Below are 226437 nucleotides of genomic sequence, written 5' to 3'. Positions count from 1 at the left end.
CGAGAGCGCCGAGCGGCTCGGGCTGCTCGCGTCGCTCGTGGGCGGCACCCGCTCGGGGGCGTGAGGACTCTTCGCTTCCGCGGTAGCGTTGTCGTCGGCGTGCACCGGTCGTTCTGTCCACGCCCAGCACCAGGGACCACGGGGGAACGAAGACGATGACGATGCCGACACCCGTGCCGGGACGCGGGACGGACCGCCGCACCGCGATCCTCGACGCGGCGGCCGTCGAGTTCGACCGGCAGGGGTTCGGAGCAGCGAGCATCGCCGGGATCGCCAAGGCGGCCGGGGTCAGCCAGGGCGCGATCCACTTCCACTTCCGCACGAAGCAGGCGATCGCGCTCGGGGTGATCGACGAGCAGAACGCCCGGACCTTCGCCGCCGTCACGTTCGCCGACCCGTCGCCGCTCGGTGGACTGGTCGTCGCGTCGCGGACGATCGCCGGGCTCCTGCTCGAGGACCCCGTCGTGCGCGCGGGCATCCGCCTCTCCCTCGAGAACCGCGTCTTCTCCGGGGCGACCTCGGCCTTCTACGACCAGTGGATCGCGAGCGTGGTGGACGTCTTCCGGCTCGCCGTGGCCGCGGGCGAGGTCGACTCGACCGTCAGCGCGGAAGCGCTCGGAGCCACCGTCGTGCCGTGGTTCACCGGCGTGCAGCTCGTCTCGGACGTGCGTGCCGCTCGGGCGGACCTGCTCCCGGCGGTCGGGACGATGTGGCGCGTGCTCACGCACGCCTGCGTGGCCCCGGCACACCGCGTCCGGCTGCTGGCCGTCGTCGACCGCGCGTTCGCCTGCCCGCCCGCCTGACGCACTCGGCGCGGTCACGCCGCCGGCCGGAACCACGGGAGGCCCGGACCGGCCCCGGTGGGCTGGTCCGGGCCTCCTGTCCGGGTCCGGTGGCGGCGTCAGCCGGCCTTGGCGGCCTTGGCGGCCTGCTTCGCGCGGGCCTTCTCGGCCTTCTCGCGGCGCTCGGCGCGCGCCTTCTGTGCCTTCTCGCGCCGCTTGGCGCGCTTGTTCGCACGCTCGTGGTCCTCGACGTCCTCGGAGCGCTTCTGGCGCCACGGCTCGGCGGCCAGGTCCGGGCCGTCCCAGACTTTCACAGCGCCCCAGGCTGCGGCCAGGAGCGGCACCGAGATGATCGCGCCGGTGATGCCGGCGAGGACGGTGCCGGCGGTCAGGCCGATCAGGATGACCAGGCCGTGCAGGCGGAGCGTCTTGCCCATGAGCACCGGCTGGAGGAAGTTGCCCTCGAGCTGGTTGACGACCACGACGATGCCGACCACGAACAGCGCCTGGACCGGGCCGAGCGCGACGAGTGCGACCAGTGCGGCCAGGATGCCCGCCGCGGTGGCGCCGACGATCGGGATGAAGGCCGTGATGAAGACGATGACCGCGAGCGGGAGGGCGAGGGGGACGCCGACGATGGCGATGCCGACGCCGATGCCGATCGCGTCCACCGCGGCGACGGTGGCGGTGCCGCGGACGTAGCCGCCCAGGGTCGACACGACGCGGTCACCGACGCGGCGGGCGCGGGTGTAGGAGGCGCCGGTGAAGGGACGGAGCAGGAACTCCCAGATGCGGGGGCCGTCCTTGAGGAAGAAGAACAGCACCACGATCATCAGCACCAGGCCGGTGAGGAAGTTCGCGGTGGCCGAGGCACCGGCGAGGGCGCCCGAGCCGAACTGCGCGCTCGTGACGAAGTCGGTGGCCGTCTGCACCGCGTCGTCGACCTGGCTGTCGGAGACGGCGAACGGCAGCGTCGTGCTGAAGTCCTGCAGCTGCTGGAACCCCTGCACGGCGGACTTCTGCAGGCTCGACCACTGGTTCTCGACGGCGACGACGATCAGGTACCCGAGGAGCCCGAGGACGACGAGCACCCCGAGGAGCACCGTCAGCGTCGCGAAGACCGACGGGAAACCGTGTCGGCGGAGCCAGGACACCACCGGGTGCATGGCCGAGGCGATGATGAGCGCCAGGAGCACAGGGATCGTGACGACGCTGAGGACCTGGCTGGCGTAGACGATGCCCGCGACGATGACCAGGATGATGATGACCTGCAGGCACCGGGTCGCGAGTCTGCCGAACGAGTCGGACCACACGGCCCGCACGCCGGGCGACGGCTCCGTCGGCGGAGTCGCGGGCGGGGCTGGAGTGGAGCGGAAGAACGGCATGTCGCCGACCGTACAGACAGATCGGTGAGCGCGCCGCGGTGGAGTGCGCTGCGGTGGACGACGCGGCGACCGGGCCGGCCCGTGGCGGACACCCCGACGGGGCAGTCGTTCAGTCCTCGACGAGGTCCCGGTCGCGGAACCACTTCAGCAGCCACGCGGCGCTCGTCCGGTCGAAGGACGGGGCGAACTCGAGCGTGCCGGACAGGAACGGACTGAAGCCCTCCTCCGCCGCGATGTCGGCGTCGTCCAGGCCCCGGTACGCCATCGACCAGCCGTCGAACCGGCGGTGCTCGATGTCCTCTCGGATGAGCGAGCGGATGCTGTGGTGCCGCGGATCCCGCTCGATCGCGGCGAACCGGTCGTCGACGCTCCAGGCCGGGCCCTCGAGCAACTGCATGAACCGGCCGCCCTTGACGACGAGCAGTCCCGAGACGCCGAGCGCCTCGTTGCGCAGCCGAGCGGCGGCGAGCATCTCGGTGAGCTCGTCATCACCGAACTCGTGCGTCGCGACGCTCATGTAGACGATGGAGACCAGCACGGATCGATTCTCGCTGGTCCGCAGGCGGCGTGCACGGAACGTGTCCGCTGTTCGCACCGACGCCCGCGCCTAGGATCGTCGGCATGGCGACCGTCCTCCTCGTCCGGCACGGGCGCACCACCGCGAACGCGACCGGACTCCTCGCGGGTCGGACGGCCGGCGTGGCCCTCGACTCCGTCGGCAAGCGACAGGCTGCCGCCACGGCGGAGCGGATCGCCGCGGTGCCCCTCGCCGCCGTCGTGTCCAGCCCGTTGGAACGGTGCCGGCAGACCGCCCGCGCGATCACGGCGTTCCAGCCGGGCGAACCGCAGCAGCTCGTCGAGCGGGGGATCATCGAGGCCGACTACGGCCAGTGGCAGAACCGGAAGATCAGCGACCTCGCGACGGAGCCGCTCTGGCGTGTGGTGCAGGCGAACCCGAGCGCCGTGGTGTTCCCCGGCGGCGAGTCCATGCAGACCATGCAGTCCCGGGCGGTGGCCGCGGTCCGGCGCCTCGACGCGCAGATCGAGGCCGAGCACGGTGCCGACGCGGTGTGGGTCGCGGTGAGCCACGGCGACATCATCAAGTCCGTCCTCGCGGACGCGCTCGGCATGCACCTGGACCTGTTCCAGCGGATCGCCGTCGGTCCGGCCTCGGTGTCGATCGTCCGCTACGGCGAGCACCGGCCGGAGGTCGTCGCGACGAACACCGAGTCCGGCGACCTGTCCTGGTTGGCGCGGGCAGCGGCCCCGACGGGCGACGCGACCGTCGGCGGCGGTGCCGGTCACGACGCCCCCGACGAGCCGACCCGGCCGGGGGCCGCCTCTCCCTGAACGGACGGAGGCGGTCGCTCCTACAATGCGGGTATGCCCCCCATCGTCCACGGCTTCGACTGGCCGGACAGACTCGTCGTCGGCACGATCGGACGCCCGGGCGAGCGGTCGTTCTACATCCAGGCCCGTGACGGCCGCCGCGTGGTCAGCGTCGCGATCGAGAAGGAACAGTCGGCCGTCCTCGCCGACAAGATCGACGAACTCCTCGACGAGGTCGCCACGGTGGAGGACAACCGGTTCAGCGTCCCCGACGCCGCGCCGTCCGAACTGCGCGACGGTGACCCGCTCGACCAGCCGGTCGAGCCCGAGTTCCGTGCCGGCGCCCTGAGCCTCGGCTTCGACCCGGCCACCGCGCAGGTGGTCATCGAGGCGTACCCGATCGACGAGGACGTCGAGGTCTTCGCCGAGTCGACGGGCGACGGCGACGAGGTCGAAGCGGTCGTGGAACTGCCCGAGCCCAGCGAACTGCTGCAGGTCAAGATCCCGGTCGGGACCGCACGGGCCTTCGTCGAGCGGACGCGGGAGATCGTCGCCGCGGGCCGACCGAACCCGCCCGAACTCGGATGACCGTCCAGCGCGACAGCGGCGAGGGCGACGGTTTCACCGGACTCGACGCCGCCAGCGCCTCGGTGCCGAGCGCGCCGGGCGAGCTCCGCATCACCGGACGCATCCGCGAGGCCTCGAACGCCACCTTCGTCGCCCGCCTCGACGGTGAGAACGTGGTCTACAAGCCGATCGAGGGTGAGAAGCCGCTGTGGGACTTCCCGGACGGCACACTCGCTGGCCGTGAGGTCGCCGCCTACCTCGTCTCCGAGACGCTCGGCTGGGACGTCGTGCCGCAGACCTGGCTCGGTGACGGCCCGTTCGGCCCCGGCATGATCCAGCGCTGGCAGGACATCGACCGCGCCCAGGACGCCGTCGACCTGCTCCCGAGCGAGGAGGCCGCAGCGGCCGTCGCGGCGGGGACCGTGCGCGAGGTGCTCGACGCCGTGGACGAGAACGACCAGGCGGTCACCCTGGTGCACGAGGACTCCGCCGCGCTCCGTCGGATGGCGGTCTTCGACGTCGTCACGAACAACGCGGACCGGAAGGGCGGTCACGTGCTGGCGATGCCCGACGGGCACCGGTTCGGCGTGGACCACGGCCTGACCTTCCACGTCGAGCACAAGCTGCGCACCGTGCTGTGGGGCTGGATCGGCGAGCGCCTCACCGACGACGAGGTCGACGGGCTGCAGCGTCTGTCCGAGGCACTCCGCGGTCCGCTCGGCGCGTCGCTCCGCGAGCACCTCAGCGACGACGAGCTGTCGGCCCTCCGCGGGCGCTGCGCCGCGCTCGCCGCGGTCCGGTCGTTCCCGCCGCCGGACGGCCACGGCCCCGCCGTGCCCTGGCCCGTCTTCTGAGGCCGCCCGTCTGCTGACCCCGCCCGTCTGCTGACGCCGACGTCGTGACCGACGGGAGGCGCGGGCCGAGCCCGCCCCGCGCCTCCCGTCCGGTCCGGGCTCAGTCGAAGCGGCCGAAGGCGCTGCCCCACGGGCCGTCGTCGCCGAAGGCCGACCCCGACCCGCGTCGGGCGCCGAGGTACGACCCGACCACCGCGACGCCGAGGTCCTCGTTCTCCGGTGCGGTGACCGTCCCCTCGACCCGCCGGGCCATGCCGGCCACGAAGCGCGCGAGCCCCGGGTCGTCGCCCAGTCGGAAGAACGTCGTCTTCGCGCCGAGCCGGTGGGCGTTCTCGAGCTCCCGCACGCTCAGCGCGATCGTGACGGGGTCGGGCGGGTAGCTGAAGAACACCTGCCCGTCGGGTTCGAGGTGCGACGTCGGCTCGCCGTCGGTGACGATGAGCAGCACCGGCTGTGCGTTCGGGTGCTTGCGGAAGTGCCGGTTCGCCAGCAGCAGGGCGTGGTGCAGGTTCGTGCCCTTGTCCCACATGGCGTCCAGGCCGACGAGCTGCTCGACGTCCATCACCTCGGCCTCACGACCGAACGCGATCAGCTGCAGGTCGTCGCCGCGGAACCTCGTGGAGATGAGCGTGTGCAGGGCCAGGGCGGTCCGCTTCATCGGGACCCACCGGTCCTCCATCGCCATCGAGAACGAGGTGTCGACGAGCAATGCGACCGCGGCCTGGGTCCGGGCCTCGGTCTCCTGCACCTCGACGTCCTCGATCTGCAGGCGGACAGCGGCACCGGTCCGCGTGGCGTCGCCCGCCGTCCTCGTGAGCGCGTTCGTGATCGAGCGGGTGACGTCCCACGGCTCGGTGTCGCCGAACTCCCACGGACGGGTCGAGCCCGAGCGGTCGCCCGCGGCACCGGCACGGCGGAGGTCACGCGCACCCTGCCGACCGGACATCCGCTCGGCGACGTCCTTGAGCAGGCTCTTGCCGAGCTGCCGCATCGCCTTCGGGGTCAGCCGGAGCTGCCCGTCGGTGCCGCGCTGCATCGCGCCCGAGTTCCGCAGCGCCTTCTCGAGCTGCTGCAGGGTCCGGGCGTCGACGGCGGCCTGGTCACCGAGCTGCTGCGCCAGGGCATCGAGGTCCAGGTCGTCGAGCTCGGAGCCGGGGCCGACCTGGGCGAGCTGGTCGGCCAGGGCGTCAAGGTCGGCGATGTCCTGGAAGACCCCGGTGCCGTCGCCGAGGCCGAGCCCCTGCTCGCCGTCCATGCCCTCGGAGCCGCCCCAGTCCTGGCCGGGGCGGAGCGCGCGGAGGGCCTCGTCCAGCTGGGACAGCGCGCCCATCAGCGCGGGGGAGCCGAACGCCTGCTCGGCCAGGGCGTCGAGTTCGTCGCGCTGGTCCTGCGTCATCGAGTTCCGCATCCGCTGGGCCGCGGCGGCCCGGGCGGCGAGGTCGTCGAGGAGCTCGTCGACGTTCTGCGGGTTGCTCGGGAACTGGTCACCGTGCTGCCGCATGAACTCGTCGAACTGCTCCTGTGTGTCCTCGCCCCGGCGGTGGGCGTCGAGGAGCTCGTTGAGGTCCTGCATCATCTGCGCGACCGCGGCCCGGTCCTCGTCGGTTGCGTTCTCGAGCGCCTGCTTCATGCCCGCGAAGCGCTGGTCGAGCATCTCGCGGCCGAGCAGGTCCTTGATCTGCTCGTACTTCTGGCGGGCCGTCGGACTCGTCCAGTCGTAGCCGTTCAGCTCGCTGACCGCGGCGGCGGGCGATGCGGGCAGGCTGTCGAGCTGCAGTTCGGCCAGTGCCCGGTCGCCGTCGTCCATCGCCGTGTCGCGCGCGAGCTGCCCGCGTTCGGCCAGCACGGCCTCGTCGAGGAGCTGCTTGATCTCCTGCAGGGTGCCGTCGAGGTTGTTCCTGCTCGTCAGCTCGCGGCGCTTCTCGGCGACGAGCCGGGCGAGGTCGTCGAGTCCGCGCTGCGAGCGCCCGCCGCGGCGGAGGAACTCCCGCATGGCCCGCTCGGGCGAGGTGCCGGCCATCACGTCCTGGCCGATGGCGTCGAGCGCCTCGGCCAGGTCGACGGGCGGGGCGAGCGGGTCCGGGCCGCCCTCGTACCTGCCGTACCGGCTGTCGCGGCTCAGCCGCCGGTTCGGCCGACTAGCCACGGGTCACCCCGCGGGCATCGGCGTCGGTGCGGACCGCGTCACATCCCATACGCTGCTTCGCCCCCGCCGGACTCCTTGCTGATGCGTCGGGCGAGGAACAGGCCCTCGAGCGCGAGCTCGATCGCGCCGGCCCGTTCGCCGTCGCTCGTCGCTCCCACGCGCGCACACACCTGGTCGTAGAGGTCGGACTCGCCGAGCGACGGCAGGCCGGCCAGGAAGTCCCGCGCACTGACCTGCTCGCCCGTGGTCACCATGGTGCCCGCCTCGAGCGCGTCGACGAGGACGCCGAAGTCGAGCCCGCGGAAGCGTGAGCGGACGGTCTCGGCGGTCGCGGTCCGGAGGAGGTGCTCGAGCACCTCGTCGGCGCGGTCCTCTTCCCCCGACTCGAACTCGATCTTGCCGCCGAGGACGTCGACCGCGGTCTCGAGGTCGATCGGGCGGGCGACGGCCTCGGGTTCACCCTGCCGGGCCGCGCGGTGGACGGCGGCCGCCGAGACGGTCTCGGCGCCGGCGATCGAGAAGCGAGCGCTCACACCGCTTCGCTGGTCGACCGCCGCGGACTCGCGCAGGGCCCGGGTGAAGCGGGCGAGGATCTCGACGAGCGGGTCCGGCACCTCGGCGGTCAACTGCGCCTCTTGTCGGATGACCGCGATCTCGTCCGCCAGCTCGATCGGGTAGTGGGTCCGGATCTCGGCGCCGAAGCGGTCCTTCAGCGGCGTGATGATCCGTCCACGGTTCGTGTAGTCCTCGGGGTTCGCGCTCGCCACGATGAGCACGTCGAGCGGTAGGCGCAGCACGTAGCCGCGGATCTGCACGTCGCGCTCCTCCATCACGTTGAGCATCGCGACCTGGATGCGTTCGGCCAGGTCGGGCAGCTCGTTGATCGCGACGATGCCGCGGTGACCACGGGGGATGAGTCCGAAGTGGATGGTCTCCGGGTCGCCGAGGCTGCGACCCTCGGCCACCTTCATCGGGTCGACGTCGCCGATCAGGTCCGCGACGGAGGTGTCCGGCGTCGCGAGCTTCTCGACGTACCGCTCGTCGCGGTGCACCCACGAGATCGGGAGCGCGTCGCCGAGGTCCTCGGCACGGCGGATGCTCGCCGTGGTGATCGGCTCGTACGGGTGCTCGCCGAGCTCCGAGCCGGTGATGACCGGCGTCCACTCGTCCATCAGCCCGTTCAGGGTGCGGAGCAGTCGGGTCTTGCCCTGCCCGCGCTCGCCGAGCAGGACGACGTCGTGTCCGGCGATGAGCGCTCGTTCGAGCTGCGGGATGACGGTGGTCTCGAACCCGTGCAGGCCGGGCCAGGGGTCGCGGCCCTCGCGGAGGGCGGCGAGCAGGTTGTCGCGGATCTCGGCGCGGACCGACTTCTGGACGTGCCCAGCAGCGCGGAGCTCGCCGACCGTGGTGATGTCAGGTCGGTTCACGGGCGCCACGGTACGCCTGCCCGCCGACGCTGGCGACCCCGTGCCGGGCGTCCCGCGCGGACGGCCGACGTCAGCCGAACAGGCGGCGGGAGGCGATCTCCGCGCCCTCGGTCAGCGCGCGGAGCTTCGCCCACGCCACGTCGGAGGCGACGAACTCGTAGCTCGCGAAGGTCGCCAGGCCGCAGTCCGTGCCGGCGACGATGCGGGTCGGGTCGCCGACGGCCTCGGCTGCCTCGACGATGCGGTTCGCGACGAGCTGCGGGTGCTCGAGGTAGTTGGTCGTCACGTCGATGACCCCTGGCACGAGCACGGCGTCCTCGGGCAGCGGCAGGTCGCGGAACGCCGGGAACTCGTGCGCGTGCCGCGGGTTGCCGAACGGGATGCTGAACGAGCCGACCTCGGCGCGGTAGAGGTGGGGGAGCAGCACGTCGACGGGCACGTCGTCCTGGTGCGGGCCCTGCCAGTTGCCGTAGCAGACGTGCAGCCGGGTCTGCTCCTTCGGGATGTTCCGCAGGGCGTGGTTGAGGGCGTCGACGTGCAGGTCGACCGCGGCGAGGAACTCGTCGAGGGAGGCGTTGCCGAAGTGGATCACACGTTCCATCGCCAGGTCCGGTGCGTCGAGCTGCAGGACGTGTCCGCGGGCGACGATCTCCTCGTACTCGACGCGGAGCTGCTCGGCGAGGGCGAAGACGTACTCGCGGTGGTCGGCGTAGTGCGGGTTGGCGTCGTCGAGCAGCAGGGTCGTCGCCACGATGCCAGGCGTCGCCGCGGAGATGAAGGTCCCCTCAGGAACACGACCGGCCGCGGCGTTCCGCGCCAGTTCGCGGTCGAAGCCGTCCAGGTCCTCGCGGATCCCGGCGCGTTCCTCGTCGTACTGCAGCAGCCCCTGGGCGACCGGGGTGTCCCAGACGCGGGCGAACTCGGCACCCTCGTCGATCTGTCGCGCCTGGAACGCGGCGTACTCGGGGAACTTCACCGAGTCGAGCGTCGGCTTGCGGTGCCCGGACCCGCCGAAGCCGGACAGTCGCTCCCGGATGTAGGTGGAGAAGCCGACGCGGGGCACCTCGCCGTCGTTGACGACGTCGAGTCCGGCGTCGAGCTGCGCGTCCACGGTGGCGGCCAGCACCGCCGCCGTCTCCTCGCGGAGCGCCTGCTCGTCGAAGGGTTTCCCCTGGTCACGGGCGACCAGGAGTGCGGTCAGCTCCGGCGTCCGGGGGAGCGACCCGGTGTGGGTCGTGAGGATGCGGTCGGTCGAGTTCTGCAGCGGCACGCGCCCACGGTACCGGCCGGGAGGCCCGTGGCGGGCTGCTGTCGGGCCTCCCGTCCGGTACGCGGCGGAGTCACACATGTTGTGAGGATCCCTAGCATCCGAGAGGATGAGTGCAGAGCGGCGGAGCCGGATCGACATAGGGGGATCCGGCTCCGGCCCGCTCGTGCTCCGGTTCCGGCGTCCGCCCCGTGGCCCTTCCGACCGAGAACGGGACCGGTGGGCCGGGCGTACGTTCCTCCCTTGCGGCTGGCGGAGGGCGCTCGCCGCGGGAGGAGCACGCGCATGACGAGCGCCAGCGGAACGAGGGGCGGCTCGGTCACGAGCCTCGTCCCGGCGAGGATGGACCGGCTGCCGTGGACGAGGTTCCACTGGAGCGTGGTGGTGGGACTCGGGGTGTCCTGGATCCTGGACGGACTCGAGATCCAGATCGTCTCGAACGCCGGGTTCAAGGCGGACCTCGGGCTGTCGAACCAGGACGTGGCGTCGCTCGGCAGCATCTACCTGGTGGGGCAGGTCGTCGGCGCACTGGTCTTCGGCCGGATGTCCGACCGGCTCGGACGACGCAAGCTCTTCATCCTGACGCTGGCGATCTACCTCATCGGGTCGGGCGTCGCGGGCCTCGCGCAGGACTTCTGGTTCCTCGCGGTGTTCCGGTTCGTCGCGGGACTCGGCATCGGTGGCGAGTACGCCGCGATCAACTCCGCGATCGACGAACTCATCCCGTCGAAGTACCGCGGGCACGTCGACATCGCCATCAACGGCACCTACTGGGGCGGCGCGGCACTCGGCGCGGCCGCGAACATCTACCTGCTCGACACCGCGCACTTCGCCGAGGACGTCGGCTGGCGGATCGGGTTCTTCCTCGGCCCGGTGCTCGGCATCGCGATCATCTTCCTGCGGCGGCACATCCCCGAGAGTCCTCGCTGGCTGATGACGCACGGCAAGGAGCAGGAGGCGGACGAGACCGTCACGCGCATCGAGGCCGAGGTCGAGCGGGAGTCGGGCCGGACGCTCGAACCGGTGCCGCAGTCGAAGGCGATGACGGTCACTCCGATGGACCGCGTCGGGTTCCTCACCATCGCCCGGGTGCTGCTCAAGCAGTACCCGACCCGCACCCTCGTCGGCGCGACGATGATGATCACCCAGGCGTTCCTCTACAACGCGATCTTCTTCACGTACGCACTGGTGTTGACGAACTTCTTCGAGATGGAGACCGCGCAGACCAGCCTGTACTTCTTCCCGTTCGCCATCGGCAACCTGCTCGGGCCGCTGATCCTCGGCCGGTTCTTCGACACGTGGGGCCGCCGGCAGATGATCTTCCTGACGTATCTGGTGTCCGGTCTCGTGCTCGCGACCTCGGCGTTCCTGTTCCGCGCCGACGCCATCAGCGCCACCGTGCAGGTCGCGTTCTGGTGCGTGTCGTTCTTCTTCGCGTCGGCGGGCGCCTCGAGCGCCTACCTGACGGTCAGCGAGATCTTCCCACTCGAACTCCGGTCGCAGGCGATCTCGTACTTCTTCGCCCTCGCACAGGTCTTCGGCGCGATCGCACCAGTGGTCTACGGCGCGTTCATCGGGGACGGGTCGTCGCGGGAGCCGCTCTTCTGGGGCTACCTGCTCGGGTCGACGGTGATGATCATCGGCGGGGTGGTCGCGCTCGTCTTCGGCGTGGACGCGGCACGGAAGGGGCTCGAGGACATCACGCAGCCGCTCTCCGTGCTGACCGCGAAGGACGGGGCCGGATCGGGGCCGGGCTCCGGGGCTGCGTCCTCGCGAAACTCCTGATGCAACATGTTTAGCGGTCGACGCCACGTCCTGTGACCCTCGTGACCACGGCCCGTCCGACAGGGCCGTGGTCACGGAGGGTCCGATGCGGAACACCAGAACGACGAGTGGGCAGGAGTCTGTCCTCCACAACCGACGGCGTGGCGGAGTTGCCCACCGTGCCGTCGGGGACGCGCTCCATCGGAGCCGCCGTGGATGACGGTGACGTGATGACCGGCCTGCTCCGCCCCGAACGAGACGTCGCCCATCCCGGTGGCCCGATCGCCGTGCCGCGCAACCTGCTCCGCGACGCCGTCTTCGCCCGGATGCTCCGGAGCATCCTGCGTGGGGACTACCGGCGCGGCCAACGGCTCCGACTGGACGCGCTCGCGGACGACATGCAGGTGTCGCGGACCCCCGTGCGCGAAGCCCTCGTCCCGCTCGAGGCCATGCGGCTGGTGGTCGTGCAGCGGTACGTCGGCGTCGTCATCGCCCCGTGGACGGTCGGCCAGATGGTCGAACGCACCCGGATCGCCAGGGCCATGCTCATCGACCCGCCGTCCAGCTGCGCCCCGACCGACGAGCCCTTCGACGCGGTCACCCTCCGCGACTGCCTGTCCGAGGCGGGCGCGTTCGTCGAGCTCGCCGTGTGGGTGTTGCGCCGCTCCGGGGCGCCGGTGAGCGCGGACTGGCTGCGGTCGCAGCAGCCCGTGCTCGACGTGTTCCACACCGATGACATCGCCCGGGCGAACGGCATCGACGTGGCCGCGGACTGGACCAGCCGGATGCACCTGGTCAAGGCGGCCCGTGCAGCCGCACTCGCCGACGACGTGCCACGCTGCGCGGCCCGCCTGGCCGCGCTCGCCGAGCTGCTCATCGCCCTGCCGGAGCGGTTCCGGAGCGCGGAGACCGCCTAGTCCCGCTGCGCGCCGGGCGGAACGAAGTCGCTCCCCGTGCGGGCTCCGGGCGATCGGGGACGCCGGGCCCAGGCCACGGGGAGCGACGTCTGGGTGCTGTGTCGCAGCGACAGGGCACGGATGCCCCGGAATGTGATCGCCACGTCCCGACGAGACTATGCACCGGGGTACACATCGGCAAGCCCCGATCGTCCCCACTTCGGGGGACCGGTGCCGGCGGTCCCGGTGAGCCGCACGTGGCAGCTCCGTTTCGTGCGGGCGCTGGTCCTCCTGTATGGTGATCGGAGTGCCGTCAGGCACCTGGAGACGTCGCATAGTCAGGCCGAGTGCACCACCCTGCTAAGGTGGAGTCCCCTCTCGGGGACCGAGGGTTCAAATCCCTCCGTCTCCGCACTTGGTCCCTGGTCAGAGCAGCACAAGATGCTCGCTCTGACCAGGGATTATTTTGTTGTAGTCGCTGAGCGGGTTCGCCTAGACGGCCTCGGGCAGGCCGGAACCCCACATATTCCCCACAACCGAGGATCGAGCCGCCGCGTCGATGTTGTCTGCCAGCACTTCGAGGTCGTCAGCGAAGAGATCGGCGTAGACGTCCAGCGTCATGGCTGCGGAGGCGTGCCCGAGCATGCGCTGCACTGCCTTGACATTGCCATGAGCGCTGACGGCGAGACTTGCCGCCGTGTGTCGCAGGTCGTGGAGCGTCATCGGTGGCAAGCCGCTCTCGGCGAGGGCTGTCTTGAACCAGGAGCGACTTCCTTCCGACACGCGAGTACGGCGGAGGTGTCGGCCCTCGTCGTCGCTGAAGATGAGCGCGTCACGGGACTTCGCGCCGCAGGCTGCGGCGAGTGCGTCGAGCAGGAAATCCGCAAGGACGATCGTGCGGGATTTGTGCGACTTGGGCGTACCGACGTGAATTTCCCCTCCGACCTCGACGGCGTTGACCTGGACCTTCAACCTGCGGCTGGAGTGGTCGAAGTCTCCGACGCGGAGGCCGATGGCTTCCCATCGGAGCCCGGTGTACGCGAGGAGGAGGACGAGGGTTCGGCGCTCGCCGGAGTTCGCCGCGAGCCGGTGGACCTGCTGATGGGTGAGGTATACGTGGGCCTTCGTGGTCTTCCGAGGAAGGTTCACGCCCCTCGCAGCGTTGATTGAGATCCGTCGGTCCTTCACCGCCACGTCCAGGATCGAGGCCAGGATGCCGTAGGCCCGAAGCACGACGCTAGCGCTGCGGTGCGCCGCCAGGTCCGTCACCCATCGCTGGACGTCGCTGTGCCGCACCTGAGCGACTCGTACATCTCCCCAGGATGGCGCAACGTGGACGCGCCACGCTGTCTCGATCGGACGCCGGGAAGATGGCTTGAGGTGTGTCTGTGTTGCGAGCCAGTCAGTAGCGAGGTCTCCAATCTTCATCCGCGAAGACTGAGCGTCGATGTACTCGCCCCGAAGCATGGAGACCTCGACGGTCGCGGCGAAGTCCTTCGCTGCTCGAAGTGTCTTGAAGCTGCCCTTCTCCCGCGAACGGTTCTGCGGGTCTCGGTAGCGGACGCGCCAGCGGATGCCAGCGGCGATCTCGTACTTCTCGAAGCTCGCCATGGCTACTTCTCAGTGGACGGGGAAGTCGACGACGGGGCTTCGTTGGTCCGCTCAAACCCGAACGCCTGGAGCGCTCGGTGAGTGTCAGGATCTGCCATGAGATGTCGCCAAGCGCGGAGGTACTCGGGAAGCGCTTCGAAGCGGGCGAACTGCATGAACGCGTTGATGATCGGCTTCTCGTCAGGGCTGAGGCCGCCAGCGTCGAAGGCGTAATCGGGCGTCTCCGGGAGGTACTCCCGAAGGGCCGTCGTGAACGTCTCCTGCGCGCGGAAGGCCTTGACGACCTGGCCCTCGACGATTGCGAGCTGCTCGACGAAATCTGCTCCTGCGCGCCGCACCAGAGCTCCAGGGCTCGGGGGAGCGCTCGAGATCGCAAGGGCATCGACGGGTACGCCCAGAGTGTCGGCAAGATCGACCGCCTCGCCGATGCTCACCTTCCTGCGACTGTTCTCCAGCTTCCAGACGGTCTGCTGGTGAAAGTCATGGCCGCGCCTGACCATCTCCCGGGCAACCTCGTCCTGCGTCATCCCCGTTCGCTCTCGCTCGGCCCTGAACTGGCGAGCGAACACCTTGTCCGGTGTGGTGTCGTCCTCGATCGTCATGCGAGGACCGTACACCCGTCTGGTGTTTGCGCGCAAACCGAAATGACTCCACACTTCTGGTGTACACCTCACACCAGAACGGAGACCCCGTGTCCTACCTCACCAACGCGACGGACCGCCAGTCCGAGCTCGGACCTGACGCCGCCGATCGCTACCTCTCTCCTGCGGACGTCTGCTTCCTGATTCCCGGGATGACGGAGGGCCGCCTCAAGATGGCCCGGTTCAACGGGACGGGGCCCGAGTACCTCAGGCCTACGCCTCGCACGATCGTCTACTCGGAGCGACGGGTGCGTGCTTGGCTGGAAGCTTCCGCACGTCAGAGCACGGCGGAAGCGGCGTGATCGATCTTCAGGCTGCGGCGAGCGCCGGAGATGAGGGAGGCTAGATGGGAGCCCGCCTCGTAGGAGAGGCCTACGCGTTCGCTAATCTCCGGCACGTGAGCGACACGGCCTTCCGCTTGCTCGTCTACATGTGTCTTCGGTCGCTCGACGAGACCTCAGCCAAGGGCCAGGCGGGCCGCCACTCATTCATGCGCCGCGCGGAACTCGCCAAGGGGCTCGGTAGGGACATGCCAGAGTCCAAGCCGGGTCCTGGCGCGGCGCTTGAGGATATCCGGCTTTGGAAGAAGCACGACCAGGCCGTCACACGAGCGTTGAAGGAGTTGGTGGAGCTGGGGGCCGTGCATCGGGTCGCTTCCGGCCGCAAGGGGTGGACCGCCACCTACTTGATCTGCGTCAACCCGTGGTGCCCGCACGTGCAGACCGGCGAGGCGCAAGCAGCCTGACCGGGTCGCACGATGGTCGGCATGCCTCGCCCACGTCACGCGTGGGCCTCGCTCCTAGTCATCGCGTAGGCACTGACCTACGTCGCACGTCGCCATGGGCCTACGCGGCACGTAGCCCCAAGGACCCACACATGAATAACAAAGAACTGAGGGGAGGAAATGGGCCAGCTCAGGAGAACTCACGCGAGTTTGCGAGGGGCTGCGATTGTCCAATGAAGGGCCTGACGGAGTTCTTCGATAGGTGGATTGCTGCCTGTCGCTGAGCGGGTAGGAGAGGGGAGGGGAGGGGAGGGGCACTCCCCCCCCTCCCCGTCAAGCGACGATCGGTACGTGCTGCAGATCGCGGTGCGCGCGAGTCTGGGGGACTGCGAGATGTCTGTCGCTCCATGGGAGCTACGATCCAGAGGAGGTTCCGAAGGAGTGCCCGATGCTGGATGTCCCACCGCCCCGCCCGACGAGGACGACGCCCCTCGAAGCAGCGGTCGTGAGAGCGGTTCGGAGGGTTCTGCGCTTCGTGAACGAGGAAGGCACTCGCCCGGCTTACATCTCGCGCACGGGCGCAGTTGCTGCGACTGTCAACGAGGCGGGCTGGCCTTCGACGGTGCGTGCTTCGTTCCTTCTGTCGAACGACGGGCCAATCAACTGGGCACGCGTCCTCGACACCGTCAAGACTCCGCTGCTCAACATCACTCCAGACGACGTCCCCGAGCTGCGAGAGGTCATCACCCTCGTTGCGGCAGGTACACCCCTGGGTGAGCGTCTGAGCGGTGTCGTAGCCGACATCCCCGACGAGAACCGCCGCGAGAACCGCTTCGCTCAGGAATGCCTCCATCTCCTAGCTTCGGTCCTCACACAGGTGAACGACAGTAACGCAGCCAACGACGAGCAGATCCTCGACGCATGGCGGTTGGTCGAGAACGCGGAGGTCGCCGCCTCTTTGCGGTATGACCTGTTGATCCCGCTACCCCTGCTGTCGTTCCCTGACGATTTCTCTCTGGACCTCGAAGATCAGGTAAAGATCCGTCCGATGACTGAGGACGAGCAAGTGGCTAGGGCGCCAGGGACCTCGGGCATCGCCGAGGTGAATCCTTATCTCGTGGCCGCCGCTACGCACTGCCTGATCCTTGAGGGTCGCTCGGTCGACAACTCCCCAGGGGCATTCGTGCGTTCTGTTCGGATGTCCGTGGACACCGCTGACATCGAGATCATCGAACGAGTCTGCCAGGCGCTGCACATTTCCCTCTCCAGGGGGGTCGGCTACGCACAGGTCTGCTTGCTCCCTCGCGGCTGGGTTGATCGATGGAGTCCGTCCCCCAGCTTGTCGAATATCAAGACATATCGTCGATACCCACCAGCGTTTGAGCGTGCGGCGTGGAATCGACAGAAAGCTGTCCTGGAGGACGAGGACCTTGCTCTCATCGGGCGGATATACAACGGGCTATCGAAAGGCAGTCGGCAAGCGCGCCTAGCTGCACAACGGCTCTTCCTGGCATCGCTTCGCGCTGATAGGGATGACTCTCTTCTCGACTCTTGCATCGGGATTGAGGCACTGCTTGGGGAGGGGAAAGATGAACTCGTTCATCGAATGTCTCTCCGGGCTGCCACTGCCCTGGCTGCTTCCTCTAGATACCACTCGCCGCAGGTCTCTTATAGGTTGATGAAAGAAGTTTACAAACTTCGGTCACAGCTCGTCCACGGCGTGAACATCAAAGACAGAATGATTCAGATCAATTCCAAGTCGATCTCCGCGACTGAAGCGGCGCGTTATCTGCTTCGTTGGCTTTTGCGGGCGCTGTTCGAGTCAGAGCCAGCGTGGGACCCAATTGCGCTCGACCGCAGACTCCTCGCCGCGCTCGAAACGTTGCGGGCGGACGGCGACGGGTGATCCTCGACGTAGGCGTCTGTTGCTGCGGCGACTGTGATGGGGCGGACGGCCTTCCGTAGGGCTTCGCTGACCTACACCGCGATGCCACCACGGACTGTCTGATGAGGCAGTGAAGCAAGGTCCTTTGATCAGGGGTACCGCACGATTGATGGTGCCTGCCCCGTGCAACTACGCCGGTTCCGCCTCCGGCGAAACTCCGCTGTCGGCCGGTAGACTGAGGTGGGAGAGGGGACAACGTGCCTGGTGCAACTGCCGCATCGTCACTGTCAAACAGGGCGATCGCCGAGTACGCGGAGCGGGTTGGCGTTCATCACAACGTCTACTCCGCGTTGGGGCGAGCTGACCTGGATGGGCTGGTCTCCGTGCTGGGCGGCCGTGTCGAGGAGTCCAACGCCCTGGTGGCCCCGGAGGCGCTGACCGTCTATGCGCCGGGGCATTTCACCGTGCACCTGCCCCTCGTGACCTCGGATCGTCGTGACCGCTTCACCATTGCTCACGAGCTTGGGCATTACTTCCTGCACTATCTATACCCGAAGCACGAGAATGCTCAGGTGTTCGGGCGCGGGGAACGCAATCGTGCAGAGACCGAAGCGAATGTCTTTGCGTCGTCGCTGCTCATGCCAGAGAAGAAGTTCCGCGAGGCTGTTCAAACTTTCGGCACCGATTGGTGGAAGGTCGGAGATGTCTTTGGAGTGTCTCCGAGCGCCGCTTCTGTTCGTGCCCAGGTATTGGGGATCGACTAAAACTTGTCTGCCGCTCCTCGATCGAGCCTCTTCGTCTCGTGCGATCTTGTTGGATCAACCCAGTTCAAGCAGAAGAACGAAGGCTGGCAAAAGGTCTTCCTTAGCTTTTATCGCGAATTCCCGCAGTTCGTAGCTAATGCGAGCAGGGCTCGCAGTGACGATGGTGAACCCACTAGGTTCCAGCTATGGAAGGCCGTGGGCGACGAGCTCATATTTGAGGTCGACGTTAGCTCTGAGAAGGAGATTGGGCTAGCTGTCCGAGTGTGGCTGGACGCTATGACCGAGTACGAGGAGCAAGTGCTCAGCGCCTCCGGCCTCGCGCTGAAGGGCGGCGCATTCATTGCCACGTTCCCGGGGCCGGACAGCGAGTCCACGATACCGCGGACTCCAGATGTCGAGACTTCGGACAATCCGGTCGCAGTTCTGAACCAAAAGGCGTTGAGCGGGACAAGGGCCCATAAGAAGTATCTGTACGACTACTTCGGGCCCAGCATCGACACCGGTTTCCGGGTCTTCGGTCTTGCGTCCCAGCGGTTCTTCACCTTGTCGGTCGAGGTTGCCTGGGCTGTCGCCGCTGCCGCGTACGATGCTTCTGGTGTGATGGCGGGTAATGAGACGCATCACGTGAACGACATCGTTCTGCACGGACGTCCTGTCTTGAAAGGGGTTTGGGCGGGCCGCGAGTACCCGGTGTTCGCTGTAGACCGCGATCAGGCGGACGCAGTGAATGTGGCTCTCGCCAAGCTCACCGGAGCCGGGCTTGACGCCAAGCAGATCATCGATGTGTGTCACGCGTGTCACGAGTCTGACACCTGGCCATCGAAGCTCTACCTGCCCGAATCGACCAACTCTGCGTTCAAGGTCGAGCCAGAGGACGCCATGCAGCCCCTATTTGAGAGTGAATCCTCACGAGTGGGCTCGGAAGAGGTCGACGAAGGATCGCAGACAGATGAAGTGGATGCTCTCGCGCCTGGGGTCCCGCTCGGCTGACCTGATCCGTTGGCTTGTCTGAGCTAGTCTGTCGTCACCGAGGTTGAGGGGAATCAGTGGCAAAGAAGGATGTTGTAGTCGCGGGTGCGAAGAAGGGCGATCTAGCCGCTTCGATCACCGGGCTTGAGGGTGCGCTTCTTCGCCGCGCGGAGGACATGGGGCTGCCGAGCGATGGAGTCCTCATTGGTGTTCGCGAGCGCGTCATGGTGTTGGACAACCTGGAAGGCGCACTTTCGGGTCTTGCTCGCGACCGACGTTCCAACTCGGTCTACCTCTCCAAGTTCATGATGGCAGTCAGCGCGGGGTTGTTTGACGCTGCGTTGAACTACTTGTGGGACGAGACGATTGGTGAGCTTCGGAAGCGCATTGTCGACTATGATCTGACGTATTTCTTCGATTTGGCTGTGCCCGCGCCGGAGAAGAGGAAGGATCTTCGTGGTGAGGCAGACCTTCTGAAGATCACCGACGAGGAGTTGGTGCGTTCTGCGGCGACGATCGGCTTCATCTCACCGATCGGGCAACAGCAACTAGATCTAGTTCGCTTCATGCGGAATCACGCTAGCGCTGCTCATCCGAACCAACACGAACTCTCGCCCTATTCGCTGCTCGGCTACCTCGAGACGTGCATCAAGGAAGTGATCACGCTCCCGCCGACGACGGCTATGGTCACGACCAGCAGGCTGTTGGCGAATATCAAGCAAGAAACCGTTTCAGACGAGGATGCTTCCAGCTTTGCGACGTTCTTCCTTCAGCTCAGAGAGGCTCAGGTTGACGCTCTGCTCGACGGTTTGTTCGGCATCTACGTAGCCGACGCGACTCCCGAGCTCGCTCGTGACAACGTGCGGAAGCTGGTGCCGCATCTGTGGCCACGGGTGCCGGAGGACAAGCGATTCTCTCTCGGCGTCCGCCATTCGCGCTTCCGTGGGAACCTCGACACTGCCCAAGCGGATAGAGCGCGTGAGTTCCTCCAGGTTGTCGATGGCATGGGCTACCTCGCGGAAGATGTACGCGGCGGCGAGATTGACGTTCTTCTCGACCGCCTCATCGCCGTTCACAACGCGATGGACAATTTCTACAACGAGCCTCCCATTGCCCGGCAACTCAAGGAGTTTGTGGGCTCGCAACCTGTTCCGCAGGGCATCCGGCGAAAGTACGTGCGGACGCTCGTTGAGCTCTTCCTCGGTCGTGCATCCGGCATCTCGTTCCAAGCCGATGGAGTGTACGCCGCGCTGCTTCAGCAGCTGACTCCCGATGAGGGGGCCGTGGCGTTGGTCTTCCTCACCGAAGCTGACCTCGCCGGGCTCCTGAGCTACAGGAAGCCTAAGCAACAGTTGGCGCGTCTGCTGGATGTGCTCAGTACCAAGCTTTCGACCCCGCTCGCGAAGGATCTAGCGCTGTTGCTGGGTGCGTTCACCGGCCCTCGAGAGTCAATGCACCTCGACACCAGGATCTCGAAGGCCGGTGACAAGCTTCGCAAGTCCATCGAGAAGAAGTAGGTGTCCGTCGTGCGGCCCGCACGCTCTCCTCTCCTCACGGATGCCCCACAACCGAGGAGTCGGCGAGGTGTGCCAAGCGGCGGGAAGTCACTGCTGGAGCCCGTAAGTACGGGAGTCGAGTAGGCGCGCCCTTGAACTCAGCCTGAGGCGGGAGAGTTCAAATCCCTCCGTCTCCGCACTCCACGAAGCCCCGGTCCCGCAGCAGCGGACCGGGGCTTCGTCGTTCCGCCGTGCGCGTCGTCCTGCGCCTCCACGCAGTGCCGACAGTTAGTACCCGGTACGAAACGCAGTCCTCATCAGGGCTTTCTCGCGGTGCTGGGAGCCCGCCGACCGGCGCGTACCCCGGGGGACAATTCCTGCCCCCCGATCCGGGGACTGGTGCATCTGAAATTCCCCAGAATCCGCTAGGAATCCCCTGTTGTTCATTTCCGGGTCGCGAATCGGTTGATCTCGGGAGGGCTCTGGTTCGCCGTCCGACTGCCACTGTGATGCCGCCGAGCCGGAGAGCAGCGCTCCGACGGTCCGCCCGAGTCGCTGCCCTGGAAATCCCGAAGGATCACGTTGTCCAGAGATTCGCCCCGCCTCCTCACGGTCGTGCGGGACCCGTCGGACGTCAGGTTCCGGATCGTCGCCCGCGCGGGCGGTGTCGCGGTCCTCACGATCATGTCGTTGGTCGGCCTGTTCCTGGCGTTCCGCGCCTCCGAAGCCCTCCGCGTCGCCGGCTTCAGCTTCCTGACCACCCAGGCCTGGGACCCGGACGCGCACCGGTTCGGCATCGCGGCCGTCCTCGTCGGCACGATCCTCATTGCCTGCGTCGCGATCGCGCTCGCCGTCCCGCTGTCGCTCGGTACCGCGCTCTACATCACGGAGTACGCGCCGGTCCGGGTGCGGAAGTTCGCGATCGGACTGGTCGACCTGATGGCGGCGATCCCGAGCGTCGTCTACGGCCTGTGGGGCTTCTTCTTCCTGCAGGGCCAGATCACGCCCGTGTCGCGCTGGATCTCGCAGTGGTTCGGGTGGATCCCGCTCTTCCGGGTCGACGGCATCGACCTGGACGACCCGCTGGCGACCTCGACCGTCTACACCTCGTCGACGTTCATCGCGGGGATCGTCGTCGGACTGATGATCACCCCGATCGTCACCTCGATCATGCGCGAGGTCTTCTCGCAGGCGCCGCTCGGCGAGCGGGAGGGCGCCCTCGCGCTCGGCTCCACCAAGTGGGGCATGATCCGGTCGGTCGTCCTGCCGTTCGGCCGCGGCGGCATCATCGGCGGCACGATGCTCGGCCTCGGCCGCGCGCTGGGGGAGACCATCGCGGTCTACATGATCATCTCGCCGGTGTTCGTCATCCAGCCGCACATCCTGCAGGCCGGCGCGAGTTCGGTGTCCTCGCTCATCGCCCTGCGGTATGGCGACGCCACCCCGTTCGGCATGTCCGCCCTGATGGCCGCCGGCCTGACCCTGTTCCTCATGACGCTGTGCATCAACTTCGCGGCGTCCGCGGTCGTCGCCCGCTCACGGTCCGGAGCGAGCAGCTAGTCATGACCGAGATCATCCAGGCGCCGTCGGGCGCCACGACGCCCCTGCCCACCGTCACCCGTCGGACGGCCGTGCCGACCAGCCCGCCGACCGTCTCCGGCCCGGCTGGCTCCGGAGCCGGCACCGTCCTGCCGCTGGCCGACCGGGCCTCCGGGCCGGACCGCGGACCCGAGGAGCGTCGCGTCAACGGCATGCGCATCAGCGACCTGCTCTGCCACGTCGGCGCGGCTCTCGCGTCGCTCGCCGTCACGGTCGTCGTGTTCACCGAACTGGCACCCGTGTCCGGCCCGATCGCGTTCGCGGCCGTCGCGTACGTGCTCTTCCTCGTGTTCTACGCGCTCCTGGTGGCGACGACCGAGAACGCCGCGGTCGTCCGTGACCGCGTGGTGTCGGCGGCGATCCACACGCTGGCGTTCGTCGTCGTCGCGACGCTCGTCTTCGTCGTCGGGTTCAGCGTCGTCCGGGCCACGAAGGCACTGCCACACGCGAACTTCATCACGCAGGACATGGCGCTCACCGGACCGCTCGACCCGATGACCTCGGGCGGGGTGTTGCACGCCATCGCCGGGTCCCTCATCCAGATCTCGATCGCACTCCTCATCACGGTCCCGCTCGGCATCACCACCGCGCTCTTCCTGACCGAGGTACCGGGACCGTTCGCCCGGTTCGTCCGCACGATCGTCGAGGCCATGACAGCGCTCCCGTCGATCGTCGCCGGGCTGTTCGTCTACGCCAGCGTCATCGTCGGCCTGGGCGTGGACAAGTCCGGCTTCGCGGCGTCGCTCGCGATCAGCGTGATGATGCTGCCGATCATGATCCGGTCCGCCGACGTCGTGCTCCGCCTGGTGCCCGCGACGCTCAAGGAGGCCTCGATCGGCCTCGGCGCAGGGCAGTGGCAGACCGTCTGGCGCGTCGTGCTCCCGACGTCACGGTCCGGTCTCGTCACCGCGATCATCCTGGCGACCGCCCGTGGCATCGGCGAGACCAGCCCCGTGCTGCTCACCGCCGGGTACGCACCCGACCTCAACATCGACCCGACGAACGGCCCGATGATCTCGCTGCCCCTGGCGATCTTCGAGTTCGTCAAGTCCCCGGAACCGAACATGATCGCCCGCGGCTTCGGTGCCGCAGCGGTCCTGATGACGCTCGTGCTCGTGCTGTTCGTCATCGCCCGGGTGATCGGTGCGCAGACCGTGGCGACGCGCGAACGCCGCAACGAGCGCTTCCGCGCCGCCGGCCGACTGCTCCGCCGCGGGGTCGAGGCCGCCGTGCCCGCCGCACGGTCGGCCCGTCGCTTCGTCGACCACCACGTCGACCGTCTCAACTCCCGCCTGACCGACTCCTCCCCGAAGGACCCCTCGTGATCACCCGCAGAAGACGCACGATCGGTGCGCTCCTGGCCGCCGCCGTGCTGGCCCTCACGACGCTGCCCGCCACCACCGCGACCGCGGCGGAGAACTACGTGCCCATCTCGGGCGCCGGCTCGTCGTGGAGCTCCGTCGCCATCCAGCAGTGGGCGGTGAACGTCCAGCAGTACGGCATGAAGGTCCGGTACGCCAGCACCGGGTCGTCGGACGGCCGCAACCAGTTCAAGGCCGGCACGGTCGACTTCGCGGTGTCGGAGATCCCCTACGGCATCAAGGACGGCGGGGTCACGGACGACCCGCCCACGGTCGGGTACGCCTACATGCCCGTCGTCGCCGGCGGCACCTCGTTCATGTACAACCTCAGCTCCGGCGGCAAGCAGATCACCAACCTCCGGCTGTCGGGCCCGGTGCTCGCGGGCGTGTTCACCGGGAAGATCACGAGCTGGGACGACCCGGCGATCAAGGCGGACAACCCCGGTCTCGAGCTCCCGAAGCGACCGGTCGTCCCCGTCGTGCGGTCGGACGGGTCCGGTTCCACCGCGCAGTTCACCACCTGGCTGAGCAAGAAGTACCCGTCCGAGTGGAACGCGTACTGCAAGCAGGCGGGGCGGCCGCTGCCCTGCGGTGTCACCTCGAACTACCCGACGGTCCCGGGCAAGGGGTTCATCGCCCAGCCGAACTCGCAGGGCGTGTCGGGCTACGTCGCGCAGAAGGCGAACGTCGGCACCATCACGTACGTCGAGTACTCCTACGCGTTGAAGACCGGGTACCCGGTCGCGAAGGTGCTCAACAAGGCGGGCTACTACGTCGAGCCCACCGCGTCGAACGTCGCCGTCGGGCTCCTCGGCGCGAAGATCAACCAGGACAAGCGGTCGTCGTCGTACCTCACCCAGGTGCTCGACGGCGTGTACGACAACGCCGACGCCCGCACCTACCCGCTGTCGTCGTACTCGTACATGGTCATCCCGACGACCACCGACGCGAGCCTCACGCCGGCGAAGGGCAAGACCCTCGCCGCGTTCGACTACTACTTCCTCTGCGAAGGACAGCAGCAGGCCGAGGTCCTCGGGTACTCGCCGCTGCCGATCAACCTCGTGCAGGCCGGTCTCGACCAGGTCCGCCGGATCCCGGGCGCGGTCGCGAAGAACATCGACATCCGCAAGTGCAACAACCCGACGTTCTCGGCGGACGGCACGAACACACTGGCGGCGAAGGCCCCGCAGCCGCCCGCCTGCGACAAGCTCGGCGCCGCCCAGTGCACCGTCGGGACCGGTGGCGCGAAGGCCACCGAGACGCCGACGCAGACGCGACCCGGCTCGTCCGAGGACGGAGGAGCGGCCGCCGCGTCCGGTTCCGCCGACTCCGGCAAGGGGACGACGGCGACGTCCGGCGGCTCGTCCGCCGACCAGGGCGCGTCGGGCCCCGGCGGCGAGGCGCTGTCGGGTGCCGGTGGCTCCGGAGGGTCCGGTGTGGCCGCGAACACGGTCGGCAACGGTTCCCCCGTGCAGTGCGACGCCGACAGCGGGGTCTGCCAGAACGTGGCGGCGCTGCCGGTCTCGGTCGATCCCCTGAACGGGTGGAGCCCGCGCCAGACGCTCATGCTCGTCGCCGTCGCGGCCCTGCTCGCCCTCGTGCTGCTGCCGCCGTTCATCGGCGTGCTCGTCTCCCGTCGGAGGGTCCGCAAGTGAAGAACCAGCACCTCGTCCGCCTCGGCTCCGCCGCACTGGCCTTCGGGATCGTCACGACGACCGTCGCCGGGTCCCTGCTCATGGTGACCGCACCGGCCTCGGCGACGGCACCGACCGACAGCTCCGCGATGACCCTGACGTGGAAGGACGCCCAGGCGGCGCTCGGGGGCGGCCAGGGCCCCGACGCCGGTACCCCGGACCCGGACGCCTCGCCGGACCCGGACGCCGACGCGTTCTCGGAGATGACCTTCACGGTGAGCCAGACGAAGGACCTCACCGACCAGGGGATCACCGTCAGCTGGACCGGTGCGGAGGCGACCTCGCCGAGCGAGTACGCGACGGACTACGTGCAGATCATGCAGTGCTGGGGTGACGACCCGGCCGGCCCGTCCCCGCAGCAGTGCGTGTGGGGTGCGCCGTCGGCCGCCGTCAGCGCCCGGACAGGGGTCGGTGCCGCCAAGCGCGACCTCGTCCGTGGCGACGACCCCGTGCAGGACACGACCCTCGTCGGTGAGCGTGCGGACGCGGACCTCATGCTGGAGCCGCCCGTCGAGAACCCGTTCCTCAAGGCGTACCGGATGCCGTTCCGGGCGGTCGACGGCACTCTCGCCAAGACGTCCACCGAGCTGTCCAAGCAGTTCGACGCGAACACCTCGAACGAGGTCACCGCGGGCCGCACGGCGAGTGACGGCACCGGCCAGGTCACCTTCGAGACCCAGTCCGCGCTCGAGGCACCCCAGCTCGGCTGCGGCCAGGAGGTCGTCGTCGCCGGGACGTCCACACCCCGGTCCTGCTGGCTCGTGGTGGTGCCGCGCGGCTCGCACAACCTCGACGGCAGTGCGGCCGACTCGACCGCCGCCGGCCGCGTCACCGGTTCCCCGCTGTCGGCGTCGGCCTGGCGCAACCGCGTGGTGTTCCCGCTCGGGTTCCAGTCCGTCGCGCAGTCCTGCCCGATCGGCAACGCCGAGGAACGACTCGTCGGGTCGGAGACCGCCACCGAGGCCGTCACCGCCTGGCAGCCGGCGCTGTGCGGCCTCGGCACGACGTACGGCTTCTCGCAGATCGGCGACGGCGAGGCCGCGAACCAGATCGTCTCCGACGTCGCCGGGTCCTCCCGCCTCGCCCTGGTGACCAGCCCGCTCGCCGAGACGGCCGCGGCCGGCAAGACCATCCGGTACGCGCCGGTCGCGCAGTCGGCCGTCGTCATCGCGTTCACGATCGACTACCGCCTGTACCCGGACGCACCCGCGAAGGTGCGCGACGGCCTCCAGGCCCTCGACCTGACCCTCGACGCCCGCCTCGTCGCCAAGCTGCTGACGCAGTCGTACCAGGCCGACGTGCCCGGGCGCGGCAGCGGGAACACGGTCCTGCAGGCCAACGCCGCGAGCCTCGTCACCGACCCGGAGTTCCTCGCCCTCAACCCGACGTTCGTCGGCTCGAAGAGCGACACCGCGCCGGCCGGCCTCATGGTGGCGCTCGGCAACGCCGACGCGAACGCCCGCGTCTGGTCCTGGCTGCGGTCCGACCCGGTGGCGGCCGCCTTCCTCGACGGCCGCCCCGACGAGTGGGGGATGCGGATCAACCCGGCGTACCGGTCCCTGGCGCTCGCCACCGACCCGAGCGTGGACAGCTTCCCGAAGGCCGACCTGACCATCGCGAAGGGCGGTGACCCGGACGAGACCGGGTACGGCACGCTCGACATGCGCCCGTACATGAACGACATGCACGAGGGGGCGTACCGCGCGCTCAAGGCCGACCCGAACGAGAAGGACTCCTGGAACCCGTTCGGCCAGCCGAAGGGCTACACCTCGCTCGGAGCCCAGGTGCCCGGCAGCCGGTTCGTCCTGACGATCACGGACGCGGCGTCGGCGGCCCGCTACGGCCTGCCCACCGCCAAGCTCGTCAACGGCGCCGGTGAAGCGGTCGCGCCGACGGCGGAGACGGTCGCGGCGGGCGTCGGGACGATGCGTGCGTCGACCGTCCCCGGGGTCGTGGTCGCGGACCCGGCCGACCGGACCCCCGGCGCCTACCCGCTGTCGATGCTCAGCTACGCCGCGGTGAACGTCTGTGCCGCGACGCCCGAGGAGCGCCGGGCCTACTCGGGCTTCATCGCCTACGCGGCCGGCAAGGGGCAGGTCCAGGGCGAGCGCCAGGGCGAGCTGCCCGCCGGGTACGTCCCGCTGCCCGCCGCCATGACGACCCAGTCGAAGACGGTCGCGGCCGACCTCCTCGACGCCCGGGCCGTCGCCGCCGCCTGCCCGGCGGCCTCCGCGCCGGAGCCGACCGCGCCCGAGACGGACGTCCCCACGGCCTCCGCCCCGGACGACCAGCCGGCACCGCTCGACCCGGTCGGCACCGGCACGACGTCGACCGACACGGTGGCCACCCCGGAGGTGCCCGCCGTCCAGGAGCCGTCGTCCAACGACGTCGACCAGGCCGCCGCCGACGGACCCGACCACCGCACCACGGACCAGCCCCTGGCCGCGACCCGCATGGGCCTCGCCGCCGCACTCGGGGCCGGCGTGCCGGCCCTCGGCATCGGTCCGTTCCTGATCCGCCGTGGCCGGAGGCTGGCGATGCTGGCCGCCGCCCACGTGTGACCGAGTTCCACCCCCATCGACTGCTGCCACCTGGGCGGCGTCGGAACCCACGAAAGGAACCACCAGCCATGAAGGCGAACACCTTCTGCAAGATCGGCGTCACGTTCGGGGCGACCGCCCTGATCGTCGGTGCCCTCGCCGTGCCGGCCGCCCAGGCGGACCCGGTCGGCAACTCGTTCGGCACCCTCGTCGGACTCGGTTCGGACACCACGCAGGACGTCATGAACGGCGTCGCGACGGCCGTCGGTGGCGGGCAGCTCGCGTCGTACGACGCGGCCAACGCCGGTCCGTCGGTGGTCACCCGTCCCGGGGGCAAGGCGATCCCGCGCGTGTCCGGCTCCGGTGCCGGTCGCGACGCGCTCCTCGTCGCGATCGGTGCGATCGCCAGCAAGTCCGGCGTCGCGCTCGCCGACGGCACGAGCACGACGGTCGACTCCTCGGTCGTCGGCCAGCTCGACTTCGCCCGTTCCTCGAGCGGCCCGTCCAGCACAGCGTCCGACGGCGTCGTCGCCTACGTCCCGTTCGCTCGCGACGCCGTCGACGTGGCCTACGCCCCGGGCAGCCAGCTCGCGAAGGTCCCCTTCTTCGTCGGCGACGGCACCCAGGCCAAGACCGCCCCGACGCTGTGGAACGTGTACCGCGGCGACGTCACCCACGCGTACTTCAACGCCGACGGGTCGTACAACTCGGTCGGCTCGGCCGCGACCGGCCCCGACGGCACCACGGCCGCGAAGATCAAGCCGCTCCTGCCGAAGTTCGGCTCGGGCACCCGCAGCTACTTCCTCGGCAAGCTCGGCCTCACCGACGCCTCCGGCTTCACCTCGACGAGCCCGTTCGTGTCCGACACGGTCGACGGCCAGCCGATCGAGGAGCACAACGGCCAGGCGATCCTCGACAGCACCTCCGGCTCGACGCTCGCGGTCGCGCCGTTCTCGGTCAGCCAGTGGGTCGCGCAGGCGAACGGCGTCGGCACCGTGAAGGACCGTCGCCACGGCGTGGTGCTCGCGCCGCTGAGCGTCGTCGACGGCAAGCAGGCCCCGGCCACCACGGGCAGCGGCACGTCCTACGCGACCAACCCCGCGTACGCCGGCTTCGTCCGCGACGTCTACAACATCGTGCCCTCGCGCCTGGCGGACGACCCGACGAGCGCCATCGCGAAGACCTTCGTCGGCAAGGACTCGCTCGTCTGCAAGCAGACCGCGACCATCGCGGCCTACGGCTTCCTGCCCGAGCCCGCCACCACGCCGGCGACCACGTGCGGCTACGACCAGCTGCGCTCGATCACCGCGTCGCCGAGCACCACGAAGCTCTCCGTCCCGGCGACGGCGACGGCGGGCAAGGCCGTCACCGCATCGGTCTCGGTCGACTCGTTCGGCGCGGGCGGCGGCACGGTCAAGGTCTTCAAGGGGAACGCGGTCGTCGGCACGGGCACGATCGCGCGCGGCGCCACCAGCGGCACCGCGCCGGTCACCCTGCCCGTCGGCTCGGCGTCGCTCACCGCGCAGTTCGTCCCGTCGCTCGCCGGTGTCGCCTCCAGCACCTCGGCCCCGGCGACCGTGGCGGTCGCCCCCGCCACCGCCGTGTCCCTCTCGGTGCCGAAGCTGACCGTCGGCAAGACCGCCAAGGTCACGGTCAAGGTCACCGGTGCCGGCCCGTCCGGTGGCACCGTCACCCTCAAGAACGGCAAGGAGACCCTCGGCACCGCCAAGGTCCCCGCTGCCGGCACCGCGACGATCTCGTTCGTGCCGAAGGCCGTCTCCTACAAGTTCACCACGACCTACACGGCGAGCGGGTCCGGCGCGGTCGCGACGAACACCACCGGCACCGTGAAGGCCGCCAAGGGTGCGCCCACCGTCACGGTGAGCGCGATCAAGTCGGTCAAGGCGTCGGCCAAGGCGAAGGTCGCCGTCCGGGTCACCGGCACCGGCTCGGTCCCGACCGGCACGGTCACCGTCAAGGAGGGCAGCAAGAAGCTCGCCTCCGGCACCGTCTCGAGCAAGGACGGCCGCGTGACGGTCACCCTGCCCAAGCTCAAGGCAGGCACCCACAAGCTGACCGTCTCCTACAGCGGCAGCACCACCTGGAACGGCGCGGACAAGGCCGCGACGCTCAAGGTCACCAAGTAACACCCCCTGCCCGGCCGGCCGCACGACGGCCGGCCGGGCCCCTCCCACCACCTGCGATGGACGACACGATGACCAGCACCCCCTCCCGGCAGGACCGGCCGGACCGACGACGGCCCGTCCTGCGCCGACTGACGTCCCGACGCTCCACGGTGCGCCGCCCGGTGGTCCGCCGCCCGACCAGCGGCTGGTCGCACGAGCCCGTCGGGCCTGCGGCACGCGCCCTCCCGGTGCTCGGTCAGCCCGAGCGGTGGCGCTTCGGCGGCTCCGCCGTGGTCGTGGTCGGCCTGCTCCTGGTGGGGTTCGCGCTCCAGTTCATCGCGGTCTCGCAGGTCTCGTACGTGCGTGACCAGCAGCTCGCGCTCGATGCGTACCGGTTCCAGCTCGCCAACGCGACCGCACCCGTGGGACAGACCGGACCGGACGGCCGCCTCGTCGCCGACGGCACCCCGGTCGCGATCCTCCGCGTGCCCGCGATCGGCCTGCGGTCCGTGGTCCTGCAGGGCACCACGTCGGACGTCACCCGCTCCGGACCCGGTCACCGACGGGACACCCCGCTCCCCGGGCAGGCCGGGGCGAGCGTGGTGTACGGACGACAGACGGCCTACGGCGGCCCCTTCGGGAAGATCGCCGAGCTCCGCCGGGGCGACACCCTCACCGCCACCACCGGCCAGGGCACCGCACGGTACCGCGTGACCGACGTCCGACGGACCGGTGACCCGGTACCCGCACCGATGGCGGTCGGCGACGGCCGGCTCACCCTCGTCTCCGGTGCAAGCCTGCCGTTCCTGCCGGACACCGTGGTCCGTGTCGACGCGGAACTGGTCTCCGACCCGGTGCCGACGCCCACCCCGGCCTTCGGCTACTCCAGCCTCGAGCCGCGCGAGCTCACGATGGCCGGCGACGGGACGGTCTGGCCGTTCGTGGTGCTCGGGCTCGTCGTGCTGGCCGCGATGGTCGCGCTCTTCACCGTCGGCATGCGTCTGTGGGGCCGCCGGCAGACGGTCGTCGTGGCCGTCCCGGTGGTGCTCGCGGTCGGGTTGTTCGCGGCGTCCCAGCTCACGCTCCTGCTCCCCAACCTGATGTGACCGGCCGACCTCCCGCGACCGCACGCCCACCGATGACCGGAAAGGCCCCCATGACCGACACCGCCACCATGGTCGACGAGTTCGACAGCTGGTTCACACCCGACGCCGCAGCCGCCCCCACCGAGCTGATCCCGACCGCCACCCCGGCGACCCTCGACGCCCGGGAGGTGTCCGCCTGGTTCGGTGACCACAAGGTGCTCGACCGCGTCTCGCTGACGATGCCCGCCGGCCAGGTCACCGCGCTCATCGGCCCCTCGGGCTGCGGTAAGAGCACCTTCCTCCGCACCCTGAACCGGATGCACGAACTCGTCCCGAGCGCGTCGCTGGCCGGCGAGGTCCTGCTCGACGACGTCGACATCTACGACGCCTCGCGTCGGATCACCGAGGCCCGCCGCCAGATCGGCATGGTGTTCCAGAAGCCGAACCCCTTCCCCGCCATGAGCATCGCGGACAACGTCCTCGCCGGCCTCGCGCTCACGGGGGTCAAGCTCGACAAGAGCGGGAAGGCCGACCTGGTCGAGGAGACCCTCACGAAGGCCGGGCTCTGGAACGAGGTCAAGGACCGCCTCCGACAGGCCGGTGGCGGGCTCTCCGGCGGCCAGCAGCAGCGCCTCTGCATCGCCCGGTCGCTGGCGGTCCGGCCGCGCGTGCTCCTCATGGACGAGCCGTGCTCCGCGCTCGACCCCACGTCGACGCGTCGCATCGAGCAGACCATCACCGAGCTCGCACAGGACGTCACCGTCGTGATCGTCACCCACAACATGCAGCAGGCACAGCGCGTCTCCGACCGGTGCGCCTTCTTCCTGGCCGAGGCCGGCACCCCCGGCGCGATCGTGGAGCACGGCCCGACCGAGGCGATGTTCGGCACCCCGCGCGACCCGCGGACCGCCGACTACGTCAACGGCCGCTTCGGGTAGTCGAGCGGCACCGCCACGGCGACGTCGGTCGACGGACGGCGACGACCGGGAGGCCCGTCCTGCCCGACCGGTCCGTTACGGTGAGCGGGTGATGCGGCGGGTGACGACGGCAGCGACGACCGTGGCGGTCGCCGCCCTCCTGCTGTCCGGCTGCAGCGCCGGCGGCCCTGCGGACCGCAGCGCCGTCGGCGGTGGGGACGGCAGCGCCGTCGAGGGGTACGTCGAGCCCGGTCGCGGAGCGGCCGAGCGGGTGCGGACCGCCGTCGACCGCGGCGCCACGGTGATCGGCGTCGACGGCGCGGCGCTGTCGGACGACGGGACGCACCTGCTCGAGACGCCCGACGGACTCGGCGACCTCGTGGGCGTCGCTGCGGACGCCGGGGCCACGACCGAGGTGCTCTTCAGCAACTACTCGTCGGCGGTCGGGGACTTCTCGCCCGAGGGGGCCACGGCACTGCTGTCGTCGGTGGCGAACCGCGAGCGCGTCGTCGGGCAGCTCGTCGACCTCGCCGCGGAACTCGGGACGGACGGCGTGCAGATCGACCTCGAGTCGATGCGCGACCAGGACCGCGACGGCCTCGTCGCCTTCGCGCGGGAACTGCGCGCGGCCGTGCACGACCGGCTCGGCGACCGCGCCGAGGTGTCGATCGCGATGATGTCGTCGACGGACCCGGCGGAGTACCGGGACCGGGGCTACGACCTCGACCGGCTCGCCGAGCACCTCGACCGCGTCGTGCTCATGACCTACGACCAGCACGGGCCGTGGGGAGGCCCCGGCACGATCGGCGCGCTGTCCTGGGCGCAGGAAGCGGTGCGGACCGCGGTCGACGGCGGGGTCCCGGCCGAGCGGATCGACGTCGGCGTCGCGGGGTACGGGTACGCATGGGGTGCCGGTTCGGACGCCGCACCGATCCCCGCGGCGGCGGCTGCACGTCTGGCCGGTGACGGCGCGGAGTGGTCGGACCGGACGGGGGAGTGGTCGGCGACGCTCGACGACGGCCGCGCACTGCACTGGTCCGACGCCCGCTCCTACGAGGTCCGGCGGGACCTCGCACGGGAACTCGGCGTGCACGGCGTCGCCCTCTGGTCGCTCAACCTGTCGCCCCTGCCCGCTGACTGACGCCGGCCGCGGAGCGTGGATGCGCACCGGTACCGCGTCGCCCGACCGATCGGGTCTCCCGTCCGCACCGCGCGTTCGGTGACGCATCCTCCGGTCGCTGTCACCGCGTCGATGTAGCATCGCCGCACATCGACCCAGCGGCGAGGAGACCTGCGTGCCGGAGCTGACCCACCAGACCGTCCCGATCGACCGGATCCAGGACGCCGGGGCGGCCATCGTCTCGTCGGTCGCGACCGTGGTGGACGGCAAGCCCGAGGCGATCCGCACGGCGCTGACCGTCATGCTCGCCGAGGGCCACCTGCTCGTCGAGGACGTCCCCGGCGTCGGCAAGACGGTCCTCGCGAAGGCGCTCGGCGCCTCGGTCGGGGGCTCGGTGAACCGCATCCAGTTCACCTCCGACATGCTCCCGTCGGACGTGACCGGGGTGAACATCTACGACCAGTCGTCCGGCACCTTCCGGTTCTCACCCGGTCCGGTCTTCGCGAACGTCGTGATCGGCGACGAGATCAACCGCACCAGCCCGAAGACCCAGTCGGCGCTCCTCGAGGCGATGGCCGAGTCGCAGGTCACCGTCGACGGCGTCACCCGACCGCTCGAGTCCCCGTTCATGATCGTCGCGACGCAGAACCCGGTGGACATGGAGGGCACGTACCCGCTGCCGGAGGCCCAGCGCGACCGGTTCATGGCGCGCATCGCGATGGGCTACCCGAGCCCCGAGGCGGAACGGCGGATGCTGTCCGCCCGCGGTCGACACGACCCGCTGAGCGACCTCCGCCCGGTCGTCGACGTGGACACCCTGCGCTCGATGATCGCCGCCGTCCGCACGGTGCACATCGCAGCCGACGTCGAGGCGTACATCGTCGAGATCGTCCGCGTCACCCGGACGCACCCCGACCTGCTCCTCGGCGCCAGCCCCCGTGCCACCCTGCACCTGGCGCAGGCCGCACGCGCGTACGCGGCCCTCGCCGGTCGCCCGTTCGTCACGCCCGACGACGTCGCCGCCCTCGCGCCGATCGTCCTCGCGCACCGGCTCGTCCCGGTCGCCCGCGGCCTCGGCGGCTCGGCGGAGGACACCGCCCGTGAGATCGTGGTCCGGATCGTCGCCGACACCGCGGTGCCCTTCACCGCCACGCCCGTCCGGTCCTGATGGCGGACCAGCGGCCCGACGCCGGGCGGCTCGCGCGACGCACCGGCGCCGCACGGTCCGCGGTGTCCCGCTACGGCCGGCGGGGTCTCGGGATGCTGCGACGGACGCCCTTCCCACGCCCGACGCCCCGCGGCTGGACGGTCCTCGTGGCCGGGATCGGCCTCGTCGCTGCCGGCCTCGTCACGTCGATGAGCGTCGCCGTGACCGCCGGTCTGCTGCTCGTCGTCCTCGTCGTGCTCGGCGTCGTCACCGCACTGGCCGTGGCGGCGCCGCTCCGGGCCTCCCGGTCCGCGCCGCGCGCCGTCGTGCAGGTCGGCGAGGTCTACCGCGAACGGGTGACCCTGCGCGGCTCCGCCATGCGGTTCGCGCCGCGGTCGACGCTGCTCGTCCGGGAGCAGCTCGACGACCTGTTCGTCAGCACCGCCGAGCCGACGTCGCTGCTGGCGGTCGGACCGGCGTCGCCGCCGGCCGTGCTCGACGTCGAGGCGCTCGCGATCTCCCGCGGGCGCGGCCTCGTCGGCCCGGTGACGGTCCGGGTCGAGGACCCGTTCGGGCTGCTCCGCATCGACCGGCCGGTCGTGTCCGCCGAGGAGGTCGTCGTCGTCCCCGGGTCCGTCCCGCTCGCCGCGCTCGACACCGGTGCGCTCGCCGGGGCCGTCTCCGCCGACGAGGGCCGGGTCGGGCAGGGCGGCTCCGCCGACGACAGCGAACTGCGTCCGTACCGACCCGGCGACCCGATCCGCCGCGTGCACTGGGGGCAGAGCGCGAAGCGTGGCGGTCTGCACGTCCGCCAGACCACCCAGGCGCAGCCGCCGGAGGCCGTCGTCGCGCTCGACGTCCGGCGCGAGGCGTACCAGCAGCTCGGCCGCGACGACCTGGCGGAGCTGTCCGACCTCGGCGGCGACCAGGCCTTCGAGCACGCCGTCGTGGTGGCCGCCAGCGTCGCCAGGGCGCTGTCCGCGCGGACCTCACGTGTCGCCCTGGTGACGGACGAGCCGGGCGGCGACGTGCGTCACAGCGGCGACGCCGGCGGCCTGTCCGAGGTCCTCGTCGGGCTCGCGGACGTGCACGTGCGCAGCGGAGCCCGCGACGTGACCGACGTGCTGCACGGCGTGCGCGGGCGGGACGTGCACGGCATGACGGCCGTCGTCACCGGTCGCTGCACCCCCGAGCAGGCCGCGGAACTCGTCTCCGCCACGAACGGGTCCAGCCGGGGCGTGCTCGTCACGGTCGTCCCGCCGGACCCGGCCGTGCGCGGCGTCCTCGACCGAGCCGGGTGGCGCGTCCTCGTCGTCCCCGTGCCGGGCAGCTCGACGGTGGGGCACGCCCGGTGACCGCCGTCACGACCGCGGACGGACGCCGCCGATGACCGCCACCACCCCGAGTCGACCACGACCGCGGGTCGACGTCCGACAGGTCCTCGACCGGGACGACCGCCGGCACGACGGCCCGGACGCCCGGGTCGTCGCCCTGGCCCCCGTGCCCGTGCTCATCGCGGCCCTCGCGATGCGCCCACTGCTGCAGGGCATCTCGTGGTGGGTGTCCGGCGGCGTCGTCGTGGCTGTGCTCGTCGCCGTCGTGCTGGCCGTCCGCTCCCGCCCCCGCGGTGTCCGGTTCGCCGCCCTCGTCGGCGCGCTCGTCCTCGGCTCGTGCGCGGTCGCGCTCCTCAACGACTCGGCACCGCTCGGGTGGCTCGACCGGGACGGTGCGCTCGGGCAGACGCTGGCGGCGATCCGGCTCAACCCCGCGCCGTTGCCGCAGACCGACGCGATCCGCCTGGTCGTGACCGTGGCGATCGCCTGGGTCGCGGGGGCGTCGCTGTTCCTCGCTGCGATCGCCCCGACGGCGGCGCTCGCGGCCGTGCCCGCGCTCGTGATCCTGCTCGTGCCGGGCATCATCACCGGTGAGGCGCCGGCGGCGTGGCTCGTGGTCCTCACCGCGGTGGCCTTCCTCGCGCTGCTCTGGACCTCGGTCCGCCCGGTGCAGCGGGTGCTGCCTGCCGCCGTGGTGGGCGTGATGGGACTCGTCGTCGCGGTCGGGTTGCCGGCACTCGTCCCCCTCGACTCCGGGTGGCTCTCCGGCGTCACGGGGTCGGTGCGGTCCCCGATCCAGCCGGGCCGTCCGGGCACGCTGCTCGAACTCGGGCAGGACCTCCGCCGGCCGAGCGAGCTCGAGGTGTTCCGGTACCGCTCGGCCGACGGGCGGCCGCAGTACCTCAAGCTCGCGGACCTGGACGAGTTCGGCTCGGGGGACTGGGTCCCGACGGTGACCGACGCGAGCACCGCCGACACGGCCGACCAGTCGCGGTGGGCGGTCGGCGTGAACCCGCGCCTGGCGGGTCGCGCCGACGTGACGGTGCAGATCACCGGTCTGTCGAGCAACTACCTGCCGCTGCCGGCCGGCGCGATGTCGATCGAGTCGAAGTCGACGAACCTCGACCTCGGGCAGTGGCGCTGGTCCGGGGACACGAACACCGTGCGGTCCACGGGCCCGGCGACCGCTCGGGGTGCGACGTACGAGGCGTACGGCGCCTCGGTCTCGGCGAACGCCTACCTCGATGCGGTGGCCGCCTCCGGCCGGCTCGCCCAGGCGGACGGGCGCGGTTTCCGGACCCCGTCGGCGGAGCAGCTCCGGATCGACACCGCGTTGCCGGACGACCTGCCCGCCGTCATCGGCGACACCGCCGCCCGCGTCGAGGGCGGCACGGCGTCCGACTACGAGCGGGCGCGCGCCCTCGAGTCCTGGTTCCGCAGCGGCCTGTTCACCTACTCCGAGACGGCACCCGTCGAGCGGGGCTACGACGGTGACAGCATGGACGTCGTCGCGACCTTCCTGCGCGAGCGCTCGGGCTACTGCGTGCACTTCGCCTCCGCCATGGCCGTGATGGCCCGTACCCTCGGCATCCCGTCCCGCGTCGCCGTGGGCTACCGCGCCGGTGCGGCACGGGAGGACGGCCAGTACACGGTGTCGAACCGGCAGCTGCACTCGTGGCCGGAGCTGTACATCCGCGGCGCGGGTTGGGTGTCGTTCGAGCCGACACCGGAGTCCGACGGCGCAGCACAGGCGGACTCGACCCCGACCTCGACCCCCTCGGCGGTGCCCTCCGAGACGCCCCTGCCCGCTCCGGGTGAGACGACCGCTCCCACGGCGTCGCCGAGCGCCGAGCCGAGCGCGTCCGCGGGTGCGGACGCGGCCGGCGGGACGGGCGGTGGGGGCGCCTCCACGGCCTGGGGCGGGCTCGTCGGGGTGCTCCTCGCGCTGGTGCTCCTCGTCACCCCCGGCGTGCTGCGGGCGTTCCGTCGGCACCGACGCACCGCCGCGGTGGCGGCCGGTCGCGACCCGGCGGTGACGGCCTGGCGGGAACTCCTCGACGACCTCGCCGACCACGGGTTCCCCCCGGCCGCGGCACCACCCGGTGACGCCGCGGCCGCCGCCCGGACGGCGCGCGCGGTGCTCGGACGGCTCCGCACGACGGTGCCGCCGTCCGTGCTGCCGCACCTGCAGACCGTCGTCGACGCGGTCGACCGCGAGCGCTACGCGGCGGGCGGCGCAGTCGACCCGCAAACGCTCCTGACGGCGCTCCGGGAGGCCCGTTCCGCGTCCGACGCGTCGGTCTCCCGCCGGCGGCTGGTGCGTGCACGACTGCTCCCGCCGAGCCTGCTGCCGTCGTCGGCGTGGTCACACGGACGGCCGGTCACCTCGGCCGGATGACCGCCTCGACCATGGCGGCGACGGCGTCGCCCGGGTCCACGCCGTCGAGCGCGGGCGCGTCGAAGACGATCCCGGAGTTCGCCGCGACGAGCAGCGCCGCGAAGGTGTCGAGCGGCATGCCGGGCTCGACGTCCGGGTGCGCGGCGAACCACCGATGCACGAGTTCGCGGACGCCGTCGTGCAGGTGCCGGCGCTGCCGGACGAACTCGGGCATGAACTCGGGGTGCCGGATCGCGTAGCCCCGCAGCTCGGACAGCAGGGCGAACTGGGCGCTCTGGTCGTGCCGACCGAACGCCGCACGGACGGCGTCGCCGACGTCCACGGCCTCGATGTCGACCCGGACGAGTTCCTGCAGCGACCGGAGCACGAGGTTCGTGGCCCGCTGCATGACGTGGGCGACGAGGTCCTCCTTCGACGAGAAGTTGGAGTAGACGGCGCCCTTGCTGAAGCCGGCGGCGGCGGCGACGTCGTCGAGCCGGGCCTCGTGCACGCCCTGCTCGGCGAACACGCGGGCGCCGGCGGTGAGCAGGCGCTCGCGGACCTCGGAGCGGGGTGTGCGCGGGACCGAGGTCGCTCGGTCGGAGCGTGGTCCGGGTGTTCCCGGAGCGGTTGCGTCGGCCATCGGATCCTGTTCCGGGACTCTGCTGGTGCGGGGCGGTCGGCGCTGCCGGTGGTGGTGGCGGTGCGCCTGCGGGCCGGGGAGCCGCGCCGTGCGCCTGACCTCGCGCGGTGCGGTGGCCCCTCGTGCCCGCACGTCACGGGCGAGACCGCCGTCTTCGGGTCACGTCGGTCCGACGTCCGTGAGGGTGCGGCCGGGTCGATACCCGGCGGTCTCGAGTGTACGACGGGTCGGTCGCCGATCCCAGCGGCGGTGTCAGCCCTGGTCGGGGTCCGCGGGATGTGGCGTCTCCGGGTCGGTGTGCACGCTGCCCGCTCCGGCACGGCGACCCGGGCGGCGGAGCAGCCGGACGGCCTCGGGGCGGACGAGTCTGCGGCCCCGACCGCGCCCGCGGCGCAGCAGGGACGCGAGCTGTGACTGCGGCTGCCAGTTGCGGCCGTTCGGCAGACCCCAGCCGCGTCGGACCGCCCCCCAGCGCAGCACGAGCGAGAGCAGGATCGCGACGAGGATCCCGATCGAGGGCGAGCCGAGGTACGACGCGATCACCATCACGGCCGAGGCGGCGACCGCGACGGTGGCGTAGAGCGCGTTCCCGCCGAACACGGCCGGCACCCGGCGGAGCAGCATGTCGCGCATGGCCCCGCCGCCGACCGCGGTCACGGTGCCCATGATGATCGCGGCGGGCCACTCGAGCCCGGCGTCGAAGGTGCGCTGCACGCCGACGACCGCCCAGAACCCGATGACGGCGGCGTCGAGCACGGTGAACAGGCGGTCCCAGGTGCGTTCGGAGAACGACACGAAGAACGCCACGAGCGCGCCGGCGACGGCGACCGGCAGGTACAGCGGGTCGGTCAGGGCGACGGGCGGTCCGTTCTGCAGCAGCACGTCGCGGAGCAGACCGCCCCCGAGTCCCGACACGAACCCGACGACGAGGAACCCGAACAGGTCGAAGTCCATGGTCCGCGCGATCGACCCGCCGAGCAGGGCGGACGCGAAGACCCCGGCGAGGTCGAGCACGTTCGTCACGGCCGCCAGCCCGTCGACGGTCAGCAGGTTCATGGAGACCATCCAACCGCACCTCGAGGGCACCGGATGTGGGAGGGGGTGTCCTCCGCCGTTTCCCTGGAGGCGGAGGACACCCGCACCGCGGGGTCTCGACGGGCGGAACCACCGTCCGGTGACCCGGCGCGATGCATCGCGAGTCGCGACGGGAGCAGCGTACCGCGGCGCGCTGCGGAAACCGACCCCGGTCGACCCGTCCGGTCCGGGGACGGCCGTGGGGCGCGCCTCCCGGCCGCGGACACGGGACGGGCCCTCCCACCGGTGCGGTGGGAGGGCCCGTTCCGTGTCGAGCGGCGTGGCCGGGAGGCCCGTCAGCCGTCCGCGCGGACCGTCGCCTCGCGCGCGGCCCGCTTCCGGCGGACCAGCACCAGCGCGGTGACCCCTGCGAGGAGCAGGAGGGCCGCGGCGAGGGCCGGTCCGGCGATCTCGGCACCCGTGTAGGCCAGGGGCCCACCATCGACGTCGTCGAAGCCGCCACCGGCGATCGGGACCGCGACGAGCCCGCCGTCCGGGTCGGTCGCACCGGGCACGGTCGGGTCCGTCGGATCGGCCGGGTCGGCCGGGTCCGTCGGGTCGGTGCCCGGAGCCGGCACCGGCTCCTCGCCGGGCGCCGGCGCGACGAGCACCGGGACGGTGACGGCGAGCGTGATCTGCTGCCCGTTCGGCAACTCGACCACGAGCGGCTCGTCCGAGGTCTCGACCGCGGCGGCCGCCAGGCGGGCATCCGCGGCCCGCTCGGCGGGCTCACCCGGGGTCGCCGCGCCGGGCTCCGGGACGGTGAAGGTGAGCGAGGCGCGGCCCTGCTCGTCGGTCTTGTCGACCACCGTGGTGTCGATCGGGGCGGACGCGAGCTCCGTCCCGCCGGCCGACACGGACACCGTGCCGCTCTGGTCACCGGCGTTGCTGAAGACCAGCGACGACAGGTCGACGGTCACCTCGTCGCCGGGCTGGAAGCCGCCCTCGGGCTCCGGCGTCGTGGTGACACCGACCGCACGCTGGTCCATCGGCGGCTCGACGGCGTCGTGCGCCGCGAAGTAGTCCGCCTGGGCCTGCAGGTCGACCTGGCCGGAGTCGGCCTTGTCCGTGCCGGCTGCGAAGGCCGCGAAGTTGTCGCCGCCCGTCGACAGGAACGAGTTGACCGTGACCTTGAGGGTGTCGTCGAGGGCGATCGGCTCGCCGTCGAGGGTCATGCCGGTGATGCGCTCCCCGCGGCCCTTCGCGGGGTCGTACGTGTAGGCGAAGCCCGCCGAGACACCGAGCTTGAGGAACGGACGCTCGAGACCGTCCGGTTGCCACTGCTGTTCGAGCGCGTCCTTGATCTGCTGCCCGGTCATGTCCTCGGTGACGAGGGTGTTCGCGAACGGCTGCACGAGGGCGGCCTCCTTGTAGGAGACGCTGCCGTCGGGGTCCCCGGCACCGCTCGACGCGTACACGAGGTCCGTGCGGAGGCCGCCCGGGTTCATGAACGCGACCTGGGAGCCCTGGCGCTCGGTCGCCCAGCGCTGGACCTCTGCGATGTTGTTGCCGAGCGTGGACTCGCCGCCGCGGTTCTCGGTCTTGCCGTCGGACTGCAGCGCGCGCCGCAGGTCACCGGTGATGGTGCCGAGCTGCTCCTTGCCCTTGACGTCGGCGATCGCCTTGGCGTCCGCGACGGTCTTCGCGACCGCGGTGACCGAGGTCGTGTCCGCCGGCGCGGCCGGGTCGGTGTTGACCGGCTTGACCGAGGAGGTGATGCCGGTGAGGGTGCCGTCGGCGGCGACCGTCATGCGGAGGTGGCCGTAGGAGACGCCGTAGGAGCCGGCCTGGATCACCGGACGAGGGGTGCCGTCGGGGCCCGGGATCGAGTGGTTGTACGTCGCGTGGGTGTGTGCGGAGACGATCGCGGAGACCTTCGAGGACACTCCACCGGTGATCTGCCCGAACGCACCGCTGCCGGTCGCGTCGGTGAGGGCTCCGGTCGTGGCGCCCTCGTGCACGAGCAGGACGAGGACGTCGGCCTCGCCGTTCGCCTCGTCGCCGTCGGTGAGTGCGTCGGCGTACCGGTTGACCGAGCTGACGATCGGTGCCATCGCGAGGCCCTCGACACCGCCAGGGCTGACGAGGCCGGGGATGAGCGCCTCGGTGGTCGCGCCGATGAAGCCGACCTTGACACCGCCCTTCTCGACGATGGACCACGGGGTGAAGGCCGGGTCGGTGGTGCCCTGCTTGACGATGTTGGCCGAGATGTACGGCCAGTCCGCCCGGTCCTCGATGCGTCCGGTCAGGTCGTCCTGGCCCTTGTCGAGCTCGTGGTTCCCGATCGCGCTGACGTCGAGACGCATCTGGTCGAGCACGTCGATGGTCGGGTCGTCCTGCTGCACGAAGGAGGTGAACGTCGAGGCGCCGACGTTGTCGCCGACGCTCGCGAAGATCGTGTTCGGGTTGGCTTCGCGCTGCGCCTGCACGACCGCGGCGAGCTTCGCGGCGCCGGCGGCCTTGTCGGCCGTCGTGCCCTCCGACTCGATGCGGCCGTGGAAGTCGTTGACGTCGAGGATGTCGATCGTCGTGTCGCCGACGGCAGTGCCGGTGACGGGCGCTTCGGCCGCGGTGGCCGGGGCGCCGAGCGCGACGAGGACGCCGGCTGTGGCGAGGGCGGTGCCGGCGACGATGCCGTGCCTCCGCCTGGTGGTGGGCGCGGGGGTGTGGGACGGGCTCATCGGTGTGAGGACTCCTGGTGTGGTGGTTCTGCCCCCGGGTGGGGGACACGACCTCCAGAACCTACGAGCACGCACAGGCGACACGCCAGACCCGGGGCGAGCGCGTCACACGGTGTTCAACTCCGTGAAACACCCGCCCCCGTGGCGAGCCGTCAGTCCCGTCCGAGCGCGCCCTTCGCCCGCTCGACGACCTCGGCGGCCATCGCCTTCGCGGAGTCCTTGACGACGTCGAGCTCGACCGGGTCGCCCTTGAGCAGGCTCTTCGCCGTGTTCATGGCGTACTCGGCCGTGATGTGCGGCGGCAGCGGTGGCACACTCCGGCTGACGTAGGCGTCGATGAGGGTCACGCCCTGGTGCGCGAAGGCCCGCTCGACGGCCGCGTCGACCTCGTCGTCGCTGTGCACGGCGATCCCCTGGAAGCCCAGGAGCTCGGCGTACCCGGCGTAGTCCATCGTCTCGACGTCCTGCGAGCCGCGCCACATCGGGTTGCCGTCCTCGGTCCGCATCTCCCACGAGACCTGCCCGAGGTCGTCGTTGTGCATGACCACGATGACCAGCTGCTTGTCCTGCCAGCGGTCCAGGTACTTCTTCACGGTGATGAGCTCGTTCATGCCGAGCATCTGGAACGCGCCGTCGCCGATCGTGCACACCGCGGGGCGGTCCGGAAACGCGAACTTCGCCGCGACGGCGTAGGGCATGGCGGCGAGCATCGTGGCGAGGCGTCCGGACATGTCCCCGCGCATCCCGCGCCGCAGACGGATGTGGTGGCCGTACCAGTCGGCGGTGGTGCCCGCGTCGCAGGTCACCGTGACGCCCTCGGGCAACCGCTCGTTCACCGCGTGGATGACCCGGCGCGGGTTGACCCCGTCGCTGTACGACACCTCGGCCTGGCGGCCCATCTCAGCTTCCCACTCGCGCATCTCGCCGGCGAGCTGCTCCTGCCAGCCCAGGTCCGTCTTCTGCTCGAGCAGCGGGAGCACGGCGTCGAGCGTGGCCCCGACGTCACCCCACATGTTGAGTTCGTTCGGGTAGCGCAGGCCGAGCTGCTCCGGCTTGATGTCGACCTGGATGCCGCGCGCCTGCCCGACCTCCGGCAGGTACTCGCCGTAGGGGTAGTTCGTGCCGAGGAGCACGATCGTGTCGCACTCCTTGATCTGGGTCAGGCTCGGACGGGAGCCGAGCAGCCCGACCTGCTGCGTGTGGAACGGCACGTCGGAGGGGACGACGTCCTTGCCGCGCAGCGCCGTGATGATGCCGGCTCCCGCCTTCTCGGCGGCGGCGAGCACCTGGTCGGCCGCACCCCGGGCTCCCGCGCCGACCAGGAAGGTCACCTTCTTCCCGGCGTTGATGATCTCCGCCATCTTCCGGACGTCCTCGGCCGGCGGGGTGATGCGGGTCGACGCGGGGACGTCGCTCGACCGGGAGACCCAGTGCTCGGCGCCGGGTTCCGACCACTTCATCGCCTGCACGTCGTGCGGGAGCACGATGACGGCGGGCTGCTTCCGGAGCAACGCGGTGCGGAAGGCGGTGTCCACGATGACGCCCGCCGAGTCCGGGGTGGCGATGGTCTCCACGTAGCAGGCGACGTCCGCGAACACCCGCTCGAGGTTCGACTCCTGCTGGGTGAAGGTGCCGACCGCGGCGAGGCCCTGCTGCCCGACGATCGCGACGACCGGCTGGTTGTCCATCTGGGCGTCGTACAGCCCGTTGAGCATGTGGAACGCCCCGGGGCTCGAGGTCGCGATGCAGACGCCGACCTCGCCGGTGAACTTGGCGTGCGCGGTCGCCATGAGCGCGGCGATCTCCTCGTGCGTGGGGCGGATGTACTCGACGCCCTCGCCCTTGCCGTCGGCCTTGCCGAGTGCGCCGTCGAACTCGCCGATGCCGTCCCCGGGGTACCCGTACACACGTGTGACGCCCCACGCCTGGATGCGGTCGAGGACGAATTCGCTGACGTTCTGGCTCATGCCACCAGGGTGCTCGCGGCGGGTCCACGCGTTCTCAGCACCGGGCCTCGCGACCGGTGGCGTCGGCCGCTACTCGGCGGCGATGAGCGGCCGGAGTGCCCGGTGGGCGATCCGGAGGCCTTCGAGGACCTTGACGTCCGTGCCACCCCACAGCGGGTCCTCGTGCTCGACGGACAGCGTGCCCGTGAAGCCGGCCTCGTACAGCCGGTCGACCACGTGCGGCCAGTCGACGACCCCGCGGCCGGGTACCCGGAAGCGCCACCAGCCCATCTCCCACGGGTCCTCGCCCTTGTCGACCTTGCCGAAGAAGCCGTACCGGTTGCGCTGCTCGGGGAAGAGCTCGACGTCCTTCGCCTGCGCGTGCACGATGTGCTCGGCGAACGGCAGGATCGTCTCGACCGGGTCGATGCCGATCCAGGTCAGGTGCGAGGGGTCCCAGTTCAGCCCGAAGCCGAGTCCGGTGACCCAGTCCCAGAGCTCGGGGGAGTACGCGATGTTGCCGGGGTAGCCGTCCGGGTGCCAGCCCTCCATCACGCAGTTCTCGATGATGAGCCGGACGCCGCGTTCGCCGGCGTAGTCGACCAGTTCCGGCAGCACCTGGTCACCGAGGCGCATGTTCTCGCGCACCGACTTCGTCGTGTCGCGGCCGATGAAGGTGCCGACGTACGGCACGCCGAGCAGCTGGGCGGCGTCGACCGCATGGAACAGGTGTTCCCTGACGGCGGCACGGCGGTCCTGGTCCTGGTGCAGGTTGTTCTCGTAGTAGGCCAGGGCGCTGATCTCGAGGCCGGTGCGGTCGAGCAGCTCCCGGGTGGCCGCGGCGTCGTCGTCCGTGAAGGTCGCGACGGGCAGGTGCGCGGCCTCGAAGTCGCGGCCGCCGGTGCCGGGCCAGACGGCGACCTCGAGCCGCTCGTAGCCCTCCGCGCTCGCGAACTCTGCGATCCGGCCGAGGTCCCACCCCGGCAGGCAGGCCGTCAGCATCCCCAGCTTCATCGGATCTCCCTCCAGGCGTGGTCGCCGGCGCTGGCGACCACGGTGTCGATGATGCGCGCCGACCGGGCGCCGTCCGCGAAGGTCGGCAGACCCTCCGGAGCGGTCCCCGAAGTGACGGCGGTGTACGTGTCCGCGACGAACGCGGCGAAGGCGTCGACGTAGCCCTGCGGGTGTCCGGACGGCACGACCGCCAGGCGGCGCTGGTCGGGGGACCCCTGCGACGGGTCGCGGACGACGATCTGCGCCCCGGTCTCGTTGCCGAACCAGGCGGATTCGGGCTGCTCCTGGTCGAACGCGGCCGACCCGAGGGTGCCGTCCACCTCGAACCACAGCCGGTTCTTCCGGCCGGCCGAGACCTGTGAGATGACGACGTTGCCGATGCGTCCGCTACCGGTCCGGAAGGTCGCGACCGCGGTGTCCTCGGTCGTGACCTCGGCGCGTTCGCCGGCGTCGGCGATCGGGTCGGGGTCCGGCGTGCCCGAGAACGACGGACCGGAGGCTGCGGGCCGCGTCGGGTAGACGATGTCCGTCACCGCGCTGACCGAGGCGAACGGCTCACCCGTCACGAACTCGACCAGGTCGCACCAGTGCGACCCGATGTCCGCGAAGGCACGCGAGGAACCGCCCGCGCCGGAGTCGACCCGCCACGAGGAAGCGTCCGAGTCGAGCATCCAGTCCTGCAGGTAGTGCCCGTGCACGGCGAGGACCCGGCCCAGGGCGCCGTCGGCGATGCGCGAGCGGATCTCGCGGACGATCGGGTGGTAGCGGTAGACGAACGGCACGGTCGCGACGACCCCGGCCTCGATCGCCGCACGCTCGAGCTCGTCGGCCTGCTCGGCGGAGACCGCGAGTGGCTTCTCGCACACGACGTTGATCCCGGCGCGGATGACGGCGAGGGCCTGGGGGTGGTGCTGGTCGTTCGGCGTGCAGACGTGCACGACGTCCGGCCGGTCGGCGATCACGGCGTCGAGGTCCTCGTACCCGCGTTCGACCCCGAGCTGCTCGGCGACCTGGACCGACCGGCGGTGTGTGCGGCCGAGCACTCCTACGACGTCGGCACCGGCCGCCCGCGCCGCCCGCACGTGCACGGCGGCGATCATCCCGGTCCCGATCACGGCGACCCGCAGTCGTCCGCTCCGCGGCTCGACCCGCGGTGGACCGGCGAACTGCTGGTCCGTCCCGGGTGCGTGGACGTTGCCCTCTGTCGACATGGTGCTCCCTCGCGCCGTCCCGACGCTCCCGCGCGTCGGCACCGTCACCACCGTACCGGCGGGACCCGGCCGTGCTCGGGAACCGGTGAGTACGGTCTGGGGCATGGCGAGCCTCCAGACCACACTGCTCATCCTCGGAGCCAGCGGCGACCTGTCCAAGCGCCTGCTGCTGCCCGGCCTCGCGACCCTCCTCGAGGTGAAGGAGGACTGGGAGATCCAGCTCGTCGGCGCCGGGGTCGAGGACCTGTCCGACGCGGACTGGAAGCACCTCGTGCACGAGGCCTTCGAGGACGCGCAGGCGTCGAAGAACGAGGAGGACGAGGGCGCGACCGGTGAGAGCAGGCTGTCCCCGCGCCTCCAGGCCGTCGTCGACGCGTCGTCCTACCGCAAGGCCGACGTGACGGACGCCGACGACCTGCGGACGCTGCTCGGCGACTGCCGGCACGACCCCGCGATCTACTTCGCGCTGCCGCCCGCCGTCACCGAGAAGAGCTGCGAGCAGCTGGCGCACCTCGAGCTGCCGGCGCACACCCGTCTCGCCCTCGAGAAGCCGTTCGGCACCGACGCCGAGAGCGCCGAGCACCTCAACGACCTGCTGCACTCGTTCCTGCCGGAGTCACGGATCCACCGGGTCGACCACTTCCTCGGCCGGTCCACGGTGCTCAACCTGCTCGGCCTGCGGTTCGCCAACCGGATCATCGAGCCGCTGCTGTCGTCCCAGCACGTCGCGCGCGTCGACATCGTCTACGACGAGACCCTCGGACTGGAGGGTCGTGCCCGCTACTACGACAAGGCCGGCGCCCTGGTCGACATGATCCAGAGCCACCTGCTCCAGGTGATGGCGGTCGTCGCGATGGAGGCCCCCGCGTCGATCGACGCCGAGGACCTGCGCACGCAGAAGGAACTCGTGCTCCGCGCCGTCCGTCCGTGGGGCGGTGACCCGCGCACCGCGGGCAGGCGGGCGCGCTACACGGCCGGGGCGGTGGGGGACCGGTCGATGCCGTCCTACGCCGACGAGGAGGGCGTGGACCCGTCGCTCGGCACCGAGACCCTGGCGCAGCTGACGCTCGAGATCGCGAACTGGCGCTGGGCCGGGGTGCCGTTCACCCTGCGGTCGGGGAAGGCGCTCGGCAAACAGCGCCGCGAGATCCTCATCACGTTCAAGGACTCGCCGCACGTGCCGAACGGGCTGACCGGAGCGGTGCTGCCGGATCGGCTCTGCATCTGGATCGCTCCCGACGAGATGCAGCTCGAGCTCAACGTGAACGGCCCGGGCGACCCGTACACGGTGGACCACACCGCGCTGACGACGACGTTCAACCCCGGCCGCCTCAGTGCCTACGGCGAGGTGCTCGCCGGTGTCCTGGAAGGGGACGCGACGCTGTCGGTCCGCGGGGACAGCGCCGTGCAGGGGTGGAAGGTCGTGGAGCCGTTCCTCGCTGCCTGGCGGGCCGGGGACGTGCCGCTCGACGAGTACGCCGCGGGCTCGGGCGGACCGGACGACTGGGACAACGTCGACAGCTGAGGTCCGGTGCCGGGCTCGGCGTACGGTCGGGAGACGTGACCACCATCGATGACGTCCTCTCCACCGTCCCCGAACCCGCCGGCGCGGACATCCGCGTCGAGCGCGTCGACTACGTCCACGAGGACGCGCCCCTGCAGGGTGTGCTCGCGAAGGACGCCGCCGTCGCCGGACCGCGCCCCGCCGTGCTCGTCGTGCACGACTGGCACGGGGTGAACGAACACGTCGAGGCGCGGGTGACGATGCTCGCCCGGCTCGGCTACGTCGCCTTCGGCGCGGACGTCTACGGCGCCGGCGTCCGCCCCGCCGACGACACCGCGGCCGAGGTGGCCGGCCGGTTCTACGGCGACAACGCGCTCTTCCGTGCGCGCCTGCTCGCGGGCCTGGACCGACTGCTCGAAGACCCCGACGTCGACGCCTCGCGGGTCGTCGTGATGGGCTACTGCTTCGGCGGCACCGGCGCCCTGGAACTCGCCCGCACCGGTGCCGCGCTGGCCGGGGCGGTGTCGTTCCACGGCGGGCTCATCACGCACGACCCCTCGGACGCGCACGAGGTCCGCGCGAAGCTCCTCGTGCTCACCGGCGGGTCCGACCCCGTCGTTCCGGACGAGGCCGTGCACGCCTGGCAGGACGAGATGCGCGGTGCGCCCGAGGTCGACTGGCAGGTCGTCACCTACGCCGACGCGATGCACGCCTTCGCGGTGCCCGGCACCGATGCCCCCGACCACGGCGCGCAGTACCAGGAGCGTGCGGACCGCCGGTCGTGGCGGGCGCTGCAGGTGTTCCTGGCCGAGGTGTTCGACGAGGAACCGACGCTCGCCTGACCGCTGGCGACACGCCGACTGCGCGGGCGGACAGTGCTCGATTGGCGCTGCGACCGGAGCTGTTGTAGAGTCTTCCACGGCTCGCAAGGGCCACGCGCTCGTAGCTCAATGGATAGAGCATCTGACTACGGATCAGAAGGTTGGGGGTTCGAGTCCCTTCGAGCGCACAGTACCGCACCACCACGAAGGCCCCGGAGATCATCTCCGGGGCCTTCGTCGTCCTCCCCGAGTGACACTGGATCGACCCCCACGGCGACCGGGCTAGACGGGGAGCATGCCCGAAGACCTCGACCACACCGTCGCCCCGATCCTCGACGCCCTGCGGGACCACCACGCGGTGAACCGGTACAGCTTCTCGCCGCCCGGGCACCGCCAGGGTCGTGGCGTGGACACCGAGACCCTGTCGGTGCTCGGCACGGACCCGTTCCGCAACGACGTGCTCGCGAGCGGCGGCCTCGACGACCGGACGTCGTCGAACGGGTACCTCGCGCGCGCCGAGGCCCTGATGGCCGACGCCGTGGGAGCGGATCGCGTCTTCTTCTCGACGTGCGGGAGCTCCCTGTCCGTGAAGGCGGCGATGCTCTCGGTCGCGGGCATCGAGGGGGGCATCCTGATGGGTCGCGACGCCCACAAGTCGGTCACGGCGGGACTGGTGTTCTCCGGGCTCCAGCCGTACTGGGTGGAACCGCGGGTCGACGCCGACCAGGGCATCTCGCACCCGCCGTCGGCCGAGGACTACGCCGCGGTGTGGGACGCCCACCCCGACGCGGCTGCCGCGGTCGTCGTCAGCCCGACGCCGTACGGGACGTGCGCCGACATCGAGGGCATCGCCGCGGTCTGCCACGAGCGCGGCAAGCCCCTCATCGTCGACGAGGCGTGGGGTGCGCACCTGCCGTTCTCCGACCAGCTGCCCACCTGGGCGATGAGCGCGGGCGCGGACGTCTGCGTCACGAGTGTGCACAAGATGGGGCTCGGGTTCGAGCAGGGCTCGGTGTTGCACGTGCGTGGTGACCTGGTCGACCACGACCACCTGTGGGCCTGCGCGGACATGCTCATGACGACCAGCCCGAACGTGCTCGTCTACGCCGCGATGGACGGCTGGCGGCGACACATGGTGCAGGACGGTGCCGAGCGGATCGCGCGTGCGATCGAACTCGCGGACCGCACCCGGGAGCGCATCGACGGCATCGACGGGATCAGCGTGCTGCACGACGAGCTGCTGCACGCCGAGGCGTCACACGAGCTCGACCCGATGCGCATGCTGCTCGACATCCAGCCGCTCGGGATCACCGGGTACCACGCCCTCGACTGGATCCGGCAGCACCACCAGATCGATCTGGGGCTGTCCGACCACCGGCACCTCGGGATCGACATCTCGGTCGCCGACGACGACTTCACCACCGACCGGCTCGTCGACGCGCTCGAGGCCCTCGCCGCCGCTGCACCCGGACTCGACCAGGACCCTCCGGTACGGTTGCCGGACCGCTCGGGCATCCTGCTCGAGTCGGTGGTCACGCCGCGCGAGGCGTTCTTCGCCCCCGCCGAGCCCGTCCCGGCAGCGGAGGCGGTGGGACGCATCGCGGCGGAACAGGCGACGCCCTACCCGCCCGGCATCCCCGCGTACGTGCCGGGGGAGCGGCTGACCGCCGAGGTGGTCGACTACCTGCGGAGCGGGCTCGAGGCCGGCATGGTCCTGCCGGACCCGACCGACGGCAGCCTCGGCACGATCCGCGTGATGCGTGACGTCCGGTAGTGGCTGGGAGGCCCGGGGGATCCCCCGGCACCGCACCCGGCCTGGTCTTCACCCCGGCCACGCCTCGAGCCGCCACGACCCGTCCGACCGCCGCTCGTAGGCGAGGCGGTTGCTCGGCCCGTCCGTCGCGCCCCGCCAGAACAGCATCCGCCGCGGGGTCACCGCGTACCCGCCCCACGTCGTCGGCGGCTCGAGCGGGCGCTCGCCGCGCTCGGCGTCGAACGCCGCCCATCGCTGCCGGCGAGCCGCGGCGGTCTCGGCCGCGAGGTCGGTGTCGTTCACCCAGGCGAGCACCTGCAGATACCGGGTGCGTGCGGAGTAGGCGAGCCGGGCCTCCCGGTCGGTGACCGGCGCGACGTCGCCGGTGACGACGAGCTGGCGCGCCGCCTCCGGCCAGACGATCGTCACGCAGGCCCGAGGAGCGGCCGCCAGTTCGGCCGCCTTCCGGCTCCGGGTGTCGGTGTGGAAGTGCAGGCGCTGTCCGTCGAACCGGGACAGCAGGACGGTGCGGGCGGACGGGTAGCCGTCCAGCCCGATCGTCGACAGGGTCATCGTCGGCCCCGGTGCCGATCCGTCGGCCGGCAGCCAGGCCGCGGCGAGCTCGAGCGGGTCCGCGGGCGACGGTCCGTCGACGGCTGCCGTGGCCTGGCCCGGCAGCGTGGTCACCGCGGACCGGCGGGGTCGAAGCGGGCGATCTCGTGCAGCGAGGCCACCGCCTCGGCGAGGGAGTGCTCCCACAGTGCGGCGCCGTAGGACCGGGAGGCGCGGGTCGCGTCCCCGACGACCCCGGCCGGCCCGAAGTCGTCCGACAACCAGCCGAACGACACCGGGCCGCCGTTGAACGCGATCTTCTCGAAGTCCGCCAGGTGGTCCGGCACCCACCGGTCGGCGAGCGTCATGTCGACGAGGTCCGGGCGCAGGTGCAGGATCATCGACGTCTCGGCCGCTCCGCCGTGGATGCCGAGGCCGCGTTCGTCGGCGTCCTCGCCGTCCGGCCCCGGCACGCGGGCCAGGGTCGGCATGAGGAACGTCTTCAACCCGGAGCGCTTCCGGATCTCGCGGAGGGCGACCTGCAGCAGGGCCGCGTTCCCGCCGTGCCCGTTCGCGAACACCAGCGTGCCGGCGCCGGTCAGCGCGACGGCCCGCCCGATCTGCACGACGGTGTCGAACATCGTGTCGGCGTCGAGCCAGACGGTGCCGGGCGCCCAGCTGTGCTCGTCCGACTTCGTGAACGCGAGCGTCGGGAGCTGCCAGACGTCGAGTCCCTCCGCTGCCGCTCGTTCGACCGCGGCACCGCCGATGTGGTCGGCGAGCAGGAAGTCGGTGAGCAGCGGCAGGTGTGGGCCGTGGTGCTCGACGGCCCCGGTCGGCTGGACGACGATCGTGTCGGCCGTGAAACCGGCGGCGACGGCCGGTCCGGAGAGTTCGGCGAGCTTGCGGGTGCCGGTGGACGTGCCGACCGCGCCGCTCACTTGCCGAACCCGGGGACGGCGGGCTGCGCGGACGCCGTCGACCCACCGGAGTGCACGAGCGACGGGTCGATGACGTGCCCGGGGTTGAGCAGCCCGTCCGGGTCGGTGCGCTGCTTGAGGGCGAGCAGCTCCTCCACCCCGTGGTCGACGTAGTACTGGTGCGGGCTGTGCACGCGGACGCCGAGGTCGCGGAGCAGCGGGTACCCGGCGTAGACGTCCTCGGCGCCGGTGTAGGGCGCGGTGAGCATGCCGATCGGACCGAGGTGCGCCGCCTCGATGTGCAGCATGCCGCCGGGGTACACGGCTTCGACCTCCGCGATCCGGTCGATGAGCGCCTCGCCGCCGACCTCGACGTGGAAGTACTCGGTGTCGGGCGTGTTCCGCTTCAGCCACCAGATCGGGTGGTTGTAGGACAGCATCGACACCTTCGTGGTCTGCTGCAGTCCCTCGCGGACGTCCTCGACCGTGCCGCCGGCCAGGCCGATCAGGTCGCGCGCCTCGTCGAGCGTGACCGCGTCGATGATGCCGCGGAGGCTGGCACGGCCGGCGACGATGGCGGCGTCGGTCGGCAGGGTGGCGGCGACCTCGGTGCGGTCGGCGCTGACGAGACGCGGCACCGGGGTCAGTCCGCGGAGGGTGCGCACGGCTGCGAGCGCCTGCTCGAACGTCGGGAACGACGCGTACAGGGCCCGCCAGTCCTGCAGCGGTTCGAGTCGGACGGTCGCGCGGGCGATGACCCCGGCCGTGCCGTACGTGTGCACGAACGGCTGCGCCTCCTCGCCCTCGACGTGGCGCAGGCCGGGCTCACCGGGCAGCGCGATGTCGAGCGCCGTGACGAAGCCCTGCCAGTTCGATCCGTGCGCGATCGACCCGGTGCCCCCGGAACCGCCCGACAGGAACCCGCCGATGGTCGACTGCGCGGTGGACGGGTACATCCAGAGCTGCTGCCCGGCGGCCGCGGCGGCCTGTTCGAGGGCGACCATCGACGTGCCGGCCTCGGCCGTGATCCAGCCGTCGCCGACCTCGACGACGGCACGGGCGCGGGAGGTGTCGAGCACCAGGCCGCCGTGCAGCGGGATCCCTTGACCGTAGTTGCCGGTGCCCTTGCCCCGGGTGGTCACGGGGACGCCGTGTCGGACGGCGGCCTGCAGGGTGGCGGCGATCTCGTCGGCGCTCGCGGGGGAAGCGACGAGGTCCGCGAGCCCGAGCGGCAGCTGCTCGCTGAGGATCGGGCTCATTGTCGCCTCGTCGACGGAGGCGCGTGTGCGCGTCCGTTCGTCGGCGCTGACCCCGCGCTCGCCGAGGAGGTCGACCAGTTCGGTGCGGAGTGCCTCGAGTGCGGCGGGCGGGACGGGGTCGGTGGGCACGGCGGTGGGGGTGACGGTGGTCATGCTGGCTCCTGGTGCGCTGCTGCTGACGGACGGTGTGGCGGACGGGAGGCGGCGGGCGGTCGTGCGCCGCGCCTCCCGTCCGGTGGGTGGCCGGCTAGAAGCCGAGCGAGATCGAGTCGTCCAGGAACTCGTTCGTGTACAGGTCGGAGGGGGCGAGGTCCTTCTTCATGCTCCCGCCGGAGCCGGAGAAGACGGGCGTGGCCTTCTCGATGAAGTCGGCCATGCGCTGCTCGTCCATGTCGCCGACGTAGCCGTTGTCACCGTCGGTGGCGATGCCGCGCTTCTGCATCTGCTCCGCGGCGAAGGCGCCGACCTTCGAGTCGTAGGTCCAGCCGTTGTTGTACTGCTGGACGAGCTGCGTGATGAGGTCGTTCGTCGCGGCGGGCGACTCCAGGTAGTCCACGTCGGCCTGCTGCATGACCGGGACGAGCTCCTCGAGGCACGGCTCCAGCTCGGACATCTGGTCGGAGCGGACCGACATCGTCTCGGGGTAGGGGTTCCAGCCGGTGCTCGAGATGAGGGCCGACTCGACCTTCTTGCCCCAGGCGGCGACCTGGTTCTTGTACACGTACGGCTCGGCGGTGGCGAAGCCCTGCTGGGCGTCCTTGCCGCCGGCCGAGACGAACTTCGACGGGGTGCCGTCGTAGCTGCCGTCGAGGACGCTCTTCGGCAGGATGCCGGACTGCTCGAGGTACGACATGTAGGCGGCGTCGTTGAAGTAGCGGACCACGCCGTCGTTCTCCTCGAGCGCCTTGCCGAGGCTCTCGATGCTGTCGACGTCCGGGTACGTCGCCGGGTCCCACATGATCGCCATCGGGGACTGGTCGTTCTCGGCGAAGACCGCCGTCGTGGGCAGCTCGCCGGAGAACATGACCGCTTCGTCGGTGGAGACGTAGCCGAGGGTGATCGACTCGTCCTGGTACATCTGCGAGCTGACCTTCGAGTAGCCGATGGCCGGGCCGCCGGCACGGATCTCGAGCTGCACCCCGGTCGGCTTGCCGTTCGCGACCAGGTCGCCCGTGACGGTCTTGCCGGAGGCGTCGATCGCCGGGTTCGCGCCGAGCATCTGGTACAGGTGGCCGTGCTCGCCCTCCGGGTTCCAGTCGGTCTGGACGACCACGGTCGCGGGGCAGACGTCGGAGAGGTCGACGGCCGGGCCGGTGGCCGCGCTCGTCGCGGCGGTGGTGGTGGCGCTCGTCGCCGAACCGCTCGCACAGCCGGTCAGGGCGATCGCGGAGACGGTGAGGGCGGCGGTGACAGCGCCGAGTCGGGTGGTGGTGCGCATGGAGGCTCCGTTCGTGGTGCGGGTCTCGTGGTGCTGGGGCGGGTGCTGTGGGAGGGAGGGGAGGTGGAGCGGGTCGGGGTCGGCGTCGGATGCCCGCCGTCGGGTTCAGCCGAAGTCGTGCCAGCGGCCGACGACCAGCCGGCCGAGCAGGCCGAAGACGAGGAAGACGGCGACGCCGTAGAGCGAGGCGATGATGATGGTCGCGTAGAGCTCCGGCCCCATCAGCCGCGATGCCGTCACCTGGATGAGGACGCCGAGCCCGGGGTTGCCGCGCTGGAAGAACTGGTCGCCGACGATCGCGCCGATGACCGACAGGCCGGCCGAGGTCCGGAGCCCGACGAAGATCGACGGCAGCGCGGCGGGCACCTGCAGCTTCACCAGGCGGGCGAGCCGGCTGGCGCGCTGCAGGCGGAAGAGCTCGTGCTGCGCACGGTCCGCCGACTGCAGCCCGAAGAGCGTGTTCGACACCATCGGGAAGAGCGCGATCATGACCGTGACGATGACCCGACTGGTGAACTCGTAGCCGAACAGGGCGCCGATCAGCGGCACGAGCGCCAGGATCGGCACGCACTGCAGCACGACTGCGTACGGGTAGAGCGAGTTCTCGAGCCACTTCGCCTGCGCCATCGCCATCGCCCAGAGGACGCCGATGACGATCGCGAACGCGAGCCCGGTGAGCGAGACGACTGTGGTGCGGCCGAGGGCGAGCCAGAGGTCGCTGCCGAACGTCGAGGGTGCGCCGTTCATCCCGGTCGGGGCGACGATCGCCGTGAGCACGAGGTGTGGGTACGGCACGAGGAACGCCAGGCCCCGCACGTGGTCGTAGTAGGCGGCCGCGGCGTACCAGAGGCCGATGAGCACCGCGAGCACGACGACGGGCTGCCACCAGGTGACCGACCGGCGGGAGCGCGGCGTGGAGCGGCGGGCGGTGGCGCGTGCGGTGCGGGCGTCCGCGACCTCCTGCAGCGTGACCATCAGCGGTGTCCTTCCCGGAGTGCGTGCGAGACCTCGCCGACCAGTTCGGCGAACTCGGGGGTGAAGCGGATGTCGGGGTCGCGCGGCATCGGGAACGGCACGTCGAACCGGCCGACGATGCTGCCCGGTCGGCCGGACATCACGATGACCTCGGTGGACAGGTAGACCGCCTCGGACACGGAGTGCGTGATGAACAGCCCGGCGAACTGCTGCTCGACGAACAGGCGGAGGAGCTCGTCGTTGAGGCGCTCGCGGGTGATCTCGTCGAGGGCGCCGAACGGCTCGTCGAACAGGAACAGCTCCGGGTCGAGCGTCAGCGACCGGGCGAGCGAGACGCGCATCCGCATGCCGCCGGAGAGCTGCTTCGGCAGGTTCGACTCGAAGCCGTTCAGCCCGACCAGGTCGATCGCGTGCGCCGCCTTCGCCGCCCGCTCGGCCTTCGGCACGTCCCCGAGCTCGGCGAGGAGCTCGACGTTCCCCTGCACGCTCCGCCACGGCAGCAGCGTGGCGTCCTGGAAGACGTACCCGATCCGGTCGGCGGTGACCCCGGCGGTGCCGTCGGAGGCCGTCTCGAGTCCGGACGCGATGCGGAGGAGCGTCGACTTGCCGCAGCCGGAGGGGCCGACGACGGAGACGAACTGGCCGCGGTCGACGGTCAGGTCGACGCCCTGCAGGGCGATCGTGCCGTTCGGGAACGTCATCTCGACGTTCCGGAAGTCGAGCAGCGTGTCCGTCGCGGTGACGGGGGCTGGGGCGGTGGTGGTCACGGCTACCTCGTGTTCTCGTGCATGGTCGTGCGCGGTCAGGGAACGGGGACGGGTGCGGGCGTGGGCACCGGAGACGCCGCGGTCCGGGCGGGAGCGGCGACGGTGCGGTGCACCTCGGTGCGGGCGACGAGTCGACCGCGGGACAGGACGATCCGGTCGGCGGGGGCGTTCGCGACGGCGTCGGTGACGCTCGTCGCGGCGACGGCGAGCAGGTCGGCGCGTGCCCCGACGACGGGACCGGCGGCCGGGAGGCCCAACACGCTCCGGGCGGCGACGCTCACCATCGCGTACGCCTCGTCCGGCGTCAGGTGCCCGGCCGTGACGAGGAGGGACGCGGTCTCGAGGGCGTCGCTGCGGCCGACCGGGTTGAACGGGTCGCGGACGTTGTCGGCGCCGGCGGCCACCCGGACCCCGGCGTCGAGGAGCGCCCGGATCGCGGTCAGGCCCCGCGGCGTCGACACCGGGTGCTGCCACCCCTGCAGGTAGAGGTTCGTGATCGGCAGCGTGATGACCCCGACGTCGGCGGCGGCCACGTCGGCGACGACCTCGGCGAGGCGCTCGGGGTGGAGGGTGCCGAGCCGGACGCAGTGCCCGGCGGAGTACTGCCGGTCCCGCGGCCAGTCGCGGACCACCCGGGCGTAGTGGTCGAGGGTGACCGGTCCGTCCAGGCTCTCGTCAGCGTGCAGGTCGACCCCGAGGCCACGACGGTGCGCGATGGCGAGGAGTCGGTCGACGTCGGCCAGGGGGTCCTCGGCGAGGTGCGGGGCGCCACCGACCAGGTCCACGCCGAGGTCGAGCACTGCCTCGACATGCTCGTCGGGCGCGAGCGGTCCGGCCAGGGCGACGAGTTCGATGTCCATGAGGTCGGCGAGCTCGTCGCGGACCTGCACGAGTGCCTGTGCGCCTCGGAGACTGTCGGCGACGCTCGCGGCACCGCCGTCGCTCAGGACGTCGACGTGGGTCCGGACGGCCGTCGTGCCGGCGGCGAGCATCGCGAGTGCCTGGGTGCGCGCCCGCTCGGCGATCTCGTCGACGGTCATCGTCGTGGCGTGTGCGGCCCAGGCCGCGATGGCGGAACCGAGGTCCCCGAGCGGCGGTCGGATCCGGTCCGCACTGAGGGCCTTGTCCAGGTGCGCGTGTGGTTCGGCGGGAGCGGGGAGGAGCAGGCGTCCATCGAGGTCGAGCGTGTCCGCGTCGTCGGCCGTGAGCGTGCCCGCCGGGGCCACGTCGCTGACGGTGTCGCCGTCGATCGCGACGTCCACGAGGCTCCCGTCCGGCAGCAGCGCGGACCGGAGGAGGGCGACCCGGCGCGGCAGTGACGACTCCATGGGACCCTCTCGATCGTGTGTGACAATGTTGATCGCATCAACATCTCCGATGCTAGGACGGCCGTGTTTCCCTCCGGTTTCGCGCTGGTTGCCGCCTGTGACGAGATGACGTGCACGGAACGCCAGCCCCTCCCGTCCCCGATCGGAGCGCGATGCCCACCGAACTCACCGACGCCGACCCGGCCACCGCCGCTCCGCTCGAGCCCGCCGATCCCGGCGCCGACCGCGTCGTCGACGAGCAGGCCCGTCGGGTCGGCGCGCACGTCCGGACGCTCCGCCGGGCAGCACGGATGACGCTCGTGCAGCTGGCCGAGCGCACCGGGCTGTCACACCCCTTCCTGAGCCAGGTCGAGCGTGGACACTCCCGCGCGAGCATGGTGTCGCTCGAGAAGATCGCCGGCGCGCTCGACACCACGCAGGTCGCCCTCCTCGCCGCCGGGGCGCCGTCCCGTCAGGAGCCCGACGACCGACGCCCCGAGGTGCTGCGCTCCGGCGAGGGTGCCCGCGGGCCGTTCTCCAGTGGCGAGGCCCGGCTGCTCGTGCACGCCGGGCCGCACGCCTTCGAACCGCTCGAGTGGAAGGGCGACAACACCGAACCCGGCGAGTACTTCGAGCACCACGAGGACGAGTTCGTCACCGTGCTCGCCGGCGACGTCCTGCTCGACCTCCGTGGCCAGGACGTGCTCCGGCTCGGCCCCGGCGACTCGGCGTACTACCGCGGCGGGACCGGGCACCGATGGTGCAGTGCCGACGGCAGCGCGTTCCACATGATCGTCGTCAAGGAGACGCCGCGGTCCGGAGCCGGCGCATGAGCGCGGGCATCAGCAACGGTGCGTTCGGCTCCGCCGTGGCACCGGCGGAGGCCCGACACCGGATGCGCATCGCGGCGCGGCAGCAGGTGGCCGCTGCCGTCGTGACGCTCGACCTCGCCCCGCTCGACGCGGCGCCACTGCCCGCCTGGGAGCCGGGAGCCCACATCGACCTGCAGGTCGCGCCCGGCACGGAACGGCAGTACTCGCTCGTCACCACGACGGCCGACGGGCACTGGCGTGTGGCGGTCCTCCGTGAGTCGGCCGGTCGTGGCGGATCGGTGGCCGTGCACGACGTGCTCCGCGTCGGCGACGCGGTCATCGTCGGCGGCCCGCGGAACCACTTCGGCTTCGACCCGGGGCGTCCCGCGGTGTTCGTCGCCGGCGGGATCGGGATCACCCCGATCAGCGCGATGATCACCGCAGCCGAGCGGGCCGGCACCCCCTGGGAGCTGCACTACGCCGGGCGGGCCCGCGACCGGATGGCATTCGCCGACGACCTCGTCGCGGCGCACCCGGACCGCGTCACGCTCGCCGTCGCGGACGAGGGTCGCCGTCTCGACGTCACCGCGCTGCTCGCCGGACGGAGGGACGCCGTCGTCTACTGCTGCGGCCCCCGCGGTCTCATGGACGCGGTCGAGGCCGCCGCCGCGCACTGGCCGGTCGGCAGCGTGCGGGTCGAACGGTTCGAGCCCGCCGCGGACCTCGACGCCCCGGGTGAGGCGTTCGAGGTCGAGCTCACCCTCACGGGCACGACCGTCACCGTCCCCGCCGACCGGACCCTGCTCGAGGTCGCGGAGGACGCCGGAGCGTTCGTGCTGTCGTCCTGCCGGGAGGGCACCTGCGGCACGTGCGAGACGCCCGTCCTCGAGGGGTCGGTCGACCACCGGGACACCGTGCTCAGTCCCGCGGAGCAGGCCGACGACCGCACGATGATGGTCTGCGTCAGCCGCGCGGCGGCGGGGTGCCCGCGCCTGGTGCTGGAGCTCTGACCGCCGGACGGGAGGCCCGGATCCGGACGTGATCCGGGCCTCCCGTCCGGTGCACGGTCGCTTTGTCAGGGGCGCTCGGTGTGGTCGAGCGGGGCGCCGGTGAGCGCCGACAGGCGCTCCAGGCCGGCCTGCTCGACGAGCTGGCGGGCCAACGGACGGGCGCGCGCCACCGCCTCCCGGACGTCGACGCGGGTGACCTCGAAGTCGGCCAGGCTCAGCTCGCCGTCGACCCAGACGTCCTTCACCTCACGGCTGCCCGCGACGAACACGACCGCCTGGAACGGGTCGTGCACGTTCGCGAGGGTCGGGCTCTCGCCGTCGAACACGACGAGGTCGGCACGCTTGCCGGGCTCGAGCGAACCGATCTCGTCGTCCATCCGCAGGGCCCGGGCACCGCCGATGGTGCCCATCTCGAACGCCTCGCGCGCGCTCATCGCGGTTGCCTGCAGGTCGCGGATCCGGGCGAGCAGTGCCGCGGTCTTCATCGCCTGCAGGAAGTCCTGCGAGTCGTTCGACGCCGGACCGTCGACACCGATCCCGACCGGGATGCCGAGGGCGCGCAGCTCGGCGACCGGGGCGATGCCGCTCGCCAGGATGCCGTTCGCGACCGGGTTGTGCGCGACGCCGACGCCGTTCGCCGCGTACGTCTCACGGTCCTCCCGGTCCATCCAGACGCTGTGCGCAGCGATGACCGGGACGCGGAACATGCCCGTCGCCTCGGCGTGCCCGACGACCGTCTTGCCGGTGCGCTGACGGGCGGCGGTGACCTCCTCCCGGACCTCGTGCACGTGCACGTGGATGCCGTGGCCGCCGTCGACCGCGTAGTCGATGTGCTCCTGCCAGGCCCCGTCCGAGTACCGGCCGATCGACGACATCCCCACCCGGAAGGTGCTGTACCGGCTGGCGTCGGCGGCCTCCCGCAGGGCGTCGAACTCCTCGAGGATCGGTGCCGGACCGAAGCCCCGGTCGACGTCCCCGCTGCCGAACGACACGACCCCGCGCAGTCCCAGCTCCTCGAGCGCCTGCACGACCCCGGGTGTCGCCGGCTCGCCGGGGATCGGGTCCGAGCAGAACATGTCGTTCGCTGTCGTGACCCCGCTCCGGAGCATCTGGATGCCCTGCAGCATGGTGCCCGCGTACGCCTTGTCCCGCGTCATCACCGGGTTCACGTGCGAGATGAGCGCGTTCAGCCACTCCCACAGCGTGTACTGCGAGCCGATGCCCGTGATGAGTCCCTCGCTGAAGTGCCCGTGCGTGTTCACGAAGCCGGGCGTGACGATGTCGTTCGCCCCGCCGCGGACGGCCGTTTCCGGGTGCGCGGCCGACAGTTCGGCGTAGGTGCCGACCGCGGCGACCCGGTCCCCGTCGAGGAGCACCGCGCCGTCCCGGATCGCGGACGGGGTCTCGGAGGTCTCGGGGGCGGCGGTCAGCACCCACCCGCCACGGATCAGGGTCTGGGTCATGGGGAGAACCTAGGCACTCGGTGTTTCGCGGGTGTTCCCGCCGGGTTTCCCACCGGTGTTCGCGTGCACCGTCGGAACCCGGCTCGAGGTCGCTCTCGCCGCAGCGCATGCCACCGTCACGAGCCGGAAACACCGCCCTGCTACAAACGCTGCATGCTCACCGTCACCGGCGCACACCGTGTCCTCGTCGACCCGCGTACCGAGCGTGACGGCGACGTCGTGGTCGACGACGGCAGTGCGGTCGCGACGACCCTCGACGCCTCGGGATGTGTCGTCACCGCCGGCCTCGTCAACGCGCACCACCACCTGCTGCAGACCGCGTTCCGGACCCTCCCCGGGACCCGTGGTGTGCCGATGGCGGACTGGCTGCCCACGATGGCCGGTGCGTACGGCCGGGTGGGCCACGACCCGGAGCTCTACGGACTGGCCGCGGCCGTCGGGGCCGCGGAGGGCCTCCTGTCCGGGGTCACCACCGTCGCCGACCACCACCTGAACTGGCCGACGGACGCGACGGCGGCGGACACGGTCGCGCTCGCCGTGGCCACGGTGGACGCCGTCCGCGGGCTCGGCGGGCGGCTGGTGTTCGTCCGGGGGAGCGCCCGGGACGACCCCGACCGTGCGGCCGCGTCGGCGGACGCGATCGTCACCGGACTGCTCCACGAGGACGCGGTCGGTGGCGTGGACCCCGACGGACGACTGCAGATCGCGGTCGGTCCGGCGGGCGTGCACTCCGACGGCGAGGCGACGTTCCGTGCGCTCGGCGAGGTCGCTGCTCAGCACGGTCTCCGTCGTCGCACCCAGGCCAACGAGCAGGTCGACACCGTCATCGCCCTCGAGCGGTACGGGCGACGACCGCTCGACCTGCTCGAGGCGTGGGGCTGGCTCGCGCCCGACGTGACGATCGCCCACCTGTGCGACGTCACCGACGACGAGACCGCCCGCCTCGCGGCCGCCGGGGTCACGGCCACACACGCGCCGGGATGCGACGTGCCGATGGGGTGGGGGATCGCGCCGGTCGCTCGGCTCCTCGCCGCGGGCGTCCCGGTCGGCCTGGGCACCAGCGGTGGCGGCAGCAACGACGCCGGGCACCTGCTCGCGGACGCCCGCCTGGCGATGCAGGTCTCCGCGCTCGTCGGTCCGCAGCTGCCCGCGCGTCAGGTGCTCGGCATGGTGACCGAGGGCTCGGCCGTCGGTCTCGGACGGCCGGAGCTCGGGCACCTCGGCGCCGGATCGGCCGGGGACCTCTGCGTCTGGGACGTCTCCGGGGTCGCGGACGCCGGGGTCGCCGACCCGGTCGCGGGCCTCCTCTGGGCGTCCCCGGGGCGACGGCCCCGGCACGTCGTGGTCGGTGGCCGCGTGGTGGTCCGGGACGGGAGGCTCGTCTCGGCGGACGAGGGCGAGCTGGCGGCCCGCCTCCGGGAGCGCTTGGCGCGGACACCCGCCTGAGGCGCGGAGTCGGCCTCGTTCAGTGCGGCACGGCGACCGACGACTGGATCGCCCGGATGGTGACGGCGAGGGTGCCGGTCGCCAGGAGCCCCGAGCCGAGTGGGCCGGACGTGTCGGTGCCGAGCAGGGGGAGCCGTCGGAGGGCGTCGCGGGCCGGCGGCTCCAGGTGCGCGAGCTGCCACGCGACCTCGTCGTCGTCCGCTCCCGGGCGGCTGTGGCCGGCGGCGCGGACGGCGTACGCCGCTGCCCCCAGCGCATGCGCTCCCATGTGCGCGACGCCGGACGCCTGTCCCGCGGCGAAGGCTGCCGCCCTCGCTGCCGGATCCCGGACGGGCGCAGCCGCGCGGCCCGTCTCGAACCGGCGGCGGATCATGTCGGCCGCGTCGACCTCCCCGCGACTGAACGCCCGCGTCCGCGCGATCCCGTCTCGTGGGCGGGTGTCCTCCGGCGCCACGGCTCCGAACAGGGGGAGCACCCGCTCGGCGCAGTCCGCCGCCCAGGCGGCGAGGAGTCGACGGTCGCCGAGGTCGAGCGTCTGCGCTGAGGCCATGAGGGCACCCTGGCACAGGTCGCGTCCGGTCGGTCCTCCCGTGGTTCCACAATTCGCGCATCTCGGTGGGTGAGGTGCGCGGATTCGGGAACCGGGAGGGGCGGTGGCGGTGTGTCGTGGAACCGGGGCGTGCTCGGGTGGGGACGCGAGGACGCCGCCCCGCGGGTGCGGGGCGGCGTCCTGGTGGTGGTGCTGCGCGTCTGGTGGACGCGGGGTGTTACTTGATCTGGGCGGTGATGGTGGCGGTGCCGACCAGGAGGCCGCCGGTGACGGCGTCGGTCTTGAAGGTGTCGTTGAGCAGCTTCGCGGCGTCGTCGGAGATGTGGACGGTGGTGCCGGTCAGGATCGCGTTGTCACCCTCGAGCTGGAGGGGCTTGAGGGAGCCGCCGTGCAGCTCGAACAGGAACGCGTTCGGCGCGGCGACCTCACCGTTGACGAGGACGTCACCGTAGAGCTTCGACGAGCCCGGGTTCACGACGAAGTTCTCGAGCGTGACGGTGGTGTCGCCGGCCTTCAGGGTCAGGCCGGAGTCGTCGTGGTTGAGCAGACCCTGGACGTAGGGACGGTAGTCGCCGTCCGGGCTCCAGTAGGTGACCGAGCCGGAGGTGATCGGGAACGACACGGCGCCGTCCTCGAGGGTCGCATCTCCCGAGACACCCGGGGTGAGCTTGAGGGAGGTCAGGGCGTCGGTGAAGCCCTTGTCGAGGGCGACGGAGGTGTCGCCGCCGAGGACCTCGGGGACCGACGCGACCGGGGCGGGGATCTTCGACTCGGAGCTGGAGACGGTGTGCACGACCGGGGTGGACGCGTTCGCGGCGGTCACGCCGAACGCTGCGCCACCGAGGACGAGGGCACCGGTCGTGGCGAGGGTGATCGAGGTCTTGAGGGACTTGCGCATGTCTTCGTTCCTTTGCTTGTCGCGCTCGGCGCGGATCAGGGATGGATGCGAGCCGAACACACCCCGCGAAAGGGGTGGAGAACCAGCGATGTGCGGCTGGTGAGCGCTTGCGGGCCGTTCCCGGCTTGTGACAGTGATTCGGCACCGGTGCCGACACGGTTTGGGTGGGTTTGCCGTCGTTACCGTCCTGTTACATCCGGCCGCCCCACCGGGTCGTCCGCTCCTGCTAGGACGGTGCACCCAACGGGCGGATTCGGGCTGACGAATCCTCCTGACCAGGCCTTTCCGGTCCCGGAGGCTGCGATCGACGTGGCAGGATCGTCGGGTTCCGAGACGACGGTGTCTCCTCCGTCCGTCTCGAGAGGCACCACCCCATGTCGTTCTGGGCCCTGCTCCTGATCGCGATCGGCGTCTCCGCCGACGCCTTCGCCGTCGCGCTCGGCAAGGGCCTGCACATGAAGCGGTTCTCCGCGCGCCAGGCCGTCGTCATCGCACTCGTGTTCGGTGCCTTCCAAGCGCTCATGCCGTTGCTCGGGTGGCTGCTCGGCACCACCTTCGCCAGCGCCATCGCGGACGTCGATCACTGGGTCGCCTTCGGTCTGCTCGCGCTCGTCGGCGGGAAGATGCTGTGGGAGGCGTTCCACGGTCATGAGGACACCGACGAGGACACGGACCGGCTGCGCGTCCGGGAGCTGCTCGTCCTCGCGGTCGCCACGAGCATCGACGCGTTGGCGGTCGGCATCACGCTGGCGTTCCTGCCGGTGTCGATCGGCTGGGCGGTGCTGCTCATCGGCGTGACGACCGCCGTGCTGAGCTACATCGGGGTGGTGGTCGGCCGCCGGGTCGGGGCGCGCTTCGGCAAGCCGGCCGAGATCGCCGGCGGTGTGGTGCTCATCCTCATCGGCGTGCAGATCGTGCTCGAGCACACGGGCGTCCTGGGCTGATCGGCCGGTGCGGCTCGCGTCCGCATGGTCGATACGCTCGTCGTCATGCACGACGAGCGAGCAACAGTCGTCTCCTCGACGCCGGACGCGCCATGGCTGCCGATCGGGAGCACTGCTGAGACCCTGCTCGGCGGTTCGGTCCCGCGGCCGATGGGTCTCGTGCGACTCCTCGTTCAAGTGGACGGCCGGCTGTTCTGCACACGCCGGGACGGCTCGGGCAAACTCGACCTGCCGACGGCGTACGTCGGGACCGACGATCCCGACGGCTCAGTAGCCATCGCAGCGCTGATGCGGCGGGTCACCGGCGGAGGCCAGGTGCCCCGGTACCTCGGGGCGGTTCGCAACACCGTTCCGCGGCCGTCACCGGGCTACGACTGGCCTACACCGGTCGCGTACTTCGGCGTCTGGACGACTGACGCCGATCCGGTCGTGCCCGGCGAGTGGCTGCACAGTGGTCCTCCGTCCGTCCTCGCCGAGCGCCACTGGTTCCCTCTCCTGTCGATGGGCGACCAGTAGCAGCCGGAGGGGCACGTTCAACGCGTCCTCAGAGGTCGCCGGTGCACCGGCCCAGTCGCATCGACGAGCGGACCGCCCGGCGCACCCCGGCGCACCGCCACGACCTCGGCCATGATCGCGAGCGCCATCTCAGCTGGCGTCTCCGCCCCGATGTCGAGCCCGATCGGCGAACGCAGCCGCCCGGTGTCCGGAGTCCTGAGCTCGCGCAGCACCGCCAGCCGCCGCTCGTGCGTCGCCCGGGACCCCATCGCCCCGACGTACCCGGCACCGCGGCGGAGCGCGAGGTCGAGCACCGCGGCGTCGAACCGGTCGTCGTGGGACAGCAGCACCACGACGGTGTCCGGTCCGATCGCGGTGTGGGCGAGCACCCGCGGCGGCCACCCGACGATTCGCTCCTGCGCCGCCGGGAACCGTCGGTCGGTGAGGAACACCGGACGCGGGTCGACGACGGTGACCGCGTACCCGAGCATCGCCGCGGTGTTCGTCACCGCGACGGCGAACTCGACGGCGCCGACGACGATGCAGCGGGCACGGCCGCCGGCGTACTCGGTGAAGGCTCGGGTCCGGCACCTGTCCGACGGGGGCACGACCTCGCCGAGCGACGCGGGCTCGAGGGACACCGTGAGCGACGTCGGCGTCCCGACAGCGGCGGCTCGGAGCGCGTCGAGCACGACGGCGTCGGTCGGCTGGACACGGTGGACGAGGACCTCGACCCGACCCCCGCACCGCAGCCCTGGCGCCCAGTCGGCCGCCGGGTCGGACAGGTCCTCGAACCCGAAGCGCTCGAGTACGGGGACGCCGGTCGTCAGGACCTCCTCGGCGGTCAGGTAGAGCGACCCCTCGACGCATCCGCCGGAGATGGTCCCGACGACCTCGCCGCCGGGCAGCACCGCCATCGAGGTGCCGGTCCCGCTCGGCGAGCTGCCCTGCACGTCGACGGCGGTCGCGACGACGACCGGGTCGCCGGCGTCGAGGGCGGCCAGGAGGCGCGGTGCCAGTTCGAACATCACGCACCTCCGGCGTCGGTCGCATCCGCCAGCAGCGCCCACACCCGGTCGCGGGTCATCGGCAGGCGGTACGGCCGGACCCGGATCGCGTCACGCAGGGCGTTCGCGATCGCCGGGGCGACCGGGTTGTACGGTGCCTCGCTCATGGACTTCGCCCCGAGGGGGCCGAGCGGGTCGTGCGTGTCGGCGAACAGCACCTGCGTCCGGGGCACGTCGGAGATCTTCGGCACCCGGTAGGACCGGAAGGCGTCGGTGATGACCCGGCCGGTGTCGTCGAGCACGACCTCCTCGTAGAGGGTCGAACCGATCGCCTGTGCAGCACCGCCCTCGACCTGGCCCCGGAGCTGCTCCGGGTTGAGGACGGTGCCGGCCTCGACGGCCTGCACGCTCTGCAGGACGCGGACCTCGCCGGTCGGCCGGTGCACGGCGACCCGGGCCCCGTGCACGGTGAAGGCGAGCGAGCGCGGGGTGCCGTCGTGGCTGGCGTGGGCGATGAGCGGACCCTCGGCAAGGAGCTCGACATGTCCGACGAGTTCGTCGCCGACGCGGACCCCCTCGGGTCCCACGGCGACCGCCGGACCGAGCACGCCCGAGGCAGTGCGCGGGGTGCGGGCCGCGACCAGCGCGAGGGCCCGCGCGGTCAGGTCGTCCCGGAGCGCCTGTGCGGCGGCGTACAGGGCTCGGCCGGCGACCACGACCCCGGCCGACCCGAAAGCCCCGGTGTCGTGCTGAGCGGCATCGGTGTCGGACTGGTGCACGTCGACGCGGTCCGGGGTGGTGCCGAGCGCGGTGGCGACGAGCTGTGTGTGCACGGTCGTCGTTCCGTTGCCGAACTCGGCCGTGCCGACGCCGATCCGGTAGCGGCCGCCGGGCAGCAGTTCGACCGACGTGTGGGCGTGGTGCCCTCGCGGCGGCATGGTCGCGATGGCGGCGAGGGCCATGCCGGTGCCGTACGCCCAGTCCGGGGAACGGTCGAGCACCGGGCCGTCCATCCGCGGGACGTCGGGCAGCGGACCGGCGAGGGCCTGCTCCACGAGGTCGAGACACTGGTCGAGTCCGTAGCTGCCCTCCCACCGCAGGTCGCTCTGCTCGTGCGGGTCCGTGACGACGAGCGGGTCGCCGGGCACGACGACGTTCCGCCGGCGGAGCTCGAACGGGCCGATGCCGAGCTCCCGCGCCAACTCGTCCATCGCGGACTCGATCGCGAACACCACCTGCCCGAGCCCGTAGCCGCGGAACGCCCCCGACGGCAGGTTGTTCGTGTACACCGACTCCGCGTCGACCCGCTTGGCCGGGCACCGGTACACCGCGACGGACTCGCTGACCGAGTGGAACATGACGCCGATGCCGTGGTTGCCGTACGCCCCGGTGTCCATCGTCTGGTCGACGTGCATCGCCGTGAGCGTGCCGTCCGCTGCGGCACCGAGTCGGACCCGGACACGCATCGGGTGCCGCGTCGGCGCGATCGTGAACTCGTCACGTCGGCTGAACTCGTACTGCACGGTGCGGCCCGTCCGGAGCACCGCGAGCGTGACGAGGTCCTCGGTGAGCAGCTCCTGCTTGCCGCCGAACCCGCCGCCGACCCGCTTCGCGACCACGCGCACCCGGGCCGGGTCGAGTGTGAAGACGCGGGCGATCTCGTCCCGGACCAGGAACGGGACCTGCGTGGCGGTCCGGAGCACGAGCCTCCCGTCCGGGTCGACCCACCCGCGGGTGGCGTGCGTCTCGAGCGCCGCGTGGGACACCCGGCCGGTGTGCCAGGTGCCGTCGACGGTCGCGGCGGCGGCCGCGAGGGCCGCTTCGACGTCAGCTGTCTCGCCGTGGAGGCTCGCCACGACGTTCCGTGCGGGCTCGGCGATCCGGTGGTCGGCCGTCGTCTTGTCGCCGTGCAGGAGCGGTGCGCCCGGGCGTCGTGCCGCGTCCGGGTCGTGCACACTGGCGAGGACCTCGTAGTCGACGCGGACCAGGGCGCACGCCTGTTCGGCGATCCGCACGCTGTCGGCGACCACCGCGGCCACGCGTTGACCGCGGAACCGCAGCACGCGGTCGAGCACGCGGGTGTCGTCCGGGTCGTCGAGTCGGGACTCGTGCCGGCCGGTGGAGAACAGCACGCCGGGGTCGTCCCGGTACGTCAGCACGGCGTGCACGCCGGGGAGCGCCTCGGCCGCGGTTGTGTCGATCGCCGTGACGCGGGCGTGCGGGTGGGGACTGCCGAGGACGGCGAGGTGCAGCAGGGCCTCGGTGGCCCGGACCGCGGGGAGGCCGGGGACGTCGAGCGTGTACTCCTCCTGCCCGGTGACGATGCGCATCGCGGCCGGAGCGGCGACGGACGTGCCGACCGCTGCGCCGGCGGTCGCGCACGCGGTGTTCACGACACCGTCCAGCGCGTCCTCGATCGCCCGGTACCCGGTGCAGCGGCAGAGGTTGCCCTTGAGCTTCCGGTGCCGGTCCGCGTGGTCGTCGTCGGTGAGCGTGGACGCGGTGACGACGAACCCCGCGGTGCAGAACCCGCACTGGAACCCCGGCGCCTCGGCGAACGCGCGCTGCACCGGGTGCGGGTGCTCCGGAGTGCCGAGGCCCGCGGCGGTGGTGACCGTGCGCCCGTCCATCCGGTGCGCGGGCGTGATGCAGGAGTGCACGGGCACCCCGTCGACGAGCACCGAGCAGGCACCGCAGTCGCCGGCGTCGCACCCCTTCTTCACCGACGTCACGCCGTGCTGCCGGAGGAGCGTCCGGAGGACCTGGCCGGGCTGCGGATCGACCTCGAGCGCGGTGCCGTCGACCTCGAGCCTCATCGGGTCCCTCCCGCTGCGGCTTCGTCGCGGAGCTCGTGCGCGGAGCGGGTGCTGACGGCCCGGCGCCAGGCGGGGGACCCGTGCGGGTCGTCGTACCAGTCGCCGTCGGACCCGAGCGTGGCCGTGAGCGCGGCGTCGAGTTCGTCGGCCGTCGGGACCCCGGCGAACCGGAACACGACCGGGCGCGGGGTGGCGGCGGTGACGACGAGCACGAAGCCCTGCGCGGACCACCGCGCGGTGACGAGCGACCCCGACCGGCCGTGCGGGCTGAGCGACACGCGCCGGTACCCGGTCGTCGTTCGGAGTACCGCCTCCGGGACCTCGAAGGACCGGATGACCTCGTCGTGTCGCAGGTCGAGCGTGCGCACACCGAGGACGAGCTGCTCGACGGGCACCCGCCGCTCCCCACCCTCCGGCGTCCACACGACCGCGGTGGCGTCGAGCGTGACGAGCAGCGCGGTCATCGCACCCGCGGGCAGTCCGACGGCCACGTTCCCGCCGACGGTCGCGGCGTTCCAGACCTTGAACGACGCGAGCAGGGCGTTCGCGCACTGCTCGACGAGCGGCCAGGCGCGCCACGAGTCGTCGGGCCGGACGCCCAGCAGCGACGCGATCGTGCAGGTCGCGGCGACGGTCAGGATGCCGGATGCCCGCTCGACGTCGGGCCAGCCGAGCGACGTCAGGTCGACGAGCCCGGTCAGCCCGGGCTGCTCCTCGGAGAACAACCAGGTGCCACCGCCGAGCGGACGGTCACCGAGGGAGAGCGTGAGGTCGTCGCGGCGCGACGGTGTCCGCACGGTGCGGACGGAGACGAGGTCCATGGACAGGTCCGATCAGGGCAGGGCGACGGGGGACGATCAGCACACCGACCCGTCGGCCGTGCGCGATCATGCCCCTGTTCCATGCCATGTCGGCAACGGTAGGGAACCGGTGTTTCAGCGTCGTTTCGGGGAAGGAACAGCCGCTGTCGGGCGCCGCGCGGAGCCGTGACCTGCTCGACCCCTGCCCGAAACACAGGGGTGCCATCCTCCGGGACATGACCGTTCTGCCGTCCACCACCGTCGGGGTCGACGCCTTCGACCGATTCGACGTCGACGATGCCCGTGCACTCGTGACGTCCTGGGCCGCCGTACCCCGGTGGGTCGACGCCGTGCTCGCCGGTCGCCCCTTCGGCACCGTCGGCGCCCTCACCGCCGCGGCGGACCGGCTCGCCCGCACCTGGACCGACGCCGAGGTCGAGGCCGCGCTCGCCGAGCACCCGCGGATCGGCGAGCGGCCCGTGGGCGACGGTGCCGCGGCAGCAGCCTCACGACTCGAGCAGGCCGCGTCGGCCGACACCGACGGGGTCACCGCCGCGGCGCTCCGGCAGGGGAACGCGGACTACGAAGCGCGGTTCGACCGGGTGTTCCTGGTCCGAGCCGCCGGTCGGACCGCGGACCAGGTCCTCGCCGAGCTCCGCCGACGGCTCGGCAACGACGACGCCACCGAGCGCACCGAGGTCGCCGACCAGCTGCGGGAGATCGCCCTCCTCCGACTCGCCAGGAGCGTCGCATGAGCCACCTGACCACCCACGTGCTCGACACCACGCACGGTCGGCCGGCCGCGGGCATCGACATCACGCTCGTCGACGCCGAGGGGACGCTCGTCGCCTCGGGCACCACCGACCCGGACGGACGCGTCGGCGCGCTCGGCCCGGACCGCCTGGCACCGGGGGAGTGGACGCTGACGTTCGCCACCGGCGCGTACTGGGCCGGGCTCGGCCTGCCGGCGTTCCACCCCCGGGTGGTCGTCGTGCTCACGGTGCCGGACGACCCCGGGCACCTGCACGTCCCCCTGCTCCTCAGTCCGTTCGCACACTCCACCTACCGAGGGAGCTGACCCCGACCATGACCGACACCACCACGACCGGCGCCGACACCAGCACGTCCGTCCCCACGACCGTGCACCTCGGCGCGAACCAGTACGGCAAGGCCGAGGTCCGCCTGGTCCGGGTCACCCGCGACACCGACCGGCACGAGATCGAGGACCTCACCGTCACGACCCAGCTGCGGGGGACGGCGCTCGCCGACTCGTACACGGTCGGCGACAACGCGAAGGTCGTCGCCACCGACACGCAGAAGAACACCGTGTACGCCTTCGCGCGGGAACACGGGGTGCACAGTCCGGAGGAGTTCCTGCTCCGCCTCGGCCGGCACTTCACCACCGCGTTCGACTGGTACGACGGGGCGACGCTCTCCGCCGAGCAGCACACGTGGGAGCGCATCACGGTCGACGGCCGGGAGCACGACCACGCCTTCGTCCGTGCGGGCGCCGGCACCCGGACCGCGGTGGTCCAGATCGACGGCGACGACGTGCACGTGATCGCGGGCGTCACTGACCTGACGGTGCTCAAGTCGACCGGCAGCGAGTTCCACGGCTTCCCGCGCGACGGCTACACGACGCTCGCCGAGACCGACGACCGCATCCTCGCGACCGCGGTGACGGCGCGCTGGCGGTACCTGCCCGACGCGGTCGAGGCGGGCATCGACCACGACGCCGTCTACGCGGGGGTGCTCGACCGGATGCTCGCGACCTTCGCGGACCTCCACTCGTTGGCGCTGCAGCAGACGCTGTTCGCGATGGGCCGGGCGGCGATCGAGGCCTTCCCGGAGATCGCCGAGGTGCGCTTCTCGATGCCGAACAAGCACCACTTCCTCGTCGACCTCGAGCCGTTCGGGCTCGACAACCCCGGCGAGGTCTTCCACGCCGCCGACCGTCCGTACGGCCTCATCTCCGGCTCGGTGGTCCGGGACGGGGTCGCCGAGGCGCCCGCCGCGTGGCTCGCGGTGCCCGGGTTCGTCTGACCGCCGGGCATGACCGCCGACGCGGGGCCCGGCCGGGTGGTCGGTGTCGTCCTGGCGGCCGGCGGGGGCACCCGCATGGGGCGTCCGAAGGCGCTGGTGCGTCGCGTGGACGGGCGACCCTGGGTCGACCTGGCGGTCACCGCGCTGCTCGACGGCGGCTGCGACGCGGTCGTCGTCGTCCTCGGTGCCTCCGGTCGGGAGGCCCGTGCCCTCGTCCCGGACCGGCCGGCGGTCCGCGCTGTGGTCGCCGACGAGTGGGAGCGCGGCCCGTCCGCCTCGCTGCTGACGGGCCTGGCGGTCGCGTCGGACGACGCGCACGCGACAGCGGTCCTCGTGACCCTCGTCGACCTGCCCGGGCTGCCGGCGGTGGCGGTCCGGCGGATGCTCGGATCCGGCACCGGGACCACGGCGCTCCGGCGGGCCGTGCACGCCGGTCGACCCGGGCATCCCGTGCTCATCGGCCGCGGTCACTGGGCGGCACTCGGGGCGGCGCTGGCCGCGGCGCGGGGGAACGACCGTGGCGCGGGACCCTGGCTGCGAGCGGCCCGGGCGCAGCCGGTGGAGTGCGGCGACCTCTGGGACGGGAACGACCAGGACCGGCCGTTGCCTCGTTCCTCGTCCTGAGGACGCGACGTCTCAGGAGGGCGGACGGAGGCCCAGCAGCTCCCGGCCGTTCTGCTCCGTGATCCGTTCGACGTCAGCAGCGGACAACACCTGCCCCAGCCTCGGCATGAACCGTGTCGGCAGGTAGTCCAGCCCGGGCAGGCCGCCGTAGGCGCGGTACCGACTCGACCGTGCGACGTCTCCACCGACCACCAGACGCTCCGAGCCGACTGCGTCGACGACCGTGGCGAGGCACTCGAGGATCGCCGAGTCGGGAGCCTCGCGGTGTCGTGCCATCCCGTCGTACCCGAGGTACGCCCCGCGTTCGACGAGCGACGCGTGCAGACCGGGGTCGAGGTTCCGGTCGACGTGGGCCAGCACCACGCGGTCCGGTCGGACGCCCTGCCCGTCCAGCAGGTCGAGGACCTCGTGGGTGGCGGAACCGTGGTCGAGATGCACCATGAGCGCGCAACCCGTCGCCACGGCGGTCGCTGCAGCCGCGTCCAGGACACGGCGTTCGAAGGTCCCGATCGACCAGTAGCGGATGCCGGCCTTGACGAGTCCCGCCCGCACGGGGGCTCCCTCGGGATCGGTGACCGGTGCCCCGTCGGGCCGACGGAAACCCGAGACGACGTCCTCGACGAAGCGCGAAGTGAGCTCCGTCGTGCTGCGTCTGGTCAGGGGGTGACCCGGTGCGTAGTGCCCGCCGTGGTGGGCGCCGGTGGTGTGGACGACGACCAACCCGGTGCGCGCGCTGATCCGCGCGACGGCGCCGGGGTCGGCGCCCAGCCCGGTGGGCGTCGCCTCGACCATCCAACCGATGCCTGCGGTGTGGAGCGACGCTGCTTCCCGTCCGGACAGGTCCTCGTCGGCGAGTTCGTCCCCGGCCAGGAGAGGCGTGGTCTGGAACAGGTGTTCGTGGTAGTCGAACGCGCCGAGGGACTCCCCGGGTCGATCACCGGTCACCGTGCGGATGGTCCTGTTCTCGCTCATGTTCGTCAAACTACACAACGAGGGCTGCCGTCTCGCCATCTGACGATGAAGCTCGCTCGACAGGGCGGAAGCCTGTAGTTTGACTACATCAGTCGAGGAGGAGCGCATGACGCGTGGAGAACAGGACGTCGACCAGCCGACCGTGTTGACGATCAGCTCTGATGGAGGGCTCGACGGTGCGACGCGCCGGTACGAGAAGACCATCGGCGACATGGCGGGGGTGTACCGCGACGAGGACGCGTGGCGAGCGGAGGTCGAACGGCTGGGCGCCGACACGGTCGTCTACTCGGTGAACGAACAGAAGTACCAGGACGGACCAGGAGCGCTGATCGTCGGGACGAGCACGGTGCTCCCCGGACTGGTCGGCGACGAGTTCGCCCTCACCCGAGGGCACCTGCACGCGCAGGCGGACCGTGCCGAGCTCTACCACTGCGTGGCGGGGACCGGCGTGATGCTGTTGGAGACCGTGGATGGTCGTTCCGAGACCATCGAGCTCACTCCCGGCCGTGCCGTGAACGTCCCCGGGCACTGGGCTCATCGGAGCGTGAACGTCGGTGACGTGCCCTTCGTGACCGTGTTCTGCTACGCAGCAGACGCCGGGCAGGACTACGGCATCATCCAGGAAGCCGGCGGCATGAAGTCCCTCGTCGTCGCCGGGCCGGACCGGGGTTGGATCGCCCGACCGAACCCGGACCACGTCGGCTACCGCGAGCGGGTGCTCGGATGAGCGCCGCCCGCGATCAGACGTTCACCGCTGCCGACCTCAGCCCGGCGACGGTCCCCACGTTCTACTTCATCGGGGTCACCACCGGTGGCTCGTCGATCCGGCGGGTGTTCCCGCTCTGGGCCGCCGAACTCGGTCTCGGAGACGTCGTCCTGACGGGCATCGACCTACCGGTGCACGCTCCAGCGGCGGACTACCGACGCGTCGTGGAGTTCGTCAAGCAGGACCCGCTCAGCCTCGGTGCGCTCGTGACCACACACAAACTCGACCTCTTCCGAGCCGCCGCCGACGTCTTCGACGAGGTCGACCCCCTCGCCGAGCTCATGCACGAGGTGAGCTCGATCTCGAAGCGGGACGGGCGTCTCGTCGCCCACGCGAAGGACCCGATCTCCTCCGGGCTGGCACTCGACGCGTTCGTACCGCCCGGGCACTTCGCGACCACCGGCGCCGAACTCGTCGTCTTCGGCGCAGGCGGGTCCGCCATCGCCATCGACTGGTACCTGACACGCACCGGTCGTGGTGCCGACGTCCCGAGCCGCGTCGTCGTGACCAACCGCGACGACCAACGCCTCGAGGCGCTCCGCGCAGTGCACGACGCGTCCGGAGCGCAGGTCGTGCTCCACACCGAGCGCGCCGACGACCTGTCGGTCAACGACGCGGTGCTCGCCGCTGCTCCGGCAGGCAGTGTCGTCATCAACGCGACCGGGCTGGGCAAGGACGCTCCGGGGTCCCCGCTCAGTGCCGACGCGTCGTTCCCCGAGGGGGCGCTGGTGTGGGACCTCAACTACCGAGGCGACCTGGTCTTCCTCGACCAGGCGCGAGCGCAGGCGGTGGCGCGTGGGCTGCACGTGGAGGACGGTTGGACGTACTTCGTACACGGCTGGACGCAGGTCATCGCCGAGGTCTTCGACGTCACCATCCCGACCAGCGGCCCGGGGTTCGACCGACTGTCCGACCTGGCCGCCTCGACGAGGAGCTGACGTGCGCATCCTGGTGACCCCACGGTCGATGACACGGACGCCGCCGCAGGAACTCCCCGAGCTGCGGCCGATGGTCGAGCGCGGCTGGGAGATCGTGTCGGGTCCGGCGGGGCAGCTCCCGGACGAGGACCAGCTGTGCCGGCTGGTCCGCGGCGTGGACGGCTGGATCGCGGGCGTCGAACACATCGGAGCCCGCGTGTTCGAGCACGCCGACGCACTCCGGGCGATCAGCCGCAACGGTGTGGGCGCCGACGGCGTCGATGCCGCCGCGGCCGAGCGACACGGGGTCCAGGTCCTCCTGGCCCGCGGCGCGAACTCGCGGGGGGTCGCGGAACTCGCCGTCGCGCACGTCCTCAACGCACTCCGCGGCCTGTCCACGGCGGACGCGGCGATGCACGACGGGCGCTGGGAACGGAGGCTCGGGCGGGAGGTCCCGGACCTCCGGATCGGCGTGCTCGGCTTCGGAGCCATCGGCAGGATCGTGGCGCAGACCTTCGCGGCGATGGGAGCCGACGTCGTCGCGCACGACCCGTTCGCGACGGTCGAGGGGGTCCGGTCCGTCTCCGCCGCCGAGGTGTTCGCCGACGCGGACGTCGTGAGCCTGCACGCGCCTCCGTCGTCGGACGGGAGCCCGGTGGTGGGCGCCGACCAGCTCAGGGTGATGCGACCCGGTGCTGTGCTCGTCAACACGGCGCGGGCGGCCCTGGTCGACCAGGAGGCCGTGCTCGCGGCGTTGGAGAGCGGTGCGCTGGACACGTACGCGGTGGACGCGTTCGACGAGGAACCGCCGTTGCTCACCCCCCTGCTCCGCCACGCCCGTACAGTGATGTCGCCCCACCTCGGCGGGTACACCGAGGCGAGCACCCGACGGGCGTCCGCTCTCGCCGTGTCGAACCTCGTCGCTAGCCTGGAGCACTGACCTCGGGACGAACGAAGAGGAGCGGTCATGGTGGTCGAACACAACCCCACGCTGTTGGAGCGCCTGACCGATGCCAGGGGGAGTCTCCGGGCTTCCGAGCGCAAGGTCGCTGAACTCGTCGCCGAGAACCCCACGTTCGTGGTGGACGCGACGATGGCAGCAGTCGCCGAGGCGGCCGGTGTCAGCGAACCGACCGTGATGCGGTTCTGCACGGGGCTCGGGTACAGCGGGTTCCAACAGTTCAAGATCGTGCTGGCGCAGAGCCTGGCGCTCGGGATCCCGGCGACGCTGTCCGGGATCGGCCGCGATGACACCGTGCCGGACATCGCGACGAAGGTGTTCGACCACACCATCAGTTCGCTCGACCGCGCGCGACGCCTGCTCGACCCGGACCGGGTCGAGCAGGCGGTCGAAGCGATCCTCGGCGCGTCCTCGATGAACCTGGTCGGTCTCGGGGCATCGGCGTTGATCGCCCTGGACGCGGAGCAGAAAGCGCCCTTGTTCGGCATCCCGTGCTCCGCGCAGCCCGACCCGCATCAGCAGTACATGGCCGCGATGATGGCGCGTCCCGGAACGATCACGCTCGTCATCTCGAACATCGGGCACACGCAGTCGGTGATCGAGGTGGCACGGACAGCACGGGCGAACGGTTCGACCGTGATCGCGGTGTCCGGGGACGAGACCCCGGTCCTCGCCCACGCCGACATCCCGCTCGTGGTCAAGACGATCGAGGACACCGACACCTTCACGCCGACGGCCAGCCGGATCGCAGGACTCGTCCTCATCGACCTCCTGGCGACTGCGGTCGCCCTGCGGCGGGGTGAGCAACACCTCGAGCAGCTGTCGCTGATGAAGGAGGGGCTGGCCCGATTCCGCCGAACAGGCGAGTAGCGAGACTACGAAAAGGGCCCCTTCGGGGCTGGTCCTTACCTCATGTCTCCGCCGGCACGCCTAGTTGTGTAGTCTGACTACACAACCTGGAGGTGCTGCAGTGAGGCAGGAGCAAGAACCGACGTCGGCGCTCGACCGCGCGGTGGAGGCGGGGATCGTCCCGGTGGTGGTGATCGACGGTGTCGCAGACGCCGAGCGGCTCGGCCGTGCACTGCTCGACGGGGGACTCCCGGTCGCCGAGGTGACACTCCGGACCCCCGGGGCGCTGGCCGCGGTCCGGCGCCTCGCCGAGGAGCCGCGACTCGTGGTGGGTGCCGGTACCGTGCTCGACGAGGCGCAGTTCGATGCTGCGGCCGAAGCCGGAGCGACCTACGTCGTCTCGCCGGGCCACGCGCCCGGACTCTTCCGCGCCGCCGCTCGGACCGGGATCCCGCTGCTGCCCGGAGCGGTCACGGCCACCGAGGTGATGCGCGTCCGCGACGAGGGCTACCGCGTCGTGAAGTTCTTCCCAGCCGAGGCCAGCGGCGGCGCCGCGGCCGTGGCAGCCTTCGCGGGGCCGTTCCCGGACGTGCGGTTCGTGCCCACCGGAGGCGTCGGGCTCGCGAACCTGCGCGACTACCTCCGGCTCGCGAACGTCGCTGCCGTCGGCGGGAGCTGGATGGTGCCGGCTGCGCTCCTCCGGGACCCCGACGGGAGTGCTGCGCTCACGACGATCATCGCCGAAGCCGTGGCGGCGGCGGCTGGTGCGCGCCAGGGGCGCCGCTCGGTGTAGCAAAGCTACGCAAATCTCCGTATCCGAGTCGCAGAACTTGCCTGTGGCGCGTTGTGACCGTACTGTTCGGTAGTATCACTACACACCTCGGAGCGCCGAGGTCCTGGGCGAGAGCCCGATCGTGTCGAAGGAGCCACAGACCATGAGCCGTGTCATCGCACAGCCCTTCCGGGTGGAGCAGACCCGTGGGTGACGATCGGCGCGTCGCCTTCCATGTCGACGGTGTCTCGAAGACCTACCCCGGTGTCCGCGCTCTCCAGGGCGTGACACTCGAGGGGTACGCGGGGGAAGTCCTCGCCATCTGCGGTGCGAACGGCGCGGGGAAGTCCACGCTCTCGAAGATCCTCGCCGGGCAGGAACCGCCGACGCAGGGCGAAGTGCGCATCGCCGGGTTCGATCGTCCGCTCCGGAGTCCGGCCGACGCCGAAGAGGCCGGTGTCCTGCTCATGCACCAGGAACCCATGATCATCGACGACTTCACCGTCGGCGAGAACGTCTGGCTCCGCGACCTCAGCGCCGCGAACGGCACCAAGCCGTGGGGCATCGTCCCGCGCTCCCGCCGGGCTGCGACCGAGACGGCACTGCACGCCGTCGGACTCCACGGGATCCGGGCCGACCGACCTGCCGGAGACCTCGGCCCGGGGCTGCGGCAGATGCTGGCGCTCAGCCGTACCCAGGTGACGGACCACAGCGTGCTCCTGCTCGACGAGACCACGGCCTCCACGACCGAAGACCACTTCCAGGACGTCCTCGAACTCGTCCAACGCGAACGGGCAGCTGGGGTGGCGGTCATCTTCGTGTCGCACCGCATGGACGAGGTCTTCGCGATGTCCGACCGGATCGCCGTCCTGCGCAACGGGACGCTCATTGACGTCGTCCGGACGGCGGACTCGACGCCCGACGAGGTCATGACCCTGATGATCGGGAAGGCAGTACGGGCGCTCGAGCCCCCGGCACCACTGACTGCCGACCGCGTCCCGCTCCTCGAGGTCCGAGGGCTCGCATCCGGCTCTGCGCGCGACATCGACCTCGATGTCCACCGCGGGGAGATCGTCGGGCTCTACGGTCTCGTCGGGAGCGGTCGCAGTTCGATCGGTCGTGCCGTCTCCGGCAACCAGTCGCGGGACGCGGGCGCCGTCGTCCTCGACGGCGTGCCCGTGACCGCGGCGTCGCCGCGCGACGGCATCCGGGCCGGTGTCGCCTACCTGACCGAGGACCGTCGTCGAGAGGGCTTCGTCGGCGACTTCACGAACGGCGAGAACATGACGCTCGCGGCCCAGGGCAAGTACGCCCGAGCGGGTGTGCTGCGGCGGGACGCCGAACGGAAGCGCGTCGCTGAACTGATCGACCGGTTCCAGGTCAAGGGCGGGCCCGACACCCACACGCGGACGCTCTCCGGCGGGAACCAGCAGAAGGTCATCATCGCCAAGTGGCTCGAGACCGCGCCGGAACTCGTCATCCTCGACGAACCGACGAAGGGCATCGACGTCGGCGCCCGCCTGAACATCTACGAGATCGTCCGCGAGCTGGCCACCCAGGGCAAGGGTGTGCTGGTGATCACCAGCGAGGCCGAGGAAGCACTCACCCTGTGCAACCGGGTCCTCGCACTCAAGGAGGGCCGCATCGTCGGTGAGTTCACCTCCGCGGACGCGTCGACCGACGACCTGATCCGCGCATCCCTCGGAGGAGCAGCAGCATGAGCCAGCAGACCGCGAACGTCCCGACGGTGAGCACCCCGGTCACGGACCGATCGGACAACCGTGCACTCACGTGGGCCAGACAGCAGTACCCGCTGTACATCCTCGTGGTGTTGCTCATCGTTGCGGCCTTCTCCACCGATGCGTTCTTCACGACCCGGAACCTGACGAACCTCGTCCTGCAGGTGTCGGTCATCGGGATCGTCACGTTGGCCGAGTTCCTCATCGTCCTCACCGGCGGCATCGACATCAGCGTCGGCTCGGCGGTCGGTCTCGCGGGGGTGCTCTCGGCGGGACTGTTCGGCGGGGGGAACGTCGTCGTGTCGATCCTCGTCGCGATCGCGGTCGGGGCGCTCATCGGTCTCGTCAACGGGTACCTCGTCGCCTTCCGCGGACTCGAGGCGTTCATCGTCACACTGGGCATGCTGTCCCTGGCACGTGGAGTCGTCTACGCCTACACCGAGGGTGTGCCCGTCCAGCCGGGTGCCGACGACTTCCGTGGGATCGCCACGGCGACCGTCGCCGGCGTCCCCGTCATCGGCATCATCTGGATCGCGATCGCCGTCGGCATGTGGTTCCTGGTCAAGCGCACGGTGTTCGGCCGACGTGTCTACGCGGTCGGCAGCAACAAGGACGCGGCACGCGCGTCGGGCGTCCCCGTGCGAGCGACCCTGCTCGCCGTCTACGTGCTCGCAGGTGTGCTGGTGGGCTTCGCCGGGTTCCTCCTGGCCTCACGCGTCGGGGTCGGCACCCCGACGGCCGGCAACCTCTACGAACTCAACGCGATCGCTGGTGTCGTCATCGGCGGGACCAGCCTCCGAGGCGGTCGCGGACGGGTCTTCGGGGCGGTCGTCGGGACGCTCATCTTCGGCGTGATCTCGAACCTCCTGGTGCTGCTCAACGTGTCGACGTACCTGCAGGACGCCTTCAGCGGAGCCCTCGTCCTCGTCGCGATCACCCTCACCACCGTCCAGCTGCGGAAGCGCCGCTCCGCGTCCCTCCGCTGAACCGACATCCCTGCCCCTCGAACACCAAGGAACGAGTCAATGAAGACGATCCACAAACGCGCCGCGGGTCTCCTCGCCGCAGCAGCCACCGTCGCCCTCCTCGCGGGGTGCGGCTCGACGACCACGACCTCGGGCGCTGCCGAGTCCGAGGGGAAGCCGGTCGGCGACCTCACGATCGGGTTCCTCCAGCGCCAGCTGGACGCCCCGTACTACACGGCGATGCAGGAGGAGGCGAAGGCCGTCGCGAAGGAGCAGGGCTTCAAGCTCCTGGTCCAGAACGCCGGTGGCGACCCGGTCACCCAGCTCAACCAGGCGCAGACCATGCTCTCGCAGGGCGCGGACGTCATCGTCGCGAACGTCCTCTCGCCGAGCACCGAGAAGGAACAGTTCCAGCAGATCGCCGACCAGGTGCCGGTGGTGTTCCTGGACACAGGCATCCCGGGCGTCGGTGTGACCTCCGTGACGTCGGACAACGTCAAGAGCGGTGAGCTGTCGGGGGAGATCGCCGCGGGACGGCTCGAGGAGGGCAGCACCGTGAAGGTCGGTGTCCTGAACGGCGGGCCGAACGACGAGGTCGTCGGGCCGGCGCGCCAGAAGGGCTTCCTGCAGGGGCTGGAGACCGCCGGCATCGACTACGACGTGGTCGCCTCGACGAGTGCGGTGTACGCCCAGGACAAGGCGGTCCCCGCGACCGAGTCGATGCTCGCAGCGCACCCTGACATCGATCTCGTGCTCGGCTTGAACGACTCGATGGCGCTCGGCGCCCTCACCGTGCTCAAGGACCAGGGCAACACCACCGCGCTGGTCGCTGCTGCGTCCGACGGCCAGAAGGAGGCCCTCCAGGCCATCCAGGAGGGCTGCGACTCGCAGTACGTGTCCACCGGGCTGAACTCGCCGAACCTCGCCGCAGAGCGTGCCTTCGAGATCGCGGTGTCCATCGGGACCGGCGAGAGCAAGGCCTCGTCGTACGACGACAACGAGTACACCAAGGCAGCCGGCATCGGTTGCGAGAACGTCGACGAGTACTACGACCCGAAGAGCACCTTCTGACCCGGACGGGCCGGGAACCACGGAGGTCTCCCGGCCCGTCGTCGCACCACACGAGAGGAACCACACCGTGTCACGTCTCCGAGACAGACGAGTCGCCGTGACCGGCGCTGCCGGTGGCATCGGCGCCGCGATCGTCACCCGACTCATCGCAGAGGGTGCCGACGTCATCGCCCTCGACCGCCGGGAGCCTGGATCGCTCCCCGAGGGCGCGACGGGCGTCGAACTCGACCTCACGGACCCGGTCGCCGTGGCGTCGGTGGTACGCGAGCTGTACGCGGCGGACGACCGCCCGGTGCACCTGGTCAACAGTGCCGGGATCGTCGAGGACGATGTCCCCGCCGTCGAGATGTCCATCGACCAGTGGGACGCGGTCCTCGGAGTGAACCTCCGGGGCACGTTCATCACCTGCCAGGCGTTCGGACGCGAGCTCCTCGCCAGAGGCGGTGGCGCGATCGTGAACATCGCGTCGATGTCGGGCAACGCCGTCGTCAATGCCCCACAGCGGCAGGCGGCGTACAACACGTCCAAGGCGGGCGTCTCCGCGCTCACACGGTCGCTCGCGGTCGAGTGGGCTCCCGAGGGTGTCCGGGTCAACGCGCTCTCGCCGGGTTACGTCGGGACGCCGCTCAACGCGCTCAAGGAACACATGCACGAGACGTGGAAGGAAGGGGTCGTCACCCGCCGTTTCGCGACTCCTGAGGAGGTGGCCGCCTCGGTCGTGTTCCTGCTCAGCGACGAGGCCGACTACTACGTCGGTGCCGAGCTCCTCATGGACGGCGGGTACTCGCTCCGCTGAGCAGTGCCGTCCCGACCCCTGTCCGACCCAGTACGACGGAGTACCCGTGATCCTCTCCCACGACCTCGGCACCACCGGGGACAAAGCCACCCTGGTCGACCGGAACGGAGCCGTCGTCGCCGCGGTGACGGTCGGCTACCCGGTCGTGTTCGGCGCAGGCGGCCTCGCCGAGCAGGACCCCAACGACTGGTGGACAGCGGTGTCCGAGGCCACCGTCCGGTTGCTCGCGGGGAGCGCTGTCGTCCCCGGTGACGTGGACGTGGTGTCGTTCTCGGGTCAGATGATGGGCGTCGTGCCGGTCGACGGTGCCGGTGAGCCCGTGCGACCGGCGATCATCTGGGCGGACACCCGGTCCGGGCCCCAGTGCAGAGCCATCGCACGCTCGGTCTCGATGGAAGAGTGCTACGCGATCACCGGTCATCGTCTGAACCCGACGTACTCGCTCTCGAAGACCGCCTGGTTGCGGGAGAACGAACCCGGTGCGTTCGCGCGGACCCGGCGGGTCCTGCAGGCGAAGGACTGGGTGGCGTTCCGACTCACAGGGGTGATGGTCACCGATCCCTCGGATGCATCGGGCACGAACGCCTACGACCAGCGGACCGGTACCTGGTCGGATGAGTTGCTCGGGGCGGCGGGCCTCGACCCGAGCCTGTTCCCGGAGATCGTGCCGTCGACCACGGTGATCGGGACGGTCACGACCGCTGCTGCGCTCGAGACCGGACTGCTCGCCGGGACACCGGTGGTGATCGGCGGTGGCGACGGCCCGACCGCGGCACTCGGTGCCGGCATCGTCTCGGCGGAGGACGGCGCCTACGCCTACCTCGGGTCGTCCTCCTGGGTCTCGGTGAGCGCCGATCGTCCGCTCCTCGACCCGGCCATGCGCTCGATGACCTTCAACCACGTGGTGCCCGGCGCCTACGTGCCGACCGCCACCATGCAGGCGGGCGGAGCCTCGCTGCAGTGGGTCACGAACGTGCTGGCGCCGGGGAGGGAAGACCGGTACCGGACGCTCCTCGCCGCTGCGGCGGGTGCTCGGGCCGCGGACGACGGTCTGTTCTTCCTGCCGTACCTGTTGGGGGAGCGATCGCCCTACTGGAACCCGGCAGCACGCGCGGCCTTCGTCGGTCTGCACATCGACCACGGGCCGGCGAACATGACCCGGGCCGTCCTCGAGGGGGTCGCGTTCAACCTGAACACCGGGCTGCGCGCCTTCACGGAGAACGGCGTCGCGGTGGAGTCGGTCGCCGCGATCGGGGGAGCAGCCGCCTCCGATCTGCTGCTGGACGTCTTCGCGGACGTCTGGGACGTCCCGGTCGTCGCCCGGACCCTCGTGGACGAGGCGAACTCCTTGGGCGCCGCGGTCGTCGGCGGCGTCGGCGTCGGGGTGTTCGACGACTTCGGGGTCGCTCGGACGCTGTCCGCGGAGCGTGGTCGGCACGAGCCCGACGCGGCGCGTCATCACGCCCTCGAGCGGGCGTACGAGAGCTTCCTCGACGTCTACGACCGCCTCGAGCCGGTGTTCGACCGGACCGCCGCCGACCTCGCTGCTCGATCGGCCCGATGACGCACGTCGGAGCTACCTCCGCCGGTTGACCGACCACGGTGTGGCCGGGGCCGGGGCCGGGGCTGCCGGACCCGGACAGGACCGGAAGGCCGGTGCCAGCTGGCACCCTGCCGTGCAGGACCGGCCGGTGCGCCCCGCGCAACGCATCGCGTCGTCGCTGAGCGGGGCGCGCCCGTCGCAGGGAGCGGACTACACGACCGACGTGCGCACCTCGGCGAGGGTCGGGTAGTCGGTGTAGCCCTCGGCGCCCTGGCCGTAGAAGAGCTGGGGCCGCGGCTGGTTGAGCTCCGCGTCCTGCTCCCAGCGCTCGGCGAGGTCCGGGTTCGCGATCGCGGGACGGCCGACGGCGATGGCGTCGGCGATGTCCTCGTCGACGACCATGATCGCCTCGTCGCGGGTGGTCATCGCGCTGAAGCCGGAGTTGACGACGAACGGTGCGCCGGCCGTCCGGCGGATGTGCTGCACCAAATCACCGGCTGGTTCGGCGTGCAGGAGGTCGATGAACGCGAGGCCGAGCGGCGCCAGGCCCTCGGCGACCGCGGAGTAGACGGCGCGGACGTCGGCGGCGTCGTCCTCGATGACGCCCTGGATGCCGTGCTCGGGCGACAGGCGGATGCCGGTGCGGTCCGCGCCGACGGCCTCGGCGACGGCCGTGGTGACCTCGATCGCGAAGCGCGCGCGGTTCTCCGGCGAGCCGCCGTACCGGTCGGTGCGGGTGTTCGAGTGGGACGACATGAACTCGTGCACGAGGTACCCGTTCGCGCCGTGCACCTCGACGCCGTCGATGCCGGCCGCGATCGCGTTGCGGGCGGCCTGCACGAAGCCCTGGACGGCCTCGGCGACCTCGTCGGTGGTGAGCTCGTGGGGGACCGGCATGTCGGCCTTCGAGCCGTCGGCCAGGTGCGTCTGACCGGGGGCGGCGACCGCGCTCGGGCCGACGATGCGGGGGGTCTGCGAGATCGAGGGGTGCGACACGCGGCCTCCGTGCATGAGCTGCATGACGATGGTGCCGCCGCGCTCGTGCACGGCGTCGGCGACGCGACGCCAGCCGGCGATCTGCTCCTCGGTCTCGATGCCGGGCTGCCCCGGGTACGAGCGTCCCTCCTGCACGGGCCACGTGCCCTCGGTGATGATCATGCCGAGGCCGGCGCGCTGCGCGTAGTGCTCGACGAGCAGGTCGTTCGGGACACCGTGCTCACCGGCACGCGTGCGCGTGAGCGGGGCCATGACGATGCGGTTGCTGAGTCGGAGGGCGCCGAGGTCGGCGGGTTCGAAGAGCTTCACACCGAGCGGGAACGTGTGGCGGATGTTGCCCATTCCGACTTCGGTCGCGCTGGAGAGGTGGTCGGTCTGGCTGGGATCAGCGGCGCGGGCACACCAGGGTGGAGGACCGGACCTGTCCCTCGGGGCGGATCACGGTGTGCAGGGACAGCGGCTGGTGGCAGATCGGGCACTCGCGGTCGACCGTGCGGTCGTCGATGCCCTCGGGGTGGCCGGCGCCGATCTGGGACGGGCCCATCTTGTCGATGAGCGTCGTGTTCCATCGTTCGTACCACTGCGCGAAGCGTCCCATGGCTGCCTTCCGTTCGTGCCCTGATGGTTAGTGTACTCGTGGTTTCTCGTCCGCGTGGTCGACAACCTCGAGGAGCGCGGTCAACTCGTTCTTCAGCGCCTCGAGACGGGCGACCGGCCACCCCAGTCGGGCGGCGACGGCGACGGGCACCGCCTCGGCCCGGTCGCGGAGCACCCGGCCTGCCGTGGTCAGCGACACCGCGAGCTGGCGTTCATCCTCGGTGCTGCGGCCCCGCCGGACGTAGCCCGACGCCTCGAGCCGCTTCAGCAGGGGGCTCAGCGTCGCGGATTCGAGCCGGAGTTCGGCGGCGATCTCCCGCACGGACCGCGGGTCCCGCTCCCAGAGGGCGAGCATCACGAGGTACTGCGGATGCGTCAGCCCCATCGGTTCGAGCATCTCGCGGTAGAGACCGACGATGCTGCGGCTCGTCGCCGCGAGGGCGAAGCAGAGCTGCCGGTCGAGGGACAGCGGATCGGTCTCGGTGTCGAGCATGATCACACCGTACCCTTCGTGCTCGAAGGACTGTGTGCAGGGCATCGCGCGCGGGGCCTGGCGAGCTGGCAGGACGGGACGGAGGACGGGAGGCCCGGTGCCGGTCACGTGGACCGGCACCGGGCCTCCCGTCGGCGGCGCCGTCGGCCTACGCGCGGTGGGCCGGCGGGTGACCGGAACCGTGCGTCGGCGCGTCCGGGTCGGCCTGGGCCGCGTGCGACCCGTGGTGGGCGTCGCCGTCCCGGTCACCGGACCCGGCGGGCGACCCGTGCGCCGTCGCCGGCTGCATGCGCTCGAGCTTCGCGCCCTCGACGTCGACGTCCGGCAGGATCCGGTCGAGCCACTTCGGGATCCACCAGGCGCTCTTGCCGAGCAGGTGCATCACGGCGGGGATGAGCAGCATGCGGACGACGAACGCGTCGAGGAGGACACCGAACGCCAGGCCGAAGCCGATCGGCTTGATGGTCGACGACTCCGAGAAGATGAAGCCCGCGAACACCGAGATCATGATGATCGCGGCCGCAGTGACCACCGCGCGACCGGCGTGCAGACCGCGCTGCACCGCGACCTTGGCGCTGGCTCCGTGGGCGTACGCCTCCCGCATGCCGGACACCAGGAAGAGCTGGTAGTCCATCGCGAGGCCGAACAGGATGCCGATCTCGATGATGGGCAGGAAGCTCAGGATCGGCGCGGGGTCGTGCACCCCGAACACGCTGCCGAGCCAACCGAACTGGTAGATCGCGGTCAGACCACCGAACGAGGCGAGCACCGACAGGATGAAGCCCGCCGTCGCCGTGATCGGCACGAGGAACGACCGGAACACGATGATGAGGATGACGAGCGACAGCCCGACGACGACCGCGAGGTAGAGCGGCAGCACGTTCGCCAGCTTCTCGGACACGTCGATGTTGGCGCTGGCGTTGCCGGCGACGCCGAGCTCCACCTCACCGTCGTCGGTCGAGACGCTCTGGGCGCGGAGGTCCTTGACGAGTTCCTCGGTCGAGACGCTGTCCGGGCCGCCGTCCGGCTTCACCTGGAAGGCGATGATCGTGCGGTCCTTCGACGCACCGATCGGCAGGACCGCGTCGACGTCGCCGTTCTCCGCGAGCGCCTGGCCGATCGTGACCTCGGTCGCGGTGACGTCGTCCTCGTCGACCGCCTGGGGCAGCGTCGCGACGACCAGCAGCGGGCCGTTCTGACCGGCGCCGAACTCCTGCTCGAGCGTCTTGTACGCCTTGTACTGGCTGGACTCCACGGCCTCCGACGAACCGGACGGCAGGCCGAGGCGCATCTGGGTGGCGGGGAGGGCGATCGTGCCGAGGACGGCGACGCCCGCGACGAGGGTGATCACGGCACGCCAGGTCGACATCGGCTTGTTCGGGACCTGCACCGAGCCGGTGTGCCCGATCTGCTGACGCTCCTTCTTGCGGAGGATCCGGAAGCCGAGCAGCGAGAGCAGCGCCGGCGTGAACGAGGTCGCGATGAGGATGGCGAACAGGACCGCCACCGCCCCGACCGTGCCCATCAGGCCGAGGAAGGGGATGCCGGTGATGTTCAGTGCGAGCAGCGCGACGATGACCGTCGTGCCGGCGAAGACCACGGCGTTGCCGGAGGTGCCGTTCGCCAGGCCGATCGACTCGTGCACGCCCATGCCCTGCTTGAGCTGCCCTCGGTGCCGGTTGAGGATGAACAGTGAGTAGTCGATGCCGACCGCCAGGCCGAGCATCACCCCCAGCACGGGCGTGACCGAGATGAACTCGACGAGGTCCGAGAAGGACAGCGACGCGAGCGTCGCCACCCCGACGCCGAGCACGGCGCTGAGCAGCGGGATCGCGGCGCCGATGATCGTGCGGAGCATGAGGAAGAGCACGAGGGCGGCGATGACGACGCCGATGATCTCGCCCGGTCCGAGGATCGAGGGCACGCCCTGGGCGATGTCGTTCGACACGAAGACGTCGACGCCGCTGATCTCCGCAGCGTCCGCACGGTCCGCGATCTCCTGCTTCGTGGTCTGCGGGACCTCGAAGGTCGACTTCGTGAACTGCACCGTGCCGATGGCGGCGGAGTCGTTCGACGAGACGAAGCGGATGTCCTTCGACAGGTCGAGCAGATCGGAGCCCTGTTCGAGCTCGCGCTCGCTGTCCTCGAGCTTCTGCGTGTTCTCGTCGATGGTCTTCTGCGCATCGGCGATCTGCTGCTCGCCCGCCGTGATCTGCTGCTGCTGAGCGTCGATCTGGGCCTGCGCCTGCTCGAGCTGCTGCTGGCCGGCCTGTGCCTGGGCCTGCGCGGCGGGGCTGGCGGCGGCCGCTGCACCCGCGGCCTGGGCCTGCGCCTGGGCCTGCGCCTTCTGGGCGTCGAGCTGGGCCTGGGCGTCGGCGATCTGCTGCTTGCCGGACTCCAGCTGCTCCTTCCGGGCGTCGAGTTGGGCCTGGCCGTCCTCGATCTGGTCGCGCCCCTCGGCGATCTCCTCACGGCCGTCGACGATCTTCTGCCGCTGGTCGTCGAGCTGCTGCTGCGTCTCGAAGCCGTCGGTGGTGCCCTTGACGCCCGGCAGGTCCTCGAGGTCCGTCAGGAACGACTTCACGTCGTCCTTCTGGGCGTCCGTGAAGGCCTCGCCGTCCTTCGTCTGGAAGACGAGGGTGCCGTTGCCGCCGTTCGCGCTCGGGAACTTGTCGGCCAGTTCGTCCTGCACCTGGCTGGTCTTCGTGCCGGGGATGGTGATGGAGGAGGAGATGGTGCCCGAGAACAGGCTGAAGGTGACACCGGCGATCGCCATGAGGACGATCCAGGCGATGATCACCGTCCAGTGTCGGCGGGCCGCGAAGCGACCGAGGCGGTAGAGGAGACCGGCCATGCTGGGCCCCGTTCCTTTCGTCGTGGGTGGTGCTGTCGAGCGGGGTGCGCCGGTGGACCCCGGGGGAGACGTCGGTGGTGTGGTCAGTGTTCGGGCAGGTACCCGCTGCGGACGCTGTGCACGAGTCGTCCGAGCAGGGCGTCCCAGTCGTCCCGCGCCTGTTCGTCCAGGCGGGGGCCGGTGGTGGTGAGCCAGTGGTCGGCGATGACGACGATGCCGCTCATCAACGAGTCCACCAGCAGGGCGGTGTCCAGGGCATCAGCTGCGGGATGGCGGCGGGCGACCTCGCTGCGGAGGCGCCCCGTGACCCGCGCGAACGCCGTCTGCGTCAGCGCGGTCGCCTTCGGGTCGTCGCCCTCCGGCTCGCCGAGGATCCGGTGCAGCCGGACGATGGCGCTGGGCAGGTCGGTGCCACGGGCGGCGGACTCGAGTTCGTCGAACATCGCCGACCGCGAACCGTCCCCGACCGGCGTGCTGGCGATCTCGGCCAGGAAACGGTCGATGATGACCGACAGTGCCTCTTCGCACACGGCGAGACGCACCTCGTCGAGCGAGGCGAAGTGGTTGAAGACGGTCCGCCGTGCGACATCGGCGCGTGCTGCGAGCTCGTCGACGCTGAACTCGCCCCCGCGGTCCTCGATGAGGTCTCGTGCGGCGCCGAGGATCGCCTCGCGGTGCCGCGCCTTGAGGGCAGCGCGGCGGTCGGGCGAGAGGGTCACGACGACGACACTAGGTGCATCGATGCACTCGGTGCATCTTCACCGGGCTGATGCTCAGGAACGTCCCCCGGTACCCCACGCATCCGAGGCGGACGGGAGGCCCGGATCGCCCAGGCGGGCGGCGACCGTTCCGTCGTCGGCTCAGCGCGGTGCCCGCCGGTACCGACCGTGGCGCTGGAGCAGTGCCATCCAGCGGGGGAGTCGGCGGTCGCCGGCGACGACCGCCTCTGCCGAGGGGGACGGAGCGAAGGCGAACCACGGGCACCCGGGGCAGACGTGCAACCACTCGTGGACGGCGAGCCCGACGCCGTAGTACTGGTTCCGGGCGACACGGAGCGGGCGAGAACACCGGGGGCAGGGCAGCTGGCCGCCGTCCCGCTCGATCGCGGGGGTGATGTCTGCAGTGGTGCGTGCATCGTCGACAGCAGTCATGGCCCGAACCTCTCCGGTGTCCGTCACGCTCCGTTGCGTGGCTGTGCGGAGAGGATACGACCGGACCGGCAGAGGGGCCCGCCCGATCGTCGTCGTGTCCACTGAGCGCAAGAGCAGCGCGGAGGGCGTGACCGCCGCGGGGTCGTCCGTGGTCGTCTCTCCGTTCGGGGAACAGCTGCTCCCCGTTCAAGATGATCTTTGCGTCAGATGATCTTCGCCGTGTAAGGTCCGCCGTGTGGACGATCGATTGACGGCGGATCCAGCGGGTGACCTCCCCGAGATCGACTGGGAGGCCCAGGGCATCGAGACCGAGTTCGGCTGGGCCGTCCCCCTCGTCCTCCAGGAGTACATCCGCCTCGGCAGCGTGGCGGTCGCGGACGTGCCCGGCGGACCCCGCGGCTACCAGGTGCTCGTGGCGACCACGACCGAGGAGCCCTCTTCGCAACTCCTGCTCGCGAACCGTCTGGGGATCGACAAGACCCAGATGACCTACGTCATCGACGCACTCGAGGCCGGCGGCTTCGTCGAACGACGCGCGGACCCGACGGACCGCCGCGTCCGCCAGGTGCACCCGACCGACGCCGGCCACGCCCTGCTCGCCCGGACGCGGCTGGCCCTGCGGACTGCCGAGGGTGTGCTGATGCGACACCTCGGCGCGGACGAGCAGACGTCGATGCGTCGGCTCCTCGCGCGCGTCGCGCTGGGCGCCGGGGCCGCCAGAGCCGGGGCGGCGGACGTCGACCCGGCGTTCGAACACCCGCTCGCCGTCCCGGAGCGCTCCCGACGGCGCGCTCCGTCCACATCCCGATCGACCCCGTCGACCACCCCACAGTGAGGCCTCTCCCATGACCAGTACCGTCCTCGTCGCCGGCGCCACCGGTGACCTCGGCCAGCGCATCGTCCGTGAACTCGCGGAGCGCGACGTCCGCGTCCGGGCCCTCACCCGTCCCGGGAGCGGGACCGCCACCGACCTCTTCGGCGCCGACCCGCGCGTCGACGTGGTCGCCGCGGCGTACACGGACCACGCGGCCCTCACCGAGGCCGTCACAGGGGTCGACGTCGTCGTCTCGGCCGTCAGCGGGACCCGTCCCGTGATCGTGGACGCGCAGCGCGCCCTCCTCGCGGCGACCGTCGCGGCCGGCGTGCCGCGCTTCATCCCGTCGGACTACTCGGCCGACTACCGACGCATCACGCCCGGCACGAACCGCAACTTCGAACTCCGACGCGAGTTCGCCGCCGAGGTCGATGCTGCGCCCGTCCGCGCGACGTCGATCCTCACCGGCATGTTCACGGACCTGCTCACCGGCCAGGCGCCGATGATCCTGTTCGGTCGTCGCCGGGTCCTGTTCTGGTCCTCCGCCGACCAGGTCCTCGACTTCACCACGAAGGACGACGTCGCCCGGGTGGTGGCCCTCACCGCGCTGGACGAGGATGCTCCGCGCGTCGTCGAGACGGCGGGCGACCACATCTCGGCACGGGACGTCGCGGACATCATGAGCGAGTTGACCGGGACGGCCTTCCGGCTGCAGTGGGCCGGCACGACCGGGACCCTCTCGGCGATGAGCGCGGTCGGCAGGCGCATGTCGAAGGACCCGGACGAGACGTTCCCGGCCTGGCAGGGGATGCAGTACTTCGTGAGCATGTTCAGCGGGCAGGCGCAGCTGCGGCACGTCGACGACGACCGTTACGGTCCGCACACCTGGACGACCGTGCGCGACGTCCTCCGGGTCCACCTCGAGGCGACCGGCGTCCGGTGACCCACGAGCCGTGACGCCCCGGACGGACGAGCGTTAGCGTGGCGACCATGACGCAGATCGACCTGACCGACCGGACCGCCCTCGTCACGGGCTCGACGCAGGGCATCGGACTGGCGATCGCCGTGGACCTGGCGCGGGCGGGGGCCTCGGCGATCGTGAACGGGCGCGGTGCCGACGGCGTGCAGCGGGCGATCGACGCCGTGCGCGAGGCCGTCCCCGGTGCGCAGGTGGACGGGGTGGCCGCGGACCTCTCGACGGCGGAGGGAGCGGCGGCGGTGCTCGATGCGCACCCGCACGTCGACGTCCTCGTCAACAACCTCGGGATCTTCGGCAGCCGTGACCCCTTCGAGATCACCGACGACGAGTGGCGCCACTACTTCGAGGTGAACGTCCTTTCCGCCGTCCGCTTGATCCGCTCGTACCTCCCGGCGATGACGGAGCACGGGTACGGACGCGTGGTGTCCATCGCGAGCGACTCCGCCGTCGTCACCCCGGCCGAGATGATCCACTACGGCATGACGAAGACGGCGCTCCTGGCCGTGACGCGGGGGTTCGCCAAGGCGGTCAAGGGCACGGGCGTCACCGTCAACACCGTGATCGCCGGCCCGACCCACACCGCCGGCGTCGAGGACTTCGTCGCCGAGATGGTCGGCACCGACCTGCCCTGGGACGAGGCGCAGCGCACGTTCATGCGGGAGCACCGGCCGCAGTCGCTCGTCGAGCGCCTGCTCGAACCGGAGGAGGTCGCACACATGGTGACCTACCTCGCGTCACCGCTGGCGTCCGCCACCACGGGCGGGGCGCTCCGGGCGGACGGCGGGTACGTCGACGCCATCCTGCCGTGACCGACCGGCGGGACCGGCGCATCCGGGGGGCAGCGCTCGCCGTCCTGGCGGCCCTGTCGCTCGGCCTCGCCGGGTGTCGGACCGGCCCCACGACCGACGTGACGACCAGCCCGTCCACGACGGCCGCCGCGGCCTCCGGACAGCCGATGCCGGACCCCGGCACCGAGCGGACCTTCGCAGCGCTCGAGGCCGAGCACGACGCCCGACTCGGCGTCGTCGCGGTCGACACCGGCAGCGGGGCCAGCGTCGCGCACCGGGCCGGGGAGCGGTTCGCGTTCGCCTCCACGGCGAAGGTGTTCATCGCAGCGACCGTGCTCGACGACGCCACACCCGGCGACCTCGACGCCGTCGTGCCGATCGGTCAGGGCGACGTGCTGTCGTACGCCCCGGTCACCTCGCAGCGCGTCGGCGTCGGCATGACGGTGCGCGACCTGCTGACGGCGATGGTGCGGTCGAGTGACAACACGGCGGCGAACCTCCTCGTGGCCCGGGTCGGCGGTCCGGCCGCCGTGCAGAGCTGGCTCTGCGGCATCGGGGACGGCGTCACACGGGTCGACCGCGTCGAACCCGACCTGAACGCGGCCGTCCCCGGCGACGAGCGGGACACGACCACCCCCGCACAGTTCGCCGCCGACCTGCGGACGGTCCTGCTGGGCAGCGCCCTCGACCCCGACGACCGTACGCTGCTCGTCGACCTGATGCTCGGGACGACGACGGGTGCCGGGACGATCCGCGCGGGGGTCCCGGCGGGATGGGCGGTCGCGGACAAGACCGGCACGGGGTCGTACGGCGTCCGGAACGACGTCGGGATCGTCACGCCGCCCGGGCGGGACCCGGTCGTGCTCGTCGTCCTGACCAGCCACGACACCGCTGACGCCGAGCCGGACGACGCGCTCGTTGCTGCGGCCACCCGCACCGTCATCGCCGCGCTGGACGGTTGAGTTCCCGGTCCCGTCGCCGTCGCGCCGACCGACGGGGCGGCCGTGTCACCATCGAGAGCCACGGTCGACCGGCCGGGTCGCGTCATGGCGAGGGATCACCCTCGCCGGTCCTCCCGGGCAGGGCCTCGACGATGCGGTCGCCCGTCGCCGGGTCCCAGCCGACCGTCCTCGTTCCGCCAGGACGCGGGCGGTGCTCGGCCCTCGGGAAGAACACGCCGGCACCAGGGAGGTAGCTCAGGACCGTCGCGGCGACGAGCGCTGCCGGTTCGGTGAGAGCCCAGAGCGGAGCGCCGGTGACGACCTGGACGGAGGAGCTGCACGTGGTCAGCCCGGCGACGACCGCGAGCCAGAGTCGCGCGTTGCCGGACCCGCGGGCCATCCGTGACGCGAGCCGGACGAGCAGGGCCGACCACCCGAGCACGAGGACGAGGGCCACAGACGCGGCGACGACGGTGCCGGTGCTGGCGCTGAGTGCCGCGACGATGCGGGGGACGCTGAGGACGAGGCGGAGAGCGACGACGACCCACCAGATGACGACCGCCACCGTCACGACCGTCGGTCGGTGGCTGCGGGTGGCGCGGTGCTGCAACGGCGGTTCTGTGAGCAGCCTCGGTCTGTGTCGTCGTTTTCGCTGCGATCGGTGTCGGGTCAGGTGGTGCCGATGACGAGGGTGCTGCGGGCGGCTTCGACGACGTCGTTGGTGATGACGTCGAGCTCGTTGATCTTCAGGACGCGTTGGATCTGTGGGAGCAGGCGTTCGAGGAGCCGGAAGTTGCCGCGGGTGATGCGCTCGACGGCGGCGATGGCTTGCGCGTCGGTGAAGTCGTCGGGGTCGAGCGTCTTGCCGAGCTTCCGCCATTGGCGTTCGAGGACGAACAGCAGCTCGTCGTGGCCGAGCGGACGGTACTGGTGGGCGAACCCGAGTCGGCTGTAGAGCTGGGGGTAGTGGGTGAACTGCTTCTCGATGCCGGGCATGCCGATGAGGATCATCGCGACGCCGGTTCGGTCGTACTGGTCGCGGAGCCACTCGATGGCGTTCCCGGTGAGGCGTTCGGACTCGTCGATGATGATCAGCTCGAGCAGGGACGGGTTGGGGCCGTGTGCGTGATCGAAGTGGCGGCCGTGGAGGAGGAGGTGTTCCTCGATGCAGCGTTCGGTGCGGAGCATGTCGTGCCGGAGGTCGTCCTGCAGGGCCCGCATTGTGGCGGAGACTTCGGGCGTGTAGAAGACAGTCCGGGCGCGGTGGGCGGCGGCGTAGATCTTGGTGTCGTCTTCACTGCGTGCCGCCCATCTGGCGATGAACGGGCCGATGCTGTCCCAGTGCGCGTAGCGGCGGGCTGAGAGGGTCTTGCCGACGCCGGCAGGGCCGAAACAGACGCCGATGGTGTTCTGCTTCCGGACGGCGTCAGCGAACTCCGCGAACCGGCGGTGTTCCCTCGTGATGATGAACTGGCTCGTCATGACCGGTCCTCCTCGTAGGTCTTCAGTCGCGGCTGATCCGTCTCGGCGGCTGGTGGGGTGGTGTCGTCGGGTGTGGGGCTGGCGATCGCGATGCGTTCGCGGATCTGCCCGCGCAGGGCTCTGCGTTGTGCGATTCGGGCGGCTTGGATCTGCTTGAGGCTGATGGTTTCGGTCTGGTGCTCGGTGCTGATGGCTGTGCAGAGGAACGCATCGCGGTGGAAGACGCGGATCTCAGTGACATCGCGGGGGTCGTACCGGACGCTGACGGTGCTGCCGACGAACGGCGCGAGGGTGGCCGCGGTGTAGCGGAGGCCCTCGAAGTGGATGCCGTCGCGCTGCACGACCCGCGTGGCTGGGACGGTGAGCAGGAATCCGTCGAGCTGTTCGAGGGAATCAGGGAGTCGTGGCAGCCATCCGTCTGCGATCCACGCTTGCAGTGGAGTCGTCCGGAGCTCGCGGTGGGTTCGAGCGTTGTAGTGGCGGATGAAGTTGTTGATGGCGCTGTCGATGCCGGCGAGATCGAGGCTAGGTGCCGGTGCTGCGGTTCCGGGTGTGAGGTGGCCGGGGAGCGTTGGAAGCAGCTCGGTGTTGATCGTGCCGAAGAACCGCTCGATCTTCCCTCGTCCCTGTGGGCGGGCGACCTGGGAGTGGATGATCCGGAGGTGCAGCACGGCGGCGGTGTTGCCGAGGCGGTGGCTGGTGAAGTCGGAGCCGTGGTCCGTGTAGAGCACGTCCGGGATCCCGCAGACAGGCCAGTCCGGCTCAGGCTTGTGCCAGATCGCTTGCCGCAGCGCGAGCGCAGTGTTTGCCGCTGACGGGGCGCCGAGGAACACCATGTACCCGCACACCGCCCGGGAGTAATCGTCGAGGACCACCGTCAACCATGGCCGTGCAGGCTTGCCGTCTGGGCCGACTATGAGCAGGTCGAGCATCGTGTGGTCCGCCTGCCAGATCGCGTTAGGGCGGTCGGCGCGACGTCGGAGCAGCAGCTCGTGCTTGTCCCGGTACGACGCTGGCCCCTCGAGCGCGAGCGTCACCATCCCGGGGTCGAGCGCGCTCACGATCGACCGCACGATGGAGTACGACGGCGCCGGCAGTCCCCGTTCAGCGCAGTGGACGCTGACCTGACGGTGAATAGTGGCGATCGACGGTCGTGGCCTGGTGAGTGCAAGCCCTTCGACCAGGCGGACGAGCTCCGGTGTCGTCCGTCGGACGCCGTGATCGGTCCGGGTGCCGTCAGCCAGGGCGGCGTACCCGCCGGTCCGGTAGCGGGCGAGCCAGCGTTGCAGGGTGCGTTCAGTGATACCCGTACTGCGGGCGAGGGCGGCGAGCGGGATGGCGTCGTCGACGTGCAGTCGAAGGATCCGCCACCGCTCGCTCGCGTCCATGACTGGCTACATCGTCGGTGAGGGCTTCGGCCGCCTGGCAGCGACCGGTTCAGCGTGGCGGGCGATGGCCCGGTAGATGGTGGTACGGCTGACGCCGAGGACGTCGCCGATCTGCGCGACGGTCATGTCCTGCTGCTCGTAGAGCCGGCGTGCGGTGCGCACCTGGTCCGCCGAGAGGCGGGACGGTCGGCCTCCGGTCCGGCCGCGCGCTCGGGCGGCGGCAAGGCCGGCGTTGGTGCGTTCCTTGATGAGGTCCCGTTCGAACTCCGCCAGCGCGGCGAAGACGTGGAACACGAGCCGGCCGCCGGGCGAGGTGGTGTCGATGGTCTCCTGCAGCGACCGGAACCCGATCCCGCGCTCGGCGAGAGCGTGCAGCTGGTCGATGAGGTGCCGGATGGATCGACCGAGCCGGTCGAGCCGCCAGACGACGAGGGTGTCTCCAGGGCGGAGCTGGTCGAGGAGCTTGTCGAGCTCGGGCCGATGTTGAAGCGACCCGGACATGGTCTCGACGAACACGCGATAACAGCCGGCAGCGTTGAGCGCGTCGATTTGCAGCGACGCGTCCTGGTCGGTGGTGGACACGCGCGCGTACCCGAGGAGGTGACCCATGAGGAGAACGTAGCGAAACTCGACCAGCAGAGGTAGTAGCGGGGCATAGATTCCGGGACTGAGTTTCGCTACAAGACACGCCGCTGTCACGGCTGCCACACGGCGACCTCGATCCGTTGTAGCGGAATCGGAGGTTTTTGATACGACATGAAGACAGAGCTCTCCCTACCGATGGAGGGGGCGAGTTTTTTGAGTCCGGCTACTTCTTGCGAAGAGCCTTCGCCCGCTGCACCCGAGCGATCCGGCGGGAAGCCTTGTCGCTCAGAACCGGCCAGGCGTGGCGGATCGCGATCGCGATGAAGAGCACCGCGAGAGCGAAGCCGACCGCGTAGGCAGCGGGGGCAGGGATCTCAATCGACAGCTGGAGCATGGAACCTCCACCGTTCGATCTGTCAGCCGACCGGCTGACTCTCGGGGTCGTGCACCGTGCACGTCCGAGGACTGGGGCCTCCGCGAGGAGGGCGTGAACCGGAACCGCCGGTTGCACTGAAAGGCGCCAGACGTGCGCGAGGACGCTGCATGACATCTGGGCACAAAAAAACCGGCCCGAAGGCCGGTTGTGGGCGCGCACTATGAACGCAGGACGATTCTGACATCAGGGACGGACATTCCGCAAGTGGAAGTTGGGGCGGGATCGAGGAGCAGGAACACCCTCGATCCCGCTCCAGGGCTAGAGCGTCGCGAGGAGGGCGTCACATGCCTCTTCGCAGCGGCGGCATGCGTCGGCGCAGGTCTTGCAGTGCTCGTGCATGTCGGCGTGCTGGGTGCATTCGTCGCCGCAGGTCTTGCATGCTGCGCGGCAGGCTTCGAGGACTGCGCGGGTGAGGTTGGCGTCGTAGCCGGTGTGGCGGGAGAGGACGTTGCCGGTGGTGGCGCAGACGTCGGCGCAGTCGAGGTTGGTGCGGATGCACTTGGTGAGGTCCGCGACCATGTCTTCCGACAGGCACGCGTCGGCGCAGGCAGTGCAGGTTTGGGCGCATTCGAAACACGCGTCGATGCAGGCGGTGAGGGCTGCCTGATCGATGCCGCCGAGGTCCTTCGGGTAGGTGCGGAGCATGTCCGTGGTGGTGCTCATGATCGGTTCCTTTCCGTTGGTGGTGCCTTTTTCTGGTTCGCCAGTCGCCAGATGGGGACTGAACGGGGTGTCGGCCATCGTGCCCGGGGTGGTCAGAGAGTGCGTCCGGCGTTCGTAGTGAGCCAGGCGATGGGACGTCGAGCGGAACTCGAACCGGGAAAGAGGGGGAACCGGTCGTGGGCCGCGGCAGGAAGGGGGGAGCCCGCCGCGACCCACGCCGGGGTCACATGGAAGCGAGCATGTCCTTCATCTGGGTGATCTGCTCGGTCTGGCTCGACACGATCGACTTCGCCATCGCGATCGCGTCGGTGCTCTTGCCCTTGTCGATTTCGGTCTTGACCATGTCAACGGCGCTGGTGTGGTGCTCGACCATCTGCTCGAGGTAGAGCTTCCCGGCGTCCGCCGCGGACGCCTGCTCGAGCGCGTCCATGTCGGAGTCGGACATCATCCCGCCGGACATGGAGGAGTGATCCATCCCGGCCATGCTCGACATCTCCGTGGGCTCGCCCCAGGCCTTCAGCCAGCCGGTCATCGTCTTGATCTCCGGCACCTGCTCGGCCTTGATCTGCTTGGCGAGGGTGGCCACGTCGGGATCGACGTCGGAGCCCTTGTCGAGGAGCATGTCGCTCATCTCGATCGCCTGCTGGTGGTGAGCACGCATCTCCTGCGTGAACGAGACGTCCTGGTCGTTGTGCTTCGACGCCGCCGACGACGAGGCTGACGTGCTGTCGGTGGAGCTGCCGGTGTTGCTCGTGGAGCAGCCGGCAAGGGTGAGGCCAACCGTGAGGGCGGCGGCGGCCGCGAGGGCGCCCGTGGTGGTGGTGTGCATTGATCCGTTCCCGTGAATGCGTCAGTGGTGCCGGGCAGGCATCACGCCCGCCCTGGTCTCCGGGCATGCAGGAGGACCCCCGGTGGGGATGCCCCCGCGGGTATGAATCAGATACGGATGATCTGCAACGCGGATAGCGACGGCGGTCTCGGCACGGCGACGCGTCGAGCGACGGGATCAGCCAAGGCAAGCAGCCGGGCGAGGACGTAGAGAATCCCGCCCGACCGAGCCCGCAGCAGCACCCACGCGAACAGGGCGATCGTCAACGCGCACGCCATCCCCATCAGGGAGCACATCAGCGCGCACAGACCACCGTCGCAGCCGGCATCGCTGAGCACCGTCATCATCGGGCCTGCCGGTGCTACCGCGTGTTCTGCGTCACTGGCGGCCCCGTGGTGCTGCTCAGCCGCAGCGGTGACCGGCGCGGTCATCGCGTGGTCGTGGCTTGATGCGTGGCCGAGCATGCTGTGCATCAGGACCGTGATCCCGACCAGTAGCAGCAACGCCAGTACCGCCGTGGCCTGCAGGAGCAGGCGACGACGCGGCGTCGAAGCGGTGGTGAGCATGCGGTCCCGTACTAGTCAGGGGCGTGGTGCGGCTTCCATGGTGCAGGAGCGGCCCTGAGAGTACAACCGCCCCCCGAGTCGCGCGGGGTGGGTCTGGGAACATCCCGCAGCATTCGGCGTTACAGGGCTACGGTACCCCCTGGGGGTATCGGGCCGAGACGCGGACGAAGATCTGAGGAGTCACATGGACGCCCACGAACACCACACCATGACCGAGCACGGCGGCAACGGCCACGGGGCGACGACGTGGTCAATGGCTGCGCAAGCGACGCTGCACTGCCTCACCGGCTGCGCCATCGGTGAAGTCCTCGGCATGGTCATCGGCACCGCCACCGGCCTCCACAACACGGGCACGATCATCCTGTCGATCGTGCTGGCGTTCATCTTCGGCTACGCCCTCACCATGCGCGGTGTTATCCGTTCCGGGCTGAACTTCTCGGCCGCGTTCAAGGTCGCCCTCGCCGCGGACACCGTCTCGATCGCAGTGATGGAGATCATCGACAACACCGTCATCGTCGCGGTCCCCGGCGCCATGGACGCCCAGCTGAACGACTGGCTGTTCTGGGGATCGCTGGCTTTCTCGCTCGTCGTCGCGTTCATCGTCACCACCCCCGTCAACCGGTGGATGATCAGCCGCGGTCTCGGCCACGCCGTCGTCCACGGACACCATTGAGACTGAAAGTCAGAGAGCGCAGCAAGAACGACGACACAAAGCGAAGCTGCTCACAAGGAGGGCGCGAGTGGAACCCGCTCGGGTGGCGTGTCCCTGCCGCGCGGAACACGGCGGGACATCTGGGCACAAAAAACCGACCCGAGGGCCGGTTGGTTGCGCGCACTATGAACGCAGGGCGATTCTGGCACAGCTTGCGGACATCGAGCAAGCACCGAAATGGGGCTACTCGGACGTCTCGACGTCAGCGCTGGCTGTCGAGCCCGCGGTGATGCGGCGACGTCGACCAAGTGCAGCAGCGTGATCGTCGCGTTGGTACTGCAACGCGCGAATTGCCGCCTCGACCTGGTTCCGTGTGGTTGGGCGCACCCGCTCGGACCCGTTCAGCACGCGTGACACGGTCTGGTGGGGCACGTGTGCTGCTGCGGCGACGTCATAGATGGTCGGCTTGCCGGTCATGATCCTCCGATGACGGTCGAGGTGCGGGTGTCGTCAGGACGACTGACGGCACCCGCCGCGGGCCAGCGGAAAGGGGCAACGCCAGCCCGTTGCTCCGCCCGTTCACTCGGTGCCCGCGGTGGGCCGGGCGGAGGTCAGGAGGTCAGTGGCCTGCGCCGAGGTTTCCGGCGAGGCGGCCGTGGAAGGCCTGGCTGGCGTCGTTGAGGCCCTGGATGTCGACTCGCTTGCCGTGTGCGTGGTATTTCGTCTCGATGGCGTCGAGCGCGGCGACGGTGGAGGCGTCCCACACGTGTGACTTGGTCATGTCGATGACGATCAGCTCCGGGTCGTCGACGTAGTCGAACTGGGTGGTGAGGTCGTTGCTGGAGGCGAAGAACAGCTCGCCCTCGACGGTGTAGAGCGCGTGCTGCTCCCCGGTTCCGGTGGTCTCGATGCTGCGGGTGACGGAGGTGAAGTGCGAGACGCGGCGGGCAAAGACGACCATCGCGGCGATGACACCGATGATCACGCCGATGGCGAGGTTGTCTGTGGCGACGACGATGACGACGGTGAGGACCATGACGACGGTTTCGCCGACGGGCATCCGCTTGAGGGTGGAGGGCTTGATGCTGTGCCAGTCGAAGGTGCCGACGGAGACCATCACCATGACGGCGACGAGGGCGGCCATCGGGATGATCGCGACAATGTCGCCGAGCCCGACGACGAGGATCAGCAGGAAGACGCCGGACAGGAACGTCGAGATTCGGGTCCGCGCACCCGAGGCCTTGACGTTGATCATCGTCTGGCCGATCATCGCGCAGCCGCCCATGCCGCCCATGAACCCGGAGCAGATGTTGGCGATGCCCTGCCCAAAGGCTTCGCGGGTCTTCCGGGAGCTGGTGTCGGTGACCTCGTCGACGAGCTTTGCCGTCATCAGCGACTCCAGCAGCCCGACGAGGGCCATGGCGAGGGCGTAGGGGGCGATGATCGTCAGCGTCTCGAGGTTCAGTGGGACGTTCGGGATGAAGAGCGTCGGGAGGCTGTCGGGGAGCTTGCCCTCGTCGCCGACGGTGGGGACGGCGATCGACGCGAACACGGTGACGAGCGTCAGGACGACGATCGCGACCAGCGGTGCGGGAATCGCCTTGGTGAGCCGGGGCAGGAGGGCGATGATCGCGATGCCGACGATCGTGATCGGCCAGACGAGCCAGTCAACGCCGATGATGTTCGGCAGCTGTGCGGTGAAGATCAGAATCGCGAGCGCGTTGACGAACCCGACCATCACCGACCGCGGGACGAAGCGCATCAGCTTCGCCGCTCCCAGCCCGCCGAGGATGAGCTGGAAGACCCCGCCGAGCAGGACGGTGGCGATGAGGTAGTCGAGACCGTGCTCCTTCATCACCGGGGCGACGACGAGGGCGATGGCGCCGGTCGCACCGGAGATCATCGCGGCACGTCCGCCGACGATCGAGATGACGACGGCCATCACGAACGCCGAGAACAGTCCGACGCGGGGATCCACGCCGGCGATGATCGAGAACGAGATCGCTTCGGGGATGAGCGCGAGGGCGACGACGAGGCCGGCGAGGACTTCGCGGGTCAGGATCCGCGGGCTCTTCAGCGCGGACAGGACGGTGGGACTGGTGTGCACCGGAGCCGGTGCGGGCGTGACGGTCGTCACGGTTCTCCTTCGATGGGGGGTGCGGACGCTCGACGCCCGCAGGGGAATGTCGTGGGGCGCGTCGTCGCGCAGTCGTGCCGGAATGCTGGAAGGGCACTGAACTCAACTCTTCCGCAGCGGGAGAGTTGGTACGCTCGACTCTAACGCAACGGAAGGGTTGGTGCGCAAGTGAGTGAGCAGCCGATGCAGACCGATGGCCGCTACCTGATCCACATCGGTGAAGTCGCTGAGCGGACCGGGCTGTCGCAGAAGACGATCCGGGACTATGACGCTGCCGGCGTGCTGCACCCTTCCGGGCGCAGCGACGGCGGGTTCCGGCTGTACTCGGAAGCAGACGTGGAGCGCCTGCTGATGGTGCGGCGGATGAAGCCGCTGGGGTTCTCGTTGAACGAGGCAGCGATCCTCGTCGACGCGGTCCGGGTCCTCGATGAGGCGAACCCGGAGATGGACGTCACCGCTGTGCGGTCCCGGGTCGCAGCGTTCATCCGTGACGCTGAGACACGGCGCGAACACCTCGATGAGCAGCTGGAGATGGTCGACGAATTCCTCGACGGTCTTCGCGCGCACTGAGTGCACCGCGGTGCTCGGTAGCATCGAGCACGACCCAGGTGGAGACATGAGCGAACAGACCACGGACACGACGATGCACATCGGCGAGCTCGCCGACCGCACCGGCCTGTCCACCCGCACCGTCCGTCACTACGACGATGTCGGGCTGCTCCACCCCACCGGCCGCACTGAGGGCGGCTTCCGGCTCTACACGCAGGACGACCTGCAACGGCTCCTCGTCATCCGTCGCATGAAGCCGCTCGGCTACTCCCTCGAGCAGATGGCTGAGCTCCTCGGCATCATCGACCGCCTCGAGGGTGTGGATGGCGCCGAACGTGACCGACTGCAAGCCGAGATCGACGCGTACGTCGCTGACACCGAAGAACGTCGAGCCAAGCTCGTTCGGAACCTCGAGTGGGCCGACGAGTTCCTCGGGATCCTCCGCGCCAAGTAATCGCCGCTGGCTCGCCCGGCGCCTACTTTGTCGGTGCGGTGATGAGGCCGGCGAGGGTGTCGAGGGCGCCGGGGACGAGCGAGAAGTACGCCCAGGTGCCGCGCTTTTCGCGGTGCAGGATCCCGGCGTCGACGAGGACCTTCAAGTGGTGCGACACGGTCGGCTGCGACAGGCCGAGCGGTTCCTGCAGGTCGCAGACGCAGGCCTCGGCACCGTCGTGCGCAGCGACCATCGAGATCAGCCGGAGCCGGGCCGGGTCGGCGATCGCTTTGAGCGACTTCGCGAGGACCTCGGCGGATGCCTGGTCCATGGCCTCGGTGGTGACTGGCGAGCAGCACGCGGTGACGTCCTGGATGGGAAGCAGCTCGATCGTCATGGGCTCATCCTCCCACGGACTTCGACGGGCGTCTATATTTGCGTTCGTCGATATGGACGTGCTTCGATGTACCTGCCGGTTTCGGCTCCCGCTCGATCCGTGAAGGACCAGCCTGATGACTCATCTTCTCGCCGTCGGTGGCAGCGACGCCGGCATTGCCGCGGCGCTCCGCGCCCGTGAACTGGACCCGACCACCGATGTGACGGTGGTCCTCGCGGACGAGTTCCCGAACTTTTCCATCTGCGGTATCCCGTATTGGGTGTCGGGCGACGTCGCCACGGAAGCGTCCCTCGCGCACCGCACCCGCGGCGACCTCGAGGCCGCTGGCATGACCGTGCGTTCTTCGACGTGGGCCTCGGCCGTCGACGTCGACCGCCGCCGCCTCACCGTCACCGGCCCCGCCGGGGACGACGAGATCGCCTACGACGAGCTGCTGATCGGCACCGGCGCTGAACCGGTCCGCCCGGCAGGGGTCCCGTTCGGGGAACCGGGCATCCACCTGCTGCACTCCATGACTGACGCCGAGCAGGTCGTCGCCGCCCTCGAGCTGCTGCCGGCAGGGAGCCGGGTCGCAGTCGTCGGTGCCGGCTACATCGGCCTGGAGATGACCGAAGGCCTCGTCGCGCGCGGGTTCGACACGACGCTGATCCAGCGCGGCCCGGAAGTGCTCTCCACCCTCGACCCGGAACTCGGAACCCTCGTCACCGCCGAGGTACGCCGCCACGGCGCGGCCGTTTTGACGGGTTCCACCGTCACCGGGATCACCCCGGCCGGCGGCGGGCAGTGGCGCGTCGCCACCAGCTCCGCATCCGGTGACGCCGAGGGCACGTTCGCGCTCGTCGTCGTCTGTGTCGGGGTCCATCCCGTCACGGACCTCGCGGTCGCCGCGGGTGCGCGTCTGGGGCAGGGCGGAGCGATTGTCGTCGACGAGACCATGCGTACCGGGGTGCCGCACGTGTGGGCGGCCGGCGACTGCGTCGTCACCCACCATCGGCTCCTCGGCACGACGTGGTTGCCGCTCGGGACGACCGCGCACAAGCAGGGCCGGGTCGCCGGGGAGAACATGCTCGGCGGCAGCAAGGTCTTCGCCGGGTCGGTGGGCACGCAGGTGGTGAAGGTGTTCGACCTGGTCGCCGCCCGCACCGGCCTCCGACACCACGAAACCGGCCCGCTCGACGTGTCCCCGTTGACGCGGGTGACGGTGGCGGATGACCACAAGCGGTACTACCCGGGCGCCGTCCCGCTGACGATCAGCGTCACCGGCGACCAGAGCACCGGTCGGCTCCTCGGTGCGCAGATCGTCGGGCAGCGCACGGCGGAGATCAGCAAACGCATCGACACGTTCGCCACCGCCCTCCACGCGGAATTCACCGTGGACGACGTGATCGATCTCGACCTCTCCTACACGCCGCCGCTCGGGTCCCCGTGGGACGCCGTCCAGGTCGCCGCGCAGGGCTGGGAACGCGCCGCCGCCGCAGCGACCCGGGCTGCGGTGACCGCCTGATGGTGATGGCTGTGGTCGCTGCGGCGATCTTCGTCGCGACGCTCGTGGTAGTGATCTGGCAGCCCAAGGGCTTCCCGATCGGCTACACCGCGCTCATCGGCGCCGTCATCGCCCTCGCCACCACCGTCGTCGGCCTCGGGGACATCCCGACCGTCGTCGGGATCGTGTGGAACGCGACGCTGACGTTCGTCGCCGTGGTGCTGATCTCGTTGATCCTCGACGAGGCCGGGTTCTTCGAGTGGGCAGCCCTCCACGTCGCCCGCTGGGGACGAGGCCATGGCCGCCTGCTGTTCGTCCTGATCGTCGGCCTTGGCGCCGTCATCGCCGCCGTGTTCGCCAACGACGGGGCGGCACTGATCCTCACCCCGATCGTCGTCGGGATGCTCCGGGCGCTGAACATGCCGCAGAAGGCGGCGCTGGGGTTCATCCTCGCCACCGGGTTCATCGCCGACACCGGCAGCCTGCCGCTGGTGGTGTCGAACCTGGTCAACATCGTCTCCGCCGACTACTTCCACCTCGGCTTCGCCGAGTACGCCGCCGTCATGATCCCCGTCGGCATCGTCTCCGTCCTCGCCTCCCTCGGCATGCTGCTGGCCTACTTCGGCAAGAGCATCCCGAAGCGGTACGACGTCCTCGCCCTCACCAGCCCCGCCGCCGCCGTGAAGGACCGGGCGACGTTCCGCGCCGGCTGGGTCGTCCTCGCGCTACTGCTCGTCGGCTACTTCGCCGCCGACCCACTCGGCGTCCCACTCGCGGCCGTCGCCGGCGTGGGCGCGGTCGTGATCGTGCTTGTTGCCGCCCGGCAGCCCGCGTTCCTCTTCGCCCGCGCCCAGGCCGCACCGGTCCTGGTCACGACCGGCGGCACTGCCACCGTCAGTGCGGCCGGTGGCGGAGCAGGGGCGCCGTCGGGGCGGGTGATTCCGGTGTGGAAGACGATCCGGGAGGCGCCGTGGCAGATCGTGCTGTTCTCCATCGGCATGTACCTCGTCGTCTACGGCCTCCAAAACCAGGGCCTCACCGACCACCTCGCGACACTGTTCGACGTGTTCGGCGACCACGGGGTCCTCGTCACCGCGCTCGGCGTCGGGTTCACCATCGCGATCCTCGCGTCCCTGATGAACAACATGCCCACCGTCCTCATTGCCGCCCTCGCCATCGGCGGTGCCGGCGCGACCGGGCTGACGCACGAGGTGATGGTCTACGCCAACGTCATCGGCTCCGACCTCGGCCCGAAGATCACCCCCATCGGCTCCCTCGCGACCCTGCTGTGGTTGCACGTGCTGGAGAAGAAGGGCATCCACATCGGGTGGGGGCAGTACTTCCGCACCGGCATCGTCCTCACCATCCCCGTCCTCGCCATCACCCTCGCCGCCCTCGCCGGCTGGCTCACCCTCATCCACTGAACCCGAAAAGACACACACCCATGAGTGACAAGCCCACGATCCTGTTCGTCTGCGTCCACAACGCCGGACGCTCCCAGATGGCCGCCGGCTACGCCCAGGCCCTCGGCGGTGACCGCGTCGAGGTCCTCTCCGCCGGCAGTGAGCCGAAGGACCAGATCAACCCGGTCGCGATCCAGGCGATGGCCGAGGACGGCATCGACATCGCCGGTAACCAGCCGAAGATCCTCACCACCGACGCCGTCCGCGACTCCGACGCCGTCATCACCATGGGCTGCGGTGACGCGTGCCCGGTCTTCCCCGGCAAGCGGTACGAGGACTGGGACCTCACCGACCCCGCCGGCCGCGGCATCGAGGACGTCCGCCCCATCCGGGACGACATCAAGCACCGCGTCCAGACGCTCCTCGCCGAGCTGCTGCCCACCGAAGCAACCGCGTAACAACCCGGAAGAAGCACGTCATGACGCTCACCCTCACCGTCCCACCCCGCACCAACGGCGACCGGCTCACCGGACTCCCCGTCGCCGTCATCGGCGCCGGCCCCGTCGGGCTCGCCGCCGCCGCGCACCTCCTCGAGCGCGGCCTCCCCGTCGTGGTCTACGAAGCGGGGCCGGCGGTTGGGACGAGCGTCCGCGCCTGGGGGCACACCCGCCTGTTCTCCCCGTGGCAGTACGTCATCGACCCCGCCGCACAGCGGCTCCTGGAAGCCACCGGGTGGGAAGCACCCCGTGCGTCATCACTGCCCACCGGCCACGACCTCGTCGACACCTACCTGGTGCCCCTCGCAGCGACACCGCAGCTCGCACCGGTGATCCAGTACGGCACCCGTGTGGAGGCGGTATCCCGGCAGGGCATGGACCGCACCCGCTCCACGGGCCGCGCCGACACCCCGTTCCTGCTCCGTCTCCACACCGCCGATGGGACGCACGACGTCACCGCGCGTGCGGTCGTCGACACCTCCGGCACCTACACGTCCCCGAACCCCCTCACTGCCGCTGGGCTCGCACCCGCCTCGGACCTCGGCGACCGCGTCGTCCACGCGCTACCCGACGTCCTCGGTACCGACCGTGCCCGGTTCGCGGGGAAGCGGGTCCTCGTCGTCGGTGCCGGCCACTCCGCGGCGAACACGCTCATCAAGCTCGCCAGCCTCGCGAAGACCGCGCCGGGTACTGACGTGCTGTGGGCTGTCCGGAACGCCGGCACCGCCCGGCTCGGCACCGACGCAGCCGACGGGCTCGCCGCCCGCGGTCAGCTCGGCTCCACCGTCCACGGGCTCGTCGAGTCCGGTCAGGTGCAGCAAATCGCCTCGTACGAAATCGACGACGTCCGACCCGACGGCGACCAGGTCACCGTCACCGGCCGCCGCGCTGGAGAGACGTTCGCGGTGACCGTGGACGTGATCGTCAACGCGACCGGGTTCCGGCCCGGCCTCGACATGCTCCGGGAGGTCCGGCTCGGCCTCGACGACATCGTCGAAGCACCCCGAGCCCTCGCACCGCTCATCGACCCCAACCTGCACTCCTGCGGGTCCGTCCCACCACACGGCGTCGCAGAGCTCGCGCACCCGGAGCCGAACTTTTTCATCGCCGGGATGAAGTCCTACGGCCGCGCCCCCACGTTCCTGCTCCTCACCGGGTACGAGCAGGTCCGCTCTATCGCCGCGGACCTCGCCGGTGACCACGCCGCCGCGCGCCTGGTCGAACTCGTCCTCCCCGAGACCGGGGTCTGCTCCACCGACATCGGCGGCTCCTCCTCCTGCTGCACTACGCCGGCCGCCGCCGCCACGCCGAACGCAGCAGACACCGCCTGCTGCGCGGCTCCGGAACCGACGCCGGCCGCTGATAGCGGCTCGTGCTGCGCCAACTGACGGGACCTTCGACCCTTGACAACCAAACCCACCGTGCTGTTCATCTGCAAGCACAACGCCGGCCGATCACAACTCGGCGCAGCTCTCCTCGAACTCGTCGCACCCGACCGGTACACCGCCTCCTCCGCCGGCATCAGCCCCGCCGACAAGGTGAACCCGTCAATCGCCGCAACGATCGGTGAGCTCGGCCTCGACATCACCGACCGTGTGCCACGGCCGGTGACACCGGAACTCCTCGACGAAGCCGACATCGTCGTCCTCATGAAGCCCGGCCTCGAGCTCCCCGCCCAACCACGCGGCATGGTCCTCGAGTGGTCGTTCCCCGACCCCACCTCGTGGTCACCGGACGACGTTCGACCGATGCGCGACGCCGTCGCGGCACGCATCGAGCGCGAGCTCATGCAGCCGTAGCGACCGGGCTACCCGACACAAAGCGAAGTCAGAAGCACGACACAGAGCGAAGCTGCTCACAGCGGTTCCCCTCTCGGGGAACGCCGCCCCCGTCGTCAGCAGGATGCCACAGCGGCGAGCGCGACGTCGATCGGTCTGCAGCTCAGCGGGGGAGCGCCGCCGCCCACCGCCCGATGGTGTCGTACGCACGCTCGCGCACGGGCTCGGCGGAGAGCACGACGTCGTGCAGCGCGCCGTGCAGTCGCCGGACGGTCACCTCGTCGCCGAGGGACAGCGCCCGCCGTGCGACCACGTCGACGTTGAGCGCCACGTCGGCGCGGGACATGCCCTCGTTCCACCGCGGCTGCAGCATGCTCCTGTCGCTGAGCATGACGAGCACCGGGACCGCGAGCCCGAGCCCGCGTGCCACCCGCTCCTGCCCGGCGAACACCGCTGCGAGCCAGCCGGGGTGCAGGGGGAACCCCCGCTCGGGACGCCACCGCTGGTCGTAGGTCCACGACCCCTCCGCCGAGCTCGACACCGTCCGCGTGTAGAAGCCGGGGTCGACCGCCGGCATCGGGGCGAGGGGGTTCCGCTTCGCGCCCAGCTTGATGACCGGTGCGACGACCGCCCGGCCGATCGCGTCGGCCTGGAACTCGAGCCACGGGCTGTTCAGGACGAGTCCGTCGACCAGCTCCGGGTGGCGCGCGGCCCAGAGCGACAGCGTGAGCCCGCCCGTGGAGTGGCCCATCGGTACGAGCCGCCGCCGCTGCCCGGGGTGCTCCGCACGGATCGCGTCGAGGGCGGCGGCGATGTCCTCGTCGTAGGTGGACAGGTCGGCCACGTGACCCGGCGTCTGGTGCGGCCGCAGGCTCCGCCCGTACTTCCGCAGGTCGAGGGCGTGGAAGCGTGCACCGAGCCGTTCGACCTGCTCGGCCAGTTCCGTCTGGAAGAAGTAGTCGGACCACCCGTGCACGTACAGGACGTCGACGTCGTGCAGCGGACCGGGGTGCGGACGGAGGTGGTCGGCGACCGAGTGTCGGCGGCGGACCAGGGTGGCGACGACCGGACCTTCGGCGTCCTCGCCGAGCGGCAGCTCGCGGCGCTCGTACGGCGGACCGAGGACGTCCTCGTGCCACCCCGCGTCCGTCATGTCTCGTTCCTACCCCACGTCGCTGCGCGACCCCACGACGAACGGGAGGCCCCGCACCAGCTGGTGCGGGGCCTCCCGTGCCGTGTCGTCGGGTCGCTCAGGCGACCGGCTTGCTGTCGTCGAGCCAGCCGGCGAGCTTCGTCATGTAGTCGGCCTGCGAGGCGTAGTCCAGCGCCGGGAAGGTGAAGCTGTGCACCTGACCGGCCTCGAGGGCCGGGTTGTCTGCGAACGTCGGCTGCTTCTCGAGGTCCGACACCTGGTAGCCCTGCTGCGAAAGCAGGATGACGTCGGCCGAGATCTGGCCCGCGTTCTCCCAGCTGTAGATGCCCCAGTAGAAGCCCTCCGGCTTCGGGGTGACCAGGTCGACGCCGAAGTCGCTCCACATCTGCAGCGTGGGCTCGTCGGACGGGCGGGTGACGTAGGCGCCGTCACCGTCGGCGTACATCGAGACGACGGACACGCCGCTCTCCTCGGACGCGGTCCGGAGGGTCTCCTTCGCGGTGTCGAACTCCTTCTCGGCCGAGTCGACGGCGGACTCCTCCGCGCCGAGGTCCTCGGCGAGGTCGGCGATGTGCTCGATGACGTCGAGACCCTTGCCGCCCCACTTGACGGTGGCGACCGGGGCGATGGCCTCGACCTGTTCCTGCTGCTCCTTGTCCTTGAAGCCGTAGGCAGGCTGCGAGGCGTCGAGCGTGCCCTTCGCGTCGGTCGGGTAGACCGAGGTCACGACGAGGTCGGGCTTCAGCGCGGCGAGCTGCTCGAGGTCGATGTCGCCGTAGGCGGTGCCGAGCTGCGTGATGCCGTCCTGGTCGAGGTCGTCGAACCGGGCGTCCTTCGTCATCGGGAGCTGCCCGAAGGTGCCGACCGGGCGGAGGCCGTACTCGATGAACGAGATGGCGATGTCGTTGAGGACCACGACGCGCTCCGGCCTGTGGTCGACCGTCACCGTCGTGCCCGTGGCGTCCTCGTACGACCAGGCCCCGGAGGACGCCTTCGCGTCGCTGCCGGTGTCGTCGGAGGCACCGGTGCTGGAGCACGCGGTGAGGATGAGGGCCGTCGCGGTGACGGCGGTCAGGAGGGCGGCACGAACGGAGCCGCGGCGGGGAGTGTTCACGTTAGGTGAGCCTAACCTAACCAGCGGGATCGCACCAGTTCCGGTCGACGCCCGACGTCACGCAGTGTGTCCGTCGGCCTCCGGGACGACCATCGGCGCCCCCGTCACGGGGTCCGGGACGACGCGGGCGTGCAACCCGAACGCACGCTCGAGCACGGCCGGCGTGAGGACGTCGACGGGAGCGCCGTCCGCGACGACGCCGCCGTCGTGGAGCACCACGAGCCGGTCCGAGTACCGCGCGGCCAGGGTGAGGTCGTGCAGCACCATCACGACCGTGGCGCCCTGCTCGCGGTTGATCCGACGGACCAGGCGCAGCACGTCGAGCTGGTGGGCGAGGTCGAGGTAGGTCGTCGGCTCGTCGAGCAGGAGCGTGTCCGCCCGCTGCGCCAGGACGAGCGCGATCCAGGCGCGCTGGCGCTGCCCGCCGGACAAGCTGGCGACGTCACGGTGGGCGACCTCGGTGAGACCGGTGGCGGCGATGGCGTCCTCGGCCACCGCGGCGTCCTCGGCGGTCCACGGCCGGGCCCACGACTGGTGCGGGTTCCGGCCGCGCATCACCAGGTCGAGCACGCTCGTGCCGGCCGGGGCCAACGGCGACTGCGGGAGGATCGCGAGCTTCCGCGCGACCGACCGGTTCGCCTCCTTCCGGATCGGGGTGCCGTCGAGCAGCACCTCGCCGGCCTGCGGCTTGAGCACCCGACCGAGCGCCTTGAGCAGCGTCGACTTGCCGCAGCCGTTCGCGCCGAGGAACGTCGTCACCGTGCCGCGCCCGATCGACAGGTCGAGGTCGCGGAGCACCGGGGACCTGTCGTACCCCACGGACAGGCCACGGGCCTCCAGGACGGGGCCGGCGTGCAGGCGGTCCGGCGCGGACGCGGCGGCGGTCGCCGGCGGGGTCGTGGTGGTCATCGGGACATCTCCTTGCGGTGACGGATGAGGAGCCAGATCAGGTACGGGGCGCCGATCACGGTGGTGACGATGCCGACCGGCACCTGCCAGGGGAACGCCGACCGGGCGAGCAGGTCCGCACCGAGCACGAGCACCGCGCCGAGGGCCGCCGACAGCACCAGCGGTGGCCGGTTCGTCCCCGCCAGGCGCAGGGCGATCTGCGGCACCACGAAGGCGACGAACCCGACCGGGCCCGCGGCCGCGACCGCCGCCGCGGTGAGGACGACCGCCAGGCCGATGACGAGCAACCGGTGCCGCTGGACACCCAGCCCGACGCCGGTCGCGACCTCGTCACCGAGCTGACCGATGCCGAGCGCTGCCGAGGTGGCGAGCGCGATCGGGACGCCCACCGCGGCGATGACGAGGAGCGGCCACACCGTCGTCCACGAGGTGCTCGACAGGCTGCCGACGAGCCACTGCGAAGCAGCCGTGGCCTGCGTGATCTTGGCGCGGACGAGCAGGTAGCTCGTCAGGGCGTCGAGCGTGGCGCTCACCCCGATGCCGACCAGGATGAGCCGGTGGCTCTGCACGCCGCCCCGCCAGCCCAGGCCGTAGACGATCGTGGCGGCGACCAGTGCTCCGATCGTGGCCGCGACGGGCATCCCGCCGCCGAGCACGAGGGCGCTGACCGAATAGCTGCCGCCGCCGAGGACGACGGCCGCCACGGCACCGACGCTCGCACCCGAGGTCACGCCGATGATGTCCGGTGTCCCGAGCGGGTTCCGCGTGAAGGTCTGGGTCAGGGCACCGGCAACGGCCAGGGTCACCCCGACGAGCGCCCCGGTCAGGACGCGGGGGAGGCGCAGCGTCGTCACGATGAACGACTCCGGTCCCGACTCGAGCCCGATCAGCGCACGGACGACGGTGCCCGGGGCGATGAACGTCGAGCCGACGGCGACCCCGAGCACGACGAGCAGCAGGGCGACGCCCACCGCGACGACCGTGGCGGTGAGGACGTGTGGGCGCCAGGCGAGCCCGACCGGTCCGATGCGGATGCCCTTCCGGTCGCCCTTCGGTGCGCCGACGGCGGGTGCGGGCGTCGTCGCGGCGCTCACAGCGACACCAGCGATCGACGACGGGCCACGGCGACGAACACCGGGCCGCCGATCACGGCCAGCACGATCCCGACCTCGACCTCGGCGAACCCGCCGATGAGCCGCCCGACCACGTCGGCGAGCAGGACGAGGGCGGCACCGAGCAGTGCCGTGGCGGGCAGGGTCCAGCGGTGTCCGGTGCCGACGACCGCCCGTGCGACGTGCGGGACGGTCAGCCCGACGAAGGCGACCGGACCGGCCGCTGCCGTCGCGCCGGCGGCGAGGAGCGTGATCCCGCCGAGTCCGACCAGGCGGGCGGTGAGCAGGTCCTCGCCGAGCCCCTTCGCGAGCTCCGGGCCGAGGCCGAGCGCGTCGAGGGCCCTGGTGTTCCAGATCGCGAGGACGAGGCCGACCGCCATGAACGGCCACGCGGCCTGCAGCACGTCGAGCTGTCGACCCGACAGCGACCCGACGACCCACAGCCGGTACGCGTCGAGCGACGCCTGGTCGGTCAGCACGATGAACGACGTCAGGGCACCGAGCAGCGCCGACACCGCCGCCCCCGCCAGGGCGAGGGGCACCGGGCTCGCGGTCCCGCTGCCAGCGACCGTGACCGAGAAGACGACGACGCTCGCGACGACGGCGCCGACGAGGGCGAACCAGACGGACGCACCGGTGTTCGTGACGCCGAAGACGAAGACGCCGAGCACGACGGCCAGCCCGGCGCCGGCCGAGACCCCGAACAGGCCGGGGTCGGCGAGCGGATTCCGGGTGTGACCCTGCATGAGCAGCCCGGCCATGCCGAGTGCGGCGCCGACGGCCGCCCCGATGAGCGTGCGGGGGACGCGTGAACCCCAGACGATCGCCTCGTCCGTGCCCGAGCCGCTGCGGGTCAGGCCGGCGACCACCCGCTCGGCACCGATGTGGTTGCTGCCGAGGAGCATGCTCGCCACCGCTGCGCCGAGCACGACCGCCGCGAGCCCGAGCAGGACCCCGATCCGCCGACGGGCCGTCCGGCGGTGCACCCCGGCGGCGCCGATCACCGCTCCGGGAGGGGCGGTGGGCGCAGTGGGGACGGTGAGGGGAGGGGGTGGCACGGAAGCAATATTAGGTTAGCCTTCCCTCATGGCGAAGATCCCGAGGCTGATGCCCGAGAACCCGCGGCTGTTCCGGGCACGGGTCGTGCGCACCGGACGGCACACCCCGTCGATCCACCGCGTCACCATCGCGAGCGACGAGATCCGCGACTTCCCGTTCCTCGGCTTCGACCACTGGTTCCGCCTGTTCCTGCAGCGCCCTGAGCAGGACGCCTTCCGGATGCCCGAGATCGACGGCGCCAAGTGGTGGCCGCAGTACCTCCGCATCCCCGAGGAATCGCGACCGCACTGCGCCAACTACACGGTCGCCGGACACCGGCCGGAACTCGGCGAGATGGACATCGACTTCGTCGTGCACACGAACGGCGACGGTGAACTCGAGGGCCGCGCCGCCGTCTGGGCCTGCGGAGCCCGACCCGGGGACGAGCTCGCCCTGCTCGACCAGGGCTGCATCTTCGACTGCCCGGACGACACCAGCGAGGTCGTCATCGCCGCCGAGGAGACCGGCCTGCCCGCCGTCGTCGGCATCGCCCGGTCCCTGCCCCGTGACACCGTCGGCCGCATCATCCAGGAGGTCCCGACCGCGCTCGACATCCGCGACCTGGACGCTCCCGTCGGCGTCACCGTGACGTGGCTCGTCCGCGGTGACGCCCACGCGGTGCCCGGTCGGGCGGCGCTCGCGGAACTCCAGCGGCACGTGCCCCGTGACGACCGCGGGTACGCCTTCGTCGTCGGGGAGTCCCGGCTCGCCACCGAGGGTCGCCGCCACCTGCACCGCGCAGGGCTCCCGAAGTCGCGGATCACCTTCTCCGGGTTCTGGAAGCACGACGCCCGGATGCCCGTCCCGGCCTGAGGCGCTGCGCCCGGCGGTCCCCTTGGACCGCGGCCGGTGGCGTCCGCCACCCGATGTGGCACGCTGTGCGCATGGGGGAACACGACGGACGACACATCCGACGCGCGGGCACGACGGGGGCGGCCGTCGCAGCGCTCCTGCTGGTCACCGGCTGCTCGATGCTGACGGGCGGCAGCGTCCCGGACACCGCCGCGACCGACGGCGCGGCTCCGCGGCGGACCGCATCACCGAGCCCGTCAGCGACGCCGACGCCGACCCCGACGGCGACGACGCCGCCGGTCGCGGAACTCGTCGGGGTCACGCTGGACGCCGGGGACGTCGGTGAGGGCGCTCCCGCGACCGTCTCCGGCACCGGCCCCGCCGACGTCGCCTTCCGGGTCCGCGGCGACTTCGCCGTGGTGATGAACCTGGACTGCTCGCGGTGCGTCGGCACCGCGGCCGTCACGGCACCCGGGCGGATGTCGCCGTTCGGTGAGGCCACGGCTCCGCTGACCGCGTCCTTCCTGACGGGGGTCATGCGGTCCGATCCGGACGAGCAGATGCTCATCGTCCAGGCGGACGGTCCCTGGTCGATGACGATGCTGAGCTGGAACGACCTGCCGTCGGTGTCCGGCCCGCAGTCGGGCACGGGACCGGCGGTCCTGTTCTTCTCGGACGACGTCTCGCACGTGCAGGTCGACTACACGCCGGCCGATGCCGACGACCGGTTCGGTGTTCGGGTCTTCACGACGTCGGACGACACGCAGCTGTTCGGGGACACCGAGGCGTTCTCGGACACCTTCGAAGCCGACCTGCCAGGCGTGGTGGCCGTCGCGACGAACGGGTCGTGGAGCATCACCCCGACGCCCTGAGCCGGTCCGGTCGGGAGACGCGGGTAGCCTCGCGCCATGAGCTGCCGCCTGAGCGAACTGGTCCTCAACTGCGACGACCCCGAGGCGCTGTCGCGCTTCTGGTGCGCCGTCCTCGACTACGTGGAACTCGGCCGGGAGGACGACGGCATCGAGATCGGCCCGGCCTCCGGTTTCGGCGGGGCGGCCCCGACGATCATCCTGGCGCGCGTCGCACACGCGAAGTCCCAGCCGCTGCGCCTGCACCTCGACGTCAACCCCGTCGACCGTGACCAGGACGCGGAACTCGAGCGGCTCCTCGCCCTCGGCGCGCGTCCGGCCGAGGTGGGGCAGACCGGTGACGAGTCGTGGCACGTGCTGCAGGACCCGGAGGGCAACGAGTTCTGCCTGCTGCGCTCGCGCCTCGCACCGCTCGCCTCCGCCTGAGGCGACCCACATCGGACGGGAGGCTCCCCACCCGCTGGTGGGGAGCCTCCCGTCCGTCGTGCGGTCCGGACGTCAGCCCTTCAGACCGGACCCCGTGACGCCCTCGACGATCTGCCGCTGGAAGACCAGGTACAGGATGATGAGCGGCAGCGCGGCGAGGAGCGCGCCCGCCTGGATGTCCGCGTACCGCTGGCCGAAGCTGCCCTGGACCGTGGCGAGCCCCACCGGGATCGTCATGAGGTCCGGGTTCGACAGCACGAACAGGGGCAACAGCAGGTTGTTCCACACCCCGACGAAGGTCAGGATCGTCACCGCGGCGATGACCGGGCGGGACAGCGGCAGGATGACCGACCAGTAGACCTTCCAGATGCTCGCGCCGTCGATGCGGGCGGCTTCCTCGAGCTCCTTCGGGATGCCGTCGAAGAACTGCTTGAAGATGAACACCGCGATCACGGCGGGCACCTGCGGGAAGATCACCGACCAGTAGGTGTTGAGCAGGCCGACCGCGTTGAGCTCCTGGAAGATCGGAATGATCAGCACCTGCGTCGGGATCATGATGCCCAGGATGATGAGCAGGAACGCGACGTTGCGGCCGCGGAACACCAGGCGGGACAACGCGAAGGCCGCCATCGAGGCGAACATCACCGTGAGCACCGCCGTGACGACGCTCGTGATGCCGCTGGCCAGGTACCAGTTCCAGATGTCGCCGGACTGGAACAGCGACGAGTAGGAGTGGAGCGTCGGGTTCCAGTCCGACAGGATCGCGCCCGCACCGAGCGCGGCGACGCCGTTGTCGGACAGCGACGTCTTCAGGGCGAACAGGCTCGGGATGAGCCAGATGATCGCGAAGACCGTCAGGACGACGGCCGACGCGATCGTGAACCCCCTGCCGGAGACGCCGATCTTCGCGGCGCTCGTGGGCGCGGCCGAGGAGACGCCGGTGCGGAGCTTGGCGCGACCGGTGGTGATGCTCTCGGTGGCGGTCATGTCAGGCCCCGATCTCTCGCTTGGCGGCAGCGCGCTCGACGAGCTGCCGGATGACCGCGATCGCGACGATCACGATGAACAGGAGGACGGACGCTGCCGAGGCGGCGCCGAGCCGGTTGTCGGTGAAGCCGACGCCGGTGATGAGCTGCAGTGAGACCTGGGTCGAGATGCCCGGGCCGCCGTTCGTCATGAGGTACACCTGGTCGAAGATCTTCAGGGACGCGATGATCTGCAGCAGGATGACCAGCGTCGTGGTGCGGCCGAGCAGCGGCAGGGTGATCGACTTGATCTGCTGCCAGTTCGACGCACCGTCGACGGCGGCGGCCTCGTACAGCTCGCGCGGGATCTCCTGCAGGCCGGCCAGGTACAGCACGAAGTTGAAGCCGAGGGTCCACCAGATCGTGGCGATGGCGACACCGATCATCGCGGTGTTCGGGCTCGACAGCATGCCCGAGCCCGGGGTCATGCCGAGTGCGGTCTGCAGGGTCGCCCAGAGGCCGGTCGCCGGGGTGAAGATGAACACCCAGATGAGCGAGATCGTCGCCGACGGCAGGATGAACGGCAGGAAGAACGCCAGGCGGAAGAACCACTGGCCCTTGTTCATCCGGTTCGTCAGCACCGCGAAGACGAACGCCAGGATCACCAGCGGCGGCGTCGTGTAGAGCGTGAACTGCAGGGTGTGCCACAGCGACGACCAGAAGTCGGAGCGTCCGAGCATCTCCGCGTAGTTCGCGAACCCGGCGAAGCTGCCGAGCCCGGTCCGCACGGTCGAGGTGTTGAAGAAGCTCGTGACGATCATCCAGATCGTCGGGCCGAGCAGGAAGGCCACGTAGAACAGGCCGAACGGGGCGAGGAACAGCCATCCGCTGCGACCCTGGCCGCGGGTGACGCTGGTCCGGTAGGAGCGGAGCCGCCGTGGTGCAGTGGCCGCATCCGTGGGGCGGTCGAGGACTGGTGCTGTGGTCACGTCATCGTGCCTTTCGCGGGGTGTTCACGGTGTTCGCGCGCCTGGTCACAGGGGGCTCGGGGTGTTGAGGTAGGTCGCCAGCTGGCTCTTGATCGCGCTGAGCGCCTGCGCGGGGGACGAGCTGCCCTGCTGCACGAGGGCGAGCTGGGCGCCCACGGTGCCCTCGAAGGTCGAACCGGACCCGCCGTACCAGGCGGCGTCGTCGAAGACCGCGGTCTCGGCGGCGGCGGCGTAGTTCGACTGCGGCTTGAGCTCCTTGTACGCGCTGCTGTCGAAGGTGGGCATGTAGGCCGGGACGTGCCCGCCCTCCGCCCAGGTCAGGCTCTGCTCGAGCATCTGCTTGATGAAGAGCAAGTGCTGCTTGCGCTGCTCGGGCGTCCGGTCCTTCTTCGGCAGGATGAAGGTGTGCGCGTCGGCCTGCGTGGCGGGCTTGTCGTAGAGCTGCGGGATCGGCGCCATGCCGAACTCGAGCCCCTTGATCGACTGGGCGGTGCTGATCTCCCACTCGCCCTGCATGAAGAAGCCGGCCTTGCCGTCGAACATGAGCGACTGCGCGGTGGCGTAGTCCAGGGCCTTGTTCATCCAGCCCTCCTTCACCCACTTCTGGGTGCGGCTGGTGACCTCGTTGTAGGCGTCCTCGTTGACGGTGAGCTTCGCGCCGCCGTCACTGATGAACGGGGTGGCACCCTCGATCTGGTTGTACATCGTCCAGAAGAACCGCCACGGTGTCGCGGTCTCGGGCACGACGTTCGCGACGTTGAGCGCGTTGCCGCCGGTGACCTTCGACACGGCGGCGAGGGCACGCTCGAAGTTCTCCATCCCGTTCAGGTCCGTGAGCTGGTCGTCGCTGTCGAGCAGTCCGGCCTTGCGGCAGACCTCGACGTTGTAGAACAGCACGAACGGGTGCGTGTCGAGCGGGATCGCGATGTTGTTGCCGTCGGTCTTCTGCGCGGTCCACGCCTTCTGGTTGAAGTCGCTCGCCTTGAGGCCCACGCTCGCCAGGTCGTCCGCCGTGATCGGGTCGAGCAGGTCGCCGTCCCAGAGTGGCTTCGCGCGGGTCAGGTGCGCGATCGCGACGTCCGGCGGCTTGTTCCCGACGGTCGCCAGTGTGACCTTCGAGTAGTACGGGTTCCCCCACGCGAACGTGGTGGCCTGCAGGGCGGAGGAGCCGCCGTGCTGCTTCGCGTACCCGTCCTCCATGGTCTTCATGCGGACGCCGTCGCCACCACCGAACAGGTTCCAGAAGACGAGCGTCTCGGGGTTCAGAGGGGCGCCGGCGATCCCGGCTGCGAGGGGGCTCGCGCACGAGGCGAGCGGCAGGACCGTGGCCGCCGCTGCCCCGGCGGCGAGCAGGCTCCTGCGGGTGAACGTGGACCCGCGGGGTGGCGGGACTGGACGGTTCGGCATGGCATCACTCCATCGGGACGGGCCGAAGCGGGACGTCATCCGGGGATGCTGCCGTCCCGATCGCGGGGCGTCGGTGCCCCGTGAGCGCTCACATTAGCGCCGCGCCGACGCGCGCGCCAGCCCTTCCGTCCGGTGTCGACACCCGGTAGCGTTCCTGTCAGGTGAGCGCTCACTTCCGTGACACCGCGGAACACATGTGCTCGACGCACAGCCTGATCGAAGGAGATCATCCATGCCCCGCACACACCTCGTCCTCGACTCCGCGTTCACGGTGGGCCCGGTGCGGCGCCGACTGTTCGGCGGGTTCGTCGAGCACCTCGGCCGCCACGTCTACGACGGCATCCACGAGCCCGCGCACGAGTCGGCCGACGAGCACGGCTTCCGCAAGGACGTCATCGAACTCGTCAAGGAGCTCGGCGTCACCACCATCCGCTACCCCGGCGGCAACTTCGTCTCCGGCTACAAGTGGGAGGACGGCGTCGGACCGGTCGAGCAGCGTCCCCGGCGCCTCGACCTGGCATGGCACTCGACCGAGACGAACGAGGTCGGCCTGCACGAGTTCCAGCAGTGGCTCGACTCGGTCGGCTCCGAGCTCATGCTCGCCGTGAACCTCGGCACCCGCGGCACCGCCGAAGCCATCGAACTGCTCGAGTACGCGAACATCGGCGGCGGCACCGCCCGGTCCGAGGAGCGCAAGGCCAACGGCCGCGAGGAGCCCTTCGGCATCACCATGTGGTGCCTCGGCAACGAGATGGACGGCCCGTGGCAGCTCGGCCACAAGAACGCCGAGGACTACGGCAAGCTCGCCGCGATGACGGCCAAGGCGATGCGACAGATCCAGCCGGACCTGGAACTCGTCGCCTGCGGTTCCTCGGGGGCGTCGATGCCGACGTTCGGCGAGTGGGAGCGCACCGTGCTCGAGCACGCGTACGACGACGTCGACTACATCTCGGCGCACGCGTACTACGAGGAGGACGACGACCTCACCTCGTTCCTGGCCTCCGGCGCCAACATGGACCACTTCATCAAGACGGTGACCACGGCGGCGGACCACGTGCAGGCGCACAAGAAGTCCGACAAGCGCATCGACATCTCCTTCGACGAGTGGAACGTCTGGTCGATCACGAAGTGGGAGGCGAAGGCCAAGACCTTCACGCTCGAGGACTGGCCGGTCGCCCCGCGCCTCCTGGAGGACGTCTACACCGTGGCCGACGCCGTCGTGCTCGGCGGCCTGCTCATCTCGCTCCTCCGCCACGCCGACCGCGTCGCCTCCGCGTCGATCGCCCAGCTCGTCAACGTCATCGGCCCGATCATGACCGAGCCCGGTGGTGAGGCCTGGCGCCAGACCACGTTCTTCCCGTTCTCGGTGACGTCGCGCCTGGCCCACGGCACGTCGCTCGACGTCGTCGCCTCGGGTGACACCGTCGACGGCGGCAAGCACGGCACCGTCCCGGTCGTCGACGCTGCCGCCACGGTCGAGGACGGTCGCGCCGCGATCTTCCTCGTCAACCGCCACCAGACCGAGAGCACCACCGTGACGATCGACCTGGCCGGCCTGTCCGTCGAGGGCGACGTCCACGCCGAGGGCATCTGGGACGACGACCTGCACGCCGTGAACGACCTGTCGAACACCGCCCGCGTCGGCCTGCGGACCAACGAGTCCGTCCGCCGCGAGGGTGACACGGTCACGATCGAGCTGCCGCCCGTGTCCTGGACGGCGCTCTCGATCGGTTGAGTGCCTCGGCGCACGCTGCACGCGGCGGGCGTCGAGTGAGCAGAGGACGCGGGGTCCCTTCGGGAGCCCGGCGTTCCTCGTGTCGGGGCCGGGCCGGCGCCGGCGGGCATCGGCCGGACGGGCCCGAGGCTCGGCCGTGCGGACACTTCCCGGCTCTCGGAGCCGGGATCTCGTCCGCCGAGCCGAGCCTCGGCTGTGCCCGGCGCGGCACGGCCGGGAGGCCCGCTCCGGGCCCACCCCGAGCCTCCCGTCCGCTGAGCCTCGCCTGGGCGGGCACGTCCTGGACGCCGTCGGGCGCGTTCTGTCCGCGGGGCCGAGCCTCGGCACCGCGCGTCGCGCTCCACGACGCCGCACGTGGTCGCCGTCGCGAGGACTGTCGCGGAGCGCGGAGCGCGGAGCGTGCCCGTGCCCGCCGCTCAGCGCGCGGGCGGCGCCGCCGTGCTCGCGCGCTCGACGAGCCGCACCGGCACCAGGTCGGTCGCCGCGGTGGCCGCCCCGCCCTCGATCTGGGTGAGCAGCGTGGCGACCGCGCGTCGTCCGACCTCGTCGAACGACTGGTGCACGGTGGTCAGCGGCGGCCAGAACGAGTCGGACTCGGGGGAGTCGTCGAAGCCCACCACGCTCAGGGTCGACGGGACCGCCCGGCCGAGCTCGTGACAGGCGCGGAGCACTCCGAGCGCGGTCTGGTCGTTCGCCGCGAACACCGCCGTGATGTCGGGCCGTGCCGCGATCGACAGACCGGCGCGGTACCCGGACGATGTGTTCCAGTCGCCCTCGAACACCGGGGGCACGGTGCGTCCCGCCGCCGTCAGCGTCGCCGCCCACGCTGCCTGCCGTCGCGCCGCCGAGTACGACGACGCCGGACCGGAGACGTGCCAGACGGTGTCGTGGCCGAGGTCGAGCAGGTGCTGCGTTGCGAGCCGGGCGCCGTCGGCCTGGTCGGTGTCGATCGCCGGGTGCTCGGTGGTGCCGGTCGAGTCGATCACGACCATGGGGACGCCGTCGGGCAGGGCGACCTCGGCGGTGTCGATGACGTGCGACTCGATGATGATGACGACGCCGTCGACGGCCTGTTCGTGCAGGCGGGAGAAGGCGCTCCGGACGCCCTCCTCGGTCCGTGAGGCCATGGGCAGCAGCGTGATCGTGAAGTCGGCGGCTCCCGCGGCGTCGGCGATGGCCTCGAGCGTGCGCATGTTGCCGAAGGACGCCAGGGTGAACATGATCACGCCGATGGTCCGGAAGCGCCCGGAGCGCAGCGCGCGAGCGGCACGGTTCGGGCGGTACCCGAGTTCGGCCATCGCCTGCTGGACGCGGGACCGGGTCTCGGGGCTGACGTTGTCGAAGCCCCGGGCCACCCGGGAGACGGTCTGCATGGAGACGCCGGCGACCTCGGCCACGGCGGAGAGCGACGGCGCGCGGCGAGGGGTCGGCGCGGGGTCGGTGGTGGTGGTCGAGATGGTCACGCGCCCCCTTCGTGCGGATGGCCGGGTCGGCGTCGGAGCGCGACCACTCCTGCGAACGCTAGCGCATGTTGACGTTGCCATGGTACGGTCGCCTCGTTCGATGTTGACGTCAACATCGGTCGTCCGCAGACAGCACGCAGCAGTGCTGGCGCACGACGACCGAGGCCGCGTCGACGTCCCGCAGGACACGACGAAGGAGTCACATGAGCACGCTCACCGCGCGGAGCCCCGAGGCCGCGCCGCGACGCGGCGAGGGTACGACGCCCGCACCGCGTCGCCGTGCGAAGCCTCGCGGCCGCATGACCGGCTGGCTCTTCGTCGGCCCGTTCGTCGCCGTCCTCGTCCTCATGCTCATCGTCCCGATCGGCTACGCCCTGTGGCTCAGCCTGTTCCGCGACCAGCTCATCGGTGGCAACCAGTTCGTCTGGTTCGCCAACTACGTCCAGCTCGTCCAGGACGCCAAGTTCTGGTCCGGGTTCGGTCGGGTCGCGGTCTTCCTGGTCGTGCAGGTGCCGATCATGCTCGGTCTCGCCCTCGTCGCCGCCCTGGCCCTCGACAGCGCCCGCCTGTGGGGCACGTCCTTCTTCCGCATCGCGGTGTTCCTGCCGTACGCGGTCCCCGGCGTCGTCGCAGCACTCATCTGGGGCTTCATCTACGGCAACCAGTTCGGTCTCACCGGTGCGGCGAACGACGCGCTCGGGATCGACCTGCTGCAGCCCTTCAGCCCGAGCTGGGTCCTCACCTCGATCGGCAACGTCGTCACGTGGGAGTTCCTCGGCTACAACATGCTGATCTTCTACGCCGCCCTCCGCACCGTGCCCGGGGAGCTGTACGAGGCGGCCGAGCTCGACGGCGCCGGCCCGATGCGCACCGTCTTCTCGATCAAGCTCCCGGCCCTCCGCGGTCCGATGGTCATCGCCACGATCTTCTCGATCATCGGCAGCTTCCAGCTCTTCAACGAGCCGAACCTGCTCAAGACCCTGGCCCCGAACGTCATCGGCAGCGCCTTCACCCCGAACATGTACGCCTACTCGCTGTCCTTCAGCGGCCAGCAGTTCAACTACTCCGCCACCGTCGCGATCGTGATGGGCGTCATCACCGCGGTGATCGCCTACGTCGTCCAGGTCCGCGGCACACGCGAGGAGAACCGATGAGCACCATCCAGCACCCCACCGGACCCGCCGCGGCCACGGTCACCGAGGCGACCACGACGCAGCGTGAGCCGCGCACCCGGTCGACCCGTGCCTCCCGGAAGGCCGAGCAGCACGTCGACGGACGCAAGCCGAAGCGTTCCGGCCTGCTGACGGCGGTCATGGTCGTCTTCGTCGTCTACTCGTTCGCACCGCTCTTCTACCTGCTGGTGAACAGCACGAAGACACAGGCGTCCCTGCTGTCCACCTTCGGCCTCTGGTTCGGCGGCGACTTCCACCTATGGCAGAACATCGTCGACACGCTCACCTACAACGACGGCATCTTCGTCCAGTGGCTCGGCAACACGCTGCTCTACGTGGTCGTCGGGGCCGGTGGCGCGACGCTGCTCGCGACCGTCGCCGGGTACGGCATGGCGAAGTTCCAGTTCCCCGGGCGCCGCGCGGTGTTCGCCGTCGTCCTCGGCGCGATCGCCGTCCCGGGCACCGCCCTGGCGGTCCCGACGTTCCTGCTCTTCTCGCAGGTCGGCCTGACGAACACCCCGTGGGCGATCATCCTGCCGTCGCTCATCAGTCCGTTCGGCATGTACCTCATCTGGACCTACGCGGTCGAGGCGATCCCGACCGAGCTCATCGAGGCCGCCCGCATGGACGGCGCCGGCGAGTTCCGGATCTTCTTCACCATCGCACTGAAGCTCCTGGCCCCCGGCGTCGTCACGGTCCTGCTGTTCGCGGTCGTCGCCACCTGGAACAACTACTTCCTGCCGCTCATCATGCTGAGCGACCCGAAGTGGTACCCGCTGACCGTCGGCCTCAACCAGTGGAACGCGCAGGCCACCGGCTCCGGTGCGCAGCCGATCTACAACCTCGTCGTCACCGGCTCGCTCCTCACGATCATCCCGATCGTGGTCGCGTTCCTCTTCCTCCAGCGCTTCTGGCAGTCCGGCCTCGCGGCCGGGTCCGTCAAGGCCTGATCCCGCCCTCCGGCCCCGGGCAGCAGCACCGGACCCCCGGCCGGGAGGCACGGCGCGGCCCCGCAACGGACCGCACCGACCAGCACCGAGCAGTCCCTCCTCACACGGGGAAACACCTTCTCCACGACGAAGTGAAAGGCACCACCATGCAGAAGCGTCTCCGGCGCGGGCTCAGCGCCCTCGCCATCGGCGTCACCGCCGCCATGGCCCTCGCCGCCTGTGCGTCCGGCGGCTCCGGCTCCGGCGGCTCCGCCTCGGACATCGACAAGGCCCTCGACGAGGGTGGCACCCTGACCTACTGGTCGTGGACGCCGTCCGCGAAGGACCAGGTCGCCGCGTTCGAGAAGGCCTACCCGAAGGTGAAGGTCAAGCTCGTCAACGCCGGCACCGGCGCCGACCAGTACACCAAGCTGCAGAACACCGTGAAGGCCGGCTCGGGCGCGCCGGACGTCGCCCAGGTCGAGTACTACGCCCTGCCGCAGTTCGCCCTGTCCGAGTCGCTCCTCAACCTGTCCGACTACGGGTTCGGTGACCTGGAGGACAAGTTCGCCGCGAGCACCTGGAACTCCGTGTCGATGGACGGCGAGGTCTACGGCCTGCCCCAGGACTCCGGCCCCATGGCGATGTTCTACAACAAGACCGTGTTCGACGAGTACGGCATCGAGGTGCCGAAGACCTGGGACGAGTACGTCGCGGCTGCGAAGAAGCTGCACGAAGCCGACCCCGAGAAGTACCTGGCCGCCGACTCCGGCGACGCGGGCTTCACGACGAGCATGATCGCCCAGGCCGGCGGCACCCCGTTCACCACCGACGGCGAGGAGGTGACGATCAACCTGCAGGACGAGGGCACGAAGAAGTGGACCGAGACCTGGGACCAGCTCGTCGAGCAGGGGCTCCTGGCCAAGACCGTCGGCTGGACCGATGACTGGTACAAGCAGCTCGGCAACGGCCAGATCGCGACGATGATCACCGGCGCGTGGATGCCCGGCAACCTCGAGGCGAGCGTCGCCGAGGCCGCAGGCGACTGGCGCGTCGCCCCGATGCCGACCTACGACAGCGGCACCGCGACCACCGCGAACAACGGCGGCAGCGCCGAGGTCGTCATGGAGCAGTCGAAGAACCCGGCCCTGGCCGCGGGCTTCCTCAAGTGGCTGAACTCGTCGGAGGAGTCCACGAAGGTCTTCATGGAGTCGGGCGGGTTCCCGTCGACCACCGCCGACCTGGAGTCCTCGGCGTTCCTCGAGGAGAAGCCCGAGTACTTCGGCGGGCAGCAGATCAACAAGGTGCTCGTCGACGCGTCGAAGTCCTCGGACAACGACTTCACCTACCTGCCGTACCAGGTGTACGCCAACAGCGTCTACGCCGACACCGTCGGACAGTCGTACGAGAAGGGCACGTCGCTCGAATCCGGGCTCGAGGCCTGGCAGGACGCGCTCGTGAAGTACGGCAAGGACCAGGGCTTCACGGTCTCCACCAAGTAGCAGCACCCCTCCGACGCGGCCGTGCGGGCATCCCGCACGGCCGCGTCCCCCTGCCGTCCCCTCCCAGAAAGGCGCGAGATGCGCTTCGCCATCGGCGACACCGACTTCCTGCTCGACGGGCAGCCGCACCGCGTGCTCTCCGGCGCGATCCACTACTTCCGCGTCCACCCCGACCTGTGGGCGGACCGCATCCGCAAGGCCAAGCTCATGGGCCTCAACACCGTCGAGACCTACGTCGCGTGGAACGCGCACGAGGCCACGCCGGGCTCGTTCGACTTCAGTGGCGGCCTCGACCTCGGCCGGTTCCTCGACCTCGTGGCCGCCGAGGGCATGCACGCGATCGTCCGCCCTGGCCCGTACATCTGCGCCGAGTGGACGAACGGTGGGCTGCCGTTCTGGCTGTTCACCGACGGCACCGTCGGGATCCGCCGCGACGAGCCGCAGTTCCTCGCCGCCGTCGGTCGCTACCTCGACGCCCTGGCCCCGATCCTCGTGCCCCGGCAGATCGACGCGGGCGGGCCGATCGTGCTCGTGCAGGTGGAGAACGAGTACGGCGCGTACGGCTCCGACCCCGTGTACCTCGAGAAGCTCGAGCGCATGCACCGGGACATCGGGCTCACCGTGCCGTTCACGAGCGTCGACCAGCCGATGGACTCCATGCTCGAGGACGGGTCGCTGCCGTCGTTGCACAAGACCGGGTCGTTCGGGTCCCGGTCCGCCGAGCGGCTGGCGCGCCTCCGCCGGGCACAGCCGACCGGACCGCTCATGTGCTCCGAGTTCTGGGACGGGTGGTTCGACAGCTGGGGCGAGCACCACCACACCACGCCGGCCACGGCCAGCGCCGAGGACCTCGACGTCCTGCTCGCCGCCGGGGGATCCGTGAACATCTACATGTTCCACGGCGGGACCAACTTCGGCTTCACCAACGGTGCGAACGACAAGGGCGTCTACCGTCCCATCGCGACGTCCTACGATTACGACGCCCCGCTCGACGAGGCCGGCCGTCCGACCGACAAGTTCCACGCCTTCCGTCAGGTCATCGCGCGCTACGCGCCCGTCCCGGAGCTGCCGCCGACGATGCAGCCAGGCGGGTCCGGTCGGCTCGCGACGCACGACGACGGACGGGAGGCCCGACGCAGCCCCGCCGCTGACGTGGCCGTCCGCCTCGACCGCGTCGTGCCGCTCGCCGGCCTCCTGCCGACGATCACGTCCTGGAGCATGCACGAGACGCCGCCGACGTTCGACGAGCTCGGCGCCGCCTCCGGGTTCGTCCTGTACCGGACCGAGGTCGACCTGCCGGAGGGCGGCGTCCTCACCGTCGCCGAGGAGGTCCGTGACCGCGTGGTCGTCAGCCTCGACGGGCGTCCGGTCGGGGGCCTGGAGCGGGAGCACCACGACCGCGCGATCGCCCTGCCGCCGGCCACGGGCCTCCTGGAGCTGCTCGTCGAGGACCAGGGCCGCGTCGACTACGGGCCCCGGATCGGCGAGCCGAAGGGGCTCATCGGTGCCGTGCGTGTCGACGACGTCGTGCTCTCGCGGTGGACGGTCTCGCCGCTCGCCCTCGATTCGGTGCCGGAGGCTGCGCTCGAGGTGCTCCGCACGGCACCGTCGGCGATGGGAGAGACCGTCGCCGGACCCGCGTTCGCCGTGGGGACGTTCGACCTCTCCGAGCGCGCGGCGGACCTCGACCGCTACCTGGCGCTCGACGGCTTCCGCAAGGGCGTGGCCTGGGTCAACGGGTTCTGCCTCGGCCGGTACTGGTCGCGCGGGCCCCAGGGCACGTTGGCCGTCCCCGGTCCGGTGCTCCGACCCGGGCGCAACGAGGTCGTCGTCTTCGAGGTGCACGCGTCGGCATCCCGCACGGTCTGCATGTGCGTCGAGCCCGAGCTCGGACACACCGAAGCCTGACGGCGGGCTCCACGACGACGAACGGCCCCGGGGGATGCCCGGGGCCGTTCGTCGTGGTCGTGCGGTCAGCAGGTCGGTTCGGGCACGAGCACCGCGATCCGGCCGACGCGCACGAGAGGCACCCCTCCGCGCTCACCCAGACGCTCCCCGGCGAACCGGACGAGCACGCCGGGCTCGGTCCGCTCGGCGTCGACGAGCGCGGCCGCCTGGGCCGGCGTGACCAGCAGTTCCCACGGGCGGCGGACCCCGGCGCTGTCCTCGGAGCACAGCTCCAGCAGCACCCCGACCCGCGTGCCCGTCGGCCCCTCGGTGGTGGTCGTCCCGGTGCGCAGCCCCACCAGCGCCCCCGTGTGCGTGACGATCTCGTTCATGGTTCCCCCCTCGTTCTCGGCGTCCTCGCCGCGACGAGCTTACGGCTGCGAGGATCTCTCGCACCTCATCCGGAAGGTGGGGAAACGCGACGTGTCGTCAGCCGTTCGGCTGACGGCGGCTTCGAGGACCGTTCAGCCGTCAGAACGCGCGCGCGCCTGCCCATCCGCGGACGCGCAGGAGCCCTTCGCGGCGCCAGATCCAGTACGGGGCGAACTTCGTGCCGTCGTCCTCCCATGCCTTCGTCAGGAGCCAGATCTGCCGTCGGTGCTGCCGCCCGTCGTCGTCCACCCACTCGACGAAGCCGTCGTCGAGGACGGTCGTGATCTGCGATCGAGGCACGGACCAGCTCATGACGTACCCGTCGTACCGGAGCACCTGGTCCTCGAGGCGGACCGCGACGCGGTGGGCGCGGACGGTCATCCACAGACCGAGTCCGACGAACAGCGTCCCGAGGACCACGACGAACGCCCGCGCCGATGCCTCCGGGACGAAGGCCACCCCGATGAGGACCATGCCGACCACGATCTGCAGCGGGCCAACCGCTGCGGCGTTCGCGGTTCGTTCCCATCGCGGCGCCCGGATGACCTGGTCGGCCATCACCCGACCTCGTCGAGGCGGTCGAGGTCCGCGAGGGCCTGCTCGGCCTGGGCGAGTCGCTCGGACTCCGGGCGGGTCCACCACTCCGGGCCGCGTTCCCCGAGGCCGTGCTTCGCGAGCCCGTTGCGGTGTCGAGCAGCCGCGACGGCGTCCTCGTCGCCGGCTCGTCTCGCCTGCTTCACGGCGTTGCGACCGCGGCCGAGGTGGGACCGGAGGCGTGCTGCGAGGTCCTCGGGGAGCGCCGGGTCGGTCCGCCGCCAGCGTCGTCCGTCCACGACGAAGAAGTGGTCGTCCTCCACACCGGCGGTCATGCCGTCGAGTCTGCACGGGCCACCCCCAGAGGTGTCAGTGGTGACCGGTAGAACGGTGGGTGATGACCGACTCCCGCGTGCGCCCCCTGCTCGACGTCAAGCGCATCTACGCCGAGGATGCTGCGCTCGAACTCCCGCGTGGGCAGGAGATCGTCGGGCAGTGGCCGGACGCCGAGATCGTGCCCGTCGCGTCGCACTGGCAGATCCCCGAGGTGCACGGCGACGAGCGCAACGTCTCCCGCTGGGTGCGGATCAAGACCGAGGCGCTCGTCCTCGGTGTGAAGAAGTCCCTCGTCACGAGGCCGAACGGACGCTCGGCGGACTTCATCGCGCCGTCCACGGCGAACGGCTGCGCGATGGCGTGCGCGTACTGCTACGTCCCCCGACGCAAGGGCTACAGCAACCCGGTCACCGTCTTCGCCAACATCGAGCAGATCACCAAGCACCTCGCTCGCAACATCCAGAAGCAGGGGCCGAAGACCGAGCCGAACCAGTGCGACCCCGATGCGTGGGTCTACGACATCGGCGAGAACAGCGACTGCTCGGTGGACGCGATGCTCAGTGACAACGTGCGCGACCTGTGCGACCTGTTCCGGATGACACCGACGGCGAAGGCCTCGTTCGCCACCAAGTACGTCAACCGCGATCTGCTCGACTGGGATCCGATGGGACGGACGCGGATCCGGTTCTCGCTGATGCCGCACGAGACCGCGAAGGTGACGGACATCCGGACGTCACCGATCGCCGAACGACTGGCGGCCGTGAACGACTTCGTCGAGGCCGGGTACGAGGTCCACCTGAACTTCTCGCCCGTCATCCTGACGCCGACGTGGGAGGCCGACTGGGCCGCACTGCTGCGGCAGGTCGATGACGTGCTCTCCCCGGCTGCGAAGGCGCAGCTCGCGGCCGAGGTGATCTTCCTCACCCACAACGAGCAGTTGCACGAGGTGAACCTCGGCTGGCACCCGAAGGCGGAGGACCTGCTCTGGCGTCCGGACCTGCAAGAGCAGAAGCTCTCCCAGAACGGCGCGGTCAACATCCGGTACCGCGCGGCGATGAAGGCGCGGCACATCGACCGATTCCGCCAGCTCGTCGACGAGAACCTGCCCTCCTGCCACATCCGCTACGCCTTCTGATCCGGTCCCGGGCAGGCTGGCGCCATGACACTCTCTGCGCGTGAGCTGGCTGGGCGGATCTGCATCGGCGTCGCTGCGGTCGCCGCCCCCGTGGGCGCCTTCGTCTTCGACTACAACGAGACCCACGTGAAGAACCCGGCCTGGCCGCCGCACGCGAAGTTCCACAACGCGCAGACGATGTCGCTCGCGGTGGCGTTGGCCGGCCTCACGGTGTGGCGCCTGCGTCCCGCGGTCCGGGACGTCGGTCTCGCGAGCAGCATCGCCTCGACCTACTGGGTGACACAGGTGACGAGCCTCGCCTTCCCCGGCACGGCGCTGGCCGATCCCGGAGTGCAGTACCGCGACGTCAAGGGCGACCAGCGCGTCCCGATCATCGCCTGCCTCGCGCTCGTCGCGGTGGGGACACTGCTCGCCCGTCGGCGTCGTTGACCGGAGCGGTCGACCGATCGAGTAGGTGTACACATGATGTGCACACGTGTACCACATCTGTGTACACTCGCCTGATGCAGCTCACCGCTCCTCTCGCCACGCTCGTCGGGCCGACCCAGGCCGACGCCCTCCGTGTCCTCGCACAGACCGACGCCGGCATGACCGGGCGCCAGGTTGCGCGAGTCGCTGGTGCCGCGCAACACACCGGCATCAAACGAGCGCTCGACAAACTGGAACATGCCGGACTGGTGTGCGTCGAACGCGGCCTCCAGCACTCGGCCTACCGGGTGAACCGTGACCACCTGCTGTGGCCCGCCGTCGAACTCGTGCTCGGCGCCGGGGCGGAACTCGAGCGACGGATCCACGATTTCCTCGCCGGGGTCGATCCGTCCATCCTCTCCGTGTCGATCTTCGGATCCGTTGCGCGGGGAACGGCCACCGACGAGTCCGACGTGGATCTGCTCGTGGTCTTCGACACGGAGACCGATCTCGACGTCGTGGTGCAGCTCGGCGATCTGGTCCACCGCTGGACCGGCAACGAGTGCCAGGTGTTCGACGTCACCCGTGCTGACCTGGAGCGGTTCGCCGCCGAGGGCGACCCGCTCGTCGGCTCGTGGCGTGCGGATGCGCGCACCGTCTTCGGTCCCGACATCAGGACGTTGGTCTGATGTCGGTCCGGACGCGCGCCATGGATCGAGCAGCGGTCCGCAGGCGGCGCGACGAAGCGGAGGCGTACTACGAGGTGGTCGTCCTCTGCGCCGGGTCTTCGTCACATGCCGATTGGAAAGCCGCCGGCGCGAACGCCGTGCTCGGTGGCATAGCAGCAGCGGATGCGATCTGCGGTGCAGTCCTCGGGTACCACCACGTCGGCGAGAACCATGCTCAGGCGAGACGCCTCCTCGACACAGCGTGTTCGCCGGACAGGCAGCCGGGCAACCACCTGAAACGACTGACCGACGAGAAGTCGAACTTCCAGCACTCATCGTCACGCGTGTCCCGCTCGCAGACGGACCGCCTCGTGGTCGCGCTCGAACGGCTGGTCGTCACGATGCGGCAGAAGACCGACCCGACCAGCTGAGCCGGGTCGATGCGCGCATCGCCCATGCCCTGGCCCTCGTGACCCTGGGCGGTGCGTTCGGCGGCCTCGGGTGCTTCCCGACGGCGCTCACGGCAGGGGCGAGCCTCGCGTACCCGGGCCGGCACCTCGGCCTCAGCGCGGACGGCGGATCCGGATCGGGCCCTTCGCGGTCGACGGGTCGATGACGTTCCCGCCCTGGGTGATCTCGACCTCGCCACGCGCGACCATCCGCCGGGCGGCGCGACGCGCGGGTTCCATGAGGTCGCGCCAGTCCTCACCGCCGACGGCACGGGCGGCATCCGACGGGCAGATGCTCGAGGTCAGCGCGCGAGCGTCGAGCAGCGCGTCGATCGTGTGCTCGAGGGTCCGGTCGGTGTCGTCGAGCCCGTGGCGTCGGCACGCGTCGGAGCACCACTTCGTGTCCGGGCCGGCGGTGTCGGGCATGCGCCGTCCGCAGGACGCGCACGTCCGTTCCGCGTGCGCGGCCTCGAGTCGGCGTGCGTCGTCCTCGGTCCGGATGGCTCGTCCCATACGCCCATGATCGTCCCGGCCACCGACGCGCTTCCAGGCTGGCGGTACCCCGGTCCACGGCCCTGACCAGGGCCGCCTGGCAGCATGCATGGATGGACACAGCAGCCGAGCCGAACCCCGCCGCCGCGACGAGGCCGAGCGAGCCCGCCTGGGTCGAGCACGTCATGTGGTGGCACGTCTACCCGCTCGGCTTCGTCGGAGCAGAGGTCCGCCCGGCAACGCCGGTCGACGAGCGTGCGGTCGAGCACCGCCTCGGCCACCTGGAGGGCTGGCTCGACCACGTGGTGGACCTCGGCCTGAACGGACTGCTGCTCGGGCCGGTCTTCGCGAGTTCGTCGCACGGCTACGACACGGTCGACCACTCCCGGATCGACCCCCGACTCGGCGACGATGCGGACTTCGACCGCCTGGTGGCCGCTGCGCGCGAGCGGGGGGTCCGCGTGCTGCTCGACGGCGTCTTCAACCACGTCGGCCGTGAGCACCCGGCGTTCCGCCAGCTCGAGACGGCGGGACCGGACGCCGACACCGCGGGCCTGTTCGCCGTCGACTGGTCGGGCTGGCAGCCGGGGCAGTCGGTGCCGGTCGGGTCGTTCGAGGGCCACGACATCCTCGTCGCACTCGACCACGCGTCGCAGCAGACCGAGGACCTCATCGTCGCGGTCATGACGCACTGGCTGGAGCGCGGCGTCGACGGCTGGCGACTCGACGCGGCCTACGCGGTGCCGCCGGCGTTCTGGGCCCGGGTGCTGCCGCGCGTGCGCGAGCGGTTCCCGGACGCCTGGTTCTCGGGCGAGGTCATCCACGGCGACACCGCGGCGATCGTCCGCGAGTCGACGATGGACTCGACCACCCAGTACGAGCTGTGGCAGGGCATCTGGCACGGCATCGCGGACCGGAACTGCTTCGAACTCGCCCACGCGGTCGAGCGGCACGACGAGCTCCTGGCGACGTTCGCCCCGAGCACGTTCGTCGGCAACCACGACGTCACCCGGATCGCTTCGGCCGTGGGGGAGGGGTTCGTCGGTCACGCCGTCGCGGTGCTCTTCACCGTCGCGGGGACGCCGTCGGTGTACGCGGGCGACGAGTTCGGTTGGACCGGCGTCAAGGAGCAGCGCGAGGGCGGCGACGACGCGGTCCGCCCCGCGTTCCCGGCTGCGCCACCCGAGCCGAGCGGGACGGCGGCCGAGGTGCTGCACGCCCACCAGGCGCTCGTCGCCCTCCGGCGTCGGCACCCGTGGCTGCACCGTGCGCACACCGACGTGGTGCACCTGTCGAACGAGGCGCTGGTCCTCCGGACCGCGACCGACCGGGAGGCCGTGGTCACCGCCCTGAACCTCTCGCCGGAGCCGGTGGTGCTGCCCGCGGCCGACGCGACGCGCGTCGAGGCGGGCCGGGCCGATCTGTCGGAGGGCGAGTTGCGCCTCCCGGCCGGGGCCTGGGCGGTGCTGACCGCCTGACCGCTGACCCACCCCGGGAACCACGAAGCGGACACCGCACCTCGCCGGAACGAGGTGCGGTGTCCGCTTCGTGGTGTGGTGCCTGCGTTACTTGCGAGCGGAGGCCGCGCGGCGCTTGTTGAAGACGTCGAACGCGACGGCGGCGAGGAGCACCAGGCCCTTGATGAGCTGCTGGAACTCGGAACCGACACCGAGGATCGACATGCCGTTGTTGAGCAGACCGATGATGAGACCACCGACGATCGCTCCCGGGACCGTTCCGATGCCACCGGTGACGGCGGCACCACCGATGAACACGGCCGCGATGGCGTCGAGCTCGAACCCGTTGCCCGCGCTCGGCGAGGCGAGGTTGAGCTGGCCGGTGAAGACGACGCCGGCGAGGGCCGAGATGACACCCATGTTGACGAACAGCAGGAACGTGACGCGCTTCGTCTTGACGCCGGAGAGCTGTGCGGCCAGCGGGTTGCCGCCGATCGCGTAGATGTGGCGACCGAAGACCGCGCTGCGCATGACCATCGAGTACGCGATGACCAGGACGCCGAGGATCACGAGGACGATCGGGGTGCCGTTGTAGCTGGCGAGCAGCAGCGCGATGAAGATGACCAGCGCGACGGTGAACGCCATCTTGGTGATGAACCACGCGAACGGCTCGTCCTCGAGCTGGTACTTGCGACGGGTCGCACGACCGCGGAAGCCGGTGATCACGAGGATCGCCGCGGCGGCGAGGCCGAGGACCATCGTGAGCGGCTCGTAGCCCGAGGTGCCGAAGGACGGCAGGAAGCCGGAGCCGAGCGAGCGGAAGCCGTCCGGGAAGGGCGAGATCTGCTGGTTCTGCAGGGCGATCTGCGCGGCACCGCGGAAGGCGAGCATGCCCGCCAGGGTCACGATGAACGCCGGGATCCCGAAGTAGGCGATCCAGAAGCCCTGCCACGCACCGACCAGGGCGCCGAGGACGAGGCAGAGGACGACGGCGACCGGCCAGGGGATGCCCCACTGGGTGATCATGACGCCGGCCATGGCGCCGGTGAACGCGACGACCGAACCGACCGAGAGGTCGATGTGCCCGGCGATGATCACCATCACCATGCCGATCGCGAGGATCAGGATGTAGCTGTTCTGGACGATCAGGTTCGAGACGTTGATCGGGGCCAGCGTGATGCCGTTCGTCGTCACCTGGAAGAAGATGACGATGACGATCAGCGCGATGAACAGGCCGATCTGTCGGAGCTGCCCGGTGAGGTAGCTGGCGGCGGACTTAAGCGCGTTCATTGACTGGGGTCTCCCGTTCCTGGGTCATGTACTGCATGAGGACTTCCGGCGACGCCTCGGAGCGCGGGACGTCGGCGGTGATGGTGCCCTCGGAGAGCGTGTAGATGCGGTCGCAGATGCCGAGCAGCTCGGGCAGCTCGGAGGAGATCACGATGATCCCCTTCCCCTGGTCCGCGAGCGCGTTGATGATCGTGTAGATCTCGTACTTCGCGCCGACGTCGATGCCGCGGGTGGGCTCGTCGAGGATGAGCACGTCCGGGTCGGAGTACATCCACTTCGACAGGACGACCTTCTGCTGGTTCCCGCCGGAGAGCTTGCCGGTCACCGCGTTCACGGTCGGTGCCTTGATGTTCATGTTCTTGAGGAACTGGCGCGCGACGGTGGTCTCCTCGGAGCCGTTCACGAAGCCCCACTTGGCGAGCTTGCCGAGTGCCGAGCCGGAGACGTTCCGCTTGATGTCGTCGATGAGGTTGAGGCCGTAGCGCTTCCGGTCCTCGGTCGCGTAGGCCAGGCCGTTGTCGATCGCGGCGGTGACCGTGTTCGTCTTGATCGGGGTCCCGCGCTTGTAGACGGTGCCGCTGATCCCGGTGCCGTACGAGTGCCCGAAGACGCTCATCGCGAGCTCGGTGCGGCCGGCGCCCATCAGCCCGGCGATCCCGACGATCTCACCGGCGCGGACGGTGAGGTTCGCCTGGTGGATGATCTCGCGGGAGGCGTCGAGCGGGTGGTGGACGGTCCAGTCCTCGATGCGCAGGAGCTCTTCGCCGATGTTCGACTCGTGCTCCGGGTACCGGTTGGAGAGGTCCCGCCCGACCATGCCGCGGATGATGCGGTCCTCGGAGACCTCGCCGGCGTGCATGTCGAGGGTCTCGATGGTCTGTCCGTCTCGGATGATCGTGACCTTGTCAGCGATCGCCTTGATCTCGTTGAGCTTGTGGCTGATGATGATCGCCGTCATGCCCTCGGCCTGCAGCGAGCGGATGAGCTCGAGCAGGTGCGCGGAGTCGTCGTCGTTCAGTGCGGCGGTCGGCTCGTCGAGGATGAGGAGCTTCACCTTCTTCGACAGCGCCTTCGCGATCTCGACGAGCTGCTGCTTGCCGACGCCGATGTCCGTGATCTTGGTGATCGGGTTGTCCTTGAGGCCGACGCGCTTCAGGAGCGTCGCGGCCTCGAGGTTCGTCTTGTTCCAGTCGATGAAGCCGCCCTTGGCGCGCTCGTTGCCGAGGAAGATGTTCTCGGCGATCGACAGGTAGGGGCTCAGCGCGAGCTCCTGGTGGATGATGACGACGCCCGCGTCCTCGGAGTCGTTGATGTTCGAGAACGAGACGGGCTTGCCGTCGAGCAGGATCTCGCCGTCGAAGCTGCCGGCCGGGTAGACACCGGACAGGACCTTCATGAGCGTGGACTTGCCCGCGCCGTTCTCACCGCAGATCGCGTGGACCTGGCCCCGTTCGACCTGGAGCGAGACGTTCTGCAGGGCCTTGACGCCGGGGAACGTCTTGGTGATGTCGCGCATCTCGAGGATGGTGTCCGCCACGGGACCGCCTTCCGTTGGGCGCCGGGACGGCGCGCGAGTGGGTGGGGACGGAACGGGAGGCCCGGTGCCAGCCCGGCACCGGGCCTCCTGTCCGAAGAGGAGTCGCGACCTACTTGAGGTCGGCGTCCGTGTAGTACCCGGAGTCGACGAGGACCTTCTCGTAGTTCTCCTTGGTGACGATCGTCGGCTGGAACAGGTAGGTCGGGACGACCTTGGCCTTGTTGTCGTAGGTCTTGGTGTCGTTGACCTCGGGCTTCTTGCCCGACAGCAGGTCCTGGGCCATCGACGCGGACTTGTCGGCGAGCTGACGCGTGTCCTTGTAGATGGTCGAGTACTGCTGGTCGTTGATGATCGACTTGACCGAGGCGGCCTCGGCGTCCTGGCCCGTGATCACCGGGAGCGGGCGGTCGCCCGAACCGTAGCCGGCACCCTGGAGCGCCGAGATGATGCCGATCGAGATGCCGTCGTACGGCGAGAGCACGCCGTCGAGCGTGGTGCCGCCCGAGTACGACTTCGCGACGAGGTTCTGCATGCGGGACTTGGCGAGCGCCGGGTCCCACTGCTGGGTGGCGGCCTGGGTGAAGCCGTCCTGGCCGGAGCCGATCGTCAGCGTGCCGTCCTCGAGGTACGGCTTGAGGGTGTCCATCGCGCCGTTGAAGAAGAACGTGGCGTTGTTGTCGTCGGCCGAGCCGGCGAAGACCTCGATGGTGAAGGGGCCCTTCTCGTCGGTCTTCTCGCCGTTCTCGTCGAGGAGCCCGAGGCCGGTCAGGAGCGAGGTCGCCTGGTCGACGCCCACCTTGTAGTTGTCGAACGAGACGTAGTAGTCGACGTTCTCGTTGCCGGTCAGCAGGCGGTCGTAGGAGATCACCTTGATGCCGGCCTCGGCCGCTGCGTCGAGCTGGTCGGACAGCGAGCCGCCGTCGATGGACGCGACGATGAGGACCTTCGCGCCCTTCGTGATCATGTTGCTGACCTGCTGGACCTGCTGCGGGATCTTGTTGTCCGCGTACTCGAGGTCGACCTTGTAGCCGGCCTTCTCGAGGCTGCTCTTGACGGCGTCGCCGTCCTTGATCCAGCGCTCGGAGACCTTGGTCGGCATCGCGACGCCGACGAGGGCGCCCTTGTTGCCGTTGCTCTCGTCGCCGCCGTCGGAACCGGTGGCGCCGCGGCCGCCGGCAGAGCAGGCGGCCAGGGAGAGGGCGAGACCGAGAGCGGTGACGCTCGCGACGATCCTGCGCTTCTTCATCGAAGTACCTCTGTTCCTCTCGCGTCGACGTCGACGCGCTCGGGTGCGGGGCTGCTGTGTCCCGCTGGGGATGTGATGCTCGAAGTGAGCGCTCACATCATGTGGGTTGTGTCCCACGGTGTCAACTCGTCGTGACCGGATCGGGATGTCGCCGCACCGAACTGGCGCCGCGGTACGGTGACCGGGTGACGACGACCGCGACGCCGAACGGCAGGCCCCGCAAGGCCCCGACGATCTTCGACGTCGCCGAGCGTGCGGGCGTCTCGCACCAGACCGTCAGCCGCGTGATCAACGGTGACCCGACGGTCCGGGACGGCTTCCGCTCTCGGGTGACCACCGCGATCGGGGAACTCGGCTACCGGCCCCGCGCCGCGGCCCGGGCCCTGGCCGGTGGGCGGAGCCGGGCGCTCGGCCTGGTCAGCGCAGGCGACGCGCTGTACGGACCGTCGAGCACGGCGATCGGGTTCGAACGGGCCGCGCGCACCGCCGGGTACCACGTGCTCCTCTCGACGCTGCCCGACGACCCCCGGCCGACGGACCTGTCCGAGGCCCTCACGACGCTGCTCGCGCAGGACGTCGCCGCCGTGGTCCTCGTCGCCGCCGACAACCGGGTGCTCGACGCCCTCGGCTCACTGACGATGGCCGTGACGGTGCCCGTCGTGGTCGCGAACGCCGTGCAGCGGGACGCGGTGCCCACCGACCTGGTCGTGCCCGGCAGCGGTGGCGCCACCGTCTCCGCCGTCGCGATCGACCAGGCCGCCGGAACCACCATGGCGTTGCAGCACCTGTTCGACCGGGGTCACCGGCGGATCGTGCACATCGCCGGACCCGCCGTCTCGCAGGAGGGCGAGGTGCGCCGCGCCACCTACGAGCGGACCATGCGCTCCCGCGGTCTGACCCCGGTCGTGCTGGACGGCGACTGGACCCCGGCGAGCGGATTCGCGGCCGGGCGGTCCCTCGACGTCACGGCGGTCGACGCGGTCTTCGCGGGGAACGACCAGATGGCGCTCGGCGTCCTGCACGCCTTCGCCGAGGAGGGGCTGCGCGTCCCGGACGACATCGCCGTCGTCGGCTTCGACGACATCCCGGAGGCGGCGCACTTCACGCCGCCGCTGACCACCGTGCGACAGGACTTCCAGGCGATGGGGGAGCGGGTGCTCGCGTCGGCCCGGGCGCTGCTCGAGGGCGGCCAGCACGACGAGGCACTCCTGCAGCCGGAGCTGGTGGTGCGGCGCTCGTCCTGAGCGCGGTCGCCGTCGCCGCTCTGCCGACACGGCCGACGAGTTGTCCGGGTGAGCGCTCACGCGCTACGGTGTGAGCGCTCACTCGACGGCGAGAGCAGGAGGCCACCATGAGCGACGACCGGACCCGCGAGATCGCGGACGGCCGCACGACCCTCGGCATCGAACTCGGTTCGACCCGCATCAAGGCGTGCCTGGTGGGTGAGGACCTGACGGTCATCGCCGCCGGCTCGCACGAGTGGGAGAACGAGTTCGTCGGCGGTCGCTGGACCTATCCGCTGGCAGCCGTCGAGACCGGCGTGCGCGCCGCCTACGCCGCGCTCGTCGCCGACCTGCAGGAGCAGCACGCCTCGGTCCCGACGACGTTCAAGGCCGTCGGCGTCTCGGCCATGATGCACGGCTACCTGCCGTTCGACGCAGCGGGCGACCTCCTCGTCCCGTTCCGCACCTGGCGCAACACCTCGACGGGCCCCGCCGCCGCCGCGCTCAGCGACGCGCTCGGCTTCAACATCCCGCTCCGCTGGTCGGTTGCGCACCTGTACCAGGCCGTCCTCGACGACGAGCAGCACGTCGCGCACATCGACGGCGTCACGACGCTCGCCGGGTACGTGCACCGCCGCCTGACCGGTCGGGACGTGCTCGGGGTCGGCGACGCCTCCGGGATGTTCCCGATCGACCCGGCGACGCAGGACTACGACGCCGCCATGCTCAGCGCCGCGCAGGACCTCATCGGCGTCCCCGACCTCCGGGCGCTGCTGCCCGAGGTGCTCGTCGCCGGACAGGACGCCGGCACGCTCACCGCCGAGGGCGCAGCGTGGCTGGACGCGACCGGGACGCTGCAGCCCGGCGCGCCGCTCTGCCCGCCCGAGGGCGACGCCGGCACCGGCATGGTCGCGACCAACGCGGTCGCTCAGCGCACCGGCAACGTCAGCGTCGGCACGAGCATCTTCGCGATGGTCGTCCTCGAACGGCCGCTGTCGACCCCGCACGAGGAGCTCGACGTCGTCACGACACCCGCCGGCGACGCCGTCGCGATGGTGCACTGCAACAACGGTGCGAGCGAGATCGGCAGCTGGGCCCGGGTCTTCGGCCGTTTCGCCGAGGCCGCCGGTGCCCCCGTCGACACCGACACCGTGTTCCGCACGCTCCTCGACGAGGCAGCGGACGCCGACACCGACGCCGGCGGACTGCTCGCGGTGAACTACCTGGCGGGCGAGCCCGTCACGGGTGTCGAGGACGGTCGCCCGCTGCTCCTCCGCGCGCCCGACGCCCGCTTCACGCTCGGCAACCTCGTCCGCGCGGAGCTCATGGGCGCGTTCGCGACGCTCGCGATCGGCATGGAGGTCCTGCACGGCGAGGGCGTCGCCGTCGACCGGATGACCGCGCACGGCGGGCTCTTCCGGACGCCCGGGCTGCCGCAGCGCCAGCTCGCCGCGGCCCTCCGCGTGCCGGTCGCCCTCGAGGCCACCGCGAGCGAGGGCGGGGCGTGGGGCATCGCCGTCCTGGCCGCCTACCTCGAGTACGCCGCCGACAGCTCCCTCGCCGAGTACCTTGACACCACGGTCTTCGGGTCCGCCGCGACGAACGTCGTCGAGCCCGACGACCGCGACGTCGCCGGCTTCACCGCGTACCTCGATCGCTTCCGCGCCGCGCTGCCGATCCAGGCGATCGCGGCCACGGTGCCCGGCGCGACCACCCGCGGCGGCGTGTCGACGGGCGCGGGTGAGCCGGGCCTCCAGGCCGACACCGACACCGACCCCCAGCAGGAACAGGACGTGATCTGATGACCGACGACACCACCCGGGCGGCCGTGGCGGCCGCGCGCGAGCGCGTGGCCCGCCTGCACGGCGAGCTCGTCCGCTACGGCCTGGTGATCTGGACCGGCGGCAACGTCTCCGAGCGCGTGCCCGGCACCGACCTCTTCGTGATCAAACCGAGCGGCGTCGTCAGCGAGGACCTCGCCCCGGAGAACCAGGTCGTCTGCACCCTCGACGGTGTGCCGGCCGACGGGTGGGGCAACGAGCACGGCCCGTCGAGCGACACCGCCGCGCACGCCTACGTGTACCGCAACATGCCCGAGGTGAACGGCGTCGTGCACACCCACTCGACGTACGCCACCGCCTGGGCCGCCCGGGCCGAGGCGATCCCGTGCGTCATCACCGCGATGGCGGACGAGTTCGGCGGACCGATCCCGGTCGGCCCGTTCGCGATCATCGGCGACGACACCATCGGCCGCGGCATCGTCGAGACCCTGTCCGGACACCGCTCCCGTGCGGTGCTCATGCAGAACCACGGCGTCTTCACGATCGGCAAGGACGCGAAGGACGCCGTCAAGGCCGCGGTGATGTGCGAGGACGTCGCCCGCACCGTGCACATCGCGAAGCAGGGCGGCGAGCTCGTCCCGATCGCGCAGGACAACATCGACCGGTTGTTCGACCGGTACCAGAACGTCTACGGACAGAACCCCGAAGGAGCCATGCGATGACGCAGGACACCCCCGTCGACCCCCAGGCCACGCTCGACGGCTACGAGGTGTGGTTCCTCACCGGGTCGCAGGGCCTGTACGGCGAGGAGACCCTCCGCCAGGTCGAGGAGCAGAGCAAGGCCGTGCACGAGACGCTCGCCGGTGTCCTGCCGGTGAAGCTCGTGTGGAAGCCGGTGCTCAAGGACGCCGACGGCATCCGGCGCGCCCTCATCGAGGCGAGCGCCGACGACAAGGTCATCGGCGTCACCACGTGGATGCACACGTTCAGCCCCGCGAAGATGTGGATCAGCGGCCTCAACGCGCTGACGAAGCCGCTCCTGCACCTGCACACGCAGGCGAACGTCGCGCTGCCGTGGGCGGACATCGACTTCGACTTCATGAACCTCAACCAGGCCGCGCACGGCGACCGCGAGTTCGGGTACGCCCTCGCCCGCATGGGCGTCCGTCACGCCACGGCCGTCGGCCACGTCTCCGACCCGCGCGTGCAGCAGCGGGTGTCCGACTGGACCCGTGCCGCCGCCGGTGCCGCCGCGATCCGTCAGCTCAAGCTCACGCGCTTCGGCGACAACATGCGCTACGTCGCCGTGACCGAGGGCGACAAGACCGAGGCCGAGATCGAGCTCGGCGTGCAGGTCAACACGTGGGCCGTCAACGACCTGGTCGCGGCCGTCGAGACCGCGACGGCCGACACCGCCGCCGTCGACGCGCTCGTCGCGCAGTACGACGCGGCCTACGACCTCGTGCCGGAACTGCGGGACGGCGGCGAGCGTCGCCAGTCCCTGCGGGACGGTGCCGCGATCGAGCTCGGCCTGCGCGCACTGCTGGCGGAGAACGGGTCCGCGGCGTTCACGACGAACTTCGAGGACCTCGGCGCGCTCAAGCAGCTGCCCGGCCTCGCCGTGCAGCGGCTCATGGCCGACGGCTACGGGTTCGGCGCCGAGGGCGACTGGAAGACGGCCGTGCTCGTCCGCGCGATGAACGTGGCCGGCGCCGGTCTCCCGGGTGGCGCGAGCCTCATGGAGGACTACACGTACGACCTCACCCCGGGCGCGGAGAAGATCCTCGGTGCCCACATGCTCGAGGTCTCCCCGACCCTGACGTCGTCCACCCCGACGCTCGAGATCCACCCGCTCGGCATCGGCGGCAAGGACGACCCGGTGCGCCTGGTCTTCACCGCCGACGCCGGACCCGCCGTGGTCGCCGCGCTGTCCGACACGCGCGACGGCTTCCGCCTCACCGCGAACGTCGTCGAGGTCGTCGAGCCCACCGAGGCGCTGCCGAACCTGCCCGTCGGCCGTGCCGTCTGGGAGCCGCAGCCGTCGTTCCCGGAGTCCGCCGAGGCCTGGCTCACCGCCGGTGCCGCGCACCACACCGTGATGACGACCGCCGTCGGCATCCAGGTGGTCGAGGACCTCGCGACGATGATCGGCACCGAGTTCCTGGTCATCGACGAGCACACCACGCTGCGCGGCTTCCGCGACGAGGTCCGCACGCAGCAGACCTGGCACCGGCTCGACCGGGGTTTCTGAGTCGGTCGGGAGGCCTACGATGAGCGACGTGATCGACGACGACACCACCACCGCAGCCCACACCCGCACCAACTGGGCGGGGAACGTCACCTACTCGGCGAGCCACCTGGCGGAACCGACGAGTCTCGACGAACTCCAGCGGCTGGTCGCCTCGACCCCGCGCCTGACGGCGCTCGGGTCCCGGCACTCGTTCAACACGATCGCCGACACCGACGCGGTGCAGGTGACGCTCACGGGCCTCCCGCCCGAACTCGACGTGGACGGCGAGCGACGCGTGGCCCGCGTCGCCGCCGGCCTCACGCACGCCCAGGTGGCCGTCGACCTGGAGGCCCGTGGCTGGGCGCTCGCGAACCTCGCGTCCCTGCCGCACATCTCCGTCGCCGGTGCCGTCGCCACGGGCACCCACGGCTCGGGTGTCGGGAACGCCTCGCTGGCGCAGTCGGTCGTCGGGGTCGAGATCGTGCGGGCCTCGGGGGAGGTCGAGCTCGTCGGTGCGGACGACCCCCGGCTCGACGCGCACCGGGTCGCGCTCGGCGCCCTCGGCGTCGTCGTCGCGGTGCACCTCGCCGTCGAGCCGAGCTACCGCGTCGCCCAGACGGTGCACACCGGGCTCGGGTGGGACGTCGTCGACGCGCAGTTCGAGCAGATCATGTCGGCCGGCTACAGCGTCAGCATGTTCACCGGGTACACCGCCGACGGCGTCCGGCAGATCTGGACGAAGCGGCGCGAGGACCGGGACGACGCGGTCATCGACCTCGCCGCACTCGGGGCCGTCGCCGGCGCCGAACCGATCCACCCCGTACCGGGCAGCGAGACCGCCGGGGTCACCGAGCAGGGCGGTGTGCCGGGCCCCTGGCACGAGCGGCTCCCGCACTTCCGGTCGTCGTTCACCCCGTCCGCCGGAGCGGAGATCCAGGCGGAGTACATGGTCGCCGCCACGGACGCCGTCCCCGCGATCCAGGCGCTCCGCGAGATCGGCGAGGCCATCGCGCCGGTCCTGTACGTCTCGGAGATCCGTCGGATCGCAGCCGACGACGCCTGGCTCGCGCCGAGTTCGGAGCGGGACTCCGTGGCCTTCCACTTCACGTTCCGCCGACAGGCCGAGGACGTGGCCGTCGCGCTGCCGCTCATCGAGAACGCCCTCGCGCCCTTCGCTCCCCGTCCGCACTGGGGGAAGGTCACCGCGGCGACGCCGGAGCGGCTGCACCAGGTCTACCCGCAGCTCGGGGCGTTCGCGGCACTCGCGCGGGACCTCGACCCGCAGGGCCGGTTCCGCAACCCGTTCCTGGACCGCGTGCTCGGCTGACGCGCGCGGCGCAGTCGACCGGAGCGCCCCGCACCGCTGGATGCGGCGCGGGGCGCCCGTGTCACTGGCCCGTGCGGCGCAGGTCGAGCAGGAACCGGGCGAGGGTCACGAGCAAACTCGCGATCCCCAACCACGGGACCTGACGCCTGGGCCGGCGTTCGGTGTCGTGCGACATCGAGTACCTCCTGGTGTCATCGCCGGCGGACACGAGGAGCGTGAGCCAGGGGTGTGCCGCCGAGCGGGCTCGGCTACACTGTTCCCGAGTGCTGAACTCGGGGAACGGTGTCTTCCCCTGGCCCTCCACTCGGAGAGCGAACCGAAGCCCGGGACTGTTTGCCCAGTCCCGGGCTTCACTCGTCCGCCCTGAACGCGCTCCGGCGGTCGCGCGCTCGCCGTCCAGCCTAACGGCCTGATACACGTATTCCAGTTGCGCGTTGCCACTGCGTCGCCGCCGCTCACAGGGGATCCCGGGGGAGTGCACCGGCAGCGCACCGGAGCACTGCCGCGTGCGCACATGTGAGGACGCAAAGGTCAGGTATGGCGAACCTGAACCGCATCCTCGGCATGGCCTCGAAGGTCATCGACAAGCAACTCCAGAAGCGCTCCGGCCAGCCCGGGGCCGGGAACCAGGGCGGTGCGCAGCAGCCGGGCGGCATGCAGCAGTACCGGCAGCCCGGTCGATCGGGTGGCACCGACTGGCGCAGCCTGGTCCGGACGGCCGCGGACAGGTTGACCGGTGACGACCGGAGCGGGCACGACTCCGCGCGGCAGCCGCAGCAGCCGACCGGACAGCAGCCGTACGGGCAGCCGACCGGTGGGCGACCCGCACGCACGCCCGCGACCGATGCCGACCGCGTGGCGATCGCGAAGTACGACTACCTGCTGAAGACCGCGGACCCCGAGCGTCTGGAGCAGGCGCACCACGACGCGTTCGCTCGCCTGACCCCGGAGCAGCGACAGCAGGTGCTCCAGCGACTCAACGCCGAGGTCCCGCAGCACGACCGGTCGACCGATGCGTCCCCGGCCGGCTTGGCGAGGGCCGCGACCCGGGGCGAGACGAGCCGTCCGGGGACGATGCGGAAGGTCCTCGCCGGCACCGCGATCGGTGGCGGAGCACTCGCGGTCGGCGGACTCGCGGTGGCGGTCGCGGGCGGCGCGGTCCTCAGCGCGGCAGCGGGACCGGTGCTCGCGCAGGCGGCTGACCTCGGTGTCGACTTCGAGGGCGTCGTGTCCGGCCTGGGCGACACCGTGAGCGGTGGGCTCGGTGACCTCGGCGGTGGCGTCGAGGGTGTCGCCGCACAGGGCGAGCAGGCACTCGGCGGGCTCGGCGACCAGGTCGGGAACCTCAGCGAGGGCTTCCAGTGGCCCGGGATCGGCGACTTCTTCGACCGCTGAGCCGGTCTGGAGGTCGCCCCCCTGGTCGGCCGTCGGCGTGCGCCCCGACGGACCAGGCCGGCCTCAGAAGTACGTGATCCCGTGCGGCGTGCGCGGCGGGGTCAGCATCGACCGCAGCAGGGTCGGGGCGGCCTCGTCGGCGGCGAGCAGCAGCCCGGCGGCCGCCAGGGTCTGCGGCGACACCGACCCGATGAGCACCGCTCCGAGGTCGGCGACGTCCAGCGCGATGTCGGAGCCGGCCGCGTCGGCGTCGTCGGCCAGCCGGGTGACGGTGCCACGGGCCTCCCGGACGTCGAGCCGGTACGTACCGGACGCATGGCCGAGCGCATCCGTGACCGCGAGCGTGAGCGTGCCGTCGACCGCGTACGGGCGAGACTCGAGCACGGCGGCGACGTCCAGGACGCGGAGCCAGACGTGGTCCTCCTCGTGGTCGACGTCGAACGCGCGGTTGTCGGCGACGGCGGCGACGATCGGATCGTCCAGACGCGAGCGGTCGTAGACGACCACGTCGTTCAGGTCGATCGAGAGCAGGAACTCCCACAGCGACAGGTAGGCCTCGTCGGTCACGTAGACGAGGTCGACGACCTCGACGCGGGTGTCCTCACCGGTCTTGCCCTCGACGACGCGCCAGGTGACGTAGCCGTCGACCTCGTCCGAGCCGTCGGGGCGGTGCACGGCGGCGCGGACGTCCTTCGCCTTCTGTCCGTCGCGGCCGATCTCCCCGAACACGATCGGCCACGTGCCGGTGTTGCGGACCATCGAGCCCGGTGTGCGGGCGTGGAACCGGGCGAAGACCTCCTCGCCGACGCCGTCCGCGAGCCACTGCGGCGGGACCACCGCGACCGTGCCGGTGGTCGGCGCGAGGAAGGGGAGCGCGCGGGCGCGGCGGACACGGACCGCACGCTCGCGGATGGCGCAGCCGAACCCGAAGCGGCGGTAGATCGTGCCCTCGGACGCCGTGAGGGACGCCATCGCGTACCCCTCGGCGACACCGCGCTCGAGCGCGTGCGTCATCATCCGCCGGAGGATCCCGCGCCGACGCTCGGTCGGGCGGACGGTCACCGCGGACACCGCCTGTGTGTCGATCGCGGTCCCGTCGCCCCAGCTGAGTGCCTTCCGGAACCACGTGAACGTGCCGGCGGGCCAGGTCTCGTCGACCGACCCCGGCGCTGGCTGTCGGACGTACACCCCGAGGAAGGTCTCCTGGTCGGCGATCATGTGCGCCGCCATGCGGGCTGCCGCTTCGTCGGTCTCGGTCGGCTCGTGGAAGCCGAGGCCGACGGCGTCCATCCACGGCTTCGTCCTGCTGTCCGGAGCTCCCTGGTCGTCGGTCCCCGGGTGGAACTCCCGGAGCTCGTAGCGGTCGGCGGACGCGTCGTTGATCGATCCCACGTGGCCGACCCTACCGGCGTCCGGTGGCGGTCGTCAGGGCATCCGGCGGGCGGCCTCCTGGGCGACGACCCGGTCGCGTCGGGGACGGTACGGGGGTCGCTTGCTAGTCCGTCGCGCCGCGGGGTGGGTCGACGAGCAGGGCGACGCGGTCGTCGAGGTAGTCGGCGAGCGGCACGTCGGTGCCCGCCGTCGCCGACCAGCGGACCCGGGGGGTGCCGTCGCGGACGAACAGCGTGCCGTTGCCGTCGACCAGGGAGTCGTCGAGGGGGATCGGCGTCGCGCCGTGGTTCACGGTGTCGCCGGGGGCGAAGTGCCCCTTCGCTGCGGCTGCCCGGTAGGCGCGGCGGACCTCGGCGGACACGGACACGAACTGCGCGCGACCGGCCTCGGTGACCCGGGTGATGGACCCGGTCGACCACACCCGCCCGGCCGTCTCGGGCGAGGACCCGAGCAGCAGCGCCCCGACGCGCCAGACCCGGCCGAGCGAGCGGATCGTCGGGTCGCGTCGGATCCCGAGTACCGGCTTCGGCTCGACGTACTCCCCGAGCGCCTCGTCCCGGGTACCGGCCGCACCGAGTCGGTCCGCCGCCCCGGTGAGCAGCACCCGCGCCCGCTCCACCCCGTCCGTCACCCGCCAGAGCCTAGACGCGTCGGGATGGTCGAGCGGTCGGGGTACGAGCAGCTGTGGCCGCGCTCGGTTCGTTGGGGTTCACTGGTGGTCCGGTCTGAGTCTGACTGTCGCGACAGCTGCGTCACCGACGACGTGACCGGGCGGTCGGCACCCTGGCCACCGCACCACGACGTCCGTCGCATCGATGCTCGTCGACCCCGACGACCACCGCTCCTGCCGAGGAGGACATCGTGCCGCACGCCTTCGACCCCGAGCGCCCCCGGCGGGTCGCGCTGGCCGACGTCGCGGCGGCAGCCGGCGCGGGGCCGCTGACCGGGACTGCCGCACGGACCGTCGTCACGGGCGCCGCGGTCGCCACCGAGGACCTCCGCCCCGGGTGGCTCTTCGTCGCCGTGCCCGGCCGTCGTGGTCACGGTTCCCAGCACGTCGAGACCGCCCGGGCTGCCGGCGCGGTGGCGGTCCTCACGGACGACGCCGGGGCGCGCGACGCTGTGCTCGCGGGACTGCCGACCCTCGTCGTCCCGGACCCGCGCGCGGTCCTCGGTGCGGTCGCCCGGGTGGTCTCCGGCGGCGCCGACCTCGGGTTCCCGCTGTTCGGTGTCACCGGGACCAACGGCAAGACCTCCACCGTCTCGGTCCTCGACGCGGTCATGCAGCGCCTCGGATGGACCACCGCCATGACCTCCACCGCCGAACGCCGGATCGCCGACGAGGTCGTCGCGAGCCGGTTGACGACGCCGGAGGCCACGGAACTCCACGCGTTCCTCGCGTGTGCCCGCGAACGCCGCGTCGACGGAGCCGCGGTCGAGGTCAGTGCACAGGGGCTCACGCGCCACCGCGTCGACGGCGTGTGGTTCGACGTCGCCGGGTTCACGAACCTCAGCCACGACCACCTCGACGACTACGCGGACATGGACGACTACCTCCGCGCGAAGGTGCAGTTGTTCCAACCCGACCGGGCCGGACGCGGCGTCGTGTCGCTCGACTCTGCCGCCGGTCGCGCCGTCGTCCGGGCGAGCGGGATCCCGGTCGAGACGGTCACGAGCGACCCGGGCACGTCCGCGGACTGGCGGGTCACGGTCCTGGAACAACGCCCCGACGGCACCCGCTTCCGCATATACGGCCCGGGCGTGCACGTGACGACCGAAGTGCCGTTGCTCGGCCGGCACATGGCGGCGAACGTCGGGCTGGCGGTCGCGATGCTCCGTGCCGGTGGTGTCCCCGCGGACGACCTCGTCGCGGCGGTCGACGGCGGGCTCGACGTCGTCGTGCCGGGGCGGATGGCCGACGCGTCGAGTGTGACGGGCCCGCGCGTGTTCGTCGACTTCGCGCACACCCCCGACGCGTTCGCGAAGAGCCTCGCGGCGATCCGTGCGTTCGCCAGCGGCCCGGTGGCGATCGTTCTCGGCGCGGACGGCGACCGCGACCCGAGCAAGCGCGGTCCCATGGGCGCGGTGGCGGCGACGATGGCGGACCTCGTGGTCGTCGCCGACCACCATCCGCGGTTCGAGGACCCGGACGCCATCCGGGCCGCGGTCCTGGACGGTGCCCGGCGGTCCGGGGGGACGGTGACCGTCGTGGAACTGGCGGACCCGGCGCAGGCGATCCGCCACGCCCTCGCCGCGGTGGGGGAGGACGGTGTCGTGTACTGGGCCGGTCCGGGGCTGACCGACTACCGGGACGTCCGCGGCGTCCACGTGCCGTACTCGTCCTTCCGGGACGCACAGGCCGCGCTCGCGGAGGCCGGTCACCCTGCGCGGGAGGCCGTCTCCGCCGTGTGACCGTCGCGGGCGACGTGGTCACGGCCCGCCCGGCGACGTTCCGCCCGGCGCCGACGCCGACGCATGGCGGAGACCGTCCCGGTGCTGATCATCACGACGCCGTAGGCGAGAAACAGGCCAGCGAGTGTCGGCAGCAGCCAGGTCCGGGACCCGTTCACCACCTGGTTGACCGCGCCGAGCCCGGGCACGCTGTACCAGACCTCGCCGCGGACCTGCGCCGGGATCACGGGGTCGGCGTCGGCCTCGGCGTTCGCGTCGCCGCGGAACACGAACGTCCGGGAGCCGTCCGAGGACGCACCGATCGCGACGACCCGGTGGGTGACCACCTCCGGCCGCCCGGAGACGAGCTGGTAGGTGACGACGTCCCCGACCCGGATGTCCTCGGGTGCAACCGGACGGACGACGACGAGCGTCCCCGCCGGCAGGGTCGGCTCCATCGACTGCGTCAGCACGGAGAGCGGCACCGAGCCGGTGGCCTTCGGGACCACCACGAGTACGACGGCCAACGCCGCCACGAGCAGGACCAGCCCGGTGCTCAGACCGAGTCCGACCGCGCGGAGGAGCGCCGGGACCCCGGTCGTGACGCGACGGACGGCGGGGCGGGCGGCGTGGCGGGGCTGGGACGCGCCTCCCGACCGGGTGCCGCTGCTGATCGCGGTCATGCGCCGCACCGGATGGCGGGGCCGTCCTGCTGCGTGAACAGGGTCACCGGCCCGGAACCGGCGATGTCGTCGGTCGGCTGCCCAGCGTCGTCGAGGACGCGGACGTCCACGGTCACGGGCCCGGCGGGGGTGCCCTGCGGGAGGTCCACCGGGGCGATCTGGATCGACCCGTGGTAGCCCTGGTCGGCCGCGCCGACCCGCTTCTCGCCCACGTAGGCGGCGTAGTAGGTGGTGTCCGAGCGTGTACCCCGGGCCCAGGCCACGTCGACGTAGTTGCCGTCGTGGTCCGTGCAGGTGAACGCGGGGAGGCCGGTGCCCGTGTTGAGGTACAGCCCGCCCGAGACGGTGGCGGACACCCAACTCCCGTTCGCGGTCGTCAGCTCGAGGTGCACGTCCGTGGTCGCCCGCGGGGGTGCGTCTGCCCGGATCGTCGACCGGATGCACCACACGGCGTCGGCGCCCGGCCCGAGGCGGGACACCAGGCTCGGGAGTGCGGCCCAGGTCCCTCGGACGGCACCGCTGCCGACGACCGCGGTCGCGGTGCATGCACCGGCCGACGGGACGGGCCACGCCACGACGTCGACGGTCTGGGCGAGTGCGACGGACCCGGCCGCCACCAGGACGCGCGTCGCGGTGGTGCCCGCGATGTTCCCGGTGTTCCGCAGGGTGACCGGGCGGGTGAGAGTCGGGTCCGCGGCGGTGAAGGTCGTCGTGATAGCCTCGGTGCCCGTGATGCCCGCGACCACCTTGCCGTTCGTGACGCTGGACGCGGTGGTCCCGGTCGCGGTCCACAGCGCCCAAGCGACGGAGGAGCCGCCGCCGACGAACGCGGCGACGAGCACCACGGCGAGCAGGACCCGGAGGCGGGCGGTCACGCCGCCACCTGCGTCCCCGTCACCGTCAGGGTGAAGTCGGTCACGGCACCGGAGACGGTCTGCGGCGCGTCCGCGTCGAGGACCACCTCGACGCAGGCCGTGCCCGTGACCCCGACCGGCAGCGTGTAGTAGCCGCTCCCGGTGTCGAACGTGGTCGGCCGGGCGCTGTAGCCGCCGAGCCCGGCCCGGCAGTCGGAAGCCCGCGCCACCGCGGCGAGACGCACGGTGAGCTCGTCGAGCACGGCGGCGGCCGGGACCGACGGGCTGTAAGCGACCTTCGTCCCGGTCAACGCGAGCCGGATGGAGAGCGGGACCGTGCCGGTGTTCCGGACCGTGAACGTCCCCGTCGTGCTCGTCCCCGGCGCGAGCGGTGCCGCGTCCCCGACGCTCATCGCCGTGACGGCGAGGGTCGCCGTGCCCGACCGGATCGTGACAGCGTCGGTCTCGGCGGAGCTGTTCCACAGGGCGTACGTGCTCCCGCTGCTCACCACGGCGGCGGTCACGGTCACGGTCGCGACGAGTGCGGCGCCGAGCGCCCGGACCCGGTGCCGACGACGGGGCGCGCGGTGGCGTCCCGTCGTCGGTGTGGTCCTCGTCATGGTCGTCCCCCTGGACGTCGCGGTCCTCGTGGTGTGACGGACGACGGGCGGGTCAGGGGCCCGCCGTCCGCCGTGTCCGGGTCGCCGTCCGCTCCCGGGCGGTGGCTCAGGAACCGATGGCGGTCTGGGTGAGCGTGAACGCGAGCGCGCCGACGTCCACGGTGCCGCCCTGGCCGGTGGTCGCGGACTCGGGCAGGCTGATGGTGAAGACGACCTGGACGGTCGACCGGGCTCGGGACGGCGTGACCTCGAAGGCCGTGGCGGAGGTCCTGCGGAGCGCGGCACTCGACGAGGTGACCTCGAGGTCCTGCGTGCTCGCGTCGATGAGCTCCTGGTCACCGGTGATGCTCTGCGGCGCGTACGTGAGCAGGGCGCGGAGGTCCGTGCCGGTCGCGCCGACCACGAGGGTCTGCGTGAAGCGGTAGGTGTTGCCCGGGACCATGAGCACCTCCGCCGGGTCGATGGGAGTGGACCTCCCGTTCGTGATGTCGGTCCAGGCGCCGTCGTCGTTCGCCGTCAGGCTGAAGGTGCCGGAGCTCACCCCGGTCGCGGCACTGCTGGCCTGCGCGTTCCACAGGGCGAAGGAACCCGCTCCGCCGAGGAGGAGTGCGACCCCGGCGGCGCTCGCGATGGTGCCGGTCACGATCTTGTGCATGGATGTTCCGTTCCTGCGCAGGGCAGCGCTGTTGGCGTCATGGACTTCGGGAGAGCCCGACGGGACGGCTGTCACCGACCCCTGCGTGCAGGGGGCGCGGCTGACCGGTGCCGGAGGACGACCGGCTGCCCAGGAGTGAGGGAAGCTCGGGCTCGGTCGTCCTGTGGTCGAACCTACCCGGTCCCCCATACTGCGGACAGGGCAGTATGCGTCCGCATCGTCCCCAGTTCGGGGGAGGGGGCCCAGCCGCGCGCGTCGGCCTCGGAATGTGTACCGGGTCGTTGCAGTTGCATCGACCGGATCGAGGAGGGTCTCATGGGCTTCGTGCGGTGGTTGTTCGACGCACAACTCGTCATCGGTGACCAGACGGTGCTGTGGCGTGAGGTGATCGGCAACGCGTTCGGCCTGCTCAGCGCCCTCGGCGGCATGCGTCGCAAGGTGTGGGCCTGGCCGGTCGGGATCGCCGGCAACGCCCTCCTCTTCACGGTCTTCATGGGGTCGCTCTTCGACACCCCGAACCCGGTCAACCTGCTCGGTCAGGCCGGTCGGCAGGTCATGTTCATCCTCGTCAGCGTGTACGGCTGGTACCGGTGGACGCACCGCGCAGACGACACGGCGCGGGTACTCGAGCCGCGATGGGCGTCCTGGCGGTCCCGGGCCCTGCTCGTCGTCGGGCTGGTCGGCGGCACGGCCCTGCTGACGCCCGTGTTCCGGGCGCTCGGCTCGTACGAGCCGGTGTGGAGCGACGCCTGGATCTTCGTCGGGTCCCTCCTCGCCACCTACGGCATGGCGAAGGGCTGGGTGGAGTTCTGGCTCATCTGGGTGGCCGTCGACCTGGTCGGCGTGCCCCTGCTGTTCTCGGCCGGGTACTACGCCTCGGGCCTGATGTACGTCGTCTACGGCGCGTTCACGCTCGCCGGGTTCTTCGTCTGGATGCAACAGCGCCGCAGGCCGTCGGCGGCACCGGTCACCGTCGGCTGACCCCGGGCATGCTGGGGTCATGAGCGACTCCGCGTTCCGCACCGGCTGGGACGTGTACCGCCGTCAGCGCCGGGCGTTGCTCGATCGTCGGCTCGTGCGGCGTCGGCGGGTGGTCGCCCTCTCGGTGGCCGTGTCGGCCGGAACCGCGATCGTGGTCACGCAGCTGCTCACGTCCTGGGTGCCCGGTGGCGCGGTCCGGCTGGCCGTCGTGCTGCTCGCCACCGCGGTGGCGGCCGGTCTCGTCGCGACGGTGTTCCTGCCGGAGTCACGCCTGCCGGAGTGGCAGGAGGACCGGCAGGACGACCCCGAGTGGCGGCGCACCGAGCGGATCGAGGCGCAGTTCCGTCGCCAGCCGCCCCCGCTGGACCCCGCCGACCGTGCAGCGGTGCTCGCGACGGTCGAGCGGGTCGTCGACCCGCTCGTGGTCTCGATCAGCCGGACCGCGTTCCTCGGGCCCGCCTGGCTGGCGATCTGGGCCGCCGGGCTGGCGCTCGGCGGGACGGGGATGATGTTCATGCTGACCGTGTGGCCGCCGGTGGCCGCGTTCTTCCAGCTCGGTCCGTCGATCGCCCTCGTCCATCGGCTGGGCCGGGTGAGCACCGCCGGCGCGCGGGCGGAGGCGCTGGACCCGGCCGAACCGGTGGCACCGCCGCCGGTGCCACCACGCAACGCGGACCCGCGCGGGTCGAAGGTGCGGCTACCGGGGGACTGACCGGCCGGTCGGCCGGGAGGCGCGTGCCGACCCGCTCCGGGCCTCCCGTCAGCGGGAGCGCGCCACCGTGCGGGACCGCCGCCACCCGGCGACCTGCCTGAGTGTCACCTTCGACCCGTACTGTGCGACCGAGTGCCGGAACAGGTACTCGGAGAACCACAGCAGGGCGACGGCCACCGCGAACACCTCGACGATGCAGACCACCGTCTCGACGACCGACAGCGACCCGACCGCGTTCCGCACCATCGCCGTCACGGGGGTGAACGTCGGGAAGTACGTGAAGAACGCGGCGATCGGCGACGAGGGTGTCGTCATGACGAAGAACGCGGCGTACAGCGGGATGATCACCGCGAAGAGCGCCGCGGACTGCAGCGTCGACGCGTCCTTGATCGTGGGGACCGAGGCGCCGACGGCGACGAACAGTGCGGAAGCGAGCAGCACCCCACCGGCCAGGAGCAGCGCGCCGGCGACCATCCGCCACGGATCGAGCGCGACGCTGCCGACCCGCCCGGCGACGAGGGGCAGCACCACGGCCAGCGAGAGGAGCCCCGGCACCAGGAATACGCCGACCTGCACGAGTCCGACCAGGAGCATCGCGATGACCTTGCCGCGGATGAGCGTGCCGGCGGTGACGGTCGTCAGGATCATCTCGGAGATGCGGTTCTCCTTCTCCTCGACCACGACGGTCACCATCCGGGCGGCGAGCAGGACGACGAGCCCGAAGAACGCGGCGACGTACAGCAGCGGCGGCACGATCGACAGCCACCCGGGGGCGATCTGCCCGTCGGCGTACGTGGTGACGTCGGCGGAGGGTGGGGAACGCAGGATCCGGACGGCCTCGGCGTCGTCGACCTGTGCGGCGACGCTCTGCTCGAGCACCCGTCCCGCGAGCGCCGAGTAGCCGTTGTTCGCGAACAATCCGCGGTCGGCGCCGAGGACGGTGACCGGTGACGTGGACGGCTTCGCGGGGAACTCGATGAACGCGTCGAGGTGCCCGGAGCGCACCGCTGCCCGGTCGGCCGCCGGGTCTTCGGACGGGGACCCGCCCCACTTCGCCGCGACCGTCCGCGACACCAGTCCCGAGTGGTCGACGTAGTGGAACGGCGTCTTGGCCGCCGACCCGCTCGAGACCGCCGAGTCCGTCCCCGCCGCCTGCCCGACGCCGACGAGCAGCGAGACGACGATGACGACGAGGGGGAGGGCGAGCGTCCCGATCCAGAACGCGGGCTTCTTGACCGCTCGGACGAACTCGAACCGGACGACGGTGCCGAGCCGGCTCACCGCGTCGCTCCGGCCGCTGCCACCGCGGCGCCCTGGCGTCGGTCGGCCCGGGCGGCGTCGCTCCCCGCGTCGTGCCCGTAGAGCTGGACGAAGATCTCGTCGAGGGGGATGCGCCGCATCGCGAACCCGGTGACGTGCACCCCGGCGCCGACGAGCTCGGCGAGGATGTCGGACCCGTCGCGGGCGGCGGCAGCCGTGGGCACGAGGTGCGCGACGTGCCCCTCGTGCCGGACGAGCCGGTAGCGGTCGGACGGTGGGACGGGGCCGGTCAGACCGACCTCCGCGACCGCGCCGCCGAAGGCGTCCTGCACCTCGGGGATCGTGCCGTACGCGGCCGCGACGCCGTCCCTGAGGAGCAGGATCCGGTCGCACAGCCGCTCGACCTCGTCCATGTGGTGGGTGACGAGGACGACGGTCGCGCCGTCGGCCTTGCGCTCGTCGACGAGGTCGAGGAGCAGCCGCCGGTTCACCGGGTCGAGGCCCTTCGTCGGTTCGTCGAGGATGAGCAGCCGCGGCCGGTCCATGATCGTGATGCCGAGCTGCACCTTCTGCTGCTGGCCGCCGGAGAGCCTGTCGATGCGGACCTTGGCCTTGTCCGCCAGCCCGACGCGCTCCAGGTAGTCGCTCGACCAGCGCGTCGCCGGACCCCTGGGCATCCCGCGGAGCGCCGCGAAGTACGTCATCACGTCGATGACGGTCTCCTTGCGGTAGAGCCCGCGCTCCTCCGGCAAGTACCCGATGCCGCCCGTGGCCGGCCGGTACGGCTCGCCGTCGATCGTGAGCGTGCCCGCTGTCGGTGCCGTGATGCCGAGCAGGGCGCGGATCGTCGTGGTCTTGCCGGAGCCGTTGCTGCCGAGCAGCCCGAACGTCTCACCGGGGGCGATGTCGAACGTCAGTCCGTCCACGACGTTCCGGTCCCCGAACCGCATGACGAAGTCCCGCACGCTGATGCCTGCTCCGGCCACGCGGCCCCCTCTCGACGTGCCGACCCTACCGAGCCCGACTGACGGCTCCGGCCGCAGCGGTGACCAGACGGCGGACGGGAGGCCCGGCACACGTCGTGCACCGGGCCTCCCGTCCGCCGTCTGGTCGCGTCAGGGACGCAACCAGGCGGTACCCACCCCCGTCAGCACGCCGTCTGCCACCGGCGCACTGGCGAGCAGCAGCTCACCCCGGGGGAGCCGGTACGGCTCGTCGCCGAACACCGTCACGCTCGTCCAGCCGTTCGGGCGACGGAAGGCCAGGACGTCGTCGCGCCCGGTCTCGAGCCACTCGAGGTGTTCCTCGGACTGCAGCGTGCGACGGAGCCGGAGCGCTGCGCGGTACAGGTTGAGGGTCGAATCGGGGTCGGTGTCCTCCGCCTCGACGCTGGAGTCGGCGAACCAGGCCGGCTGCGGCAGGTGGGCGCCATCGGGCCCGAAGCCGAAGGAGGAGCCCTCCCTGGTCCAGGGGATCGGGACGCGGCACCCGTCGCGGCCGACGTCGACGCCCGGGTTCCGGAAGTACGCCGGGTCCTGGCGGTCGGAGTCGGGGATGTCCCCGACCTCGTGCAGGCCGAGCTCCTCGCCCTGGTACAGGTAGGCGGACCCGGGCAGCGCGAGCTCGAGGAGCGTCGCGGCACGGGCACGTCGGAGGCCGAGGTCACGGTCGAGGTCGTCCTGCGAGCCACCGGCGAGCAGCCACGCGCTGCCCTGCTTCTCGGTGGTCGGGGCGTGCTCGGCGTCACCGCTGCGCGGGGGCAGTGCGTAGCGGGTGGCGTGCCGGACGACGTCGTGGTTGGAGAACACCCACGTGGTCGACGAGCCGGACTGCTCCGCCAGTCCGAGGTTGAACTCGATGATCGTCCGGAACGACCCGGCGTCGAAGTCGGCCTCGAGCAGGTCGAAGTTGAAGGCCTGCCCGAGTCCCTCGGCGCTGGCGTAGCGGGCACGTCGGTCGGCGGGGACCCAGGCCTCGGCGACCGCCGTGCGGGCCGGGGTGTACTCCTCGAACACCCGACGCCACTCGGCGTAGATCTCGTGCACCTCGTCGCGGTCCCACAGCGGGTGTGTGCCGTCCTTCGGCAGCGCGGAGACCTCGGCCCACGTCGGCAGGTCGCCCGCGGGCAGGTCCTTCGCCAGGCCGTGCGCCACGTCGATGCGGAACCCGTCCACGCCGCGGTCCGACCAGAACCGGAGCGTGGTGAGGAAGTCGTCCCGGACCTCCCGGTTCGCCCAGTTCAGGTCCGGCTGCTCCTTCGCGAAGCTGTGCAGGTACCACTGGCCGTCGCCGACCGCGGTCCAGGCCGGGCCACCGAAGATGGAGATCCAGTCGGCGGGGGCGTCCTGCCCGGACGGGCCGGTGCCGTCGCGGAACACGTAGCGGTCCCGGGCGGGCGAGCCCTTCGGGGACGCGAGGGCTTCGCGGAACCACTCGTGCCGGTCGCTGGTGTGGTTCGGGACGACGTCGACGATCACCCTGATCCCGGTGTCGTGCAGCGCCGTGACCATCGCGTCGAAGTCGTCGAGTGTGCCGAGTCGCGGGTCGACGTCGCGGTAGTCGTCCACGTCGTAGCCGCCGTCGGCGAGGGCGGACGGGTAGAAGGGGCTGAGCCAGACGGCCTCGACGCCGAGGGACGTCAGGTACGGCACCTTGGCCGTGACGCCGCGGAGGTCGCCGATGCCGTCACCGTCGGCGTCCGCGAAGGACCGCGGGTAGATCTGGTAGACGCTCGCCTGGCGCCACCAGGTCTCGTCGGTGGCGGTGGTCGTCGGCTGCACGGCCGGGTCGAGCACGTCGGTCATGGGGTGCTTCCTTCGTTCGGGGTCGAGATGCTGTCGGTCACTTGATCGCGCCCTGGGTCACGCCGGCCATGACCCACCGCTGGGTGATCAGGTAGACGATGATCGCCGGGGCCATCGCCATCAGGTACGAGGCGAACGACACGTTGTAGTTGTTGCTGAACTGGGTCTGGAACATCTGCTGCAGCACCGGCAGGGTCTGCAGCGCCGGGTCGGAGGTGATCAGCGACGGCATCACGAAGTCGTTCCACGAGGCGAGGAACGCGAAGATGCCGACGGTGGCGCTCATCGGTGCCAGCAGGGGGAACACGAGTCGCCAGAACACCTGCCCCGTGCTCGCACCGTCGATGCGGGCACTCTCCTCCAGCTCGGCCGGGATCGACCGCAGGAACGCGGTGAAGAGCAGCACGCTGAACGACAGCTGGAACATGACGTGCAGGATCGCGACGCCGAACGGGTTGTCGAGTCCGACCAGTCCGGTGAGCTTCACCTGCGACAGCGCGAGCACCGGGAACGGCAGGAACATCGCCGCGAGCAGGTAGAAGAACGACCAGCGGAAGAGCTTGCGGTCCCAGTTCCGGGCGATCGCGTACGCCGTGAACGAGGCGAGCAGGATCGTGCCGGCGACGGTGATCGCGGCGACGAGCACCGAGATGCCGAACGCCCTCGGGAAGTCGGTGAGCTCCCACGCCTGCACGAACCCGTCGACGCTGAACGGCGCCGGCAGCGAGAACGCGTTGCCGTCGACGGCCTGCCCGGTGGTCTTGAAGGCCATCGTCAGCGTCACGTAGAGCGGGACGAGCACGGACAGCGCGCAGAGCACGAGGACGACCGTGACCGGCCAGTTCGCGCTCCGACCGCGACGACCGGCACTGCGGCCGCCGGCGGTCCGATCGGCGTCGACCGACCGCATGCTGCCGGTCGCCGTGGTGGTGGGCTGGAGTGGTGCCTGCAGGGACATCAGAGCGCTGCCTTCCCGCGGGTGGCCCGCAGCTGGATCACGGCGATCACGACGGCGATCACGAAGAAGATCGTCGCGTTGGCCATCTGGTAGGCGTAGTCGCCGCCGTTGAAGCCCTTGAAGATCGACATCGCGACGCTGGTCGTCGAGGTGCCGGGGCCACCGTCGGTGAGGCCGACGATGATGTCGTACGAGTTGAGGAAGTTCTTGAACCCGATGACCAGGTTGATGAGGATGTACCCGGCGGTCAGCGGCACCGTGATCGACACCAGCTGACGCCACGCACTGGCACCGTCGAGCGACGCCGCCTCGTACACGTCGCCGGGGATCGACAGGACCCCGGCGATGTAGATGAGGAGCGTCGAGGGGATCGCCTGCCACGCGGTGACCACCACGATCGCGATCCACGCCAGGTCCGGGTCCGCCAGGATGCTCTGCTCGAGCGGCGCGAACCCGAGCGTGGTCGCGAGCGCCGGCAGGCTGTTGGCGAACAGGAACGAGAACACGTAGGCGATCACGATGCCGGAGATCACCATCGGCAGGACGAACACCGCCCGCAGCGCGATCTTGCCGCGCACCTTCGACGTCAGCGCGATCGCGAGCAGGAACGCGATCGCGTTGACGACGAGCACAGTGACGAGCGAGAACCCGATCGTGAACAGGTACGCCTGCAGGATCGCCGGGTCCGAGAACACCGCCACGTAGTTCGTCATCCCGATGAAGCGGAACTCGCCGAAGCCGACGGAGTTCGTGAAGCTCAGGACGATCCCCATCACCGCCGGCAGCGTGATGGCGAGCGTGAACAGGACGAGGGTGGGGAGCAGGAACGCGAGGAACAGCGGGTCGACGCGTGGCCGCTTGCGCCGTCCGGCCTGGAGGCCCGTGGTCGGGCCGTCGGCACGGCTCGCGGGGGCCTTCGTTGCGAGGGTCATGGTCGTCTCCTTCACGCGGCCGAGCGGAGCGCCAGCCGCGCCCAGTCGGAGTCGAGGGTGCGGAGTTGTCGCTGCGGGTCGCCACCGAAGGCGATCGACTGCGCGTAGTTCGCGACGGGGATCTCGGCGGGGATGAGCTGCGAGGCGCCGAGGTAGAAGGCCGCGTCGTCGTAGTACGACTGCATGCCGCGGAGGGCGGGGTTCGACGCGGGCGGTGCGTCCTTCCGGACGCCGAACCCGTTGTTGTCGGCGTTGTACCGGTCGTTCACCGCCGGGGCCATGAGGAACGACAGGAACTTCCGCGCCGCCTCCTGCTTCCGTGACGCCTCCGGGATCCACAGCGCCAGGTCGACGTTGACCCGGACCTTCCGGTCGGCCGGGTCGTCGGTCACGGGCAGCGGGAACGTGCCGAGGTCCATGTCGGGAGTCGTCTTCGCGATCTCGCCGAGTGCCCACGGACCCTGCAGGTACATCGCCGCCTTGCCCTCGGCGAACGCCAGGTTGCCGTCGCCGTACCCGCGGCTGACGGCGCCGGGCTGGTGCCACTCGCGCAGCTGCGCCATCCGCTCCATCGGGGCCGCGAAGTCCTCCGCGAACGACGGCGCCGAGCCGGTGCCGACCCGGGTGCCGGCCTCGCGGAGCGCCGCGAACGTCGCCGGGGTGTCGATCATCCCGCCGATGCTGTAGTCGAACATGCCCTGCGCGATCGTCCAGTTGTCCTTGAACGTGCCGTACATCGGCGCGATCCCGGCCCGCTGGAGTCGCTCGCAGACGTCCGAGAACTCGGACCAGGTCGTCGGGACGTCGAGTCCCTGCTCCGCGAACAGGCGGCGGTCGTAGATGACCGAGGCGGCGGTCACCGAGTACGGCAGGGCGCTCTTCCGGCCCGGGTAGTCGGCGGTCTGCTCCATGAGGGGCCACAGGTCGGGGTTGATCGTGGCGGCCTCGGGCAGGTCGGAGAGGTCGGTGAGCGCCCCGTGCTCGACGAACGGCACCACCGAGAAGTTGTAGTTCCAGCAACCGAGGTCCGGCGGGCTGTTCCGCACGAAGTTCGCCGACATGCTCGACGTGGAGTCGCGGACCACGCGGATCTTCGACTGGACCTGGTGGAACTGCGTGATGAGGTCGTCGAAGTAGCCGATCACCTCGGGCTTCGACACGTAGAAGCTGATCGTCTCCGGCCGGGACCCCGACGCCCCGACCGGTGCACAGCCGGCGAGTGCGAGGCCGCTGGCGATGCCGCCCGCTCCGAGCAGGAACGACCGCCGGCTCAGCGCGGATGCTCCGGCGGCTCGTGTGGCGCGTGGTTGCACGTCGTCTCCGTTCGCCGGGACCGGCGCCGTCGCCGTCCCGGTGTGCGAGCTGCTCCGATGCGGCGCGCAGGACTAAATATACGGAGAAAATCTAATCACGCAAGCAAGTCGCGTCGCGGTAGTCTCACCCCATGCCGCAGCGTCGAGGGTCTCCCCGTGCCTCCAGTGCGGAGACCGTCCTCGACCACGCGCTCGCCGTCGCCGCGTTCACCGCGACCGAGGCGATGGAGGCCACCGGACTGACGCGCTCCACCGTGCTCGCGGCGTGCGAGGACCTCGTCGCCCGCGGTTGGCTGACCGAACTCGACGACGCGCGTGCCGCGGGGGAGTACCGCATCGGCCGGCCTGCCCGCCGCTACGAACTCGACCCGACCGCGGGGCTCGTCGTCGGGGTCGACGCCGGGCAGCACCGGGTGGCGGCGTACGTCGCCGACCTCCGCGGCACGGTGCTCGCGCGGGCGGAGACCGACCTCGGCACCCGCGGCCTCGACGTCGCCGTCCGCCTCGAGGCCGTCGCGACCACCGTGGCCGCAGCGCTCGCCGAAGCCCCGGCCGACCCCGACCGGGTCCTCGTGACGACCGTCGGCATCCCCGCACCCGTGGACGCCCGCGGTGCCTCACCGGACGACGGCGGGTTCTGGGTGCGGATGAACCCCGGCTTCGACGCCGTGGTGCCCGGGGCACGCGTGGTCGTCGAGAACGACGCGAACCTCGCCGCCATCGCCGAACGGCCGTCGTCCCCCGAGGCCTCGTTCGCCGCGCTCCTGGCGGGGGAGCGGTTCGGCGCCGGTCTCGTCGTCGACGGGGTGCTGCTCCGCGGTGCCCGGGGCGGCGCGGGCGAACTGCGCGCGCTCGAACTCGTCGTGGGCGTCGGGTCGTCCGACGGCCTCGGCGCCGCCGCACGCAGCGCGGTCACCGCGGCGGCGGAAGCGGGCCGGATCGCACCGGACACCCCGCTCGGCCGTGCCGTCGCCCGTGGTGCGCTCGACGCGGGCGCGGTGTTCCGCGCAGCCGGAGCGGGCGATCCCGTGGCCGCCGGAGTGGTGGACCAACTCGGGGACCTGCTCGCCCGGGTCTGCGTGCTGCTCGCGAGCCTGCTCGACATCGACCGCGTGGTCGTCGCCGGAGCGATCGCCGGGCACGCCGGCGCCGTCATCGACCGTGCCGCCGAGGTGCTCGGCAGCGGACGGTTCGACCCGGTGCCCGAGATCGTCGCCTCGACGCTCGGCGCGGACGTCGTCGTGACGGGTGCCGTCGCGCTCGCGCTCGACACGGTCCGGGCGGACCCGCTGACGTTCGAGCTGCGCCCGGCGCACGCGGCGACGGTGGCCGTCGGCTGACAGTCGTTCCGCGCGGTGGGTCAGCGGGGGAGCGTGGCGAGCACCTCGGCCGCCCGCTCGGCGTCCTCCGCCGACACGTCCAGGTGCGTCACCAGCCGGACCGTCGTCCGTCCGAGCCGCATGACCCGCACGCCAGCGGCCTCGGCGGCGGCGACGAACGCGGCCGGGTCGGACACCTGAGCGAAGACGATGTTCGTGTCGACGGTCTCCGGGTCGACGTCGAGCGCCGCCGCGAGCACCCGGGCGTTCGCGTGGTCCTCGGCCAGCCGGTCCACGTGCTCGTGCAGGGCGTGGCGGGCTCCCGCCGCGAGGATGCCCGTCTGCCGCATGCCCCCGCCGTAGCGCTTCCGCCAGATCCGCGCGGCCGCGATCCGCTCGGCCGTGCTGACGAGCACCGAGCCGACGGGTGCGCCGAGGCCCTTCGACATGCAGACGGAGACCGTGTCGAACCCGCTCGCGAGTTCGCGGAACGGGGTACCCGACGCCACGTGTGCGTTCCACAGCCGGGCACCGTCCAGGTGCAGCCCGATGCCGTGCTTGCGCGCGAACTCCTGCACCGCGCGGACCTCGCCGACCGGCTGCACGGTGCCCCCGCCGAAGTTGTGGGTGTTCTCGATCGCGATCGCCGTCGTCGAGACCGAGTACGCGCCGGCGTTCGGCTCGGCGATGTCGCGCACCGCGTCGGCCACGAGCAGACCGCGCTCGGACGCCCAGGTCCGGGTCGTGATGCCGGAGAACACGGCGGCGGCACCGAGCTCGGCGCGCACGACGTGGGCCTGCACGTCGGCGAGCAGTTCCTCGCCGGGACCGACGAGCAGCCGCAGCCCGAGCTGGTTCGCCATCGACCCGGACGGGGTGAAGAGACCGGCCTCGTGACCGAGGAGCTCCGCGACCTCCTGTTCGAGCGCCGTGGTCTCGGGGTCCTCGCCGAACACGTCGTCGCCGACCTCGGCCTCCACCATGGCGCGGCGCATCGCCGGGGTCGGACGGGTGACGGTGTCGGAGCGCAGGTCGATCACCGGACAACGGTAACCCCGACGACGGACCCGGGACGCACGGCCCGGCTACGGTGTGCCACATGCAGCCTCCCGCACCCGGAACACTCCGCATCCTGCACCTGTCGGACACGCACCTGACCGGTGACGGCTCCCTGCACCAGGGCACGGTCGACACCACGGCGGCGCTGACGGCCCTGCTCGACCACGTGGACGGGATCGAGGGCGTGGGACTCGTCGTCGTCTCCGGCGACGTGTCCGAGGACGGTTCGCCGGAGTCGTACACGACGGCCCTCGACACGGTCGGCGGATGGGCGGAACGACACGGTGCCGCCTTCGTGACGGTGCCGGGCAACCACGACCAGCGCGCCGGGTTCCGCCGCGTCCTGTTCGACGGGCACGTCCTCGGCGACGGCGGCGGACCGCTCATGCACACGATGGAGCACCACGACCCCTCGGTCCCGGTCCGGGGGCAGTCGCTCGTGGCCGGTCGCCGGATCGTCACCGTCGACACGAGCGTCCCCGGAGCCGGGTACGGGGAGCTGTCGACCGCGGCCCTGGACCACCTCCGGTCCGCGCTCGCCGAGCCGGCACCGCACGGATCGGTCGTGGTCCTGCACCACCCGCCGCTGCCCGCGCCCACCTCACTGCACGACGCCCTGAAGCTCCGGAACCCGGAGGACCTCGCCGGCGTGCTCCGCGGCACGGACGTCCGGGTCGTGCTCGGCGGGCACTACCACCACCACTTCGCCGGGTCGCTCGGGGGCGTCCCGGTCCTCGTCGCACCCGGGGTCGCGAACGACAACGACGTCGCGGGCCGGTACACCGAGGAGACCGCGCTCATCGGCACCGGTGCCCTGGTCGTCGACCTCGCCGAGGACGGCTCGACGTGGTCGACACCGGTCCGGCTGCCCCGACCGGATGCCGACCGGCGAGCGCTGCACCTCGACGCCCGGTCCGCCGCCCGCATCGCGGAGGCGTTCGGTCCGTCCTGACCGACGGCGTCGGCCTGCTGGCGGTCGGGCGGGTGTGGCCCGCCCGGGGCGAGGCGCGTGGCGGCCCCGTCCCGGGCCTCCCGGCCGGTCCCTCCCTGCGAGTCCCCCAAGTCCGCGGGCACCGACACGGCTGCGGCGAGTAGTACGGACGCACGACGTCTCGAGGAGGGTGACATGCGAACCGGTAGCGCAGTCCAGTACGAGCGGTACGGCGACTTCGACGTGGTCGAGGTCGTGTCACAGGAACGGCCCACGCCCGGACCCGGCGAGGTCCTCGTCGAGGTCATCGCGGCCGGCCTCAACCACATCGAACGCTTCCTCCGCGAGGGCAAGCTGCAGGACCACATCCAGGTCGACTTCCCAGCCCGTCAGGGCGTCGACGTGGCCGGGATCGTCCGGGCACGCGGCGACGGCGTGAAGGACCTGCGCGTCGGTGACGAGGTCATGGGCCACGCCCCCGAGGGCGGCTCGCACGCCACCTGGGTGGTCGTGCCCCGTGACGCCGTCGTCATCAAGCCGACGCACGTGGGGTGGGAGGTCGCCGGCGGGCTCTACCTGGCGGGCTGCACCGCGGTCGACGTCGTCCGGAAGCTCCGGCTCGGCCCGGACGACACCGTCGTCATCAGCGCCGCCGCCGGTGGTGTCGGTCACATCCAGTGCCAGCTCGCCCGCGACGCCGGCGCGACCGTCATCGGGCTCGGCAGCCCGCGGAACCACGACTACCTCCGACAGATCGGCGTCCTGCCCGTCGCGTACGGCGACGGTGAGGAGGCCCGGATCACCGAGATCGCGGACGGCCGACCCGTCACCGCGTTCATCGACAACCACGGTGACGACTCCGCGCACGAACTCGCACTCCGGCTCGGTGTCGACGAGAAGCGGTTCGTGTCGTCAGAGGCCCGGCGTGACGCCGAAGTCCGATTCCTCCGTGCCCCGGCGTCCGACCCGGAGGCGAAGGAGCTCGTCCTCTTCCTGGCGAAGGCCGTCGAGGACCGCCGCGTGCAGGTCCTCATCTCGGGCTTCTACCCGTTCGAGTACATCGTCGACGCGTACGAGGACCTCGCCGAGATGCACTCCCGCGGCAAGGTCGTCGTCGGCATGCAGCCCGTCGAGACCGGAGCCCGACAGGACTGGTACCGGTCCGAGAAGGCTCGCGACCTGCGCGACCGCTACGCCGAGGAGAAGGCCGACGGCACGCTCGGGAGCGGCTCCCCGGCCGCGCGCGGCGCCGACTGACGTCGCACCCTGCTGCCGGCCCGGGGCGCCGTTGCGCACGCTCCGTGTGCGGTCGTGACTAGCTGAGGATGTCCTTGCTCGCGAAACGACCGTAGGCCAGGGCGCCGAAGACGACCAGGTACCCGAGCTGGAGCAGCGCGTTGCTGCCGAACGAGTCGAACGAGATCGGGTCGCGGAGCAGGTCCCCGAAGCCCAGCCACAGGTGCGAGAACAGGAACGGGTGCAGCCAGTCGAGCTGCGGGAGCTGGTCGAGCACCTGTGACGCGCCGGCCAGGACCACCGTCGCCGCCATCGCGCCGACCGGCACGTTCGTCAGCGTCGAGGCGAACAGACCGATCGCGACGAGGCCGAGCATCGACAGGGTGACGTAGAGCGCGAGCAACACAGCCCTGCCGGCGGAGGACCACCCGTCGACCTGGGTGCCCGAGAGCAGCGTCACGGGGCCGATCGGGAACAGCGCCGCGCCGATCGCGGCCCCGACGAGCACGACGAGCAGGGTGGCGGCGAGGCAGAACGCGATCGCTCCGGCGGTCTTCACGAGGATGAAGCGCACGCGCCCGGTCGGGGCGACGAGCAGGTACCGCAGGGTGCCGTGGCTGGCCTCGCCCGCGACGGTGTCCCCGGCGACGACCCCGACCGTGAGGGGCAGGAAGAGCGGGATCGACACCGTCAACGCGGTGAACGACACGAAGAGCCCGTTGTTCGTGATGTCCCCGAGGAACGCCGGTCCCCCGTCGTCACCGTCCGTGGTGAGCCGGACCGCGACGGCGATGAGGACCGGCACGAGCGCGAGGGCACCGAGCATGGCCCAGGTGCGGCGACGGCGGAACACGAGCGCCAGTTCCGAGCCGAGGAGCGCGAACGGTCGGTTCCGCCGCACCGGTGACGGCCGCCCGCCCGTGGTGTCGGCCGGCGCGGTCGCACGACCGGGGTCAACCAGCGACATCGAATCCCTCTCCGGTGAGTGCGACGAACAGGTCCTCGAGGGTGCCGCCGCCGACCGCGAGGCCGCGGACCCGGACGTCGGCGCGGACGAGTTCGGCGGTGATGGTCTCCGGGGCGACGTCCGCGGTGAGGTCGGCGACCAGGACGTCCGAGCCACCGTCCCGACGCGGTTCCAGGCCGAGGCGGGTGAGGACGACAGCGCCCTGCCCGACGTCGGGTGTACGGACCGTGACGGTCCGGGCGCCGGCGGCCCGGAGCTCGTCGAGCGGCCCCTGCGCCACGAGCGAGCCGGTGCGCATGACGGCGGCGTGCGTGCAGACCTGCTCGATCTCGGCGAGGAGGTGGCTCGAGACGAAGACGGTGGTGCCGTCGTCGGCGAGCGAGCGGATGAGGTGCCGGACCTCCCGCGTGCCCTGCGGGTCGAGGCCGTTCGTCGGCTCGTCCAGCACGAGGAGTTCACGCGGGGACAGCAGTGCGTTCGCGAGGCCCAGACGCTGCTTCATGCCGAGCGAGTACGCGTGCGCCTTCTTGTCGGCAGCGTGGGTCAGCCCGACCCGGTCGAGGGCGTGCGCGACACGGTCCTTCCGGGTGCGCGGGTCGGAGGTCGGGTCGGCGGCGTCGAAGCGGGACAGGTTCGCCCGCCCGGACAGATACGGGTAGAACGCCGGTCCCTCGACGAGCGCGCCGACCCGGGGGAGCACCGAGTGCAGCCCGCGCGGCATCGGTTCGCCGAGGACGTCGATGGAGCCGCTCGTCGCGCTGGACAGCCCGAGGAGCATCCGGATCGTCGTCGTCTTGCCCGACCCGTTCGGACCGAGGAACCCGAACACCGATCCGCGGGGTACGGCGAGGTCGATGCCGTCGACGGCACGCTGCTTCCGGAACACCTTGCGGAGACCGGTCGTGCGGATCGCGAGCTCCGTCGTGCTGTCGGCCGTGCTCGCGCTGGCGAGAGCGGTGTCCGTCCCGGTCGTCACTTCGCCGCGGCGACCAGTGCCGCGACCGGCACCGCGCCCGCGAGGACCCGGCCGTCGTCCGTCAGGTACACGGAGACGAGCGAGGTCTGCACGGCACGACCACCGGCGACCGAGGTCGTCAGCTGGTCGAGGAGGCCGGCGGCGTCCGTCCCGAGGCCGGCCTGGTCGGCGGTCCCCGCGGGGAGCGTCACGACGGTGTCCCAGCCGCTGCCGGAGACCGTCGCTCCGGCGTGTTCCGCCCCGTCGTGGCCCGCGCTGCCGTCGGCGTGGCCGGTACCGGGGTCGACGTCGGAGAGGTCCTTCGTGGTCACGTCCGCACCGCTCGGCGGCGTGAAGTCGAACAAGCGGGACGCCGGAGCGCCGTAGTCGAGGCTCGTGAAGCCCACCTGGAACGCCGGGTCGTCCTCGCCCGCAGCGGTGACGGCGGCGCGCAACGGCAGGCCGGTCTGCTGGTCGACGGCGAGCTGCACGGTGCCGACGAGGGTGTCGGAGGACTTCGGCGTGAGGGTCAGCAGCCATGCGTCGTGTCCGGCGACCGAGGTCGCGACCGGCTTCGACACCGTGGTGGTGGGCGTGATGGCGTCGATCGCACGCTCGGCGACCTCGGTCGGGGTGGTGGTCCCGCTGCCCGGCGTCTCGTCCGTGCGGCTCGGGAGCGTCACCCGCGTCGCCGTCCGTTCCTCGGAGTCCCAGGTCCACACGGTGTCCCCGTTGCGGACGAGGTCCTGCTCGGCGAGCTGCTCGGTCACCTGGATGCGCTGCTTGTCCGCACCGTCGACGTAGACCCTGGCGGTGTGCGACGCGGTCAACAGCCCGAGTGCGTCCGACGCGTCGCCCTCGAGGGACGAGCCGCCCGAGCCGCTGGGCAGCTCCGGGAGCCCGAGGTCGCTCGACTGCGAGAGCTTGCCGGAGTACTGCGCGTCCGAGGACTCCGCGATGCTGGCGATGACCGCGGCGGCGGTCGGGTCGTTCCCGGCGACCGGGGTGGTGGCGGCGCCGGCCAGCGCGGGGGCGGCGACGGCACCGGCGACGACGACGGGTGCGATGACCGCCGGCAGCCAGACGGACTTCTTCATGGGACTTCCCCTCGGTCGAGCATCGGACTCGCGGTCATGCGTCGCGGGTCGGGAGCACGGTACGTCCGAGAACCGACAGAACGCTGTGCTCCGGCCACGTCCGGTGGCCGGAGCACAGCGGGCGTCGGATCACGCCGTCGGGCGCTCGTACGACCGGATCACGTCGACCTTCTCGGCGCTCGACGACGTCGGGTCGAAGGTGTACCCGAGCCACTCGCGCACCAGACGACGAGCGAGCTCGGTGCCGATCACCCGCTGCCCGAGGCACAGCACCTGCGCGTCGTTGGACAGTACGGAGCGCTCGACGCTGAAGGGGTCGTGTGCGGTGACGGCCCGGATGCCCGGGACCTTGTTCGCGCTGATCGCCACGCCGAGCCCGGTCCCACAGACGAGCAACGCCCGGTCGGCGGACCCGGAGGCGACGAGTCGGGCCGCCTCGACGGCGACGTGCGGGTAGGGAGTGTGGCCGTCGGCGTCGACCCCGACGTCGACGAGGTCCCGGACGCGGGGGTCGACGGCGAGGTCGGCGCGGAGGACCTCCTTCAGGGTGTGGCCGGCGTCGTCGGACCCGATGACGATGCGGAAGCTCATGCGTGGACTCCTTCGGAGAGGACCGCGGGAGCGGCCTCGGTGGTGGTGGTGGTGTCGGACTCGGTCGCCCGGTCGGGGTGGACCCGGGCGGGACGGGTCAGGACCTCGCCGAGACGGGTCAGGACCATCGCCATCGAGACCGCCCCGGCGTCGGGGGTGCCGATGCTCTTCTCGGCCAGGGGGCGGGCGCGACCGACACGCGGGGTGAGTGCGGCCGTCGCCGCCGCTCCGGCCCGTGCGGCGCGGGCTGCGGTGGTCCAGGCCTCGGGGAGCGGGATGCCCTCGGCCACCGCGGCGTCGAGTGTCTCGACGAACGGCAGCAGGGCGTCGAGCAGGGTCTTGTCACCGCGCTGCGCCCGCCCGAGTCGGACGATGGCGTCCGCGAACGCCCGGGTCGCCTCGACCAGGCGCGGCGGGGTGACCTCGTCGACGTCGTCGCCGAGCGACGCGCCGAACGCCTCGAGCGCGGCGCCCCAGAGCACACCCGAGGTGCCGCCGGCCTCCGCCGCCCAGGCCTCGCCGGCACGGCCGAGCAGGAACCCGACGCCCGCTGACGCGTCCGTGCGCTCGACTGCCCGTCGGGCCGCGCCGACGCCCTTCACCATCCCTCGGCCGTGGTCGCCGTCACCGGCGACGGCGTCGATGCGGCCGAGCTCGAGTTCCTGGTCGCGGAGCAGCCGGTCCACCGCGGCCACGGACACCCGGACCGTGTCGGCGGCCAGCCGGGAGGCCGGGGTGGCGTCCGGCACGACGGTCGCGGTGTCCGCCGCCTCCGTCACGGCGGCCGCGGGGACGAGGGCCGCGACGGGCGCGGCCACCTTGCGGTAGGCCGGGGCGTACGCGTCCGCGCGCCAGAGTCGCTCGAGCTCGTCGTCGAGCCACTGCAGGGTGAGGGAGCACCCGCCCATGTCGAGGCTGGTGACGAGTTCGCCGACCTCGGGCTGGACGACGTCGAGACCGGCCCGTTCGAGGAGCGGTGCGATCCGGCCCCAGAGCAGGAAGAGCTCTTCGTACTTCGTGTCCCCGAGCCCGTTGAGGACGGGGGCGACCCGCCCGCCGACCCCGGCACCCGTCGGGCGCTCGGTGAGCAGACGGTCGACGAGCAGCTCGGCGAGCGCCCGTGCCGGCAGGAGCGGGACGTCCCGGATGCCGGGCTCGCCGTGGATGCCGAGACCGAGACCGAGGTGCCCGTCCGGCACGGTGAACAGCGGGCGCTCGGCTCCCGGCATGGTGCAGCCGGAGAAGGCGACGCCGATGGTCCGGGTGCGCTCGTTCGCGCGGTTCCCGATGCGCTCGACCTCGTCGAGGGAGGCGCCCTCGGCCGCGGCGGCGCCCATGGCCTTGCAGACGGCGAAGTCGCCCGCGATGCCCCGACGCCGCTCGACCTCGTCCGCCGAGGCGACGTCGTCGGTGACCACCACGATCCGGGTGTCGATGCCGGCCGCACGGAGCCGTTCGGCCGCGATCCCGAAGTTCATCGTGTCGCCGGCGTAGTTGCCGAAGGACAGGACGACCCCGCGGCCCTGGTCGGCAGCCTTCGCGACCGAGTACACCTGGGCGGCTGACGGTGACGTGAAGACGTTGCCGACGACGGCACCGGTGGCGAGTCCTGGTCCGACCAGGCCGCTGAACGCGGGGTAGTGGCCCGAACCTCCGCCGACGACGACGGCGACCTGCGGATCGGAGTCGGCCGTCGGCAGGGTCACGACACCGCCGGTGACACCGCGGACGCGGTCGGCGTACAGGGCGAGCCAACCGGCGAGCTGGTCCTCGGCGAACTCGTCGGCGTCGTCGCAGATGGTGGTCATGTGTGGTCCTCCTCGAGAGACGGATGGGTGGAACGGAACGGGTCAGGTGGCGTCGCGGCGCGCAGGGGCTCTCTCGATCGCAGGAGTATCTGACATCGGGTATGTTACCCACTCATGCCCACGTCTCCGAACCACCACCCATCCACCACGACGGAGGAGTTCGCCGCCGCACTCCGCCCCGGACCGGAACGCCTCGACCACGGCAACCCGTTCTCCGGTCGCGTCGCGGTGGTCACCGGCGCCGCGTCCGGCATCGGCAACGCGGTCGCGCACGCCCTCGCCGACCGCGGGGCCCGGGTCGCCGTGCTCGACGTCCGCGCCGACGCCTCGACCGCTGCCGCCGACGCACTCGCCGGCTCCGGGCACCTCGGCACCGCGTGCGACGTCACCGACCAGGACTCGGTCGAGCGGGCGGTCGCCGAGGTCGTCGACGCCACCGGCCGCATCGACGTCCTGGTCAACTGCGCGGGCATCGTCGCGCTCGCACCGGCCGAGGAACTCGGTGCCGACGCCTGGGCCCGGACGCTCGCGGTGAACCTCACCGGCACCCACCGCGTCACGCAGGCGGTCGGTCGCCACATGCTGGCCGCGGGCCACGGTCGTGTCGTGACCATCGCGTCGCAGGCCGCGCACGTCGGCATCGACGGACATGCCGCCTACTGCGCGTCGAAGGCCGGGGTCCTCGGGCTCACCCGGGTGCTCGCGCTCGAGTGGGGGCGCCGTGGCGTGACCGTCAACACCGTGTCGCCGACGGTCGTGCTCACCGCGCTCGGCCGCTCGGCGTGGGCGAACGAGGCCGGGCTCCGCCACCAGGACGAGATCCCGACCGGTCGGTTCGCGACGCCGGACGAGATCGCGGCGGCGGTGCTGTTCCTCGCCGGGGAGTCGGCCGCGATGGTGAACGGTGCGGACCTCCGGGTGGACGGGGGGTTCACGATCCGGTAGGGCGCCCGACGCTACGATCGCGGTGTCGTCCCGGCGTCCGCCCGACGACGTCACCCCGGGAGGCCCGCGCTCGATGTCCGTCCCAGCCCCGTCCGGCCCGACACCTGCCGGCGACCCCGCGTCCGACGACACGACGCCCGCCGACACCGCTCGCGGCGACGCGTCGTCCGGCACCGCACGGGCGGGCAGCGTCCCGCCCGAGCATGCCGTGGCCGCACCGGACGCCGGTCGCTCGCGCTTCCCGCTCGACACCGTGTACCAGGCGGCTCGGATGTACTACCTCGAGGACGCCACCCAGAGCGAGATCGCGTCTTGGCTCGGCGTCTCCCGCCCGACCGTGAGCCGCCTGGTGTCCGAGGCCCGACGCGCCGGTCTCGTCCGGATCGAGGTCGTCGACCCGTTCCAGGACGAGACCGTCGCCCTGGCCGAGCGGTTGCGCGTGGTGCTCGGGCTGCAGGCCGTGTACGTCACCGCAGTGACGCACGGGGCGACCCTGGGCGTCGACCTCGCCGAACCGGTGGCCGCCGCGGTCGAGGGGATGGGACTCGTGCCGGGCGACGCCGTCCTCATGTCGTCGGGCAGCACGGTGCACGCCATCGCGCACGGCGCGATGCCCCCGATGCCCGGCGTGCAGCTCGTCCCGACCGTGGGGGGCCAGGCCGACCCGAACCAGTGGTTCCAGACCAACGAGATCACCCGCGCGGCCGCGGAGCGGTCCGGGGCGATCCCGGCTTTCCTGTTCGCGCAGGCGCTCCCGTCGGAGGCGCTCCGGGCCTCCCTGGACGAGGACCCCGCGTTCCAGCACGTCGTCGGCCTCTGGGGGCGGGCGAAGGGGGCGATCCTCGGGATCGGCGCGCCGGTCGTGACCCGGGACGCGATGGCCCGCGGCCTGCCCGTCGACGACGCCGTGTTCGACCGGGCGACGGGCGACGTCTGCCTGAACTTCACCGGTCCCGACGGCGAGGCCATCGAGTTCCCCGGCAGCGAGCGGATGGTGCGGACCTCTCGTCAGGTCCTCGCCGCGGTGCCGCACGCGGTCGGCGTGGCCGTCGGCGCGGTCAAGGTCCCGAGCATCATCAGTGCGGTGCGGGGCCGCCTCGTGAACGAGCTGGTCACCGACGCGGCGACTGCCCGGGCGTTGCTCGACGCGCTGGCCTGACGGACGCCTTCGACCCGCCGACCGGCGGGGAGGCCCGGATCACTCAGCGAGCGTGCTGCACGTCCCACAGGTGGTGGACCGGATCGTGGGCGTAGTAGACCGCGAGCGTCGCGACCGTGAAGCCACTGCCGTCGGAGCGGCGTCCGGTGCGGTCGAGCTGGTCGTCGCGGACGGCGGTGAAGGCGTGCGCTGCCCGACGTGCGGCGGCCTGCAGCTCCTCGGCGACCGTCGCGGGGTCCTGCTCGCCGTACCGTTCGTCGACGGCGGTCGCGTCCTGGTCCCAGTTCGGGAAGAGCGGATCGTCCTCGGCGAGCATCAGCTCGAGGCGCTCCGTCATCTTCCGGTGGACGTCACGGACGTGCGCGCCGTACTCCAGCGGTGACCAGGTCGCGTCGTCCGGGCGCTCCCGCACGTCGGGTCGGCGGAGTTGCTCGGGCCACCCGTCCGAGTTCGCGTCGATGACCGCCGGCACGTCCCGGATCGTCACCGCGCTGCCGTCGAAGCCGCAGTCCGGGCACGCCGACTCGATGACCCAGGTCCAGTTCTTCGTGTCCGGTTCGATCGCCACGGCCAGAAGTTACCAGGCTGTGACCGAACGTCCCGATCGGCAGCGGGCTGCTGATCGACGTGGCACTCGTCCGGGGGGCAGCGTGCAACCTGGCAGTCTCCGCTGGATGACATGGCAGTCGATCGGTAACGTCGTCGGCTGTTGCTTCCAGGCCGGAACGACCGGCCTGACGACCTGAGGAGATGTGGATGGGTTCCGACCCCAGCAGTACCGAGCGCCCCGACACCCGGAACGACGGATCCTCCGCGAGGCGTGAGCGCAGACCTGCTCGTCGGCTCCGCGAGAGCGACGTCACCGTGGTCGACAAGGGCATGATGCGCCGAGCGGTCGGCGGCATGGTGGTCGGCAACACGATGGAGTGGTACGACGTCGGCGTCTACGGCTACCTCGCCGTGACGATGGGGCGGGTGTTCCTGCCCGAGGCGGAGCCCGGGGTGCAGATCCTCTTCAGTCTCGGGGTCTTCGCGGCGACCTACATCGCGCGGCCCCTCGGCGGGATCGTCTTCGGCCGGCTCGGCGACCGGATCGGACGGCAGAAGGTCCTGGCCACGACGCTCATCATGATGGCCACATCGACCGTGCTCATCGGCGTACTACCCGACTACGCGCTCGTCGGAGCGGTGGCACCGGTGCTGCTCGTCGTGCTGAAGCTGCTGCAGGGATTCTCGACCGGCGGTGAGTACGCCGGCGCCACCACGTTCATCACCGAGTACGCGCCCGACCGTCGCCGCGGGTTCTTCGCGAGTTTCCTCGACCTCGGCAGCTACATGGGCTTCGCGCTCGGCGCAGCGGTCGTCACGGGCCTCCAGGTCGGGCTCGGCGAGGAGACGATGACGGCGTGGGGCTGGCGTCTGCCGTTCCTGCTCGCCGGTGTGATCGGGGTCGTCGCGGTGTACTTCCGCCTGCGCATCGAGGAGTCCCCGGTGTTCCAGGCGACTCAGGCGGCGCAGGAGGCATCCACCGAAGCCCGTGCCGACGCCGAGGGACGCCCGGCCTCGGTGTTCGCGATGGTCCGGCAGTACTGGCGGCCGATCGTCATCGCCGTGATGCTCGTCGCGGCGTCGAACACCGTCGGGTACGCCCTGACGTCCTACATGCCGACCTACCTCACGAACTCGCTCGGCTACTCCGCCATCGACGGCACGCTGCTGACGATCCCGGTGCTCGTGCTCCTCGCGCTCATGCTCCCGTTGACCGGTCGTCTGTCCGACCGCCTCGGTCGCCGCACCGTGATGTGGATCGGCGCTGCGACGACCATCGTGCTCGTGCTGCCGGCGTTCGTGCTCATCGGTGTCGGTGAGCAGTGGTCGACGCTCCTCGGCCTCGCGCTGCTGGCGCTCATGACCGCGCTGTGGGTGTCGAACCAGGCGGCTTCGCTGCCCGCGCTCTTCCCCACTTCGACGCGCTACGGCGGGATGGGCTTCGCCTACAACATCGCGATCGCGGTGTTCGGCGGGACGACGCCCCTCATCGTGCAGGCGCTCCTCGACGCCACGGGTGACGACCTCGCGCCGGCCTACTTCCTCATGGCCACGAGCGTCCTCGGCGCGGTTGGCGTGTTGTGCATGAAGGAGTCCTCGCAGCGCCCGCTCCCGGGGTCGATGCCTGCGGTGGAGACCAGCCACGAGGCACGTGAACTCGTCCGCACGCAGGACACGAACCCGCACCTGGACCTCGGCGATCTGCCCTTCGGTGTCGTGGACGCGGCGAAGCCGGAGCCGGCGGCCGATCGAGGTCGCTGATCCGGGCCGCGCAGCCGCCGTCCTGCCGCCGCTGGGCCGTCACTCGCCGCGGTCCAGCGCCGGCCAGACCGGGAACGGGTCGGCCCAGGAGCGCCAGAGGCCCGGACCCGCCAGCAGCTCGGTCGGGGTGATGAGCGCTCCGTCGAGGGCTCGTGTGACGCGGTCGACGTCCAGGTCCTCGCCGACGAACCACAGTGCCTGCCCGATCGGGGCGTCCTCGTCCCAGGACGGGTTCGCGGTCGGGTCGAGGGCGAGCATCGCGCCGACGCTCGACCAGGAGCCGACGTGGTCGGGTCGGGAGGCGAGACGGAAGAAGCCACGGGACCGGAGCACCCGGCCGGCCGGTCCGGCGGCCAGGTCGTGTTCGACGACGTCGGCGAGCCGGGCCGGGTGGAACGGCAGCGGGTCCCGGTACCGGAAGGAGACGAGTCCGTCGAGCGTGCGTGGCCGGACCTCGTCCGCGCCGCTCGACAGGGCGCGCATCCACCCGGCTCCACCCGCCAGTACCCGTGCCGCCCCGCCGTTCGAGGCCGGCAGGTCCTCGGCGGTCCGCACCCGGGCGTCGGCGAGGACCACGGCCTGCGGTGCGCACCGGTGCACCAGGGCGACGAGGGCGCGTCGGCGCGCGGGCGGTAGCCGCTCGGTTCGGTCCAGCACGATGACGGTCGCGTACTCGACCAGCGCCGCGAGCCGCTCCCCGGCAACGAACGCGTCGTCGACGCCGGACCAGAGCAGGTGCTCGACCTCGTCGGCACGCAGGACGGACACCACGTGCCGGAGCACCCGGTCGTCGCCGGTCTCGGCCCGGGCTGCGTTCGCGAGCATCATGCCGACGGCCCGCGCATCGGTACCGACCGGCAGGGTGACGACCAGCGAGTGTCGGGCACCGGGGCCGCAGACGTCACCGAGGCGCTCCGCCCGGTCCGCGATCGTGCGGGCCGCGGCCAGCGCGCTGCCCGGGGCGTGCAACCGGTGGCCGTCGGACAGGCGCGCGGCGATGCGGGCGGCGTCGACGTCGTGGAGTGCGGAGACGAGGGTGATCGGGGCGACGGGCATGTGCAGTATGGTAGATGAAAACAGTTCTCAACAAGGAGGTCCGGATGAAGGTCCGCAACTCGCTCAAGGCGCTCAAGAAGATCCCCGGCTCGCAGGTGGTCCGGCGGCGCGGGCGCGTCTACGTCATCAACAAGAAGGACCCGCGCTGGAACACCCGGCAGGGCTGACCCCGGGGGTGGTCCGTAGGGTGAGGCCATGCGACTCCTGCTCGTCCGCCACGGACAGACCCCCGCCAACGTGACCGGCCTGCTCGACGCCGAGGTGCCCGGGCCCGGCCTGACCGACCTCGGGCAGGCGCAGGCCGACGCGCTGCCCCGCGCACTGGGGGACCGGGGCATCGAGCGGCTCTTCGCCTCCACCATGGTGCGGACGCAGATCACCGCGGCTCCGCTCGCGCGGGCGCTCGACCTCGAGCCCGTGGTGCTGCCGGGCCTGCGCGAGATCGAGGCCGGCGACCTGCAGGGCAAGCGCGACACGGTGTCGGTCCAGAGTTACCTGGCGGCGGCGTACGCGTGGGCCGCGGGCGACCGGGACGAACGGATGCCGGGCGCCGAGGACGGGCACGCCTTCTTCGGCCGCTACGACGACGCCGTGCGGCAGATCGAGGCGACCGGTGCCGAGGTGGCCGCCGCGTTCAGCCACGGGGCCGCGATCCGGATCTGGGCCGCGGTGACCGCGCAGAACGTGCCCGACGACCTCGGCCGGAACCGGCACCTCGAGAACACCGGCGTCGTCGAGCTCGAGGGTTCCACCGAGGACGGCTGGCGCTTGGTGGACTGGGCCGGCGAGCCGATCGGCGGCGACGACCTCGCCGACCTGGGCGCGCAGGACCCGACGGGCGAGCGGTTCTGACGGGACCGGGCTCCAGGGAACGCGACGAGGGCGGCCCCACGCGACGACGTGTCGTCGCGTGGGGCCGCCCTCGTCGCCTGTTGCGGAAGGGGTCAGGCGAGCTGCGACGCGGACGTCAGCGGCACGATGACGCCGTGCGACTCGCGGAGGACGTCGAGCGTGCGCTGCACCTCGTCGGCGCGCTCCTCGGTCGTCCAGTCGAGGGTCTCCGCCATGACGTCGGCGAGCTCGTCGAGCAGGTCGATCGTGACGCCACCGACGAACGCGAGGTTCGTGCGGCGGAGCACCACGTCGGCCAGGTGCACGGCGTGCTCGTGATCGGCGAAGTACCGGACCTCGGCGCGGGTGAGCGCCGCGTCGGACTCGAGCGGCTCGACCGGTCCGGTGACCAGCGCGTCGACGACCTCGGCGGCACGGGTGCCGTAGCGGTCGAGCAGGCGGTCGACCGTCTCGGACGCGAGGCCGTCACGGTGCGACTTGATCCACAGCGCACGCTGCCCGTCGGTGGTCGGGAAGTCCTTGCCACCACCGATCGGCATGCCGGTCGTGTCGACCTTGCGGGTGATGCCGAGCTTGGTCGTGATGTCGGTCGACAGGTGTGCGGCGAGGGCGCGGAACGTCGTCCACTTGCCACCGACGAGCGACAGGACCGTGGTCTCCGGCAGGCCGGCGATCGGGGTGTCGACGATGCGGTAGTCACGCGACACGAACCCGGGGGCGGTGTCCTCGTGGCGGGGGAGCGGACGGATGCCGGAGTAGCGGTAGACGATGTGGTCGCGGTTCAGCTCGATCTGCGGGAAGACGTGCTTCACGAGGCCGAAGAAGTAGTCCACCTCTTCCTCGGTGCAGACCGCCGGCTCGGACGGGTCGGCGTCGATGTCGGTCGTGCCGATCAGGACCCGGCCCTTGAGCGGGTAGATGAGCACGATGCGGCCGTCGTTGTTCTCGAAGAACAGCTCGCGGCCCTTCGTCGCCTCGAGCAGCTCGGGGTTGTCGACGACGATGTGCGAGCCCTTGGTGCCGCCCATGTACTTCGTCTCGCCGCCGAACGCCTCGTTGGTGAGGTCGGTCCAGGGGCCGGAGGCGTTCACGACGACGTCCGCGGTGAACACGAACTCCTCGCCGGTCTCGCGGTCGCGGAGCAGGACGCCTCCGTCACGGCTGCCGGCGGCCTCGACGTAGTTGGTCGCACGGGCGGTCGCGTCGGCACCGGTGCCGGTGCTGGCGGCCAGGCCGTCCTTGAGGACGTCGAGGGCCAGGCGCTCCGGCTCGTGCACCGAGGCGTCGTAGTAGGTGCCCGTGTACTTGAGGTCGCGGTTGAGGGCCGGCATGTCCTCGAGCGCGGCCTTCTTCGTGCGGAAGACGTGCTTCGGGACCGAGCCGCCGTCGCGCGAGAAGGAGTCGTAGATCGTCATGCCGATCTTGATGAGCATGGCGCCGCGCTCCTTCGTGGAGCGCTGCTTGTGCGTCAGCATGCGCAGCGGGGCGTTCATGATGCCGGAGAAGGTGGAGAAGATCGGCATCGTCGTCTGCAGCGGCTTGACGTAGTGCGGGGCGATGCGGATGAGGCCGTTGCGCTCCTGCACGCTCTCGCGCACCAGGCGGAACTCGCCGTTCTCGAGGTAGCGGATGCCGCCGTGGATCATGTGGCTCGACGCGGCCGAGGCGCCGGAGGCGTAGTCGCCGCGCTCGACGAGGGCGACGTCGACGCCCTGCAGGGCGAGGTCACGGAAGGTGGCGATGCCGTTGATCCCGCCACCGACGATGAGGACCTGTGCGTTCGGGCGTCCGGTGAGGGCGGTGACCGTGTTCCTGGGCTGCGTCTTCTTCGACATGGTCGTTCGCATCGCTTTCTGAGGTCGATTCGTTGGTACTCCACCGATCGTGCGCTCGTCGGAACGTGTGGGCAACTTCCGTGCACAGACGTGCAGAACGGTTGTCGCGCCTGCTGTCGGTGGCGCGTCAGGGCGGACAGGAGGCCCGGACGAGGTTGCAGAGGCGGTGCACGTACGTGCATGCTCGGTTCCATGAGCGACGCCGCCCAGCCCGTGCGCACCCAGCAGGCCCTGCGGGCCGCGCACCTCTACTACCTGCAGGACCTCACGATGGACGCCATCGCCGACGAGCTCGGGACCTCCCGGTCCTCGGTGTCCCGTCTGCTCAAGTACGCGCGGGACACCGGGCTCGTCGACATCCAGATCCGCTCGCCCCTCGACCAGGCCGCCGCGCTCAGCCGGAGCATCCGCGCGCGCTTCGGCGTGCACGCGCACGTCGTGCCGGTGCCCGACCACACGAGCGACGTCGACCGCCTCGAGCGGGTCGCACTGTCCGCCGCGCGGATCCTCACGCAGTACATCGAGTCGAACATGGTCATCGGCATCTCGTGGGGCTCGACCGTCAGCGCCGTCAGCCGGTACCTCGTGCCGAAGACCACGCACGGCTCCACCGTCGTCCAGGTGAACGGCGCCGCGAACACGCGGACCACGGGCATCGTCTACGCGTCGGAGATCCTCCGGCGCTTCGGTGAGGCGTACGGCGCCCTCGTGCAGCAGTTCCCGGTGCCGGCGTTCTTCGACGACCCGGCCACCAAGGCCGCGCTGTTCCGCGAGCGCTCGATCCGGCGCGTCCTCGACCTGCACGAGCGGATGGACCTCGTCGTGTTCGGCGTCGGCGCCCCGCAGGCACCGGTGCCGTCGCACGTGTACTCCGGGGGCTACCTGGACCCCGCCGACCAGGAGGAGCTGCGCGAGGCCGGCGTGGTCGGTGACGTCTCGACCGTGTTCTACCGGGCCGACGGGTCGTGGAAGGACATCGGCGTGAACGCCCGGGCCGGGGCGCCGGACCTCGACACGGTCAAGCGTGCACCGCGCCGGATCTGCGTCGTCGCCGGACGGGGGAAGGCCGCCTCGCTCCGCGGCGCGCTGGCTGCCGGGCTCGTGACGGACCTCATCCTCGACGAGAGCGTGGGGCAGGCGATCCTGCAGAACTGACCGGCGGCGGCCGGGGGCCCCCGGATCTGGGGTGGGCCTTCGGGGGTGGATGTCGGAGGCGTCGCGTACGGTCGGAGCATGGTGCTCACTCCCGATGCCGGTCCCTCCGTGTCCGCTCCGCCCGTCGGCGTCGAGCGGGCCGACACCCGGTCGTACCGGCGACTGGCGGGCACCGACATCGACCACGCCATGGCGTTCTTCACCTCGGACTACGACCTCAAGGCACCGCTCATCCGGCGCACCCACGCCGGCACCCAGTGGGACTTCGCCGGCGTCACCGACGAGCGGATGTCCCTGCGCACCTCACACTTCGGGGTGGACCTGCGCAGCCAGAGCCAGTCGGACGACTTCATCGTCGCGTGGCTCCGGAGCGGCAGCAGCACGATCACGTTCAACGGGCGCTCCGTCGACCTCGAGCGGGGCGTCCCGGTGGTCCTGCCGTCGGAGACCTACGACCTGCACCACCGGGACATCGGGCTCAACCTCGTGCACCTCGACCGCTCGTTCGTCACGAGCCTGGTCGGTGACGACACGTTCTCGTTCGAGCCCCTCGAGCGGCCGGACGCCGACGGCATGCGGCTGTGGGAGGACACCGTCCGGCGGCACTCGCCGACCTGGCTCCAGGTGGAGTCACCGTTGTCGGCCGCTGCCCGTCGGGACATCGCCGAGTCCTTCGCGAACGCGGCGCTCCGGGCGTTCCCCCGGCGCAGCACCTGGCGGGCGGCGGTCACCGGCTCCGGGCCGGAACACCAGCGGCTCCGTCGTGCGCTCGACTACGTGCACGCCCACGCCCGCGAACCGATCGGCACGCCGGAGATCGCGGCGGCCGCGGGTCTCAGCCCGCGCGGCCTGCAGCAGTCCCTCCGCCGACACCTGGACCTGACGCCGGGCGAACTGCTGCGCTCCGTCCGGCTCGACGGGGCGCTCGAGGACCTGCGACGGGCCGAGCGTGACGAGACCTCGGTGGCGGACATCGCAAGGGGATGGGGGTTCGGCCACCTCGGGCGGTTCTCCGCCGCGTACCGGTCCCGGTTCGGGGAACTGCCGAGCGACACCCTGCGGACGCGCACCCGGCGCTGAGTCGCCCTTGTTCGGTGGGAGCGCTCCTCCACCGGTGGGATCCGAACCCCGTGGCACCGAACCGGCACCAGGCGGGTGATCGTTCGGTCTGCGGGCGGCAGACGCGAACGAGCGGCTGAATGGGCGGTGACCGTGCACCTGCCCACGAAGGAGTCCGTCATGCGCATCGGCGTCCCCACCGAGACCAAGAACAACGAGTTCCGCGTCGCCGCGACCCCGGCCGGCGTCGCCGAGCTGACGATGCACGGGCACGAGGTGCTCGTGCAGTCCGGCGCCGGGACGGGCTCGGCGTTCTCCGACGACGAGTACGCCGCCGCCGGCGCGGTGATCGTCGCGGACGCCGGGTCGGCCTGGGACGCCGAGATGGTGCTCAAGGTGAAGGAGCCCGTGACCGCCGAGTACCCGCTCCTGCGTGCGGGACAGGTCCTGTTCACCTACCTGCACCTGGCGGCGGACCGCCCGCTGACCTCGGCGCTCGCCGAGTCCGGAGCGACCGCGATCGCGTACGAGACCGTGCAGCTGCCGGACCGGTCGCTGCCGTTGCTGTCCCCGATGTCCGAGATCGCCGGGCGGCTGTCCGCGCAGGTCGGTGCGCACCACCTCATGCGTGCGAACGGCGGGCGTGGGCTGCTGCTGGGCGGGGTGCCCGGCACGCCGAAGGGCCGGGTCGTGGTGATCGGAGGCGGTGTCGCCGGCGAGCACGCCGCGACCATCGCCCTCGGCATGGGCGCCGAGGTGACCGTCTTCGACATCAGCCTGCCGCGCCTCCGGGCCCTCGACGCGCGGTTCGACGGGCGCGTGACCACGCTCCGGTCGAACCCGCTCGCGATCGCCGCCGCAGTGGCCGACGCGGACCTGGTCATCGGGTCCGTGCTCATCCCGGGGGCTTCGGCGCCGAAGCTCGTGACCGACGCGATGGTCGCGGACATGCGTGCCGGATCGGTCCTCGTCGACATCGCCATCGACCAGGGCGGGTGCTTCGAGGGCTCGCGGCCGACCACCCACGACGACCCGACGTTCGCCGTGCACGACGCCGTCTACTACTGCGTCGCCAACATGCCCGGCGCGGTGCCGCGGACGAGCACGATCGCGCTGACGAACGCGACGCTGCCGTACGCCGTGGCGATCGCGGACCAGGGGTGGGAGCGCGCACTCGAGGCCGATCCGGCGCTCGCCCGCGGGCTCAACGTGCACGCCGGGAGCGTGACGAACGAGGCCGTCGCCGCAGCGCACGGGATGGTGGTCGCGCGTCGCTGAGCCCGGCCCCGATCCGACCCCGGCTGCCGACCCCGGGCCGGCGCGCGCGGCTACGCGGTGCGGAGGGCGGCGGGCTCGGCGGTCCAGCCCGCGCGGGCACGGACCACGAGCGTCACGATGGCCACCACGGCGGTGGCGACGAGTGCGGCGACCGCCGTGGGCACCGAGACGAGCGGGCCGTCCAGGCGGGCCACCGCGACCCACGCCAGACCCCAGCCGAGTGACAGTGTCGGGGTGATCCGCCCGCGCCCTGCCACGGCGACGAGGACCCCGACCGCGCCGGCGACCGTCGCGACCACCGCGCCCCAGACGTCCTGGCCGAGGTCGAAGCCGCGGAAGCCCGCTGCCGTCAGGACCGCCGCCGTGTTCGCCGCCGTCGCGACGCAGACCCAGCCCAGGTACAACCCGAAGGTGCCGTCCGTCACCACCGCCTCGATGCGACCGGACGGCGAGGTGCGGCGGAGCACCACGAAGGCCCATGCCAGGACACCGAGCAGCGCGAGGATGATCGGCTCGCTCAGCCAGAGGAGCCCGAACTGCACGGACAGGATCCACGCCGCGTTGAGCAGCAGGGACAGCGTCGCGGGCACGGCGAGGCGGTCGTGGCGCGCCTGGTCGTCCTCGCGGGGGAGGAACTGCCAGACGGCGAAGGCGATGAGCCCGAGGTAGACGACGCTCCAGATGCCGAACGCCGGACCGCCGGGCGCGATCGCCGTCGACGACGCCGAGAGCGCACCTCCCGCCGCCTCGGCGATGGGGGTACCGCCCGCCGCGCCCGAGCCGATGTACGAGCCCACCACGGCGATGACCGCGCTCACCGCGATCACGACCTTCCGCATCCACCGCATCGTCTCCGCCTTTCTTCAGCATGCTGATGAACCGGACGGTACGCCCTCCCGCTCAGCACCGCGCAGCCGTCGCTCAGGGTGCGTACGGTGGGGCCGTGACCGTCGAGCTCAACACCGTGTACGTGGACCGCATCGCCCCGACGACGAGTCCCTCGCTCGACGACAGCTTCCGGATGCTCGAGGAGCACGGCGCCTCGGCCTGCATCGTGCTCGACCGACCCGACGCCGAGGAGCTCGGCGACGTCGCGGTCGCCCTCGGCCTCCACGAGCTCGCGGTCGAGGACTCCGCCGAGGGACACCAGCGACCGAAGCTCGAACGGTATGGCTCGACGCTGTTCGCGGTGCTCAAGCCCGCCGTCTACCGGGACGCCGCCGAGGAGGTCGAGTTCGGGGAGGTGCACGCCTTCGTCGGCGACGACTTCTTCCTGGCCGTCGTGCAGGCCGACCCGCGGGGCGGCCGGTCGGTGCCGCGGGCGCTGCAGCGGATGAGCGGCAAGCCCGGCCTCGTCACGGCCGGGCCACAGGCGCAGCTCTGGGCACTCATGGACTCGATCGTCGACGACTACCGACCGGTCATCGACGGGCTCGAGGAGGACATCAACCAGATCGAGGGGCAGCTCTTCTCGGGCGAGGCCGGAGTCTCCCGCCGTGTCTACGAGCTGTTCGGCGAGGTGGTCGACTTCCAGCGTGCCGCCCGGCCGCTCATCCGGATGATCGAGGACCTGCACCGCGGGGCCGAGAAGTACCACCTGCCCGTCGAGCTCCAGCGCCGGTTCCGGGACGTGCTCGACCACGTCATCCGTGTCGTCGAACGGCTGGACACCTTCCGGCAGCTGCTGCAGAACGCGCTGACGGTCGACTCGACCCTGGCGGCGCAGAAGCAGAACGACGACACGAAGCGGATCTCCGGGTGGGCGGCGATCCTGTTCGCGCCGACGCTCATCGCCGCGATCTACGGGATGAACTTCGAGCACATGCCGGAGCTGTCCTGGACGTGGGGCTACCCGCTGTCGATCGTGCTGATGATCCTGTTCGCCGCGGTCCTCTACGCGGTCTTCAAGGTCAAGCGCTGGTTCTGAGGACGGGAGGCCCGGACCACCACCGGCGCGACCAGCGCCGACCCACCGGACGTGTGCCGGGCCTCCCGGCCCGTCCTGCGGAGCGCTCCCACTACGCTTGCCGACATGCCACACAACGGTCACGCCACCCCGGTCTGGGTGCTCAAACTCGCCGTGGTCACGGGGCTCGTCGGTGTCGCCGGCGGGGTCGCCGGGATCGCCGTGTGGCTCGCGCTCCAGCTCATCCAGCTCGTCGCCTTCGGGTACGCCTTCGGCGGGCACCGTGAGGCGGCGGACGCCCCGTCGGCGCCGAACCGGTTCCTCGCGGTCCTGGCCGCCGGCGTCCTGACCGCCCTCGCATGGTGGGCGATCCGTCGCTGGGGTCGCCCGGTCGTCGGCGTCCCGGCCGCGGTCGCGGGCAAGCGGATGCCGTCCCTGGTCACCCTCGCCAACGCCGGCGTGCAGATCCTGGCGGTCGGGCTCGGCGCCTCGATCGGGAAGGAGGTCGCGCCGCGCGAACTCGGCGCCTGGTTCGCCCAGCTGCTCACCGTGCGCGCCGGGTTGACAGCGCGCCAGACGAAGGTCCTGGTGGCCTGTGGTGCTGCCGCCGGCCTCGCGGCGGTCTACGACGTCCCGCTCGGCGGTGCGCTGTTCGCGGTCGAGGTGCTGCTCGGCGAACTCACGCTGGCGACCGCGTTGCCGGCGTTCGTCACGAGTGCCGTCGCAGCCTTCGTCGCCCGGCTCGTGATCCCGGACGAGGTGCTGTACCACGTGCCCGCGATGCACCTCTCGCCGTCGCTGCTCGTCTGGGCGGTCGTCGTCGGACCGCTGCTCGGGTTCGCCGGCGTCGGGTTCGTCAAGGCCACCAACCGGTTGCAGGCCGTCGCCCCGACCGGCTGGAAGCTGCTCGTCGTGCTGCCCGTGGTCTTCGCGCTCGTCGGCCTCGTCGCGATCCCCTTCCCGGAGGTCATGGGCAACGGTCGCGCGCTCGGCCTCGCCGCGATGAACGCCGACCTCGACGGGCCGACGCTGCTCGGGATGGCACCCCTGCTCGCACTCCTCGTCCTCGGACTGTTGAAGACCGTGACGACCGCTGCGACGATCGGCGCCGGCGCCGTCGGTGGCACGCTCACCCCCTCGATCGCGGTCGGATCGGCGCTCGGCGGCTTCCTCGGGGCGGCCTGGATGCTCCTCTGGCCGACCGACGGCGGCAGCCTGGCGGCCTTCGCGTTCGTCGGCGCGGCCGCGTTCCTGGCCACGACCATGCGTGCGCCGTTCACGGCCCTCGTGCTCGTCGTCGAGTTCACGCAGGAGGGCACGGACATCCTCATCCCTTCGCTGCTGGCGGTCAGCGGAGCCGTCGCGGTCGGGTACGTCCTGGCGCGCCGGCGGAGCGCGCAGATGGCGTGAGCCGCCCGACCGCACTGCCGTCGACCCGCCCGCTGCTGGGCATCCGGTGGACGGCCCGGACCGAGGTGTCGCGCGCTGGTTAGCATCGGCGCCAGGACGCGGGGCACGAGGTCCCGCCCGAGACACGAGGAGCCGGTCATGGCAGGGTTCGACGACATCACGAAGAAGGCCCAGGCGCTGCTGCAGAACGGCAAGGTGCAGGACGCGCTGAAGAGCGAGAAGGCCGAAGGCGTCAGCGACAAGGTGTTCGAGGGGGTCGCCGACGCCGTGAAGAAGGCGACCGGCGGCAAGTACGACGACAAGATCGACTCCGCCCGCGAGCAGGCCGACAAGCGCGTCGGGAACGAGTAGCCCCCGCGCGGTGCCGGCCCGACTGGACGACACCGGGAAGAACGACCACCATTGACGGGTTGTCTCCCGGAGACGTACAGGAGGGCCAGCACCGTGACGATCATTGCACCAGCGTCGACGGACGACTCCGTCGGACCGCTCACCGAGGACGAGGTCCTCCGCATCCGCGCGGACTTCCCGATCCTCCAGCAGGAGGTGAACGGGCAGCCGCTGGCGTACCTGGACTCCGGCGCGACGGCCGAGCGGCCCGTGCAGGTCCTCGACGCCGAACGGCGCTTCCTCGAGCAGGACAACGCGGCCGTGCACCGCGGCGCGCACACCCTGGCCGCGGTGAGCACCGACGCCTACGAGGACGCCCGCGCGACCGTCGCCCGCTTCATCGGTGCCGCGAGCCCGTCCGAGGTCGTCTGGACCGCCAACGCCACCGACGCCCTCAACCTCGTCGCCCACGGCATCCGCAACGCCAGCGCCGGGCGGGGCGGCCACGAGGCGGGTCGCTTCCGCATCGGCCCGGGGGACGAGGTCCTGGTGACCGAGGCCGAGCACCACGCGAACCTCGTGCCCTGGCAGGAGCTCGCCGCCGCCACCGGTGCGACGCTGCGCTGGGTGCCGGTCGACGACGCCGGGTGTTGGAGCGCCGAGGACGCCGTCACGCTCGTCACCGAACACACCCGCGTCGTCGCGATCGCACACGTGTCGAACGTCACGGGCATGATCGCCCCCGTCGCCGAGGTGGTCGCGGCCGCCCACGCCGTCGGCGCCCTCGTCGTGCTCGACGCCTGCCAGTCCGCACCGCACCGGCCCCTCGACGTGCGCGCGCTCGACGTCGACTTCGCCGCGTTCTCCGGGCACAAGATGCTCGGCCCGAACGGGATCGGCGTGCTCTGGGGTCGTCAGGACCTGCTCGACGCACTGCCGCCCTTCCGCACCGGCGGCTCGATGATCACCACGGTGACGATGGAGCACACCGACTTCATGCCGGCCCCCGAGCGGTTCGAGGCCGGCACGCAGCCGGTCTCCCAGGCCGTCGCGCTCGCCGAGGCCGTCCGCTACCTCGAGCGCATCGGCATGGACCGGGTGCAGGCGCACGAGGAACACCTCGCGCAGCGGATGCTCACCGGCCTCGCCACCGTCCCCGGCGTCTCCGTCGTCGGCCCCGCTGCCGGTGTCCCGCGCAGCGGACTCGCGTCCTTCGTCGTCGACGGGGTGCACGCGCACGACGTCTCGCAGTACCTCGACGCGCAGGGCATCGCGGTCCGCTCCGGCCACCACTGCGCCCAGCCGCTCCACCGCCGTCTGGGGTTCACCGCGACGAGCCGCGCGAGCACGTACGTCTACACGACGGAGGAGGACGTCGACCGCTTCGTGACCGCGGTCGGCGGGATCCGCGGGTACTTCGGGGCGGAGGAGACCGCGTGAACGGCCTGGACGGGCTCTACCAGCAGGTGATCCTCGACCACGCGAAGGCACGGCGTGGGGACGGTCCGATGCCGGATGCCGACGCCGAGCACTTCGAGCGGAACCCGACGTGCGGTGACGAGATCACGGTGCGGCTCCGACTCGAGCCCGGTACCGACCGGATCGCCGCCGTGGCCTGGCAGGGGGACGGCTGCTCGATCTCGATGGCGTCGGCCTCGGTGCTCACCGACATGGCCGTGGGCCGGACGGTCTCGGAGCTCCTGACCCTGACCGAGGCCTTCCGCACGATGATGCGCTCCCGCGGGGTCGGGGAGCCGGACGAGGACGTGCTCGAGGACCTCGTCGCCTTCCAGGGCGTCTCGAAGTTCGTCATGCGGGTCAAGTGCGGGATGCTCGCGTGGGTCGCCGCCGAGACGGCGGCGCAGCAGGCGGTCGCGGCGCGCTGACGGACGGGAGGCACGGTGCCGACGGGGGCCGGGCCTCCCGTCCGTCGGTGCGCCGCCCCGGCGCCCCCGGGTGGACCGGCGGCGACCGTCGTCGCGCTGGGGTTCGTCACGGGGCGTCATCGTCCGTGACGCACCCCCGGCACCCGACGTACGGTCGCGTCGTGACCACGAACCGCGAGCCCCGGCAGATCCGCTTCAACGCGTTCGACATGAACTGCGTCGCCCACCAGTCCTCCGGGCTGTGGCGCCACCCGCGCGACCGTTCCCGGCACTACAACGACCTGTCGTACTGGACCGACCTGGCGAAGATCCTCGAGGGCGGGGCGTTCGACGGCATCTTCATCGCCGACGTCCTCGGCACCTACGACGTCTACGGGGGCACGAACGAGGCCGCGCTCCGCACCGGATCGCAGGTGCCGGTGAACGACCCGATCCTGCTCGTGTCCGCGATGGCCGCGGTGACCGAGCACCTGGGCTTCGGCATCACCGCCGGCACCGCCTACGAGCACCCCTACCCGTTCGCCCGTCGCATGTCCACGCTCGACCACCTGACGAAGGGCCGGGTCGGCTGGAACGTCGTCACCGGGTACCTGCCGAGCGCCGCCCGCAACATGGGCCAGACGGACCAGCTGAGCCACGACGACCGCTACGACGTCGCCGACGAGTACCTCGAGGTCCTCTACAAGCTGTGGGAGGGCTCCTGGGAGGACGACGCCGTGGTCGAGGACCGCGAGACCGGGGTCTTCACGGATCCCTCGAAGGTGCACCCGATCGAGCACCACGGTGCGCACTTCGACGTCCCCGGCATCCACCTGTCCGAGCCGTCGGTGCAGCGCTCGCCCGTCATCTACCAGGCGGGTGCGTCGCCTCGTGGCATCCGCTTCGCCGCCGAGAACGCCGAGGCCGTCTTCGTCGGGGCACCGACCCTGCCGCAGCTCGCCGCGACCGTGGCGAAGATCCGCGACGCCCTGGAGGCCGCTGGTCGCGACCGGTACGCCGCCAAGGTCTACACGCTGCTCACCGTCATCACGGACGAGACCGACGAGGCCGCGCAGGCGAAGTACCGCGACTACCTGTCCTACGCGTCCGAGGCGGGCGCGCTCGTGCTCAACTCGGGGTGGATGGGCGTCGACCTGTCGCAGTACGACCTGGACGAGCCGCTCGGCAACATCGAGTCGAACGCCATCCAGTCGGCGGCCGCCAACCTGTCCGCCGCCACGGGGGAGGACGGCACGAGTTGGACGGTCCGCGACATCGCCCGGCAGACGGCGATCGGCGGACTCGGGCCGGTCGAGGTCGGCAGCGGTGCCACCATCGCGCAGCGGCTCATCGACATCCAGGAGCAGACCGACGTCGACGGCTTCAACCTGGCGTACGCCGTGACACCCGGCACGTGGGAGGACGTGATCGAGTTCGTCGTCCCCGAGCTCCGGGCGCGGAACGCCTACCCGGACGGGTACGCGGAAGGGTCCCTGCGGCACAAGCTCCTCGGCCGGGGTGACCGGCTGCCGGAGGAGCACCGCGGGGCGTCGTTCCGGGTGCGGGTGCCGGCCACCGCGTGACGGGGGGTCCTCGTGACGCCGTGCCCTGGCATCCCGCACACGCAGGAGCCCGGCCGTAGGGTGGTCCGATGATCGAGTCGACGGCAGCGGTGCGGGTCGCGGCGGCGGGCGCCGGCACGGACACCGCGTGCATCGACCTCTGGGCCGCCGCCGTCGCCGCGCGTGACGGTCGGCCCGAGGACCCGGCGGTCCGGGCGAGAGCGGCCGAGAAGTTCGCAGCCGAACGGGTCGCTCTCGTGGTCGCCCCCGGGGACGACGAGCACCGCGTCCGGGGGTTCGCGCTCGTGACCGCGCCGGGCACCGGCGGCGGATCGGGACCGGCGGACGCCGCCTACCTCAGCCTGCTGGCGGTGGACCCGTCCGCGCAGGGGAGCGGTCTCGGCCGTGCCCTCCTGGTCGCGGCGGTCGACGCTGCACGGGACGCCGGACACGACCACTGCATGCTGCACGCGCTCGAGGACAACGCGACGGCCGTGCGCCTCTACCGCAGCGCGGGGTTCCGCCCGGTCGGGGAGCCGTTCCCGCACGCCCTCAGCGGCCGACCGACCCGGACGTTCGTGGTCTGACGCAGCTGCCCTGCCGCAGTCCTGCTGGATCAGTGTCGCCGACCGGTGGGCGGCACGAGCGTCCAGTCGCCGTGGGACGCGACCCGACCGTCCCCCGAGGACCGGCCGGTCACACGCCGACGGACCCACGGGACGACGTGGTCCCGGTAGTAGCGCAACTCCTCGGTGACCGACGTGCGCGCCGCGTCCGGGACGGCCGGCACCGCCGCTGCCGGTCCACCCGCGATCTCGTGCAGGGCCAGGTCGGCGACCCGCTGGTGCCCGAGCGGGTTCATGTGCAGCCGGTCCTCGGACCAGAACTCGGCACGTCGCAGGTGCGGGTCGCGGGAGACGTCGACGAAGGGCAGGCCCCGCTCCCGCGCGAAGCCGGTCAGCGCCTCCGCCCAGGCGTCCCCGCGTGCGTTGATGAGCTTCCCGAGCGGCAGCCGGGCGCTGGGGTCAGCGGGACTGAGGAGCGCCAGTCGGACCCCGTGCGCGGCCACCCTGTCCGCAGCGGTCGCGAGTCGGCCGAGCAGCACGTCCACGTCGTAGCCCGGACGGAGCATGTCGTTCCCACCACCGCACAACGTGATGAGCGTCGGCAGCGGGTCGAGGGCGAGCGCGGCGTCGACCTGTTCGTCGAGGACCCCGGCGAGCAGGCGACCGCGGATCGCGAGGTTCGCGTACGACACCGGCCCCGACAGGTTGTCGGCGAGCCCGGAGGCCAGTCGTCCGGCCCACCCGGGGAAGGGGACGTCCCCGTCGTCGCCGACCCCCTCGGAGAAGCTGTCCCCGATGGCGACGTAGCGGACGGGGTCGGTGCGGGCGGGGACGGTGGGCATGGTCCTCCTCGTGGGATGCCGGCGGCGGTGGAGTGCGGTCGGGTCCATCGTGCTCCTGCTGCCGGCCTGCCGGTGCGACCGGGCTGTCGGGAGGCGGAAACGCCCGGTCAGGGGAGCCTTCCCTTGCTGGTGTGATCCGCGTGCAGGTGCTTGGCTCTCCCCATGTCGACCGCAGCTGACCTCGCGCTCCCCGCCACCGAGCACGACGACGCCACCAGCGCCGCCCGCCTCAACTGGCTGCGCGCCGGACTCCTCGGCGCGAACGACGGCATCGTGTCCGTCGCCGCCGTCCTGGTCGGGGTCGCCGGCGCCGGTGCCACGACCGGCCCCGTCCTCGCCGCCGGCACCGCAGCACTCGTCGGCGGCGCCGTGTCGATGGCGCTCGGCGAGTACGTGTCGGTGAGCGGAGCCCGCGACGCCCAGCGCACCGGCCAGGCCGCCCACCAGGCCCAGCTCGAGGCCGAGTCCGAGGACGCCGTCACCATCGCCGCCCACTACCGTGCGCTCGGGGTCGCCGACGACGTCGCGACCTCCGTCGCCGCCGAACTCGTCCGACCCGAGGTCCGCGACCGCCGCGCCGCCGCCGCCCTCCGTGACGCCGAGGAAGAGGTCGTCAGCCCCTGGCGCGCGGCCTGGGTCTCGGCCGCGACCTTCACCGTCGGTGCAGCGCTGCCGTTCCTCGCGGTGCTCCTCGCACCGACGTCGATCCAGATCGCGGTCACCGTCGTCGCCGTGCTGGTCGCCCTCGCCGTGACCGGGACGACCGGTGCGGCCCTCGGTGGTGCTCGCCGCGGTCGCGCCGCCCTCCGCGTGGTGTTCGGCGGGGCGCTCGCGCTCGCCGCGACCTACGCCGCAGGGGCGCTCCTCGGAGCGCACGCGTTCTGACGTGCCCGGTCCCTGTCCCCGAGGTCCGGGACGGGCGCGAACGCGCGCGAGCCCGATCCCCGAGGTTCCGGAATTCGCGCATCTCGCGCCGCGAGATGCGCGAATTCCGGAACCGGGACGGACCGCGTGCGGCGAGTCGTGGAACCACGGGGACGCAGCGGCGGCCCGACTGCGGACAGCGCGGCGCACGGACGGGAGGCCCGGACCGCGTGACCGACGTCGGTCAGGTGATCCGGGCCTCCCGTCCGGCGCACGGCGGTTACGCCGTCCCGGTCGTCTCCAGCACCGCCTTCGGCACCCGGTGCAGCGTCACCGCACCGATCGCGTCGAACGGGTGCAGCGGGTCCGGCGCACCGGACCCGGTCGGCCCGCCGAGCTTCGAGTCGCCGACGGCGCTGAGCACCGCGTAGGCGTCGTCCCCGGACCAGCCGTGCTCCTCGACCAGGAACGCGAACGCGTCCTCGTACCCGCGGCGGATGCTCTCCTGCACCGGCTCGCCGAGCCCGACGAACAGCCACTCGTCCGCCGTCTCGATCCGCGGGGCACGGAGTCCGGGGCCGCCCTTGACGAGGTCGACGGACACGACGGCGGTGCCCTGCGCCTCGATGGCGACGAAGGAGGACTCGCCCTCGGCCATGATGGCGTGGATGTCGCCGATCGACAGCAGGGCGCCGGGCACCCGGACCGGCAGGTACACCGTCGAACCGGGGCGGGCCTCGGTGACGTCCATGTTCCCGCCCTCGGCGTACGCGGGCATGATCGTGGAGTTCTCGCCGTCGGCGGGAGCGGTGCCGATGCAGCCGATCATCGGACGGACGGGGAACGCGTGCCGGTCGGTGACGTGCACGACGCCGTCCTCGATCGGGCAGCGGCGGGTGAAGACGCGGTCGCCCATGACGTGCTGCAGGGCGCCCGAGCCCGGCAGTGAGACCGACCAGCCGTGGGTGGTCAGTTCGATGTCGTGGATCGTCACGGCGAGGGTGTCGCCGGGTTCCGCGCCCTCGACGTACACCGGGCCGGTGACGGGGTTGATCGGTGCCTGCAGCTGCGCCATGTCGTGGTGGTCGTCGAGCTCGGCGTAGACGGCGTCGGTCGTCTCGAACCCGATCGTCTCGCCGGTGCCGGGCGCGATGGTGAGCACGGGCTCGCGGTCGGCGGCGTACCCGGTGCGGCCGAGTGTGTTCGGGAGGTGGTGGTCCGCGGTCATCGGTGGTCCTCGTCCTTCGTGAGCGGGCTGGCGGTCGCGCTGCCGGTCCGGGCGCCGGTGGGGTCACCCTCACCCAGCGTGCCCGGTTCCTCCGAGCCGACCTCGGTGGAACGTCCCGTGGAGCGGTAGTACAGGAACACGGCCGCGCCGACGATCAGCCAGATGATGCCGCCGACCTTCGCCTCGACCGCGGCGTTGAGCAGGACGTAGCCGATGATCAGGAACCCGATCAGCGGGACGACGAGGTGCAGCAGCCAGTTGCGGGACTTCCCCTTCACGATGTGGTGCACGAACACCGACACGTGCAGGAGCATGAAGCCGAACAGGGCACCGAAGTTCACCAGCGACGAGATCGTGTCGATCTGCCCGACGAAGAACAGCACGAGGATCGCGGAGAGCACCGACACGACCAGGATCGCGTTCTGCGGCACCTGACGCCCGTTGAGCTTGTGCAGGAACGCGGGCAGCTGCCGGTCGCGGCTCATCGAGAAGAGCAGGCGGCTGGTGGCGGCCTGCGCGGCCATCGCGTTCGCGATGCCGACGGCCAGGACGTTGACGGCGAAGAACGCCGTCGCCCAGCCGCTCGACGAGGCCTGCTCCACGATCGTGAAGAACGCGTTGCCGGCCTCACTGTCCGAGAACGAGTCCCGTCCGGCAGCGAGGGCGCTGGCGAGCCAGGTCTGCACGACGAACAGGAACGCGACGATGACGAGCGCCAGGACCATCGCCAGGCCGGCACCGCCGCGGCGCCCCGTGGACTCCTCGGAGAGCGTCGAGATGCCGTCGAAGCCGAGGAAGCTCAGCACCGCGATCGAGAGCGCCGAGGCGATGAGCGGTGCCGACACCTTCGCCGGGTCGAACACCTGGTCGGTGCTGAAGGACGCGCCCGGCACCGTGCCGCCGGTCAGGGCGACGATCGCGATGACGACGAAGATGACGACGAACACCAGCTCGATGAGGAGGAAGATGCGGTTCGCCAGCTTCAGGGACGACACCCCGGCCAGGTTGATGACCGTGTTGATCGCGACGAACACGAGCGCCCACATCCAGCGCGGGGTGCCCGGGAAGATGCCGACCATGCTCTCCGCCGCGAAGACGTAGAGCAGCGTCGGGACGAGCAGGTAGTCGAGCAGGATCGCCCAGCCGGCGAAGAACCCAGCGGTGGGGTGGATGCCACGGCCGACGTACGAGAACACGCTGCCCGCGAGCGGGATCGACTTCGCCATCTGCGCGTAGGCCAACGCGGTGAAGATCATCGCGACGAGGCCGACCAGGTAGACCAGCGGCACCATGCCGCTGGAGGCGTTGTAGACGGTGCCGAAGATCGCCCACGGGGCGATCGGCACCATGAAGACGAGCCCGTAGACGAGCAGGTCGGTGGTGGAGACGGAGCGCTTGAGCTCCTGCTTGTAGCCGTAGGCCTCGAGCTGCTGCTGCGCGGAGAGCTCGCGGTGCTGCTGCGACATGTCGATTCCGTTTCGTCGGAGGGGGACGGTGCAGGGATGGGGCGCCGGACGGGAGGCTCGTGACGGGTGGATGACGAGCCTCCCGTCCGGTGCGGGTCGGCTGGGGTGGTGCCGACGGTGCGGGGAGGGGTGCGGGGAGCGACCGGTGGGTCGCGGTGGCCGGCGGTGGGTCGCGGTGGCCGGCGGTGGGCCGCGGTGGTCAGCGGTTGCGACCGCGGTGGCCGGCGGGTGGGTCAGTCGGCGGGCTGGGCGTCGTGTTCGGCGAGGAATGCGCCGATGACGCTGCGGAACTCCTCCGGCTGCTCCAGGTGGGTGCAGTGGCTGGCGCCGGGGAAGACGTGCTGGCGGGCCCCCGGGATGTGCTCCACGAAGGGCTGCCAGGTGGCGGGCGTCGCTTCGTCGTGCTCACCGGCGACGACGAGGGTCGGGACGTCGACCTGGTCGAGGCGGTCGATGACGGACCAGTCGTGCAGCGAGCCGATGACGTGGAACTCGTTCGGCCCGTTCATCGTGTGGTAGACCGTCGGCTCGGCCTCCATCTGCTCCTCGGAGGCGACGAAGTCGGCGGGCATCGGGACGACGCGGCAGACGTGGCGCTCGTAGAACACCTGCGTCGCGGCGAGGTACTCCGGGGCGTCGGTCGTACCGGCGGCCTCGTGCCGGGTGAGCGCGTCCTGCACGTTGGCGGGCAGCTGGCTGCGGAGCTCGGCGGCGCCGTCGACCCAGAGCCGCATCGACGCGGGGGAGTTGCAGATCGACAGGCTCGCGATGCCACCCGGACGCCGGACACCGATCTCGGCGCCGAGCATGCCGCCCCACGACTGGCCGAGCACGTGGTGGTCGCCGAGGCCGAGGTGTGCGACGAGCGCCAGGTACTCGTCCACGAACAACTGCGGTTGCCAGAAGTCGGCGGGCGCGTCCGGGCGGTGGCTGCTCCGACCACAGCCGAACTGGTCGGAGTGGACGACGGTGCGGCCGGTCTCGTCCGCGAACGCCTCGAGGTTCCGCAGGTAGTCGTGGGCCATGCCGGGGCCGCCGTGCAGGACGACGAGGGGCAGCGCGCCCGCGACGGGGCGGTCGGGCTCGGTGATCCGGTACCAGGTCTCGCCGTCCTGGAACGGCATGGTGCTCTCGGTGATGCGGGACATGGGGTGAGCATGGCCCCTCGAAAGGTCCCAGGCAAGACCTTTTCTGCTCGTTTAACGTGGCTGTAACAGCGCTGGTCCACGGTGGACCGTCGAGAGGGGTGCCGTGACGGATCGCGCGACGGAGACTCGGGTGGACGAGGTCGAGGACCGTCTCGTCACCGCGCTCGCCGTGGGGGAGTACCTGCCCGCAGCCCGACTCCCTCCGGAACGTGAACTCGCGGCGCTGCTCGGCGTCGCACGCGTCACCGTCCGGAGCGCCCTCGCCCGCCTGGTCGACCGCGGGGTGCTCGAGACCCGCCGCGGCCGCGGCGGTGGCACCTTCGTCCGGACACAGTGGCCGGCGAGCTCGTCGGAGTCGGTCGGCCGGACCCTGCTCGCCCGGTGGGCCGGCATCCAGGACACCGCCGACGCGATCGCCCTGCTGCACGGGGCACTGGCCGCCGCCGCAGCCGAGCGGATCACCCCGGCGGAGGCGGCCGCGCTCCGGGACCGGCTCGACGCCTTCCGGCAGGCCTCGAGCGGCGCGGCGAAGCAGCAGGCGGACGCCGTCCTGCACCGGAGCATCATCGACGCCGCACGCAACGACGTCCTGCGCTCGACCCTGGCGACGCTCGAGGCGCAGATCTCGATCGCGGCGCCGGCACACCTGTGGGGGGCCGAGGAGGGCATGGCGGAGATGGAGGCTCGTGCCACCCGGGACCACGAGGTCCTCGTCGAGGCGGTGTGCGCGGGCCGGGCGTCGGAGGCCGGCCAGGTCGCACGTCGGCACGTCGGGATCGACGTGGAGCTGCTCGAACAGGCGATGCTGCGGGCGGGCCAGGTGCCGACGGCGGATCCCGCACATCCGTGACGGTGATCACGGCGTCCGCGGGCACGGGCACGGGCATGATGAGCACATGACCGACATGCCGCCGCCGCGCCCGCAGCGATCGCCCCGACTGCGGAGGGGCCCGGGGTCGTCGCATCGCCTGATGGTCATCGGTGCGGTGCTGACGGTCGTCGGGCTGGCCGGGCACCGGCTCGCGCTGTGGTGGAACAGCATCCCGCTGCCCGAGGGCACGGGGGCGAACATCGGCGCCGGGGTGGCGGCCCTGGTCGCCCTGCTGGTCGCCGTCGGCGGTCTCGTGACCCTCGTCGTGGGCAGGCTGCTGCGCGCCCGCGGTGGCTCGAAGCGGCGGATCGGCGGATGACCACTTCGATCGTCGGCTGACGGACGGGAGGCCCGGGGCGGACTCGCCACGGGCCTCCCGTCGGTCGGCGACCGGTCACCGGTGTCGGCACGGTGTGCCGGTGTGCCGGTGTGCCGGTGTGCCGGTGTGCCGGTGTGCTCAGACGTCGCGGCGTCGCGCGACCACCATCGCGAGGGCGACCACCACGACCACCTCGGCGAGGAGGACGCCCGCACCGCTCCACCCGTTCAGGTCGGAACTGCCCTCCACCGACGCCGTCGCCGGGGCCCCGGACGAGCCGCTCGCAGGAGCGTCGGACGCGTAGGCGTACAGCTGTCCGCCGGCCGCATCGGGCAGGTAGCCAGCGGCCGTGCCGAGCCAGTCGATGCCGGCGAGCATGGACACCAGGCTGAGCACGATCGGCAGCACGAGCAGGATGCCGAGCGTGATGGCGATGCCGCCGGCGCTCGACCGGACGAGCAGACCGATGCCGAACGCGAGCAGCGCCACGAGCGTCACGTACACGGAAGCACCCAGGAGCGGCATGACGACCGCGGGGTCGGTGAGGTCCGGATGGACCCCCTTCGCCGACTGCAGTGCGGTCGAGACGGCGACGCCGATCCAGGTGGCGACGACGCTGACGAGGAACGTCGAGACGGCGAGCACGGTGGCCTTGGCGAGCAGGGCGCCGAGGCGTCCGGGGTCCGCGGTGAACGTCGACCGGATCTGTCCGGTGGCGTACTCGCCCGAGATGATGAGGACACCGAGCACCCCGACGACGAGCGCGGACAGGTACACGCTGATCGTGTTCATCCCGACGATGGTCTGGTTCGCGGCGTCGGTGGTGGGCGCGTCGCCCTCCGCCAGGGCGCCGATGAGGGTCGCCAGGCCGATCGTCAGCACGGCGATGACGGCGAAGCACCAGAACGTCGACCGGATGCTCCAGAACTTGATCCACTCGCTACGGACGAGCCGGAGGAAGCCGAGGTGCTTGCCCTGCAGGGAGCTCTTGCCGCGGTGACGGTGCTGCTCGGCCCCACGGTGGTCGGTCTGCTGCGCCGCGCTCATCGCGTGCCCTCCGATCGGTACTCGACGTCGTCGCGGGTGAGGGCCATGTAGGCCTCTTCCAGGCTCGCTCCGGTCGGGGTGAGTTCGTGCAGGACGACACCGGCGCGGGCGGCGATGTCACCCACCGTCGGTGCGTCCGGACCGACCACGAGGAACGACCCGTCCTCGCGCTGGGTGACGGTGGCTGCCGGGCCGATCGCTGTGAACAGCTGGTCCGGCATCGGGGTCCGGACGACGACCCGGGCGAGTGCCGTGCTGCCGGCGGGACCGCCGGCGCCGGCGACGAACTCCGCGATCGGGGCGTCGGCGAGCACCTTGCCGCGACCGAGGACGACCACGCGGTCGGCGGTCTGCGCCATCTCGCTCATGAGGTGGCTGGAGAGGAAGACCGTGCGCCCCTCCGCTGCCAGACGGCGGGCGAGCTGCCGGACCCAGAGCACCCCGTCCGGGTCGAGGCCGTTCACCGGCTCGTCGAGGATCAGGGTGCGCGGGTCGCCGAGCAGCGCCGCGGCGATGCCGAGGCGCTGCCCCATGCCCAGGGAGAACCCGCCGACGCGCTTGCGGGCGACGGACTCGAGGCCGGTCATCTCGATGACCTCGTGCACCCGCTGCTTCGGGATGCCGTGGGTCGCAGCGAGGGCGAGCAGGTGGTTGTACGCGCTGCGTCCCGAGTGCACGGCCTTCGCCTCGAGCAGGGCACCGACCTGCCGGAGCGGGTCGCGGAAGCTCTGGTACGGCCGGCCGTTCACGGTTGCACTGCCGGAGGTCGGACGGTCGAGCCCCATGATCATGCGCATGGTGGTCGACTTGCCGGCGCCGTTCGGACCGAGGAAGCCGGTCACGATCCCAGGGTGCACGACGAACGAGACGTCGTCGACCGCGGTCTTCGGGCCGTAGCGCTTGGAGAGGTGCTGTACTTCGATCATCGCTGGTCACGCTAGGGCAGCGGGTCCCGTCGCTGCCTCCCCCTCGAGGGGGAGATCCCCGCCTCCCGCTGTTGGAACGATCGTTCCGGTGCAGGTGTCATGTCACACGGTCGTCACACGGGGGAAACGGGCGGTGCGACCGGGGTCCGTAGCTTCCTTCCCAGGCAGACGCCGACCTCACCCTCTCCCACTCCGGAGGACGTCATGGCAACCGAAGTCGCGGCACCCGTCGCACCGCCCCACGCCCCCGTCACGTCGACCGCCCCCGCGGGCGCCGGCCTGATCAAGCCCGGGTACGACCCGGCCCTCACCAACGAGGACCTCGCCCCGCTGCGGAAGCAGACCTGGACGAGCTACAACGTCTTCGCGTTCTGGATGTCGGACGTGCACTCGGTCGGCGGCTACGTCACGGCCGGCTCGCTCTTCGCCCTCGGCATCGCGAGCTGGCAGGTGCTCGTCGCCCTGGTCGTCGGCATCCTCATCGTGCAGGTGTTCGCGAACCTCGTCGCGAAGCCGTCGCAGCGCACCGGTGTCCCGTACCCGGTGATCAACCGCGCCGTGTTCGGCGTGCTCGGCGCGAACGTCCCGGCGATCATCCGCGGGCTGATCGCGATGGCCTGGTACGGCGTGCAGACCTTCCTCGCCGCGCAGTCGCTCAACATCGTGTTCCTCAAGTTCATCCCCGGCTCGGCAGCGCTGCTCGAGCCGTCGTTCCTCGGGTTGGACGCGCTCGGCTGGATCTCGTACGCCGTGCTCTGGGTCGCGCAGGGTGCCCTGTTCTGGATGGGCATGGACGCGATCCGGAAGTTCATCGACTGGGCCGGGCCGGCGGTCTACGTCGTCATGATCGCGCTCGCCGTGTACCTCGTCGCGCGGGCCGGCATCGGGAACATCTCGCTGACGCTGTCGGTCGGCGAGCCGATGTCCTTCGGCGCGAGCATCCCGGTGATGCTGTCCGCGATCGCACTCGTCGTCAGCTACTTCTCCGGCCCGATGCTCAACTTCGGCGACTTCTCGCGGTACGGGCGGTCCTTCGCCGCGGTCAAGCGCGGCAACCTGCTCGGGTTGCCGGTCAACTTCCTGTTCTTCTCGATCCTGACCGTGCTGTGTGCGAGCGCGACGGTGCCGGTCTTCGGGGAACTCATCACCGACCCGATCGCGACCGTGCAGGCGATCGACGCCCCCTTCGCGATCCTGCTCGGCGGCCTGACCTTCGTCACCGCCACCGTCGGGATCAACATCGTCGCGAACTTCATCAGCCCCGCGTTCGACTTCTCGAACGTCGCCCCGCGCCGGATCAGCTGGCGGGCGGGCGGCATGATCGCGGCGGTCGGCTCGGTGCTCCTCACCCCGTGGAACTGGTACGGCAACGACCAGGCGATCCTCTACACGCTCGGTGTCCTCGGAGCGCTGATCGGCCCGCTGTTCGGGATCCTCATCGCCGGCTACTACATCGTCGGGAAACAGCGCGTCGCGGTCGACGACATGTACTCGATGGACCCGGCCGCCCGGTACTGGTACCGGAAGGGCTTCAACCCCAACGCGATCTGGACCCTCGTCACGACCGGTGCGGTGTCCGTCGCCAGTGCCGTCCTGCCGCCGGCCCTCGGCGTCGCCCAGGAGCTCAGCACCTACAGCTGGTTCATCGGATGCGGGCTCGGGCTCGTCGTGTTCTGGGCGTTGGAGCGCCGGTTCCCGAGCATGCCCGTCCTCTCGGCGGACGACCCGACGGTCGACGACGGCGCCGCGACCGGTCGCGCCTGACCGGGTGACTCCTCCTCCACAGGGGCGCCCGCACCTGACCTGCGGCGGGCGCCCCTGTGGACAGCCGGGAGGCCCGCCACCCGCCCGTCGAGGATCGTCACCACCCGGCATCACACCCGGCACACCAGCTCCACCGGAAGGACCCGCGATGCGCATCCGTGTCGTCAACCCCAACACCACCGCGTCGATGACGGCGGCGATCGGCCGTGCCGCGGCTGCGGTCGTCGGGACGGGCACGGTGGTCGAAGCCGTGCAGCCCACGATGGGACCGGCCTCGATCGAGAGTCACTACGAGGAAGCACTCGCCGTGCCGGGGCTCCTCGAACAGGTCGCCGTCGGCGAGCGGGACGGGGTGGACGCCATCGTCGTGGCCTGCTTCGGGGACCCGGGCATCGACGCCGCGCGGGAGCTGGCGAGCGGTCCGGTGATCGGCATCGCGGAGGGTGCCTACCGGACGGCCGCCCTGCTCGGTCGGCGCTTCGGCGTGGTCACCACCCTGAGGCGGACGACCGGGCGAGCCCGGGAACTCGCGGAGCGCTACGGGTGCTCGTCGCTCCTCACCGAGGTCCGCGCGTGCGAGGTGCCCGTGCTGCGACTCGACGACCCGACGTCCGGCGCGCGGGACCTCGTCGTCGCCGAGTGCCGACAGGTCATCGCCAACGGAGCCGACGCCGTCGTGCTCGGGTGCGCGGGCATGGCCGACTTCTGCGCGGCCGTGTCCGACGAGATCGGGGCTCCGGTCGTGGACGGCGTCAGCGCAGCGACCCTCCTCGCCGAGTCCCTCGTCCGACTCGGCCTGACGACCGGCAAGCACGGCGAGTACGCGGCACCACCGCCGAAGCCGTTCACGGGGATGCTCGCACCCTTCGCGCTGCCCGACACCCGCGTGACGATGGGGGCGGGCGCATGACGAGCCTCCAGACCATGGCGGCGACCGACCACCGCACACCCGTCGACCTCGTGTTCCGTGCCCGGCGCACCTGGATCGACGGTGCGTTCCGCGCAGCAGCCGTCGTGGTGCGGGAGGGGCGGGTCGTGTCCGTCGAGCCCCTCGACGCCGTGCTCGCCGCCCGACAGGACGTGACGGTGCCGGACCGCCACGTGCTGCTCCCAGGACTGGTCGACACGCACGTGCACGTCAACGAACCCGGCCGCACCGAGTGGGAGGGCTTCGCCTCCGCCACCCGCGCGGCGGCACTCGGCGGTGTCACGACGATCATCGACATGCCGCTCAACTCGATCCCGGCGACCGTCGACGTGCCCGCCCTGCGCGTCAAGCGGGCGAGCGCCGCCGGACGCGTGGCCGTCGACGTCGGGTTCTGGGGTGGCGCGGTCCCCGACAACGCGGGGGGCCTCGGCGAGCTTCACGACGCCGGGGTGTTCGGCTTCAAGTGCTTCACCGCACCGTCCGGTGTGGACGAGTTCCCACATCTCGACCCCGTCGCACTGCGGCGGGCGATCGCCGAGGTCGCGGCCCTCGACGCCCTGCTCATCGTGCACGCCGAGGACCCCGACCACCTCGTCGGCCACGACGCACTGGGCACGCGCTACCGCGACTTCCTGGACACCCGACCCGCACAGGCCGAACGATCGGCGATCGCCCGGGTGATCGAGGGCGCGCGCGAGACCGGTGCCCGCGTGCACGTCCTGCACCTCTCCGACGCCGGTGCGCTGCCGATGATCCGAGCGGCGAAGGCCGACGGCGTGCACATCACGGTGGAGACCTGCCCGCACTACCTGGCGTTCGAGTCCGGGGCCATCCCCGACGGCGCGACCGCGTACAAGTGCTGCCCACCGATCCGCGACGACGCCAACCGCGACGCGCTCTGGACGGGGCTCCTCGACGGCACGATCGACATGGTGGTGTCCGACCACTCGCCCTCGACCGCCGACCTCAAGGTCCACGACTGGGGTCTGGCGTGGGGCGGCATCGCCGGACTCCAGGTCGGCTTCCGCGCGCTGTGGACCGAGGCCGACCGACGCGGCCTGCCACTCGATGCGGTGCTGCCCGCGGTGACGACCGGACCCGCGGCGCTGGCCGGGTTCACCGACCGTGGTGTCATCGCGCCGGGGGCCCTCGCGCACTTCGCGGTGTTCGACCCCGACGCCGTGTCCACCATCGAGGCGGGCGCGCTCGAGCACCGCAACCCGGTCTCCGCCTTCGACGGGCTGCGGGCGCGGGGACGGATCACCGAGACCTGGTTGCGCGGTCGGCGCATCACGTCCACCACCGACGGTGTCACGACCGTCGACGCGGTCGCCGGAGAGCTGGTGGACCGTGCCTGACGCGCTCGTCGAAGCCGCCGTGCACCTCGGCTCGACGCCCGACGACGTCCTCTGGGGACAACTGCCGAGTCGCACCGACGTCGCCGTCCGCACCGTCACCCCCGGGACGGTGGTGACGATCGACACCCTCAGCCACGAGGGTCTGCTGGCCGACCAGGGCTCGGACCCCGTCGCGTTCTTCGGGCGGCACGGTGTCGCGCCGGACGGCGTCCTGCCCGACGCGGTCGACGTCGCCCGTCAGCTGACCCGCGATGCCGCCGACGGCCCCCACCTCGTCTCGCGCCCGATCGGCGTCCAGGGCGCCGAACCCGGTGACGTCGTGTCGGTCACGGTCCTGGCGGCCGTCCCGCGGGTGCCGTACGGGGTCATCTCCAACCGGCACGGCCGCGGTGCGCTGCCCGGAGAACTCCCACGCGGTGACGACCCGGTCTCGGTGTTCGCGGACGTCGTGACCCGCGACGGCGTCGACCTCGGTCGGCTGCCGGTGGTCGAGGGCGGGCTCCGCGTCGTGACGTTCCCGCTCCGTCCGTTCCCCGGCATCGTCGGGGTGACGGTCGACAGCGACGTCCGGCCGCACTCCGTCCCGCCCGGGCCGCACGGCGGGAACGTCGACATCGCGCTGCTCACCGCGGGCTCCACGCTGCACCTGCCCGTCCAGATGCCCGGAGCCGGGGTCTACGTCGGTGATCCGCACTTCGCGCAGGGGGACGGCGAGGTCGCCCTCACCGCGATGGAGGCCTCGCTCCGCCTGACCCTGCGTCTCGACCTCGTGCCGCGGGCTCTTGCGCTCGCCCGGTTCGGCGAGCTGGTCGGACCCCTGGCGGAGACGACCGAGTTCCTCGTCCCGACCGGCATGGACGCCGACCTCGACGACGCCGTCCGCCGGTGCGTCCGGGCCGCCATCACGCTGCTCCGGGCGCGGTGGGGTGTCGAGGAGCACCTGGCGTACGCGTACCTCAGTGCCGCGACCGACTTCCGGATCTCGCAGGTCGTCGATCTCGTGTGCGGTGTGCACGCGACCGTGCGCAAGAGCGACTTCCAGGCGGTGCCGACGTGCGACTGAGGGGGACCTGGCCGGACGGTCTGGAGCTCGCGTTCCATGCCTACGAGAACGCCCTGGTGCGGGACGACACCGCGGTGCTCGACGCACTGTTCGAGTCAGGGCCGGACACCCTCAGGGCCGACGGGGCCGGGCTGCTCCGCGGGCACGACCGCATCAGCGCGTTCCGGTCGACCCGGGGTGGTGTCGCCCGCCGTGAACTCGTCGGCGTCGACGTCCAGCGACTCGCTCCGGACGTCGTCCTCGTCGTTGGGGAGTCCCGGTTCGTCGACGGGGGGAGCGGGGTGCAGACGCAGCTCTGGCGCCGGACCGACGGGACCTGGCGGATCCGAGCCGCGCACGTCACGAGCCGCGCGGTGGCCCTCGACCGGTCGGTGTGGCGCGTGGTCGGCGACCCCCTCGTCCATGGTGCCGACGTCGGCGGCTCCGATGTCAGCGCTCAGGTCGTCGGCGCTGACGTCGCCGGCTCGGGTGCCGTGCAGATCGATCGACCGCTCGCCGGGCTCCGGGTCGCCGTGAAGGACCTGTTCGCGGTCCGCGGTCAGGTGATCGGTGCCGGCAACCCCGCGTGGGAGTCCACAGCGCCCGTCCAGGCGGTGCACGCCCCGGCCGTCTCGACGCTGTTGGACGCCGGGGCCGACGTCATCGGGATCGCGCGCACGGACGAGTTCGCGTACGCGCTCGCCGGACAGAACGCCCACCACGGTGGTCCGCCGAACGGGGCCGATCCGGAGCGCATCAGCGGCGGCTCGACGTCCGGTCCGGCGAGCGCCGTGGCGCTGGGCCTGGCCGACGTCGGACTCGGCACGGACACCGCCGGCAGCATCCGTGTGCCCGCCTCCTACCAGGGGCTGTGGGGCCTGCGGACGACGCGCGGCCTCGTGTCACGCGACGGCGTGCTGCCACTCGCGCAGAGCTTCGACACGGTCGGATGGCTGACACGACGGCTCGACACCCTCCGAGCGGTCGCGACCGGGTCACTCGGTCCCGCTGTGGCAGCCCTCGAGCCGTCGTTGCTCGTCTGCGACGCCCTCCTCGCGGCCGCCGACCCCGCCACCCGGCGTGCGTTCGAGGACTGGCTGGCGCGGACGGGGCGGGACGTCGGACCGGTGGAGCTGCCGGACCTCGACGACCTCGCCGAGACGCTGCGGATCGTGCAGGGCGCCGAGGCGCACCGCAACCACGGGGCGTGGGTCGCCGCACACCCCGGCGTCCTGGGAGCCGACGTCGCCGAACGCTTCGCCGCAGCTGCCGCGATCACGGCGGAGCACGAGGCCAGGGCGCGGGACGGCCTGCACCGGTTCCGGGCCGCGGTGCGTTCGGCGGTGGGTGGTCACGCACTGGTGCTCCCGACGGTGCCGGGTCCCGCGCCGCTCCGGACGGCCGACCGTCCGGCGGTGCTCGCCACGCGACGGGCGACCCTCCGGATGACGTCGGTCGCGGGGATCGGCGGGCTCCCGGCGGTGAGTGCTCCGTTCCTGACCGTGCACAGGGCGCCCGTGGGTGTCTCCCTGGTCGGGTCCGCCGGTTCGGACGTCGCGCTCGTCGACCTCGCAGCGCACCTCGCCGCTGCAACAGCACCGTAACAAGCGTTCCAATAGGATCGTGTAAGGAACGGAAGGTACGAACATGCATCCCGTCAACCCACCCACCCGGCTGCTCATGGGGCCGGGTCCGATCACCGCCGACCCCCGCGTGCTCCGCGCCCTGTCCACGCCGCTCGTCGGCCAGTACGACCCGTGGATGACCGAGACGATGAACCAGACGCAGGAGCTGTACCGGCAGGTGCTCGGGACGCGGAACGACGCCACCGTCCTGGTCGACGGCACCTCGCGCGCCGGCATCGAGGCGGCACTCGTGTCGCTGCTGGCCCCCGGGGACTCCGTGCTCGTCCCGGTCTTCGGGCGCTTCGGGCACCTCCTGGCCGAGATCGCCGGACGGGCGGGCGCGACCGTGCACACCATCGAGACGGAGTGGGGGCAGGTCTTCCCGACCTCGGTCATCGAGGCCGCCATCGCCCGCGTCCGGCCCAAGGTCCTGGCGATCGTGCAGGGGGACACCTCGACGACGATGAACCAGCCGCTCGACGAACTCGGGGCGGTCTGCGACCGGTACGGCGTGCTCTTCTACACGGACGTCACCGCCTCGGTGGGTGGCAACCCGCTCGAGGTCGACGCGTGGGGGATCGACGCCGTCAGCGCCGGGCTGCAGAAGTGCCTCGGCGGACCCTCCGGCAGTGCGCCACTGTCCCTCTCCCCGGCGGCGGTCGCCGTGCTGGACGCGCGCCGGAGCGTCGAGGCCGGCATCCGCGAGCCCGGTGACGACGTGTCCGACGACCCGATCCGGTCGAACTACCTCGACCTCGCGATGATCATCGACTACTGGGGTCCCCGACGCCTCAACCACCACACCGAGGCGGCGTCGATGCTCTACGCGGCGAACGAGTGTGCCCGCATCCTGCTCGAGGAGGGCCGTGACGCCGTCGTCGAGCGGCACGCACTGGCCGGACGAGCGATGCTGGACGGAGTCCGCGGGCTCGGCCTGACGGTGTTCGGTGACGTCGACCACAAGATGCACAACGTCGTCGCGGTCGAGATCCCCGACGAGGTGCACGGGGACGCCGTCCGCGCTGCGATGCTCGAGGACCACGGGATCGAGATCGGGACCTCGTTCGGCCCCCTGCACGGCCGCGTGTGGCGGATCGGGACGATGGGCTACAACGCGCGGAAGGACACGGTCGTGACGACGCTCGCCGCCCTCGAACAGTGCCTGCGGCGCGGCGGGAAGACCGTGCCGCAGGGTGGCGGCGTCGACGCGGCGCTCGACGTGTACGCCGCGGCAGCCGACGGGGCCCCGACCACGGTGCCGACCGTTCCCACGGCCACGGCCACGGCCACGGCCACGGACGCGTCGGCACCCGTCGCCGCGGGAGCGCCCGCATGAGCGCCGCCGTGCGGACGTCGGTCGCGACGGAGCGGGCGCGGACGGCAGCGGACACGATCGTCGCCCGCTGCGACGAACTCGCCGCCCTCACCGAGACGCCCGGGCGCATCACCCGCGTGTACCTGTCACCCGAGCACGCCCGTGCGAACGAGACCGTCGGCGCGTGGATGCGCGACGCCGGGCTGCGCACCTGGCAGGACGCCGCCGGCAACCTGCACGGACGAGCGGCGGGATCGACGCCGGACGCCCCGGTCCTCCTGCTCGGGTCGCACCTCGACACCGTGGTGGACGCGGGGCGGTACGACGGCGTCGTCGGGGTCCTCATGGCGATCGAGGTCGTCGCCCGCCTGGTCGACGACCACGGCGCGCTGCCGTTCGCACTCGAGGTCATCGCCTTCTCGGACGAAGAGGGCACCCGGTTCGGCAAGGCGTTGCTCGGCTCCTCCGCGGTCGCCGGCGTGTGGGACGAGTCGTGGTGGGACCTCGCGGACGCGCACGGCACCACGCTCCGGTCCGCCTTCGAGTCCTTCGGTCTCGACCCGCGGCGCGTCACCGAGGCCGCCGTGGCCCCGGCATCGCTCGTCGGCTACCTCGAGGCGCACATCGAACAGGGCCCGTCCCTGGAGCAGGCCGGCCAGGCGCTCGGCGTCGTCACGAGCATCGCGAGTGCCCGTCGCTTCACGGTGCAGGCGGTCGGTGAGGCTCGGCACGCCGGCGGCACGCCCTACGAACGCCGCCACGACGCCCTGCTCGCCGCCGCCGAAGCAGCACTCGCCGTGGAGCGGATCTGCCGTGCGGAGCAGCACATCGGCACCGTCGGGACCATGGTGGTCGAGCCCGGAGCCGTCAACGTGGTCCCGGGCCTCGCGACGTTCACGGTCGACCTCCGCGGGGAGTTCGACGACGGACGCGACCGGGTGTGGGACGACATCGCCGACGCCTTCCGGCAGATCGGGGAGCGCCGCGGGGTCGTCGTCACCCCCACCGAGGTGCACCGTGCCCCCGCGGTCTTCTGCGCACCACGGCTCATGGACGCGATCCGCGCCGGCATCGTCGCCACCGGCGAACCGACACCGCTGGAACTGTTCTCACGCGCCGGCCACGACGCGATGTCCCTCGGCCTCGTCACCGACGTCGCGATGCTGTTCCTCCGCAACCCCGACGGCATCAGTCACCACCCGGATGAGTTCGTCTCGGCCGACGACGTCGCGCTCGGGGTCGACGCGCTCACCGCGGCGATCGAGCGTCTCGCACACGAGCACCGCCTCGGTGACGAGGTCGACGCGTGACCGCCCCCGACGTCCGCGGACGCATCGACCGGGTGTGGGAGCGGCTCTCGCCCGCCGAACGGCGGGTCGCCGCGATGATCCGACACGATCCTGAGCTGCTGCTCGTCGGGACCTCCGCGCAGCTCGCCGCGGAGTCCGGGACCTCCAAGGCGACCGTGTCACGGCTCGTCCGGTCCCTGGGTTTCCAGGACGCGGCCGAGGTCCGGCAGAACCTCATGTCGGCCCGCGGCACCGGCCTGCCATGGGCTGCGGAGGACGCCGCCCACGTCGACCAGCGTGCGGTGGAGGCCCGGAACCTGGACGCAGCCTTCGCCTCGCTCGCGCGGGCCGACCGACCTCGTCTCGCCCGACGGGTGATGCGTGCCCGACGAGTCCTGGTGTTCGGCGAGCGTGGTGCCTACCCGATCGCCCTGCAGCTCCGGGCGCAACTCGCGCAGGTGCGGCCGGACGTCCGCATCGGTCCCTCGCCCGGGCAGCGCCTCGGCGAAGAGGTCGCCGACCTCGACCGGCGCGACCTCGTGTTCATCGTCACGGTCCGGCGGCACGCGGCCGGCGTCGACCGCGTGGTCCGGCACTGCGTCGGGACGGGCGCGGACGTCGTCGTGCTCGGCGATCCGACGGCGGCGCTGATCGCGGCACCGGCCACGACCGCCGTGCTGTGTCCGGTCGACTCGCCCTCGGCGTTCGACTCGATGGCGGCCCTGTTCGCCGTCGTCGCCGCGATCACGAACGACGTCTACGAGGCCGCGGGCCCGGCCGGACGGACCAGGGTCGACGCCGTCGCGAACGCCTACGACACGCTCGGGGAACTCGCCGGGTCCTGACGGTCGTCGGACGCCACGCGCAGCTCGGACGCCAGCGATTGGTTCCGCTCCACGATGAGCGTCCGGAGGTAGCGGCGGAGCACGAGCCCCTCGGCGACCCGCCCGAGCACACCGAGGGGCGCGCGGAACGTGAGCTCGTCGATCATCCGTGTCCCCTCGGCCGTGGGCTCGAACCGGTGCTCGTGCCGGAACCGGGCGAACGGCCCGCGCACCTGTTCGTCGACGAACGCGCAAGGTGCCTCCAGGACGGTGATCCGGCTCGTCATCCGCCAGACGACGCCGAGGTGGCGGGCTCGCCACGTCACGGTCTCGCCCAGCCCGATCGTGCCGCTGGTACGTCCGGCGACGGCTTGCTCGCCGCTCGCTGCCATCGACCGCAGGTGCGCGCCGATGTCGAGGGACAGTGCGAAGGCACGCTCCGGTGGCACCGGCAGGTCGGTCACGATCCGGACGGCAGCGCTCATGCCACGATCCTGGCGCACCGACGGCAGGATGGTCACGTGACGAATGCGACCGTGCGCCCGCTCGACCGTGCCGCAGCGCTCGTGCCCGGTCTCGCGCTCGCGACCGGCATCGCCGTGGTCGCCACGGTCATCGGCCGTCTCCTGCCCGTCGTCGGCGCCCCGGTCAGCGGGGTCCTCATCGGCGCGGTCATCGGCACGATCCGTCGTCCGGGTGCGCTGTTCCGCCCCGGCATCTCGACGGCGAGCAGGACGGTCCTGCAGTCCGCGGTGGTGCTGCTCGGTGCCCAGCTGTCCCTGGCGCAGGTGGCGCGTGCCGGGGTGGAGTCGCTGCCGGTCATGCTCGGCACCCTCGCCGTCTGCCTGCTCGCAGCGTGGGGGATCGGTCGCGCCCTGGGCGTCGTCGGCAACCTCCGGACCCTGATCGGAGTCGGGACGGGGATCTGCGGAGCCTCCGCGATCGCCGCCGTGACCCCCGTGATCGGTGCCGTGTCGATCGAGGTGGCCTACGCGGTGTCGACGATCTTCCTGTTCAACGTGGCCGCGGTCGTCGTCTTCCCCGTGGTGGGGCACGCGCTGGGGATGAGCCAGCACGCGTTCGGTCTGTTCGCGGGCACGGCGGTGAACGACACCTCGTCGGTCGTCGCCGCGGCGAGCACCTACGGTCCCGGTGCGGCCGACTTCGCGGTCGTCGTGAAGCTCGTGCGCACCCTGATGATCATCCCGGTCGTCCTCGTCCTGGCGTGGCTCGTGGGTCGGCGGACGAGCCCCGGCACCGCTCCGGCCGACGGCGTCGCCCTCGACGGTCCAACCGTGCCGAGCCCCACACCCGCGCGCTGGTCGCCGCGCCGGGTGTTCCGCCTCGTGCCCTGGTTCCTGATCGGCTTCGTGCTGGTCGCCGCCGTGAACTCCACCGGTCTGGTCCCCGGTCCGGCGCACCCGGTCATCGCCGCGGTCGCCGCATTCCTCATCACCGTCGCGCTGAGCGCCATCGGTCTGTCCACCGACGTCGCCGGGTTCCGCCGGGCCGGGCTCCGCCCGGTGCTGCTCGGCGGGTCGCTGTGGATCGTGGTCTCGGTGTCGAGCCTCGGGCTGCAGGCCCTCACCGGCAGCATCTGACCTGCCGCTACGGTCGGGGGATGGACCTCGACGCCTCCACCTTCCCCGTCATCGACGGCCACAACGACCTGCCGTGGGAGCGTCGTGACACGCACGCGTCCGGTGTCGACGGCATCGACTCGGAGACCGACTCGCTCCACACCGACCTGCCGAAGCTCCGCGCCGGCGGCGTCGTCGGGCAGTTCTGGTCGGTCTACGTGCCCGTCGAGGAGCCCGACCCCGTCCGGACCACGCTCCAGCAGATCGACCTCGTGCACCGGATGGTCGAGCGGTACCCGGACGACCTCGCCCTCGCGCGCACGGCCGACGAGGTGCGAGCCGCGGTCGCCTCGGGGCGGATCGCCTCGCTGCTCGGTGCCGAGGGCGGGCACTCCATCGGCGACGACCTGGCCGTCCTCCGCGACTTCGCACGGCTCGGGGTCCGGTACATGACCCTGACGCACAACGACGACACCCCGTGGGCCGACTCCGCGACGGGCGAGCGGGCGCACGGCGGCCTGACCGACCGTGGACGCGAGGTCGTCGCCGAGATGGAGCGCATCGGCATGCTCGTCGACCTGTCGCACACCGCGCCGAGCACCATGCGGGACACCCTCGACGTCGCCACCCGCCCGGTCGTGTTCAGCCACTCGTCGACCGTCGCCCTCGACGACCACCCCCGGAACGTACCCGACGACGTGCTCGGACGGCTGAGCGACAACGGCGGGGTGGTCATGATCACCTTCGTGCCCGCGTTCGTGTCCCGTGCCTGGGCCGACTGGGAGCAGGCGGGATCGGTGGGTGAGCTGCCGCTCGTCACGGTGTCGGACGTCGCGGACCACGTCGACCACGCCAGGGAGGTCGCCGGTGCAGCGCACATCGGCCTCGGCGGCGACTACGACGGCACCCCGGTGCTGCCCCCGGACCTGCGGGACGTGTCGCGGTACCCGTCGCTCGCCGACGAGCTGCGCCGCCGGGGGTGGGGTGGCGCCGACCTGCGGGCGCTGGCGGGCGGCAACGTGCTGCGTGTGCTCGAGGCCACCGACGACCGTTTCGCGCGGACCGCTCTCGTCCGCTGACCGACCGGCTGGCCCCCGAAGTGGCGTCCGGCGGGCCCGTCCGGCGCCGTCACACCACGTGGGCCACCCGGGATCCGCTCGGTAGGATCGGGCCGCACACCGAGCCTCCTGGGATGGGGGCAATGGGACCGACGTGAGGACGCACCCGATGACCGGCACCATCTACGACGACATCACGCAGGCCTTCGGCAACACGCCCCTCGTGCGGCTGAACCGACTGCCGCAGGAGGGCGGGGCCGAGGTCCTCGCCAAGCTCGAGTTCTACAACCCCGGCGCGAGCGTGAAGGACCGCCTCGGCGTCGCCATCATCGACGCGGCCGAGGAGTCCGGTGACCTGAAGCCCGGCGGCACCATCGTCGAGGGTTCGTCCGGCAACACCGGCATCGCGCTGGCCCTCGTGGGCGCGGCCCGTGGGTACCGGGTCATCGTGACGATGCCCGAGACCATGAGTGTCGAGCGCCGCGCGGTGATGCGTGCCTACGGCGCCGAGATCGTGCTGACGCCGGGTTCCGAGGGCATGAAGGGCGCCGTCGCCCGGGCCGGACAGATCGTCGACGAGACTCCGGGCGCGATCCTCGCCCACCAGTTCGAGACGACGGCCAACGCCGCCATCCACCGCAGGACCACCGCGCAGGAGATCCTCCGCGACACCGAGGAGCACGTCGACGTGTTCGTCGCGGGTGTCGGCACCGGCGGGACCATCACCGGTGTCGGCCAGGTGCTCAAGGAGCGTGTGCCCGGCGTGCAGATCGTCGCCGTGGAGCCCGCGGACTCGCCCCTCCTCACGAAGGGGACCGCCGGTCCGCACAAGATCGCGGGCATCGGGGCGAACTTCGTCCCGGAGGTCCTCGACCGCTCGGTCATCGACGAGGTCATCGACGTCGAGCTCGACGACGCGCTCCGGGTCGCCCGTGCGCTCGCGACGGAAGAGGGCATCCTGTCCGGCATCTCCTCGGGCGCGATCATCCACGCGGCGCTGCAGGTCGCAGCCCGGCCCGAGAACGCGGGCAAGCGGATCGTCGCGATCGTCTGCGACACGGGGGAGCGCTACCTGTCCACGGTGCTCTTCGAGGGGCTCACTGCGTGACGACGGCTCCACGCCGCGGCGTGCTGCGGACCGTCCGGGAGGACCTGGCCGCCGCACGTCGCGGTGACCCCGCTGCGCGCGGGGACCTCGAGAACGCGATCGTCTACTCGGGCCTGCACGCGATCTGGTCGCACCGCGTCGCGCACCGCCTGTGGCACGCCCGTGCGCTGCCCGGCTCGCGGACCGCGGCCCGCATCCTGGCGCAGGCCACGCGCACGGTGACGGGGATCGAGATCCACCCCGGCGCCCGGATCGGTCGTCGGTTCTTCATCGACCACGGCATGGGTGTGGTCATCGGCGAGACCGCCGTCATCGGCGACGACGTCCTCGTCTTCCACGGTGTGACGCTCGGCGGTCGCGGCGGAGGCCCGGGGCCGGGTTCCAAGCGGCACCCGACGGTGGGCGACCGGGTCGTCCTCGGCGCCGGTTCGGCGCTCATCGGCGGGATCACCGTCGGCGACGACTCCGTCGTCGGTGCGGGCACGGTCGTGACGAAGGACGTCCCGGCGGCCTCCGTCGTGACGGGGGTCGCCGGGACGGCACGGCCGCGGTCGGGCGGCGAGGGTGTGCCGGAGCTCTGACGCTCGCGGCACCACCCGAGCCTCAGCTCTTCTCGCAGGCGATCCCGTCGGCATCGCGGTCCATCTTCTTGTTCGCGTTGTAGAGCGCGTCGTCCTTCTTCACGGTGCCCTTGAGCGCTCGGTACGACGTCTTGCCGGCGGAGGTCACCTTGTTCTTCGTGACGGACTTCTTGGCGATGCCGCCCGAGTACACCTTGTTGACGGCCGTGCAGTTGGCGTAGGTCTTCGGCGCGGCGGAGGCGCTGGTGGCGGTGCCGACGACACCGCCGAGGGTGAGCGCGAGCGCGAGGGTGGTGACGCCGAGGGTGCGGATGGTCTTCACGGGTTCCTCCAGGGACGATGGCCGACGTCGGGCACGCTCGGCATGGCGAGGGTACTGCGGTCCATGAGCTTCCTTCAGCCCCCGAACGAGGTGCATCGTCCCGGGGCCACGCCGCTGTCCCCGGTGCCGGGCATCATGGGGCGCATGGACGGCAGCACCCTGCACCGGATCGCCGCTCGGACCGCCATGGCCCTCCCGGCGGTGACCGAGACGCAGCCCTTCGGAGCGGACACCGACGTCTACAAGGTCGTCGACAGGATGTTCGCGATGACGACCGACCTCCGCGGTGTCGCCATCGTGAACCTCAAGTGCGCTCCTCCGCACGGTGCCGCGCTCGTCCGGGACTTCGCCGAGGTCTCCCCGGGCTGGCACATGGACAAACGGCACTGGATCACGCTCTCGCCGGGTCCCGGGCTCGACGAGGCGATGGTCGAGGACCTCGTCGCGAACTCCTGGGACCTCGTCGTCGCGGGCCTGCCCCGTGCCCGGCGCCCGCTCGATCCGACGCGGGGCGCGCAGCAGCCCTGAGCGGTCAGACGGCAGCGCGCCGGAGCGCGAGCTGGGCCTCCCGGACGACCTTCGGCGCGAGCCGGTCGTCAGAGGCGAGCACCGCTCTCGCCTGCTCCGCCGTGAGCCCCGCGGCCATCTGCCCGATCGTGACGCCGTGCTCAGGGCGCTCGAGGACCGTCACGGCGTCACCCGCGGCCACCGACCCGGAACGGCGGACGCGGAAGTAGGCGCCGGGACGGCCTTCCTCCGCGAAGCGCTTGACCCACCGGTCGATCCCCATGCGGCGCGCGAAGGTCCCGCAAGGCGTCCGTGGGATCGTCACCTCGAGCTCGAGGGTCGCACCGATCCGCCAGCGCTCGCCGAGCACGAGCCCGGTGACGTCGATGCCGGTGGTGCGGAGGTTCTCGCCGAAGAGCCCGGGCGGTACTGGCCGGTCGAGCTGCTCGGCGAAGTACGCGGCGTCCTCGTCGGCGTAGACGTAGACGGCCTGGTCCTCGCCGCCGTGGTGCTTCCGGTCCGCCTGCACGTCGGCGTACAGCCCGAGGGGACGGACGCGGACCGCGCCGGCGACGGGACGCTTGTCGATCGCGGTGACGCCGATCGTGCCGGAGTCCGGGCGCAGGTGGTCGACGCGGCAGACGGCGGTGACGACGGACATGGGACCAGCCTGCCGTACGTCGGGCCCGTGCCGCAGCTGGGAAGGGGCCGGACGACACGGATCGGGCGTGACGGTCGCTCCCTGCTGCCGGGAGGTCCGCCACCGGCCCGTCGCGTCCGCTCACCCCCGCGGTCCGGTACGGGTCAGTACCAGTTGACCGCCTGCGAGTGCGACCACGCACTGCACGGGGTGCCGTAGGACGCGTCGATGTACTGCAGGCCCCAGGTGATCTGTGTCGTGGCGTTCGTCTGCCAGTCGGCGGCGACCGTGGCCATCTTCGATCCGGGGAGCGCCTGCGGGATGCCGGTCGCGCCGCCGTTCGGGTTGACCGCCTGGTAGTCCCAGCCGGACTCCTTGGTCCACAGGCTGTCGAGGCACTGGAACTGGTCGGCGCCCCAGCCGAACCGGGACGCGGCCATCGACGCAGCGACCGTCTTGGCGCCGGCCGGGGTGTTGGCCCGGGCCTGGGCCTCGGCGGCGGCTCGTTCCGCGGCGGCCCGTTCGGCGGCTGCCGCGGCCGCGGCAGCCCGGTCGGACGCCCGCTCCGCTGCGGCAGCCCGCTCGACGGCGTCCCGGTGGTCTCGGTCGGCACTCGCCTGCGCGACGTCCTGGGCGGTGTCGACGGTCGCGGCGATCCGCTCGGTCAGCGCGGCACCGGACAACGAGCCGTAGTCCGCCAGCGAGGCGATGTGCTGCTCGAGCCTGGCGGTGTCGGTGCTGGCGTTGGCGTCCTGCACGACGGAGCGTGCGGTGGCGATCGTCGCGGCGGCCTGAGCCCGGTCGAGGTCGGTGCCGGACAGGCCGGGGGTCGCGGAGGCGCTGGGGACACCGAGCGCTTCGCCGAGCGCCGGCTGCGTCACGGTGAGGGCGCCGCCGGCGATCGCGACGACCGCCGCACCGCCGGCGAGGAGGACGCCGTGCTTGCGGAGGGTCCGACGCATGCGACGGGACGGGGTGTCGAGGGCTGCGCGCCGGGTGCCGGGCGCGGGGGTGCTGGTGCGGGGAGTGGGTCGGGTCATGGTTTCCGGGGGTCGGCCGGCTCGTGGTGCGGGCCCTCATCGACGACGGTGGGCGTCCGGTCGGTGGTGCGCGGGTGGAGCGCACGCCGGACACCGGTGCAGCCGAGGGTCGCAGGGACGTTCGGTGGCACCGGGAGACGGCCGGGGTGGGGACCCTGCCGTCCGCGTCGTCGCGTGGACCCGCGAGCCGGGGGAGGACCGGACGGTGGTGTGTGGGCCCGTCCGTTCCGCCTCGGCACGGTGACGCTCGGTCACTCGCGGGGCGAAGCGGCCACGATGACACGTCATCCTGGACGCACCGTCAGCAACGGTGCCCAGGGACCCGGTCGTCGGGGCGGTAACGGTTCGGTAACGACCCGGTGACGGTCAGGAGGCGGTGGTCGCGCGGGCGGTCGGGCTCTGCGCGACGCGCTCCAGGGCGTCGAGGGCCTGGGCGATCGCGGCGACGTCGTCGGGGGACAGCTCCGCGATGAGGCCGGCGACGATGCCGGTGCGTTCCGACCGGGCCGCGTCGACGGCGTCCTCCCCAGCCGGGGTCGCGCTCACCATGAAGGCCCGGCCGTCGCGGGGGTCGGCTTCGCGCTCGATGAATCCGCGCTGCTCGAGCTCCGTGAGGATGCGGGTCATGGTCGGCTTCGTGACCACCTCGATCCGCGACAGGTCGCCGGGCCGCAGGGGTCCGTGCTGCACGATCGAGGCGAGCGCGGACACGATCCCGTACCCGAGGGACGCCGAGTCGGTGCGCGCCCGCCGGTTGATCCGACCGACGGCCGCGGCGAGTCGTGCGGCGACCTCGGTGCGGTCCGGGTCGAGGTCGGTCATGGCTGCTCCGCGGGGTCGGTCGGGTGGTGTGCTCGATCGTAGCGGTCGCGGGGACCGGGTCGAACGGGGGACAGGAGGGCGGCCGGCCGCGGTGTCCGGAGTGGACCGTGGGCGGGCCCGCGCGCTTCGACGGACCGGATCGAGCACTTTCCTGTACGGACGTTCAGGCGAACGCGGCGGACCGGGTCAGCGCTTCTCGCCGGGGAGCATGTGGATGGCCTCCGTCGCGAGCTCGGCGGCGACGTTGTCGCCGTCGGCCGTGGCGGCCCGGAGGCGCCGGAAGTCCTCGGTCATCCGGTCCCAGTCGATGAGCTGGTCGAGGTCCGGCAGGCGCAGGCGGAAGGCGAGTCCGTCCATGGTGTCCTGACAGACGCGCTGCAGGTTCTCGTTGCCGCACTCGGCCACGTACAGGGCGAACACGCCGAGGGCGTCGCGGTTCACGGCCGGGACGTCGTGCGCGTCGAGTTCGGCGATGGTCTTGTCGAGCGCCGTCAGGATCCGCTTGCGCGCCGCCGCGGACAGTCGGGGGACCGCCAGCCGCACGACGCCGCCGAACAGCACGCCGAGCGTCTGCATGGCCTCGACGACCTCCGCCGGGTCCGGGGTCGTCACCCGGGTGTACCGGTTGGGTGCCATCTCGATGAGTCCGGCGCGGGCGAGCTGACTGAGGGCTTCGCGGATCGGCGTGCGCGAGACGCCGAGCCAGGCGATGAGCTCGTCGTCGTTCAGTCGTTCCCCGGGCTCGAGCGTCCCGTCCATGATCGCCTCGTGGATCTTCTGCCGGACGGTGTCGCGGAGCAGCTTGTGCTCGGTCGGGGCGGTGCTGGGGACCGGCATGCGAGGACCTTCCGGATTCGTGACGCGTTCCCGCTCACCGTACCTGATGTGGTACCGGACGGATGCCGTCAGTCGAGGCCGAGCAGGCGGAGTGTCTCCGGGTCCTCGTCGCCGGCGAACCACCGGTCGAGGACCGCCCGGAACGGTGCCGAGTCGTCCGCCGCGCGGGCGAACAGGGTCATCGAGGACCTGGCCTTCACGGCGTCGATGCCGCCGAACAGGTCCTCGGCGGAGCGCGCCGGCGCGTCGAGGACGGTGGCGGCGGCGTCGCGGAGCCGAGGTCCGAGCACCGGGTGCGCGAGGTACGCGCGGGCCTCGGGGAGCCCCGTGACCGCGTAGTGCTGCGCCGTGGCGCTCCGCCCGAGCCCGGCGACCTGGGGCAGGACGAACCACATCCAGTGCGTGCGCTTCCGCCCGGCCCGGAGCTCGGCGAGCGCGGTGTCGTGCACACCCTGTTGCGCCGACACGAACCGGCCGAGGTCGAACGGGTCGTCGCCGGTCATCTGACCACGTCCCCCCAGGCGTAGCGGACCGTGGTGCCGTCGACCACGAGCACGGAGTCCGGGGAGCGGTCGAACAGTCCCGGCAGACCGACCACCTCGGGCAGGTCGCCCGCGAGCCGTTCGAGCCGCGCGGACCGGACCGTCAGCGGCGGGTGCTGGCGCTGCCAGAACAGCGTCTGCGCCAGGAGCCTCGCGTGGATGCCCGCGCGGGTGGTGAGGTCGGCGGCCAGGGGCGAGGTGTCGACCTCCCCGGCCACGGCGCGGACCGAGGCCGCGTGCCGGGCGCCGGACGAGCCTGGCGTCCGACCAGCCCTCCGAGCCTGGCGGACCGCGCGGATCGGGTGCCGGACGCGACCGGGGCGCCGGACGGACCGGTGGCTCACGGTCTCGCCGCGTCGTCGCGACCGGGCCCACGCGAACGTGTACGGCACGCCGAGCAGGGCGTGCGCGGCGACGATCGCGGGCACGTTCGGGGTGTCCACGGTGAGGTAGGCGACGCCGCGGCGCCCGGCGTCGTCGACGGTGAGGACCTCGATCGTGACCTCGGTCATCGAGCCGAGGCGGGTCGACGGCGGGAACGGGGGGACGCGGGTCTCGCGGAAGACGTACGCGACGAGGCCGACCCAGGCGCTGCCGTCCACGATGTCCGGGCGGGTGCCGCGGGGGACCAGGCGGGCGAGCGTCTCCGGTTCGCAGCGCCAGTGCGCGAACACGATGTCGTCCCAGGCGTGCACGGTCACCGGGCGGTGACGCAGCGGCACGGCCGCCCGCGTCCGCGGCGCTCCCGGTCCGGGCGGTGGCGCCGCCTCGGCGTCGCTCATCGGCGCGGCGCGTGCCGCGCGACGCGGACGGCCCAGGCGACGAGCGGCACCTGCAGTGGCAGACGGAGGACGGCGACGACGCGACCCGCCCGGCTCGACCGGGGGCTCTCGAGCAGGTCGGCCGCCATCTTGCAGTTCGCGGGGAAGACGGCGAGGAACAGGGCGGCCGCGGCCCACCCGGCGCCGCGACGGGTCGCCGGGACGAGCAGCCCGGCGGCGATGCCGAGTTCGGCGACACCGGACGCCAAGGTCGTCGTCCGGGGCGGCAGGGCGTCCGGCACGATGCGGTCGTAGCCGCGGGGCCGGAGGAAGTGGGTCACGCCCGCGCCACCGAGGAGGAGGGCGAGGGCACCGGCGGTCCTCGTCGCTCGTCGTGCACGTCTGGTCCGCCGTCGCATCGTTCCATCGTGCCCGCCGCGCCCCCGCACGCGCACAGCTCGGTGTCAGCCGTCACACCCGGTCCACGGAGCGGGCGTCCGCGCTCAGGTCAGCGCGGTCGCGACCAGGTCGAGGACGGCCGTCGCCACGTGGGCCTTGGACCCGGAGGTCTCGCGCACGACCTCCCCGCCGGGCACCAGGACCTCGATGGCGTTCTCCTCGCGTTCGAACCCGTGGGACCACCCGACGTGGTTCACCACGAGCAGGTCGGCCGGTTTCCGGGTGATCTTGGCGCGGCCGAGCTCGATGCGCGCCGCCCGGTCCGGTTCGGTCTCGGCGGCGAAGCCCACGATGACCTGTCCGACCCGACGGGCGGCGACGAGTTCCGCGAGCACGTCCGGGTTCTTCACGAGCTCGAGCGTCATCCGGTCGCCCTGCTGCTCCTTCTTGAGCTTCGACTCGAGCACCTCGGCGGGGCGGTAGTCGGCGACGGCGGCGGTCATCACCAGGACGTCGGCCTCGCCGGCGGCGGCGTGCATCGCGGCGGCGAGTTCCTGCGCCGACCCCACGCGGACGACCTCGACCGGCAGGTCCGCGGTGAGACCCGGGTCGGTGTTCGCCGCGACGAGGGTGACCTCGGCACCCCGGCGTGCGGCTTCGGCGGCGAGCGCGACGCCCTGCCGGCCACTCGACCGGTTGCCGACGAAGCGGACCGGGTCGAGGGGTTCACGGGTCCCGCCCGCGCTGACGACGACGCGGACGCCGGCCAGGTCGCCCTGCTCGCCGCGGGCACCGGTGTGGAGGCCCGGGGCAGCACCCGCAGCGTCGGTCGTCCCCGCCGCGGAGCGGGCCGTGTCGGCACCGCCGTGCGTGCCCGTGCCGGCCGCCGTCGCCGTGCGCTCCGTCTCGTCGAGCACGGCGAGGGCGGCGCGCACGATGTCCTCGGGCTCGGACATCCGCCCGATCCCGGCGTCGTCGCCGGTGAGCGCGCCGACGACGGGACCGACGACGTGCACGCCCCTGGACCGCAGGGTCGCGAGGTTGGCCCGCGTGGCGGGGTGCTCCCACATCTGCGGGTGCATGGCCGGGGCGACGACGACCGGTGCCTCGGTGGCGAGGAGCGTCGTCCCGAGCAGGTCGCCCGCGAGTCCGGCGGCCATCTTGGCGAGGCTGTCCGCGGTGGCGGGGGCGATCACGACGAGGTCGGCGCGGCGGCCGAGGGCGACGTGCCGGACCTCGGCGACGTCGTCCCACACGCTGGTGGAGACGGGGTTGCGGCTGAGGGCCTCCAGGGTGGGGAGCCCGACGAAACGGAGGGCGCCCTCGGTCGGCACCACGTGTACGTCGTGGCCGCGCTTGACGAGGTCGCGGACGACGCCGACGGCCTTGTAGGCGGCGATGCCGCCGGTGATGCCGACGACGACGGTGCGGGGACGGACGGTCTGCGGGGCTGCGTCGTTCACGGCGCTCACGCTACCCGGGCTGGCCGGACCTGCCTCGTCCGCGCGGTGCCGGTGGCGGGTGGCAGGATCGGCTCCATGTGCACCGTCGTCGTCCGCGTCGATCCCGGCGCCGAGTGGCCCGTCACCCTGCTCGCGCTGCGGGACGAGTCGCCGGACCGCCCGTGGGACCCGCCGGCGGCGTGGTGGCCGGACCGTGATCCCGGCGTCGTCGGTGTCCGGGACCAGCAGGCGGGCGGCGCGTGGCTCGCGGCCTCGGACCGGAACGGCCTGGCGGTCGTGCTCAACCGGTGGGAGGAGACCCCCGGGCTGGACGGCTCCTGGACCACCCGCGGCACGCTGCCGCTCGACGCGGTGGTGGACGACGCGGTGCCGGGCGCGGACGGCGCGCGGCCGACGAGTCGGGCGTTCAACCTGCTCCGCGCCACCGCTGACGGGGCCGAGGTCGTCACGTGGGACGGGACCGCCGTCCGGACGACGGCGCTCGGGCCGGGTGTGCACATGGTCACGCACGGCGAACCCGACGATCCGGCCGCCCCGCGGGTCGGTCGGTGGCTCGACGTCTTCCGTGCGGTGCCGGCTCCGACCGGTCCGGCCGGCACGACACCGTCCGACGAGCTCCGTGTCGTCGCTGCCGGTGGGGACGACTCCGACGGCTGGGGACCCTGGTTCCGGGTGCTGCACGCGTCGACCGCGCTGGCCCCCGACGACCGTGACGCGATCCTGCGCGACACCGTGGAGCCGGAGGGGCACTTCGCGACGCTCTCGATCGTCGCCGCCGCGATCGGTCCGGACCGGACGGTCCTGCAGCACACCCGGCTCGCGGAGCCCGGTGTCCTGCGTGGTGCGGTGTCGCCGGTGGACGTCAGTCCGGCAGCCGGGTCCCGGTGAGGTCCTCGGCCACGGCCCACAGCGACCGGGCCAGGTCGACGCCGCGCGCCGAGCGGGGGACCGACGCGAGCGTCGTCGGGCCCGTGAGTCCGAAGGCCCCGGCCGGGCCGTAGTAGGCCCCCGAGGCGGCGTTCCGACCGACCGCCGCGTAGAGGAGCGGCTCGGTGCCCTGCTCGACGTCCTGCGTGAACGGCAGCGCGCGGTCGCTCGACTGCACGGGGCGGTCCCGGCCGAGTGACCGCCCGGCGGACTGCAGGTTCGTCCGGGTGTAGCCGGGGTGGGCGATCGTGGACGACAGGTGCCAGTCGCGGGTGACGGCGACCTGGTGCAGGTGCAGCCCGAGGAGCAGGTCGGCGAGCTTCGACTGGGCGTACGCGAGCCACGGCTGGTAGCCGGTCTGCCACTGCAGGTCGCCGAAGTGGATCTTGCCGGGCACGGCGGCGATGCTCGACATCGTCGCCACCCGGGGTGCCTCGGCACGCAGCAGGGTCGGCAGGAGCAGGTTCGTGAGTGCGAACGGACCGAGGTGGTTCGTCCCGAACTGCAGCTCGAAGCCGTCGGCGGTCTCGAAGCGCTCCCGGGGCGCCATCACGCCGGCGTTGTTGACCAGGACGTCGAGCGGCCGGTCGTCGGCGACGATGCCCTCGGCGAAGCGGTGCACGCTCGACAGGTCGGCGAGGTCGAGCTCGCGGACCTCGAGGTCGGCGTCCGGGTGCTCACGGCGGATCTCGGCGGCGGCGTCCTCGCCCTTCGACACCGTGCGGACCGCGATGACGACGCTCGCGCCGGCCCCGGCCAGTCGACGTGCGGTCTCCTTGCCGGTGCCGCTGTTGGACCCGGTGACGACGATGCGACGGCCGGTCTGGTCGGGGAGGGTCGAGGGCTGCACCATGGGGTGGACCGTACACAGCGGTGCTGGGGGTGCGGTCGCCGGCCGATCGTGCTAGTTTTCATGCGTTCGCATTGATTGACTGCGAGATCCGGGAGGGTCCCATGAGCAACGCCTTCGGTACCGGTCGACCCTCGGACGTCCCGCCCCCGGCACCGGACCGCGTCGGCCCCGTGCAGCTCGGCCTCGACACCTTCGGCGACGTCACCGAGACCACCGACGGGGGCGTGCAGTCCCACGCCGCGACCCTGCGCGACCTCCTCGACGAGGCCGTCCTCGCCGACCAGGTCGGCATCGACTTCATCGGCGTGGGTGAGCACCACCGCGCCGACTACTCCGTGAGCGCGCCCGAGGTCGTCCTCGCCGCGATCGCCGCCCGCACCGGACGCATCCGGATGGGCTCCGCGGTCACGGTGCTGTCCTCGGACGACCCGGTCCGCGTCTACGAGCGGTTCGCGACGGTCGACGCGCTGTCGAACGGCCGCGCCGAGGTCATCCTCGGTCGCGGGTCCTTCACCGAGTCCTTCCCGCTGTTCGGCTTCGACCTGCAGGACTACGAGGTGCTGTTCGAGGAGAAGCTGCAGCTCTGGAGCGCCCTCCGCGGCGGGGACACCGTCACCTGGCAGGGCACCAAGCGCGCCTCGCTCGTCGAGCAGGACGTCTTCCCGAAGCTCGAGCACGGCCCGATCCCGACCTGGATCGGCGTGGGCGGGTCACCCCAGTCCGTGATCCGCGCCGCGTCCTACGGCATGCCGCTGTTCCTCGCCATCATCGGCGGGCAGCCCGCGCAGTTCGCCCCCTACGCCCGGCTCTACCGGCAGGCCCTCGACCAGCTCGAGCTCCCGCAGCAGCCGATCGCGATGCACTCGCCCGGGTTCGTCGCCGAGACCGACGAGGAAGCAGCCGAGCGCTACTGGCCGTACCACAAGGCCGTCACTGACCAGCTCGGTCGGGAGCGCGGCTGGCCGCCCCTCGACCAGGCCGGCTACCGCGCCGGCCTCTCCGCGGGCGGCTCGCTCTACGTCGGGTCGCCGGAGACGGTCGCGCGGAAGATCGCGCGGAACATGCGGATCCTCGGGGTCACCCGCTTCGACATGCGTTACGCGACCGGACGCCTGCCGCACGCCGACATGATGCGCTCGATCGAGCTGTACGGCACCCGCGTCGCCCCCCGCGTCCGCGAACTCCTGGCGGAGCCGGTCCCCGTCCCCTGAGCGGGCCTCCGTCCCGGCCGGCCACCCCGCCTGACCCGGCGGCGGCGGCCGGGAGGCCCGGTGCGCGTCCGCCCGGCGGCTCCCGGGACGACGCGGGTACCGTCTGGCGCATGTCGTCGCGCAACGAGACCACCGAACGACGGTTCCGCGGACGGATCCTCGGCGCCGGGAGCACCTCCGGCGTCCGGTTCGTCGTCGGCATGTGGGAGTCCTCCCCGTTCGGCGCCTTCACCGACGTGTTCGTCGAGCTGCCCGACGGCTCGAGCGTGCTCCTCGCACCCGACGAGATCGTCGCTGCCTACGTCTCCGGCACGTACCGCTTCGACGCGGTGTCCGTCGTCGACATCAGCGCCCGGCGGACCGCCCGCGGCCTGGAACTCGACGCCGGCCCGCTCGTCACGTCGGTCGACGTCGGCACCATCTCCCCGCTCGGGCGCGTGCTCCGGATCGTCCCGAAGCGCATCGCCCGCGACCCCCGCTGGCTCACCGTGATCGACCCCGTGGCGAAGCTCGTCGCGCCGGGCTCGGGGACCGCCGGCACCGCGGGGGGTGGCCGCCGCGAGTACTACGGCGTCACCGGCGCGCACGACGTCGTCGGCCTCCGGGGTACCTGGGCGGGGGAGTCGCTCGGCGAACTCGCACCGCTCGACCCGCCCGTGCAGTTCGGCTTCGCCTCGTTGCCGCGGATCCCGCAGGTCGTCGACGTCGAGACCACGATCCGCGAGCGCGGCTGAGCCGGCCGCCCGTCCTGCGCCGAGACTCGTCCTGGCGGACAGGACGCGTCGTGCGGATGCCGCAGGTCGTCCGTCCAGCCGAGCCTCGGCCGGCATGTGCCCCTCGCGCGCGTCCAGTGAGCGGGGGCACACTGGTCGGAACGGTTCGCGCCCCGCCGGCCGACGCGTCGGCGGTCGGGGTGCACGACGCAAAGGAGCATCATGACCGACACCCAGACCGACCACCGTGCCGCCATCTCCGACATCGTCCACGGGGCCCGCACGGCCCTGCTCACGACGGTGAGCGAGGACGGTCAGCTGCACGCCAGGCCCCTCGCCGTGCAGGACAAGTCGTTCCACGGGACCCTGCGGTTCCTCGTGCAGGACGGGAGCGAGAAGGTCGAGGACATCGCCCGGAACCCGCACGTCAACGTCGCCATCGAATCGCAGGGCGGCTACCTGTCCATCGCCGGGACGGCCACCGTCACCGAGGACCGGGCCGTCGTCGACGAGCTCTGGTCGCCGTTCGCCGAGGCGTGGTTCCCGGACGGCCGCGACGACCCGTCGATCCGCCTGCTCACCGTGCAGGGGGTGTCGGTCGAGTACTGGACGCAGGACACCGGACCCGTGGGGAGCCTCGTGCAGACCCTCAAGGCAGCGCTGGGGCACCAGTCGCAGCCGGACGTCGGCAGTCACGGGACCGTCGAGGTCTAGCCGGACCGGGCGTCCGGGCCCCGCCGGCCCGGACGCTCCGTCGCGGGCACGCGGCACGCCCGCTCACCGGTCAGGGCGGCCCGAGCAACCAGAGGAGCGCGACGAACACCGGCTGCAGCACGAGGGCACCGGAGACGAGTGTCCACCGGAGCGCCGGCTTCGCGACCAGTTCCGGTGACCCCATCAGCGGCGCCAGGGGCATGAGCAGCCGGGGTGTGGACGCCATCGGCAGCGACACCGCGAACACGTAGAGCGCGTAGCCGGCGGCGAACACGATCGTCGTGGGTCCGAGCTGGCGGGTCGACCGGCGGGACAACCACAGTGGGTAGAGCACGAGCAGCAGCACGACGAGGAGCACCCCGCCGACGCCGAGCCACTTCGCGGTGGTGAGGAACCACGGCGACAACGGGACG

The 226437-nt window shown here is 71.4% G+C and carries 218 protein-coding genes and 2 tRNA genes (2 of these 220 cut by a window edge); 120 read left to right on the top strand and 100 right to left on the bottom strand.

What is annotated here, in order from left to right; genetic code table 11:
* Nucleotides 1–64: the 3' end of a helix-turn-helix transcriptional regulator gene (locus DEJ18_RS12145; RefSeq protein ID WP_111210647.1), read on the top strand. It extends 782 nt beyond the left edge of the window; only the last 64 of its 846 coding nucleotides appear in the window; its start codon lies beyond the left edge, outside the window; it ends in the stop codon at nt 62–64.
* A gap of 91 nt (nt 65–155) precedes the next feature.
* Nucleotides 156–803, top strand: coding sequence for a ScbR family autoregulator-binding transcription factor (locus tag DEJ18_RS12140; RefSeq protein WP_111210648.1), 648 nt, complete (start codon nt 156–158; stop codon nt 801–803).
* Between the two features lie 98 nt (nt 804–901).
* Here the strand turns inward: DEJ18_RS12140 and DEJ18_RS12135 are convergent, their stop codons facing one another.
* Together DEJ18_RS12135 and DEJ18_RS12130 are read right to left on the bottom strand one after the other, a co-directional pair.
* Complete coding sequence (locus DEJ18_RS12135) at nt 902–2167, bottom strand: AI-2E family transporter (RefSeq protein ID WP_111210649.1); 1266 nt, start codon at nt 2165–2167, stop codon at nt 902–904.
* Between the two features lie 109 nt (nt 2168–2276).
* A complete protein-coding gene (locus DEJ18_RS12130; protein ID WP_111081543.1) occupies nt 2277–2705 on the bottom strand; it encodes a BLUF domain-containing protein in 429 nt (142 codons plus the stop codon).
* Between the two features lie 83 nt (nt 2706–2788).
* On the opposite strand from DEJ18_RS12130, the gene DEJ18_RS12125 reads away from it, so the two are divergent.
* The 3 genes from DEJ18_RS12125 to DEJ18_RS12115 are packed head-to-tail and all read left to right on the top strand — an operon-like array spanning nt 2789 to nt 4917.
* On the top strand, nt 2789–3517 hold the full coding sequence (locus tag DEJ18_RS12125; RefSeq protein WP_111210650.1) for an MSMEG_4193 family putative phosphomutase: 729 nt from the start codon (nt 2789–2791) through the stop codon (nt 3515–3517).
* A 33-nt stretch (nt 3518–3550) separates the two neighbouring features.
* Nucleotides 3551–4084, top strand: a complete 534-nt coding sequence (locus DEJ18_RS12120; RefSeq protein WP_111081545.1) for a DUF3090 domain-containing protein — start codon at nt 3551–3553, stop codon at nt 4082–4084.
* Nucleotides 4081–4917: an SCO1664 family protein gene (locus tag DEJ18_RS12115; protein WP_111210651.1), complete on the top strand. Its 837-nt coding sequence runs from the start codon at nt 4081–4083 to the stop codon at nt 4915–4917. The genes DEJ18_RS12120 and DEJ18_RS12115 overlap by 4 nt, the downstream gene beginning before the upstream one ends.
* 100 nt (nt 4918–5017) lie before the next feature.
* Here DEJ18_RS12115 and DEJ18_RS12110 read toward each other — a convergent pair whose 3' ends face one another.
* From DEJ18_RS12110 to DEJ18_RS12100, 3 genes are all read right to left on the bottom strand, one after another.
* Entirely contained in the window at nt 5018–7063 is a 2046-nt protein-coding gene (locus DEJ18_RS12110; RefSeq protein WP_258376933.1) for a vWA domain-containing protein, read from the bottom strand.
* Nucleotides 7064–7101: 38 nt separating this feature from the next.
* Nucleotides 7102–8490 carry a MoxR family ATPase gene (locus tag DEJ18_RS12105; RefSeq protein WP_111210652.1) on the bottom strand — a complete coding sequence of 463 codons (1389 nt, stop codon included), beginning with the start codon at nt 8488–8490 and terminating at the stop codon, nt 7102–7104.
* Nucleotides 8491–8560: 70 nt separating this feature from the next.
* Nucleotides 8561–9760 carry a cobalamin-independent methionine synthase II family protein gene (locus DEJ18_RS12100; RefSeq protein ID WP_258376934.1) on the bottom strand — a complete coding sequence of 400 codons (1200 nt, stop codon included), beginning with the start codon at nt 9758–9760 and terminating at the stop codon, nt 8561–8563.
* Between the two features lie 282 nt (nt 9761–10042).
* Here DEJ18_RS12100 and DEJ18_RS12095 point away from each other — a divergent pair, with 282 nt between their 5' ends.
* The 3 genes from DEJ18_RS12095 (at nt 10043) to DEJ18_RS12085 (ending at nt 12829) form a co-directional block, all read left to right on the top strand.
* The gene (locus tag DEJ18_RS12095) at nt 10043–11542 is read left to right on the top strand and encodes an MFS transporter (RefSeq protein ID WP_111210653.1); all 1500 of its coding nucleotides are present in this window, start codon (nt 10043–10045) and stop codon (nt 11540–11542) included.
* Nucleotides 11543–11751: 209 nt separating this feature from the next.
* Complete coding sequence (locus DEJ18_RS12090; protein WP_146241581.1) at nt 11752–12438, top strand: GntR family transcriptional regulator; 687 nt, start codon at nt 11752–11754, stop codon at nt 12436–12438.
* A gap of 302 nt (nt 12439–12740) precedes the next feature.
* Nucleotides 12741–12829: transfer RNA gene (locus DEJ18_RS12085), tRNA-Ser, on the top strand.
* Nucleotides 12830–12909: 80 nt separating this feature from the next.
* Here DEJ18_RS12085 and DEJ18_RS12080 read toward each other — a convergent pair.
* The gene (locus DEJ18_RS12080; protein WP_111210655.1) at nt 12910–14028 is read right to left on the bottom strand and encodes a tyrosine-type recombinase/integrase; all 1119 of its coding nucleotides are present in this window, start codon (nt 14026–14028) and stop codon (nt 12910–12912) included.
* A 2-nt stretch (nt 14029–14030) separates the two neighbouring features.
* Nucleotides 14031–14630 carry a helix-turn-helix domain-containing protein gene (locus tag DEJ18_RS12075; RefSeq protein ID WP_111210656.1) on the bottom strand — a complete coding sequence of 200 codons (600 nt, stop codon included), beginning with the start codon at nt 14628–14630 and terminating at the stop codon, nt 14031–14033.
* An 89-nt stretch (nt 14631–14719) separates the two neighbouring features.
* Here DEJ18_RS12075 and DEJ18_RS12070 point away from each other — a divergent pair, with 89 nt between their 5' ends.
* The 17 genes from DEJ18_RS12070 to DEJ18_RS11990 all read left to right on the top strand — a co-directional run bounded on the left by DEJ18_RS12070 (nt 14720) and on the right by DEJ18_RS11990 (nt 37828).
* Entirely contained in the window at nt 14720–14971 is a 252-nt protein-coding gene (locus tag DEJ18_RS12070) for a hypothetical protein (RefSeq protein ID WP_111210657.1), read from the top strand.
* Between the two features lie 95 nt (nt 14972–15066).
* Nucleotides 15067–15414 (top strand): hypothetical protein, encoded by a 348-nt coding sequence (locus DEJ18_RS12065; RefSeq protein ID WP_111210658.1) that lies wholly within the window; start codon nt 15067–15069, stop codon nt 15412–15414.
* A gap of 427 nt (nt 15415–15841) precedes the next feature.
* Nucleotides 15842–17299, top strand: coding sequence for a HEPN domain-containing protein (locus DEJ18_RS12060; protein ID WP_111210659.1), 1458 nt, complete (start codon nt 15842–15844; stop codon nt 17297–17299).
* Between the two features lie 236 nt (nt 17300–17535).
* Nucleotides 17536–18042 carry an ImmA/IrrE family metallo-endopeptidase gene (locus DEJ18_RS12055; protein WP_111210660.1) on the top strand — a complete coding sequence of 169 codons (507 nt, stop codon included), beginning with the start codon at nt 17536–17538 and terminating at the stop codon, nt 18040–18042.
* 195 nt (nt 18043–18237) lie between these two features.
* On the top strand, nt 18238–19032 hold the full coding sequence (locus DEJ18_RS12050; protein ID WP_111210661.1) for a hypothetical protein: 795 nt from the start codon (nt 18238–18240) through the stop codon (nt 19030–19032).
* Nucleotides 19033–19088: 56 nt separating this feature from the next.
* Nucleotides 19089–20528, top strand: a complete 1440-nt coding sequence (locus DEJ18_RS12045; RefSeq protein ID WP_146241582.1) for a hypothetical protein — start codon at nt 19089–19091, stop codon at nt 20526–20528.
* Nucleotides 20529–21089: 561 nt separating this feature from the next.
* Complete coding sequence (gene pstC, locus DEJ18_RS12040) at nt 21090–22067, top strand: phosphate ABC transporter permease subunit PstC (RefSeq protein ID WP_111210663.1); 978 nt, start codon at nt 21090–21092, stop codon at nt 22065–22067.
* 2 nt (nt 22068–22069) lie between these two features.
* Nucleotides 22070–23431 (top strand): phosphate ABC transporter permease PstA, encoded by a 1362-nt coding sequence (gene pstA / locus DEJ18_RS12035; protein WP_220034323.1) that lies wholly within the window; start codon nt 22070–22072, stop codon nt 23429–23431.
* Complete coding sequence (gene pstS, locus DEJ18_RS12030; RefSeq protein WP_258376935.1) at nt 23428–25122, top strand: phosphate ABC transporter substrate-binding protein PstS; 1695 nt, start codon at nt 23428–23430, stop codon at nt 25120–25122. The genes pstA and pstS overlap by 4 nt, the downstream gene beginning before the upstream one ends.
* Nucleotides 25119–27722: a hypothetical protein gene (locus tag DEJ18_RS12025; RefSeq protein WP_111210664.1), complete on the top strand. Its 2604-nt coding sequence runs from the start codon at nt 25119–25121 to the stop codon at nt 27720–27722. Before pstS ends, DEJ18_RS12025 begins: the two co-directional genes overlap by 4 nt.
* A gap of 68 nt (nt 27723–27790) precedes the next feature.
* A complete protein-coding gene (locus DEJ18_RS12020) occupies nt 27791–29848 on the top strand; it encodes an Ig-like domain repeat protein (RefSeq protein ID WP_111210665.1) in 2058 nt (685 codons plus the stop codon).
* Between the two features lie 68 nt (nt 29849–29916).
* A complete protein-coding gene (locus DEJ18_RS12015) occupies nt 29917–30933 on the top strand; it encodes a sortase (protein ID WP_181434205.1) in 1017 nt (338 codons plus the stop codon).
* Nucleotides 30934–30983: 50 nt separating this feature from the next.
* Entirely contained in the window at nt 30984–31850 is an 867-nt protein-coding gene (locus DEJ18_RS12010) for a phosphate ABC transporter ATP-binding protein (protein WP_258376936.1), read from the top strand.
* 91 nt (nt 31851–31941) lie between these two features.
* Nucleotides 31942–32970 carry a glycosyl hydrolase family 18 protein gene (locus tag DEJ18_RS12005; RefSeq protein ID WP_220034324.1) on the top strand — a complete coding sequence of 343 codons (1029 nt, stop codon included), beginning with the start codon at nt 31942–31944 and terminating at the stop codon, nt 32968–32970.
* A 154-nt stretch (nt 32971–33124) separates the two neighbouring features.
* Nucleotides 33125–34117, top strand: a complete 993-nt coding sequence (locus DEJ18_RS12000; RefSeq protein WP_258371130.1) for an AAA family ATPase — start codon at nt 33125–33127, stop codon at nt 34115–34117.
* Nucleotides 34117–35451, top strand: coding sequence for a DUF58 domain-containing protein (locus DEJ18_RS11995; protein ID WP_111210668.1), 1335 nt, complete (start codon nt 34117–34119; stop codon nt 35449–35451). Before DEJ18_RS12000 ends, DEJ18_RS11995 begins: the two co-directional genes overlap by 1 nt.
* Nucleotides 35452–35482: 31 nt before the next feature.
* Nucleotides 35483–37828, top strand: coding sequence for a transglutaminase TgpA family protein (locus DEJ18_RS11990; protein ID WP_111210669.1), 2346 nt, complete (start codon nt 35483–35485; stop codon nt 37826–37828).
* Here DEJ18_RS11990 and DEJ18_RS11985 read toward each other — a convergent pair.
* The 6 genes from DEJ18_RS11985 to DEJ18_RS11960 form a co-directional block, all read right to left on the bottom strand.
* Nucleotides 37812–38450, bottom strand: a complete 639-nt coding sequence (locus DEJ18_RS11985; protein WP_111210670.1) for a TetR/AcrR family transcriptional regulator — start codon at nt 38448–38450, stop codon at nt 37812–37814. The two genes, DEJ18_RS11990 and DEJ18_RS11985, sit on opposite strands and share 17 nt — an antisense overlap.
* Nucleotides 38451–38702: 252 nt before the next feature.
* A complete protein-coding gene (locus DEJ18_RS11980) occupies nt 38703–39506 on the bottom strand; it encodes a trimeric intracellular cation channel family protein (RefSeq protein WP_111081587.1) in 804 nt (267 codons plus the stop codon).
* Between the two features lie 314 nt (nt 39507–39820).
* On the bottom strand, nt 39821–42205 hold the full coding sequence (locus DEJ18_RS11975; protein WP_111210671.1) for a bifunctional metallophosphatase/5'-nucleotidase: 2385 nt from the start codon (nt 42203–42205) through the stop codon (nt 39821–39823).
* Between the two features lie 152 nt (nt 42206–42357).
* Nucleotides 42358–44172 (bottom strand): thiamine pyrophosphate-requiring protein, encoded by a 1815-nt coding sequence (locus tag DEJ18_RS11970; RefSeq protein ID WP_111210672.1) that lies wholly within the window; start codon nt 44170–44172, stop codon nt 42358–42360.
* A gap of 69 nt (nt 44173–44241) precedes the next feature.
* A complete protein-coding gene (locus tag DEJ18_RS11965; RefSeq protein ID WP_111210673.1) occupies nt 44242–45165 on the bottom strand; it encodes a sugar phosphate isomerase/epimerase family protein in 924 nt (307 codons plus the stop codon).
* Nucleotides 45162–46376: a Gfo/Idh/MocA family protein gene (locus DEJ18_RS11960; RefSeq protein WP_111210674.1), complete on the bottom strand. Its 1215-nt coding sequence runs from the start codon at nt 46374–46376 to the stop codon at nt 45162–45164. The genes DEJ18_RS11965 and DEJ18_RS11960 overlap by 4 nt, the downstream gene beginning before the upstream one ends.
* A gap of 103 nt (nt 46377–46479) precedes the next feature.
* Here DEJ18_RS11960 and DEJ18_RS11955 point away from each other — a divergent pair, with 103 nt between their 5' ends.
* From DEJ18_RS11955 to DEJ18_RS11940, 4 genes are all read left to right on the top strand, one after another.
* Nucleotides 46480–47901: a glucose-6-phosphate dehydrogenase gene (locus DEJ18_RS11955; RefSeq protein ID WP_111210709.1), complete on the top strand. Its 1422-nt coding sequence runs from the start codon at nt 46480–46482 to the stop codon at nt 47899–47901.
* A gap of 35 nt (nt 47902–47936) precedes the next feature.
* Nucleotides 47937–48722, top strand: coding sequence for a dienelactone hydrolase family protein (locus tag DEJ18_RS11950; RefSeq protein WP_111210675.1), 786 nt, complete (start codon nt 47937–47939; stop codon nt 48720–48722).
* A gap of 94 nt (nt 48723–48816) precedes the next feature.
* A tRNA-Arg gene (locus DEJ18_RS11945) sits at nt 48817–48889 on the top strand.
* A 107-nt stretch (nt 48890–48996) separates the two neighbouring features.
* Nucleotides 48997–50475, top strand: a complete 1479-nt coding sequence (locus DEJ18_RS11940; protein ID WP_111210676.1) for an aminotransferase class I/II-fold pyridoxal phosphate-dependent enzyme — start codon at nt 48997–48999, stop codon at nt 50473–50475.
* A 48-nt stretch (nt 50476–50523) separates the two neighbouring features.
* Here DEJ18_RS11940 and DEJ18_RS11935 read toward each other — a convergent pair whose 3' ends face one another.
* The 7 genes from DEJ18_RS11935 to DEJ18_RS11905 all read right to left on the bottom strand — a co-directional run bounded on the left by DEJ18_RS11935 (nt 50524) and on the right by DEJ18_RS11905 (nt 57693).
* Nucleotides 50524–51141, bottom strand: a complete 618-nt coding sequence (locus DEJ18_RS11935) for a pyridoxamine 5'-phosphate oxidase family protein (protein ID WP_220034325.1) — start codon at nt 51139–51141, stop codon at nt 50524–50526.
* Nucleotides 51138–51947: a creatininase family protein gene (locus DEJ18_RS11930; RefSeq protein ID WP_111210677.1), complete on the bottom strand. Its 810-nt coding sequence runs from the start codon at nt 51945–51947 to the stop codon at nt 51138–51140. Before DEJ18_RS11930 ends, DEJ18_RS11935 begins: the two co-directional genes overlap by 4 nt.
* Nucleotides 51944–53338 (bottom strand): FAD-binding oxidoreductase, encoded by a 1395-nt coding sequence (locus tag DEJ18_RS11925; RefSeq protein WP_111210678.1) that lies wholly within the window; start codon nt 53336–53338, stop codon nt 51944–51946. The genes DEJ18_RS11930 and DEJ18_RS11925 overlap by 4 nt, the downstream gene beginning before the upstream one ends.
* A 94-nt stretch (nt 53339–53432) precedes the next feature.
* Entirely contained in the window at nt 53433–54623 is a 1191-nt protein-coding gene (locus tag DEJ18_RS11920) for an ABC transporter substrate-binding protein (RefSeq protein WP_111210679.1), read from the bottom strand.
* Nucleotides 54624–54728: 105 nt separating this feature from the next.
* Entirely contained in the window at nt 54729–55598 is an 870-nt protein-coding gene (locus tag DEJ18_RS11915; RefSeq protein WP_111210680.1) for an ABC transporter permease, read from the bottom strand.
* A complete protein-coding gene (locus DEJ18_RS11910; protein ID WP_258371254.1) occupies nt 55598–56365 on the bottom strand; it encodes an ABC transporter ATP-binding protein in 768 nt (255 codons plus the stop codon). Before DEJ18_RS11910 ends, DEJ18_RS11915 begins: the two co-directional genes overlap by 1 nt.
* 35 nt (nt 56366–56400) lie before the next feature.
* Entirely contained in the window at nt 56401–57693 is a 1293-nt protein-coding gene (locus DEJ18_RS11905; protein WP_111210681.1) for an amidohydrolase family protein, read from the bottom strand.
* Nucleotides 57694–57845: 152 nt separating this feature from the next.
* Here DEJ18_RS11905 and DEJ18_RS11900 point away from each other — a divergent pair, with 152 nt between their 5' ends.
* Entirely contained in the window at nt 57846–58505 is a 660-nt protein-coding gene (locus tag DEJ18_RS11900; protein WP_111210682.1) for a helix-turn-helix domain-containing protein, read from the top strand.
* Nucleotides 58502–59494: a PDR/VanB family oxidoreductase gene (locus DEJ18_RS11895; protein WP_258376937.1), complete on the top strand. Its 993-nt coding sequence runs from the start codon at nt 58502–58504 to the stop codon at nt 59492–59494. The genes DEJ18_RS11900 and DEJ18_RS11895 overlap by 4 nt, the downstream gene beginning before the upstream one ends.
* Before the next feature lie 65 nt (nt 59495–59559).
* On the opposite strand, the gene DEJ18_RS11890 is transcribed toward DEJ18_RS11895, so the two are convergent.
* Entirely contained in the window at nt 59560–60957 is a 1398-nt protein-coding gene (locus DEJ18_RS11890) for an amidohydrolase family protein (RefSeq protein ID WP_111210683.1), read from the bottom strand.
* Between the two features lie 153 nt (nt 60958–61110).
* Between DEJ18_RS11890 and DEJ18_RS11885 the strand changes: the two genes are divergently transcribed.
* The gene (locus DEJ18_RS11885; protein WP_111210684.1) at nt 61111–62403 is read left to right on the top strand and encodes an amidohydrolase family protein; all 1293 of its coding nucleotides are present in this window, start codon (nt 61111–61113) and stop codon (nt 62401–62403) included.
* A gap of 19 nt (nt 62404–62422) precedes the next feature.
* On the opposite strand, the gene DEJ18_RS11880 is transcribed toward DEJ18_RS11885, so the two are convergent.
* A complete protein-coding gene (locus DEJ18_RS11880) occupies nt 62423–62953 on the bottom strand; it encodes a putative immunity protein (RefSeq protein WP_111210685.1) in 531 nt (176 codons plus the stop codon).
* Between the two features lie 217 nt (nt 62954–63170).
* The gene (locus tag DEJ18_RS11875) at nt 63171–63851 is read right to left on the bottom strand and encodes a hypothetical protein (protein ID WP_111211621.1); all 681 of its coding nucleotides are present in this window, start codon (nt 63849–63851) and stop codon (nt 63171–63173) included.
* 374 nt (nt 63852–64225) lie between these two features.
* Here DEJ18_RS11875 and DEJ18_RS11870 point away from each other — a divergent pair, with 374 nt between their 5' ends.
* The gene (locus tag DEJ18_RS11870) at nt 64226–64795 is read left to right on the top strand and encodes a manganese efflux pump MntP (RefSeq protein ID WP_111082764.1); all 570 of its coding nucleotides are present in this window, start codon (nt 64226–64228) and stop codon (nt 64793–64795) included.
* A 45-nt stretch (nt 64796–64840) separates the two neighbouring features.
* Nucleotides 64841–65311: an NUDIX hydrolase gene (locus tag DEJ18_RS11865; protein ID WP_146241612.1), complete on the top strand. Its 471-nt coding sequence runs from the start codon at nt 64841–64843 to the stop codon at nt 65309–65311.
* Nucleotides 65312–65328: 17 nt separating this feature from the next.
* Here the strand turns inward: DEJ18_RS11865 and DEJ18_RS11860 are convergent, their stop codons facing one another.
* Genes DEJ18_RS11860 through DEJ18_RS11850 form a run of 3 tightly spaced genes read right to left on the bottom strand, consistent with a single transcriptional unit; the run spans nt 65329 to nt 69934 of the window.
* Complete coding sequence (locus tag DEJ18_RS11860; protein WP_111211196.1) at nt 65329–66318, bottom strand: XdhC family protein; 990 nt, start codon at nt 66316–66318, stop codon at nt 65329–65331.
* Nucleotides 66318–69113: a molybdopterin-dependent oxidoreductase gene (locus DEJ18_RS11855; protein ID WP_111211195.1), complete on the bottom strand. Its 2796-nt coding sequence runs from the start codon at nt 69111–69113 to the stop codon at nt 66318–66320. Before DEJ18_RS11855 ends, DEJ18_RS11860 begins: the two co-directional genes overlap by 1 nt.
* On the bottom strand, nt 69110–69934 hold the full coding sequence (locus tag DEJ18_RS11850; protein ID WP_111211194.1) for an FAD binding domain-containing protein: 825 nt from the start codon (nt 69932–69934) through the stop codon (nt 69110–69112). Before DEJ18_RS11850 ends, DEJ18_RS11855 begins: the two co-directional genes overlap by 4 nt.
* A 215-nt stretch (nt 69935–70149) precedes the next feature.
* On the opposite strand from DEJ18_RS11850, the gene uraD reads away from it, so the two are divergent.
* Genes uraD through DEJ18_RS11830 form a run of 4 tightly spaced genes read left to right on the top strand, consistent with a single transcriptional unit; the run spans nt 70150 to nt 72580 of the window.
* The gene (uraD, locus tag DEJ18_RS11845; RefSeq protein ID WP_111211193.1) at nt 70150–70668 is read left to right on the top strand and encodes a 2-oxo-4-hydroxy-4-carboxy-5-ureidoimidazoline decarboxylase; all 519 of its coding nucleotides are present in this window, start codon (nt 70150–70152) and stop codon (nt 70666–70668) included.
* Nucleotides 70665–70991 (top strand): hydroxyisourate hydrolase, encoded by a 327-nt coding sequence (uraH, locus tag DEJ18_RS11840; protein WP_111211192.1) that lies wholly within the window; start codon nt 70665–70667, stop codon nt 70989–70991. The genes uraD and uraH overlap by 4 nt, the downstream gene beginning before the upstream one ends.
* 8 nt (nt 70992–70999) lie before the next feature.
* Entirely contained in the window at nt 71000–71956 is a 957-nt protein-coding gene (gene pucL / locus DEJ18_RS11835) for a factor-independent urate hydroxylase (protein ID WP_111211191.1), read from the top strand.
* Nucleotides 71957–71965: 9 nt separating this feature from the next.
* A complete protein-coding gene (locus DEJ18_RS11830; RefSeq protein ID WP_111211190.1) occupies nt 71966–72580 on the top strand; it encodes a nucleotidyltransferase family protein in 615 nt (204 codons plus the stop codon).
* A 12-nt stretch (nt 72581–72592) separates the two neighbouring features.
* Here the strand turns inward: DEJ18_RS11830 and DEJ18_RS11825 are convergent, their stop codons facing one another.
* Complete coding sequence (locus DEJ18_RS11825) at nt 72593–73552, bottom strand: phosphotriesterase family protein (RefSeq protein ID WP_111211189.1); 960 nt, start codon at nt 73550–73552, stop codon at nt 72593–72595.
* Between the two features lie 106 nt (nt 73553–73658).
* Between DEJ18_RS11825 and DEJ18_RS11820 the strand changes: the two genes are divergently transcribed.
* The 10 genes from DEJ18_RS11820 (at nt 73659) to xylB (ending at nt 83952) form a co-directional block, all read left to right on the top strand.
* Nucleotides 73659–74279, top strand: a complete 621-nt coding sequence (locus tag DEJ18_RS11820; RefSeq protein ID WP_111211188.1) for a glucose-6-phosphate isomerase family protein — start codon at nt 73659–73661, stop codon at nt 74277–74279.
* Entirely contained in the window at nt 74276–75256 is a 981-nt protein-coding gene (locus tag DEJ18_RS11815; protein ID WP_111211187.1) for a shikimate dehydrogenase family protein, read from the top strand. Before DEJ18_RS11820 ends, DEJ18_RS11815 begins: the two co-directional genes overlap by 4 nt.
* A gap of 1 nt (nt 75257) precedes the next feature.
* Nucleotides 75258–76175, top strand: coding sequence for an NAD(P)-dependent oxidoreductase (locus tag DEJ18_RS11810; protein WP_111211186.1), 918 nt, complete (start codon nt 75258–75260; stop codon nt 76173–76175).
* A gap of 27 nt (nt 76176–76202) precedes the next feature.
* Entirely contained in the window at nt 76203–77066 is an 864-nt protein-coding gene (locus DEJ18_RS11805; protein ID WP_111211185.1) for an SIS domain-containing protein, read from the top strand.
* Nucleotides 77067–77166: 100 nt separating this feature from the next.
* A complete protein-coding gene (eda, locus tag DEJ18_RS11800) occupies nt 77167–77838 on the top strand; it encodes a bifunctional 4-hydroxy-2-oxoglutarate aldolase/2-dehydro-3-deoxy-phosphogluconate aldolase (RefSeq protein WP_111211184.1) in 672 nt (223 codons plus the stop codon).
* A gap of 185 nt (nt 77839–78023) precedes the next feature.
* Nucleotides 78024–79538 (top strand): sugar ABC transporter ATP-binding protein, encoded by a 1515-nt coding sequence (locus DEJ18_RS11795; RefSeq protein WP_111211183.1) that lies wholly within the window; start codon nt 78024–78026, stop codon nt 79536–79538.
* Nucleotides 79535–80542, top strand: coding sequence for an ABC transporter permease (locus tag DEJ18_RS11790; RefSeq protein ID WP_111211182.1), 1008 nt, complete (start codon nt 79535–79537; stop codon nt 80540–80542). Before DEJ18_RS11795 ends, DEJ18_RS11790 begins: the two co-directional genes overlap by 4 nt.
* A 39-nt stretch (nt 80543–80581) precedes the next feature.
* On the top strand, nt 80582–81592 hold the full coding sequence (locus tag DEJ18_RS11785; protein ID WP_111211181.1) for a sugar ABC transporter substrate-binding protein: 1011 nt from the start codon (nt 80582–80584) through the stop codon (nt 81590–81592).
* Nucleotides 81593–81689: 97 nt separating this feature from the next.
* Nucleotides 81690–82388 carry an SDR family NAD(P)-dependent oxidoreductase gene (locus DEJ18_RS11780; protein ID WP_220034345.1) on the top strand — a complete coding sequence of 233 codons (699 nt, stop codon included), beginning with the start codon at nt 81690–81692 and terminating at the stop codon, nt 82386–82388.
* Nucleotides 82389–82434: 46 nt separating this feature from the next.
* A complete protein-coding gene (xylB, locus tag DEJ18_RS11775; protein ID WP_111211179.1) occupies nt 82435–83952 on the top strand; it encodes a xylulokinase in 1518 nt (505 codons plus the stop codon).
* A gap of 189 nt (nt 83953–84141) precedes the next feature.
* Here the strand turns inward: xylB and DEJ18_RS11770 are convergent, their stop codons facing one another.
* The 6 genes from DEJ18_RS11770 to DEJ18_RS11745 all read right to left on the bottom strand — a co-directional run bounded on the left by DEJ18_RS11770 (nt 84142) and on the right by DEJ18_RS11745 (nt 90022).
* Entirely contained in the window at nt 84142–85236 is a 1095-nt protein-coding gene (locus DEJ18_RS11770) for an alkene reductase (protein ID WP_181434256.1), read from the bottom strand.
* 76 nt (nt 85237–85312) lie between these two features.
* On the bottom strand, nt 85313–85525 hold the full coding sequence (locus tag DEJ18_RS11765) for a hypothetical protein (RefSeq protein WP_111082773.1): 213 nt from the start codon (nt 85523–85525) through the stop codon (nt 85313–85315).
* A 27-nt stretch (nt 85526–85552) separates the two neighbouring features.
* A complete protein-coding gene (locus DEJ18_RS11760; protein WP_111211217.1) occupies nt 85553–86017 on the bottom strand; it encodes a MarR family winged helix-turn-helix transcriptional regulator in 465 nt (154 codons plus the stop codon).
* A 148-nt stretch (nt 86018–86165) separates the two neighbouring features.
* On the bottom strand, nt 86166–88871 hold the full coding sequence (locus tag DEJ18_RS11755) for an MMPL family transporter (protein WP_111211177.1): 2706 nt from the start codon (nt 88869–88871) through the stop codon (nt 86166–86168).
* Between the two features lie 83 nt (nt 88872–88954).
* Entirely contained in the window at nt 88955–89590 is a 636-nt protein-coding gene (locus DEJ18_RS11750) for a TetR/AcrR family transcriptional regulator (RefSeq protein ID WP_181431266.1), read from the bottom strand.
* A gap of 141 nt (nt 89591–89731) precedes the next feature.
* The gene (locus DEJ18_RS11745; RefSeq protein WP_111211176.1) at nt 89732–90022 is read right to left on the bottom strand and encodes a hypothetical protein; all 291 of its coding nucleotides are present in this window, start codon (nt 90020–90022) and stop codon (nt 89732–89734) included.
* 235 nt (nt 90023–90257) lie between these two features.
* Between DEJ18_RS11745 and DEJ18_RS11740 the strand changes: the two genes are divergently transcribed.
* Genes DEJ18_RS11740 through bla form a run of 4 tightly spaced genes read left to right on the top strand, consistent with a single transcriptional unit; the run spans nt 90258 to nt 93565 of the window.
* A complete protein-coding gene (locus tag DEJ18_RS11740) occupies nt 90258–90857 on the top strand; it encodes a MarR family winged helix-turn-helix transcriptional regulator (RefSeq protein WP_258376985.1) in 600 nt (199 codons plus the stop codon).
* Between the two features lie 10 nt (nt 90858–90867).
* On the top strand, nt 90868–91779 hold the full coding sequence (locus DEJ18_RS11735) for an NmrA family NAD(P)-binding protein (protein ID WP_111211174.1): 912 nt from the start codon (nt 90868–90870) through the stop codon (nt 91777–91779).
* A 47-nt stretch (nt 91780–91826) separates the two neighbouring features.
* Complete coding sequence (locus tag DEJ18_RS11730; RefSeq protein ID WP_111211215.1) at nt 91827–92624, top strand: SDR family NAD(P)-dependent oxidoreductase; 798 nt, start codon at nt 91827–91829, stop codon at nt 92622–92624.
* Nucleotides 92621–93565 carry a class A beta-lactamase gene (gene bla, locus DEJ18_RS11725; protein ID WP_258376984.1) on the top strand — a complete coding sequence of 315 codons (945 nt, stop codon included), beginning with the start codon at nt 92621–92623 and terminating at the stop codon, nt 93563–93565. The genes DEJ18_RS11730 and bla overlap by 4 nt, the downstream gene beginning before the upstream one ends.
* 82 nt (nt 93566–93647) lie before the next feature.
* Here bla and DEJ18_RS11720 read toward each other — a convergent pair whose 3' ends face one another.
* From DEJ18_RS11720 to DEJ18_RS11685, 8 genes are all read right to left on the bottom strand, one after another.
* On the bottom strand, nt 93648–94109 hold the full coding sequence (locus tag DEJ18_RS11720; protein WP_146241610.1) for a hypothetical protein: 462 nt from the start codon (nt 94107–94109) through the stop codon (nt 93648–93650).
* A gap of 104 nt (nt 94110–94213) precedes the next feature.
* Nucleotides 94214–95026, bottom strand: coding sequence for an AAA family ATPase (locus tag DEJ18_RS11715; protein ID WP_111211172.1), 813 nt, complete (start codon nt 95024–95026; stop codon nt 94214–94216).
* On the bottom strand, nt 95023–96414 hold the full coding sequence (locus DEJ18_RS11710; protein WP_111211171.1) for a TnsB C-terminal domain-containing protein: 1392 nt from the start codon (nt 96412–96414) through the stop codon (nt 95023–95025). The genes DEJ18_RS11715 and DEJ18_RS11710 overlap by 4 nt, the downstream gene beginning before the upstream one ends.
* A gap of 6 nt (nt 96415–96420) precedes the next feature.
* Nucleotides 96421–97023, bottom strand: coding sequence for a recombinase family protein (locus tag DEJ18_RS11705; protein WP_111211170.1), 603 nt, complete (start codon nt 97021–97023; stop codon nt 96421–96423).
* A gap of 199 nt (nt 97024–97222) precedes the next feature.
* A complete protein-coding gene (locus DEJ18_RS11700) occupies nt 97223–97393 on the bottom strand; it encodes a hypothetical protein (protein WP_181434250.1) in 171 nt (56 codons plus the stop codon).
* 300 nt (nt 97394–97693) lie between these two features.
* On the bottom strand, nt 97694–98098 hold the full coding sequence (locus DEJ18_RS11695; RefSeq protein ID WP_111211169.1) for a four-helix bundle copper-binding protein: 405 nt from the start codon (nt 98096–98098) through the stop codon (nt 97694–97696).
* A gap of 223 nt (nt 98099–98321) precedes the next feature.
* Nucleotides 98322–98927, bottom strand: a complete 606-nt coding sequence (locus DEJ18_RS11690; RefSeq protein ID WP_111211168.1) for a DUF305 domain-containing protein — start codon at nt 98925–98927, stop codon at nt 98322–98324.
* A 107-nt stretch (nt 98928–99034) separates the two neighbouring features.
* Nucleotides 99035–99493: a hypothetical protein gene (locus tag DEJ18_RS11685; RefSeq protein ID WP_111211167.1), complete on the bottom strand. Its 459-nt coding sequence runs from the start codon at nt 99491–99493 to the stop codon at nt 99035–99037.
* A gap of 184 nt (nt 99494–99677) precedes the next feature.
* Between DEJ18_RS11685 and DEJ18_RS11680 the strand changes: the two genes are divergently transcribed.
* Nucleotides 99678–100166 carry a DUF4396 domain-containing protein gene (locus tag DEJ18_RS11680; RefSeq protein WP_111211166.1) on the top strand — a complete coding sequence of 163 codons (489 nt, stop codon included), beginning with the start codon at nt 99678–99680 and terminating at the stop codon, nt 100164–100166.
* Between the two features lie 222 nt (nt 100167–100388).
* Here the strand turns inward: DEJ18_RS11680 and DEJ18_RS11675 are convergent, their stop codons facing one another.
* A complete protein-coding gene (locus DEJ18_RS11675) occupies nt 100389–100622 on the bottom strand; it encodes a LacI family DNA-binding transcriptional regulator (protein WP_111211165.1) in 234 nt (77 codons plus the stop codon).
* Nucleotides 100623–100764: 142 nt separating this feature from the next.
* Nucleotides 100765–102282, bottom strand: coding sequence for a SulP family inorganic anion transporter (locus DEJ18_RS11670; RefSeq protein ID WP_111211164.1), 1518 nt, complete (start codon nt 102280–102282; stop codon nt 100765–100767).
* A gap of 168 nt (nt 102283–102450) precedes the next feature.
* On the opposite strand from DEJ18_RS11670, the gene DEJ18_RS11665 reads away from it, so the two are divergent.
* Both DEJ18_RS11665 and DEJ18_RS11660 read left to right on the top strand, forming a co-directional pair.
* Nucleotides 102451–102852 carry a helix-turn-helix domain-containing protein gene (locus DEJ18_RS11665; protein ID WP_349775049.1) on the top strand — a complete coding sequence of 134 codons (402 nt, stop codon included), beginning with the start codon at nt 102451–102453 and terminating at the stop codon, nt 102850–102852.
* 46 nt (nt 102853–102898) lie between these two features.
* Nucleotides 102899–103285 (top strand): MerR family transcriptional regulator, encoded by a 387-nt coding sequence (locus DEJ18_RS11660; RefSeq protein ID WP_111211163.1) that lies wholly within the window; start codon nt 102899–102901, stop codon nt 103283–103285.
* A 22-nt stretch (nt 103286–103307) separates the two neighbouring features.
* Here DEJ18_RS11660 and DEJ18_RS11655 read toward each other — a convergent pair whose 3' ends face one another.
* Nucleotides 103308–103661, bottom strand: coding sequence for an ArsR/SmtB family transcription factor (locus DEJ18_RS11655; protein WP_111211162.1), 354 nt, complete (start codon nt 103659–103661; stop codon nt 103308–103310).
* 115 nt (nt 103662–103776) lie between these two features.
* Between DEJ18_RS11655 and DEJ18_RS11650 the strand changes: the two genes are divergently transcribed.
* From DEJ18_RS11650 to DEJ18_RS11630, 5 genes are read left to right on the top strand one after another with little or no spacing between them, the layout of a single operon-like run.
* Nucleotides 103777–105165, top strand: a complete 1389-nt coding sequence (locus tag DEJ18_RS11650; RefSeq protein ID WP_111211161.1) for an FAD-dependent oxidoreductase — start codon at nt 103777–103779, stop codon at nt 105163–105165.
* Between the two features lie 5 nt (nt 105166–105170).
* On the top strand, nt 105171–106568 hold the full coding sequence (locus DEJ18_RS11645; protein WP_111211213.1) for an arsenic transporter: 1398 nt from the start codon (nt 105171–105173) through the stop codon (nt 106566–106568).
* Between the two features lie 20 nt (nt 106569–106588).
* Nucleotides 106589–107005 carry an arsenate reductase ArsC gene (locus DEJ18_RS11640; RefSeq protein ID WP_111211160.1) on the top strand — a complete coding sequence of 139 codons (417 nt, stop codon included), beginning with the start codon at nt 106589–106591 and terminating at the stop codon, nt 107003–107005.
* 20 nt (nt 107006–107025) lie between these two features.
* The gene (locus tag DEJ18_RS11635; protein WP_111211159.1) at nt 107026–108432 is read left to right on the top strand and encodes an FAD-dependent oxidoreductase; all 1407 of its coding nucleotides are present in this window, start codon (nt 107026–107028) and stop codon (nt 108430–108432) included.
* A 15-nt stretch (nt 108433–108447) separates the two neighbouring features.
* The gene (locus DEJ18_RS11630) at nt 108448–108843 is read left to right on the top strand and encodes an arsenate-mycothiol transferase ArsC (RefSeq protein ID WP_111211158.1); all 396 of its coding nucleotides are present in this window, start codon (nt 108448–108450) and stop codon (nt 108841–108843) included.
* A 142-nt stretch (nt 108844–108985) separates the two neighbouring features.
* On the opposite strand, the gene DEJ18_RS11625 is transcribed toward DEJ18_RS11630, so the two are convergent.
* The 5 genes from DEJ18_RS11625 to DEJ18_RS11605 form a co-directional block, all read right to left on the bottom strand.
* Nucleotides 108986–109975, bottom strand: coding sequence for an alpha/beta hydrolase (locus DEJ18_RS11625; protein ID WP_111211157.1), 990 nt, complete (start codon nt 109973–109975; stop codon nt 108986–108988).
* A 97-nt stretch (nt 109976–110072) separates the two neighbouring features.
* Nucleotides 110073–111089 carry an ABC transporter substrate-binding protein gene (locus DEJ18_RS11620; protein ID WP_111211156.1) on the bottom strand — a complete coding sequence of 339 codons (1017 nt, stop codon included), beginning with the start codon at nt 111087–111089 and terminating at the stop codon, nt 110073–110075.
* Nucleotides 111090–111146: 57 nt separating this feature from the next.
* Nucleotides 111147–111998, bottom strand: coding sequence for an ABC transporter ATP-binding protein (locus DEJ18_RS11615; RefSeq protein WP_111082782.1), 852 nt, complete (start codon nt 111996–111998; stop codon nt 111147–111149).
* Complete coding sequence (locus DEJ18_RS11610; RefSeq protein ID WP_258376983.1) at nt 111995–113092, bottom strand: FecCD family ABC transporter permease; 1098 nt, start codon at nt 113090–113092, stop codon at nt 111995–111997. The genes DEJ18_RS11615 and DEJ18_RS11610 overlap by 4 nt, the downstream gene beginning before the upstream one ends.
* Nucleotides 113089–114168: a FecCD family ABC transporter permease gene (locus tag DEJ18_RS11605; protein WP_111211155.1), complete on the bottom strand. Its 1080-nt coding sequence runs from the start codon at nt 114166–114168 to the stop codon at nt 113089–113091. The genes DEJ18_RS11610 and DEJ18_RS11605 overlap by 4 nt, the downstream gene beginning before the upstream one ends.
* Before the next feature lie 28 nt (nt 114169–114196).
* Here DEJ18_RS11605 and DEJ18_RS11600 point away from each other — a divergent pair, with 28 nt between their 5' ends.
* The 3 genes from DEJ18_RS11600 (at nt 114197) to DEJ18_RS11590 (ending at nt 116295) form a co-directional block, all read left to right on the top strand.
* Nucleotides 114197–115021 (top strand): siderophore-interacting protein, encoded by an 825-nt coding sequence (locus tag DEJ18_RS11600; RefSeq protein WP_111211154.1) that lies wholly within the window; start codon nt 114197–114199, stop codon nt 115019–115021.
* A 71-nt stretch (nt 115022–115092) separates the two neighbouring features.
* Complete coding sequence (locus tag DEJ18_RS11595; protein WP_111211153.1) at nt 115093–115872, top strand: hypothetical protein; 780 nt, start codon at nt 115093–115095, stop codon at nt 115870–115872.
* Nucleotides 115873–115908: 36 nt separating this feature from the next.
* Nucleotides 115909–116295, top strand: coding sequence for a VOC family protein (locus DEJ18_RS11590; RefSeq protein WP_111211152.1), 387 nt, complete (start codon nt 115909–115911; stop codon nt 116293–116295).
* A 72-nt stretch (nt 116296–116367) separates the two neighbouring features.
* Here the strand turns inward: DEJ18_RS11590 and DEJ18_RS11585 are convergent, their stop codons facing one another.
* Genes DEJ18_RS11585 through DEJ18_RS11575 form a run of 3 tightly spaced genes read right to left on the bottom strand, consistent with a single transcriptional unit; the run spans nt 116368 to nt 119656 of the window.
* Entirely contained in the window at nt 116368–117282 is a 915-nt protein-coding gene (locus DEJ18_RS11585) for a carbohydrate ABC transporter permease (RefSeq protein WP_111211151.1), read from the bottom strand.
* 1 nt (nt 117283) lies between these two features.
* Nucleotides 117284–118249 (bottom strand): carbohydrate ABC transporter permease, encoded by a 966-nt coding sequence (locus DEJ18_RS11580; RefSeq protein WP_111211150.1) that lies wholly within the window; start codon nt 118247–118249, stop codon nt 117284–117286.
* A gap of 45 nt (nt 118250–118294) precedes the next feature.
* Nucleotides 118295–119656, bottom strand: coding sequence for an extracellular solute-binding protein (locus tag DEJ18_RS11575; RefSeq protein WP_111211149.1), 1362 nt, complete (start codon nt 119654–119656; stop codon nt 118295–118297).
* A gap of 232 nt (nt 119657–119888) precedes the next feature.
* Here DEJ18_RS11575 and arfA point away from each other — a divergent pair, with 232 nt between their 5' ends.
* Nucleotides 119889–121391, top strand: coding sequence for an arabinosylfuranosidase ArfA (gene arfA, locus DEJ18_RS11570; protein WP_111211148.1), 1503 nt, complete (start codon nt 119889–119891; stop codon nt 121389–121391).
* A 416-nt stretch (nt 121392–121807) separates the two neighbouring features.
* On the opposite strand, the gene DEJ18_RS11565 is transcribed toward arfA, so the two are convergent.
* A complete protein-coding gene (locus DEJ18_RS11565) occupies nt 121808–122848 on the bottom strand; it encodes a LacI family DNA-binding transcriptional regulator (protein WP_502866272.1) in 1041 nt (346 codons plus the stop codon).
* Between the two features lie 209 nt (nt 122849–123057).
* Between DEJ18_RS11565 and DEJ18_RS11560 the strand changes: the two genes are divergently transcribed.
* The 4 genes from DEJ18_RS11560 (at nt 123058) to DEJ18_RS11545 (ending at nt 128365) form a co-directional block, all read left to right on the top strand.
* Entirely contained in the window at nt 123058–124008 is a 951-nt protein-coding gene (locus tag DEJ18_RS11560; RefSeq protein ID WP_111211146.1) for a carbohydrate ABC transporter permease, read from the top strand.
* Complete coding sequence (locus DEJ18_RS11555) at nt 124005–124976, top strand: carbohydrate ABC transporter permease (RefSeq protein WP_220034343.1); 972 nt, start codon at nt 124005–124007, stop codon at nt 124974–124976. Before DEJ18_RS11560 ends, DEJ18_RS11555 begins: the two co-directional genes overlap by 4 nt.
* 146 nt (nt 124977–125122) lie before the next feature.
* Nucleotides 125123–126457, top strand: a complete 1335-nt coding sequence (locus tag DEJ18_RS11550) for an ABC transporter substrate-binding protein (RefSeq protein WP_111211145.1) — start codon at nt 125123–125125, stop codon at nt 126455–126457.
* A 78-nt stretch (nt 126458–126535) separates the two neighbouring features.
* Nucleotides 126536–128365: a glycoside hydrolase family 35 protein gene (locus DEJ18_RS11545; RefSeq protein WP_111211144.1), complete on the top strand. Its 1830-nt coding sequence runs from the start codon at nt 126536–126538 to the stop codon at nt 128363–128365.
* Between the two features lie 65 nt (nt 128366–128430).
* On the opposite strand, the gene DEJ18_RS11540 is transcribed toward DEJ18_RS11545, so the two are convergent.
* The 3 genes from DEJ18_RS11540 to DEJ18_RS11530 all read right to left on the bottom strand — a co-directional run bounded on the left by DEJ18_RS11540 (nt 128431) and on the right by DEJ18_RS11530 (nt 129645).
* Nucleotides 128431–128736, bottom strand: coding sequence for a hypothetical protein (locus DEJ18_RS11540; RefSeq protein ID WP_111211143.1), 306 nt, complete (start codon nt 128734–128736; stop codon nt 128431–128433).
* A gap of 139 nt (nt 128737–128875) precedes the next feature.
* Entirely contained in the window at nt 128876–129334 is a 459-nt protein-coding gene (locus tag DEJ18_RS11535; RefSeq protein ID WP_111211142.1) for a hypothetical protein, read from the bottom strand.
* The gene (locus DEJ18_RS11530; RefSeq protein WP_111211141.1) at nt 129334–129645 is read right to left on the bottom strand and encodes a biopolymer transporter Tol; all 312 of its coding nucleotides are present in this window, start codon (nt 129643–129645) and stop codon (nt 129334–129336) included. Before DEJ18_RS11530 ends, DEJ18_RS11535 begins: the two co-directional genes overlap by 1 nt.
* Before the next feature lie 62 nt (nt 129646–129707).
* On the opposite strand from DEJ18_RS11530, the gene DEJ18_RS11525 reads away from it, so the two are divergent.
* From DEJ18_RS11525 to DEJ18_RS11510, 4 genes are all read left to right on the top strand, one after another.
* Nucleotides 129708–130781: a spore photoproduct lyase family protein gene (locus DEJ18_RS11525; RefSeq protein ID WP_111211140.1), complete on the top strand. Its 1074-nt coding sequence runs from the start codon at nt 129708–129710 to the stop codon at nt 130779–130781.
* A 24-nt stretch (nt 130782–130805) separates the two neighbouring features.
* On the top strand, nt 130806–131210 hold the full coding sequence (locus DEJ18_RS11520) for a DUF6640 family protein (RefSeq protein WP_220032731.1): 405 nt from the start codon (nt 130806–130808) through the stop codon (nt 131208–131210).
* Between the two features lie 158 nt (nt 131211–131368).
* The gene (locus DEJ18_RS11515; RefSeq protein ID WP_181434249.1) at nt 131369–131878 is read left to right on the top strand and encodes a nucleotidyltransferase domain-containing protein; all 510 of its coding nucleotides are present in this window, start codon (nt 131369–131371) and stop codon (nt 131876–131878) included.
* 20 nt (nt 131879–131898) lie between these two features.
* Nucleotides 131899–132288, top strand: a complete 390-nt coding sequence (locus DEJ18_RS11510) for a hypothetical protein (RefSeq protein ID WP_146241608.1) — start codon at nt 131899–131901, stop codon at nt 132286–132288.
* A 132-nt stretch (nt 132289–132420) separates the two neighbouring features.
* Here the strand turns inward: DEJ18_RS11510 and DEJ18_RS11505 are convergent, their stop codons facing one another.
* Entirely contained in the window at nt 132421–132732 is a 312-nt protein-coding gene (locus DEJ18_RS11505) for a DUF3253 domain-containing protein (RefSeq protein ID WP_258371203.1), read from the bottom strand.
* A 179-nt stretch (nt 132733–132911) separates the two neighbouring features.
* Here DEJ18_RS11505 and DEJ18_RS11500 point away from each other — a divergent pair, with 179 nt between their 5' ends.
* Complete coding sequence (locus tag DEJ18_RS11500) at nt 132912–134276, top strand: alpha-amylase family glycosyl hydrolase (protein WP_111211137.1); 1365 nt, start codon at nt 132912–132914, stop codon at nt 134274–134276.
* Nucleotides 134277–134363: 87 nt separating this feature from the next.
* Here DEJ18_RS11500 and mmsB read toward each other — a convergent pair whose 3' ends face one another.
* The 3 genes from mmsB to chvE all read right to left on the bottom strand — a co-directional run bounded on the left by mmsB (nt 134364) and on the right by chvE (nt 138328).
* Nucleotides 134364–135545 (bottom strand): multiple monosaccharide ABC transporter permease, encoded by a 1182-nt coding sequence (mmsB, locus tag DEJ18_RS11495; RefSeq protein WP_111082385.1) that lies wholly within the window; start codon nt 135543–135545, stop codon nt 134364–134366.
* Nucleotides 135532–137082, bottom strand: coding sequence for a multiple monosaccharide ABC transporter ATP-binding protein (gene mmsA, locus DEJ18_RS11490; protein WP_111211136.1), 1551 nt, complete (start codon nt 137080–137082; stop codon nt 135532–135534). Before mmsA ends, mmsB begins: the two co-directional genes overlap by 14 nt.
* 109 nt (nt 137083–137191) lie before the next feature.
* Nucleotides 137192–138328, bottom strand: coding sequence for a multiple monosaccharide ABC transporter substrate-binding protein (chvE, locus tag DEJ18_RS11485; RefSeq protein ID WP_111211135.1), 1137 nt, complete (start codon nt 138326–138328; stop codon nt 137192–137194).
* A gap of 185 nt (nt 138329–138513) precedes the next feature.
* Here chvE and DEJ18_RS11480 point away from each other — a divergent pair, with 185 nt between their 5' ends.
* The 6 genes from DEJ18_RS11480 (at nt 138514) to DEJ18_RS11455 (ending at nt 146284) form a co-directional block, all read left to right on the top strand.
* Nucleotides 138514–139572 carry a LacI family DNA-binding transcriptional regulator gene (locus tag DEJ18_RS11480; RefSeq protein WP_181434248.1) on the top strand — a complete coding sequence of 353 codons (1059 nt, stop codon included), beginning with the start codon at nt 138514–138516 and terminating at the stop codon, nt 139570–139572.
* Between the two features lie 107 nt (nt 139573–139679).
* Nucleotides 139680–141353, top strand: coding sequence for a xylulokinase (locus DEJ18_RS11475; protein ID WP_111211133.1), 1674 nt, complete (start codon nt 139680–139682; stop codon nt 141351–141353).
* Entirely contained in the window at nt 141353–142054 is a 702-nt protein-coding gene (locus DEJ18_RS11470) for an L-ribulose-5-phosphate 4-epimerase (protein ID WP_111211132.1), read from the top strand. Before DEJ18_RS11475 ends, DEJ18_RS11470 begins: the two co-directional genes overlap by 1 nt.
* Nucleotides 142051–143583 (top strand): L-arabinose isomerase, encoded by a 1533-nt coding sequence (gene araA, locus DEJ18_RS11465; protein ID WP_111211131.1) that lies wholly within the window; start codon nt 142051–142053, stop codon nt 143581–143583. Before DEJ18_RS11470 ends, araA begins: the two co-directional genes overlap by 4 nt.
* A gap of 28 nt (nt 143584–143611) precedes the next feature.
* Nucleotides 143612–144889: an FAD-binding protein gene (locus DEJ18_RS11460; RefSeq protein WP_258376981.1), complete on the top strand. Its 1278-nt coding sequence runs from the start codon at nt 143612–143614 to the stop codon at nt 144887–144889.
* 537 nt (nt 144890–145426) lie between these two features.
* The gene (locus tag DEJ18_RS11455) at nt 145427–146284 is read left to right on the top strand and encodes a cation-transporting ATPase (RefSeq protein WP_111211129.1); all 858 of its coding nucleotides are present in this window, start codon (nt 145427–145429) and stop codon (nt 146282–146284) included.
* A 63-nt stretch (nt 146285–146347) separates the two neighbouring features.
* Here DEJ18_RS11455 and DEJ18_RS11450 read toward each other — a convergent pair whose 3' ends face one another.
* Together DEJ18_RS11450 and DEJ18_RS11445 are read right to left on the bottom strand one after the other, a co-directional pair.
* Nucleotides 146348–147676 (bottom strand): GNAT family N-acetyltransferase, encoded by a 1329-nt coding sequence (locus DEJ18_RS11450; protein WP_111211128.1) that lies wholly within the window; start codon nt 147674–147676, stop codon nt 146348–146350.
* A gap of 103 nt (nt 147677–147779) precedes the next feature.
* Nucleotides 147780–148307, bottom strand: a complete 528-nt coding sequence (locus tag DEJ18_RS11445) for a hypothetical protein (RefSeq protein WP_111211127.1) — start codon at nt 148305–148307, stop codon at nt 147780–147782.
* Between the two features lie 230 nt (nt 148308–148537).
* Here DEJ18_RS11445 and DEJ18_RS11440 point away from each other — a divergent pair, with 230 nt between their 5' ends.
* Entirely contained in the window at nt 148538–150088 is a 1551-nt protein-coding gene (locus tag DEJ18_RS11440; protein ID WP_181434247.1) for a Mur ligase family protein, read from the top strand.
* Here the strand turns inward: DEJ18_RS11440 and DEJ18_RS11435 are convergent.
* From DEJ18_RS11435 to DEJ18_RS11420, 4 genes are all read right to left on the bottom strand, one after another.
* Nucleotides 150055–150750 carry a signal peptidase I gene (locus tag DEJ18_RS11435; protein ID WP_111211125.1) on the bottom strand — a complete coding sequence of 232 codons (696 nt, stop codon included), beginning with the start codon at nt 150748–150750 and terminating at the stop codon, nt 150055–150057. The genes DEJ18_RS11440 and DEJ18_RS11435 overlap by 34 nt on opposite strands.
* On the bottom strand, nt 150747–151625 hold the full coding sequence (locus DEJ18_RS11430; RefSeq protein WP_111082397.1) for a hypothetical protein: 879 nt from the start codon (nt 151623–151625) through the stop codon (nt 150747–150749). Before DEJ18_RS11430 ends, DEJ18_RS11435 begins: the two co-directional genes overlap by 4 nt.
* Complete coding sequence (locus DEJ18_RS11425) at nt 151622–152224, bottom strand: TasA family protein (RefSeq protein WP_146241607.1); 603 nt, start codon at nt 152222–152224, stop codon at nt 151622–151624. The genes DEJ18_RS11430 and DEJ18_RS11425 overlap by 4 nt, the downstream gene beginning before the upstream one ends.
* Nucleotides 152225–152330: 106 nt before the next feature.
* Complete coding sequence (locus tag DEJ18_RS11420; protein ID WP_111082400.1) at nt 152331–152879, bottom strand: alternate-type signal peptide domain-containing protein; 549 nt, start codon at nt 152877–152879, stop codon at nt 152331–152333.
* 315 nt (nt 152880–153194) lie between these two features.
* Between DEJ18_RS11420 and pnuC the strand changes: the two genes are divergently transcribed.
* Both pnuC and DEJ18_RS11410 read left to right on the top strand, forming a co-directional pair.
* Nucleotides 153195–153860, top strand: a complete 666-nt coding sequence (pnuC, locus tag DEJ18_RS11415) for a nicotinamide riboside transporter PnuC (RefSeq protein WP_111211124.1) — start codon at nt 153195–153197, stop codon at nt 153858–153860.
* Nucleotides 153861–153879: 19 nt separating this feature from the next.
* Nucleotides 153880–154572, top strand: coding sequence for a hypothetical protein (locus DEJ18_RS11410; RefSeq protein WP_111211123.1), 693 nt, complete (start codon nt 153880–153882; stop codon nt 154570–154572).
* A gap of 48 nt (nt 154573–154620) precedes the next feature.
* Here DEJ18_RS11410 and DEJ18_RS11405 read toward each other — a convergent pair whose 3' ends face one another.
* From DEJ18_RS11405 to DEJ18_RS11380, 6 genes are all read right to left on the bottom strand, one after another.
* Nucleotides 154621–155853 carry an ABC transporter permease gene (locus DEJ18_RS11405; protein WP_111211122.1) on the bottom strand — a complete coding sequence of 411 codons (1233 nt, stop codon included), beginning with the start codon at nt 155851–155853 and terminating at the stop codon, nt 154621–154623.
* Complete coding sequence (locus tag DEJ18_RS11400; protein ID WP_258371205.1) at nt 155850–156818, bottom strand: ABC transporter ATP-binding protein; 969 nt, start codon at nt 156816–156818, stop codon at nt 155850–155852. Before DEJ18_RS11400 ends, DEJ18_RS11405 begins: the two co-directional genes overlap by 4 nt.
* A gap of 129 nt (nt 156819–156947) precedes the next feature.
* Complete coding sequence (locus DEJ18_RS11395; protein WP_111211121.1) at nt 156948–158636, bottom strand: glycoside hydrolase family 13 protein; 1689 nt, start codon at nt 158634–158636, stop codon at nt 156948–156950.
* A 37-nt stretch (nt 158637–158673) separates the two neighbouring features.
* The gene (locus tag DEJ18_RS11390) at nt 158674–159594 is read right to left on the bottom strand and encodes a carbohydrate ABC transporter permease (RefSeq protein WP_111082405.1); all 921 of its coding nucleotides are present in this window, start codon (nt 159592–159594) and stop codon (nt 158674–158676) included.
* Entirely contained in the window at nt 159594–160526 is a 933-nt protein-coding gene (locus DEJ18_RS11385) for a carbohydrate ABC transporter permease (RefSeq protein WP_258376980.1), read from the bottom strand. Before DEJ18_RS11385 ends, DEJ18_RS11390 begins: the two co-directional genes overlap by 1 nt.
* A gap of 11 nt (nt 160527–160537) precedes the next feature.
* Entirely contained in the window at nt 160538–161839 is a 1302-nt protein-coding gene (locus DEJ18_RS11380) for an extracellular solute-binding protein (protein WP_111211120.1), read from the bottom strand.
* Between the two features lie 131 nt (nt 161840–161970).
* Here DEJ18_RS11380 and DEJ18_RS11375 point away from each other — a divergent pair, with 131 nt between their 5' ends.
* A complete protein-coding gene (locus DEJ18_RS11375) occupies nt 161971–163179 on the top strand; it encodes an ROK family protein (RefSeq protein WP_111211119.1) in 1209 nt (402 codons plus the stop codon).
* 20 nt (nt 163180–163199) lie between these two features.
* On the opposite strand, the gene DEJ18_RS11370 is transcribed toward DEJ18_RS11375, so the two are convergent.
* The gene (locus DEJ18_RS11370; RefSeq protein ID WP_111211118.1) at nt 163200–164198 is read right to left on the bottom strand and encodes a threonine aldolase family protein; all 999 of its coding nucleotides are present in this window, start codon (nt 164196–164198) and stop codon (nt 163200–163202) included.
* Between the two features lie 59 nt (nt 164199–164257).
* On the opposite strand from DEJ18_RS11370, the gene DEJ18_RS11365 reads away from it, so the two are divergent.
* Both DEJ18_RS11365 and DEJ18_RS11360 read left to right on the top strand, forming a co-directional pair.
* On the top strand, nt 164258–165169 hold the full coding sequence (locus tag DEJ18_RS11365; protein WP_111211117.1) for a metallophosphoesterase: 912 nt from the start codon (nt 164258–164260) through the stop codon (nt 165167–165169).
* A 174-nt stretch (nt 165170–165343) separates the two neighbouring features.
* Nucleotides 165344–166405, top strand: coding sequence for an NADP-dependent oxidoreductase (locus DEJ18_RS11360; protein WP_111211116.1), 1062 nt, complete (start codon nt 165344–165346; stop codon nt 166403–166405).
* Between the two features lie 58 nt (nt 166406–166463).
* Here DEJ18_RS11360 and DEJ18_RS11355 read toward each other — a convergent pair whose 3' ends face one another.
* From DEJ18_RS11355 to DEJ18_RS11335, 5 genes are all read right to left on the bottom strand, one after another.
* Complete coding sequence (locus DEJ18_RS11355) at nt 166464–167351, bottom strand: ABC transporter permease (protein WP_258376979.1); 888 nt, start codon at nt 167349–167351, stop codon at nt 166464–166466.
* The gene (locus tag DEJ18_RS11350) at nt 167338–168327 is read right to left on the bottom strand and encodes an ABC transporter ATP-binding protein (RefSeq protein ID WP_111082412.1); all 990 of its coding nucleotides are present in this window, start codon (nt 168325–168327) and stop codon (nt 167338–167340) included. Before DEJ18_RS11350 ends, DEJ18_RS11355 begins: the two co-directional genes overlap by 14 nt.
* Nucleotides 168324–169403 carry a LolA family protein gene (locus tag DEJ18_RS11345; protein ID WP_111211115.1) on the bottom strand — a complete coding sequence of 360 codons (1080 nt, stop codon included), beginning with the start codon at nt 169401–169403 and terminating at the stop codon, nt 168324–168326. The genes DEJ18_RS11350 and DEJ18_RS11345 overlap by 4 nt, the downstream gene beginning before the upstream one ends.
* A 129-nt stretch (nt 169404–169532) precedes the next feature.
* Nucleotides 169533–169994: a ribose-5-phosphate isomerase gene (locus DEJ18_RS11340; protein ID WP_111211114.1), complete on the bottom strand. Its 462-nt coding sequence runs from the start codon at nt 169992–169994 to the stop codon at nt 169533–169535.
* Complete coding sequence (locus tag DEJ18_RS11335; RefSeq protein ID WP_111211113.1) at nt 169991–171802, bottom strand: dihydroxyacetone kinase family protein; 1812 nt, start codon at nt 171800–171802, stop codon at nt 169991–169993. Before DEJ18_RS11335 ends, DEJ18_RS11340 begins: the two co-directional genes overlap by 4 nt.
* A 114-nt stretch (nt 171803–171916) precedes the next feature.
* Between DEJ18_RS11335 and DEJ18_RS11330 the strand changes: the two genes are divergently transcribed.
* On the top strand, nt 171917–172747 hold the full coding sequence (locus DEJ18_RS11330; protein ID WP_111211112.1) for a GolD/DthD family dehydrogenase: 831 nt from the start codon (nt 171917–171919) through the stop codon (nt 172745–172747).
* Nucleotides 172748–172820: 73 nt separating this feature from the next.
* On the top strand, nt 172821–173906 hold the full coding sequence (locus DEJ18_RS11325) for a sugar-binding transcriptional regulator (RefSeq protein WP_220034342.1): 1086 nt from the start codon (nt 172821–172823) through the stop codon (nt 173904–173906).
* Between the two features lie 43 nt (nt 173907–173949).
* Here DEJ18_RS11325 and DEJ18_RS11320 read toward each other — a convergent pair whose 3' ends face one another.
* Nucleotides 173950–174474 (bottom strand): DinB family protein, encoded by a 525-nt coding sequence (locus DEJ18_RS11320; RefSeq protein ID WP_111211111.1) that lies wholly within the window; start codon nt 174472–174474, stop codon nt 173950–173952.
* Nucleotides 174475–174662: 188 nt separating this feature from the next.
* Here DEJ18_RS11320 and DEJ18_RS11315 point away from each other — a divergent pair, with 188 nt between their 5' ends.
* Nucleotides 174663–176216 carry an MFS transporter gene (locus DEJ18_RS11315; RefSeq protein ID WP_111211110.1) on the top strand — a complete coding sequence of 518 codons (1554 nt, stop codon included), beginning with the start codon at nt 174663–174665 and terminating at the stop codon, nt 176214–176216.
* A gap of 39 nt (nt 176217–176255) precedes the next feature.
* Here the strand turns inward: DEJ18_RS11315 and DEJ18_RS11310 are convergent, their stop codons facing one another.
* Nucleotides 176256–177272 carry a GTP-binding protein gene (locus tag DEJ18_RS11310; RefSeq protein ID WP_111211109.1) on the bottom strand — a complete coding sequence of 339 codons (1017 nt, stop codon included), beginning with the start codon at nt 177270–177272 and terminating at the stop codon, nt 176256–176258.
* Nucleotides 177273–177316: 44 nt separating this feature from the next.
* On the opposite strand from DEJ18_RS11310, the gene ykgO reads away from it, so the two are divergent.
* On the top strand, nt 177317–177439 hold the full coding sequence (ykgO, locus tag DEJ18_RS11305; RefSeq protein ID WP_056224971.1) for a type B 50S ribosomal protein L36: 123 nt from the start codon (nt 177317–177319) through the stop codon (nt 177437–177439).
* A 28-nt stretch (nt 177440–177467) separates the two neighbouring features.
* Entirely contained in the window at nt 177468–178124 is a 657-nt protein-coding gene (locus DEJ18_RS11300; RefSeq protein WP_111082419.1) for a histidine phosphatase family protein, read from the top strand.
* A 92-nt stretch (nt 178125–178216) separates the two neighbouring features.
* Here DEJ18_RS11300 and DEJ18_RS11295 read toward each other — a convergent pair whose 3' ends face one another.
* Nucleotides 178217–179959, bottom strand: coding sequence for a glycerol-3-phosphate dehydrogenase/oxidase (locus tag DEJ18_RS11295; RefSeq protein WP_181434246.1), 1743 nt, complete (start codon nt 179957–179959; stop codon nt 178217–178219).
* 192 nt (nt 179960–180151) lie between these two features.
* On the opposite strand from DEJ18_RS11295, the gene DEJ18_RS11290 reads away from it, so the two are divergent.
* The 3 genes from DEJ18_RS11290 to ald all read left to right on the top strand — a co-directional run bounded on the left by DEJ18_RS11290 (nt 180152) and on the right by ald (nt 183451).
* A complete protein-coding gene (locus tag DEJ18_RS11290; protein WP_111082437.1) occupies nt 180152–181114 on the top strand; it encodes a sugar-binding transcriptional regulator in 963 nt (320 codons plus the stop codon).
* A 78-nt stretch (nt 181115–181192) separates the two neighbouring features.
* Nucleotides 181193–182194 (top strand): AraC family transcriptional regulator, encoded by a 1002-nt coding sequence (locus tag DEJ18_RS11285; protein ID WP_111211107.1) that lies wholly within the window; start codon nt 181193–181195, stop codon nt 182192–182194.
* A gap of 159 nt (nt 182195–182353) precedes the next feature.
* The gene (gene ald / locus DEJ18_RS11280; RefSeq protein WP_111211210.1) at nt 182354–183451 is read left to right on the top strand and encodes an alanine dehydrogenase; all 1098 of its coding nucleotides are present in this window, start codon (nt 182354–182356) and stop codon (nt 183449–183451) included.
* A gap of 50 nt (nt 183452–183501) precedes the next feature.
* Here ald and DEJ18_RS11275 read toward each other — a convergent pair whose 3' ends face one another.
* Nucleotides 183502–184290: a TspO-related membrane protein gene (locus tag DEJ18_RS11275; protein ID WP_258376978.1), complete on the bottom strand. Its 789-nt coding sequence runs from the start codon at nt 184288–184290 to the stop codon at nt 183502–183504.
* A 104-nt stretch (nt 184291–184394) separates the two neighbouring features.
* Between DEJ18_RS11275 and DEJ18_RS11270 the strand changes: the two genes are divergently transcribed.
* The 7 genes from DEJ18_RS11270 to DEJ18_RS11240 all read left to right on the top strand — a co-directional run bounded on the left by DEJ18_RS11270 (nt 184395) and on the right by DEJ18_RS11240 (nt 191111).
* On the top strand, nt 184395–185378 hold the full coding sequence (locus DEJ18_RS11270; RefSeq protein WP_258376977.1) for a magnesium and cobalt transport protein CorA: 984 nt from the start codon (nt 184395–184397) through the stop codon (nt 185376–185378).
* 105 nt (nt 185379–185483) lie between these two features.
* Nucleotides 185484–186767, top strand: coding sequence for a chloride channel protein (locus tag DEJ18_RS11265; RefSeq protein WP_111082423.1), 1284 nt, complete (start codon nt 185484–185486; stop codon nt 186765–186767).
* Between the two features lie 138 nt (nt 186768–186905).
* On the top strand, nt 186906–187118 hold the full coding sequence (locus DEJ18_RS11260) for an antitoxin (RefSeq protein ID WP_111082424.1): 213 nt from the start codon (nt 186906–186908) through the stop codon (nt 187116–187118).
* 102 nt (nt 187119–187220) lie between these two features.
* A complete protein-coding gene (locus tag DEJ18_RS11255; protein ID WP_258376986.1) occupies nt 187221–188537 on the top strand; it encodes a SufS family cysteine desulfurase in 1317 nt (438 codons plus the stop codon).
* Complete coding sequence (sufU, locus tag DEJ18_RS11250) at nt 188534–188983, top strand: Fe-S cluster assembly sulfur transfer protein SufU (RefSeq protein ID WP_111211104.1); 450 nt, start codon at nt 188534–188536, stop codon at nt 188981–188983. Before DEJ18_RS11255 ends, sufU begins: the two co-directional genes overlap by 4 nt.
* Nucleotides 188984–189144: 161 nt before the next feature.
* Nucleotides 189145–190545, top strand: a complete 1401-nt coding sequence (locus tag DEJ18_RS11245) for an LLM class flavin-dependent oxidoreductase (RefSeq protein ID WP_258371209.1) — start codon at nt 189145–189147, stop codon at nt 190543–190545.
* 68 nt (nt 190546–190613) lie between these two features.
* Nucleotides 190614–191111, top strand: coding sequence for a GNAT family N-acetyltransferase (locus DEJ18_RS11240; protein WP_111211103.1), 498 nt, complete (start codon nt 190614–190616; stop codon nt 191109–191111).
* A gap of 29 nt (nt 191112–191140) precedes the next feature.
* Here the strand turns inward: DEJ18_RS11240 and DEJ18_RS11235 are convergent, their stop codons facing one another.
* Complete coding sequence (locus DEJ18_RS11235; RefSeq protein ID WP_111211102.1) at nt 191141–191932, bottom strand: SGNH/GDSL hydrolase family protein; 792 nt, start codon at nt 191930–191932, stop codon at nt 191141–191143.
* A 162-nt stretch (nt 191933–192094) separates the two neighbouring features.
* On the opposite strand from DEJ18_RS11235, the gene DEJ18_RS11230 reads away from it, so the two are divergent.
* Nucleotides 192095–192817 carry a VIT1/CCC1 transporter family protein gene (locus DEJ18_RS11230; protein ID WP_111211101.1) on the top strand — a complete coding sequence of 241 codons (723 nt, stop codon included), beginning with the start codon at nt 192095–192097 and terminating at the stop codon, nt 192815–192817.
* 259 nt (nt 192818–193076) lie between these two features.
* On the opposite strand, the gene DEJ18_RS11225 is transcribed toward DEJ18_RS11230, so the two are convergent.
* The 3 genes from DEJ18_RS11225 to DEJ18_RS11215 all read right to left on the bottom strand — a co-directional run bounded on the left by DEJ18_RS11225 (nt 193077) and on the right by DEJ18_RS11215 (nt 196638).
* The gene (locus DEJ18_RS11225) at nt 193077–194024 is read right to left on the bottom strand and encodes an acetamidase/formamidase family protein (protein WP_111211100.1); all 948 of its coding nucleotides are present in this window, start codon (nt 194022–194024) and stop codon (nt 193077–193079) included.
* The gene (locus DEJ18_RS11220) at nt 194021–195490 is read right to left on the bottom strand and encodes an APC family permease (RefSeq protein ID WP_258376976.1); all 1470 of its coding nucleotides are present in this window, start codon (nt 195488–195490) and stop codon (nt 194021–194023) included. Before DEJ18_RS11220 ends, DEJ18_RS11225 begins: the two co-directional genes overlap by 4 nt.
* Nucleotides 195491–195723: 233 nt before the next feature.
* Nucleotides 195724–196638, bottom strand: coding sequence for a proline iminopeptidase-family hydrolase (locus DEJ18_RS11215; protein WP_111211099.1), 915 nt, complete (start codon nt 196636–196638; stop codon nt 195724–195726).
* A 130-nt stretch (nt 196639–196768) separates the two neighbouring features.
* Here DEJ18_RS11215 and DEJ18_RS11210 point away from each other — a divergent pair, with 130 nt between their 5' ends.
* Together DEJ18_RS11210 and DEJ18_RS11205 are read left to right on the top strand one after the other, a co-directional pair.
* Nucleotides 196769–197488: a FadR/GntR family transcriptional regulator gene (locus tag DEJ18_RS11210; protein WP_284177520.1), complete on the top strand. Its 720-nt coding sequence runs from the start codon at nt 196769–196771 to the stop codon at nt 197486–197488.
* 121 nt (nt 197489–197609) lie between these two features.
* Complete coding sequence (locus DEJ18_RS11205) at nt 197610–197828, top strand: hypothetical protein (protein WP_111082674.1); 219 nt, start codon at nt 197610–197612, stop codon at nt 197826–197828.
* Between the two features lie 138 nt (nt 197829–197966).
* On the opposite strand, the gene DEJ18_RS11200 is transcribed toward DEJ18_RS11205, so the two are convergent.
* Together DEJ18_RS11200 and DEJ18_RS11195 are read right to left on the bottom strand one after the other, a co-directional pair.
* Nucleotides 197967–198875 (bottom strand): ABC transporter permease, encoded by a 909-nt coding sequence (locus DEJ18_RS11200; protein ID WP_111211097.1) that lies wholly within the window; start codon nt 198873–198875, stop codon nt 197967–197969.
* Nucleotides 198872–199801, bottom strand: a complete 930-nt coding sequence (locus tag DEJ18_RS11195; RefSeq protein WP_111211096.1) for an ABC transporter ATP-binding protein — start codon at nt 199799–199801, stop codon at nt 198872–198874. The genes DEJ18_RS11200 and DEJ18_RS11195 overlap by 4 nt, the downstream gene beginning before the upstream one ends.
* 204 nt (nt 199802–200005) lie before the next feature.
* Here DEJ18_RS11195 and DEJ18_RS11190 point away from each other — a divergent pair, with 204 nt between their 5' ends.
* From DEJ18_RS11190 to DEJ18_RS11155, 8 genes are all read left to right on the top strand, one after another.
* Entirely contained in the window at nt 200006–201565 is a 1560-nt protein-coding gene (locus DEJ18_RS11190) for an NCS1 family nucleobase:cation symporter-1 (RefSeq protein ID WP_111211095.1), read from the top strand.
* A 148-nt stretch (nt 201566–201713) separates the two neighbouring features.
* Nucleotides 201714–202475: an aspartate/glutamate racemase family protein gene (locus tag DEJ18_RS11185; protein WP_111211094.1), complete on the top strand. Its 762-nt coding sequence runs from the start codon at nt 201714–201716 to the stop codon at nt 202473–202475.
* Nucleotides 202472–203851 carry an allantoinase AllB gene (allB, locus tag DEJ18_RS11180; protein ID WP_258376975.1) on the top strand — a complete coding sequence of 460 codons (1380 nt, stop codon included), beginning with the start codon at nt 202472–202474 and terminating at the stop codon, nt 203849–203851. The genes DEJ18_RS11185 and allB overlap by 4 nt, the downstream gene beginning before the upstream one ends.
* Nucleotides 203844–204914, top strand: coding sequence for an acetamidase/formamidase family protein (locus DEJ18_RS11175; protein ID WP_111211208.1), 1071 nt, complete (start codon nt 203844–203846; stop codon nt 204912–204914). Before allB ends, DEJ18_RS11175 begins: the two co-directional genes overlap by 8 nt.
* Complete coding sequence (locus DEJ18_RS11170) at nt 204905–206497, top strand: AtzH-like domain-containing protein (RefSeq protein ID WP_181434244.1); 1593 nt, start codon at nt 204905–204907, stop codon at nt 206495–206497. The genes DEJ18_RS11175 and DEJ18_RS11170 overlap by 10 nt, the downstream gene beginning before the upstream one ends.
* A gap of 43 nt (nt 206498–206540) precedes the next feature.
* Complete coding sequence (locus tag DEJ18_RS11165) at nt 206541–207854, top strand: pyridoxal-phosphate-dependent aminotransferase family protein (RefSeq protein ID WP_111211093.1); 1314 nt, start codon at nt 206541–206543, stop codon at nt 207852–207854.
* Nucleotides 207851–209143, top strand: a complete 1293-nt coding sequence (locus DEJ18_RS11160; RefSeq protein ID WP_111211092.1) for an allantoate amidohydrolase — start codon at nt 207851–207853, stop codon at nt 209141–209143. Before DEJ18_RS11165 ends, DEJ18_RS11160 begins: the two co-directional genes overlap by 4 nt.
* On the top strand, nt 209140–209967 hold the full coding sequence (locus tag DEJ18_RS11155) for a MurR/RpiR family transcriptional regulator (RefSeq protein ID WP_111082682.1): 828 nt from the start codon (nt 209140–209142) through the stop codon (nt 209965–209967). Before DEJ18_RS11160 ends, DEJ18_RS11155 begins: the two co-directional genes overlap by 4 nt.
* Here the strand turns inward: DEJ18_RS11155 and DEJ18_RS11150 are convergent.
* Complete coding sequence (locus DEJ18_RS11150; protein WP_111211205.1) at nt 209934–210431, bottom strand: SRPBCC family protein; 498 nt, start codon at nt 210429–210431, stop codon at nt 209934–209936. The genes DEJ18_RS11155 and DEJ18_RS11150 overlap by 34 nt on opposite strands.
* Nucleotides 210432–210467: 36 nt before the next feature.
* Between DEJ18_RS11150 and DEJ18_RS11145 the strand changes: the two genes are divergently transcribed.
* The 4 genes from DEJ18_RS11145 to epsC all read left to right on the top strand — a co-directional run bounded on the left by DEJ18_RS11145 (nt 210468) and on the right by epsC (nt 214273).
* On the top strand, nt 210468–211547 hold the full coding sequence (locus DEJ18_RS11145) for a YeiH family protein (RefSeq protein WP_111211091.1): 1080 nt from the start codon (nt 210468–210470) through the stop codon (nt 211545–211547).
* Between the two features lie 20 nt (nt 211548–211567).
* A complete protein-coding gene (locus DEJ18_RS11140) occupies nt 211568–212605 on the top strand; it encodes a dipeptidase (RefSeq protein WP_111211090.1) in 1038 nt (345 codons plus the stop codon).
* A 148-nt stretch (nt 212606–212753) separates the two neighbouring features.
* The gene (gene cysK, locus DEJ18_RS11135) at nt 212754–213692 is read left to right on the top strand and encodes a cysteine synthase A (RefSeq protein WP_111082685.1); all 939 of its coding nucleotides are present in this window, start codon (nt 212754–212756) and stop codon (nt 213690–213692) included.
* Complete coding sequence (epsC, locus tag DEJ18_RS11130) at nt 213689–214273, top strand: serine O-acetyltransferase EpsC (protein WP_258376974.1); 585 nt, start codon at nt 213689–213691, stop codon at nt 214271–214273. The genes cysK and epsC overlap by 4 nt, the downstream gene beginning before the upstream one ends.
* Nucleotides 214274–214295: 22 nt before the next feature.
* Here epsC and DEJ18_RS11125 read toward each other — a convergent pair whose 3' ends face one another.
* Nucleotides 214296–214595, bottom strand: a complete 300-nt coding sequence (locus DEJ18_RS11125; protein WP_258371242.1) for an excalibur calcium-binding domain-containing protein — start codon at nt 214593–214595, stop codon at nt 214296–214298.
* A gap of 144 nt (nt 214596–214739) precedes the next feature.
* Here DEJ18_RS11125 and DEJ18_RS11120 point away from each other — a divergent pair, with 144 nt between their 5' ends.
* Nucleotides 214740–215123 (top strand): MmcQ/YjbR family DNA-binding protein, encoded by a 384-nt coding sequence (locus DEJ18_RS11120; RefSeq protein ID WP_111211203.1) that lies wholly within the window; start codon nt 214740–214742, stop codon nt 215121–215123.
* A 4-nt stretch (nt 215124–215127) separates the two neighbouring features.
* Here DEJ18_RS11120 and DEJ18_RS11115 read toward each other — a convergent pair whose 3' ends face one another.
* The 8 genes from DEJ18_RS11115 to DEJ18_RS11080 form a co-directional block, all read right to left on the bottom strand.
* Complete coding sequence (locus DEJ18_RS11115) at nt 215128–215763, bottom strand: MOSC domain-containing protein (protein WP_111211088.1); 636 nt, start codon at nt 215761–215763, stop codon at nt 215128–215130.
* 143 nt (nt 215764–215906) lie between these two features.
* Nucleotides 215907–216782 (bottom strand): aggregation-promoting factor C-terminal-like domain-containing protein, encoded by an 876-nt coding sequence (locus tag DEJ18_RS11110; protein WP_146241606.1) that lies wholly within the window; start codon nt 216780–216782, stop codon nt 215907–215909.
* Between the two features lie 366 nt (nt 216783–217148).
* Nucleotides 217149–217604, bottom strand: coding sequence for a MarR family winged helix-turn-helix transcriptional regulator (locus DEJ18_RS11105; protein WP_111082689.1), 456 nt, complete (start codon nt 217602–217604; stop codon nt 217149–217151).
* Between the two features lie 186 nt (nt 217605–217790).
* Nucleotides 217791–218441, bottom strand: a complete 651-nt coding sequence (locus DEJ18_RS11100) for a GntR family transcriptional regulator (RefSeq protein WP_111082690.1) — start codon at nt 218439–218441, stop codon at nt 217791–217793.
* A 68-nt stretch (nt 218442–218509) separates the two neighbouring features.
* Nucleotides 218510–218944, bottom strand: coding sequence for a DUF1810 domain-containing protein (locus tag DEJ18_RS11095; RefSeq protein ID WP_111082691.1), 435 nt, complete (start codon nt 218942–218944; stop codon nt 218510–218512).
* Complete coding sequence (locus DEJ18_RS11090) at nt 218941–219765, bottom strand: YqjF family protein (RefSeq protein ID WP_111211086.1); 825 nt, start codon at nt 219763–219765, stop codon at nt 218941–218943. Before DEJ18_RS11090 ends, DEJ18_RS11095 begins: the two co-directional genes overlap by 4 nt.
* A complete protein-coding gene (locus tag DEJ18_RS11085) occupies nt 219762–220163 on the bottom strand; it encodes a DoxX family protein (protein ID WP_111211085.1) in 402 nt (133 codons plus the stop codon). The genes DEJ18_RS11090 and DEJ18_RS11085 overlap by 4 nt, the downstream gene beginning before the upstream one ends.
* Before the next feature lie 84 nt (nt 220164–220247).
* On the bottom strand, nt 220248–221606 hold the full coding sequence (locus DEJ18_RS11080; RefSeq protein WP_111211202.1) for a bifunctional phosphopantothenoylcysteine decarboxylase/phosphopantothenate synthase: 1359 nt from the start codon (nt 221604–221606) through the stop codon (nt 220248–220250).
* A 75-nt stretch (nt 221607–221681) separates the two neighbouring features.
* Between DEJ18_RS11080 and DEJ18_RS11075 the strand changes: the two genes are divergently transcribed.
* Nucleotides 221682–222494 carry an NRDE family protein gene (locus tag DEJ18_RS11075; RefSeq protein WP_111211084.1) on the top strand — a complete coding sequence of 271 codons (813 nt, stop codon included), beginning with the start codon at nt 221682–221684 and terminating at the stop codon, nt 222492–222494.
* Here DEJ18_RS11075 and DEJ18_RS11070 read toward each other — a convergent pair.
* A complete protein-coding gene (locus tag DEJ18_RS11070; protein WP_111082695.1) occupies nt 222469–223386 on the bottom strand; it encodes an SDR family oxidoreductase in 918 nt (305 codons plus the stop codon). The two genes, DEJ18_RS11075 and DEJ18_RS11070, sit on opposite strands and share 26 nt — an antisense overlap.
* Before the next feature lie 101 nt (nt 223387–223487).
* Here DEJ18_RS11070 and DEJ18_RS11065 point away from each other — a divergent pair, with 101 nt between their 5' ends.
* The 3 genes from DEJ18_RS11065 to DEJ18_RS11055 all read left to right on the top strand — a co-directional run bounded on the left by DEJ18_RS11065 (nt 223488) and on the right by DEJ18_RS11055 (nt 226024).
* Nucleotides 223488–224597: an LLM class flavin-dependent oxidoreductase gene (locus DEJ18_RS11065; RefSeq protein ID WP_111211083.1), complete on the top strand. Its 1110-nt coding sequence runs from the start codon at nt 223488–223490 to the stop codon at nt 224595–224597.
* Nucleotides 224598–224707: 110 nt separating this feature from the next.
* On the top strand, nt 224708–225331 hold the full coding sequence (locus DEJ18_RS11060; protein WP_111211082.1) for a hypothetical protein: 624 nt from the start codon (nt 224708–224710) through the stop codon (nt 225329–225331).
* A gap of 201 nt (nt 225332–225532) precedes the next feature.
* On the top strand, nt 225533–226024 hold the full coding sequence (locus DEJ18_RS11055; RefSeq protein WP_111051569.1) for a pyridoxamine 5'-phosphate oxidase family protein: 492 nt from the start codon (nt 225533–225535) through the stop codon (nt 226022–226024).
* A 70-nt stretch (nt 226025–226094) separates the two neighbouring features.
* Here DEJ18_RS11055 and DEJ18_RS11050 read toward each other — a convergent pair whose 3' ends face one another.
* Nucleotides 226095–226437, bottom strand: the final stretch of a protein-coding gene (locus DEJ18_RS11050) for a putative hexosyltransferase (protein WP_111082698.1). The gene runs 899 nt beyond the window's last position; 343 of the gene's 1242 nt are visible here — the last part of the coding sequence; the start codon falls outside the window, past its right edge — the gene reads right to left on this strand; it ends in the stop codon at nt 226095–226097.

Origin of the sequence: Curtobacterium sp. MCSS17_015 (assembly GCF_003234265.2) — a bacterium.
Lineage (GTDB): Bacteria > Actinomycetota > Actinomycetes > Actinomycetales > Microbacteriaceae > Curtobacterium.
This window is presented reverse-complemented; position numbering and strand designations above follow the sequence as displayed.

Coding starts and splice junctions, on each gene's coding strand:
- DEJ18_RS11325 (WP_220034342.1), top strand. CDS start 172,821: ATGTCCGTCCCAGCCCCGTCCGGCCCGACACCTGCCGGCGACCCCGCG.
- DEJ18_RS11095 (WP_111082691.1), bottom strand. CDS start 218,944: ATGACCGGCGACGACCCGTTCGACCTCGGCCGGTTCGTGTCGGCGCAA.
- DEJ18_RS11225 (WP_111211100.1), bottom strand. CDS start 194,024: ATGACCGCGGACCACCACCTCCCGAACACACTCGGCCGCACCGGGTAC.
- DEJ18_RS11530 (WP_111211141.1), bottom strand. CDS start 129,645: ATGACCGCCGGTGTGGAGGACGACCACTTCTTCGTCGTGGACGGACGA.
- cysK (WP_111082685.1), top strand. CDS start 212,754: ATGACCGGCACCATCTACGACGACATCACGCAGGCCTTCGGCAACACG.
- pstA (WP_220034323.1), top strand. CDS start 22,070: ATGACCGAGATCATCCAGGCGCCGTCGGGCGCCACGACGCCCCTGCCC.
- DEJ18_RS11200 (WP_111211097.1), bottom strand. CDS start 198,875: ATGAGCGCGGCGCAGCAGACCGACCACCGTGGGGCCGAGCAGCACCGT.
- DEJ18_RS11655 (WP_111211162.1), bottom strand. CDS start 103,661: ATGACGATCGAGCTGCTTCCCATCCAGGACGTCACCGCGTGCTGCTCG.
- DEJ18_RS11735 (WP_111211174.1), top strand. CDS start 90,868: ATGACCAGTACCGTCCTCGTCGCCGGCGCCACCGGTGACCTCGGCCAG.
- DEJ18_RS11680 (WP_111211166.1), top strand. CDS start 99,678: ATGGACGCCCACGAACACCACACCATGACCGAGCACGGCGGCAACGGC.
- DEJ18_RS11705 (WP_111211170.1), bottom strand. CDS start 97,023: ATGGGTCACCTCCTCGGGTACGCGCGCGTGTCCACCACCGACCAGGAC.
- DEJ18_RS11545 (WP_111211144.1), top strand. CDS start 126,536: ATGCGCTTCGCCATCGGCGACACCGACTTCCTGCTCGACGGGCAGCCG.
- DEJ18_RS11890 (WP_111210683.1), bottom strand. CDS start 60,957: ATGACCCAGACCCTGATCCGTGGCGGGTGGGTGCTGACCGCCGCCCCC.
- DEJ18_RS11715 (WP_111211172.1), bottom strand. CDS start 95,026: ATGACGAGCCAGTTCATCATCACGAGGGAACACCGCCGGTTCGCGGAG.
- DEJ18_RS11785 (WP_111211181.1), top strand. CDS start 80,582: ATGAAGACGATCCACAAACGCGCCGCGGGTCTCCTCGCCGCAGCAGCC.
- DEJ18_RS11510 (WP_146241608.1), top strand. CDS start 131,899: ATGGATCGAGCAGCGGTCCGCAGGCGGCGCGACGAAGCGGAGGCGTAC.
- DEJ18_RS11615 (WP_111082782.1), bottom strand. CDS start 111,998: ATGACCACCACGACCCCGCCGGCGACCGCCGCCGCGTCCGCGCCGGAC.
- DEJ18_RS11855 (WP_111211195.1), bottom strand. CDS start 69,113: ATGAGGCTCGAGGTCGACGGCACCGCGCTCGAGGTCGATCCGCAGCCC.
- DEJ18_RS11695 (WP_111211169.1), bottom strand. CDS start 98,098: ATGAGCACCACCACGGACATGCTCCGCACCTACCCGAAGGACCTCGGC.
- DEJ18_RS12095 (WP_111210653.1), top strand. CDS start 10,043: ATGACGAGCGCCAGCGGAACGAGGGGCGGCTCGGTCACGAGCCTCGTC.
- DEJ18_RS11525 (WP_111211140.1), top strand. CDS start 129,708: ATGACCGACTCCCGCGTGCGCCCCCTGCTCGACGTCAAGCGCATCTAC.
- DEJ18_RS11410 (WP_111211123.1), top strand. CDS start 153,880: ATGAGCGACTCCGCGTTCCGCACCGGCTGGGACGTGTACCGCCGTCAG.
- DEJ18_RS11355 (WP_258376979.1), bottom strand. CDS start 167,351: ATGTCGCTGGTTGACCCCGGTCGTGCGACCGCGCCGGCCGACACCACG.
- DEJ18_RS11550 (WP_111211145.1), top strand. CDS start 125,123: ATGCAGAAGCGTCTCCGGCGCGGGCTCAGCGCCCTCGCCATCGGCGTC.
- DEJ18_RS11535 (WP_111211142.1), bottom strand. CDS start 129,334: ATGGCCGACCAGGTCATCCGGGCGCCGCGATGGGAACGAACCGCGAAC.
- DEJ18_RS12125 (WP_111210650.1), top strand. CDS start 2,789: ATGGCGACCGTCCTCCTCGTCCGGCACGGGCGCACCACCGCGAACGCG.
- DEJ18_RS12005 (WP_220034324.1), top strand. CDS start 31,942: ATGCGGCGGGTGACGACGGCAGCGACGACCGTGGCGGTCGCCGCCCTC.
- DEJ18_RS11650 (WP_111211161.1), top strand. CDS start 103,777: ATGACTCATCTTCTCGCCGTCGGTGGCAGCGACGCCGGCATTGCCGCG.
- DEJ18_RS11140 (WP_111211090.1), top strand. CDS start 211,568: ATGGACCTCGACGCCTCCACCTTCCCCGTCATCGACGGCCACAACGAC.
- DEJ18_RS11895 (WP_258376937.1), top strand. CDS start 58,502: ATGAGCGCGGGCATCAGCAACGGTGCGTTCGGCTCCGCCGTGGCACCG.
- DEJ18_RS11345 (WP_111211115.1), bottom strand. CDS start 169,403: ATGAAGAAGTCCGTCTGGCTGCCGGCGGTCATCGCACCCGTCGTCGTC.
- DEJ18_RS11330 (WP_111211112.1), top strand. CDS start 171,917: ATGCCCACGTCTCCGAACCACCACCCATCCACCACGACGGAGGAGTTC.
- DEJ18_RS11220 (WP_258376976.1), bottom strand. CDS start 195,490: ATGTCGCAGCAGCACCGCGAGCTCTCCGCGCAGCAGCAGCTCGAGGCC.
- pucL (WP_111211191.1), top strand. CDS start 71,000: ATGACCGACACCACCACGACCGGCGCCGACACCAGCACGTCCGTCCCC.
- DEJ18_RS11925 (WP_111210678.1), bottom strand. CDS start 53,338: ATGACCACCGTCACCCCCACCGCCGTGCCCACCGACCCCGTCCCGCCC.
- DEJ18_RS11085 (WP_111211085.1), bottom strand. CDS start 220,163: ATGCGACGGCGGACCAGACGTGCACGACGAGCGACGAGGACCGCCGGT.
- DEJ18_RS11275 (WP_258376978.1), bottom strand. CDS start 184,290: ATGCGGAAGGTCGTGATCGCGGTGAGCGCGGTCATCGCCGTGGTGGGC.
- DEJ18_RS11625 (WP_111211157.1), bottom strand. CDS start 109,975: ATGACGGACGCGGGGTGGCACGAGGACGTCCTCGGTCCGCCGTACGAG.
- DEJ18_RS11295 (WP_181434246.1), bottom strand. CDS start 179,959: ATGTCGAAGAAGACGCAGCCCAGGAACACGGTCACCGCCCTCACCGGA.
- DEJ18_RS11760 (WP_111211217.1), bottom strand. CDS start 86,017: ATGCTCGACACCGAGACCGATCCGCTGTCCCTCGACCGGCAGCTCTGC.
- DEJ18_RS11675 (WP_111211165.1), bottom strand. CDS start 100,622: ATGACCGGCAAGCCGACCATCTATGACGTCGCCGCAGCAGCACACGTG.
- DEJ18_RS11685 (WP_111211167.1), bottom strand. CDS start 99,493: ATGCTCACCACCGCTTCGACGCCGCGTCGTCGCCTGCTCCTGCAGGCC.
- DEJ18_RS11635 (WP_111211159.1), top strand. CDS start 107,026: ATGACGCTCACCCTCACCGTCCCACCCCGCACCAACGGCGACCGGCTC.
- DEJ18_RS11755 (WP_111211177.1), bottom strand. CDS start 88,871: ATGGCCGGTCTCCTCTACCGCCTCGGTCGCTTCGCGGCCCGCCGACAC.
- DEJ18_RS11940 (WP_111210676.1), top strand. CDS start 48,997: ATGCCCGAAGACCTCGACCACACCGTCGCCCCGATCCTCGACGCCCTG.
- DEJ18_RS11860 (WP_111211196.1), bottom strand. CDS start 66,318: ATGTTCGAACTGGCACCGCGCCTCCTGGCCGCCCTCGACGCCGGCGAC.
- DEJ18_RS11240 (WP_111211103.1), top strand. CDS start 190,614: ATGATCGAGTCGACGGCAGCGGTGCGGGTCGCGGCGGCGGGCGCCGGC.
- DEJ18_RS11640 (WP_111211160.1), top strand. CDS start 106,589: ATGAGTGACAAGCCCACGATCCTGTTCGTCTGCGTCCACAACGCCGGA.
- DEJ18_RS12140 (WP_111210648.1), top strand. CDS start 156: ATGACGATGCCGACACCCGTGCCGGGACGCGGGACGGACCGCCGCACC.
- DEJ18_RS11190 (WP_111211095.1), top strand. CDS start 200,006: ATGGCAACCGAAGTCGCGGCACCCGTCGCACCGCCCCACGCCCCCGTC.
- DEJ18_RS11520 (WP_220032731.1), top strand. CDS start 130,806: ATGACACTCTCTGCGCGTGAGCTGGCTGGGCGGATCTGCATCGGCGTC.
- DEJ18_RS11900 (WP_111210682.1), top strand. CDS start 57,846: ATGCCCACCGAACTCACCGACGCCGACCCGGCCACCGCCGCTCCGCTC.
- DEJ18_RS11765 (WP_111082773.1), bottom strand. CDS start 85,525: ATGGGACGCTTCGCGCAGTGGTACGAACGATGGAACACGACGCTCATC.
- DEJ18_RS12120 (WP_111081545.1), top strand. CDS start 3,551: ATGCCCCCCATCGTCCACGGCTTCGACTGGCCGGACAGACTCGTCGTC.
- DEJ18_RS11115 (WP_111211088.1), bottom strand. CDS start 215,763: ATGTCCGTCGTCACCGCCGTCTGCCGCGTCGACCACCTGCGCCCGGAC.
- DEJ18_RS11505 (WP_258371203.1), bottom strand. CDS start 132,732: ATGCCCGACACCGCCGGCCCGGACACGAAGTGGTGCTCCGACGCGTGC.
- DEJ18_RS11730 (WP_111211215.1), top strand. CDS start 91,827: ATGACGCAGATCGACCTGACCGACCGGACCGCCCTCGTCACGGGCTCG.
- DEJ18_RS11230 (WP_111211101.1), top strand. CDS start 192,095: ATGTCGACCGCAGCTGACCTCGCGCTCCCCGCCACCGAGCACGACGAC.
- DEJ18_RS11975 (WP_111210671.1), bottom strand. CDS start 42,205: ATGAGCCCGTCCCACACCCCCGCGCCCACCACCAGGCGGAGGCACGGC.
- DEJ18_RS11790 (WP_111211182.1), top strand. CDS start 79,535: ATGAGCCAGCAGACCGCGAACGTCCCGACGGTGAGCACCCCGGTCACG.
- DEJ18_RS11375 (WP_111211119.1), top strand. CDS start 161,971: ATGCCGCAGCGTCGAGGGTCTCCCCGTGCCTCCAGTGCGGAGACCGTC.
- DEJ18_RS11285 (WP_111211107.1), top strand. CDS start 181,193: ATGGTGCTCACTCCCGATGCCGGTCCCTCCGTGTCCGCTCCGCCCGTC.
- DEJ18_RS12075 (WP_111210656.1), bottom strand. CDS start 14,630: ATGACGATCGAGGACGACACCACACCGGACAAGGTGTTCGCTCGCCAG.
- DEJ18_RS11300 (WP_111082419.1), top strand. CDS start 177,468: ATGCGACTCCTGCTCGTCCGCCACGGACAGACCCCCGCCAACGTGACC.
- DEJ18_RS12060 (WP_111210659.1), top strand. CDS start 15,842: ATGCTGGATGTCCCACCGCCCCGCCCGACGAGGACGACGCCCCTCGAA.
- DEJ18_RS11555 (WP_220034343.1), top strand. CDS start 124,005: ATGAGCACCATCCAGCACCCCACCGGACCCGCCGCGGCCACGGTCACC.
- DEJ18_RS11875 (WP_111211621.1), bottom strand. CDS start 63,851: ATGCGCAAGTCCCTCAAGACCTCGATCACCCTCGCCACGACCGGTGCC.
- DEJ18_RS11990 (WP_111210669.1), top strand. CDS start 35,483: ATGACCGCCACCACCCCGAGTCGACCACGACCGCGGGTCGACGTCCGA.
- DEJ18_RS11885 (WP_111210684.1), top strand. CDS start 61,111: ATGCTCACCGTCACCGGCGCACACCGTGTCCTCGTCGACCCGCGTACC.
- DEJ18_RS11690 (WP_111211168.1), bottom strand. CDS start 98,927: ATGCACACCACCACCACGGGCGCCCTCGCGGCCGCCGCCGCCCTCACG.
- DEJ18_RS12015 (WP_181434205.1), top strand. CDS start 29,917: ATGACCAGCACCCCCTCCCGGCAGGACCGGCCGGACCGACGACGGCCC.
- DEJ18_RS11075 (WP_111211084.1), top strand. CDS start 221,682: ATGTGCACCGTCGTCGTCCGCGTCGATCCCGGCGCCGAGTGGCCCGTC.
- DEJ18_RS11850 (WP_111211194.1), bottom strand. CDS start 69,934: ATGGACCTCGTCTCCGTCCGCACCGTGCGGACACCGTCGCGCCGCGAC.
- uraH (WP_111211192.1), top strand. CDS start 70,665: ATGAGCCACCTGACCACCCACGTGCTCGACACCACGCACGGTCGGCCG.
- DEJ18_RS11315 (WP_111211110.1), top strand. CDS start 174,663: ATGGGTTCCGACCCCAGCAGTACCGAGCGCCCCGACACCCGGAACGAC.
- chvE (WP_111211135.1), bottom strand. CDS start 138,328: ATGAAGAAGCGCAGGATCGTCGCGAGCGTCACCGCTCTCGGTCTCGCC.
- DEJ18_RS11595 (WP_111211153.1), top strand. CDS start 115,093: ATGGGGGAACACGACGGACGACACATCCGACGCGCGGGCACGACGGGG.
- DEJ18_RS11065 (WP_111211083.1), top strand. CDS start 223,488: ATGAGCAACGCCTTCGGTACCGGTCGACCCTCGGACGTCCCGCCCCCG.
- DEJ18_RS11995 (WP_111210668.1), top strand. CDS start 34,117: ATGGCGGACCAGCGGCCCGACGCCGGGCGGCTCGCGCGACGCACCGGC.
- mmsB (WP_111082385.1), bottom strand. CDS start 135,545: ATGAACGCGCTTAAGTCCGCCGCCAGCTACCTCACCGGGCAGCTCCGA.
- DEJ18_RS12080 (WP_111210655.1), bottom strand. CDS start 14,028: ATGGCGAGCTTCGAGAAGTACGAGATCGCCGCTGGCATCCGCTGGCGC.
- DEJ18_RS11575 (WP_111211149.1), bottom strand. CDS start 119,656: ATGCCGAACCGTCCAGTCCCGCCACCCCGCGGGTCCACGTTCACCCGC.
- DEJ18_RS11980 (WP_111081587.1), bottom strand. CDS start 39,506: ATGAACCTGCTGACCGTCGACGGGCTGGCGGCCGTGACGAACGTGCTC.
- uraD (WP_111211193.1), top strand. CDS start 70,150: ATGACCGTTCTGCCGTCCACCACCGTCGGGGTCGACGCCTTCGACCGA.
- DEJ18_RS11700 (WP_181434250.1), bottom strand. CDS start 97,393: ATGCTCCAGCTGTCGATTGAGATCCCTGCCCCCGCTGCCTACGCGGTC.
- DEJ18_RS11825 (WP_111211189.1), bottom strand. CDS start 73,552: ATGAGCGAGAACAGGACCATCCGCACGGTGACCGGTGATCGACCCGGG.
- DEJ18_RS11205 (WP_111082674.1), top strand. CDS start 197,610: ATGGTCATCGGTGCGGTGCTGACGGTCGTCGGGCTGGCCGGGCACCGG.
- DEJ18_RS11195 (WP_111211096.1), bottom strand. CDS start 199,801: ATGATCGAAGTACAGCACCTCTCCAAGCGCTACGGCCCGAAGACCGCG.
- DEJ18_RS11470 (WP_111211132.1), top strand. CDS start 141,353: ATGACCGACGACACCACCCGGGCGGCCGTGGCGGCCGCGCGCGAGCGC.
- DEJ18_RS11310 (WP_111211109.1), bottom strand. CDS start 177,272: ATGCCCGTCGCCCCGATCACCCTCGTCTCCGCACTCCACGACGTCGAC.
- pnuC (WP_111211124.1), top strand. CDS start 153,195: ATGGGCTTCGTGCGGTGGTTGTTCGACGCACAACTCGTCATCGGTGAC.
- DEJ18_RS11340 (WP_111211114.1), bottom strand. CDS start 169,994: ATGAGCTTCCGCATCGTCATCGGGTCCGACGACGCCGGCCACACCCTG.
- DEJ18_RS12090 (WP_146241581.1), top strand. CDS start 11,752: ATGACCGGCCTGCTCCGCCCCGAACGAGACGTCGCCCATCCCGGTGGC.
- DEJ18_RS11960 (WP_111210674.1), bottom strand. CDS start 46,376: ATGTCGACAGAGGGCAACGTCCACGCACCCGGGACGGACCAGCAGTTC.
- DEJ18_RS11165 (WP_111211093.1), top strand. CDS start 206,541: ATGCATCCCGTCAACCCACCCACCCGGCTGCTCATGGGGCCGGGTCCG.
- DEJ18_RS11265 (WP_111082423.1), top strand. CDS start 185,484: ATGCCACACAACGGTCACGCCACCCCGGTCTGGGTGCTCAAACTCGCC.
- DEJ18_RS11955 (WP_111210709.1), top strand. CDS start 46,480: ATGGCGAGCCTCCAGACCACACTGCTCATCCTCGGAGCCAGCGGCGAC.
- DEJ18_RS11970 (WP_111210672.1), bottom strand. CDS start 44,172: ATGAGCCAGAACGTCAGCGAATTCGTCCTCGACCGCATCCAGGCGTGG.
- DEJ18_RS11830 (WP_111211190.1), top strand. CDS start 71,966: ATGACCGCCGACGCGGGGCCCGGCCGGGTGGTCGGTGTCGTCCTGGCG.
- DEJ18_RS11500 (WP_111211137.1), top strand. CDS start 132,912: ATGGACACAGCAGCCGAGCCGAACCCCGCCGCCGCGACGAGGCCGAGC.
- DEJ18_RS12020 (WP_111210665.1), top strand. CDS start 27,791: ATGAAGGCGAACACCTTCTGCAAGATCGGCGTCACGTTCGGGGCGACC.
- allB (WP_258376975.1), top strand. CDS start 202,472: ATGACGAGCCTCCAGACCATGGCGGCGACCGACCACCGCACACCCGTC.
- DEJ18_RS11160 (WP_111211092.1), top strand. CDS start 207,851: ATGAGCGCCGCCGTGCGGACGTCGGTCGCGACGGAGCGGGCGCGGACG.
- DEJ18_RS12010 (WP_258376936.1), top strand. CDS start 30,984: ATGACCGACACCGCCACCATGGTCGACGAGTTCGACAGCTGGTTCACA.
- DEJ18_RS11590 (WP_111211152.1), top strand. CDS start 115,909: ATGAGCTGCCGCCTGAGCGAACTGGTCCTCAACTGCGACGACCCCGAG.
- DEJ18_RS11100 (WP_111082690.1), bottom strand. CDS start 218,441: ATGCCGGTCCCCAGCACCGCCCCGACCGAGCACAAGCTGCTCCGCGAC.
- DEJ18_RS11880 (WP_111210685.1), bottom strand. CDS start 62,953: ATGGCCTCAGCGCAGACGCTCGACCTCGGCGACCGTCGACTCCTCGCC.
- DEJ18_RS11105 (WP_111082689.1), bottom strand. CDS start 217,604: ATGACCGACCTCGACCCGGACCGCACCGAGGTCGCCGCACGACTCGCC.
- arfA (WP_111211148.1), top strand. CDS start 119,889: ATGCCCCGCACACACCTCGTCCTCGACTCCGCGTTCACGGTGGGCCCG.
- DEJ18_RS11660 (WP_111211163.1), top strand. CDS start 102,899: ATGAGCGAACAGACCACGGACACGACGATGCACATCGGCGAGCTCGCC.
- DEJ18_RS11425 (WP_146241607.1), bottom strand. CDS start 152,224: ATGACGAGGACCACACCGACGACGGGACGCCACCGCGCGCCCCGTCGT.
- DEJ18_RS11645 (WP_111211213.1), top strand. CDS start 105,171: ATGGCTGTGGTCGCTGCGGCGATCTTCGTCGCGACGCTCGTGGTAGTG.
- DEJ18_RS11905 (WP_111210681.1), bottom strand. CDS start 57,693: ATGGAGTCGTCACTGCCGCGCCGGGTCGCCCTCCTCCGGTCCGCGCTG.
- DEJ18_RS11235 (WP_111211102.1), bottom strand. CDS start 191,932: ATGCCCACCGTCCCCGCCCGCACCGACCCCGTCCGCTACGTCGCCATC.
- DEJ18_RS11215 (WP_111211099.1), bottom strand. CDS start 196,638: ATGTCCCGCATCACCGAGAGCACCATGCCGTTCCAGGACGGCGAGACC.
- DEJ18_RS11290 (WP_111082437.1), top strand. CDS start 180,152: ATGAGCGACGCCGCCCAGCCCGTGCGCACCCAGCAGGCCCTGCGGGCC.
- DEJ18_RS11420 (WP_111082400.1), bottom strand. CDS start 152,879: ATGCACAAGATCGTGACCGGCACCATCGCGAGCGCCGCCGGGGTCGCA.
- DEJ18_RS11475 (WP_111211133.1), top strand. CDS start 139,680: ATGAGCGACGACCGGACCCGCGAGATCGCGGACGGCCGCACGACCCTC.
- ykgO (WP_056224971.1), top strand. CDS start 177,317: ATGAAGGTCCGCAACTCGCTCAAGGCGCTCAAGAAGATCCCCGGCTCG.
- DEJ18_RS11335 (WP_111211113.1), bottom strand. CDS start 171,802: ATGACCACCATCTGCGACGACGCCGACGAGTTCGCCGAGGACCAGCTC.
- DEJ18_RS11820 (WP_111211188.1), top strand. CDS start 73,659: ATGACGCGTGGAGAACAGGACGTCGACCAGCCGACCGTGTTGACGATC.
- DEJ18_RS11710 (WP_111211171.1), bottom strand. CDS start 96,414: ATGGACGCGAGCGAGCGGTGGCGGATCCTTCGACTGCACGTCGACGAC.
- DEJ18_RS12115 (WP_111210651.1), top strand. CDS start 4,081: ATGACCGTCCAGCGCGACAGCGGCGAGGGCGACGGTTTCACCGGACTC.
- DEJ18_RS11360 (WP_111211116.1), top strand. CDS start 165,344: ATGCGAACCGGTAGCGCAGTCCAGTACGAGCGGTACGGCGACTTCGAC.
- araA (WP_111211131.1), top strand. CDS start 142,051: ATGACGCAGGACACCCCCGTCGACCCCCAGGCCACGCTCGACGGCTAC.
- DEJ18_RS11150 (WP_111211205.1), bottom strand. CDS start 210,431: ATGAGCGCTGCCGTCCGGATCGTGACCGACCTGCCGGTGCCACCGGAG.
- DEJ18_RS11915 (WP_111210680.1), bottom strand. CDS start 55,598: ATGGTCACGCTGCAGGAGGTCGCGGACGCCCGCACCGCACGCGCCACC.
- DEJ18_RS11985 (WP_111210670.1), bottom strand. CDS start 38,450: ATGGCCGACGCAACCGCTCCGGGAACACCCGGACCACGCTCCGACCGA.
- DEJ18_RS11185 (WP_111211094.1), top strand. CDS start 201,714: ATGCGCATCCGTGTCGTCAACCCCAACACCACCGCGTCGATGACGGCG.
- DEJ18_RS11260 (WP_111082424.1), top strand. CDS start 186,906: ATGGCAGGGTTCGACGACATCACGAAGAAGGCCCAGGCGCTGCTGCAG.
- DEJ18_RS11540 (WP_111211143.1), bottom strand. CDS start 128,736: ATGAACGAGATCGTCACGCACACGGGGGCGCTGGTGGGGCTGCGCACC.
- DEJ18_RS11515 (WP_181434249.1), top strand. CDS start 131,369: ATGACCGGGCGCCAGGTTGCGCGAGTCGCTGGTGCCGCGCAACACACC.
- DEJ18_RS11055 (WP_111051569.1), top strand. CDS start 225,533: ATGACCGACACCCAGACCGACCACCGTGCCGCCATCTCCGACATCGTC.
- DEJ18_RS11395 (WP_111211121.1), bottom strand. CDS start 158,636: ATGACCGACGTGCTCGACCCGGCCGTGCAGCCGACGACCACCGCCACC.
- DEJ18_RS11965 (WP_111210673.1), bottom strand. CDS start 45,165: ATGAAGCTGGGGATGCTGACGGCCTGCCTGCCGGGGTGGGACCTCGGC.
- DEJ18_RS11385 (WP_258376980.1), bottom strand. CDS start 160,526: ATGACCCTCGCAACGAAGGCCCCCGCGAGCCGTGCCGACGGCCCGACC.
- DEJ18_RS11060 (WP_111211082.1), top strand. CDS start 224,708: ATGTCGTCGCGCAACGAGACCACCGAACGACGGTTCCGCGGACGGATC.
- DEJ18_RS11865 (WP_146241612.1), top strand. CDS start 64,841: ATGCACGACGAGCGAGCAACAGTCGTCTCCTCGACGCCGGACGCGCCA.
- ald (WP_111211210.1), top strand. CDS start 182,354: ATGCGCATCGGCGTCCCCACCGAGACCAAGAACAACGAGTTCCGCGTC.
- DEJ18_RS11745 (WP_111211176.1), bottom strand. CDS start 90,022: ATGACTGCTGTCGACGATGCACGCACCACTGCAGACATCACCCCCGCG.
- DEJ18_RS11805 (WP_111211185.1), top strand. CDS start 76,203: ATGGTGGTCGAACACAACCCCACGCTGTTGGAGCGCCTGACCGATGCC.
- DEJ18_RS11090 (WP_111211086.1), bottom strand. CDS start 219,765: ATGAGCGACGCCGAGGCGGCGCCACCGCCCGGACCGGGAGCGCCGCGG.
- DEJ18_RS11120 (WP_111211203.1), top strand. CDS start 214,740: ATGGACGGCAGCACCCTGCACCGGATCGCCGCTCGGACCGCCATGGCC.
- DEJ18_RS11815 (WP_111211187.1), top strand. CDS start 74,276: ATGAGCGCCGCCCGCGATCAGACGTTCACCGCTGCCGACCTCAGCCCG.
- DEJ18_RS11390 (WP_111082405.1), bottom strand. CDS start 159,594: ATGTCCCTGCAGGCACCACTCCAGCCCACCACCACGGCGACCGGCAGC.
- DEJ18_RS11870 (WP_111082764.1), top strand. CDS start 64,226: ATGTCGTTCTGGGCCCTGCTCCTGATCGCGATCGGCGTCTCCGCCGAC.
- DEJ18_RS11920 (WP_111210679.1), bottom strand. CDS start 54,623: ATGCGCACCACCACCCGACTCGGCGCTGTCACCGCCGCCCTCACCGTC.
- DEJ18_RS11585 (WP_111211151.1), bottom strand. CDS start 117,282: ATGACCGCCACCGAGAGCATCACCACCGGTCGCGCCAAGCTCCGCACC.
- DEJ18_RS11600 (WP_111211154.1), top strand. CDS start 114,197: ATGGCGAAGATCCCGAGGCTGATGCCCGAGAACCCGCGGCTGTTCCGG.
- DEJ18_RS11070 (WP_111082695.1), bottom strand. CDS start 223,386: ATGGTGCAGCCCTCGACCCTCCCCGACCAGACCGGCCGTCGCATCGTC.
- DEJ18_RS11455 (WP_111211129.1), top strand. CDS start 145,427: ATGGCGAACCTGAACCGCATCCTCGGCATGGCCTCGAAGGTCATCGAC.
- DEJ18_RS12135 (WP_111210649.1), bottom strand. CDS start 2,167: ATGCCGTTCTTCCGCTCCACTCCAGCCCCGCCCGCGACTCCGCCGACG.
- DEJ18_RS11435 (WP_111211125.1), bottom strand. CDS start 150,750: ATGACCGCGATCAGCAGCGGCACCCGGTCGGGAGGCGCGTCCCAGCCC.
- DEJ18_RS11110 (WP_146241606.1), bottom strand. CDS start 216,782: ATGACCCGACCCACTCCCCGCACCAGCACCCCCGCGCCCGGCACCCGG.
- DEJ18_RS11365 (WP_111211117.1), top strand. CDS start 164,258: ATGCAGCCTCCCGCACCCGGAACACTCCGCATCCTGCACCTGTCGGAC.
- DEJ18_RS11560 (WP_111211146.1), top strand. CDS start 123,058: ATGAGCACGCTCACCGCGCGGAGCCCCGAGGCCGCGCCGCGACGCGGC.